This window comes from Ruegeria sp. SAZD011 (genome assembly GCF_059612545.1).
Genome location: NZ_JBXWQU010000022.1, coordinates 54,304 through 277,343, shown reverse-complemented (window position 1 = coordinate 277,343; position 223,040 = coordinate 54,304). Strand labels below are relative to the sequence as shown.

The following is a 223,040-nucleotide window of genomic DNA, read 5'->3' as shown; positions in this document are numbered from 1 at the left end:
AACCGATCAATCACTTCGAACTGGAGGAGAGCGCGACGCGCACATTCCTGATGGGCGGCGGCATCGGCATCACCCCGATGATCGCCTTTGCCCACCGCTTGCACGCGCTGGGGGCCGACTTCGAGCTGCATTATTCCGTCCCCAGCCGCGCCAGCGCAGGATATCTCGAGGATCTTGGCGCTGTGCCCTGGGCCCATCATGTGCAGTTGCATGTCTCGGATGAGGGATCGCGCGCCGATCTGGATACGGTTCTGGCGGGGTATCGGCCCGGCTGGCACGTTTATACCTGCGGTCCCGAGCGTTTCATGGATGGGGTGATGCAGGCCGCCGAACGACAAGGCTTCCCCGACGAGGCGCGGCACCTGGAATACTTCTCGGTTCCCGAACAGCCCGCGTATGAAAACCACCCCTTTACGCTGAAACTTGCCCGGTCAGGGCGCGAGATCACTGTGCCCGCGGATCAGGACGCGGCGCAGGTGTTGAACGAGAGCGGGATCCCTATCGACGTGAAATGTTCGGACGGGATCTGCGGCGTCTGCAAATGCGGGGTGATCGCGGGCGCGGTCGAACATCGCGATTTCGTGCTGTCAAGGAAACAGCGCGAGAGCGCGATCATCCTCTGCCAATCCCGCGCGGCGGAACCGGGCGGGGTGGTCGAGATCGACCTGTGAGCTTGCGGCCTATTCGCGCGGTGGCCCCAGCGAGCCGCGCAGAACGACGCGGGTATCCAGTCGCTGCCCCTGTCCAGGCGTGCCCTCTGACACCATCGAGATCAGGGCACGCGCAGCGCGGGTGCCCATCTGTCGATGCGGAACATGCACGGTGGTCAGGCCCGGGCTGCACACCTTGGCCAGTTCGATATCGTCAAAGCCGGTGATCGAGACATCGCCCGGCACGTCATATCCCATCTCCTTGGCCCGTCCCATGGCGCCGACAGCCAGCACGTCATTGCCGCACATCACAACGGTCGGACGGGGCGTACGCTGCATCAGGGCCTCGAACGCGGCGGCGCCCTCGTCGATGCCATAGGCGGTTTCCACAAGGCTCAGCGCGTCGGGGGCCAGTCCCGCCTCGTCCATGGCCGCGCAGATTGCGGCCACCCGGGCGCGGGCGCGGTCGTTGCCGGCCTGTTCGGCGCTGATCACGCCGATATGGCGATGGCCGTCCGCGATCACCCGTCGGGCAAGGTCCAGCATTGCGGCATGGTTGTCGAACCCGATCGTGGGCACCGGCGCATTCGGGTCGTGGACCCAGGCCACGAGGGTCGGAATCCCGCGCCGGTTGAGAAAGTCGTAGAGCGCCGGATCGCGATGGGCGCCGATCAGGAACAACCCGTCGGCGCCGCGCGCCACCAGGGTGCGAATCTGCTCCTCCTCCAGATCGGCGCGATACGAGGAGGAGGCCACCAGCAACGTGATCCCCTTCAGCCGCAACTCCTCCTGAAAGGCCTGAAGACCTCGGGCAAAGATCGCGTTCTCCATAGTCGGGATCACGGCGCCGATGGTGTTGGTGCGTTTCGCGGCCAGGGCGCGGGCGCCGAAATTGGGTGAATATCCAAGGTCGCGCACCGCCTTCAAAACCCGGTTGCGGGTCTCTTCGATCACGCGGTCTGGCGTATTCAGGCAGCGCGATACCGTTGCCGTGGACACGCCCGCGCGACGGGCCACATCGGCCAGGGTCGGGGTGCGTTCGGTTGGCGGCGCGGTCATGCTGAGCGGTTCCATCGGGTTGAGGGCGGTAGGGTCCGATATCCTACCCGCTGGGAACAGCATAGCGTGTAAGCGCTTGCATCGTCAAATGTAAGCGCTTACATTGCTAGGGCGAATCGTGTTTTTACCCATCCGGAGGACCCGATGCTTTTGATCTCGGCCGCACTCTTTGCCCTGTTTGCCCTGAATGTGGGCCTTGGCTCTGTCGGGGTCGGGCCGATGCTGGGGGATGTTGGTGAAATGCTGGTTCTGTTCGCCGCTGCAATCGCCTTTGTGGTGGCCATTCTGCAACGGGAAGCCGCAGCGAAGAGCAAGACAAACCAGCGGCCCTGATCTGTCCAAATGGGAGGAAATACATGAAAGACGACCGGACCGGACTTGCGTCCGCGACACGCCGCAACTTTCTGAAACTGGCCGGCAGCGGCAGCTTTACCGCCGCTTTGGTGGCCGGCGCGGCGGGGACCCTGTGGTCGACCGAGGCCGCAGCGCAGACCGCCAAGGAAGAGAAGGAACGTGAAGCCGCCGCATCGCATGTGATGACGGTGGCGACGGCCTATGTACTGGGCGCGTCGCGCAGCTATCCGATCATGCAGCTGGACCTCAAGGAGAACATCCAGAACGCCACCAACGGCAAGGTCTATGTGAAACTGGCGCCGGGCGGCCAACTGGGTGCCGGTGGCGCGCTGGTGCAAAAGGTGCAGGGCGGCACCATCCAGGCTGCGCAGCACTCGCTGTCGAATTTCGCCCCCTTCGCCAGCGCCGTCGACCTGATCAACATGCCGTATTTCTGCGGTTCGAACCAGCGGTTCACCAACCTCGTGTCGTCGGATGCCTGGAAGTCCGAGGTGCATCCCAAGGTCGAGGCCGCAGGCTTCAAGGCGCTGTTCTATATCGTGATCGACCCGCGCGTCGTTGCCGTGCGCAAGGGTGGCAACGCGGTGATCACGCCGGGCGATCTGGCAGGGGTCAAGTTCCGCGTGCCGGGCTCGAAGATGCTGCAACAGTATTACCGCATGGTCGGCGCCAACCCGACGCCGGTGGCCTGGGGCGAGACGCCCTCGGCGATCAAGCAGGGCGTGGCCGATGCGCTCGACCCGTCGGTCGGCGCGCTTTATGTCTTTGGCTTCAAGGACATCCTCAGCCATGTGACCTTTACCCAGGCGGTGCCCGACAGCCAGGTGTTCTCGATGAACCTGGAATGGTTCAACGGGCTTCCGGCAGACGTGCAGGAAGGCATCATGTTCGCGGGCGAGGTCACCTCGCAGCAGAACCTGGCCAAGGTGCCCGCCGCGCGTGCCTATGCGATGTCGGAACTGACCAAATCCGGGGTCGAGTTCCATTCGCTGTCCGCCGATCAACTGGCCGAATGGCAGGCGACCGGCGGCTATCAGCGCTCGGAATGGGACAGCTTCAAGACCGAACTGGCCGGGTCGATGGATGCCTTTGCCCGCCTCGAAGAGGCCGCCGGCACCATGGGCCGCTACTACGTGCACGACGCCTGATCGGCACCGGCCGGCGCCCGGGATGGCGCCGGCCCTTTCCTTACCCGTATGACGCCATCAACCGGGCCTCCGGCAACGGATGCCCCTCGCCCGGAGGGAGGGACGCGTGAGCCTTATCCTGAATGCCCTGAACCGGAATGCCGAGCGCTGGGCGCTCCTGGTGTTCTACGTGATGCTTGTCGTCACCATGGCCATCGAGGTGCTGCGGCGCGAGATCTTCGCCTATTCCTCGATCTGGGGAGAGGAGATCGTGCGCTATTCCTTCATCTACCTCGCCTGGATCGGCGCCGCCTCGGCGGTGAAGGAACGGGGCCATATCCGCATCGACGTGCTCATGCATTACCTGGGCCGCCGGGCCAAGGCGCTGCTCTATATCTTTGGCGATCTGGTGATGTTCGTGGTGGCGGTCATCGCGCTTTACTGGTCGTTCGAGACGGTGCTGGTCTCGGCCAAGTTCGGTTCGGTCAGTCACGGCCTGCGCATCTCGATGGTGTGGTTCCTGATGGCGGTGCCGGTCGGGTTTTCGCTGATGATCCTGCGACTGGTGCAATCCTTCCTGCGCGATTTGCGCAGCCTTCGTGACGGCACGCCCGTCTACGAGGGCGACAAACTGTTCGATTGAGGGGACGGTCATGCTTTGGAACACCCTCAATCAGACGGTCGAACTGGGCTGGGATTTCTACCTGCCTGTAATCATGTTCGTGGGTCTCATCGCGTTGGCGGTGCCGGTCTGGGCCGCCATCGGGGCGGCGGCGATCACCATGCTGATCATGTCGGGGGACATGCCGCTGAGCGCGGTGGGCGAGAGCCTGTTCACCGGCATCGACGCCTTTGCGCTGACGGCGGTGCCGCTGTTCATCCTGACCGGTGACGTGCTGGTGCGCACGGGGCTTTCGCGCAAGTTCCTGGACGTGGCCGAGGCGCTCACGCAATTCGCCAAGGGCGGGTTCGGCTCGGCCACGGTGCTGGTCTGCGGCATGTTCGCGGCCATCTCCGGCTCGGACGCGGCGGGGGCCGCCGCCGTGGGCCGGATGACCATCGACCGGCTGGTCGAGTCGGGCTATCCCCGACCCTATGCCTGTGCGCTGGTGGCGGCGGGGGCCTGTACCGGCATCCTGATCCCGCCTTCGATCGCCTATATCATCATCGGTCTGGTGCTGGGTATCTCGGCCTCGACCCTGTTTCTGGCCGCGCTCATTCCGGGCCTGTGCATCCTGATCTCGATCCTGGTCACCAATGTGGTGATGAACCGTATCAACGGCTGGGAGGGCGGCGGCAATATCTCGGCCGCCGAATACCTGGGCAATCTGGGCCGGGCGCTGAAATCGGGCTGGTATGCCTTCATCGTGCCGGGGATCATCTTTTACGGCATCTTCTCGGGCCGGCTGACGCCGACCGAGGCGGGCGCCACCGCTGTTGTCGTCACCATCCTGATGGGCTTCATCCTGCGCACCCTGTCGCTGTCCGACTTCCCGGCGATGCTGGTCAGCTCGGCCAAGGTGAACGGCGTGATCCTGCCGATCATCGCCTTTTCCGCCCCCCTGGCCGAGGCGCTGGCGATCATGGGCGTGCCGCAGGGATTTGTCGCCGCCGTCACCGGCATGACCGACGAACCCTGGCTGTTGATCCTGCTGATGATCGGCATCCTGATCGCGGCGGGCTGCGTCATGGAGACGACGCCCAATATCGTGATCCTTGCCCCGATCCTGAAGCCGCTGGCCGACAATATCGGCATGAACGAGATCCAGTTCTGCATCATGATGATCACCGCGCTGGGTGTGGGCTTCATCACGCCGCCGCTGGGGCTGAACCTGTTCGTGGTCTCCGGCATCACCGGCGAGTCGATCCTCAAGATCGCCGCCCGCGCCGTTCCCTTCGTCTTGTTCATGCTGCTGGTGGTGCTGCTCATCGCCTATCTGCCCGCCATTTCCACCACCCTCTTGCCCGATATCTACAAATAGGACGCCCCCGGTATGACCATCGAATACCTCAAGAAAGCTTCGCTTACCTCGAAATCCGATGCCTCGGATGTGCAAGAGACGGTGCGCGCGATCCTCGCCGATATCGAGGCGGGCGGGGATCAGGTCGCGCTGGACTATGCCGCCAAGTTCGACCGCTACGAGGGCAGCATCATCCTGTCGCCCGAAGAGATCGAGGCCGCCTGCGCGCGGGTGCCGGAAAAGCTCAAGGCCGATATCCGCTTTGCCCATGACAATGTGCGCCGCTTTGCCGAGACGCAGAAGGCGACATTGACCGATGTCGAGCTTGAGGTGGTGCCGGGCGTGATCACCGGGCAAAAGGCGATCCCGGTGGATGCGGCGGGCTGCTATGTGCCGGGCGGGCGCTATAGCCATATCGCCAGCGCCATCATGACCGTGACCACGGCCAAGGTGGCGGGGTGCAAACATATCATGGCCTGCTCGCCGCCGCGTCCCGGTGTCGGCGTGGCGCCTGCCATCGTCTATGCCGCCCATATCTGTGGCGCCGACACGATCATGGCAATCGGCGGTGTGCAGGGGGTGGCGGCCATGGCCTTTGGCCTGTTCGGTCTGCCCAAGGCGAAAATCCTGGTCGGTCCCGGCAACCAGTTCGTGGCCGAGGCCAAGCGCATGCTGTTCGGGCGTGTCGGCATCGACATGATCGCGGGCCCCACCGACAGCCTGATCCTGGCCGACAAGGCCGCCGATCCGCATATCGTGACCACCGATCTGGTGAGCCAGGCCGAGCATGGCTATAACTCGCCCGTCTGGCTGGTGACCGATGATCGCGCGCTGGCGGAAAAGGTGATCGAGATGATCCCGGCCTATATCGCCGACCTGCCCGAGGTGAACCGCGACAATGCCGCCGCCGCGTGGCGCGATTATGCCGAGGTGATCCTGTGCGCCGACCGCGAGGAGATGGCTGCCACCTCGGACCGTTACGCGCCCGAGCACCTGACGGTGATGGCCGACGACCTGGATTGGTGGCTCGACCGGCTCAGCTGTTATGGGTCGCTGTTCCTGGGCGAAGAAAGCACCGTCAGCTATGGCGACAAGGCGGCGGGCACCAACCACGTGCTGCCGACAAGCGGCGCCGCCAGCTATACCGGGGGCCTCAGCGTGCACAAATACATGAAGATCGTGACCTGGCAGCGTGGCACCCGCGAGGGCTACAAGCCCGTGGCCGAGGCCACCGCCCGCATCGCCCGGCTTGAGGGGATGGAGGGCCATGCCCGCGCCGCCGATGTGCGGCTGGCCAAGTATTTCCCCGACGAGACCTTTGACCTGACCGCCAATGGCTGACTCTGGCTATCTCTTCTCGGTGCGGGGCCGGGTGGCCTGTGTCACCGGCGCCAGTTCCGGCCTTGGCCGGCGCGCGGCGACGGTGCTGGCGCAGGCTGGCGCACGGGTGGTGGGCGTGGCCCGGCGCGCCGAAGCGCTGGCCGAATGGCAGGCCGAGGCGGGGGGCGAAACCCATGCCATTCCCTATGACCTGTCGGACCGCGACGGGTTGGAGGGGCTGGCGCGGCAGGTCGCAGCGCCCTTTGGCCCGCCCGACATTCTGATTCACGCCGCCGGCATCAACACCCGCCAGCCCGCCGATGAGGTCACGCCCGAAGGCTGGGACATCACCCTGACCCTGAACCTGTCGGTGCCGTTCTTCCTCAGCCAGTATCTGGTCCCGGGGATGAAGGCGCGCGGCTGGGGTCGCATCGTCAATTTCGCCTCGCTCCAGACAACCCGCGCCTTTCCCGGCGGCATCGCCTATGGCGCGTCCAAGGGCGGTGTGGCCCAGATGACCCGCGCGATGGCCGAGGCCTGGTCTCCGCACGGAATTACCGCCAACGCGCTGGGGCCGGGTTTTTTCCGGACCGAGCTGACGGCGCCAGTCTTTGCCGATCCTGCGCGCGCGGCGCGCAACGCGGAGCAGACCTGTCTCGGCCGCAATGGTGAGCCCGAGGATCTGGACGGGCCGTTGTTGTTCCTTTGCTCCGAGGCGTCGGCCTATGTCACCGGTCAGGTGCTGATGGTGGATGGAGGATATACCGCGAAATGAAGGCGCTGGTTTACACGGGCCCCGAAACGCTCGCGCTGCGCGAGATGCCCGACCCGGTCGCGGGGCCGGGCGAACAGCTGATCCGCATCGCGCAGGTGGGTATCTGCGGCTCGGACATGCATGCCTATCTGGGCCACGATGCGCGCCGCCCGGCGCCGCTGATCCTGGGTCACGAGGTGGCCGGTGTGATCGTGGGTGGGCCGCGCGACGGCGAGCGGGTCACCGTGAACCCTCTGGTCACTTGCGGCGACTGCCCGGCCTGCCGCACGGGACGCGACAACCTGTGCCCGACGCGCCAGATCATCTCGATGCCCCCGCGCGAGGGCGGCTTTGCCGAATATGTGGCGATGCCCGAGGGCAACCTGGTCACCGTCCCTGACCCCGTCCCGCTGGCCAAGGCGGCACTGGCCGAGCCCATCGCCTGCGGCTGGCACACGGTGCGCCTGTCCCTGGCCGCGCTATCCGGTGCCCGCGACACGGCGCTGGTACTGGGTGGCGGGGCGATCGGGCTAGGCGCTGCACTGTGTCTGGCGGCGCAGGGCGTGCCGCAAGTCACCATGGTCGAGCCGAACCCCGCCCGCCGCGCCTATCTGAGCGACCGCTGCGGCCAGCATGCGGTCGACGCTGCGCCAGAGGGGTCGCAATTCGATCTGGTGATCGACGGGGTGGGTTATGCCGCCACCCGTGCCGCTGCCTCGGCTCATGTGCGCCCCGGCGGTGTGATCGGCCATATCGGCCTGGGCGAGGATACCGGTGGCCTCGATATCCGGCGGATGACCCTGCAAGAGATCACCTTTATCGGGACCTATACCTATACCGCCGAGGATTTCCGCCAGACCGCGCAGGCAATCTTTGACGGCCGCCTCGGCCCGCTTGACTGGACCGAGGCGCGCCCGCTCGAACAGGGTGCCGAGGCCTTTGCCGATATCCGCGCGGGCCGGGTGGCGGCACCCAAGGTCCTGTTGGTTCCCGAAACCGCCCCGGAAAGGAGTTAGGCCATGTATCACCGCATCCTTGTTGCCCTGTCGCTGGAACACGGGATCAGCGAGCGGGCGCTCGAAACCGCCCGCGCCCTGGCCGCCGAGGACGCCACCATCCGCGCCGTCCACGTGATCGAGCCGCCCAACCCGGCGGTCCGCGCCTATCTGGACGCCGATCTGGTGGCCAAGGCCCGCGCCGATGCCGAGGCGCGGTTACGCGCCCGCGTGGCCGATGCGCCGGGGGTCGAACCGGTGTTGCTGAGCGGTCATTCCAGCCGCGCGCTGACCGAATATGCCACCGATATGGGCATCGACCTGATCATCGTCGGCTCGCACCGGCCCGGCCTCAGCGACTATTTCCTGGGTACCACCGCCGCCCGTGTTGTCCGCCACGCACCTTGCACGGTGATGGTGCTGCGCTAGGTTACGGCCCCCTCCGACGCCCATAGAGTGAACCCAGATCATGCTGCGCCAGACCGGCATTCATTCCAGCGAGGACGCCCGCAGGCTGGCGCGCAGGCGCCTGCCCTGGATGGTGTTCGACTATATCGACGGCTCGGCCGGCGAAGAGCATGGCGCGATGCTGGCGCGCCGGGCCATTCAGGATATTCGCCTGACGCCCCGGGTGCTGCGCAATGTCAGCCGGCGAGAGCTGCGGGTGCAGCTCTTCGACAAGCTGGCGGTGCGCCCCTTTGGCATCAGCCCGATGGGCATGTGCAACCTGTCCACCCCCGGCGCCGATCTGATGCTGGCGCGGCTGGCCGCAAGGGACCGGGTGCCGCATGGCGTCTCGACCGTGGCCTCGACCGACATGGAAACCCTGCTCAAGGTCTCGGGCGGCATGGCCTGGTTCCAGCTTTATTTCAGCGGCGATGGCAGCGGCACGATGAAACTGGTCGAGCGCGCCCGCGCGGCCGGGTACGGCACGCTGGTGCTCACCGTCGATGTGCCCGAGGTGGGCCGCCGCCCGCGCGAATTACGGCACGGGTTCAAGATGCCGTTCCGCATCGGCCCCCGGCAATTCGTCGATTTCGCGCTGCATCCGCGCTGGTCCCTGTCCACGCTGATCCGGGGGCGGCCGCAGATGGCCAATTTCGACGGGCGGGATTATGTTTTCGACCGTACCGAGAGCCGTGCCGCTGCCGATTGGACGACATTCGAGCGCCTGCGCGCCGCCTGGCCCGGAAAGCTGGTGGTCAAAGGCGTGCTGCACCCCGATGATGCGCTGCGCCTCAAGGCGCTGGGCGCCGATGCGATCCAGGTCTCCAGCCACGGTTGCAGGCAGCTTGACGCCGCACCCCCCGCGATCGAGGCGCTGGCCGTGATCCGACAAGCGGTCGGCCCCACCTATCCGCTGTTCTATGACAGTGGCATCCGCAGCGGCGAGGATGTGGTCAAGGCCTACGCGATGGGGGCCGATTTCGTGTTCCTCGGCCGCCCGCTTCTGTATGCCATGGCGGCGGGGGGCGAGGCGGGACTGCACCAGCTGTGGGACGTGCTGGCGCAGGAGGTCAGCCTGACACTGGCGCAGCTGGGCCTGACCGACATGGCCGCGCTGCGCGAACGTGCCCTACCAGATAACGGGGATCAGGCTGTGCAGGCCGCCATCAGCCGATAGACGATCTGCGCTGCGGTGAAATCCCAGGCAGCATTGCCGTCGGGCGCCAGTTCCACCACGTCAAGGCCGACGCACTTGCGGCCCTTGAGCGCGTGTTCGACCAGGTGCAGCGCCTGGTAGTAGCCGAGGCCGCCGGGCACCGGCGTGCCGGTCGCGGGCATCTGGCTTGGGTCCAGCCCGTCGACATCAAAGCTGACATAGACCAGCTCGGGGAAATCTTCGGGCAGGTCGACGGCGTGGATATTGGTGGTGACCAGCTCCTCGGCATCCTTGTAGAACACGCCGTGTTTGGCGCGCTCGTCCATTTCCTGCTGGCAGAGGGCGCGGACGCCGAATTGCGCCAGCCGAATACCCTCCTCGGCGAGCAGGTGCATGACCGAGGCATGGCTGTGTTTCTCGCCCTGATAGGCGATGCGCAGGTCGGCATGGGCGTCGATCTGTACCAGTCCCAGCGGTTGCCCCAGGGCGCGCGCCACGCCCATCACCGCGCCGAAGCTGAGCGAATGTTCACCTCCCAGCGTCACCGGCACCCGGCCTGCGCGGATGGCGGCTTCGGTCCGTTGGGCGAGGCGTTCCATCACCTCGGGCAGCGGGCCGTCGCAGTCGAGCGGCGGTTCGGTGAAGATGCCCTGCGCACAGGGCTCGGCGCCGTTGGTGATGCGTTCAAGCTCGTTTGACGCTTCGATGATCGCACCGGGCCCCCCCGCCGTGCCCGCGCCGTAAGAAACGGTGCGTTCCAGCGGAACGGGGATGATCCGGAAACGGGCGTCCTCGGTCCGTTCGGCGGCTGAAAGTTCGCTGTCGAGGAAGATGCTCATGAGAGACGGTCCTTGAAATCGGAATAGTCGAATTGGCGGATTATGCGCAGCGCGTCGGTCTCGCTGTTCCACAGCGCGATCGTGGGCAGGGGCACGCCGTTGAACGTGTTGGTCTTGACCATCGAATAATGCGCCTGGTCGAGAAAGGCGAAGCGCTGGCCGATGGTCAGGGGCCGGTCCCAAGTGTAATCGCCGATCACGTCACCGGCGAGGCAGGAGGGGCCGCCCAGGCGATAGGTATGGCCGCTCTCGGCCTCGTCCATCAGGGCGGGGCGATAGGGCGCCTCGATCACGTCCGGCATATGGCAGGTGGCCGAGATATCGGTGATGGCCAGTGCCATGCCATTGGAGGGCAGGTCAAGGATTTCACCCACGAGGATACCCGCATCCAGCGCCACCGCCTCGCCGGGTTCGAGATAGACGTCGAGGCCGTGTTTCTCGCGGATCCCCTGGATGAAGCGCACCAGCGCGTCGCGGTCGTAATCGGCGCGGGTGATGTGATGGCCGCCGCCGAAATTGAGCCATTTGAGGCCGGGCAGATAGGGGGCGAGTTTTGGCTCCACCGCCGCCCAGGTGCGTGCGAGCGGGTCGAACCCCTGTTCGCAGAGCGTGTGCATGTGCAGCCCGTCGACGCCTGCCAAGGCTTCGGGCGTCAGCAAACTGACCGGGGTGCCGAGCCGCGAACAGGGCGCGCAGGGGTCGTATTTGGCGATCTCGCCCTCGGAATGTTCGGGGTTGATCCTGAGGCCCACCTGAACGCCCGCCGCCTGGGCGCGGGTCAGGAAACGATCCTTTTGCGCCGGGCTGTTGAAGATGATGTGATCGCTGAGCGACAGGATCTCGTCGATATCCTGTTCCTTGTACCCGGCGCAGAAGGTGGCGACCTCGCCGCCATATTCCTCGCGCCCCAGCCGCGCCTCGTAGATACCGCTGGCGCAGGTGCCGCCGAGATACTGGCGCACCATCGGGGCGAGGGCGAACATCGAAAACGCCTTGAGCGCAGAAAGAACATGCGCGCCGGAGCGGTCGGAGATATCCTTGAGGATCGCCAGATTGCGCTCGATGGCGACCTCGTCGACCACGAAACAGGGGGTAGGCACGCGGGAGAGGTCGAAGTGGCGGAAGGCGCCAGCGTCTCCTGCCTGGGTCTGCATCACATCTGCCATTTCCGGCGCCTCCGCTGGAGGAGAGGCCGGGGGGCGCTGCCCCCCGGACCCCCCGAGGTATTTTCAAACAGAAGAAAGGGCGCGGGCGCCCGTTGCCCACAAGGTCAGAAAGAGACCGGACCGTCGAGTTCATGGACCTGCCACGGCAGGCCGTGATTGTTCAACATGTCCATGAAGTCATCGGGGTCGAGCTGTTCCATGTTCCACACGCCCGGTTCCACCCAGTTGCCCTTGAGCACCTGCGCCGCGCCGATCATGGCGGGGACACCGGTGGTGTAGCTGACCGCTTGGCTGCCAACCTCGGCAAAGCATTTCTCGTGGTCGCAGATGTTGTAGATGTAATAGGTCTTCTCGCCCGATCCGTCCTTGGCCAGACCCGTGGCGATATCGCCGATGCAGGCCTTGCCCTTGGTTTCCTCGGCCAGCGTGCCGGGATCGGGCAACAGGGTTTTGAGGAACTGGATCGGGATGATTTCCTTGCCGTCATGCATGACCGGGTCGATGCGGGTCATGCCGACGTTTTCCAGCACCTTGGCGTGCATGATATAGGCATCGCCGAATGTCATCCAGAAGCGGGCGCGCTCGATCTCGGGAAAGTGGGTCGAGAGGCTCTCCAGTTCCTCGTGATACATCAGGTACATGTTCTTGGGCCCGATGCCGGGGAAGTCGAACTCGACCTTGTGGGTCATCGCGGGCGTGACCTGCCAGGCGCCGTTTTCCCAGTGCCGCGCCTCGGCCAGAACCTCGCGCAGGTTGATCTCGGGGTTGAAATTGGTGGCGAATGCCTGCTCGTTCGAGCCGCCATTGGCATCCAGCACGTCGATCTGGCGGATGGTGGCAAGCTTGTGCTTTTTCAGCCAGGTGGCAAAGACCGAGGTCACGCCCGGATCGAAGCCCGAGCCGAGGATGGCTGTCAGGCCAGCGGCCTTGAACTTGTCCTGATAGGCCCATTGCCAGTGATATTCGAACTTGGCCACATCCTCGGGCTCATAGTTGGCGGTGTCCAGGTAGTGGCACCCGGCCTCGAGGCAGGCATCCATCAGCTTGAGGTCCTGATAGGGCAGGGCGAGGTTCACGAGGATCTCGGCGCCTGTCTCCTTGATGAGCGCGACGGTGGCGGCCACGTCCATCGCATTGAGCGCCGCCGTCTTGATCGTCACGCCGGTGCGGTCCTTGACCGAGGCGGCGATGGCGTCGCATTTCGCCTTGGTTCGGCTGGCCAGAGTGATCTCGGTAAAGATGTCGGAATTCATGGCCATCTTGTGAACGGCGGCGTGGCTGACGCCACCTGCGCCGACAACGAGTGTTTTGCCCATGGGAAGGTCTCCTCTGGCTGGTGGGTTATTCGTAATAGGTATAGCCGTTGATGCTGTCGCGGTAGGCGCCGATGATCAGCTTGCGCTCGTTTGCCTTGAGGCAGCCGTTCGAAATGGCGCCGTCGACCAGCTTGCGAAAGGCGGCGACGCAATCGGCCGGGTCGTATTCGACGTAAGAGAGCACCTCGGAGATGGTGTCGCCCTCCTGCTCGTGCAGCAGGTCGAACCCGCCATCGGCGCGCAGGTCGATGGTGACCACGTTGGTGTCGCCAAAGAGGTTGTGCAGATCGCCCAGCGTTTCCTGATAGGCGCCGACGAAGAAAACGCCGAGGTAATAGTCCTGATCCTCGGGTAGGGAGTGCACAGGCAAGGACGGCGACACGCCATCGGCAAGGATGAAGCGGTCGACCTTGCCGTCGCTGTCGCAGGTGATGTCGGACAGGACCGCGCGGCGGTCGGGCGCCTCATTCAGCATCTGCAAGGGCACGATCGGGTGCAGCTGGTCGATGGCCCAGACATCGGGCAGCGACTGGAACAGGGAAAAGTTGCAGTGATAGATATCGGCGATCTTTTCCATCTGGGCGTCCAGATCGGTCTCGGCCTCGACCTCGGCCACCATGGTCTTGATCCGCGCCATCAGCGACAGATAGATCCGTTCGGCCCGGGCCATCTGGCGCAGATCGACATAACCACGGCGAAACAGCGCCCGCAATTCGTTGCGATAAAAGGTGGCGTCGTTCCAGCATTCCTGAAGCCGCGCGGGCGTCAGGTACCCGTTCACCGCCGCCAGGTCGGTGACCAGATGGTGATCGTCGGGCTCGGTGCCCGGCGCGGTGGGCGCGTCGTACAGCGTGCTTTCGAGCACGTTGAACACCAGCAGCGACGAGGTTGCCACCACCGCGCGGCCGCTTTCGGTGACGATGGTGGGATGCGCGATGCCGGCCTCGTCCATCGCATAGGCCACTGTTTCCACCACATTGGCGCAATATTCCTCGACCGTGTAGTTGATCGAGTTCTCGGTGGCGCGCTTCTCGCCGGTGTAATCGACGCCCATGCCGCCGCCCAGATCCAGATGGCTGAGCGGCACGCCCTCGGCGCTGAGTTCGGTGAAATAGCGGCAGGCCTCGCCCACGGCGCGGCGCACGTCGTTGACGTCGGGCACCTGGCTGCCCAGATGCGAGTGTTGCAGTTTCAGGCAATGGATCAGCCCGGCATCGCGCAGCTTGTCGACCACGCGCACCAACTGGTCGGTATTCATGCCGAACGAGGAGCGGTCGCCGGAGCTTTCCTCCCATTTGCCGCTGATCTGGTTGGTGAGCTTCACGCGGACGCCCAGAAGCGGCTCGATCCCCAACTCGTTATAGACCTCGATAACGGTATCGGCCTCTTTCGGGCTTTCCAGCACGATCACGGTGTTGAAGCCCAGTTTGCGGCTGAGGATGGCCAGCCGGATGAACTCGGCATCCTTGACCCCGTTGCAGACGATCAGCGCGTCCGAGGCCAGCTTGTGCGCCAGCGCGATCACCAGTTCGGGTTTCGAACCGGCCTCAAGCCCGTAACTGTAGCGATGGCCAAACTCGACGATACGGTCGATCACCTGCGCCTGCTGATTGACCTTGATCGGGAACACGCCGCGATAGGCGCCCTTGTAGCCCGAGCGCCTGATGGCATCGGCAAAGCTGTCGTTGATATGGGCGATCTCGTTTTCCAGATAGGAACTGATCCGCAGGATCATCGGCGCGCGGATGCCGCGCTGTTCCAGATCGTGCAGGATGCCGGGCAGGCTGACCGCATTGGCCTCGGGGCGGAGCGGGTTTTTCAGCCCGATCTCACCCTCTTCTGTCACCACAATCAGGCCCTTGCCCCATTTGTCCACGCCATAGATGGAATGCGGTGCGTCAAGAGGATGTTTCAATCGGGTCGGCCTTTCCTGCGGCTGGGGCTCCGGTGTCGGTCGCCCTTTAAAGGCGGGGTTCGATTCGTCCAAGGCCAAACTTGCGGTGATCGCCAAGAGGCGTGCGAAATGGACTTCGGGTCGTTCGCGACCTGTTTTCCTGGTGGTTTTCAGGTCAGCATAACCAAGGATCGCAACAACTTGAAACCGTTTGTGGCGATTTGCCGGGAATCGGATGCGGATGGCGCGTGATGTTACCCGTTGCGCTGTTCCATATGCTCGGCCAGCGAGTCGCGGGCGCCATGGATATGCTCGGCCGTCAGGGCGGCGGCGCGTTCGGCCTCTCCCCTGGCGCAGGCGTCGAGAATTGCGAGGTGTTCGCGGCGGGCGCGCTCCATCCCGTCGCTCAGCACCAGTTGCGCGCGCAGATAGCGGTCGATCCGGTCCATCGCGTTTTCGATGACCCCCAGATGATAGGGCAGGGCCGAGGCGCGGTAGAGCGTTTCGTGAAACTCGCGGTTCAGGTCGCCATAGTGCATCGGGTCGCTGGCGGCGGCAAAGCGTTCCAGACAGGCGCGGGCGGTGTCCAGCACCTCGGGCGTCATGTTGGGTACGGCCCGGCGCATCACCTCGGCCTCGACCAGCGCGCGGAAATCGAAGATCTCGGTCGCCTCGGTCATCGACAGACCCGCCACCACGGCGCCCTTGTAGCGTTCGGTTTTCACCAACCCTTGCTGCTCCAGCATGGTCAGCGCCTCGCGCACCGGGATGCGGCTGGTGTTGAAGCTGCGGGCGATCTCGTCTTGGCGTAGCGGTTCACCATCGGCCAGGTCGCCCTCGACAATCGCGCGGCGCAGGGCAGCAAAGATGATACTGGCCGCCGAGGCCGAGCGCCCGATGTCAACGGTTTGAAATTTCGCCATTTTCCACGCTGTCAGCTACCGCTTTTCCCGCAGGCTAACGCAACACGGCGGGGATGTAAAAATTTTATATTGAATATTGGATCCAATATCCGATACCAAGAGAATATCACGACTCAGGGCGGGTCCGGTGATCCGCGACGAAAGGACATTCCATGACCCAGACCGTTTTCTCCGGCACCATGCCGGCGCTGATGACCCCCTGCACCCCCGACCGCCGCCCCGATTTCGACGCGCTGGTGCGCAAGGGGCGCGAGATGATTGCCGCGGGCATGTCGGCGGTGGTCTATTGCGGCTCGATGGGGGACTGGCCGCTGTTGACCGATGCCGAGCGGATGGAGGGCGTCGCGCGCCTGACTGCCGCAGGGGTGCCGGTGATCGTTGGCACCGGCGCGGTCAACACCGCCTCGGCCGTTGCCCATGCCCGCCACGCGGCCGAAGTCGGCGCGCGCGGTCTGATGGTGATCCCGCGCGTGTTGTCGCGCGGCAGTTCGATGGCGGCGCAGCGCGCCCATTTCGCGGCGATCCTGTCGGCGGCGCCCGACTTGCCGGCAGTGATCTACAACAGCCCCTGTTATGGCTTCGCCACCCGCGCCGATCTGTTCTTTGACCTGCGCCGGGCGCACCCAAACCTGATCGGGTTCAAGGAGTTCGGCGGCAAGGTCGACTTGCGCTATGCCGCCGAGGCGATCACCTCGCACGACGATGGCGTGACGCTGATGGTCGGGGTCGACACCGCCGTCTATCATGGCTTCGTCAATTGTGGGGCCGAAGGGGCGATCACCGGCATCGGCAACGCGCTGCCGCGCGAGGTGCTGCATCTGGTGGCGCTCTGCCAGCGGGCGGCGGCGGGCGATCCGGTGGCGCGGCAGCGCGCGCAGGAGCTGGAAGAAGCGCTGGGGGTATTGTCGTCCTTTGACGAGGGGCCGGACCTGGTTCTTTACTACAAGCACCTGATGGTGCTGAACGGTGAGCCGGAATACAGCCTGCATTTCAACGAGTCTGATGCACTGAGCGACAGCCAGCGCGGCTATGTCGAGCGGCAATACGCCCTGTTCCGCGCTTGGTATGCCGACTGGTCGCGGCAGCTGGATCTGGCGGCCTGAGGCGGTGGGGATGGAGTATCGCAATCTCATCGGCGGCGACTGGGTCGCCTGCGGCACAGGCCGCGCCAATGTGAATCCTTCGGATGTGACCGACATCATCGGTCACGCAGCTCAGGCCGGGGAAGGGGAGTTGGACGCTGCCATCGCCGCCGCCCATGCCGCGGCGCCGATCTGGGCCGCATCGACCCCGCAACAGCGGTTCGATGCGCTCGATTTCACTGGCGCCGAGCTGTTGGCGCGCAAGGAGGAACTGGGGCGGCTCTTGTCGCGGGAAGAGGGCAAGACGCTGGCCGAGGGGATCGGCGAGGTGGCGCGGGCCGGGCAGATCTTCAAGTTCTTTGCCGGTGAGGCGCTGCGCCAGACCGGCGACCGGCTGGCCTCGGTCCGGCCCGGTGTCGAGGTCGAGGTCACCCGCGCGCCGGTGGGCGTGGTGGGCCTGATCACCCCCTGGAACTTTCCCATCGCCATCCCGGCCTGGAAAATCGCCCCGGCTCTGGCGCATGGCAATGCGGTGGTGCTGAAACCCGCCGACCTGGTGCCGGGTTGCGCCCATGCGCTGGTCGAGATCCTGTCGCGTTCCGGTCTACCCGCAGGCGTGGTGAACCTTGCAATGGGGCGCGGGTCCGAGTTGGGCCCGCGTCTGGTTTCGGATGCGCGGGTGAACGCGATTTCCTTTACCGGGTCGGTGCCCACCGGGCGTGGTATCGCGGCGGCCTGTGGGGCGGCGATGAAGAAGGTGCAGCTGGAGATGGGCGGCAAGAACCCGATGGTGGTTCTGGACGATGCCGATCTGGACCTGGCGGTGGCGGCCTGTCTCAATGGCGCGTTCTTCTCGACCGGCCAGCGCTGTACCGCCTCGTCCCGGTTGATCGTGACCGAGGGCGTGCATGACCGTTTCGTGGCGGCGCTGGCGGCGGCGATGCGCGGTCTTCGGGTGGGCGATGCGCTGGACCCGGCAACCCAGATGGGGCCGGTGGTGGATGCGCGGCAGCTGGAGCAGAACCTGGGCTATGTCGAGATCGCGCGAAGTGAAGGCGGCATTGTCACCGGCGGCGAGCGGTTGGCGCTGGACAAGGACGGGTTCTACATGGCCCCGGCGCTGGTGACCGAGACCACGCCCGACATGCGCATCAACCGCGAAGAGGTGTTTGGCCCCGTCGCCTCGGTTCTCCGCGTGCGGGATTATGACGAGGCTTTGGCGGTGGCAAATGCCACCGAATTCGGCCTGTCGGCGGGGATCTGCACCACCTCGCTGAAACATGCGAGCCATTTCAAGGCCAATGCGCGCGCGGGCATGGTGATGGTCAACCTGCCCACGGCTGGGGTGGACTATCATGTGCCCTTTGGCGGCACCAAGGGGTCGAGCCACGGGGCGCGCGAACAGGGGAGCTATGCCGCCGAGTTCTACACCACCGTCAAGACCGCCTATACGCTGCCATGACGCGCGGTGCCGAGGTCATCGTCATCGGCGCGGGCGTGGTCGGCATCACCTGCGCGCTGGCCCTGCAAGGGGCCGGCCACTCAGTCACGGTGCTGGACCGCAAGGGGGTGGCAGCCGAGGCATCGGCGGGCAATGCCGGGGCTTTTGCCTTTGCCGATGTGATCCCGCTGGCGACGCCGGGCATCATGCGCAAGGCGCCGAAATGGCTCCTCGATCCTTTGGGGCCGCTGTCGGTGCCGCCCGGTTATGCCGCACGGATCGCGCCCTGGATGCTGCGGTTCTGGCGGGCCAGTTGGCGTGACCGCTACGCCAGTGCGCTGTCGGCGCAGGCGGCGCTGATGCGGCTGAGCGCCGAGGCGCTGGACACGCTGATTGCCGAGACTGGCGCGCGGGCGCTGGTCCGCGACGAGGGGCAGTTGCAGCTCTACGAAGGGCCGCGCGCCTATGAGGCAAGCCTGCCTGGCTGGGAGACTCGCGCCGCCCATGGCGTCGCCTTCCGCCTGCTCGACCGGCCCGAGGCGATTGCCGAGATCCAGCCGGGCCTGTCGCCACGCTTTACCCATGCCGGGTTCACCCCCGGCTGGCGCAATGTGACCGATCCGGCGCTGTGGGTCGCGCATCTGGCGGATGTGTTCCGGGCGCGGGGCGGTCGGATCGAGATCGCCGAGGTCCGCGCGTTGCGCCAAGAGGGCGAGACGGTGGTGCTCGACTGTGCCGATGGTGCCCGCCGGGCGGACCGGGCGGTGATCTGCGCCGGGGCATGGTCGCATCACCTGGCGCGGAGGCTGGGCGACCGTATCCCGCTGGAGACCGAGCGCGGCTATAACACCACCCTGCCTGCGGGGGCTTTCGATCTGCGCACGCATCTGACCTTTCCCGATCACGGTTTTGTCGTCTCACGCATCGGGCAGGGGGTGCGTGTCGGCGGCGCGGTCGAGCTGGGCGGGTTGAAACGCCCACCCAACTGGCGCCGGGCCGGGGTGCTGCTGGACAAGGCGCGCGGGTTCCTGCCCGGTCTGCGGGTGGAGGGCGGGACACAGTGGATGGGGTTCCGCCCGTCGCTGCCCGACAGCCTGCCGGTGATCGGCCCGGCCCCGTGCGCGGATCGCGTCACCTATGCCTTTGGTCACGGCCATCTGGGCCTGACCCAATCGGCGGGCACGGCGGCGCTGGTCGCCGCGCTTGTCACCGGGGCCGTGCCCCGGATCGACCTTTCCCCCTATGCTGCAACCCGTTTCTGAGGCATCATGACCCAGTTCACCTTTTCCTGTATCGACGGCCACACCTGCGGTAACCCGGTGCGCGTGGTCACCGGCGGCGCGCCGCGCCTGGAGGGCGCCACCATGCTGGAGCGTCGGGCGCATTTCCAGGCCGAGTTCGACTGGATCCGCACCGGCCTGATGTTCGAGCCGCGCGGCCACGACCAGATGTCGGGCAGCATCCTCTATCCCCCGACGCGCGAGGATTGCGATGTGGGGGTTCTCTATATCGAGACCTCGGGCTGTTTGCCGATGTGCGGGCATGGCACCATCGGCACGGTGACAACCGCCATCGAACACGGGCTGGTCACGCCCCGTGTGCCAGGCGTGCTGCGGCTCGACACGCCTGCCGGGCTGGTGGTGGCGGAATACCGGCAAGAGGGGCGGTTTGTCGAAGAGGTACGGCTGACCAATGTGCCCGCCTATCTGCATGCCTCGGGTCTGAGCGCCTCTGTCGAGGGGCTGGGCGAGGTCACGGTGGATGTGGCCTATGGCGGCAATTTCTATGCCATTGTCGAGCCGCAAGAGGTGTTCCGCGATATTGCCGATCACCGGGCGCTGGACCTCGTGGGGTGGAGCCCGCGCCTGCGCGCGGCGCTGAACGAGAAGTACACGTTCATCCACCCCGAGAAACCCGAGATCCGGGGGCTGTCGCATATCCTGTGGACCGGGCAACCGACCCAGCCCGGCGCCGATGCGCGCAACGCGGTGTTCTATGGTGACAAGGCGATTGACAGGTCGCCCTGTGGCACCGGAACCTCGGCCCGGATGGCGCAACTGGCGGCGCGGGGTGCCTTGCGTACCGGCGACGATTTCGTGCACGAGTCCATCATCGGCTCGCTGTTTCATGGCCGGGTCGAGGCCGTGGCAGAGGTGGGCGGCAGGCCGGGTATCATCCCCTCGATTGGCGGCTGGGCGCGGGTCACCGGCTTCAACACCATCTTCATTGACGCGCGCGACCCCTATGCCCATGGTTTCGTCGTGGCCTGAACAGGGAGGCGGGATGGCACACTGCATCGTGGCGGCCGAGGCGTCGGGGCCGGTTCTGGTCTTTGACGAGGGGCTGAGTTTCTGGGGCGGGGTCGATCCCGAGACGGGCCGGGTGATCGACGCACATCACCCGCAACACGGCGTCGCATTGGCCGGGGCGGTGGTGATGATGCCGACCAGCCGGGGGTCATGCTCGGGCAGTGGCGTGCTGCTGGCGCTGGCGCTGAACGGCCACGCCCCGGCGGCTCTCGTGTTCCGCGAGGGAGAGGATATCCTGACCCTTGGCGCGCTGGTCGCGGCCTGGATGTACGACCGGCCGGTCGCGGTGCTGCGCCTGTCGGCGGCGGAATACGATGCGCTGGCGAAGGAGCCTTTGGCCGAGGTGACGCCTGACCGGCTGACGGCCGGGGCGCTGACGCTCACGCTGGAACCGCTGTCGGGCGAGGTGCTGGACCTGAGTGCTGCGGACCGCGCCATGCTCTCCGAGGCGGCCGCACCACCGGTGCGGCTGGCGATGCGGATCATCTGCGCCATGGCGGCGGCGCAGGGAGCGGACCGGCTGACCGATGTCAGCCGCGCCCATATCGACGGCTGCATCTATCACAGCGAGGCCAATCTGCGCTTTGCCGAGGATATGGCCGCGATGGGCGGGCGGGTCTGTATTCCCACCACGATGAACGCGATCTCGGTCGATCATGCCAACTGGCGCGCGCAGGGGGTGCTGCCTGCGTTCGGCGGGCCGGCCAGCCGGCTGGCCGATGCCTATCTGCGGATGGGTGCGCGGCCCAGTTTCACCTGTGCGCCCTATCTGCTGGAGGACATACCGCAGGCGGGCGAGGCCATCGCCTGGGCCGAGTCGAACGCGGTTGTCTATGCCAACAGCGTGCTGGCCGCGCGCAGCGTGAAACATCCCGATTACCTCGACCTGTGCATGGCGCTGACCGGGCGCGCGCCGCTGGCCGGTGTCTATCTGGATGCCAATCGCAAGGCGCAGGTGGAAATCCGGGTGGAGCGGCCCGAGGGGGCAGACGATGCGTTCTGGCCGCTCCTGGGCTATCTGACCGGGCGGCTGGCGCCGGACCGTATCCCGCTCTTGACCGGGCTGGAGGACAGCGCGCCGTCCGAGGATGACCTCAAGGCGCTCTGCGCTGCTTTCGGCACCACTTCGGCGGCGGCGATGCTGCATGTGGCGGGGGTGACGCCTGAGGCTGATGGTGCCCTGACCGAAGGCGCGGCGCATATGGCAATCGAACCGGGCGACTTCGCCCGCGCTTGGGCGCAGTTCAACCCCGGGCCGGAACGGGTGGAACTGGTCGCCATCGGCAGCCCGCATGCCTCGGCCAATGAATGCAGGATTCTGGCGGATCTGCTGGACGGGCGCCGGATCGCCGCAGGAACCGCCGCCATTGTCACGATCGGCCGGGGCGAGCGCGACAAGCTGGCGGGCGACGGGGTGCTGGCGCGCCTGCAAGCCTCGGGCGTGCAGGTGATCCCGGACCTCTGCTGGTGTTCGGTGACCGAACCGGTACTGCCACCGGCCACGCGCACCATCATGACCAATTCGGGCAAATACGCCCATTACGGGCCGGGCCTGTCGGGCCGCGCCATGCGGTTCGGCAGCCTTGCACAGTGCGCCGAGGCGGCCGTGAGCGGGCATGCGCCGGGGCGTCCCGGCTGGATTAGCTGAGAAGGCAGAAAAATGCGCAGCAGCAAGACCATCCATGTGATCTCCGCCCATGCCGAGGGCGAGGTGGGCGATGTCATCGTTGGCGGTGTCGCGCCGCCGCCGGGCGAGACCCTGTGGGAGCAGCGCAACTGGATCGCGCGCGACGGGCGGTTGAGGAATTTCATGCTGAACGAGCCGCGTGGTGGCGTGTTCCGGCATGTCAACCTGCTGGTGCCGCCCAAGGACCCGCGTGCCGATGCCGCCTTCATCATCATGGAGCCCGAGGACACGCCGCCGATGTCGGGATCGAATTCGATTTGCGTGTCAACCGTGCTGCTCGACAGCGGCTTGGTGGAAATGGTCGAGCCGGTGACCGAACTGGTGCTCGAAGCGCCGGGCGGGCTGGTGCATGTGCGGGCCGAATGCCGAAACGGCAAGGCCGAGCGCATATTCGTGCGCAACCTGCCCTCCTTTGCGGCGCAGCTCGACGTTGCGCTGGATGTGCCGGGGGTGGGGCGGGTGACGGTCGATACCGCCTTTGGCGGTGACAGTTTCGTTGTGGTGCGACCGCAGGATGTGGGGGTCGAGATCGCCCGAGACCGGGCGCGTGATCTGGCCGAGATGGGGATTGCCATCACCAATGCGGCCAATGCGCAGCTGGGCTTTCACCACCCGGAAAACCCTGAGTGGCGGCATATCTCCTTTTGCCTCTTTGCAGGCGAGATCGAACGGCGGGACGGGGTCTTGCGCGCCGCCTCTGCCGTGGCGATCCAGCCCGGCAAGATCGACCGTTCGCCGACCGGCACCGCCGTGTCGGCGCGTATGGCGATCCTGCATGCGCGGGGCGAGATGGCCGAGGGGGAACAGTTTGTCGCGACCTCGATCATCGGATCCGAATTCTCCGGTCGCATTGCCGGGCTGACAAGCGTCGGCGACCGCCCGGCAATCCTTCCCGAGATTTCGGGGCGGGGCTGGATCACTGGCATTCACCAGCACATGCTGGACCCCGACGACCCATGGCCCGAGGGATACCGCCTGCGCGACACTTGGGGAGTCTGACGCGTGATTTCATTTTGTTTTCGTAAATAAATTATAAAATACAAAGAGATACATGAAACTAAAAATTTAGTTTGACAACTTGCGCGCCCATGTGAAAGCTAAATGACAGTCAGGTGCCGCAGAGCATTTCTGGCATTGCAGACAACAGGGAGGAAAAGATGCGCAGGTATCTTTTGTCCGCAGCCGCGGTATGCGCCGTGGTCGCGGGACAGGCAGCCTATGCCGACGAGGCCGCTGCCAAGAAATGGATTGACGAAGAGTTCCAGCCCTCGGTCCTGTCCAAGGACGAGCAAATGGCCGAGATGCAATGGTTCATCAAGGCGGCCGAACCTTATGCGGGTATGGAAATCAACGTGCTGTCCGAGGGCATTCCCACGCACAGCTACGAATCCGAAGTGCTGACCAAGGCCTTCGAGGAAATCACCGGCATCAAGGTGAATCACCAGATCCTGGGCGAGGGCGAGGTTGTTCAGGCCGTGCAGACCCAGATGCAGACCAAGCGGAACCTGTATGACGCCTATGTCAACGATTCCGACCTGATCGGCACCCATTCGCGCCTGCAACTGGCCTATAACCTGACCGACATGATGGCGGGCGATTTCAAGGACGTGACCAACCCCGGTCTCGACCTGGACGATTTCATGGGGACCCAGTTCACCACCGGTCCCGATGGTGACCTGTACCAGTTGCCCGACCAGCAATTCGCCAACCTCTACTGGTTCCGCAAGGACTGGTTCGACCGTGAGGATCTGAAGGCGGCGTTCAAGGCCAAATACGGCTATGATCTGGGCGTGCCGGTCAACTGGTCGGCCTACGAGGACATTGCCGAGTTCTTCAGCGAGGACGTCAAGGAAATCGACGGCACCGCGATCTATGGCCACATGGATTACGGCAAGCGCGCGCCGGACCTCGGCTGGCGGATGACCGACGCCTGGCTGTCGATGGCCGGTGCCGGGTCCAAGGGCGAACCCAACGGTATCCCGATCGACGAATGGGGCATCCGCATGGAAGCGGGCTCGTGCAACCCGGCGGGCGCCAGCGTGACCCGTGGCGGCGCGGCAAACGGTCCGGCGGCGGTCTATGCGATCCGCAAATGGGACGAATGGCTGCGCAAATACGCGCCTCCGGGTGCGGCGTCTTATGACTTCTACCAGTCGCTGCCGGCGCTGGCCCAAGGCAACGTGGCCCAGCAGATCTTCTGGTACACCGCCTTTACCGCCGACATGGTCAAGCCGCAGTCCGAAGGCAACAACACCGTGGATGGCGACGGCAACCCGCTGTGGCGGATGGCGCCCAGCCCGCACGGCCCCTATTGGGAAGACGGCCAGAAGGTCGGCTATCAGGACGTGGGATCGTGGACCATCCTCAACTCCACCCCGCTGGATCGTGCGCAGGCGGCCTGGCTCTATGCCCAGTTCGTGGTCTCCAAGACCGTCGACGTGAAGAAAAGCCATGTTGGCCTGACCTTCATCCGCGACAGCTCGGTCAATCACGAGAGCTTCTCGGAACGCGCGCCGAAACTGGGTGGTCTGGTGGAATTCTACCGCTCGCCCGACCGGGTGCGCTGGTCGCCCACCGGCATCAACGTCCCGGATTATCCCAAGCTGGCCCAGATCTGGTGGCAGCAGATCGGTGACGTGAACTCGGGTGCCTTTACCCCGCAAGAGGCGATGGACCGTCTGGCGTTCGAAATGGACACCGTGATGGCCCGGATGCAGGCAGCGGACGAGGCGGCGAATGTCTATGGCGGCTGCGGCCCGCGCCTGAACGAAGAGAAGGACGCGGAATGGTGGTTCGCCAATGGTGGCGCCAAGCCCAAGCTGGACAACGAAAAGCCGCAGGGCGAGACCGTCAACTATGACGAGCTGGTCGCGCGCTGGGCCAAGAACTGATCTGGCTTCCTGATGGGCGGGGCGTGTGTGGCCCGCCCACCCTCAGCCCCGGGGAACCTTCCGGTCTCCGGGGCCTCTCTGACCAAAAGAACCGGCCGAAAGCTTTGGGACGATGGCACTCGAACTCAGAAACGTAACCAAGCGCGTCGGCGCCGACCTGCATATCAAGGAGACCTCGCTGGTCCTTGAGACGGGTCACTTCAATGTCCTGCTTGGCGCCACCGGCGCGGGCAAGACCTCGCTGATCAAGATGATGGCCGGGCTCGATCCGGTGGCCAGCGGACAGATCCTGATGGACGGTCAGGACGTGACCGGGCAGAGCACTCAGAAACGCAATATCAGCCTGGTGCACCAATTTTTCATCAACTACCCGCATATGACGGTGTTCGACAACATCGCCTCGCCGCTCAAGGTGGCGGGCCTGGCGAAATCCGAGATTCAGGGCCGGGTGGAACATGCCGCCGATATCCTGAAGCTGCGCCCGATGCTGCACCGGCGCCCGCACGAGTTGTCGGGCGGCCAGCAGCAGCGCACCGCGCTGGCCCGCGCCATTGCCAAGGAAAGCCGCGCGGTGTTCCTGGACGAACCGCTGGCCAATCTCGACTATAAACTGCGCGAGGAGTTGCGTGACCAGTTGCCCGAGCTTTTCGCCGGCCGGGGCGCGGTGGTGGTCTATGCCACATCGGAACCCGAAGAGGCGCTCTTGTTGGGCGGACATACCGCGCTGATGGAGGATGGCCGGGTGACCCAGTTCGGCCGCACCGCCGAGATCTATCGTGATCCGGCCAATGTGCTGGCGGCACGGGTGTTTTCGGACCCGCCGATCAACACGGCCGAGATCGTCAAGCAGGGCGATACCGCCCGCATGGGCACCGATGTCACTTGGACTCTGACCGGCGCTGCTGCCGGTCTGGCGGACGGGCCATACATGATTGCGATCCGGCCCCATCACGTGTCGCCGGTCGCCTCGCCCGAAGCCACCGTCACCCTGTCGGGGCGGGTACAGGTGACCGAGCTGTCCGGCTCGGAAAGCTCGGCGCATTTCGACACGGGCAGCGGCAGCTGGGTGTCGCTGGCACCGGGCGTTCACCCGTACCGGGTGGGCGAAATGCATGATTTCCATATGGATCCATCGGCGGCTTATGTGTTTGCTCCCGATGGCTCCCGCGTGGCGTGAGGCGCAGATGGCGAAAATTACCCTCTCCAAGCTGCGGCACAGCTATTACCCGAACCCGAAATCGCCCGACGATTACGCGTTGAAGGAGATCGACCTCGACTGGACCGATGGCGGCGCCTATGCGTTGCTGGGGCCGTCGGGCTGTGGCAAGTCCACGCTTCTCAACATCATCTCGGGCCTGCTGGTCCCGTCCGAGGGGCGGATCCTGTTCGACGGGAAGGACGTGACCGAATTGCCGCCCGACAAGCGCAACATCGCGCAGGTGTTCCAGTTTCCGGTGATCTACGACACGATGACCGTTTACGACAACCTCGCCTTTCCCCTGCGCAACCGGGGCCGGGACGAGGCCACGGTACGCGAGCGCGTGACCGCGATTGCCGAGATGCTGGAACTGTCCGACCTGCTCGACCGCAAGGCCGCGCATCTGAGCCCGGACAACAAGCAGAAGATCTCGATGGGGCGCGGGCTGGTGCGCCAGGACGTCAACGTGGTGATGTTCGACGAGCCGCTGACCGTGATCGACCCGCATCTGAAGTGGAAGCTACGCTCCAAGCTCAAGGAACTGCACCAGCGGGTGCGGGCCACCATGATCTATGTCACCCATGACCAGACCGAGGCGCTGACATTCGCCGATCAGGTGGTGGTGATGCAAGAGGGCGAGGTGGTGCAGATCGGCACCCCGGTCGAACTGTTCGACCGGCCCGCGCATACGTTCGTGGGCCATTTCATCGGCTCGCCCGGCATGAACATCCTGCCCGCCGACGTGTCGGATGGGGTGGCACGGTTCGCCGGTCAGGCGATCCCGCTCGAAGGGCCGATCACCGCCGCGCCCGGCGCCCGGACCGAGATCGGCATCCGCCCCGAATTTGTCTCGCTGGGACAGTCCGGCCTGCCCGCGACGGTCACCAAGGTTTCGGATGTGGGGCGGCACACCGTGGTCGAATGCGAGGTCGCGGGCAGCCGCGTCAATGCCATCGTCAGTGGACCCGGCCCTGAACGGGGCGCGATGGTGCAACTGGATTTCCGCCGCGACCAGACTCGGCTGTATGCCGATGGCTGGCTGGCGACCGAGGCCGCGGAGGGCGCCGCATGAAGACCGAAAATCAAAAGGCCTGGTTCTTTGTCCTGCCGGTGTTGTTGTTGGTGGCGTTCAACGCGCTGATCCCGATGATGACGGTGGTCAATTATTCGGTGCAAGAGACGTTCGGCGACAACCTGTTCTTCTGGCAGGGGCTGGGTTGGTTCGAGCAGATCCTGCGCTCGGACCGGTTTCACGCGGCGCTGGGGCGGCAGTTCCTGTTCACCTTCCTGATCCTGATCATCGAGGTGCCGCTGGGCATTGCCATTGCGCTGTCGATGCCGCGCAAGGGGTTCTGGGTGCCGGTCTGTCTGGTGCTTATGGCCCTGCCGATGCTGATACCGTGGAACGTGGTAGGGGCGATGTGGAACATCTTTACCCTGCCAGATATCGGCCTGTTGGGCTATTTCCTGAACCATGTCATCGGCATAAACTATGACATGACGCAGGATCCGCTGGCGGCCTGGATTACCATCGTCACCATGGATGTCTGGCACTGGACCTCGCTGGTGGTGCTGCTCAGCTATGCGGGCCTCGTGTCGATCCCTGACGCCTATTATCAGGCGGCCAAGATCGACGGGGCGTCGAACTGGGCGGTGTTCCGGTTCATCCAGCTGCCCAAGATGAAAACGGTTCTGACCATCGCGATCCTTCTCAGGTTCATGGATAGCTTCAACATCTATACCGAGCCTTTCGTGATGACCGGGGGCGGTCCCGGCAACTCGACCACGCTTCTGTCGATCGACCTGGTCAAGATCGCGCTGGGGCAGTTCGACCTGGGTCCGGCGGCCGCGATGAGCCTGATCTATTTCGCCATCACCCTGCTGGTCAGCTGGCTGTTCTATACGCTGATGACCAAGGACGACCTGAACTGAGGACGACAGATATGCAGAAACGAACCCTCGTCCCCATCGTCTATATCCTGTTCCTGATGCTGCCGATCTATTGGCTGGTGGCGATGAGTTTCAAGACGACGAACGAGATCCTGGCCGGGTTCTCGCTGTTCCCGCAAACCTTCACGCTGGAGAATTACCGGGTCATCTTCACCGATCCGACCTGGTATTGGGGCTATATCAACTCGATCGTCTATGTGACGATGAACACGGTGATCTCGGTCGCGGTGTCCCTGCCGGCGGCCTATGCCTTCAGTCGCTACCGGTTCCTGGGCGACAAACAGTTGTTCTTCTGGCTGCTGACCAACCGCATGGCGCCGGCGGCGGTGTTTGCATTGCCCTTCTTCCAGCTCTATTCGGCGGTGGGCCTGTTCGATACCCATCTGGCGGTGGCGCTGGCGCATTGCCTGTTCAACATCCCGCTGGCGGTCTGGATCCTCGAAGGGTTCATGCGTGGTATCCCCAAGGAGCTGGACGAAACCGCTTTTGTCGACGGCTATTCCTTTCCCCGCTTTTTTGCCACCATCTTTGTCCCCTCGATCAAGGCGGGCGTCGGCGTCGCGGCCTTTTTCTGCTTCATGTTCTCGTGGGTCGAGATGCTTTTGGCCAAGACATTGACCGCAGTGGACGCGAAACCCATCGCCGCCACCATGACCAAGACCGCGTCCAGCGCGGGGTATGAACTGGGTCTGCTGGCGGCAGCTGGGACATTGACGATCATTCCGGGCGCGATCGTGATCTGGTTCGTCCGCAACTACATCGCCAAGGGTTTTGCGATGGGGAGGGTGTGATGTTTTCATGGATGGCCTGGACATGGCCCACCGCGCTTTTGTTCATCGGCATCTTCAGCGCCATCGGGGTGCTGGTGGTGCTTGAAATCCGGCATCCGGGCGGCGATGCCCGCAAGGGGGTGCTGGGTCTGACCACGACCCGGGGCGACCGGCTGTTCATCAGCCTGTTGGGCAGCAGCTATATTTTCCTCGCCTGGCTGGGCCTTATGGGCCCGCCGCTCTGGGTGCCGCTCGGGCTGGCACTGGCCTGGGGCACCTTCTGTTTCTGGAAGGTGTGAGGACCCGCCTGCTAAGAAAATAGTTTTCAACCGCCTCTTCAGCCCCTAGCATGGATCGGAACAAGGACGATGCGGAAAACCGAGCCGATGGCGCGCAAACAGGAACGCTCCCTGCTGACCGAGGTCGAACTGGAATTCATGACCGTGGTCTGGGAAATCGGCAGCGGTACCGTGCGTGATATTCTGGCCGAACTGAACAAGGCGCAGACCCGCGCCTATACCTCGGTCGCGACGGTATTGAAGATCATGGAGCAGAAGGGCTTTCTGACTTCCGAGCGGCATGACCGCTCGCTTGTCTACCGCCCGGCCGTTCCCAAGGAAGACTACCAACGAACGACACTCAAGGACCTTTCGAGCAAGCTTTTCGACGGCGCACCGGCGGCATTGGTTGCCCGGCTTGTCGACGACGAAGAGGTGACGGACGACATGCTCGAAAGCATGCGGGCCTTGCTGAACGAAAGGTTGGGGGACAATGGACGGTGAAGTTCTTCTCAATGCCTATCTCGATCTGAATCTTCTGCTGGTCGCGGGTGTCGCGATCTGGTCGCTGCTCCGATGGGCGGTGATGAAAACCCGGCTGGGCACTGCCTATCTGCCGCAATTGCGGCTCCTGAACGGGCTGACCGTTCTGCTGGTGGCCTCGCCGTTGCTGGCGCTGATGATCACAACCTGGATTGTCGCCCATCCCCCCAATATCCCGGATTTGCTTGTACGGCAGTACCTGCACGGCAATGTCGGTCTCAGCGCCAGCCAGTTCGAGGCCCTGCTGGGTCTGCGCGAGGATATGGTTCGTGCGCTGCTGGCACAGCACGAGGTCTGGACACAGGTCGTGGCGATTGCCTTTCTGGCCGGTGCGCTGTTCTGTGCGCTGCATATGGGCCTGTCGGTGCTGCGGCTGACCCACAGCCTGCGCGGCGCCCATCTGTGGAAACGCATCGGACGGGTGGAACTCCTGATCAGCGACACCGCCCGCGTTGCCTATTCGACCCGCGGGGTGCGCAATCGCTATGTGGTGCTGCCCTCGGCGCTGCTCGAGGCGCCTCAGGACCTGCGGATGACCGTCGCACACGAGTTGCAGCATTTCCGCCAGAGTGACATCGAATGCGAGTTCCTGCTTGAACTGCTGCGCCCGCTGCTGTTTTGGAATCCGGCCTTTTTCCTGTGGCGTCGCCAGGTGCGGATGCTGCGGGAATATGCCTGTGACCAGGCGTTGATGGTGCGCCCGCATTTCGACATGCGCGCCTATTGCGAGTGCCTGATCCGGGCCTGCCAGGTGGCCGCGCAGAACCCGGTGCTTTTTGCTCGCACCACCCCCACGGTGGCCCTGGTGGACCGGCGCGAGACGCGCCGTCCCTCGACCCTGCAAAGCCGCATCGTGGCGCTGACCGCCACCCGCCAGGATACCGCCGGGCCTGGGGTCTGGTTGCTCATTTCGGGGCTGCTGATGGCCTCGGTTCTGACGACGATGCTGGTCATGCAGCGCTCGTCGGACTGGAGCCATGACCGCATCATGCTGTCGACCATCGTCAATCTGGAACGCATGGCCCAGCGCAATGCGACCGTCAGCAGCCCGTTCCAGGGTGGTTTCGTGGTGGCGACGGACTGAGGTGGTGGTCCGGCCTTGGGATTTGCGATTCAGCTTGGGCTGAAAACCGTCTAGGCTGTCGCAGATCTGAAACCGGAGACCCGTGATGAAAGCCGTCCTTTACCGCGCCTTTGGCGCCGCGCGCGATGTCCTGCAATTGGAGGAACTTCCCGCGCCCCGGCCCGGTCCGGGCGAGGTGCTGGTCGATGTCGCGTTCTCGGGGGTGAACCCCTCGGATGTCAAGGCGCGCGCGGGTGCGCGCGCTGGCGTCACCGAACTGCCCTATCCGGCCATCGTACCCCACAGTGACGGGTCCGGTGTAATCCGTTCGGTGGGCGACGGGGTCGATGCCGGCCGGGTCGGCGAACGGGTCTGGTTGTGGAACGGGCAATGGGGCCGCGCCATGGGGACCTGTGCCGAACAGATCGCGCTGCCCTCGGAACAGGCGGTGCCGCTGCCGGAGGGGGTAAGCCTTGAAACCGGTGCGGTGCTGGGCATTCCCGGCCTGACGGCGGCGCATGTGGTGTTCTCGGGCGGCCCCGTCAATGGACGGACCGTGCTTGTTCAGGGGGGCGCCGGGACGGTGGGCTATCTTGCCGTGCAACTGGCGAAATGGGGCGGCGCGCGCGTTATTGCCACTGCAAGCACAGGCGCGACCGAGCGCCTGCGGGCGGCGGGCGCGGACGCGGTGCTGGACTATGCCGATCCGGATTTGGCCGCGGCGGTTCTGGCAGCCAATGATGGTGCCCCCGTCGACCGGATCGTCGAGGTGGAATTCGGCGCCAATGCCGAGGTGGACGCCGCCGTTATCGCGCCGAACGGGCGCATCAATGCCTATGGCTCTGCGCGAGTGATGGCTCCGGTCCTTCCTTTCTACCCGCTGATGTTCAAATCGGTGACGCTCGAAACGGCGCTGGTCTACCTGCTGGACGCCACCAACCGCCATGCCGCGATCGATCGTGTCCATGCCGCGCTGACCTCCGGCGCCCTGTCCTGCCCGATCCAGGAAACCTTTGATCTTGATGCGACCGCCGCCGCGCATGAGGCGGTTGAGCGGGGCGCGCGCAACGGCGCCATTCTGGTGCGGACCGGTGGTTGAACCACGTCCACGAGGAGGGATCGAAAAATCGTGAGCGGTGCCGAAATTTTTGCCCCAAACCTCTTGCGCAGCCTTCCGAGGTTGCGTAGATAGCCGCTCACTGTTGGGGTGTAGCCAAGTGGTAAGGCAACGGTTTTTGGTACCGCGTACCGTAGGTTCGAATCCTACCACCCCAGCCACCTTCATATGCATAAACAATATCAATTACTTACTTCGGTTAGCGCGCTGCCCTTGTAGCAGCAATTATAGCGGCGCACTAGCTTCTGGATTTTGTTGCACTAGGTTCTGGACGAAAATTTTCCCGCTCGTCGTTTCCTGACATCTAACCGCTCGCAAAAAAGCCGCCCTCATCGGGGCGGCCTTCTCATTTGGCGGTGCCCTGCAGGGTCAAAGGCCCCGGATTGTCCTGGCGGCGGTCAGGCGGGCCTGTGCCCGGTCCAGCATCTCCTGCGCCTCGAGGAGGATCCCGAAGGCCCTGTTCTGGTTGCCGCCCTCCATGGCCATGGCAGCTTCGGTCAGTCCAGCACCCAGGCCGGTGACGTCGGAGGCTGCCCCGTTCAGCAGGGCTGCGATTGTGGCGGCGGTTTCGTGGTTTTCCATGTCTTGTCTCCTCGCTCCGATGACATCGACATAGGCGATGAATTCTGGATTGGAGCGCCCCCGAGATTGCTCTTTTCGCCCCATTTGAGCAACGGTTCAATCCGGTTTGCATGGTACTGTGAGCTCTTCTATCCGACCGCCCAAAGCGGGCTGATTGATGGTAGGATAGCCCGCTTTTGACCGCCATTGTCCGAAAGCTGCGGGATTTCAGAGACGACGACGGTTCCCGACCTGCGGCGCAAAGCGGACGTCAACCAGCCAAGCGGCGCTCCAGCATAACCCGGGGAACGGCAAGATCATCCGAAATAACCAAGAGTTCGTTCGCCTTTCTCTTCGTTTGAACGGAATAGGTAACATCGAAGGTGTACATGGCTCGCTCTTGGTAAAGACGCCGAATTTCGCCCGTATTGTCATACGTCACGATCCAAGGGCGATCGAGTGACTGGACCGCGGACGAGAGTGCTGCATGGTCCGATGGTTTATAGAAGCTCGTATACAGGCTCGACCCTTTTTTGAAGTAGGGAGGGTCGACACAGAACATGGCCTTAGCGGGCAACTGTTTGTCTATGGTGACGAGAAAGTCTAAAGCGTCCAATTTGGTTAGAAAAATTCGTTCTTTGTACTTCGCTACTCGTTTGATACGACGCTCCAGATCTTTCTTGTTGAAGCGACAGTCAATCTTATAGTTGCCACGCTGTTCCAGCCCGCCGATAACGCCTGCGCCCTTAATGATGCCAGAGCGGTTGGTCCGATTGAGATAGAAGGCGGCAAAACCAAGCCTAAGAGGATCGGATGCGTCCTGGTCTAGGTAGATATCCCGCTGTTGTAGCCATTCTTCGATCGTTAGCTCGGCACGACGAACTGCTTCTATGAGTTCGTCCGTACGATAAAGAACACTGTGCCAGAACGACCAGATGGAAGGATCGACATCGTTTACGTGAACCTCTGATACATTTCCGTTGAACAACAGGGACAACGCCAAACCACAACCCCCAGCGTAGGGTTCTACATATGGTCGTCTCTCCAAGCTGTTTTCGCGCAGAATGGCAGTCATCAGGCCGTACATACTGGATTTTCCACCCGGGTAGCGAAGGGGAGACGCAGTCCTGCCCATTGCTAGGCCATCTTCTTCAGGCAGGCGAGAATGACCGGTTGCAAAGTTTCCATGTCATTTACGATCTGTGCTGAGTCGAAACTGGCGGCTACCGAGTGGTGCTTAGTAACGTTTCCGAAATCAGCAACGCGTCGCAGCGCCTCCACATGAGCGTTTAGCTCTTTTCCTTTTCCAACTCCTAAATCTGTTAGTCTCCCTTTGTTCAAGAAATCTTTGAACGGTATGGTATCTATTCTTCCCATCGAGGCTGTTAGGCTTTCAAAAAAACACCAGATCCCGACCGAGATCAGCGGAGTGTGATGTTCAACTTTGATTTTACAGATCGAGTAGTAAAGTGACCCGAGTTTCTGCGATCCTAGGCCCTCTAAAGCCTCGAGTATCTCGCCATTCTGGACAACATATTCCGGACGCTTCGGACGTGGAGGCGCACCCTTTGTTGACGATCCATCTGAGGTTTCAGATGCTTTGCCATCGCTGTCTGAACTGGTCCCTGAGCCCGAAGCAGGCCATTCGATCGGCTCGGGACGGATTCGAGTCGTTGTCACACCAGGAAGTTGCTGTAGCGAACGGGCAAAACCATCGATTTTTGCTTTGGGCGCCTGAGAGCCTAGCGCCTTGAGTTTTGCCTCTTTGAGAACCTCTTTGAGTACCGTTTCGAACTCTTCGAGCGGCCGTGTTCCCTTCAACTCTTCCGCTCCTTCCGAAAGGTCCAGCCCTAAGGCCTCCGCGACCAACACGTTCCCTACGAGTCGAGCCATGTGAGAGAAGTTGCCCTTGCGGTCCTCTGGAATCATCATTCCTCTGGAAACCGCATAGTCGAAGAGCTTTTGCGCAACGATGTTTCGCCTTGAACCGCTGAATCTGGTCTTCTGTTCCGCAGTCCATTGCCTTCGTCCTATACCCCCTTGAGCCCCGTCGTGGATACGCCGAAGCCAGTGCTTTCTTCGCTCCGGGTTCAAAATGACTACCGCGTCTATTTCGTCGACAGGCAGCCATTTGTCGGCATATTTCTCGATAGCAGAACGAACGCGAGCCGGTGCCCGGTCAGGGTCATGGAGGAGCTTCAAGGCGCATACTCTGCGGTTCCCTTCGGCGACAATAAATGCCGTGTCGCCGTCGATATCGTTGAAACTAAGGCCCTCGTCGACCGGATACACAATCAGGCGTTCAGCTGGGCTAATCCCGTATGCCGCAATATCCCGCGCCAATGCGTCGACGTCTTCACTTTTGCAAAGACGGTCAATAGCTTCCATCTCATCGTCGACTTCATCATGCCGTGGATTGTCGGTAGCGAGGAACAGACGATCCAGCTTTACGGTGATCTTCAATTCGTTCGATTCTTTCACCAGACCCTCCATCGAAAAATTCCCCGAGTTATGTCGTAGATCGATGATGTCGACAAGAGAAACACCCTCGAAAGCCAAGCGTATTCTGAGTCATTACGGTCTACAAAATGTTACTAATCAGAAGCTCGCGCCGCTCCCCACGGGCAGAAGCTTTGCGGGCGACGGTGTAGGAGGCTGACACCTCGGTGATCTGGAAATCGGCGAACAGCTTTCGGATCTGGGGCACGTCATTGATCGACATCAGCACCTTGCCCTCGGCCGCGCCCATGAAATCCGCCAGGTGCTCGAAATCCTCCGGCGCGAACATTGCCTTGCCATAGTCGTTTTCACAGCCCCAATAGGGCGGGTCCATGTAGAAAAGCGCGCCGGGCCGGTCGTAGCGCGCCAGGAACTCGCCATAGGGCAGGCATTCGATCACCACGCCCGAGAGGCGGGCATGCACGTCTTCAAGCATGGGTTCCAGCGTGGTCAGGTTGAAACGCGCCGGCCGGTCGGGCGACACCCCGAAGTTGCGGCCCGAGACCTTGCCGCCAAATGCGGTGCGCTGGAGGTAGAGAAAGCGTGCTGCGCGCTCCAGATCGGTCAGGGTCTCGGGGCGGGTGCCGACGAGGCGCTCGAACTCGACCCGCGTGGTCAGCTGGAACCGCAGCACCTCGAGGAACTGCGGATAGTGGCGCTGCAGGATGCGGAACAGGTTGGCGATGTCGCGGCCATAATCGTTGATCACCTCCGAGCGCGGCCGCATCGAGCGGCGCAGGAAGATGCCGCCCATGCCGACGAAGGGCTCGGCATAGAGGGTGTGCTCCGTGTGGTCGAGTATGGCGCAGACCCGCTTTGCGAGGTTGCGCTTGCCGCCCAGCCAGGGCGCCACCGGATCGGTACGGGGTACGGGGCTCAGGGACATGTCAGCTCCTTTCTGAGTGCGCGGTACGCATGTGCCGCAGCCAGCGGGACCACCCCGTTACCGGCCGCAGCGGATCGGTCCAGTTCACAGGCCAGCCCATCAACAGGTCGGTAAAGGCTGGGTTTAAGGCCAGGCCATCGGTCGAGTGTTTCGCCCCACACCCGAAACTCACCCGGACCCGGTGCGAAGAGGGGAAGGGCGCCGGCGTCCAGCCGCTCGCGATCAGGATGTCCCAGAAAAGGGTCCAGGCGCTGGCCGCGTTCTTGATGCCGATCTGGCTGCCGGCCTGGTTCAGATCGGTCTGGAAGCGCAGCCCCTCCGGGCCCACCTGGAGGCAGGCCCGGTTGCCCGAGCCCTTGTAGGTCGGCGTGGGCCAGGATGAAGAGACGGTCGCGCCGGTGGCTTGCGCCGATTTCAGCCGCCGGTTGGATGCGCGCAGCAACGAGATAGCCCATGCGTTGAAGGTCTCGAACGACGTCTCGGAGACCCAGGGTGAGATGGCCGGGGACGTTCTCGAAGAAACACCATTCGGGCTGCACTTCGCCGATGATCCGGGCGACCTCGGGCCAGAGGTGGCGGGGGTCGTGTTCGCCCTTTCGAAGGCCCGAGAGGGTGAAGGGCTGGCAGGGATAACCGGCAGTGACGATATGAACGCGGCCGCGCCAAGGGTGGCCGTCGAAGGTTCTGAGATCGTCCCAGACAGGAGCCGGAGCCAGGGACGCGTCCGCCATCCGCGCCACGAGAGCGGCCGCGGCGAAACCGTTTCGCTCGACATGGCACACACAGCGATATCCGGGCTCGGCGATATGCAGTCCGAGATCCAGTCCTCCGACACCGGCACAAAGGCTGAGGCCGCGTAATTCGTCATGTCGTTGGGGGGTACGAAGAGCCACACTTGGGGTCCTTTCCGTCGCACTCTTGGCGCTTGGGTTCAGGGCTCTTTGGTGGCCTCAGGGTGTTGTATGTGCCGCAACGCGGGCACTTGATCTGGATCGCGCCGCTCAGGGCGTTCTCCTCCATCTTGAGTAGCAGGCGGGCACATTTGCCGCAACGCTGTTCAGTGTTCATTAACCGGAATCACCCGAGGCTCGCCGCTGGACGCGGCCTTGAGTGGATTGGGGTCGGCGGGGTCAGCTGTGGAAGGATTGGCCCCGTGCCGGGGAGGGCTTGCCCCCCCGGCCGTTCACCGCATCAGACCGTCACGCCCATATTCAGCATGAACCAGCTGGCATGCGCCCTCTCGGCGGCGATCTCGGCCGCACTCAGCACCCGGTTCCACAGCCGGAAGATGCTGATATCGCAGTGGCCGAGATATTGCGCATAGCTCGACCCGATCCGCACGAACCGGTCGGTCGGGAACCGCAGGGCGGTGCTTGCGGAACTGGCGGTCAGGCCCTGGGTATGATCGGTCATGGTGCTGACCGCGGCTTCGGGAACCGTGAAGGTGTAGAGCGCGGGTGCGGCGTGGTTGGCGGTGGTGACCGCCGCGTGGCCGAAGTCGTGATTTTGGACGGATGTGCCCCGGCCCGCACCAAATCTCGTGGCGCCAGCGGTGGTAATACGCGCATAGAGGCCGTAGGTGGCGGCCGCCGTGGCCTCGTCGCGCGGGGTGCCCGTCCAGGTCCCGAAATATCCCGGCTTATGCGCATCGTCCGCAAGCGTGTCGGCGGTCGAGGCCACCATCAGGACCGTGCAGACGCGCGGTTCGATGACCTGGGTCTGGATGAAGTTCGACTGGCTCGTGAACCGCGCGGCGGTGCCGCCCAGGCTGAGCGGGATGGAGCCATAGAGCGCCGCGTCGGGCTGTCCGGGCGCCAGGTTGCGCTCGAAATAGCCCTCGGTCAGGGCGCAGAAGATGTGGCTCGAGGCCAGCCCCTCCTGGACCGGGTTGAGGTGGTGGCCGGGTTTCTTGACGAGGCGGTCGGACCGGATAAGCGAAGCCATCAGATTACTCCTGCTGCTGCGGCGGCGAGATAGGCCGCCGCCATTTTGAATTCGGCGACACGGGTGCCGTCGGTGGCGTGAACGGGATCGGCGATCTGGCGCATGGTCGCGCCGGTATGGGCATCCGCGAGGACAAGCGAGGGGCTGAGATCGTAGCCCGCCCCATGGGCGACGGCCCAGGTCGGGGCCACCCGCACCTTGCCGGTGCCGGCATTGGCGGCGGTGGCGTCGGCGGCGGCCTTGATCAGGCCCTTGATCGCGGGCACGTAATGGCTGGTCCAGATCTGCGAGCGCGCGAATTCCTCGGCGGCGCCGGGCAGGAAGGTGACGATAGGGGCGTCGGGGTACGAGGCGAACCAGCGGTCGAAGAGGTAGCGATACTCGTCCATCAGATGTGCGAGCATCACGCTGTCGCCGCAATCGCGGATGTCATTGGTGCCCAGTGCGGCGGCCAGCACCCCCGGCACGGCCAGACCGAACCGGGTGATGTAATAGCCGGGATCCAGAACCTGCCCGTTGCGCTGCGCAGCGGCGGGCTCGCCCGAAGGGTCACGCAGCCAGCAGTTCTTCAGGCGCTGGTTTGCCTCGCCGTCGGCGAGATAACCCGCCTCGCCACCGGGGGCGAGCGGCGAGACCCGGCTTGTGAACTTGTAGGTGAAATCCGCCAGCGCATGGCCGGGCTTCGCCTCGCCCGCGATGCCGGGCAGGACGGTGACGCCATCCTCGGGATCAATCTCCGCCTCGCCGGTGAGCGTGCCGATCCAGTTGGGGGTGTAGCCCCATTTCTGGAGGAAGTAGTCGAGAAGCGCGCCGGCATAGTGGCTGGTGCTGTCGCCCAGCAGCAGGATGTTCGGGCTGAGTGCTGCGCCGGGGGGATTGGGGGCGATATGCAGGCTCACGGCCTGTTCGCCATAGCGCGCGGCCGGGCGCGGATCGTGCAGGCTCACGGTGGCCCGGTAGCCCAGGCTCGAGAAATCGACGCGGACCCCGGAGCGGCTTTCGAACTGCTCGCCGGTGGCGCCGCTCACCAGCAGGCGGGCATCCATGGCGCGATCCTCGATCAGCCCCTTGACATGCAGGCCGAAGGTGACCCCCGCGACGCCGCAGAGATAGGGGGGCAGCAGTGGTGGCGACAGGGCGGGGGCGGGCGGGGACAGGTCCTCGGTGAAATGATTGGGATCGACGAAGGCCGAGCGTTCGTCCGCGCGTTCGGCGAGAAGGCCCGCGCCGCGGATCACATCGTCGCCCACCGCGAAGGCCTCGAACCCGTCGTCATCCACCACCCCGAAATGCAGATCGGACCCGTCGAGCCGGTCGAGGACGGACAGCTGGGTGTTGAGCGTGTCGATCTGGCCCTGAACGCCCGACGCGTCCTCGACCTGGGTCCAGGTGATCGGGTCGGTGCCGGGGGTCGCGCCCGAGACGGCGGCGATCCAGCCGGTGCCCCCCAGCGTCGCGCCGGCCAGGACCAGGGTGGTGGCCCAGGCGGTCTCCGGGGCCTCGTCCATATCGGCGGCCCGGCTCCAGGCCCCGGCCGCCGACACCCAGATACCGTTCTCGACCGGGTTGGTCTGGGCGCGGACCAGGACCCGCGAGGCGGCGGTGAGCACGCCGTCGATGCTCTGTTCGCCCGCGAGCGCGATATTGGCGGTGGTCGCGCAGGCGACCGGGTCCTTGGGGTTGGGCGATCCGGGGTCGCGGCCTTCAAGCTCCGCGACGCGGGCGAGGAGATCGTCCTGTTTGGTGGCGATGGGACCGGTTGCGGCCAGCTGCGTGGCCAGGTCGGCCACGAGCTGACGGCCGGTGCTGCCATCCTTGTTGACCATCACCTCATCCGCCACCGCGATCGAGGGCAGATTGGTTGTCGAGACGCCTGCGGACATGTTGTACCTCCTGCTCAGAGAATTGTGACGGCGAAGGGGCCGGCCAGCGGTCCCGGCAGCCCTTCGTCGGTTCGGGTTTCGGCGTAATAGGCGTAGCGGCCCTGGCTCACGGCGGCGGCCGAGGCGCGGTAGAGAACGGCGCGGGAGAGGCTGCCGTCGAAGGCGGCGGGCGCATCGAGGGCCAGCCCGGTGGCGCCGGCGGGTGCGACGAACTCCTGATGGGTGAGACCGGGCTCGGCGACCGCATCCCCCAGCAGCGGCGCGGGGGCGATAAGCTTCGGCGTGAGTGCGCCGGCCGCGACGGTGGCCAGATCGAGGCTCAGCCGATAGGTCGCCCCCGCCTCGAGGCTCAGGGCCTGGCTCAGATCACCGGCGCTGCCGGGCGCATGCTGGGCGACACCGCCCGATAGCGACCAGCCCGGCCCCGGCACCCAGCCGGTGCCGTCGAACCCCGAAAGCAGGTTCTGCCGGGTGGCATCGCCATCGACATAGCTCACCGATGACCCGACAGCACCGGTGACCGGCTGCGGCAGGGCATGGGCCACGCGATCCAGGACCGCGCCATAGGGCACCCGGAACAGCTGAACCTCCGATGCGGGCGCGGCGGGCATCGCCAGCGTGATCACCGCGTGGCCCGGCCCGCCGGTTACCATCACCGAGGCGGGATCGAGGGCGGGCGGCAGCTGGTTGGCGCCGCCGCCGACAATCAGAGGCAGGGTCGCGGTGGTGGCGCTTTCGGTGCCATCGACGGCCACGGCAACCGCGCGCAACTCGATTGCGGTCCCGGTGAGATATCCCGCAATGCGTCCGCCGCCTTCGGCCGAGGTGAAGGCGGTCGAGGTCCAGGCGCTCTCCGGCGGGGCGCGGTGCTCGACGCGGTAGCCCTGGAGCGCGATGGGGGATTGTCCCGGTCGCAGCATCACCTCGACGGTGGTCTCGGCCGGTTCGGGCTCCTGGCCCGGTTCCTCGCCGCCGCTATAGACGGCGCGCGAGGTGATCGAGACGATGCGCGGGGCATCGGGTACCAGGGCGCCGGTCACGATCGGCGTGCCGACGCGGCCGATCCAGTCGTCAGGAACCTCGGCGTCGGTCAGCTCATCGATCTCCGGGGCGGCGGCAACCATGTGCAGGATCGAGGCCGTGTTCTGAGCGGCTTCGACCCCCTTGACGCGCAGCGCCAGGCTGACCGAGCTGAGCGGGCCGAGATGCACCAGGTCGCCCGGCCCGGGCACCGGCCCGTCGCCCGGTACCGTCAGGACGCGGGTCTCGGGTTCCTCGATGCGGATCGGCTGGACAATCGAGCTGCCGACCAGGTCCTCCTCGTCTGCAAACAGGCGGAACCGGATGCCATCGGCACCTGCGGGGACCGGTTCGTCAAGCTCGATCATCCGCTCGGTGACCGACAGGACCCGCGCCGCGATCTGGCTGCGATCGAGCACGTCGAAGGAGCCCATCACCTGGTCACCGCGCGTGATCAGCCGGGCGATGCCGCTTTGCGTGGCGGTGAAGCTGTCGGCGCGATAGATCAGCTCGTACATCCGCCGGCGGGCTTCGATCCAGATTTCCCGGGGCGAGGTCTTGCCGGGCAGGCGGATTTCCTCGGTCAGCGTGATCGGCCCGTCATGGCCGGGCCAGGGCACGATGCGTTCGGCCTGTTTGAAATCGTTCGTCTCGTCGAAAAACGTGACCCGGAACCCATGCGGCGGCTCGAAATAGGTGCGCTGCCAGCTGAACTGCGCACTGTTGCGCGGGCTGATATGATCGATCACCGGGGCGCCAGGGCGATCTATGGTCATCGACCAGCGCAGCCCGTCATGGCGCGGCGTCGCCCGGCCGGCGCCGCAAATCTCGCGCAGAAGATCGCCCAGCGACAGGCCCGTCTCCACGACGCGGTCATAGCTGAGCCCCTTCTGTTCGCACCACTGGTACCAGTCGAGCAGCTCCTCCCAGTCGATCTCGGCGTCGGTGGCGGGAAAGGGGTTGGAGGTGCCCTGAAGCTCCGCGACATAGGCGGCGGCGGGATTGCGCGGCAGGCCCTCGGTCCAGGCGGCACCGTCCCAGCGCCGGGCATATCGCTGCGCCATGCAGTTGAGATTGTCGAGCGCGCCGCTCAGCTGATGCGTGGCACGGATGCGCAGGGCGATCAGGGCCAGCGGCTTGTCCATGTTGATCGGGTATTCAGGCCGGATCGACTGGATCGCCGCCAGCTGCACCAGGTCGGATACATTGGCCGAGGAACTGTCATCGGTCATTCGGGTGACCTCGATGTCCCACTTGCCCCGCGTGGGCAGTTGCCATGCGTGTTGCCGGTAGATCGGGTCGCGGCTCGAGGCCATGATGTCGAGGGTGGCGACAACCTGCCAGACGGGATCGCCCGCCAGGCGTTGACGAATGCGGACCGAGACCTGCCGGCTGGCCTGGCGCCCCTTGTCATCGACGGCAAAGAGGCCACGCGGAAACGCCAGGATCAGGTTGACCTGCTGGGTATCGGCGGCCGTCTGGCGCACCACCGGGGTTTCGGTCGCGGGGCCGGGGATGACCTCGCCGGCATCGTCGAGGGGCTGGGGCCGCACCAGCTCGATCCCCTCGGCCTCTTCCAGCACCTGGCGGGGGTAGAGGGTGATCGGATCGTCATCCGGCCGGCCCTCGCGGATTTCCATCTCGACCTCGTCATAGTCGTCGATCGAGGTCTCGCCGAGGCGGATATCGCTGATCTTTATCGGCCCCATGCCGACGCAAAAGAGCGCGTGGACAAACTGCTGGTCGCCGACGATCTCGGTATAGGAGGTGGCGGCAAAGGGCGGCGCGGTCCGGTGACGGCCATGGATGACGGGCACCGGTTCGTCCGGGCGCACCTCGTTGGCCCAGCCGGTGATCCGGTAGCTCTGGCGGTTCTTTTCCGCATCCGCCTCGGGCATCGGCACCAGCGCGTTCACCAGCAGGGCACCGACAACCGTCAAGCCGGCGCCCACCAGGGAGGTACCAAGGCTGCCCGCGATCCCCAATGCCGCGGCCAGAGGGCCGGCCAGCGCCAGGGCGGCGACCTGCACCACTACCATCAGGACCGAGCGCAGCGCGTCCTTGCCGGGCAGCATGCGGATACACGCTGAACTCTCCTGTGTCGCGGGCCACGTCTTCGGCGTCGATGGTGACGCCCAGTTCCTCAAAGTCGGCGATCACCTGGTCATCGGGTTTGACCGGTGTGCGGTCGTCGGAGCGGCCGACCCGCGCTAAGGCCCAGGCGCGGGCCGCCGCCTTCAGTTTCCCGACCGAACCGCTTCCCCGTTGAGGCTTGCGGAATAGGCCTGGTAGACGCCCTTGCGGAACCAGCTGTGTCGCATCGCCTTGCGGAAGTTCGCTTCGTTGTAGGGAACGGGATCACCCGTCATCCCCACTACCTTGCGCCAGCCCCGTACAACGTCGAGCAGGCGGCTTTGTTCCTGTTCGACGATTTCTCGGGCGCTGCGTGCCTTGACGGAGGTCTCGGTGGCTGTAAGCAGCTCGTCCTGGTCTTCGGGTTCAAACTGAATGTCGAACTCGAATTTCAAAAGCGCCCCGGCATTGTCGGGATCCGGGATCTCGACGGTCACCGGCCACCAATAGGTATAGCTGTCTGCAAGCACGAAATGGGTCATGTTACTTCACCGTGATCTTGAGCTCGTCGAGACCGGCGGTCGGACAGAAGACGAGCGGCAGGCTGTAATTGGCGATCCCGTCGGTCTGGCCCTGGGCCGGTTTTCCGATCTCGACGGCAGGGCCGGAGATTTCGACGATGTTGCCGGCCTGCGTGCCGTGAACCAGCGAGAGCGCGCCACGGGTCCGGGCGTGGGCACGGGCGAACCAGTCGATCTCGGCCATGAGCCGGGCCTCGACAACCGCCGTCCCGGTCGATTTGCGCCCGGTAATCTCCATGCTCTCGTCGCCGATCAGGAAACGCGGCGTGACCGTGTTGCCGAGATCGATCGACAGGCTTTCCGCCACGGCCGTCCAGCCGTGCAGCGTCATCACCGTGTTGGCTTTCGACACGACAAGCGGATCGGTCCAGCCCGCCCGGCTGACCGCCGGCAGGGCCGCGTCCGTGATCGTCCCCAACAGCCCCATGTAGGAGAACCTGAATACGGGGATGTTTTTCGGAGTGATCTGGAGGGACACATTCGCCCGCCCGCCGAGCAGGACATGACGGACCCCGCCCATCATGAAGTAGAGCGTGCCGCTTTCGAGCCCTGTTTCAATGATCTCGTATTCGACCTGGACACCGGCGGTGACGGTTTCGGCCAGGCCCGCGATCCGGAGCATGGAGCCGTATTTGGGGACATCGCCCGCCGCACCCGCGCCCGCCATCTCGACCTCGAACTCGAGACGTCCGTATTCTCCGGTCAGAATGATCCCCTGATGCCCGAAATACGGCAGCATCAGGTCGCGCTCGACCTCCTCGGCCTCGAGCGGGGTGTAAGAGACGTTCTTGCCGATCAGCGCGTCGCCCGCGACGGGGGCAGCCGAGACCGCATAGGTCGCTTCGATCTTGTGCAGGATCGCCAGTTTGTTCCAGTACCGCTTCGGCATGGTCATTTCCTCTCAGCGGGTTTCGGTTTCGGCTTTTCAGCCGGTTGGTCCTCGGGTTCGGACCTGGGCTCGGGCGGGGTCGCGCTGAGCTTGCCGGTCTTCGGATCGCGCCAGTGGCGCCCACCGGATGAGGGGCGTTCGGTCATGTCAGGTCTCCTGTCAGAAATCGGGCGGTGGCCCAGGTGGTGACGTAAATGCTGACACCCTTGGTGATCGGGCTGCTTTCGCCGCCGACAAGCTCGCAGGGGTCGGTCGCGCCGGGCGGCGTCCAGCCGGCGAGCAGGGTTTCCAGATCCCCCTTGAGTTCGTCGAAGCGGAGCGCGCGCTCTTGTCCCATCGGCCCGGAATAGTCGCGCAAGACAATGCCCACGGCGAACTGGACCTCGACACGTTGGCGGTGGCCACCGGTCGCCAATTGCTGCGGACCGCCGCGTTCGCGCCAGGGCATCAGGATGGCCGAGCTGCTCTCGACCTGGCCGGCGCGGGAAACCAGCGCGTCGATATCCTCGGCGATCTCCACGCCCGCCCATGTGGGCAGTCCGGTCTTTAGGTGGTTCAGGATCGCGGCCAGCATCACCAACCCCTCAGGCGGGCGGGCGTGAACACCTGGTCGGGATGCTCGGCGAGCACGGTGCCGGAAGACGGTGCCGCCTGTTCCTCGCCTGCCGGGATCGGCAGGACCATCAGGCCGCGCGCCACGTCCTTCAGGGCCGCGATTGCATCCTTGTAATCCTGCTCCACGTGTTCCGGTGCACCGTGGCGGTGCAGGGTGTAGCGGGCGATCGACACGGTCCAGGTCAGGACCAGGTCGGGCACCGATGGCAGGGGCAGGGAATAGCGGGAGCCAACGTAACCGTCGATCGTGCTGGTTGCGTCCGCCAGGGCCGCCGCGATCACATCCGGATCGGCGGTGCCATCGCGGTCGTGGTCGGCGATCTGCAGGATCTCGGTTTCGCCCGAACGTTCGATCAGGTCTGTGAGGGTGGCGTAGCTCATTCTTTCGCGAGCCTCTCGCGCAGAACATACCCCTCAAGCGGCCAAAGCTGACGCAGTGCATCGTCGTAGGCGAACTTTCGGCCCGCTTCCGCGTCGAAGTTCTGAGGGTCAGCCGGAGCTGACTTGCCAACCAGCGACCAGCCATTTCGCAGAAGCAGTACGCAGATCGTCAGGTGCGGCGCGGATCGGGAGCTGATGTACTCCTCCGAGGCCACTTTGGCTTTCAGGTCCGCGAGCGTCACACGGTCGGCAGTCTTCTGAACCGAGGCTGCCAGTTCGTCACCGGTTTGAAGAGAGGATTTCATCACAACGATCCTAACGTCTTGATCGGGTTTGCCCGGGCCGGCACATGGCCGCCCCGGACGGGGAAGAGCTGCTGCCTAGCTCTTCTTGCCGCCGCGCGACCGGCCGGGCTTTGCGGCCTTCTCAGGCGCGGGCGCGGCGGGGGTGTCTCCCGTCTCCTCCGGGTCGGGGGATGGCTCGGAGTGGGTCGGGGGCTTGGCCTCTGCCGGTGTCGTGACCGGCTGCGGCTGCGCGGCCTGGATGGCGGCGAGCTGGTCCTGCAGTTCGCTCACGCGGCCCTGCAGCAGGTCGCGTTGCGCCTCGGCCTCGATGGCACGGGCCAGCGCGGCGTCTCGCTCGGCCTCGACTGAGCCCGTCAGCGTGCCATCAGAGGTGATGAGCTCGACCGGATCGGATGTGGCGATCAAACCCGTGTCCGACAGGAGACCGATGTCCCGCACCTGGGCCAGTTCCGTGTCGTCGAGCGAAACCACATCGCCGGGTTTTTTCCAGACCCCGCCCACCTTGGCCGGTCCCGTCAGTCGCACTTCGGTCTTTTCCATGGTCTTTCCCTTCGGGTTGGTGGTTGCGGGGGCAGGATTTGCACCTGCGACCTCCTGGTTATGAGCCAGGCGAGATACTGCTTCTCCACCCCGCAAAAAGGTGGGCGGCCTTAGGCTGCCGCGCCGCCTGCGTTCTGGAACAGGAACCCGCCCTCGGCGCCGGTCAGGTAGGTCCGGCGCTCGGCCTTGGTCGGATAGACCCAGCTGTCGTTGGACCGTTCGGCATAGGGCACCTCGACCTGCGGATAGCCGTTCAGCTCGTAGGTGTAGCCATAGGCGGGAACCTGGTAGTTGTTCCCGGCCTCGGGCACATAGGCCAGCACCGCGTCATCGCCCCAGACATCGGTGGCAAGCACGGTATCGTCCGCCGTTTCGGGCAGGTAGACGGCCTTGCCGACGATCACCCGTTTGACGTCGAAGAACGCGGCCAGCATCTCGGTGGTGATGCTTTCCTTCGAGGTGTACTTGATGGTCGCTGCGGTGAAGCGGCGAAACACATAGTCCGACCGCGCCTTGCGGCGCAGCTCTTCGTTACTGCGCGGTGCCACTCAGCCCTCCTGCGACAATGAACGCCAGAACGGCAGCGATCAGGCCGCCCCAAAGCAGCCGGTTGATCCAGGTGACACCCGACTTGATGTCATCGAGCTTCTCGGTCGTCAGCTTACGCCATTCCGAATTCGAGGCCTCCGAGAGCTCGAGCTGGTGGAGGCGGTGCGAATGCGCATCCAGGCGCTGGTGCGCCCGGACGATTTCAGCGGCATGGTGGCCTGACATATCGGTCATCACTGTCCTCTAGCCGTTCACATGTCCGACCCTGGAGGCGGAGCAGCCACGAGAGCAAAGCCGTCGCCGGTTGCAATTACGCAGCTCACCAGGTTGGCGTTCGTTACCAGCAAGGTCCAGGTGCCGGTTTCGTCTGACGCGAAAAGCTCGATGATCGCACCGCGCGGATCGAGGCCGAGCATGCGGGGCGTCTCGGAGTAACGCTCCGCCAGGAACGCAACCGCCCGCTCCCTGGGCGCACAGTTCTGCGCGTTTGCCCCGCTCGCGAAAACCAAGATGGCAAACAGGGTGGCGAAAAGACGGACCATCAGCCGATCTTCCGGTCGGCCACTTTGCGGCCGTAGATGGCAACCAGGCCGCCCACCGCGCTCACGATCCCGGTCAGCAGTTGGTGGATCTCCATCACATCGGCGCCGGTCACCACCACGTTGCCGATGGCGACCCCGCCACCGACCACGGCCGCGATACCGCCCCAGACGGTTTTCGACAGAAAAAGGGATTTCGTACCGTTCATGGTTCTCTCCGTTCAGGACTTGGCCTTGAGCCAGGCAGGCACCGAGAAGCCCGGACACCCTTTGGCGGCGTATTGGTTGTGGCCCGAGATGCGTTCGATCGGCGTGCGGCCGGAAATCTCCCCGATCAGGCGGCGCAAGGCCCGGTCCTGCATCGGCGTGAAATGATCGGAAAACCGGTCGTTCGCGCCGGCGCCGTGCCCGCCGATCAGGCAGATATGGATGACGCCCGCATTGTGACCCGCTACACCGGCCCCGATCGCGGTTTCGGCGCGGCCGGGCAGCACCAGGCCAGACCGGCCGATCAGCCAGTGATAGCCAATGTCCCGCCAAGGCGGGTGCCGGTCCTCAACATGCCAGCGGCGGATTTCCTCGCGCTGCGCTGCAAAGCCCGCCTCCTGCATCCAGCTGGGCCGGGTCTCTTCGTGATAGCGTTCGAGTTCGCGGTGGAAATAGGTGTTGGTGAATATCTCCACCTCGGCGCGGCGCACCGTGCGGATTTCGTAAGGCCGGAACAGGTCGTCAGCCTCGTCACGGTCAATCGTAACCGGCTCGAACCCTTCGGCCACATGAGCAGCCCAACACTCGTTCGGCGTCATATGACGTTTCTTGCCGGTTTCAGGGTCAAGGAACTTGGGAAGGCCGCGATGGGGGCGATCATTGTACTCGGCCACCATGGCGTCACACATGCCGACAAAATCCTGCCAGTCAGGCAGCAACCTGGACTGCCCGAACTCCTTCAGGTCGCGGCGGGTAAGCTTGTGGACCTTCTGCCCCGCCTCCATGTCCATGTCGGGGCCGATATAGGTGGGCAGACGCTTGGCCAGCACGTTCCAGACCGTGGCGTTGGGGCGTTCGATCCGGCCTTTGGCCTGTGAGCCATAGGGCGCCGCATGCATCTTGGTGATCCCGAGCCGCCCCATCAGACCGCTGACATCGGCATCCATCGCCTGGTTACGATAGCCAGGGCCACGGTCAACGTAGAAGATCGCGCATATGCCATTGTCCATGCAGGACCGCCGCAGCGCCTCGGCCACCGTGATCTGGTTCTCCGAGCGCGCCAACGATATGCTGACGATCTTGCGGGTCACGACATCGATCACCGTGGTGATCTCGGGCCGGATCGCGCGCCCGGTCACCGGATCCGCGATCTCGGCGTCGAATGTCTTGCCGTCGGCCGAGTAGATCGTGGTGGGCCACATGCCCTCGGTCGTACGCGTCACGTAAGCCATGCGTGAGCGCAGGGTCAGGAGCCCCTCGCGGCCCACATGCTTTTCGATATTGTTGAGCCTGTTGCGCAGGATGTATTGCACCTGGGACAGGGTCAGGCGCTTCTCGTGGGGCGGGTTGGTCTTGAGATACTCCCCCAATGCGTCCGAGGCCGAGGGCTTCGAGCCGATCGCGTAAAATTTCAGGAAATCGGCAAAGCCCGGATGAATGGGCGCCTGCGTTTTGGGCGGCGTCGGGGCGAGCGCGATCACCCCGTCCTCCGAGCGCGTCTTGAACCAGGCGTAAAGCGTGCTGCGCTTGATCGCGACGGCCGTCTTGCGGTCATTGGCCAGTTGAAGCCGGGCGGGGTCCAGCTGGAACCCGGCGGGCGCCGTTAGGACCAGCGGACGGGCAAGGCTTTCAGCCTCCCGATCCGTCAGGAATGCGCCGCCATCGCGCCGCGCTTCGATTTCCTGACGGTCTGCCCATTCCTCTTGGGCGTCCAGAAGCCGCGCGATGCCCCAGGCGCGGGTCTGGTTGTTGGCGATCGCGTAGCCTTCGATCGACGTCAGGATCTCGGCGCGCGCCTCCATCACGGCCCGCGCCCGCGCGGGTAGGGCATGGCTGCGCAGGGCGTCGATCCGGGCCTTGTCCGCCAACGCCTGGGCTGTATGCCGCGAAATCGCCGCTGACCGGACGATCTGGCCGTCCAAGGCATCGCGCAGGCTGCCCGGCAACAGGGTGAAGTGATACTCAAGCCCACCGCCGCGCCCGGGGCGTTTCCGGCAGAGGGTGTCCGGCAGATCGTTCCAGCCTTCCCGGATCGCATAGTCACGAACCCTGCGCTCGGTATGCGGAAAGGTTGAAATGCCGCGCGATTTGGCGAGTTCGGCCAGCTCCCGCGCGCTCAGAAACTCTCGGCCGGAAGCGCCCGTCATTCCAGCCTCCCCTGCCGCTTGAGCGCGGCCATGACCCGCTCTTCGTTCTCGAGGATCAGCCGGTCGAACACCGGGTCGGGCAGCGTGCCCACCTGCTTGCGAAGCTGGGCCAACTGTTTCTCGACCGGGTCGGGCACAACGCCGCCCTCAAGCGCCTGCAAGGCCCCCGCGACATTGGTCACATCCTCCTCGCCCAGGATCAGGTCCAGCACCTGGGCCTGGCGGCGGCTGCTGAGATCGGAGAGCGCTTTCAGCTCGGTCTGTTTGCGCGCCAGCGGGGTGCCGACCAGGCGGTCGCGTGCCATCGGGCAAAGACGCATCCAGATCTGGACCGCAAGCTCGATGCTGCGCTTGGACAGGCCGATTTTTTCGGCATTGGCACGGGCAAATCCGAAGATTTCCTGAGGTTCCAGACCAGAACGCAAAGTTTGCGTTCTGGTTTTCGCCTCTTCGCTCCGCGTGTCGCCCCCGTTTTCTTTTGCAAAGTGGAAAAGGTCTCGGCGATGTTCGGCAGGGACTTCCGGCGGATGTCTGTTAATTGTGATCGCATCCTCCAACCATTCCCCGTCAGCGGTGATACCCTGATTGCTCCGTCCCAATTCCGTCTTTTCCAAGTGGAAAACGGCGGCTTTGAAAGCGCGATTAGAGCGGTCGCTTTCAAACAAGTGACATCGACGTATCTGTCGATCCGCAAAGCGCAACGGGGGCAATCCGGATCGGGAAAGGCTGGGTTCGCGCCTGAATAACCGCAATTATGGATCTCCGAAGTCCTAGTAAGTCGCGCTCCGAACATATAGCGTTCCCGCCGCCCGAAGCCTGAAACCGCACGGAACCTTGGAGGGGCGGCAATAGGCGAGCAGCACTATGGATGTCTGCGCTCTGTCTAGCACGTGCTGACATGTCACATGATGCAAAGGGAGTAGCCACATGTCATTGAGCCCGACAACCAAAATGCTTGCCCGAGCCATTGATAGATCCGATCTCGGACTCACCGAAATTGCGGGTAGATGCGGATTTCGACTGCCTGCCACCCTCCTCGAGATCGCACAAGGCGATATGCAGGTTCCCCTCGATCGAATCCCCGATCTTGCCCGCACACTGCAGATGGATGAACGACAGTTTCTGGTGCTTGCGATCCAGGAATATCATCCCGGTGTCTTCGAGGTCCTGGTAGAGACATTGGGCATTCATATGGAGGATGCGGAGTTTGGCGTGATAGCCATGTTCCGCATCGCCAATATCCGCGGCCAGATCTCGATCGAAGAACCTTTCAGGAAAGCTTTGGAGGGCATGCTTGACCTGTCCAGGCTGGCAAGGAGGTGACGTTTATGTTGGGCCCCCATCACAATCTCTAAGCGGTGTGCTCGCAGTGGGAACCGCCATTTCCAGAAGACTTTCGAAGGCTCTCCCAAAGGGTCCGGTGACTTCAATTTCTCCGCGCAAAGCCGCCCTACGATAGATCCCGAGCATGGCTATTTCCGCATCGGAGAGCGGTAGGCCGAGAACGTCGACAAGGACTTCGTGCACATTCGGGTGATATTCCTTGATTGCTTTAAGCAGAAATTCCTGCTGGTCCAGACCCAGCGCAGCGGATAGGGCGGGAACGCGATCCAACGGAACCCTTGTTTCGCCCGACTTCAACATTGAAATGATGTTCGGGTGATTGAAGCCAACTCGATCGGCGATTTCACGCTGGGTCAGCTCGGAAGCTTCGATAGCTTCGCTCAAGATCCTTGCGACAGGACAACGCCAAACCACAACCCCCAGCGTAGGGTTCTACATATGGCCGTCTCTCCAAGCTGTTTTCGCGCAGAATGGCAGTCATCAGGCCGTACATACTGGATTTTCCACCCGGGTAGCGAACGCGATCCAACGGAACCCTTGTTTCGCCCGACTTCAACATTGAAATGATGTTCGGGTGATTGAAGCCAACTCGATCGGCGATTTCACGCTGGGTCAGCTCGGAAGCTTCGATAGCTTCGCTCAAGATCCTTGCGACAGGACGACACCGTCTGCTTCGCTGAGGTGACTTTCGACGAACGCGCGCAAATGCCTGGCGTAGGCACCGAACCGACGCAGCTGCTTCTCCCCGGCGATCCCGGACCGCCCTTGCGGCTATCGACCCCACTCCCGTCCGGACCGGGGCTAAACCCTGTCGGCCATCTGGCCAGCCTGGCCTTGCAACTGGTCAGGTGGAGGATCTTGCGGCCAGGAGCCCCTCCCGCAGAATATCGAACATTTGATGGATTTCCGCTTCGGAGATGATCAGAGGTGGCGAAAAAACGCACATGTTGACGATGGGGCGCAAGATCAGCCCGCGTTTCTGGCATTCGGCATCGATACTCGCACCAAGCTGGTAATCGCGCTGCAATTCGCCCAGTGCGGCACCGGCCTCGGAGCATTGTACGCAGCCCATCAGCCCCATCCCGCGGGTGTCGGCGACGATGTCGATCTCTGCCAGGTCCTGCAACCGCCCCTGAAAGACAGGTGTCATCCGCCGCACATGATCAAGGATACCTTCGCGTTCGATGATCTCCATACTCTTGAGACCCGCCGCCGCGCTGACCGGGTGACCGGAATAGGTATAGCCGTTGGAAAAGGTCGCCTCCATTCCGGTCACATCGGCGATCAACCGGTCCGATACGATGGCCGCCCCCATTGGCGAGTATCCCGAAGTCAGACCTTTTGCACAGGTGATGATATCCGGTTCGATGTCGAATACATCCTTCGAGGCGAACCAGTGACCCAGCCGTCCGAACGCGGTGACGACTTCGTCCGATATATACAGGACATCGTGGCGGCGGCAGACCTCGAGACAGCGCCTGTGATAGCCTTCGGGCGGGACGATGACACCACCGGAGGCAAGGATCGGTTCGGCGATAAACGCGGCCACCCTGTCGGGACCCAGCGTCTGGATGGCGGTGTCGAGATCGGCGACCTTTTCCTCCAGAAACGCTTCGATCGACTGATCTTCGCGACGATAGAGCGGGTTCACGTTGGGCAGGAAATGGGTCAGGTCGTCCGCCTTGTCCAGCCATAGGCGGTCGCGCTCCTTTCCGCTGACGCTTGCGGCCAGGTAGGTGCTGCCATGATAGGCTTTCTGACGCGAAATGATGATCTTCTTCTCGGGACGCCCCAGCAGATTGTTCCGGAACTGGATGAAGCGGAGCGCGGTATCGACCGCAGTCGAGCCACCGGTGGTGAAAAAGACATGGTTGAGATCACCGGGGGCGCGTCTGGCAATCTCGCGGGCGAACCGGGCCGCAGTCGAATTGGTGTTGCTGAAAGGCGAGAAATAGGCCAGCTGCCGCGCCTGCTCCGCCATCGCCTCGGCCATTTCCGTGCGCCCGTATCCGATCTGTGTGCACCACATGCCACCGGGACCGTCGATCAGCCGGTCGCCCCGGTCGTTGACGACATGAATGCCGCTTGCGCCTTCGACAAGGGTCCGGTCGTTGCGGCCAAGCGTTTCCATCCCTTCCCATGGATGCAGAAAGTGATCGTTGTCCCATTCCCTGGCCTTGGTGTTATCCATGGCGCACCGCCATTTCCGCGCGCGTCATGACAATCGGGAACTCAGCGCGCACCTGGGCGTCGGCTGCCCCGAAATAGTTGGGAAAGTGGCTGTCCAGGATCCGTGTGGCCTTTTCCCGTGCCCGTTCCAGCAAGTCGGTCTTGCCCTCGTTTTCCCACGTGTCGGTGCGTTCACGGTCCATCAGTTGCGGATAGACGAACTCGCTGTTCATATAGGACAGCGTGTGCGGATTGCCCAGGAAATGGCCAGGGTCGATGGCGCATTTGTGGATCACATCCACGGCCATGGTTTCGTCCGAAACCTCTATCCCGCGCAGGGTTCGCAGGATCATGCCGCCGGCCTCGTCGTCGATGACCATGCTTTCGAAACTGCATCCCATCAGGCTGCCGATCATGCCGCCGAACTCGCACAGCCGGTTGGCACCCGCATGGGCGGCAAGCGAAAAGGTCAGCGCCTTTTCCAACCCGTATTGCGCATCGGGCACCTTGGCGTCGGTCATGCCTGCGCCCACGGAAGTGGGCAGGCCATAGAAATTGCCCATCTGTACCGCGGCGGCCCCGATCAGCGCCTGTTCGCCGCTGCCCCCGGTGAACGAGCCGCTGCGCAGATCGGTGATAAAGGGCCAGGCGGCAAAGCAGACCGGGCAGCCGGGGGTGATCAGGTTGACGATTGCCACGCAAGCGAGGGTCTCGGCCACGGTCTGCACCAGCGTCCCGGCCAGCGTGGCGGGGGCGGTGGCCCCGGCCTGCGGCGGCACCGCCAGATCGACGGTCAGGCCCAGTTTGGCGGTGTCGATCAGAAGCTCCATGTTCTCGCGCCCGATCCGCAGGGGCGAAACCATCGGGCAGCCGCCAAAGATCACGCTGGGCTTTTTCATGAAACTGCCTTCGCCGCCCGAGGCCAGGTCGAACATGCGGATCGCGTGCGGGATGTGGCTGCGGTCGCGAAAGGTCAGGCAGGCGGGTTTCTGGCTGCCCGCCAGCATCGCGTAGACGGTGTTCATGTCATGGGCGAAATCGTCCGTCACATCGGTGGCCAGAACCGTATCGCCCAGCATGTGGATGTTTTCCAGTTGATCCACCAGCCGGGTGAAATCGTAGACGTCGCGCAGGGTCGAGGGGCGATAGGACCTCGTTTCGTAGTCGAAGGTGGTGACCGCCGTGCCCGAATTGGCGAAATAGACGCTTTCGGCGCTGCAGTGCATGTCATCCTTGCCCTCACGCTCACCTCGGGCAAAAACATAAAACTCCTTTGCCGCGACAGAGAGCAGGTCCTCCATCAACGCGCGGGGAAAGCACAGGCGGCCATGTTCGTTCAGCACCGCGCCCTTGGGCAGGACAAGATCCAGCAATTCGGGAAAGTGATCGGACACGCCGGTGCGTTCCAGCACGGTCAGCGCGGCAGCGTGAATGTTTTCCATGTCGCGCTGGCTGAGCGGTTTGTACCGTCCGCCCTGCATCCCGCCATGAACCGCCTCGTTACCGGTGGTCGCCTGCTGCACCGCGATCCGCGCGGCACGTCCGCCGCCACCCCGCCGACGGGGTTTTGTGGGTGTCTCAACCATTTGCTGCCTTCCTGAATTCGGGGTCCGGCCCGATCATGCGTAGATAGAAGTTGTAGAAATCGCCCACCCAGCCTTCCATTTCGCTCAACGGGCCGGGCTGGAAATAGGCCGAGTTCACGCCGGCCTGATTGTGCCGGATGATGCGCTCGTCATCCTGAGAAGTGACATGCCAGAGCCAGGTGAGCGCTTCGCGGTCATAGTCGCGCCCTTCTTCAGCGTCGGCATGGACCATCCAGACCACCTCGATGTCGGTCTGCTGCACGTCGCGGGGCAGGAACCGGTAGCCGACCAGGTGATCGGAATAGACCAGGAACCAGTTGAGTGGCCCGATCCCCATGTCGGTGGCACCGCCGTCATACCCTTTGAGGTCACCCAGAAGCGGTGCCAGGGGCGCGCCATCGCGACTGCCGGTATCGTAGCCGGGATAGAGCGGATAGCGGCGCAGATAGGCGCCGGTGAACGGCGTCGGAGCGGCCGCCCCGGTCAGGTCCAGCATCTCGGAGGACAGCCCCGCCGCCGCCGCGCGTGCAGCCAGGGGACCCACGAGCTCGGCCATTTCCTTGGGCGATTTCAGGCTGTGCGAGCGAGAATACTCCTGATGTGCCGGGCCGCAATGATAGCATTCCAGATAGTTCTCGACCGCCAGCTTCCAGTTGGCGGGCACCGGATAGCTGGCCTTGTGCGCCACCTTCAGACGGTCCAGCCCATAGGGCGCGGTCAGCGGGGCCAGTTGCGCCAGCGTCGGCTCCAGTGCCGGTGTGTCCGCGTCGCAGCAGACAAAGATCAGTCCCTGGAACAGCGTCACCCGGACCGGGAACAGCCCCCAGCGCGAGGGGTCGAAATCCGGCCCCATAGCCCGGCCCGCGCGCAACTCGCCTGTCAACTCAAAGGTCCACGCATGATAGGGGCAGGCAAAGACGCGCGCCGTTCCCTCAGCCTCTGTACAGATGCGCGAGCCGCGATGCCGGCAGATATTCAGATGTGCGCGCACCCCGCCGTCGCGGTCGCGCACGATGATGATCGATTCCGACCCGTAATCGAGCAAGACATAATCCCCAGCCTCGGGGATCTGGCTTTCGTGCCCGGCCCAGAGCCAGTTCCGGTTCCAGACCCGCGCGATATCGTGATCATAGATCGCTTGCGAGGTGTAAAACCCGCGCGGCATGGCCAGTCCGGGGTGGTATTCGGCAATCAGCGCGTCGAGTTCGGGGGGGCGTCCGGTCATGTCACGACTCCTCTCGCAGGTCGATGATTTCACGGCGGAACCAATCCTTGTCGGCATCCTGTCTCGGGCGTTCGAAATCACGGGCGGCGCGATGGCCGGAGAACACCGCATCGACGATCAGGCCCGGCTGCGCGGCATCCCCGATCAGCTCGAGCGTGGTCAGGTTCAGCGGCTTCAGGCTGGCGTGCAGGGTGGTCTCGCGGATGCGCTCGGTCACCAGCACCGCAGACTCGCAGACCACCGGTAGCTGTCGCCCGGTAAAGGCGCAGGCCAGGGTGGCATTGCCTGTGCCAAGCGCCGCAAGCGTCTGGTTGCAGCGGATGTCCACGCCCAGGTCGATCAGCCGGGCCTGAATGCGATGCTGTTCCAGAGTGTTCACGGTGAAGCTGGAAACCAGGCTCTCGGGCGTGGCAAAGATCACCTCCAGACCGGCCAAGGCCAGCTTCTCGGCAATCACGCCCGCCAGATAGACATTGTCGTCATCATAGACCAGGACCGGGCCCACAGGGGGCATCTGGCCCGACAGGATGTCGTCGGGTGTCAGGATGGTTGCGCCCGCTGCGATATCTGGCGCGTGGCGTTGGGTGTTGCGGCCGATGCCGTCGCGGCGCCAATGGGCGCCGGTCGCCACAAACACGTTGCCGATGCCCAGTTCGGCGACCTGCGCCGCATCCAGCGCGCTGTTGGTGAACATACGCACATTGGCGCGCCGGTTCAGGTCGTTCAGGCGGTAGTCCATCACCCGGCCCCAGGCCGACAGCCCCGGCAGGCGGCTTTCACGGGCCACGCGCCCGCCGAATTCGGACGATGCCTCGGCCAGTGTCACCTCATAGCCGCGCCGGGCCATCTGCATGGCGCATTCCAGCCCGGCCGGGCCACCGCCGATCACCAGAACCTCGTTCTGCTTGCCCTTCGAGGTGATGACCTCGGGGTGCCAGCCGCGGCGCCATTCCTCGCCCATGGTCGGGTTCTGGGTGCAGCGGATCGGAATGCCCAGATTGTCCGAGGCGACGCAGATATTGCAGCCAATGCATTCGCGGATCTCGTCGATGCGGCCTTCGCGGATCTTGGTCGGCAGGAACGGGTCGGCGATCGAGGGCCGCGCCGCGCCGATCAGGTCCACGATCCCCTTTCTGACCATCGACACCATAAGGTCGGGCGAGGTCAGCCGGCCCACGCCCACGACGGGCTTGCCGGTCACCTGCTTGACAAAGGCAAGGGCGTCGTTCTGGTATCCGTCCTGCGGCTGAAACCGGGTGGTGATGCTGTCATTGTCCCAGCCCGAGACATTGACGTCCCACAGGTCGGGCAGATCGGCCAGCAACTCGACCACGGCGCGGCCCTCTTCGGCGGCCTGCATGCCGTCGGGTCCCTGCATCTCGTCAATGGCGAAACGGAAGGCCACGGCGCAGGTGTCGCCCACCGCCTCGCGCGTGTCCTCCAGCAACTCGCGGGCAAGCCGCACGCGGTTTTCCAGCGACCCGCCATATTCGTCGCTGCGGGTGTTCATATGCGGCAGCATGAAATGCTGGGCGATCGACATGGAATGTCCGGCATAGACATAGATGATGTCGGCACCGGCCTGTTTGGCACGCAAGGCCGCGTCCCGGTGCCAGCGGCGCAGCTCGCGGATATCGGTCTTGTCCATGGCGCGGGCGTGTTTCGGCATCGCCAGATCGGCGCTCATCTCGGAGGGGGCCAGGATCGGCGCGCGGCTCAGGTGGTTGACGGCATGGTTGCCGTTATGCACCAGCTGGATCGCGGCCAGCGCCCCGTGTTCATGCACGGCGTCCGTCATCAGCCGCAAAGCTGGAATGTCACGGTCATCCCAAAGCCGCCCCTCGGGAAAGGGCGAAAGATCCGAGGTGGGATGAATCTCGGTTTCCTGGTTCGAAACCACCGCCCAGCCGCCAGCGGCCTTTATCCCTCGCACACCGGCGTCGGCGCGCGGACGCAGATGACCCAGCCCGGTGCAATGCGGTACCTGAAAGAACCGGTTGCGGGCTGTTACCGGGCCGATCTTAACCGGTTCAAAAAGCAAAGCGTATGGGTTCGCGTCGGACATGTCGCGCGTGTTCCTATCCGTCGGGGCCAGGGGCGCAGAGGCGCCCCCGGCGAAATGAGTGAATTAGAAGCCGGCCTTGATCCGCTCGAACTCGGCCAGCATTTTGGCCTCGAGTTCCGGCGTCACCGCGTCAAAGAACAGGCTGCCTTCGAAGAAGCTTTTAGGATCGGAGAACCCGTAGGCCTCGATGTTGGCCTGATCGGCCATCTCGAACGCCTTGGCGTTGGAATGCGGATACCCCCAGTTGTCGATGATGTACTGACCGCTGACAGGATCGGTGAGCGCGTTGAGCAGGTCATAGACCTGTTCGTCCGGCGTGGTCGAGGATTTCAGATGCACATAGCCACAGACCCAGGTGGCGATACCCTTGTCGACGTCCCGCATCATCGCGGCGGGCACTTCGTTCCAGATCAGGTTCAGCTCGGACTGGTTCCAGGCCCAGCCCATTTCGATCTCGCCGCTGGTCATCGCCTGGTCCAGCTGGCCCGCATCCGACCAGTAGAACCGCATGTTGGGATGAATCGCGCGCAGGAAATCCGACGCTTCCTTGAACTGTTCGTCGCTCAGATTGGTGTAATCGGCGCCGTTGCCGGTGGCCAGCGAGGCCAGCGCATAGGCCGACGAGGCCGCATCGGGAATGGCGATCTTGCCCGCATAGGCGGGATCGGCCAGCAGTTGAAGCGAGACCGCGTCGGCAGCGATCTTGTCGGTGCGATAGATCAGGCCGGTATTGCCCCATTCGAAGGGCAGCATGTAGAGCTTGCCATCCAGAACGATGCCGTCGACCTCCTTGATCTCGGGCAGCATATCGGCCCAGTTGGTCAGCTTGCTTTCATCCAGCGGCTTGATCAGGTCGGCCGCCACCCATTTGCGTACCGCGTCCGAGCAGGGATGGGCGAGATCGGCGGTAAAGCCCGACATCAGCTTGGTAAAGGCCTCTTCCTGACTGCCGAAATAGGAATAGCTGGGCGCTTCGTCCCCGTATTTCGCCATGTAGCTGGCAAAGAAGCCGGGGTCCTCGTATCCCGACCAGTCGAACACGGTCAGATCGGCGCCGCCCGCGCCGGCACTTGCCGTGCTGATCGCCATCGCGCTTGCGAAGGCCGCAATTCCCTGAAGTTTCATGTTATCCTCCCTTTGGCGTTATTCGGTGGCCTTGCCGAGGTCGATCACGCTGGCGGGCAACAGCCCCAGCCAGACCGTGTCGCCGCGACTGAAATCGACCGTGTGGAAATAGTTGGGGACCGAAACCGCGATCGGCGTTTCGAGACCTGCAACCTGAACGTGGTAATGGATGTTTTCGCCGTAAAAGGCGACATTGCTGACCTTGCCCTGCACGGCGGTTGGGTAATCCGAGGGCCTCTCCGCCTTGATCTCGAGCTGTTCGGGACGGATGCCGACGATCATCCGCCTGGCGTGGCTTGGAACGTTCGGATTTCGGTCGATTTGCATCCGGCCAAACGCGGCGGCGTCGATCGAAAGCGTATCGTCGGTCTCGTCAAGCAGGTCGGCGGCGATGATATTCATCTCGCCGATGAAACTGGCGACCTGCCGGTCACAGGGGCGCGCATAGAGCGTGGCCGGCGTGTCGACCTGCTTGAGCCGCCCGTTGAACATGACACCGATCCGGTCGGACATGGTCATCGCCTCGTACTGGTCATGGGTGACCATGACAAAGGTGATGCCCAGCGATTGTTGCAGGTTGCGCATCTCGAACTGCATCTGTTCGCGCAGCTTCTTGTCCAGCGCCGAAAGCGGTTCGTCCAGCAGCAGCACCTTTGGCCGCATGATCAGGGCGCGCGCCAGCGCCACCCGTTGCCGCTGTCCGCCCGACAGCTCGCTGGCGCCGCGGTTCTGAAGGCCGCCAAGCTGGACCATCTCCAGCGCCTCGGTCACGCGCTGGTCGATCTCGGCGCGGGGCACGCGACCGCGCAGCCCATAGGCGACGTTGTTGCCGACATTGAGATGCGGGAAGATCGCGTAGCTTTGAAAGACCATGTTGGTCGGCCGGTTGTTCGCCGGTACCCCCGCCATGTTCTGGCCATCGATCGTCACGCTGCCCGCAGTCGGCTCCTGAAACCCTGCGATCATCCGCAAGACCGTGGTCTTGCCGCATCCCGACGGACCGAGCAGCGAGAAGAATTCGCCCTGCCTGAGGTCCAGATTGATGCTTTCGGCGGCCACGAAGTTGCCATAGCGTTTCTCGACATCCCGGAGCTCTATGATGTTTCTCTGTGTCATCTGACCTCGCGGGCGGAAGAGCGTCGGCGGAAATACTCGGCCAGCACCAGCAGCAGGACCGAGGTGAGCAAGAGGATGGAGCCCAGCGCCAGCACGTTGGGCAGCTTGGCGGGAAAGCGGATCTGGCTCCAGATATAGACCGGCAGAGTGGGTTGGTTGCCGGAGAGAAAGAACGCGAGCACGAATTCATCGAAGCTGACCGTGAAGGTGACCAGCATGCTGGCCACGATGCCCGGGGCGACGACTGGCAATGTCACCCGCCGGAAGGTTTCGAACACGCCGACACCCAGGTCATACGAGGCTTCTTCCAGCGAGGCATCGAAATCGTCAAAGGCGGATTTCAGGATCGAAACCGCAAAGGGCAGCGCCAGGAAGGTATGGCCCAGCGTCACGGTGAACAGCGAGGGTTTGAGGCCGAGAAACAGGAACAGCACCAGCATCGACGAGGCCACGATGATCCCCGGTATGACCAGTGGCAGCATCACCAGCCCCTCGGCAGCGTGTTGCCCCCGGAACCGGTACCGGACAAAGGCCCGCGCCGCGAACAGGCCCATGGCGGTGGACAGGATCGCAACGACGAATCCGACGCCGAGCGAATTCCACAGTGCCTGGATCAGAGTATCCTGTTCGCCCAGTTGCCGGTACCAGTCCAGCGTCCAGCCCTTGATCGGAAAGGCGACGATGGTGCCGCTGTTGAACGAGAACAGGGGCAGGAACAGGACCGGCAGATAGAGAAAGCCCAGATACAAGAAGGCATATGCGGTCAGGGTCGAAGGGCGTCTCATCTGATCCGCCTCCCCAGTGATGTGCCGGCGATGACAAAGACGATGGCGACAAAGCCCACCGACAGCATCGCAATCAGCGACAGCGTCGCACCCAGCGGCCAGTTGTTGGCCGCGCCGAACTGCACCTGAATGAGGTTGGCGATCATCTTGCCATCCGATCCGCCCACCAGCGCCGGGGTGACATAGTCGCCCACGGTCGGGATGAAGATGATCAGGCAGGCGGCAATGATACCCGGCAGGGTCAGGGGCAGTGTCACCCGAAAGAAGCGTTGCGTCGGGCTGTTGCCCAGATCGGTGGCGGCCTCCAGCAGGCTGGGGTCGATCTTTTGCAGGCTGACATAGATCGGCAGGATCGCAAAAGGCGCCCAGGCATGCGCCAGCGTCAGCACCACCGCAAATTCGTTATAGAGCAGAAAGCCCAGCGGTTCGTCGATCAGACCAAGGCCCAGCAGCGCCGAGTTCATCACCCCGTTGAAACCCAGGATCAGCTTCCACGCAAAGACGCGGAGAAGGTAGCTGGACCAGAACGGAATGGTGATGAGTAGAAGCCAGATGGTCTTCTTGCGCGCCTTCATCGCGATGAAATAGGCGATGGGATAGGCCAGTGCCACGGTCACGACCGTGACCGCCCCTGCGATCCAGATCGAACGCAGCATCAGGTGGCGCACCAGCGGATCGGCCAGCGCGTCGCGATAGTTCTGGAGCGTCGGGGTCCGGTCGAGCGTCACATAGGTCTGGGTCCAGAACGAATAGGCGATCAGGATCACCAGCGGCGCGGCCACCAGAAAGCCCACGTAAAGCGTGGCTGGCGCGCTCAGGGCGTATCCGCGGGACGTTTCGCTGCGAAAGATCACCGTGCCTCCCTTGCCGAGTTTTTCTAGCCACAAATGGACGATCGTCCATTAAATGTTGCTCCAGAATGGCCTTTCGTGTCAATATTCCTGTAAGAGGACCCGGAAGTAAGGCCGCAGGTGTATGAATTCATTGGAGAAGGAAGGTGGCGCAGGTGCCAGGAAGCGGGGTGCCAAGCGCGATCCCGAGGCCAACAAGCGGCTTCTGATCGAGGCGACTCTGGACACGATTGCCGATATCGGCATCACCGACACCTCGGTCAGCCGCATCTGTGAACGCTCGGGATTGTCGCGGGGGATGATCCACCTGCATTTCGGTGGCAAGGACAATCTGCTGACGGCGGCGGCCCAGCAATTCAGTGTCGAGTACTATGCCGCGCTGGACCGGATGACCGATCTCGGTCCCGATGCATTGCCCGAAGACCGGGTTATGGCCGTGGTTGCCGCCGACCTGTCCGAGACGCTGCTCAACCCGCGAAGCACCAAGATCTGGCATGCCTTTCGCGGTATTGCCAGCTCTCATCCCGGAATCGCACTCTACAGCAGCACACAGGACAAGAAGCTGGTCGATACGTTGCGAAGGGCCTTTGGCGACCTCTCTATACGTACCGGGCAGGATGCCGCTCTGGCCGATGATGCCACCAGCGGCACACTCGCCCTGCTCGAGGGGATGTGGGTAAACTACCTGACCGACATGCAGGGATTCTCGCGCGAGGGAGCGGCGGCGCTGGTGCGGCGGTTCCTCGCCGGTCTCTATCCGGGATGCTTCGACACGGGCCGGGGGCAAGCGGGCTGACGGCCGCTGATCCCGCGCATGGTCAAAGCTCGCGATGGCGCCTCAATCGCGGATCTCGTCCGGAGCGACGCCCCAGAGACTGGCCTTGGGCGCCCAGCCGCGATATCCGCCGGCAGAGATACGGCACCAGTCGTCCGTACAGGTTCCCAGCCGCGCCACCACGCCCATCTCGAAATGGGCGGCGACCTGCGAGGCAGGATCGGGACGGGCATAGAGCGGCATCATGTCCTTTTCCACCAGCACCGTACGCACGCCGGACAGCAGCGCGTAATGCACCCAGCCACCGGCGCCGTCGCGGTCCTGGACCTTGCGCCAGTGGCCGTGTTCCGCGGTGATCTGCAACGGCATGTCGCGGCGCTTGAAGACCCAGTCGATCCGATGTGTCAGCGACGGGCCCCGCCGTACATTGCCTTCGTTCGCTTTCATCGAGACAAAGCGGGGAATCGGAAGGTTGGTCACCGCGCCGCGCTTGGCCTCTTCGGCCGTTGCGGTGCCCGGAACCAAAGTTGCGAATATCGAAAAGGCCGCCACCGCGAGGGGGCGCATGAAACTGTTGAAACCTGTCACTGTCTGCCTGCCGGATTGTCTGCCTGCTCAATCGGAAAAAGCCTGCGTCATTTGCGCATGGGGTTCTTGTGCCCCGCTCTCTCCTGCGCCACGATGCCATGGCGCGCACCGAATTGCAAAGCCGTGGGAGAGCTCAAGTGCCAAGAGAACGTCTGAGTGTTGTCGTAACGCGACGGTTGCCCGAGGTGGTGGAAACCCGCCTGAGCGAACTGTTCAATGTCCGCCTGCGGGATGACGACACGCCAATGTCGCGGGACGAGCTGGCCGCGGCCCTGCGCGAGGCCGATGTGCTGGTGCCGACGCTGAACGACCGCATCGACGCGGGCCTGCTGGCGCAGGCGGGCGAGCGGTTGCGGCTGATCGCCAATTATGGGGCCGGGGTCGATCACATTGACGTGGCCACGGCACGTCAGCGCGGCATTCTGGTGTCGAACACGCCCGGCGTGCTGACCGACGACACCGCCGACATGACCATGGCGCTGATTCTCGCCGTCACCCGCCGGATCCCCGAAGGGCTGGCTGTCATGCAAAAGAACGAATGGACCGGCTGGGCGCCCACCGCGCTTTTGGGCGGGCGCGTCGGTGGACGTCGGCTTGGCATTCTTGGCATGGGCCGCATCGGTCAGGCGGTGGCCCGTCGCGCCAGTGCCTTTGGCATGCAGATCCACTATCACAACCGCCGCCGGCTGCGGCCCGAGGTCGAGGACGCGCTGGAGGCGACCTGGTGGGACAGCCTTGACCAGATGATCGCCCGGATGGACGTGATCTCGGTCAACTGCCCGTCGACACCTTCGACCTTTCACCTGATGAACGCGCGGCGGCTGAAGCTGATGAAACCCTCGGGTGTCATCGTCAACACCTCGCGTGGTGAGGTGATCGACGAGAACGCGCTGACCCGGATGATTCGCGCGGGCGAGATTGCGGGGGCGGGGCTGGACGTCTACGAACACGGCACCCAGGTGAACCCGCGTCTGCGCGAATTGCCCAATGTCGTGCTGTTGCCGCATATGGGCTCGGCCACGCTGGAGGGGCGGATCGAGATGGGCGAGAAGGTGATCATCAATATCAAGACCTTCGCCGACGGTCACCGTCCACCCGATCAGGTGGTGCCCGCGATGCTCTGAGCCGCCAAGGTGGATAGAGCCGAACAGCCTTAGATTGTATCGTCCCCGCATCGCTGTCAGGATGAACGCGGTAACGCGACAGCAGGGAGAGTGACGATGCGAACGGGTATGATGGCGGGCCTCTGGCTTTCGGCGCTGGCGGCAGGGGCCGCACTGGCGCAGCAAGAGGCCGACACGGTGGCGCCCGAAGGCGCGGCAGCAGGTCAGGTCAGGCCGTTCTCTGCCGTGGTCGAGGCCGCGCAGGCGGCCAAGGAGGCAGGACAGCCGGTCGAGGCGCAGAACTGGATGGTTGCCGCCGCCAACCCGCTAGCGGTCATGGCGGGTGGCAATGTGCTGCGCCATGGCGGCACTGCCGCCGATGCCATGGTGGCCGTGCAGACCGTGCTGGGTCTGGTCGAACCGCAAAGCTCGGGGCTCGGCGGCGGCGCATTCCTAGTCTGGTATGACGGTAACACCGGCCAGATGACCACGCTTGACGCCCGCGAAACTGCCCCGCGCGAAGCGACGCCGACGCTGTTTCAGGATGTCGATGGGCAGCCGCTGAAATTCTTTGACGCGGTGGTTGGTGGCCTCTCTGTCGGTACGCCGGGCACGCCCGCCTTGCTGGAAGAGGCGCACCGCCGCTGGGGGCAGGCCAATTGGGGCTCGCTGTTTGGAGATGCGATCTGGCTGGCCGAAAACGGGTTCACCGTCTCGCCGCGCCTTGCCGGTCTGGTCGAGGGGGACGCCGAAAGGCTGGGCCGTTTCCCCGAAACGGCGGCCTATTTCCTGCCCGGCGGCGAGGCCATCAAGGCCGGTGACACGCTGAAGAACCCGGCCTATGCAGCTACCCTGCGGGCACTGGCCAGCGATGGCGCTTCGGCCTTTTACGGTGGCCCCATCGCCGCCGATATTGTGCGCACCGTGCGCAATGCCGAGGGCAATCCCGGTGTCCTCTCGGGCGCCGATCTGGCGCTTTACCAGGTGATCGAACGTGAACCGGTCTGTGCCAGCTATCGCGCCTACGAGGTTTGCGGCATGGGGCCGCCCTCGTCGGGTGCGCTGACCGTGGGCCAGATCCTGGGTATGCTCGAACCCCACGACCTGGCGGCGCTGGGCGCCGATAACCCCGAAAGCTGGCGGCTCATCGGCGATGCCTCGCGCCTCGCCTTCGCCGACCGGGGCCGCTACATGGCTGACAGCGACTTTGTCCCGATGCCCACCAAGGGGTTGGTCGACCCAGCCTATCTGAAATCGCGCAGCGAGCTGCTCGCCGGCCCCAACGCACTCGAGAGCGCAGACCCCGGCAACCCGGAGTTCGACCATGCCTCGAACTGGGCCGATGACATTTCCATCGAGCTGCCTTCGACCTCGCATATCTCGATCGTGGACCGCTATGGCAACGTCTTGTCGATGACCACCACCATCGAAAACGGCTTCGGCTCGCGGCTGATGACGAACGGGTTCCTGCTCAACAACGAGCTGACCGATTTCTCGTTCAAGACTCATGCCGATGGCGTGCCGATCGCCAACCGGTTGGAGCCGGGCAAGCGCCCGCGTTCCTCGATGGCGCCCACTATCGTCACGCAGGATGGCAAGCCGGTTCTGGCCATCGGCTCGCCCGGCGGTAGCCGCATCATCGGCTATGTCGCCCAGTCGATCATCGCCTGGGCTGATTGGGGCATGAACGTGCAACAGGCGCTGAACGCGCCGCATCTGGTCAACCGCTTCGGCACCTATGATCTGGAAGAAGGCACCGATGCGGCCGCAATGGAAGAGGCGCTGACCGGCCTCGGCTACAAGGTCTCGGTGCGGGCGCTCACTTCGGGCCTGCACGCCATCGAGATCGGTGAAACCCTCAAGGGTGCTGCCGATACCCGCCGCGAAGGCATCGCCATGGGCGAATGAGCCGGTCGGGGTTTGTGGGTATTGACCCGCAAGCCCCCGGCTCTCTACTTAACACATGAACCTTGGCGGGGCTGGCCCGCCGGGGCCAAGGGGGGACAGAAATGGCTCAGATCACCGCATTGCCGCGCAACGAGACCGGCATCGAAACCGTGATCGGTATCCTGAAACAACGGTTCGGTGATCGGGTACAGACCGGCCAGGCGATCCGCGAGCAGCATGGCCACACCACCACCTGGATCGAGAACCAGCCGCCCGATGCGGTGGTCTTTCCCACCTCCACCGCCGAAGTGTCCGAGATCGTCAAGACCTGCGCCGAACACAAGGTGCCGGTCATCCCCTTTGGCACCGGCACTTCGCTCGAGGGGCACGTGAACGCACCCGCCGGCGGCATCTCGGTCGACCTGATGCAGATGAACACTATCCTCGCCGTGCACGCGGGCGATCTCGACTGCGTGGTCCAGCCGGGCGTCACCCGCGAACAGCTCAACACCCACCTGCGCGACCAGGGCCTGTTCTTTCCCATCGACCCCGGCGCGAATGCCTCGCTGGGTGGCATGGCCTCGACCCGCGCCAGCGGCACCAACGCGGTGCGTTATGGCACGATGAAGGACAATGTCCTGGCGCTCGAAGTGGTGATGCCCGATGGTGAGGTGATCCGCACCGCGCAACGGGCCAAGAAGACCTCGGCAGGCTATGATCTGACCCGGCTGATGATCGGCGCCGAGGGCACGCTGGGCATCATCACCGAGATCACTCTGAAACTGCAGGGCATCCCCGAGGCGATCTCGGCCGCCCGCTGCTCCTTCCCGACGGTCGATGCCGCCTGTCAGGCGGTGATGACGACGATCCAGTTTGGCATCCCGGTGGCGCGGATGGAGCTGCTGGACGTGATCGCGGTGCAGGCGGTCAACGCCCATTCCAAGCTTGACCTGCCGGAAACCCCGCTGTTGCTGCTGGAGTTCCACGGCTCCGAGGCGGGCGTCGCCGAACAGGCCGAACTTTTCGGCAGCATCGCCGAAGAGAACGAAGGCAGCGGGTTTGCCTGGACCACCTCGACCGAAGAACGCAACCGGCTGTGGAAGGCGCGGCACGAGTTTTACTGGGCGTCGCTGCAACTGCGCCCGGGCCGCACGGCGTTGGCCACCGATGTGTGCGTTCCGATTTCGCGGCTGGCGGAATGCGTCAACGCCGCCACCGCCAAGGCCGAGGAACTCGGCCTTTTTGCGCCGCTGGTCGGGCATGTGGGCGACGGCAATTTCCACATCTCGCCGCTCATCGACAAGGATGACCCGGACGAGATTGCCAAGACCGAGGCGTTCACCGCCTGGCTGGCCGAACTTGCCATCTCGATGGACGGGACCTGTACGGGCGAACACGGGATCGGTCAGGGCAAGCGCGCCTATCTCGGCCAGGAACTTGGCGCGACCACCCGCTATATGACCGCGATCAAGGCCGCACTGGACCCGTTGAACATCATGAACCCGGGCAAGATTCTCTAACCGGTACGGCGGCGACGCCAGAGATTTTTCGACGAAAAATCTCGCCTCCGGCGGGAGTATTTGTCGCGGAATGAAGCGGTGATGGCCCTTCATTCCGCCCAAAATACTCAATTGCGACCGTGTCTGGACCGGGCGCGCGCGTCGTTGTCAAGGCGGAGGTCGGTTTTGCGCGCTTTTGCGTCGGATGGACTTGGCTTGTGCGAAAGGGCTTCGGCATAAACCATCCCAAAGAGACTCAACCCGGAGAGCGGTCCCATGAAAACCCAAGTCAAAGCACTGGTCGTCGGCGGCGGTGCCGTCGGTACCTCGATCGCCTATCACCTGGCCAAGGCCGGCTGGGACGACGTCATGCTGATCGAGCGTGACGAGTTGACCTCCGGCTCGACCTGGCACGCGGCGGGCCTGTTGCCGCTGTTCAACATGTCCTACGCGACCACCCATATCCACCAATACTCGGTCGATTTCTACAAGACGCTGGAAGAGGAAACCGGGCTGAATGCCGGTTTCGCCGTGGTCGGCAACCTGCGCATGGCGCAGACGCAGGATCGTATGGACGAGTATATGCTCTATGCCTCGACCGCCGAGACCTGTGGCGTGAAATACGAGTGGCTGACCCCCGAGCAGATCAAGGAGCGTTGGCCGCTGATCGAGACCTCGGATCTGAAGGGCGCGATCTATCACACCGAGGACGGCTATATTAACCCCGCCGACGTGACTCAGGCGATGGCCAAGGGCGCGCGTCAGCGTGGCGTGGAGATCGTGCGCAAGATGCAGGCCGATGCCTTCCACTGGACCGGCACCCACTGGGAAGTGACCTGCACCAAGATGGTGGAAAAAGGCGGCAACCTCGTGCCCTCCGACGAACAGGTCGTGATCACCGCCGAGCATGTCGTCACCGCATCGGGCAACCACGCGCAGCGCACCGCCAAGCTGCTGGGCATCAAGATGCCTGCGATCCCGGTTGAGCACACCTTCATCGTCATGGATCAGGACCCCGAACTGGTCAAATGGCGCGAAGCGGGCAACCCCGAGCACCCCGTGGTGCGCGACGCCGACAACGAATCCTATGCCCGCGAGGAGCGCGGTGGCTGGATCCTGGGCATCTACGAACACGGCGCGCCCGCGCGGTTCGAATACGGTGTGCCGGACAGCTTCCGCGCCGATCTGTTCCCGCTCGATCTGGACCGGATCGCCGATCAGTACATGGCGATGGCCGAGCGCGTGCCCTCCTGCGCCGAAAGCGGCCTGAAGGACGATTTCAACGGCCCGATCTGCTACACGCCCGATGGCAACCCGCTGGTCGGCCCCGCACCGGGCCTGCGCAACATGTGGCTGGCCGAGGGCTTCTCCTTTGGCATCACCGCCGCCGGCGGCACCGGCTATTACCTGGCGCAGATGATGGTCGATGGCGAGGCCGAGATCGACATGGCCAGCCTTGATCCCAAGCGCTACAGCTCGAACTGGATGACCACCGAGTTCGCGGCGCGCAAGAACGAGGAATGCTACGAACACGTCTACATCCTGCACCACCCGGACGAAGAGCGCGAGGCCTGCCGCCCGCTGCGCACCGCGCCCGCCTATGATCGGCAAAAGGCGCTGGGCGCGCAGTTCGGGTTCGTCAACGGTTGGGAGCGTCCGAACTATTACGGCCCGCTCGATGCGCCCGAAAATTTCGACCATGACGCGCGCAGCTTCCGCCGTGGCGGCTGGTGGCAATACGCCGTCGACGAGGCCAAGGCGATCCGCAACGGCGTGGGCCTGATCGACGCCACCGCCTTTACCAAGCACGTGGTCAAGGGCCCCGGCGCCACCCAGTTCCTGGACTGGTTCACCTGCAACAAGCTGCCGAAAGTGGGCCGGATCAACCTGACCTATGCGCTGACCAGCGCTGGCACCACCCGCACCGAATACACCATCGTGCGCAATGGCGAGAACAACTACTACATCGTCTCCGCCGGGGCGTGGACGGAGTATGACGCCGACTTCCTGCGCAAGGCGGCCGAGGACAAGATGGAGGAGTTCGGCTATATCGAGATCCAGGATGTCACCACCCAGTGGGGCGTCTTTGCCATCGCCGGGCCCAAATCGCGCGACGTGCTGAAAGAGGTGATCAAGGACGCCGATCCCGAAACCGCCCTCTCGAACAAGCGTTTCCCGTGGCTGTCGGCCCGTCAGATCGAACTGGGCATGTGCCCCGTGAACGCGATCCGTGTGGCCTATACGGGTGAGCTGGGCTGGGAGTTGCATCACCCGATCGAGATGCAGCGCTACCTGTGGGATCTGCTGCTGGCTGCCGGTGAAAAGCACGGGATGAAGCTGGTTGGCGCCCGCGCCCAGAACTGGCTGCGTCAGGAGAAGAGCTATCGCGCGTTTGGCACCGAGCTTGGCCGCGATGCGACCCCGCTGGAGGCCGATCTGCCGCGGTTCGTGGACCTTGGCAAAGACTTCCACGGCAAGGCCGAGATGGAGGCCAAGGGCATCCGCTCGAAATGCTGCACCCTGTTGATCGACGGGCCTGCCGATGCCGATCCCTGGGGCCGCGAGGCGCTTTATACGCCCGAGGGTGAGCGGGTCGGTCGTCTGACCTCGGGCGGCTATTCGGTGGCCTTCGAGAAGTCGATCGGCATGGGCTATGTGAAGCCTGAACTGGCAGTTGAGGGGACCAGGCTGAAGGTCAAGATGCTGGATCAGCTGTGGGACGCAGTCGTGACCTGCGACAGCCCCTATGACCCCAAGAACGAGACCATCCGCAAGGACGGCTGACGCCTCGCCTGAGAATGAGAGACGGCCCCGGACATCCGGGGCCGTTCTTGTTTCAGCCGCCCGGTTTGAAATCGGCGCTGCTGATCACGCCATCGCCATTCTTGTCGAGCATGTCGAAGAAGGCCGCGGACTTTGCGCCGAATTCCTCGACCGAGACCAAACCATCGCCATCGGCATCGTTGAAGGCGCGGTCCATCGCCTGATCGACCAGCGCCATCGGCCCCTTGCGGCCACCGGCATTGGCCTCGATATCGGCACGTCGGGTTTCGTCGAACAGGTCATATTCGGCGGCATCCAGCGCGCCATCCTCGTTCTGGTCGAACATCACGAAAATCTCGCCGCGTTTCTCGGTGATCTCGGCGACGGTGATCAACCCGTCGCCGTCCATGTCCCAGTTTTCGATGAAATGCGCCCCGGGCGTGCCCTGGGCCAGGGCGGCGGTGCCAAGGGCACAGGCCGAAGCGAGAAGGAGAAGGCGCATCAGAGTTACTCCTGTTTGACGGCATTCATGCGTCAAACGGGTGATGCGCCCCGATCCGTCGGGCCATTTCGCCGCAGGGGGGCTCCCGCCCGTCGGAGGCGCATCAAAGATGCACCCCCTCCCGTTGGGCCGGGCGCCGCGCGGGGCGCGGCGTGGGCGCTTAGAGAGGCCCCGCCCCACGCAGGGCCAACTGTTGCAGGATCGAGGCAAGGGCCATCGCGGCCAGCAGAATCGCGGATTTCATCAGCGCGCTCCCTGTCATGTGTTCCGGTATTACCTGAAACGGGTGGGAGGCGGTGTTCCGTCGCTTATCCTTCGGCGGTCTCGTTCAGCTCCATGTGACCGCCGCCGCGGGACAGCACCCGCCGCAGGATCGGTTCGAAGAATTCCAGCGGTTTGGTCGGATAGTCCGGGTCGAACGCGCATTGGTCGTATTCATGGCAGAAATACCGCGCGTCTTCCCAATAGGGGCTGTCGCGATACTTGTCGCGGGCGTTGCGGTCGCCGCCCCAGTAATGGTTGTAATAATAGCCCTGGAACACGCAGTGATGTTGCAGGATCCAGTAACATTTCTCGCTGACATAGGGTTTCATCATCGCCGCGGCCAGTTCGCCATGGTTGTAGGGCGACAGGATATCGCCCACGTCATGCACCAGCGCGGCCACGACAATCTCGTCCTCGGCGCCATCGGCATGGGCGCGGGTCGCGGCCTGAAGCGAGTGCTGATAGCGGTTGATCGGGTAGGGGGTCCAGGCCTCGTCCAGCGAGCGGATCGCGTCCAGTATCCGGTCGGGCAGGGCGGCGTTATAGGCCTCTTCATACTCCATCACCGCGTCCCAATCGGCCTGGGTGGCCTCTTCGAAACTGGTCCAGGTGGGTTTTTGTGACTTGTCCAGCATGGCGCGTTTCCTTCGTGTCTGCCTGGGGCAAAGGTAGCAGAGCGCGACTGAGCAGAAAAACGAATTGATTTGCTCAGTGTGATTTGAAAATCTTCTCAGTTATGCAGATAGTCGCGCTTGAAACCTTTCTCGCCATTGCCGAGGCCGGCAGTTTTCACGCGGCAGCCCGTGGGCTCAACGTCACCCAGACCGCTGTCAGCGCCCGCATCAAGGCGCTTGAAACCGCGCTGGGGGTCGCGCTTTTCGAGCGTGGTCCGGCTGGCACGCGCCTCAGCCTTGCCGGGCAACGGTTCCGCCCACATGCCGAGCAGATGCTGCGGACATGGACCTTCGTCACAGCCGAAATGGCCGCAGGCCCCGGCGCGCGCGGCGCCTTGCGGCTGGGGGCGCAACTGTCGCTCTGGGATGCGCTATTGGTCGACATGGCGGTCTGGCTGGAACAGGAACAGGGCGTTGTCCCCTTCACCCTGAACTATGACCACGCGCTTGATATGGGGGTGGCAGTGGCCGAACGCCTTGTCGACCTGGCTTTGGTACATGACCGCCCGACGCAGCCCGGGATCGAGGTAACTGACCTGCCCGACGAACGGCTGACGCTGGTATCGGACCAGCCCCTGACGCTCGGGCGGGATGAGATGCCGTTGTTCATCAACCTTGAATTCTGCGCTGAATATGACCGGCTCTGGCAACAGGTGATGCCGCCCGGCAGCCGTCAGCATATCGTTCTGGGCAATGCGGCGATGGGGCTGCGCTATCTGATGCGGCGCGGCGGGGTGGGGTACTTCCCCGATACGATGGTCATGGGCTCGCTGCGGCGCGGGCGGCTGCACGCGGTGCGTGGCGCGCCCGAGATGCGGCTTGCCTGCCGCGCTATCCACCTGCGCGACAATCCGGGCCTTGGCCAGATCGAAACCGCAATCACCGGCCTGCGCAAGCTGCGCGGTGGACGCTGACAGCGGTCTTGGCCCGTGGCGATGGCGTGCTAGACTAAACGCGATTTTCAGTTCGCTGTTCAGGAGAGACGCCATGCGCGCCTGTTTCACCTTGTGCCTTCTGCTGGCCGCCCCGGCGTTCGCTCAGGAAGGCCCCTCCTTCGACTGCTCCAAGGCACAGAGCGATGTCGAAACCCTGATCTGTGAGGATGCCGACCTTGCCCGGCTCGACCGGCTGGTCGCGGAACGCTACACTGCGGCGCTTGCGGTGATCGACGGATTGGACACTGGCGCCGAGCGGGCAAAGCAGAGCCTGCGCGCCGAACAGCGCGGCTGGATCAAGGGCCGCGACGAGTGCTGGAAGGCGGGCGATTTGCGTACCTGTATCGCCGATACCTATCTGCGGCGCGAGGGCGAGCTGGTCGCTCGCTGGATGCTGGAGGAGCCGACCGGCATTGCCTTCTGGGCCTGCGGCGGCAATCCGGCGAACGAGGTCGTGACCTATTTCTATGCCACCGAACTGCCCAGCGTCCGGTTCGAACGCGGCGACAGCATCGATACCGGTACCCTGGTGCCGACCGGGTCGGGTGCGAAATACGAGGGCAGCTTTGGCCGTTCGATCTGGACCAAGGGCGACAGTGCCCTGTATCGCGACCCCGACCCGGACGGCAGCGAATGGGACTGTGTGTTGACGTCGAATGGTTAACGGGATGCGTGGTGACGACACATTGACGGCAGTCGGCAACACACCGCTGGTCCGCCTCCGCGCGCTGGAGCCGGAAGGCGGCGCCGAGATCTGGATCAAGCTCGAAGGCGGCAATCCCACCGGGTCCTACAAGGACCGCATGGCCATATCGGTCTTGGGCGGTGCCATGCGGCGGGGCGATCTGCGCCCGGGCGACCGGGTGGTCGAATACACCGGCGGCAGCACCGGCACCGCGCTGGCCTTTGTCTCGGCGGTGCTGGGGCTGCGCTTCACGGCGGTGTTTTCCGATGCCTTCTCGGCCAGCAAGCGGCAGGCGATGGCGGCCTTCGGCGCCGAGGTTCTGGTTGAGGAGAGCCATGGTCAGGGCATCACGCCCGACCTGATCCAGCGGATGAAGGCGCGCGCCTTTGCGTTGGCCGCAGAACCGGGCAGCTATTACGCCGATCAGTTCGGATCGCCCGACGTGCGCGCGGGGTACGAACCGATGGGACGCGAGATCGCCAAAGCCTTGGATGGACAGCTCGATGTTCTGGTGTCGGCCGTCGGCACCGGGGCGGCGCTGATGGGGGCGGCCGATGGCCTGACACAGGCCGGGGTCACGGCGCAGGTGATCGCGCTCGAACCGCTGCAATCACCGTTGCTCACCACCGGCAAGGGCGGCGCGCACCGCGTCGAAGGGGTCGGGGTCGGCTTTGAACCGCCCTTTCTGGACCGTGGGCGGCTGTCTGACATTCGGGCGATTGATCAGGAGCAGGGATTCGAGATGTGCCGACGCCTGGCGCGGGAAACCGGCGTCTTCGGTGGCGGATCGACCGGCCTGAACGTGGTTGCCGCAATCCAGTTGGCGCAAGAAATCGGGCCGGGCAAACGCGTCGTCACCTTTTGTTGCGACAACGGTGGCAAATACCTGGGTGGCCATATCTACGGCTGATCCCGGATGTGGCGGGGCGCGCGCTTCGTCCGCGCCCCGGACTGCTCGTTACCCGACCAGTTCGTCGAAACACTCCAGCGCCTTGGCGGCATACATCATCGACGGCCCACCCCCCATCTGGATCGACATGGCCAGCACATCGGACAGTTCCTCGCGGCTGGCGCCGGCCTTGACCAGCGCCTCGACATGCAGCGAGATGCAGGGCTCGCAACGCGAGGCGATGGAGATGCCGAGCGCCACGAATTCCTTGGTCTTGAAATCCAGCGTGCCGCCTTCCTTGACCGTCTTGCCCAAAGCGCCAAAGGCGCGGGCGGTGTCGGGAATGGCGCCATGCAAATTGCGCAGCCCCGCGCGGGTGGCTGACAGCTTGTCGTTCCAGTTCATTCGAATGTCCTTACACACATATTGACATCAGCATGTGTAAGGGTTGCCGGCGCGGCGGCCTTGATCTGGATCAGACCCGCGGCTTTTCAGCGATCAGGGCCAGATTGTTCGCGGGCATCTCGACCACGTCGGCCATCTCAAGCCCGACGGCCTGCATTCGGTCCATCGTGTCGAAATCGTCCTTGTATCCGATTTCGGGATCATCTGCCGTCAGGGCGGCGTGAAACCGTGCATCGCCCTCGCTGGTCAACTCGCCCGCCCGCATGAACGGGCCATAGATCACCAGCCGCCCGCCGGGCGCCAGCGCGGCGGCGGCCTCGGCGATCAGGGTTGCGACCTCATCCTCGGAAATCAGGTGCAGCAGGTTGATCAGCACCACCAGGTCCTGACCCGCCCAATCCGCGCCCCAGCCGGGGCGCGTCGCGTTCAGCTCCTGCACTGGCGCGACATTGTCCAGGCCCTCGCAATAGGCGTCGATGCTGGCGCGGCGCCGGGCGTCCACTTCGGTCGGTTGCCAGTGAAGCCCCGGCAGCCGCGCGGCAAAGGCGCTGACATGCTGGCCGGTGCCGCTGGCCAGTTCCAGTGCGCGGCCTTGGGTCGGGGCCACCTGCTCCAGCAGGTCGCAGAGCACGCCCACGTTCCGTTCCGCAGCGGGCGCGACCATGCGCGCACCTTCACCAGTCGTGGCGATACTGGCGACCGAGGGCGGCTTGCGGCTCATCTCAGCCGCTCCGGCCGCAACTGCACCACCACCCCGGCTTCGATCTCGGGCGCGGCGCCTGTCACCAGGTCGCATAGCAGTTGCGAGGCCGCGGGCGAGGTCTGGAACCCATAGCCGCCCTGACCGGCGCACCAGATGAAATCGTGTTGATCCGGGTCCGGCCCCAGCACCAGCACCCGGTCGGGGGCAAAGCTGCGCAAGCCCGCCCAGTTGCTGTCCATCCGGGTGACTTCCTCGGTCACCATCTCCTGATAGCGCGCCAACCCCTCGGCCAGAACCATGTCGTCGGCCCAGGCGTCCTGCGGCTCGACCGGGTCGGCCTCGGCAGGCGAGACGATCAGCTTGCCCGCATCGGGCTTGGCATACCAGGTCTCGCCGACGCCCATCAGCATCGGCCAGCAGCTCAGGTCATGACCGCCCGGCGCGGGAATGCGCGCCATCGAGCGGCGATAGGGCTGCAAGCCGATCGGCGCCATCCCGGCCATCACCGCCACCTGGTCGGCCCAGGCGCCTGCGGCGTTGACGATGTTGCGCGCCTCAAACACATCGCCCGCCTCGACCTGCCAGACCGCGCCGCGCGCTATCCGCGTCACCCGCCGCCGGGTCAGCACTGCGCCGCCATTGGCGCGAATGACACGCGCGAAATCCTGCATCAGCCGGTCGGTGTCGATATCCCAGGCCTCGGCATGATGGGCGGTATAGACCACCGTTTCCGGGTTCAGGATCGGCACCATGGCCCGCGCCTCGTCCACCGAAATCGGCGTCATCTCCATGTCGGCGACATCCGTCTGAAACGCATTCGCCTGATCTGCGCCACCCACCAGCATCAGCCCGCGCGGGGTCAGATAGCCGCCATTGGCGGTGTGGTGATAATCGGCGCTGGCCCGGTTCAGTGCCACCACGGCGGGCTTGCCATAAGCCGCCTCGAACAACGCCGCCGAGCGGCCCGAAGCGTGGTACCCCAGCGCGTCCTCGGCCTCCAGCACCGTCACCTTGCCATGCGCCGACAGGCGCGCGCCCGCGCTCAGGCCCGCGATGCCGCCGCCGATCACCAGAAAGTCGATCATGCCTGTTCCTCGATCCTGTCCGTCGCCGGGGGCGGCGCCGGGCTCAGCGCCGTGAGCCGCGCATAAAGCTCTGGCGACATCTGAAATTCCATTGCCGCCAGCGAGGGGCGCAACTGCTCGGCTGAACGGGCCGAGACGATGGGTTGCGCGCCCAGCGGGCTGGCCGCCACCCAGGCCACCGCCAGCGTTGCCGGATCGACGCCCAACTCGGCCCCGATTTCGGCCAGCCCCTCGGCCGCGCGCGGCATCCAGTCCATCCCATAGCGCGCGGCATATCGGTGATCCTCGGTCAGCCGTCCGGCACCGCCTCCCGCATATTTCCCGGTCAACAGGCCACCGCCCAGCGGCGAATAGGCGGCCACATTGATCCCTTGGTCGGCGCACATCGGCAGGATCTCGACCTCGGCCTGGCGCTTGACCAGATTGTACATCGGCTGCATCAGGTCGATGCGCAGGTCGAACAGGCTGGCCACAGCGACTGCCTTCATCACTTGCCAGGCGGCAAAATTCGACAGGCCGACATAGCGGATCTTCCCCTCGTCCCGCAGCCGCGCAAAACACTCCATCGTTTCGTTCAGGTCGGTATCGGGGTCGAACCGATGCAGATAAAGCGCGTCGACCATGTCGAGACCCAGCCGCTGTCGGCAGACATCGAATTGCGCGCGCATGTTGGCCGCGCCCGCGCCTCCGTCATAGCCCACCTTGGTAGCGATCAAGAGCCGTTCGCGCTCGGCCCGGATCATCTCTCCCAGAAGGGACTCGGACTGGCCGCCGGTATACACATAGGCGGTGTCGAAATGGCTGAGGCCCGCCTGGCGGCAGGCGTCGAACATTGCCGCCGATGCTGCCGCGTCTGCGCGGCCGCCAAATTGCATGGTTCCAAAGGCAAAAGCGCTTGCCGGGCTGCCGTCGGGGGTGGTGAGGAGCGATGTCATGCGCGGACAATGGCACGCACCGAAAGGGTCGAAAAGATCAAATCCTATTTGATCGCGACGGCTTGCACCCTGCGGTTCCGGCGGCGCATAGTTGCGCTGACTGATTAAATGTTTTCGGGAGAGCAGTTTGAGCGCGGAGAACATACATCCGATGGCATCCGGACATGTGCCGTCCTATATCGTGGCCGCCGACGGCAGTGATTTCCTGCTGGGTTTCATGGCGGTCTTTACCATAGGCCTGATCCTGCTGATCGGCGTTGGCTATTTCACCCTGCATGCCCTGCCGGAGCGCATGGCCCACAAAAGCAACCATTCCCAGTTCCAGCTGGTGGGGATTCTGGCGCTGCTGGCGCTCTTTACTCATAACAACGTGTTCTGGGTGGCTGCGGTTCTGGTGGCGGGGTTCCAGCTTCCCGATCTGGCCGCACCGCTGCGCGCCATCGCCGATGCGATCCGCGCGCGCGGCGCCGATTCCGAGAGGCAGGACGATGCGTCGCCGGAGACGGTTGCCGAACCGCATTCCCATCCTGCCGCTGCGACAGAGGGGCACTGACCCATGCTCGAAACGATACTCTGCGCGCTTGTCACGCTTTTGCCGGACTATCTGTTCCGCCGCTATGTTCAGGGCAAGCGCATTGGGCATGAACTGACTCTGTTCTCGGTCTGGTATGAATTGCGCTGGGGGCTTACCAGTTGTGCGATGCTGACCCTGACGGTCATCACCACGCTCTTCTACTTTCATCCTGCGACCAACGCGGTAACCTCGTATTTCCGCACGGTGACGATCCTGCCTCAGGTCGGCGGGCGCGTCGAAGAGATCTATGTGACCAACAACCAGGAAATCGAGGCGGGCCATCCGATTCTGCGGCTCGAAGGGCTGTCGCAACAGGCAGCGGTCGAGGCGGCCAAAGCCGGCATTGCCCAGATCGAGGCGGCGCGCAAACTGGCGGTAACCGATCTGGCCATGGCCGATGCGGGCATTGCCCAGGCGCGGGCGGCGCTGACCCAGGCGCAAGAGGATCTGGCCCGCAACCAGAGCCTCAAGGATCAGGGGTCGAGCGCGGTGCGCCTGACCGAGATCGAGCGGCTCGACAATCTGGTCAGCGAGCGCGAGGCGCTGTTGCAGGCGGCCGAGGCCGGCAAGGCGGCAGCGCAGCAGCAGATCGACGTTCTGATCCCGGCACAGATGGCCAGCGCCCAGGCGCAGCTTGAACTGGCCGAGGCAGAACTGGGCAAGACGCTGATCGTGGCGGGGGTCGATGGGCGGATCGAACAGTTCGGGCTTGAGGTCGGCGACTATGTCAGCCCGCTGTTGCGCCCTGCGGGTCTTCTGGTGCCGTCGGATTCGGGCCGGGGCCGGTTCCAGGCCGGGTTCAACCAGATGGCGGCGCAGGTGATTAAACCCGGCATGGTCGGCGAGATCGGTTGCATGACCAAGCCCTTTACCATCGTTCCCATGGTGGTGGTGGCGGTGCAGGACGTGATCCCCTCGGGACAGATCCACCCCAGCGACGTGCTGCGCGACCCGGCCAAGAACCTGACGCCCGGCAGCGTGACCGTCTATTTGGAGCCGCTCTACGAAGGCGGGGCCGATCTGCTGCCACCGGGCAGCGCCTGCCTTGCCAACGTGTACACCAACAACCATGACCGTCTGGAGCATGACCCCGACCTGGGTGGCTTCGAACGCGCCTTTTTGCATGTGGTGGACACAATCGGCGTGGTGCATGCCGCAGGCCTGCGGCTGCGGGTACTGCTGATGCCGATGCAAACCCTGGTTTTCTCGGGGGGCCACTAAAGCATCACGGTGATCAGGCGAAAGGGGCCGTTTCCGGCCCCTTTCCTATTCGGCGGCGATCACGGACTGATCGGTGATCACCATGCTGCACGCGCGACAGGCGGTTTCGCCGGTCTGATCGAACCAGCGGCAACTGGCGCGGATCGGGCAGGGCGGCAGGCTATTGGCCATAGGCACACGGGCCGCTTCCAGATGCTCCAGCACATGATCGATCACCCCGCAGCGGCTGCCGGTCCATTGCGCACAGCCCGAGGTCGCGCAGGGGGAGGAAAAGCGCATGCGCGCCTCGGGCCTGCCATGGGCAGAGGCGGTTTCGACGAAATCGGCGTCGATGGTCATGGAACTGCGCAGATGGCGCACATGCCCGTCCGACCCCTTGATGCCCAAGAGCTGGTTGCCCGGCGCGCAGCGCGCGCTCGGGCAGGTTCTTTCGGGGCTGGACATCGGCCTCACCCCAGGCGGGCGAGCATGTTGCCCATCTGCTTTTCCCGCTCCAGCAACGGGTCGAGTTCGGGGTGCAGGATGATTCCGTACCAGTCGCGAGGGAACTTCGTCACCCAGGGTTTCTCGAACCCGGTGCGGGCGATATGGCCAAGGACCAGCTTCTGGATTTCGCCCTGAAGCTCCATCTCGGTGGTCTTGTCCATTTCCAGATTGCCGGTATCGACAACAAAACGTGCCATGTCAGTCTCCTTTATGAAAATGCCACCCCTGAAAATACGTATGAGGCAGGGACAGGGTACACGCTGAACGGGCTGCACCCTATGCGGGAAAACCGGACCATCATACACGCATCGGCACGTTTTTGCCGATCGGAACCGGGGGGAATGGCCAAGAAAATTCGACGAATTTTCTTGGCCCGGCGGTGCAAGCCGCAAAGAAAAAGGCCCCGCCGGGGCGGGGCCTTTGGTCCGGTCATCAGGCCGGGGATCAGTTCGGGATGTCGCCTTCGATGCCTTCGACGTAGAAGTTCATACCCGCCAGCGTGCCGTCATCTGCGGTTTCGCCTTCGGCCAGCCAGTCCGACCCGTCCTGCTTCTTCAGCGGGCCGGTGAATGCGTGATAAGAGCCGTTGGCAAGCGCGTCCTTCAGCGCCAGCGCCTCGGCCTTCACATCGGCCGGAACCGCGTCCGAGATCTCGCCGATGCCCACCATGCCGGCACCGATGCCGTCCCAGGTGCTTACGCTGGTCCAGGTGCCATCCATCACCGCCTTGGTGCGGGCGATGTAATAGGGCGCCCAGTTGTCGATGATCGAGCTGACGCGCGGCATCGGGGCATATTCGCTCATGTCCGAGGCCTGGCCAAAGGTGATCACGTTGCCTGCGGCCTGCGCGGCGGCCTGCGGCGCGGTGGAATCGGTATGTTGCAGTATCACGTCGGCGCCCTGTTCAATGAGCACCTTGGCGGCGTCGGCCTCTTTCGCCGGATCGAACCAGGTATAGGCCCAGACGATCTTGAACTGCACGTCCGGGTTCACCTTGCGGGCGTGGATGAAGGCCGAGTTGATGCCGCGGATCACTTCGGGGATCGGGTAGGAGCCGATGTAACCCACGATGTTCGACTTGGTCATGCGCCCGGCGATGGTGCCTTGCACGGCGCGGCCTTCATAGAAACGGGCCGAATAGACCGACACGTTCTCGGCCTGCTTGTAGCCGGTGGCATGCTCGAACTTCACCTTCGGGAACTTCTTGGCCACGTTGATCGTGGGGTCCATGTAACCGAACGAGGTGGTAAAGATCAGATCGGCGCCTTCGAGCGCCATCTGGGTCATCACCCGCTCGGCATCGGGGCCTTCGGGCACGCTTTCGACGAACACGGTTTCGACCTTGTCGCCAAATTCCGCCTCGACGGCCTGGCGGCCCTTGTCGTGCTCATAGGTCCAGCCGCCGTCGCCGACCGGGCCGACATAGACAAAACCGACCTTGGTCTTGTCCTCCGCCATGGCGCCGGTCGCCAGACCCAGCACCATTGCGGCACTTGCGAGAAGTGAGGTGAATTTCATGTAGTGACTCCCCTTTATGGTTCGTTTGCAGTTTCGTTGTGGTTGGCCCCTCGTCAATGAGAGGCGTGGAAGCTGCGTCCAAGTGCGGCAGGCGCACCGCTCTTGTCCGCGGAAAGGATCACAAGCACAAGGATCGTGATGAGATAGGGCGACATTGCCAGATACTCGACCGGGATGGCAACGCCCGCCGCCTGAAGGTTCAGCTGAACCACGGTGACGCCGCCAAAAAGATAGGCCCCCAGCAGCGCGCGCCAGGGTTTCCAGCTGGCAAACACCACCAGAGCCAGAGCGATCCAGCCGACACCGGCGGTCATGCCTTCGGTCCACTGGGGCACCCGGATCAGGCTGATATAGGCGCCGCCCAGCCCCGCGCAGGCGCCGCCGAACAGGATCGCCAGAACGCGGATGCGGATCACCTTGTAGCCCAGCGCATGGGCTGCATCGTGGTTTTCTCCCACCGCGCGCAGGATCAGGCCCGCGCGGCTGTATTTCAGAACCCACCAGACCGCGCCGGTCAGCAGGATGCCCAGATAGAGGATCGGGTCATGGCTGAACAGGATCGGCCCCACCACCGGCAGATCGCTGAGCACTGGCAGGTCGAGCCGCCCCATCGCGGGCGGTTTGATGCCGACATAAGACTGGCCCATAAGCGCGCTCAGCCCCAGGCCGAACAGCGTCAGCGCCAGACCGCTGGCGACCTGGTTGGCCAGCGCCACCTGGGTCATCAGCACAAAGAGCAGCGACAGGATGGCCCCCCCGATGGCGGCGGCGATGAAGCCCAGCCAGGGCGAGCCGGTCTCGACCGAGATGGCAAAGCCGCAGATGGCGCCGGTGATCATCATGCCCTCGACACCGAGGTTCAGGACACCGGCCTTTTCCACCACCAGCTCGCCAATGGCGGCCAGCAAGAGAGGGGTTGCCGCGACCATGAGAGAGGCCACCAGCAGGACGGGATTGATTGCAGACAGGTCCATGGTTCACGCCACCTCTTTGCGGGCCGCACGGATGCGGTAGTTGGTCAACAGATCCAGCGCCAGCAGGAAGAACAAGAGCATCCCCTGGAACACCTGGATCGCGGCGGCGGGCAGACCCAGACTGCCCTGTGCGATCTCGCCACCGATATAGGTCAGCGCCATCAACCCTCCGGCCAGCAGGATGCCCACGGGATGCAACCGGCCCAGAAAGGCCACGATGATTGCGGTAAAGCCATAGCCCACGTTGAAATCGATACTGATCTGGCCCGACGGGCCCGAGACCTCGAACAGCCCCGCCAGCCCGGCCAGCGCGCCGGACATGCCCAGGCAGAACAGGATCAGCCGGGCAGGTTTCACGCCCGCGAACCGCGCCGCGCGCGGGGCCTCGCCGGTCAGGCGGATGTGAAAGCCGGTCATGTGCCGGTTCAACAGAACATAGGCAAAGATAACCGCGACAAAGGCGGCCACCACGCCCCAATGCATCCCCGATCCCTCGATCAGTTCGGCGTTATGAGCGCTGGCATAGGATTGCAGGTTGCGCGAGCCGGGAAAGCCGAAGCCTTCGGGGTTCTTCAGAAGGCCCAGCGACATCGAGGCAAGAAATTGCTCGGCCACATAGACCAGCATCAGCGAGACCAGGATCTCGTTGGTGCCGAACCGAACCTTGAGGAAAGCAGGGATCATTGCCCAGACCCAGCCGCCAAAAGCGCCCGCGAGCACCATCAGGGGAAAGATATAGAAGGCCTCCATCGGGTAGAAGGCCAGACCGACACCGGCGCCAACGATGGCGCCCATGATATACTGTCCCTCGGCGCCGATGTTCCAGATGCCCGCACGAAAACCCAACGAGAGGCCGATGGCGATCAGCACCAGAGGGGCACCCTTCACCAGCAGTTGCGGACGGTAATAAAACGCATACTCGCCGAAAAGCGGCTCCCAAAAGATGGTGCCGATCGCTTCGACCGGGTTCTTGCCCAGTACCGCAAACAGCAGCCCGCCGCAGATCATTGTCGCCAGCACCGCCACCAGCGGCGTTGCCATCGACCAAGTGCGCGAAGGCTGCGGACGTTTCTCCAGCACGATCATGCGCGCGTCTCCCTGTTCTTCTTGTTGTCGGGGGAAATGTCAGACATGCGCCACCTCCATCCCGTGGGCACCGCCCATCATCAGGCCGATCTCGTCCACGGTCAGACCGACAGTGGTGCGCGGCGCGCTCAGCCGCCCCTCGTTCAGCGCCGCGAACGTGTCCGAGATCTCCATCAGCTCGTCCAGGTCCTGGCTGATGCAGACCACCGCCGTACCCTTGGCCGCCAGATCCAAGAGCGCCTGCCGGATCGCGGCGGCCGCCGATGCATCCACACCCCATGTGGGCTGGTTCACCACCAGCACGTCAGGGTTCTGCAACACCTCGCGCCCGATGACGAATTTTTGCAGGTTGCCGCCCGACAGCGAGCGCGCCGCGTTTTCCGGCCCCGGCGTGCGCACGTCGAATTCCTTGATGATCCGCTCGGCGAATGCCTGCGTTTCGGCCCATTTCAGGAACCCGTTGCTTTCCAGCCCTTCGCGCACCGATCCGGTGAGCAGCGCGTTTTCCGTCAGGCTCATATTGGGCGCCGCCGCATGGCCCAGCCGCTCCTCGGGTGCCGTCAGAAGACCCAGCCGCCGCCGCGCCACCGGACCCAGCCGGCCCACCGGCTGGCCATCCTTCTTGACCGCGTCCGCCGCCGTCAGGATCTCGCCAGACAACACCGCAAGCAACTCGTCCTGCCCGTTGCCCGCAACCCCGCCGATGCCCAGAACCTCGCCCTTGCGCACCGTCATATGGACGTTCTTCAGCGAGGTCCCGAATTCGCTGGGTGAGGGCACCGACAGGCCCGAGATATCCAGCGCGATCTCGCCGAACTCGCGGCCCGACCGTTCCGGCGTCTTCAGCGCCGTGCCCACCATCATTTCGGCCATGTCGCGGGCCGAGGTCTCGCGCGGGGTGCATTCGCCCACGTTCTTGCCCAGCCGCAGGATGGTCGCGTGGTCGCAAAGCGTGCGGATCTCCTCCAGTTTGTGGCTGATATAGAGGATCGAGGTGCCCTCGGACCGCAGTTTTTGCAGCGTCTGGAACAGGATCTCGACCTCCTGCGGCGTCAGCACGCTGGTCGGCTCGTCCATGATCAGCAGCTTGGGGTCCTGGAGCAGGCAGCGGATGATCTCGACCCGCTGCCGCTCGCCCGCGCTCAGGTCGCCCACCGTGCGGAACGGATCAAGCGGCAGGCCATAGGTCTCGCTCACAGCGCGGATGCGCGCGGCCAGATCGCCCATCGCGGGCGGGTTCTCCATCCCCAGCGCGATGTTCTCGGCCACGTTGAGCGCGTCGAACAGCGAGAAATGCTGGAACACCATGGCAATCCCGTCGGCGCGCGCCGCGCGCGGCTCGGGCGGGGCATAAGGCGCGCCGCGCAGGGTCATGCTGCCGCTATCGGGCTTGACCAGCCCATAGATCATCTTGACCAGCGTGGACTTGCCCGCGCCGTTCTCGCCCAAGAGGGCATGCACCTCGCCTTCGCCAATGTCGAAACTGACATTGTCGTTGGCGACAACGCCGGGATAGGCCTTGGTCAGGCCCGTGATGCTCAGAAGTGGTGTGCTCACGCGCTGAGCTCCTTCCTTGTCGTTTCGCTATGCGCCGGGCTTAGCAGCCGGGCGGCAACGCCAATGGCGATGCTGGCGGGATGTTTGCCCAGGGCGGGGTCGCCGATCGGGCAGGTGATGCGGGCAATCTGCTGCGGCGTGTGGCCAAGCGCGGCCAGCCGCGACCGGAATCGTGCCCATTTGGTAGCCGAGCCGATCAGCCCGGCAAAGGTAAAATCATGTCGCAGCAACCGGTTGCAGAGTTCCAGGTCCAGTTCATGGGAATAGGTCAGGATCAGATGTTCGGCCTCTTTCGGCGCATAGGCAACCAGAGCTGCGGGCCGCGCCGCGGGCAGCGGCGTCACCCCGGCCGGGATGGTTTCGGGAAACCGCTCCTCCCCGGTATCAACCCAGGTGATGGCGATCTCGGGCAGTGGCGACAGCACATCGACAAGCGCCCGACCGACATGGCCCGCGCCCCAGATCCAGAGCTGTCGCGCCGGTTTTAGTATCGGCTCGACCATCCAGTCACCGATCAGCTGCGCCTCCGGCAGTACACCCTGTCCACGCGCCCGCGCCAGCAGGCGCTTGACCGCGAGTGGCGCGCCGGAAACCTGCAAGGTTTCCGGTCCGTTTTCCGTGCCGGAAAACGGCAGCGCGGGCCGCGCGACCACCGTGCCATCGACCGTATCAAGCCGCGCCGCATCCCAGAATTCCGTCAACAGTGTCACCGCCCCGCCACAGCACTGGCCCAGCTCTGGCCCCAGCGCATGACGGCTCAGCCCAAGCCGCCCGGCGCGCGCCGCCTCTGCCGCCTGAAACTCCAAGGCTCCGCCACCGATCGTGCCCGACTGGCCGTCTTGCCAGACCAGCATCGCCGCACCCACCTCGCGCGGGGACGATCCCCTGATCGCCGCGATCACCACTCGGGTCACTCGCCCATGCGCGGCCACCGCTGCGCGCAGCCCCTCCAGATCAAACGCCATCGCTTAGCCTCCGGATGCCTTTCCAGACCTCCTCCGCCGTCGCGGGCGCGTTCAGCGCCGGATAGGCATCGCCACAGGACGCCACCGCATCGGACAAAGCCAGCCAGGCCGAGATGCCCAGCATGAACGGCGGCTCGCCCACCGCCTTCGACCGGTAGATCGTATCCTCGCGGTTCTGCCCGTCCCAAAGCGCCACGTTGAACACCTCGGGCCGGTCCGAACAGGCCGGGATCTTGTAGGTCGAGGGCGCATGCGTCCTGAGCCGCCCGTGATCGTCCCAGACCAGCTCCTCGGTGGTCAGCCAGCCCGCGCCCTGCACATAGCCGCCCTCGACCTGGCCGATATCCAGATCCGGGTTCAGCGAGGCACCGGCATCATGCAGGATGTCCGCGCGCAGGATGCGGTATTCGCCGGTCAGCGTATCCACCGCCACCTCGGTCACCGACGCACCATAGGCAAAGTAGTAGAACGGCCGCCCGCGCCCCTGGATCCGGTCCCATTCGATCTTGGGCGTCTTGTAGAACCCGGTGGCCGACAGGCTGATCCGCCCCTGATAGGCCAGCGCCGCCGCCTCGGAAAAGCTGTAGCGAGCCTCACCCACCTCGACCTGCCCATTCGCGAACCGGACCGAGGCGACCTCCGCCTGATGCCGCTCGGCGAGAAACACCGCCATCCGGTCGCGGATGGTGTCGCAGGCGGCCTTGACCGCCATGCCGTTCAGGTCCGACCCGCTAGAGGCTGCCGTGGCCGAGGTATTGGGCACCTTGGCGGTATCGGTGGCGGTGATCTTCACCATCTCCAGCGGAATGCCGAACCGGCTTGCCGCCACCTGCGCCACCTTCTGGAACAGGCCCTGGCCCATCTCGGTGCCGCCATGGTTCAGATGCACGGAGCCGTCCTGATAGACATGCACCAGCGCACCCGCCTGGTTCAGATGGGTCAGGGTGAACGAAATGCCGAACTTCACCGGTGAAAAGGCAATCCCCCGCTTGACGATCGGGTTGGCCGCGTTCCACGCCGCCACCGCCGCCTTGCGCGCGGCGTAATCCGACGACGCCAGCAGCGCCTCGGTCATCCCGTGCAACTCGAAATCCTCGACCACCTGCCCATAGGGCGTGGTATTCTCCTTCATTCCGCTGGAAGTACTCCGGGGGGAGGCCGCAGGCCGGGGGGCAGCGCCCCCCATCGGTGCCGCATAGTAATTCCGCTGCCTCAACTCGACCGGGTCGATCCCCAGCACATGCGCGGCATGGTCCATCACCCGCTCGATCCCGACCATCCCCTGCGGTCCGCCAAAGCCGCGATAGGCGGTGGCGGATTGGGTATTGGTCTTCAGCCGGTGGCTCTCGATCCGCGCGTTGGGCAGCAGATAGGCATTGTCCGCATGCAGCATCGCCCGGTCCGCCACCGGCAGCGACAGGTCCTGCGCCCAGCCGCAGATCGCGTGATGCAGGAAGGAGACGCCCAGTATCCGCCCCTCCGCGTCGAACCCGGCACGATAGGCGATGCGGAACGCGTGGCGCTTGCCGGTGATCATCATGTCGTCGTCGCGATCATAGCGCATCTTGCAGGCACGACCGGTGGCGCGCGCCGCCACGGCGCAGGCCACTGCCAGCGCGTTGCCCTGGCTCTCCTTGCCGCCAAAGCCGCCGCCCATGCGGCGGGTCTCGACCCGGACGGCGTGCATCGGCACGCCCAATGCCTCGGCCACCTTGTGCTGGATCTCGGTCGGGTGCTGGGTCGAGCTGTGCACCAGCATGTCGCCACCCTCGCCGGGCAGGGCCAGCGCGGCCTGACCTTCGAGATAGAAATGCTCCTGCCCGCCAAGCTCGAACGTGCCCTCGATGACATGGGCCGCCCCGGCAATCGCCGCCTCGGCATCGCCCTTTTCATAGATGCGCGGCCCGTCCTCGAACCGGCTGTCGGCCGCCAGCGCCTGTTCGATGGTCAGGATCGCGGGCTCCTCGGCATAATCGATCCGCGCCCGCCGTACCGCCTTGCGCGCGGCCAGGTGGCTGGTCGCTACCACCACGAAGATCGGCTGACCGACGTAGTGGACGGTGCCGTCCGACAACAGCGGCTCGTCATGGGCCGAGGGCGAGACATCATTGGCAAAGGGAAGATCTTCGGCCACCATTACCCGGATCACGCCGGGGGCGCTCTTCACCTCTTCGAGGTTCATCGCAGTGATCCGCCCCTTGGCAATCGTGCTCAGGCCAAAGGCCAGATGCAGCGTGTCGCGCGGGGTGGGGATATCGTCGACATAGCGGGCGGTGCCGGCCACGTGCAGCGGAGCCGCGTCATGCGGCAGGGGTTTGGCGACGCTCATGCCCGTACCTCCAGCACATTGGCCAAATGGCCCTGATCCTCGGCGAAATAGCGGCTCAGCATCGCTTTGGCGGTCTCCATCCGGTAGCGTGCCGAGGCGCGCATGTCCGACATCGGGGTGAAATCGGCCTCGAACTCTGGCAGGGCCGCGTTAACAACCTCTTGTGTCCAGGGCTGTCCGGTCAGCGCCGCCTCGACCGCGCGGGCGCGTTTCGGGATGCCCGCCATGCCGCCAAAGGCGATGCGTGCGGCGGTGACGGTGCCGTTTTCCACCGTGATGTTGAAACAGCCGCAGACGGCCGAGATATCCTGATCGAAGCGCTTCGACAGCTTGTAGCATTTCAGCCGGTCGGGCTGGCGCGGGAAACTCACCGCCTCGACAAACTCGCCCGGCGCGCGGTCCTGCTTGCCGTAGTCGAGAAAGAACGCCTCGAGCGGCAGGTCGCGGCGGGTATCGCCCTTGCGCAGATGCAGCGTTGCCCCCAGCGCGATCAGCGCGGGCGGGTTGTCACCGATGGGCGAGCCATTGGCGATATTGCCGCCGACTGTGGCGGCGTTGCGCACCTGCACGCTGGCATAGCGGCGGATCATTTCGCCATAGGACGGGTGCAGGGGAGCCACGGCGTCGCGCATTCGGTTCATGTCGACCATGGCACCGAGGCGCACATGGGTGTCAGTTACCTCGATCCCTTTAAGATCGGCGCAGCCGGAAAGGAAAATGACCTTGGGCAGGTCGCGCAGCTGCTTGGTGACCCAGAGGCCCACATCGGTCGCCCCGGCAATCAGGGTCGCGTTGGGGTGGGTTTCGTAAAGGGCCGCGAGTTCATCGGAGGATGTTGGGGAAGAGGGGGGCTCTGCCCCCCGACCTGCGGTCTCCCCCCGGAGTATTTCCGGCGAAATGAAGGCGCGATCGGTGGCGAGCCAGCCGGGTTTCGGCGCGTCCTCGACCGCGCGGGCGGCGCGGATGATCGGGGCATAGCCGGTGCAGCGGCAGAGATTGCCTGCCAACTGGGTGTCGTGATCGGTGGCGCCCTCGGCATGGCCCGCAACCATCGACATCACGAAGCCCGGGGTGCAGAAACCGCACTGACTGCCGTGATGGGTGACCATGGCCTGTTGCACCGGATGGCTGCCGCCCAGCCCTTCGACCGTGCGCACCGCCTTGCCATGCAGTTGCGGCAGGAACAGGATACAGGCGTTCAGGGCGCGGGTGCCATCGGCATCGCTGACAGCCACGGTGCAGGCGCCGCAATCGCCCTCGTTGCAGCCTTCCTTGGTGCCGGTCAATCCGCGTGCCTCGCGCAGCCAATCGAGCAGTGTCGCCGTGGGGTCGACCCCTGCCAGCGTGACTGTCTCTCCATTCAGAAGAAACGAGATGTCCATCCTGTGAAACCGGTCGCGTTACCCTGTTGGCCCATGGCTGCCCACCTTCGATGCGACGTAGAAAGGGGCCGGGCTGTTGTCTGTCAGGAAGGTTAGAAACCGGAACCGTTGTCTGGCAAGAAAAACTCAATCTGCAATGCAGCAATTTTCGACAACTTGTCGCAAGAGGGGGCCTCGGCGCTAAAATTTACTCATTTGAATCATCTATTTGCCAAGGTGGCTGGAAAATGACTTTGAAAGACCTTCAGGTTTTGACGAATAATCATCTCTGGCTGTTTGGGAGATTGACGGTAGTTTCCGACCTTGCCGCCGTGTCAGAGCAACGTGGAGTGTCGATGCAGGCCGATGAAAATGGCCAATATCCCGAGCGCTATCGTCAGGGGATGCCCCGGCGTTTTAACGCGCCCAGGATCGGTGCGCGAACGACCCCGCGGCCCCCTCGCCAGCGCAAGACGGGGGAACACAGCCAGGGCGACAAGGGTGACAAAGACAACCCAGTCATCGAGCCAAGTCATTCGTTTATCCACTGCAATCGGGCTTTTTGCCAGTTGCAGAGCATCCGCCGTGGCGCCCCTGAACCGGATCGCCTATCGTCGCGCCCATGAGCAGTGATCCCCGATTCATCCATCTTCGTCTTCACACCGAATACTCGCTCCTAGAAGGCGCGGTTCGGCTCAAGAAATTGCCTGCGCTCTGCGAGAAAATGGGCATGCCGGCAGTGGCGGTGACCGATACCAACAACCTGTTTGCGGCGCTGGAGTTTTCGGTCGCAGCCAGCGGGGCGGGTATTCAGCCGATCATCGGATGCCAGATGGATCTGGCCTATGTCGAAACGATGCCCGGCGAAAAGCCGAAGCCACCGGCGCCGCTGGTCCTGCTGGCACAGAGCGAGGCCGGGTATGAGAACCTGATGAAGCTGAACAGCTGCCTCTACGTGGACAAGGGCGGGCAACTGCCGCAGGTCACGCTGGAGGAACTGGAGGCGCTGGGCGCCGGGCTCATCTGTCTCAGCGGCGGGCCGGACGGTCCGGTCGGGCGCCTGTTGCAACAGGGCCAGCGCCCGGCGGCCGAGGTGCTGGTGGACCGGCTGGCGGCGATCTTTCCGGACCGGCTTTATATCGAGTTGCAGCGCCATCCGGGCGAGGATGGGGCTCCGCAAGCCGAACGGTTGACGGAACGCGGCCATGTGGAAATGGCCTATGCCAAGGGCCTGCCGCTGGTAGCTACCAATGACGTCTACTTCCCCGAGGCCGGTATGTACGAGGCGCATGATGCGCTGATCTGCATCGCCGACGGCGCCTATGTGGACCAGGCCGAGGGCCGCCGCCGCCTGACCGCGCAGCATTATCTGAAATCGCCGCAAGAGATGGCGACGCTTTTTGCCGACCTGCCCGAGGCGATCGAGAACACCGTCGAGATCGCGCGGCGCTGCGCCTTCATGGCCTATCGGCGCGACCCGATCCTGCCAAAATTCGCCGATGACGAGGTTGTGGAACTGCGGCGCCAGGCCAATGAGGGCCTGCAGGCGCGACTGGCCGTGATCCCGCATGCGGTCAGCCCCGAGGAATATCAGAAACGGCTTGATTTCGAGTTGGATATCATCGAGGGGATGGGGTTCCCCGGTTACTTCCTGATCGTTGCCGACTTCATCAAATGGGCCAAGGATCATGACATTCCGGTGGGGCCGGGACGGGGCTCGGGCGCGGGCTCGCTGGTCGCCTATGCGCTGACCATCACCGACCTTGATCCGCTGCGCTATTCGCTGCTGTTTGAACGCTTTCTCAACCCTGAACGGGTGTCGATGCCCGACTTCGATATCGACTTCTGCATGGACCGGCGCGAAGAGGTGATCCGCTACGTGCAGGAGAAATACGGCCGCGACAAGGTGGGGCAGATCATCACCTTTGGTGCGCTGCTGTCCAAGGCTGCGGTGCGCGACATCGGGCGGGTGTTGCAGATGCCTTATGGCCAGGTGGACCGCCTGTCCAAGATGATCCCGGTCGAAGGTGTGAAACCCGTCAGTATCGAAAAGGCGCTGAAAGACGAGCCGCGCTTGCGTGAAGAGGCCCGCAACGAAGAGGTCGTCGACCGGCTGCTGACCTATGGCCAGCAGGTCGAGGGGCTGCTCAGAAACGCCTCGACCCATGCCGCCGGTGTGGTGATCGGCGACCGGCCGCTGGACGCGCTGGTGCCGCTCTATCAGGATCCGCGTTCCGACATGCCGGCGACCCAGTTCAACATGAAATGGGTGGAACAGGCGGGGCTGGTCAAGTTCGACTTTCTCGGCCTGAAAACCCTGACCGTGATCCAGAATGCGATGGATCTGATCTTCAAGTCGGGGCGCCCGCTGCATGTGGCCGCCGACGGGCGGCAGCTTTACGAGCCCGCCGAGGGGGCCGAAAACCAGATCAACGCCATCCCGCTGGAGGATGAACCGACATACAAGCTCTATTCCGCGGCCAAGACGGTGGCGGTGTTCCAGGTGGAAAGCTCGGGCATGATGGATGCGCTCAAGCGCATGAAGCCCACCTGTATCGAGGATATCGTGGCCCTCGTGGCGCTTTATCGTCCGGGTCCGATGGAGAATATCCCGGTCTATTGCGAGGTGAAGAACGGGCTGCGCGAGATCACTTCGGTGCATCCGCTGATCGATCACATCCTTGAGGAAACGCAGGGTATCATCGTCTATCAGGAACAGGTGATGCAGATCGCGCAGGTCATGGCGGGCTACAGCCTGGGCGGCGCCGACCTGCTGCGCCGCGCCATGGGCAAGAAGATCAAGGAGGCGATGGACGCCGAGCGGCCCAAGTTCGAAAAGGGCGCGGCAGAGAACGGCGTCGATGCCAAGAAGGCCTCCGAGGTGTTCGACCTCCTGGAGAAATTCGCCAACTACGGTTTCAACAAGTCGCACGCGGCGGCCTATGCGGTGGTCAGCTATCAGACAGCCTGGCTCAAGGCCAACCACCCGGTGGAGTTCATGGCGGGTGTCATGAACTGCGATATCCACCTGACCGACAAGCTGGCGGTCTATTTCGAAGAGGTCCGCAAGGGGCTGGGCCTGCCCTATGTGCCGCCCTGCGTGAACCGGTCTCAGGCCACGTTCGACGTGGTGAACGGAGAGTTGGTCTATGCGCTGGGCGCGCTCAAGAACGTGGGCGTCGAGGCGATGCGCCTGGTGGTCGAGGGGCGCGGCAGCAAACCCTTCGTCAATCTCTTCGACGTGGCCCGTCGGGTCGACCTGAAGAAGGTCGGCAAGCGCCCGCTCGAGATGATGGCGCGCGCTGGGGCCTTTGACCAGCTCGACCCCAACCGCCGCCGCGTCTTTGACAGTATCGAGTCGCTGATGGCCTATTCCGGCGCGATCTTCGAACAGAAAAGCTCCAACCAGGTCTCGCTCTTTGGTGAGGCAGGTGACGACCTGCCCGAACCGCGTCTGGCGCAGGCCCCCGACTGGCTGCCCGCCGAGCGCCTTTCCGAAGAGTTCAAGGCCATCGGCTTCTACCTCTCGGGCCACCCGCTCGACGACTACATGCTCTCGCTGAAACGCAAGGGCGTGCTGACGCTGGACGAGGTCACCGAACAGGCGCGCTCGGGCCCGGTGCTGGCCAAGATGGCCGGCGTCGTCGCCGGGCGGCAGGAACGCAAATCCGCCCGTGGCAACCGCTTTGCCTTTGCCCAGATGTCCGACCCGACCGGCGCCTTCGAGGTGACGCTGTTCTCGGACGTGCTGGAGAAAAGCCGCGAGTTTCTCGAAACCGGGTCCCATGTGGTGCTGACCGCCGAGGCGACGATGGAGGCCGATCAGCTCAAGCTGTTGGCGCGCTCGGTCGGCCCCGCCGATGCGGTGGTGGCCGAGGCCGGGGCCACCGGCCTGCGGGTGTTCATGGACAGCGCCGGCGCGGTCGAGACGGTGGCCCATATCCTGGCCGAGGCGGCGCAGGCCGCCCGCAATGCGGCGCGCGGACCGGTCCAGCTCTGCCTGATGGATCCGGGTCTGCCGGGAGAGGTCGAGATGGATCTGGGACAGGAGTTTCCCTTGAATCCACAGATCAAGGGCGCACTCAAATCGCTCGACGGGGTGGTGGACGTCGAAGAGATGTGAGCCGTCTCAGGCGGTGACCCCGGCCAGTTCGGCCAGGCCGTCACGGTCCAGCCGATCGCGAAAACCGATGCAGACAAGGCCCGCTTCATGCGGGCCTTGTGCTGCGGTGACCTCCCACCGGCGGCCCACGGTCTGGATCAGCCACAACGCCCCGTCGACATCGCGCAGATAACCCTTGGCGCGGATCACCCCATGGGGTCCGGTGGCCAGGTCGCGGGCCAGCTCCTCGACTGGCTGGCCACTTTCCGGGGTCAATACCACACTGTCGAACAGCCGGTCGGAATGGTCGGCGGGCTGGCCCGCGCCAGGGGCGGGCAGCACGCCCAGCAGCGCGCCGGGGGCCACCCGGCCGCGTTCGGCCGGGATGGCAATCGCGCCCGGGGCGGCCTCGGCCAGCCAGGCCATCAACTCGGTCTGAGCCGCAGGCGCCAGCAGGTCTGTCTTGTTCACCACCACGATCTCGGCATCCGAAAGCTGCCGGGTGATGGTGTCGCCGACATAATCGTCCTGTGCGCGCTGGCGCACGGTCTCGCCGTCCACCACCACCACGATCCCGTCGGATCGGATACCTTCGGCCAGCAGCATGGTCGACACGATGGCGCCGGGGATCGCAACGCCCGAGCTCTCTACCAGGATATGGTCGGGACGCGGTTCCATCGCGGCCAGATCGCCAAGTGCACCGATCAGGTCACTGCCGAAGGAACAGCAGATGCAGCCCCCCGCGATCGAGATCATGCCGTCCTCTTCGGCCTCGATCAGGTCGGCGTCGATGGGCAGGTCGCCGAATTCGTTGACCAGCACCGCCAGTCGCCGCCCGGCCGCATGGCGCAACAGGTGATTGACCAGCGTCGTCTTGCCCGCGCCCAGATAGCCGCCGATGACGGTGACCGGAAGCGGCGCCATCAGAGCGCCGCGGCTGGAAAGACGCGCCCGCCCTGCACCGTGCCCCAGACCCCGATATCCTTGAGCGCCATCGGGTCGGTCTGGGTCGGGTCGCTGTCGAGCACCGCGAAATCGGCCCGCTTGCCCACCTCGATCGAGCCGACCTCGCCATCCATATGCAGGGTATAGGCCGCGCCCAGGGTGATCGCATAAAGCGCCTCGGAAACGCTGATCCGCTCCTCTTCGCCCTGCACCCGGCCCGAGGCGGTGATCCGGTTGACTGCCGCCCAGGCGGTAAAGAGCGGCCCCAGCGGGGTGACCGGCGCGTCCGAGTGGATGGCCATGGGCACGCCGGTATCCAGCGCGGTGCGGCAGGCATTCATCCGGCAGGCGCGTTCCGGTCCCACCGTCAGCCGGTAATGCTCGTCCCCCCAATAGAAATGGTGGTTGGCGAACAGGTTCACATTCATGCCCAGGCTGCGCATCTTGCGGAACTGCGCCGCGTCGGCCATCTGGCAATGTTGCAGGGTAAAGCGGTGGTCGGGGCTGGGATGCGCCTTGAGCGCGGGTTCCAGCATGTCCAGCGCCATCTGGGTGGCCTGATCGCCATTGGTATGGGTATGCACCTGCACCCCGGCGGCCAGCGCCCTGTGATAAAGCTCGGACATCTGCTCGGGCGCGGTGTACCACAGCCCGTTGGGCGCGCCGTTGTAATAGCCGGGCCAGCGCAGCCGGGCGGAAAACCCCTGGATCGAGCCATCGGCCACGGCCTTGATCCGCCCCAGCCGCAACCGCTCGGTCGAGCGCGGCTTGAGCGAAACGCAATAGTCCACGATTTCCTCGGCGCTCATCCCAAAGAACACGCGCAGCGGCACGATACAGGCGGGATAGTCGTCCTCGGCGGTGACCCTGAGCATCATGTCGACGCTGTCATCGGTCAGGCGGGCGGCCAGGTCGGTGCAGGTGGTCACCCCCGCCCGCACGCAGAGCTTGCCATAGTCGCGCAGGCCCCGTTCGTCACAATCGGTAAGCGCCCGGTCGAACCCCACATGAGGCCCCACCGGTGTCATCGCGTCGGGGCCGTAGAGCGGGCCAAGGGGCACCCCGTCCTCGCCTAGCGGGATGCCGGGATGGTTCACGCCGGGTTTCATCAGCCCTGCCAGTTCCAGCGCGCGGGTGTTGACGTTCATGATATGGCCCGAGGCGTGCAGTATGCCGATGGGCCGGGTGGTCGAAACCTGGTCGAGCTCTTGCCGGGTGACCCGGCGGTTCTCCATATAGATCGGGTCCAGCGCCCAGGCCGCCAGAGGCGCTTCGGGGTCGGTCATCTGGGCCTCTGCCTCGCGCAGCCGGTCCACCACCGCGTCGATGGATTTCAATCCGGACCAGACCCGGCCATCAGGGTCCATGCGGTCGAACCAGCCGACATAGACATTGCGCCAGAGTGTGCCCTCCATCGTGTGGGCATGCCCCTCGACAAAGCCGGGCATCAGCACCTTGCCGGCAAAGCGGTCGTCCAGACGATAGTCGCCCCAACTGGCCAGCTCCTCGAGCGTGCCGATGCCCAGGATACGTCCGTCGCGCACTGCCACATGGCTCACCTCGGGGCGAGAGGGGGCCATGGTGATGATTTTGCGGGCGGCATAGATGATCGTCTCGGCCATGGGGCCCTCCCTGTCTGACGCTCTGAGCTTAGGGTGCTTTCTTTCGTTGAAAAAATGGAATTAACTGGGAGCTAAGATCGGATTTTTAGGGGAAGCCCATGTTGAACTTTACCCTGAAACAGTTGCGCTATGTCGAGGCGGCGGACCGGTCCGGCTCTATCGCCAAGGCCGCCGACGAGCTGAACATCTCGCAAAGTTCGATCACCGCGGCCATCGACGCGCTGGAAAGTGGGCTGGGCTTCGACCTGTTCGTGCGCACCCCGGCGCGCGGCATCCGCGCCACCGCCTCGGGGCGCGACGCGCTGGGCCTGATCCGCCGGTTCATCCACCAGTCGCACCAGTTCGAAGAGGAACTGAGCTCGCTGGGCGGGCTCACGCGCGGCACGGTCCGCATCGCCTGTTATGCCACCGCCGCGCCCTCGTTCCTGCCGCCGGTCCTGCGCGCCATCACCGAGGGGTTTCCCGATCTCTCGATCCAGCTGCTCGAAGGGAACATGGCCCGGATCATGGAATTCCTTGATGAGGGCGAGGCCGATGTCGCCTTTACCTATTCCCAGGTACTGAGCGACCGCTGCCGTTTCGAGCCGCTGTTCGAGGCGCCGCCCTACGCGATGGTCTCGGTCGATGATCCGCTGGCGGGCCAGTCCAGCACGACCTTTGCCGAACTAGCGACCCGGCCGATGGTGATGCTAGACCTGCCGCATACGCGCGATTATTTCGTCGGCATGTTCGAGGCGCTGGGCCTGTCGCCCAACATCGCCCATTCCACCCGTTCGTCCGAGATTGTGCGCGCGCTGGTGGCGGGAGGCTTCGGGTTCTCGCTGCTCAACATCCGGCCGGTCGACTATCGCGAAAGCGAGTCGCGCTATCGCATCGTGCCGATCAGCGATGCACCGCTCAGTCCGATTTTTGGCATCGCGACCATGGACGGCGCACAACAAACCCGGATGGTACGCGCCTTCGTGCAAAGCTGTACCGAGTTGAGGGATCGCGGAGTGTTCGAGGATCTCGTGGTGCGCTGCCCAGGCCAGCCAACCCCGCCATTCCCCAGAAAAATGTGAGAATGAGGCATAATTAATCCTGTTTTTTGGTCCGAATGGGTCGGCTACGGTCGATTCCATAACAAAAGACCCAACCAGGAGGACTACCCCGTGAAGCATCTGTTCAAGGGCCTGATTGCCGCGACTGCCGTCGCGTCTGTTCTGGTCGGAACCACCGCATCCGCCGAGGAGCCACGTCAGGGCGGCACGCTCAAGACCCAGCTTGGCAGCAACCTGCGCACCCTCAATTCGGCGGTGCAATCGGGGATCGTCACCGGTTTCCCCGGCGCGCAGCTCTTTGCCTCGCCGCTGCGCTATGACGACAGCTGGACGCCGCAGCCCTATCTGGCCGAAAGCTGGGAGGTTTCGGCCGACGGTCTCAAGGTCACGCTCAATCTGGTCAAGAACGCGGTGTTTCACGACGGCCATCCGATCACCTCGTCCGATATCGCCTTTTCGGTCAAGGTGATCCAGGAGGCGCATCCGTTCAAATCCATGTTCGCACCGGTCACCTCGGTCGACACGCCGGACGACCATACGGCGGTGCTGAACCTGTCCCATCCGCATCCGGGCCTGATGCTGGCCATGTCGGGCCAGCTGATGTCGATCATCCCCGAGCACATCTATGGCGACGGGCAGGACTTCAAGACCCATCCCCGCAATATCGAGGACGTGGTGGGATCGGGCCCCTTCAAGTTGGCCGAATACAAGAACGGCGAACATGTCATCCTTGAGCGGTTCGACGACTTCTTCATCGAGGGGCGCCCGTATCTGGACAAGATCGTGATGCGGATCATCACCGACAGTTCCGCCCGCGCCATCGCCTATGAGAATGGCGAACTGGATTTCGGTGCCTTTGAAAGCGAGCCGCTGATCATCAACCGGCTGAAGAAGGTCGATCACCTGACCGTCACGCCCACCGGCTATGGTGCCATCGGCGCGCTGGACTGGCTGGCGATCAACACCACCAAGGGTCCGCTGGCCGACAAGCGGGTGCGCCAGGCCATCGCCTATGCGATCGACAAGAACTTCATCCAGAACGCGCTGATGCAGGGAACGGTGCAGGATTCCAATACCGGTATCCACCCCGACAGCCCGTTCTACAACGCCGACGTCAACACCTATGCGCTGGATCTGGACAAGGCCAACGCCCTGCTGGACGAGGCGGGCTTCCCGATGAAGGGGGACGAGCGGTTCGCGGTCACCATCGACTATGGCTGGCCCTCGGCCAAGCCGCACGTGGAATATGTGCGCGCCGCATTGAAAAAGGTGGGCATCAATGTCGAGGTCCGCGCCAGCGCCGATTTCCCGACCTGGGCCAAGCGCATGGGCACGATGGATTTCGATCTCAGCTGGGACGCCGTGTTCAACTGGGGTGACCCGTCGATCGGGGTGCACCGCACCTATCTCAGCTCGAACATCGCCAAGGGCGTCTGGTCCAACACCCAAGGCTATTCCAACGCCCGTGTGGACGAGCTGCTGGACATGGCCGGCAAGGAGAACGACCCCGAGAAGCGCAAGGCGCTTTATGCCGAGTTCCAGAGCATCGTGAATGACGAGGTGCCGATCTACTTCATCCAGACGCTGCCTTATCACACGGTCTATTCCAACAAGGTGATGAACGCGCCGGTGAACGGCATCTGGTCCACCTCGTCGCCGCTCGATCAGGTCTGGCTGAAAGAGTAACGCGACCGCGACACCGACCCCGGCGGCACTGGTCCGCCGGGGCAATTCCGAACGGCGGGGTCCTCTGGTGAACTTTCTGCGCGTCACCCTGATACGTATCCTTTACGCGGCGATCCTGCTGATCGCGGTTCTGGTGCTGAACTTTTCGCTGATGCACGCGGCGCCGGGGGATGTGGCCGATACCATCGCCCAGGCGGCAGGCGGCATCGACGCCGAGGCGCTGGAGCAGATCCGGCGCGAATACGGGCTGGATCAACCGTTCCTGGTGCAGCTTGGCCGCTATATCGGCAATGTGCTGCAATTCGATCTGGGCTATTCCTATTTCTACAGCGACAAGGTCACCAACCTGATCCTCAGCCGCCTGCCGGCGACGCTGCTTCTGGTGATTTCGGCGCAGCTGCTGGCGCTGGTGGTGGGGGTGGTGCTGGGCGTGTTCTCGGCCCGCAAACCCAATGGCATCCTCAGCCATTTCGTGACCTTCCTGGCGCTGTTCGGCTATTCGGCACCGGTGTTCTGGACCGGGTTGCTGATGCTGGTGATGTTCTCGCTGATGCTGCCGATGTTCCCGGTGGCCGGCATGCGCGATGTCACCATCGAAGGCGGCTTTTTCGTACAGGCGCTGGACATTGCCCATCACCTGGTCTTGCCGATGCTGACCTTGGCCTCGATCTTTCTGGCGCTCTATTCGCGCCTGTCGCGTGCCGCGATGATGGAGGTGCTGGGCTCGGACTATGTGCGCACCGCCAAGGCCAAGGGGCTGAGCCCGCGGCAGGTGGTCTATAAACACGCGCTGAAAAACGCGCTGTCGCCGGTGATCACGCTGGCGGGGCTGCAACTTTCGGCCGTCGTGTCGGGTGCCGTTCTGGTGGAAACCGTGTTTTCCTGGCCGGGGTTGGGCACGCTGGCCTTTCAGTCGATCCTGGCTCGCGACACGCCGCTGATCCTGGGCATCCTGTTCTTTTCGGCGCTGGTGGTGATCGTGGGCAACCTGCTGACCGATCTGGCCCTGCGCCTGGTCGATCCGCGCGTGGGGGGCAAGAGATGAGCGAACCCGTGACCCTGCCCGAAGAGGCCCCGGAACAGGCCCGCCATCCCTTTACCGAGGCCTGGGAGATGTTCCGCCGCAACCACGCCGCGCTTGTGGCGCTGGTGCTGCTGGTGCTGATCTGCGTGCTGGCCCTGATCGGTCCGGCGCTGTATGGCCGCGATCCCTATGACATGGTCTGGGCCCCCTTCACCCGGCCCGGCGAGAACTGGGATTTCATCCTGGGCACCGATTACCTGGGCCGGGACCTGCTGGCGATGATCATCAGCGGCGCGCGGGTGTCGATCATCATTGGCCTGTCCGCCGCCTTTGTCTCGATCTTCATCGGCGTCACGGTGGGGGCGCTGGCCGGGTTCTATCGCGGCTGGGTCGAAGAGGCGCTGATGCGCTTTACCGAGTTCTTTCAGGTGCTGCCGACGCTGCTGTTCTCGATGGTGATCGTGGCGCTGTTCGGGGCCTCGCTGCCGATGATCACCTTTGCCATCGGCGTGGTCAGCTGGACCGCCGTGGCGCGCATCACCCGGGCCGAGTTCCTGCGCATCCGCGAGCTGGAATATGTCACCGCCAGCCGCGCCTCGGGCGCGAAGAACGCCAAGCTGATGTTCCGGGTGATCCTGCCCAACGCGCTGCCGCCGATCATCGTGCAATCGGCGCTGATGGTGGGGTCCGCCATCCTGTTCGAGGCGGGGCTGTCCTTCCTTGGCCTGACCGATCCTAACGTGGTCAGCTGGGGCCAGATCATCGGTTCGAACCGGACCTATTTCCTGGATGCCAGCTTTACCGTGACCATTCCGGGCGTGGCGATCTTTGTCACCGTTCTGTGCATCTCGCTGGTGGGCGACGGGCTCAACGATGCGCTCAACCCGAAATTGAGGGCGCGCTGATGACCGAAGCACTGCTCAAGGTCGAAAACCTGCGGATCGAGCTGACCACCCGCGCGGGCGTGGCGCCGGTGATCGACAACCTGTCCTTTGAGTTGGGGCATGGCGAGAATATCAGCTTTGTCGGCGAAAGCGGCTGCGGCAAGTCGATGACAGCGCTGGCGATCATGGGGCTCTTGCCCGAGGGGGTGGGCCGCGTCGCCTCGGGCCGCATCCTGTTCGAGGGCGAGGACCTGACCGCGGCCAGTGACAGCCGGTTGCGTGACATTCGCGGCAACGAGATCTCGATGATCTTTCAGGAGCCGATGACCTCACTCAACCCGGTCTATACGGTGGGCGAGCAGATCGCCGAGGTGCTGCGCGCCCATCAGGGCCTGTCGGCCCGCGCCGCCCGTGACATGGCAGCCGACCTGCTGGACGCCGTGCGCATCCCCAACGCGCGGGCGCGGGCAGGCGATTACCCGTTCCAGATGTCGGGCGGACAGCGCCAGCGGGTGATGATCGCCATGGCGCTGGCCTGCCGTCCCAAGATCCTGATCGCGGATGAGCCGACCACCGCGCTGGATGTGACCGTGCAGGCGCAGATCTTCGACCTGCTGCGCGATCTGCGGCGCGATACCGGCACTTCGATCATCCTGATCACTCATGACATGGGGGCAGTGGCGGAAATGGCCGAACGGATGATCGTCATGTATGCCGGGCGCAATGCCGAGATCGGGCCGGTGGATCAGATTATCGAGCATCCGCGCCACCCCTATACCAAGGGGCTGATTTCCTGTGTGCCCCATATCATGGCGACCCTGACCGAGGACCGTCCCGACCTGACCGAGGTGCCCGGCATCGTGCCCGGCCTGCGTGAATTCGGGCAGGATCGCTGCCTCTTTGCCTCGCGCTGCGCCTATCGGACCGAGCAATGCCTGCGCCAGCGCCCCCCGGCAATGGCGTTTGACAACGGACAGCTGGCCGATTGCTGGCATGCGGAGACGCTGTAGATGACCGACCGGCCCCTTCTTGACGCCGAAAACCTGACCGTTCGTTTTGCGGTGCGCCGTGGCGGCACCTTTGGCCGCAAACAGTTCCTGGACGCGGTCGACGGCGTCAGCTTTGCACTGGCGCGGGGCGAGACGCTGGCCATCGTCGGCGAAAGCGGCTCGGGCAAGACCACCACCGCGCTGGCGGTGGCGCGGCTGGTGGCGGCGCATTCGGGCCGTGTCGAGCTGGACGGGGCCGATATCCTGGGGCTTGAGGGCGAGGCCCTGCGCAAGGTCCGCCGAAAGGTGCAGTTCATCTTTCAGGACCCTTACTCCAGCCTCAACCCGCGCCAGCGGGCCGAGGATGTGGTGCGCGAACCACTGCTAAGCCTCACCGACATGCCGCGCGATGAACAGCAAAAGGTGATAGACGAACTGTTCGTTCAGGTCGGTTTGCGGCCCGAGCAGAAACGGCTGTTCCCGCATCAGTTTTCGGGTGGACAGCGGCAACGCATCGGCATCGCCCGGGCGCTGGCGACCCGGCCCGAGCTGATCATCTGCGACGAGCCGGTTTCGGCGCTGGACGTGGCGGTTCAGGCGCAGATTCTCAATCTGCTCCGGCGGTTGCAAAAGGAATTCGGGCTGACCTATCTCTTCATCAGCCACGATCTGGGCGTGGTCCAGCACATGTGCGATTCCATCGCAGTGATGTATATGGGCCGGATCGTCGAACATGGTCCCCGGCTGAGCCTGTTCAACAACCCGCTGCATCCCTATACGGCGGCGCTGCTCTCTGCGGTGCCCTCAGTCGACAAGGCGCGGCGGGCGGCGACGCGGCGCATCCTGATCCCGGGCGACCCGCCCGACCCTGTGAACCTGCCGCCCGGGTGCCGGTTCGCCAATCGCTGCCCGGTGGCGCAACCGCAATGTCGCGAGGCCGAGCCAGCGTTGCGCACGGTCGCGGGCGGTCAGCGCGTCGCCTGCCATCTTGTGGGTGACGACGGGACCGCGCCGCTCTGAAACGCACCTTCATTCCGCCGAAAATACTCCGGGGGAGGTGACAAAATTCTACGAATTTTGCACCGGGGGCAGCGCCCCCTTTCCCTATCCCGCCAACCGGTCCAGCAGCTGTTCCAGAACCTGCTTGTCTCCGCTTTCGACCGGCGCGGTGCGGCTGCGCCAGAGCGTCGCCTGGCTGCGCAGGATCAGCCCGTCGCTGAGGATCTTCAGGTGGTTTGCCCGCAGGGTCTCGCCGGTCGAGGTGATGTCGGCGATCGCTTCGGCGGTCTCGTTCTTGACCGTACCTTCGGTCGCGCCCTGGCTGTCGACCAGAGTGTAATCGGCCACGCCCGCAGCGGTCAGAAACTCGCGCACCAGCCGGTGATACTTGGTGGCGATGCGCAGCCGATGCCCATGCCGTGCACGGAACCCCGCCGCCGCCGCGTCGAGATCATCCAGCGTATCCACATCCGCCCAGCAGGCGGGTACCGCGATGATCAGGTCGGCCTGGCCAAAGCCAAGCTGGGCCACCTCTTCCAATTGCTGATCCCAGAGCGGCAGTTTCTCATGCACCAGATCGGTGCCGGTAACACCCAGATGAATACGTCCCGCTGCCAGCTCGCGCGGGATTTCTCCGGCTGAAAGCAGCACCAGCGACACGCCCTCGATCCCATCGACGCGGCCCGCATATTCGCGGTCCGACCCGGTGCGGCTGAGCGTGATGCCGCGCTTGTCGAACCAGGCAAAGGTCTTTTCCATCAGCCGCCCCTTGGACGGCACCCCAAGCTTCAGGCTCATGTCCGGGCCTCCGTCAGCAAGAGCATCAGGCCGGGGCGCAGCACGCCCCCCACTGCCGGAATTTCGGCCCCGTTACCCAGCCGCCGGGTCAGCGCGTCATAGCGCCCGCCGGTGGCGATAGGCGGCAGGTCGGGTCGCCGCTCGGCATAGAAACCAAAGACGAAACCGTCATAGTATTCCATCGAGGTGCGCCCATAGGAGGCTTCGAAATCGAGCCGGTCCACATCGACCCCGCGCGCCCGCAGCGCGGCGATGCGCGCCTCCAGCCGGTCGAGCGCGGGGGTGATCTGCGGCAGGTCCACCGCGATATCGCGCAGGTGTTCCAGCGCAAAGGGCATGGTCTCGCGCACCGACAACAGCGCATCCAGCCCGGCCATTTCATTGTCCGAAATGGGTGCGGCGGCGGCATCTGCGCGCAGGACCGCGATCCGCGCCTCGACATCGGCGCGGTCACGCTTGCCGATCTCTGGCGCGCCCCCGGCCAGCGGGTCAGCGGCGGCCAGCAGTGCCGCGCGCGCGGCCGGCACCGGTGTCCGGCCTGCATAGCGGTCGAGCAGCGCCCGAAACCGGCGCGGGCGCCAGATATGACGCATCAGCGCCGCCTTGCGCGGCTCTGTCGTTTTCAGCCCGGCCACGGCGGCCATCAGGATACCGATATCGCCGGTGGCCGCGCGCAATGCCAGACCGTCGAGCGCCTGGGCGATCAGGGCAAAGACCTCGGCATCGGCGGCGGCGGGGTTGGTGCGGTCGAACACCTCGTACCCCACCTGGATGTATTCATTGGCGCGGTCCGGGTCGTGTTCCTGCCGCCGGAACACCTCGCCCGCATAGGTATAGCGGGCGGGTTCGGCGCCGTGCTCCATGTGTTTCTGCACCACCGGCACGGTGAAGTCGGGGCGCAGCATCTGCTCGCCCCGCAGCGCATCCGAGGTGATATAGGCGCGGGCACGGATATCCTCGCCATAAAGGTCAAGCAGGGTTTCGGCCGGTTGCAGGATCGGCGTTTCCACCGCCTGCGCGCCTGCCGCCTCGAACCGCGCGCGCAGCTGCGCGGCCTGCTCCAGAATACGGGCGCGGGTGATCATCCCGCCTGCTCCGCCAGAATCTCGCGCACCTTGGCCACCAGATCGGAGCGGGCGACCTCGTATTGGCTGGGGCGCTCCTTCCATTCTTCCAGCGTGGCATTGGCCGCGATCTGCGCGCCCAGGATCAGGTCCTTGATCTGCACCACGCCATTGGCCTTTTCATCGCCGCCTTCGATCACCGCAACCGGCGAGTTGCGCTTGTCGGCATATTTGAGCTGGTTGCCGAAATTCTTGGGGTTGCCGAGGTAAACCTCGGCCCGGATACCGGCGTTTCGCAGCTCGGCCACCATCGCCTGGTAATCCGCCATGCGGTCGCGATCCATCACCGTCACCACGACGGGGCCATGCTCCACGGCCTGAATGCGGCCCTTCTCACGCAAGGCCGCCAGCAGGCGGTCAACGCCGATGGAAACACCCGTTGCCGGGACTTCCTGACCGGTGAACCGCTTGACCAGATCGTCATAGCGACCACCGCCCGACACCGAGCCGAATTGCCGCTTGCGGCCTTTTTCGTCAAAGATTTCAAAGGTCAGCTCGGCCTCGTAAACCGGCCCGGTGTAATAGCCGAGGCCGCGCACGACCGAAGGGTCGATGACGATACGGTCAGAGCCGTAGCCACCTGCGGCCAGCAATTCGCCGATCTGTTCCAGTTCGTTTAGACCGCTTTGTCCCACAGAGGACTGGCCAATCAACTGGGAAAGCAGGCCGAAAGTCTGGGTCGCGTCATCGCCTCGAGATTGAAGAAACTGACCGATTATCTGAGCCTGCTCCATACTCAATCCAACACCATCAATGTAGGCGCCAGAGGCATCGAGTTTTCCTGCGGTCAACAGTTGCCAAACCCCGTCAATGCCAACCTTGTCGAATTTGTCGACAGTTCGCAAAACCGCCTGCTTAGTAGATTCATCGTCTTCTGTGAGGCCTATGGTCTCCAACACACCATCGAGAACCTTGCGGTTGTTCACCCGCACCACATAGTCGCCGCGCGGGATGCCGACCGTCTCCAGCGTATCGCTCAGCATGGCGCAGATTTCCGCATCGGCGGCCATGGAGGCGCTGCCCACCGTATCCGCATCGCATTGATAGAACTGGCGATATCGGCCCGGGCCGGGTTTCTCGTTGCGCCAGACCGGCCCCATCGCATAGCGGCGATAGGGCGTCGGCAGGTCGTTGCGGTGCTGGGCATAGACGCGCGCCAGCGGTGCGGTCAGGTCATAGCGCAGCGCCATCCAGTCGCCCGCGCCGTCATCCTCGGATTCCTGCCAGGCAAAGACGCCCTCGTTGGGGCGATCGACATCGGGCAGGAACTTGCCCAGCGCCTCGACCGTCTCGACCGCGCTCGATTCCAGCGCCTCGAAGCCGTAGCGATGATAGACCCCCGCGATGGTGCGCAGCATTTCGGTGCGCTGGGTCACCTCGGCGCCGAAATAGTCGCGAAAGCCCTTGGGCGTCTCGGCCTTGGGGCGGGGCGTTTTCTTGGGCTTGGCCATGACGGGCGTCCTCGGGCGGTCGTTGTTCCGCGCGCGGTCTAGCCCATGGCCCGCCCCGGGGCAAGGCGCAGCACCGCCGCAGAGCGGGTTCAGATATCGGCGAAATCACCACCGCGCCCCTTGCCCGCGGCAAAGCGGGCGGCCCCGGCGCGGCCTTCGGCGGCAAAGGTGGCGGTCGAGCGCCATTCGCGGCGCAGCGCGGCGGCCAGGTCCGCGGGTTCCATCCGCGCGGACAGGTGATCGGCCAGCATGCAGGCCTGCGGAAACCGGGTCAGGTCACGCGCCAGTTCCTGCGCCATGGCCAGCGCCTCCCCCTCGGGGCAGGTGCGGTTGGCAAAGCCCAGGGCCAGCGCCTCGTCGGCCTCGACCGCGCGCCCGGTCAGGATCAGGTCGCTGGCCCGCCCCTGACCCAGCAGGCGCGGCAGGCGGACGGTGCCGCCGTCGATCAGCGGCACGCCCCAGCGGCGGCAGAACACGCCCGTCACCGCGCCCTGGGCCATGACCCGCAGATCGCACCAGGCGGCCAGTTCCATGCCACCCGCCACCGCCGGTCCCTCGATCGCGGCAATCACCGGTTTCGACAGCATCAGGCGTGAGGGGCCCATCGGGCCGGGGCGCGGGTCGCCCACGGGGTCGTTCCAATCCGGGGGCAGGTCGAGCGCGCCGATCCAGGCATCCGCCGCGCCGGAACCGGCCGATTTCAGGTCGAAGCCTGCGCAAAAGGCACCGCCCGCCCCGGTCAGGATGGCGACGCGCTGGTCGGGATCGGCCTCGAAATCCAGAAACGCCTGATACAGCGCGCGCGCCGTGTCGGGGTCGACTGCGTTGCGCGCCTCTGGCCGGTTGATGGTGATGGTGGTGACGCCCAGGGCGCTGTCGATGATCACGCTCATGTCTGTTCTCCCTGCCACAACTGTCGGACCGCGGCGGCGGGGCTGGCAAGCGTGACGTTGCGCCTGTATGGGAGGGGGCACACCACCGTGAAAGGACCGTGACATGACGCATCTCGAAGAACGGATCGCGCATCTGACCCGCACCGTGGATGAATTGAGCGACGTGGTCGCGCGCCAGCAGGACGAGATCGACCGGCTGACCCGGCGGGTCGCGATGCTGTGGCAGCGCGAGGCCGACCGCGCGCAAGAGGGCAGCGGCGGCGTGATCCTGGGCGACGAGCGCCCGCCGCATTACTGAGCCCGGAAACCTGCCCTAGTGAAAGTCCCGGCTGGGGAACAGGCGCTTGGCCTGCTCCCTGGGATGCATGGCGCGGGGTTGCGGGCGCGGGCGGGGGGCGCTGTCGGTCTGCGGCGTGGTCTGGCCGACCGCGTTGTCCAGCGGGTGGCCCAGATCGGCAAGACGGGGAGAGAGATCCTCGATCCGCTGGGCGATCAGATGCACCACGATCCCCTCGCGTTGCAGGGTGCCGGTCACCCGCAACAGCCGCCCCCCCATCACGATGCGGCGGAACTGTTCATAGATCTTGGGCCAGACCACCACATTGCTGACCCCGGTTTCATCCTCGAGCGTCAGAAAGATCACCCCCGAGGCGGTGCCTGGCCGCTGGCGGGTGATGACAAGGCCGCAGACGCTGACCCGGTGGGCGGTCACGGTGGCCAGCTTGTCATGCGGGGTCAGGCCGGGGATCGCGGGGCGCAGCAGTTCCATCGGGTGGGCGCGCAGGGTCAGGCGCATCGACACGTAATCCTCGACCACCTCCTCGCCCAGATGCATGGCGGGCAGGGCCACCTGCGGCTCGTGGATGATCTCGCCGTCGAGCGGATCGTTGAACAGGGGCAGCGGCGCCTGCCCCCGGATCGCCCGCACCTGCCAGAGCGCGTCGCGCCGGCCAAGGCCCATATCGGCAAAGGCATCCGCCTCGGCCAGCCGTTCCAGCACCGCCGGTGTCACACCGGCGCGCAGCCACAGCGCCTGGGGATCGGGATAGCCATTGCCACGGGCCGCCACGATCCAGCCGGCATCCTCTTCGCGGAACCCCTTGATCTGGCGAAAGCCCAGCCGCAGGGCCAGCGCCCCGTCGGCGCGGCGTTCCAGCCGGTTGTCCCAGTCGCTGGCATTGACGCAGATCGGGCGCACTTCGACCTGATGGTCGCGGGCATCGCGCACGATCTGGGCCGGGGCATAAAACCCCATCGGCTGCGCATTCAGCAGCGCGCAGGCAAAGACCGCCGGGTGGTGGCATTTCAGCCAGGCCGAGACATAGGCCAGCATGGCAAAGGCCGCCGCGTGGCTTTCGGGAAAGCCGTAATCGGCAAATCCCTCGATCTGGCCGAAACAGCGTTCGGCTACCTCCTGACTATAACCCTTGCGCCGCATACCGGCGATGAACTTGTCCCGATGCGCGCCGATCGTGCCCATGCGGCGGAACGAGGCAAGCGAGCGGCGCAGATGGTCGGCCTCTTCCGCCGTATAGCCCGCGCCCACCACGGCGATTTGCAGCGCCTGTTCCTGAAACAGCGGCACGCCAAGGGTGCGCGCGGTCACCGCCGCGAGTTCCGGGCCAAAGGGGTCGGCCTTTTCCAGCCTCTGGCGGCGCCGGATATAGGGTTGCACCATGCCCCCCTGGATCGGGCCGGGGCGGACGATGGCGACCTCGATCACCAGGTCGTAAAAGGTGCGCGGCCGCATCCGGGGCAGGAAATTCATCTGCGCCCGGCTTTCCACCTGAAACACGCCCACCGCATCGGCGGCACAGAGCATGTCATAGGTGGCCGCGTCCTCTTGCGGCACGGTGTCGATGGTCAGGTGCCGCTGCTCGTGCTGGCGCATCAGGTCAAAGGCCTTGCGGATACAGGTCAGCATGCCCAGGCCCAGCACATCGACCTTGAGGATGCCCAGCGTGTCGATATCGTCCTTGTCCCATTCGATGAGGGTGCGGTCCTCCATCGCGGCATTCTCGATGGGGGCGAGTTCGTCCAGCCGCCCGCGGGTGATGACAAAGCCGCCCACATGCTGTGACAGATGGCGGGGAAAGCCGATGATCTCGCCGATCAGGCGGATGGTCAGCGCCAGCCGCCGGTCCTCGGGGTCAAGGCCCAGCTCGCGTATCCGCGCAGGATCGGCGCCGCCGTTGGACTGGCCCCAGATCTGGCCCGAGAGGCTGGCGGTCACGTCCTGGCTGAGGCCCATGACCTTGCCCACCTCGCGAATGGCCGCGCGCGAGCGGAAATGGATCACCGTGGCGCACAGGCCGGCGCGGTGGCGGCCGTATCTCTGGTAAATCCACTGGATCACCTCTTCGCGCCGTTCATGTTCGAAATCGACGTCGATATCCGGCGGCTCGCCCCGGTATTTCGAAATGAAGCGCTCGAACACCATGGCGATCTGGTCGGGCGAGACATCGGTGATGCCCAGCAAATAGCACAGGATCGAGTTGGCCGCCGAGCCGCGCCCCTGGCACAGGATTCCCTGCGAGCGGGCGAATTGCACAATGTCGTGCACCGTCAGGAAATAGGCGGGAAAGCCCAGTTCGGCGACCAGCTTGAGCTCCTTGGCCACCAGTTCATGCACGCGCTGCGGCGCGCCGCCGGGATAGCGGCGCACGATCCCCTCGGCGGTCAGCCGCTCCAGCCGGGCCTGCGGGGTTTCGCCCTCGGCGACCTCGTCGGGATATTCATAACTCAGCTCGCTCAGGCAGAAACTGCACCTGGCGGCGATGTCCAGCGTGCGGCGCAGGGCGGCGGGGTGGTCGCGGAACAGCCGGGCCATGTCGGCATAGCCCTTGAGGCGGCGTTCGGCATTGGGCAGGGCGCGGGTGCCGATCCGGTCGATGGTGATATGCTCGCGCATGCAGGTCAGCACATCGGCCAGCTGGCGGCGACTGGCGCGATGCATCAGCACATCGCCCACCGCCACCATCGGGGCCGAGCTGCGCAGGGCCAGTCGGGCGCAGGCGGCCAGCCAGGCCTGATCGGACCCGTCATAGCGCGGTGCCGCGCCCAGAAACACATGGCCGGGAAAGCGGCGCTGTACCTGCTGAAGATGGGGCAGAGCGCCGTCGAGCCGCCTCTGCGGCAGTGCGATCAGGATCATGCCGGTGCAGCCCGCCAGCAGGTCGGCCAGATCGAGATGGCAATCGCCCTTTTCCGCCCGTCGCTTGCCCAGGGTCAGCAGCCGGGTCAGCCGCTGATAGGCGGCGCGGTCGCGGGGCAGGGCGATCCAGTGCAGCGGGCTGTCGCGCAGCACCAGGCGGCAGCCGGTGATCAGCCGGGGCAGGTGCGGCGCCTCGGGCCGGGCGATCGGCTGCGGATGCCCGACCTCCTGGCGCGAGCAGGAATCGGTTCGATGCTGCGAGCGGATGCGGATGGCCTCGTCCGCCTCGCGCCGCAACTCCTTTAGCGCGGCATAGGCCCGCACCACCCCGGCCAGAGAGTTGCGGTCGGTGATGGCGATGGCATGCAGGCCCAGCTCGGCGGCGCGGGTGACCATTTCCTCGGGATGCGAGGCGCCGGTGAGGAAGGTGAAATTGGTGGTGACGCAAAGCTCGGCATAGGTCATGCGAATTCCCCCTGTACGAACCAGCCCGGGTTCTGCGGTGTATGGAACAGCCACAGCCGCCGCCCCTGCCGGGTCTCGACATGCCAGTAATCGCGGACCCCGCTGCGCCAGTTCTCGTCGGGCAGCCACCATTCGGGGGCGATCCGTTCCGGTCCGGTGACGCGCGCCGTGCTCAGCGACATGCGCCGCCAGCGGAACCGCTCGGGCGGGCGCGGGCCGGTGGCGGCGAGGGGTTCGGGCGGGAACAGCAGGATCGGGCGCGGGCGGGGCGATGCCCAGCTCCCCTCTGGTTCCGACCAGGCCGCGGCGGCGATGGTAAAGCCGCGTTCGGGGATATGGCTGTCGACGGGCAGAAACCGCTGGATGTTCTCCAGCCCGATCCGGGTGCCGATCCGGCTGATCAGGTCATCCAGCCGGTCGGCCCGGCCCGAGGAGACATGGCTGAGCTGGCGCACCGGCAGCGGCTCGACCCGGGTTGCCTCCAGCCGCATCTGGTCGATGCCATAGCCCGCGTCGACCTCGCGCACGCCGCGTTCGAACAGCGGCAGGATACGGGCGGCATCGCGCAGCGGGCGGGCCAGGCGCAGTTCGACCGTCTGCGCCTCCTGATCGACCCGGCGCAGGGTCAGGCACAGGCTGCGCGCGCCCGCCTCTTGCGTCTTGAGCCGGGCGCAGAGCTGGTCCAGCAGGCGCCCGGTGCCCGCCATCACGTCATCGAACAGGCCGATCGGGTCGGGCAGGGTCAGGCGAACCCCGTAATGGGGCGGCTCGGCCAGGGGCGAGATCTGTTCGGGTTGGCGCCCCATCGCCTGATCCAGCCGCAGCAGCGGTTCGGGGCCGAACCGGCGGGTCAGCGGCGCGCGGGCGGTGCGCTCGAGCTCGCCGATCCTGCGCAGGCCCAGGCGGGTCAGGCCGGTGACGGTGTCCTCGCCCAGGCGCAGGGCGGCGACGGGCAGATGGTCCAGCGCCGCCAGCGGTTGGCCGGGTTCGGCGCAGCCCTCGCCGTGATGGGCCAGCGCCCAGGCCGCGCCACGCGTGTCGGCCAGCCCGATTCGGGCGGCCAGCCCCGCGCGCGCAAGGCGCTGGCGCATGTCGGAGAGCAGCATCGCCTCGCCCCCGAACAGATGCGCCGCCCCGGTGATGTCCAGCACCAGCCCGTCGCGCCCCTCAAGCCCGACCCAGGGGCAATAGCGCGTGGCCCAGCGGCGCAGCATCCGCAGGAAGCGCGCATCGCCCGCCGGATCCGCGGGCCGGGTTTGCAGATCGGGGCAAAAGGCGCGGGCATCCGCATAGGCCATGCCGCGATGCAGCCCGGCCCGCTCCGCCCCGGTATCGAGGCAATAGAGCCGGTCCGCATTGGCCTGTTTCAATGTCAGGGCAAAGGGGCCGTCAACCGGGCGCGCCCGCAGGGCCCGGTCGCTGGCCAACCGGGGAAACCAGATCGAGACGACGCGACGCCCTATTCCATCGAACATGCCAGGCCCCCAATGTTCCTGATTTGTTCTTAATAATTTCCCACCGCATCAGAGTCGAGTCCGATGGGTCGAAAACCGGGGCGCAATGCCAGCGGGTTTCGGCCGCGTTGCTGCCCATGCCCTCGGGGATCAGGCACAATCCGGTCGTCTTGCCATCCTTGGCCGCCAGTTGCAGGCGCCGCCCGGCGGTCAGGCTCAGCGGCGCCGTCAGCTCGATCACCACAAGGGGCAGGGCGCCGTCGCGCAGGCTTTCCTCGGCCACGGCCAGGGTGTCGGTCTGGTCCCTGGTCTGGGCCAGCAGCAGCCGTGCGGGATCGAAATAATCGGCCAGTCCCAGGGGGTTGATCAGTTCGGGCCGCCAGCTCTCGCGCAGCCACAGAAGGCCGCTCACCTGGGCGGCGGTGACGGCGGCCATGGCCACGGCCAGGGGGCCGCAGGCTTCGTGCACCCGACCGGGGCGCAGGGGAAAGGAGGCGTTCAGGGACGGCATGGATCAAAAATAACCACAGGCGGTGCCGGGTTCAAATAGTCTCGGTCCGGCGCCGGGGCCGAAAATGGCAAAACCGGCGCGCGGAACGCACCGGTTTCACGGGCAGACGACCCAACGGGAGAGGTGCCGGTCGCGGCCCCCGGTCCTAGCCGAAGACGCGGGTCAGCGCCTGATCGACCGCATCGGTGATGGCGTCGATATCCTCGGCGGTGGCGATCAGCGCCGGCGAGAAGCACAGCGTGTTGTTGCGACCCGGGATCGAGCGATTGGTCACCCCGATGATCACGCCCTGCGCCATGCAGTCGGCAACCACGGCCTGTGCCTGTTTCTCGGTCACCGGTTCCTTGGTCTCGCGATTGGCCACCAGCTCGGCGCCCAGGAACAGGCCCTTGCCGCGCACATCGCCGATCACGGCGTGCTTTTCCATCAGCGCGTGCAGGTTGCCCAGCATCCGCTCGCCCATGGCGGTGCAATTGCCCAGCAGGTCCTCATCCTCGATGATGCGCATGTTTTCCAGCGCCGCGGCGGGGCCGGCGGTGCAGCCGCCAAAGGTCGAGATATCGCGGAAATAGTTCAGCGGATCGTCGCTGTTATCCTTGAACATCTCGAACACTTCTTCGGTGGTCACCATGCAGGCGATGGCCGCGTAGCCCGAGGCGACGCCCTTGGCCATGGTCACGAAGTCGGGCTTGATGCCGTATTGCTGATAGCCGAACCAGGTGCCGGTGCGGCCGATGCCACAGACGACCTCGTCGATATGCAAGAGCACGTCGTATTGCTTGCAGATCTCCTGCACCCGCTCCCAATAGCCCTCGGGCGGGGTGATAACGCCGCCACCGGCGGTCACCGGCTCAAGGCACAGCGCGCCGACGGTCTCGGGGCCCTCGCGCAGGATCACCTCTTCGATCAGGTCGGCAGCGGCGCGACCGAACTCGGCGCCCGACAGATGACCCAGCCCCAGCTCTTCCTTGCGATATTCCATGCAATGGGGAACCTTGACGAAATCCGGTGCGAAGGGACCGTATTGCGCGTTGCGCTCGTCCTGGCCACCCGCCGACATCGCCGCCAGCGTCGAGCCGTGATAGTCGCGGTCGCGATAGAGGATCTTGGTCTTCTTGCCGCCGTATTTCTTGTGCGCGATCTGGCGCACCATCTTGAACGCCTTCTCGTTCGCCTCGGAGCCCGAGTTGGTGTAATAGACCCGGCTCATCCCCGGCATCTTGGAAATCAGCTTCTCGGCATACAGCGCACCGGGAATCGAGCCCGCCGAGTTCGCAAAGTAGCAAAGTTTCATCAACTGGTCATAAACCGCCTTGCAGATGGACTCACGTCCATAGCCCACGTTGACGGTCCAGACGCCGCCCGAGACGGCGTCGAGATGCTCTTTGCCCTTCTGATCCCAGACCCGCATGCCCTTGCCTTCGACGATGATGCGGGGGTCGTTGGTCTCAAAGGGTTTGTGCTGGATCAGATGGTGCCAGATATGGGCGCGGTCGGCTTCGACCACCCGACTCAGATCGTTTTCGTTGAACGTGCCGTCCATGAGGGGCCCTCTCCTGATGACTGTTTGATCGACTCCGATGTCCCAGAAAAACCGAGACGCGTGATAGAGTCCAGAGACGTCAAATCCTGGGCATCCGATAGGGCCAGAAATATACCTCACATATATCCAATATGGCTGCCCTTACGGCAGCTTGCCGCGCTGCTTCCCCGGATAGCGGGCTGAAAAATATAGGTATTTCCAGATTTGAGGTTTTGAAATCCGCACGTTGGTCTGTCCAAGACTTGGCCCAATGGCAGAAAAATTCGTTGATCGAAAGGGGGATTTCCTTTCGGAGTAGGGAGGGGCGCTCGGACGAGGGCCCGCGAAACAGCAGAAACGGCTGAACCGTTCGCGAAATTCCTCCGCCATTCCGGCGGAACACAGGGAGAATTAGATGATGACTGCAAAAACGAAGCTTTTGGGTGCTGTGGCCGGTCTGGCGCTGGCGGTTGGCGCCATGCCTGCGGCGGTGGCTGCCGAGGGCGAGATCACCGTGGCCTACTTCCTCGAATGGCCGATGCCGTTCGAATACGCCAAGCAGAAGGGAACCTATGACGAGGCGCTGGGCGTCAAGGTCAACTGGGTCAGCTTCGAGAGCGGCGTGAAGATGTCGGCGGCGATGGCGTCGGGCGATGTGCACCTGTCGGTCAGCCAGGGTGTTCCGCCCTTCGTGGTTGCCACCTCGGCCGGGCAGGACCTGCAAATCCTCGATGTGGCTGTGTCCTATGCCGACAACGACAACTGCGTCGTGCGCTCGGAGCTGGAGATCGACAAGGACAATGCCGGTGAACTGGCGGGCAAGAAGGTTGCCGTGCCGCTGGGCACCGCCGCGCACTATGGTTTCCTCAAGCAGATGAACCATTTCGGCGTAGATGTCGCCAGCATGGATGTCGTCGACATGGATCCGCCCGATGGCGCCGCGGCGATTGCCCAGGGCGCGGTTGACATGTTCTGCGGCTGGGGCGGCTCGCTGCGCCGTGCGCTTGAGCATGGCAATGTGCTGCTGACCGGTGACGAAAAGACCGAACTGGGTATCCTGGTGTTCGACGTGACATCGGGCCCGGCGGGCTGGGTCGCTGAAAACAGCGAGCTGGTTGCAAAGTTCCTCAAGGTGACGGCGGATGCAAACGCCATGTGGGCGGACGAGGCCAACCATGCCGAGATGCTGCCGCTGATCGCCAAGGATGCCGGCATGGATGAAGAGGCGACCGCCGCGACCATCGCCACCTTCAAGTTCCCGACCATCGAGGAGCAGATGAGCGGTGCCTGGCTGGGTGGCAATGCGCAGACGTTCATGAAGGGTGTGGCGGATGTGTTCGTCGAGGCGGGCAGCATCGACAGCGCGCTGGACACCTACGAGAACGCCGTGAACACCGGGCCGCTGGCCGCGGCAGGCGGCATGTAAGCCGACCGGACGACGGGCGGCGGGCTGTCCCGCCGCCTGCATTTTGCATGTTGCCCGGAACCGGCGACACCATACCCCTGCAAATATCTCCAACAGGAAAGGCGGGCCATGTCGGGACTGTCTATCGAAAACATATCCATGCGCTTTGACCTGCCGAACGGCAGCTCGGTGCAGGCGCTGAAAAACGTCTCGTTGCATCTCAAGGAAGGCGAGTTGATGAGTGTGCTCGGCCCTTCGGGCTGCGGCAAGACAACATTGTTGAATATCGTCGCCGGGTTTCTGGCGCCGACCGAGGGCCACATCGCCATGAACGGGCACAAGGTCCACGGACCTGACGCGGAACGCGGCATGGTGTTCCAGCAGGGCGCCTTGTTCGAATGGATGAACGTGCGCGACAATGTCAGCTTTGGCCCGCGCATGAAGGGGCAGCGCGAGGCGGAGTATGGCAGCCATGTCGACCATCTGCTCGACGTGACCGGCCTTGGCGATTTCAAGGACAAGGCGATTTATGAGCTGAGCGGCGGCATGCAGCAGCGCGTCGCGCTGGCCCGTTGTCTGGCCAACGATCCCGACGTGATCCTGATGGACGAGCCGCTGGGCGCGCTGGACGCGCTGACCCGCGAAAAGATGCAGGGCCTGGTTCTGAAGCTCTGGAAAGAGACTGGCAAGACCATCATCCTGATCACCCACTCGGTCGAAGAGGCCCTTTTGCTGGGTGAACGGCTGCTGGTCATGGCGCCGCGCCCTGGACGCATCCACAAGGAATACCGCCTGCCCTATGCCGATATGGGGGTGAATGCGGATCTGCGCGAGGTCAAGAAATCCGAAGGCTATTCCCAGACGCGCGAGGAAATCCTCTCGATGATCTGGGACATGGAGGAAGAAATCATGGGACGCACGGAGGCAGCACAATGATCGGCCTGATTATCCTTGCGGTCTATGTGGCGATCTTTGTCGGGTCGTTCCTGGCCGTGCGCTTTTTCGTGCGCAAGACCACCAATGACTTTACCTCGCTCAAGACCGTGACTTTCGGTGACGAGAGCGCGGTCACCTCGAACCGGATCGCCTCGGTGGTGTCGGTTCTCACCATCTTTCTGATCTGGGGGTCGTTCACCGGGTCGAAATACGTGCCCTCGTTCCTGCACGCGCCGGCGCCTTTTGTCGGCGAAACCTCGTTTGTCTACACGCTCGAGGATGCCAATGGCGCCCGCGACGACGCCACAGTCCATGTCAAGGTCTACCCCTTTGGTGAAAAGACCGAGAATTTCGACGTGGATCCGGGGCCCGGCTTTGCCAAGGACGACGCGGTGTCGATGACCGCATCGCGCTCGACCACCATCATCTTTGACAAGAATGACGAGGCCAAGCGCAAGGAAGGCTCCAGGATCGTGGCCATCGACGGCACCGCCATATCCGAAGGTCAGTCGATCAAGACCGGGTCAGGGCAGTTTTCGCTGACCGACAAGGGGGCGATCAGTTTCCGGCCGCCCTCGGGCTTGCAGATGGAACCGATCTGGCTGCCGCCGCCCGAAGCCGTGGTCAGCCGTCTGGGCGAGATTGCCAAGTCCGGCTATCGCGACAGCACCTTGTGGGAGCATCTGGGCTTCTCGCTGTTCCGTGTGATCGCCGGTTTCTTCTTTGGCGCGCTGGTGGGCATTCCGCTGGGCTATGCCATGGGGTTGAGCGACTGGTTCCGCGGCTGGTTCGACCCGATCGTCGAATTCATGCGCCCGGTGCCGCCACTGGCCCTGATCCCGCTGGTCATCATCTGGGCGGGGATCGGCGAGACGGGCAAGATCATCCTGCTGTTCCTCGCGGCCTTGTGGATCATGGCCATCGCCGCCCGCTCGGGTGTCTCGGGGGTCAGGATCTCGAAGGTGCACGCCGCCTATTCGCTGGGCGCCAGCAAGGCGCAGATCATGCGCCATGTCATCGTTCCAAACTCGCTGCCCGAGATCTTTACCGGCGCGCGGGTGGCGATGGGGGTCTGCTGGGGCACCGTGGTTGCCGCCGAACTGGTGGCGGCGGAAAAGGGCGCCGGTATGATGATCATGGTCGCGTCCAAGTTCCAGCTGACCGATATCGTGATCATGGGGATCATCCTGATCGGCGTGATCGGCTTTGGCATCGACATCCTGATGCGCTGGGCCGAACGGGTGCTGGTACCCTGGAAGAGCAAGGGCTGATCCACCTTCGGCAAGAAAAAATCGGGGCCCTGCGGGGCCCCGGTTCTATTGTTGCGGCAGGCACGTGTTATTACGATCTTTCCTTGCCGGGCGTGTTTGTGCCACATCTGCGCGCAAGGCATCACTCAGGGAGGACAGGACATGACCGGCAGCAGCATCTATGACCAGCATCTGGACCGGACACGCGCCAATTTCACCCCGCTGTCACCGCTGAGCATGATCGAGCGTACGGCGGCGATCTATCCGGATTACCCCTCGGTGGTGTATGGCACCCGCCGCTACACCTGGGCGGAAACCTATGCGCGTTGCCGGCGTCTGGCCGGGGCGCTGGCCGCGCGCGGGATCGGCAAGGGCGACACCGTTTCGATCATCGCGGCCAATATCCCCGAGATGTACGAGGCGCATTTCGGCGTGCCCATGGTGGGCGCGGTGCTGAATGCGATCAACACTCGGCTGGACGCCCCGATCATCGCCTTCGTCCTGACCCATGCCGAGGCAAGGGTGCTGATCGTCGATCCCGAATTCTCGGCCGTTGTGCGCGATGCCTTGGCACAGATCGACCGCCCTGACCTGCTGGTCATCGACATCGAAGATGCCAGTTTCGCAGGCGGGGAGCGGCTCAGCGCACTTACCTATGAGGAACTGCTGGCCGAGGGTGACCCCGAATTCACCTGGTCGCTGCCGGATGACGAATGGGACGCGATCGCGCTGAACTACACCTCGGGCACCACCGGCAACCCCAAGGGGGTCGTCTATCATCACCGCGGCGCGGCGCTGAACGCGAACACCAACATCCTCGACTGGGGGATGACGAAACACTCGGTCTACCTTTGGACCTTGCCGATGTTCCATTGCAATGGCTGGTGTTTTCCCTGGACCATGGCGGCCAATGCCGGGGTGTCCGTCTGCCTGCGCGCGGTACGGGACGAGCCGATCTATCGCGCTTTCCGTGAGGAAAAGGTGACCCATTTCTGCGGCGCGCCCATCGTGCTCAACATGCTTGCCAATGCGCCCGCGCATCTCAGGGATTTCGACCACCAGATCAAGGTGATGACCGCAGGCGCGCCGCCGCCCGCCGCCGTGATCGAAAAGATGGAGGCGATGGGCGTCGAGGTGACCCATGTCTATGGCCTGACCGAAACCTATGGTCCGTCGGTGGTGTGTGCCTGGAAAGAGGAATGGGATGCGCGGCCGGCCAGTGAACGGGCGGCGCTGAAGGTGCGCCAGGGGGTCAAGAACGCGGCCCTGTCCGGCCTGATGGTTGCCGATCCCGACACGCTGGAACCGGTGCCCGCCGATGGCGAGACCATGGGTGAGATCTTCATGCAGGGCAACGTGGTGATGAAAGGGTATCTCAAGAACCCCGATGCCACGGACAAGTCGTTTCGCGGTGGCTGGTTCGCCTCGGGCGATCTGGGGGTGATGCATCCCGATGGCTATATCGCGCTCAAGGACCGGTCCAAGGACATCATCATCTCGGGCGGCGAGAACATCTCGTCGGTCGAGGTCGAGGACGTGCTCTACAAGCACCCTGCGGTGATGGAGGCCGCCGTGGTCGCCAGGCCGGACGAGAAATGGGGCGAGACGCCTTGCGCCTTTGTCGAACTGAAACCGGGGCATGCGGTCGAGGCCGCTGATCTGATCGCGCATTGCAGGGCGAACATGGCACATTTCAAAGCGCCCAAGACGGTGGTGTTCGGTGAATTGCCCAAGACTTCGACCGGGAAGATACAGAAATTCCTGCTGCGCGATCGGGCGCGTACGATCTGATCTGGGCGGGCACCGGAAAATTGCAAATTTTCCGGCCCGTTTTCCGTGCCGGAAAACGGAGGCGCGTCCGGTGCCGAGGTGTCCCTTCTAGCGTTTGCGGTGATGCAACACCCGGCCTAATGTGTTCATCAGCAACTGAGCCGCCAGGATCGAGGTGCTGCCACTCTGATCGTAATCCGGTGCCACCTCGACCAGGTCGATCCCGGCGATCTCGCCGCGCTGTGCCAGCCCGTCGATCAGTTCCAGCACCTCATAATAGAGAAACCCGCCATGGCTGGGCGTTCCGGTGCCAGGCGCAATCGACGGGTCGAAGGCGTCGATGTCGATGGTCAGGTAATAGCGGGCGCCTTCGGGAATACGGTCGAGCATTGCCGCCGTTCCCATCCGCCGCACATGTCGCACCGACTGGATATCCGATCCCATGGCGCGGGCGGCGTCATAGCCGTCCTTGGCGGTGGAAGAGACATTGCGGATACCGATCTGGGTCAGCCCGGTGACATGCGCCTTCTCCGCCGCGCGCCGCATCGGGTTGCCGTGGCCATAGCGCACGCCATGCCGTTCGTCGACAAAATCCAGATGCGCGTCGATCTGCACCACATGGATCGGGTCTTGATCGTCAAAGGCATTGATGCAGGGAATGTTGATCGAATGGTCACCGCCCAGCACCACCGGCAACGCCCCGGCCTGCAGGATCTTGCGCACGCCGAACTCGATATTCGCGTGGCTCTTCATCGTGTCTGTATGCACGATATCGGCATCGCCGATATCAACGATCCGCACCTTGGCGGGATCGAGATAGGTGATGTCATCCTCGAAATCATAGGCGCCCGCATGGCCGAAGGAAAACAGGGTCGAGGCCTCGCGGATGGCGCGCGGTCCCATACGTGCCCCGGATCGCCACTGTGCGCCAAAATCGAATGGAGCGCCGAGGACCGCCGCATCGGCGTCGATACTGTCCCAATCCTCGACATAGGGGTATTTGCCAAAGGTGCAGATCCCCACAAACGGCAGGTTCAGCCGTCCGCTGTCATATCCGTGTGATGCCATGCCTGCCTCCCGCTCATCCTTGCCACATTAACGGCGCCCGGAGCGGGGCTGTCCAGTGGCTTTCGGGCGGGGGGCGTTTTCCGACACGGAAAACGGGCCGGAAAACATGTGTTTTCCGGCGGCGCCAAGATCACGCGGGGGCGTGACGATCTGGATGTGCGGCGGCAAAGGCCGGGTGTTTTGCACAGGCCGCCTCGACCGACAAGAGGCGTGGCAGGTCGCTGATATCCACTTCCCAGCGGTGCGCATTGTAGATTTGGGGCATCAGGCAGATATCGGCCAGCCCGGGCGCATCGCCGCAGCAATAGGGCGATTGTTCGAACCCGGCCAGCATCGTCTCGAAGGCTTGCAGCCCGGGGCGGATGAAATGGCGCATCCAGGCGCCCGGCATGTCCTCGGCGCCGCCACTGAGGTCGGTGGCGTGACGCGCGACCTTCAGGTTGCAGACCGGGTGGATATCGACAGCGATTGCCTGCGCCAGCGCCTGTACCTGCGCCCGGCCCGCCGGATCGGCGGGCACCAGGCCCAGCCCGCGGGTCTGGTCGAGATAGTCGAGCATCGCCAGCGACTGCGTCAGCCGCAGCCCGTCGATCTCGAGAACCGGCACCAGCCCCTGCGGATTTCGGGCTAGGTGTTCTTCGGAGCGGTGTTCCCCCTTGACCAGATCGACCGGCACCGCCGTATAGGAAATGCCCGCAAGGTTGAGCGCGATGCGCAGCCGGTAGCTGGCCGACGAGCGCCAGTAGTCATAAAGGATCGTTTCGGTCATTCCGGCGTCTCTCCTGTCAGGGGCAGGCGGATGTTAGGCTGTTGCCCGCGCGGTGTTAACAGCTTTCGCTCCATGGCGGTTCTCAATCCTTTGCGGGCTTTCCTCGCGAAAGGGGCCCGGTGACCTGCACCTGACCCCATCCTGTTGTTGCTCGGTTCTCAGACGGTCTTGTTCAGCTCCTTGGCGTGCAGCCACGCGGCGTGCTGCGGCGCCTTCTTGGTGCGCGACCACTCTTCGAGCATGTCCCACTTGACCTCGTCCATCCGCTTCAGAAGCGCCTCTTCCTCCGGGTCCGGGCAAGCCAGTTCGACACGGTGGCCGTTGGGATCGAAGAAATAGATCGAATGGAAGATCGAGTGATCGGTGACGCCCAGAACCTCGACACCATTGGCCTCCAGATGTTCCTTGAACTCGATCAATGTCGCGCGGTCCTTGACCTTGAACGCGATATGCTGGACCCAGATCGGCGTGTTCGGGTCGCGGCCCATCTCGGGCTTGGTCGGCAGTTCGAAGAAGGCCAGCACGTTGCCGTCGCCTGCATCCAGGAACAGATGCATATACGGGTCCGGTTCATGGGTCGAAGGGACATGATCCTCGGCAATCGCCAGGATGAAGTCCATGTTCAGCATCTTGCCATACCACTCGACGGTTTCCTTGGCGTCCTTGCAGCGATAGGCGACGTGGTGGATTTTCTCGATCTTCATGGGGTTACTCCTTGAATGCGGCGGCTTTCAGCGCCTTGGACAGGACGGCGCGGTCGCCGATATGGTTGGCCAGAACCAGCACGAGGCGCGCGTTGAGCGCGTCGCTTTCCGCCTTGTCGAGGCCCTCATGGGCGGCCAGCAGTTCGGCATAGAAATCGTCTGCGCCAGCGATGTTCGGGGTCAGTGTCAGATCGGACATGAGGCTCACTCCTTGCCGGTGGCCCGGCGGATCGCGTGCCGGAACTGGGTTTCGTCGAATGTCGCGCGGCGGGCGGCGACATGCTGGTCGGGGCGGATCAGGTAGACGGCGCTGTCATTGTCGCCCAGATAGCGGCGCTTCAGCTCCATCGTCGGGTCGTCCTTGACCGACAGCGCCAGGCGCGTGACCTCGATCCCCTCTTCCTCGATCAGGTCGGGGGCATCGGCGTCGATGGTCAGCAGGATGAACCTGTCGCCCAATTTTGGCAGCAGGAACCCGTCGCCCAGCGGCGCGTCGGGGCATGGGCTGCCGGGACGGGTGCGTGCCGGGCCGTCCAGCAGCGCATCGGCCGAGTTGAGCGGCGAGCCGTCATAGGTGCAAGGCACCGACAAGCGGCCCGAATTCACCAGCGGGCGGGCGAATTCATACTGCTCGCTCAGGTCCAGCACCGCGTCGCGCAGGACGCGCGACATCTCGGATTTGGGCGTGATGAAATCGGTCGAGCGCGACGAATTGAGGATATTCTCATCCGCGCCGTGGATCCGCTCCATATCATAGCTGTCCAGCAGGCTTTCGGGTGCCTTGCCCTCCATCACCAGTTTCAGCTTCCAGATCAGGTTGTCGGTATCCTGCAGGCCGGAATTCGCCCCGCGTGCGCCGAACGGCGAAACCTGATGTGCCGCGTCGCCCGCAAACAGCACCCGGCCATGGCGGAACTTCTCCATCCGGCGGCACTGGAACGTGTAGATCGAGACCCATTCCAGCTCGAACTGCACATCCTCGCCCAGCATCGCCTTGAGGCGCGGGATCACGTTCTCGGGGCGCTTTTCACGCTCCTTGTCGATATCCCAGCCCAGTTGCAGGTCGATGCGCCAGACATTGTCAGGCTGCTTGTGCAGCAGGGCGGATTGACCCCGGTTGAAGGGCGGATCGAACCAGAACCAGCGCTCGGTCGGGAAACCGGCATCCATGATCACGTCGGCGATCAGGAAGTTGTCCTCGAACACGCGGCCCACGAAATCGAGTCCCAGCATCGACCGCACCGGAGAGCCGGCGCCGTCGCAGGCGATCAGCCAGTCGGCCTCGACGGTGTACGAGCCTTCGGGTGTCTCGACCTCCAGCTTGACATGGTCGGGATGGGTGCCGATCGCCTCGACCTTGTTGCGGCCGCGGATTTCGATCGGTGCACCGGCCTCCTGCAATTCGCGGACCCGGTTCACCAGGTATTCCTCAAAATAGTATTGCTGGAGGTTGATGAAGGCGGGGCGCTGGTGGCCACCCTCGGGCAGCAGGTTGAAGTCATAGACCTGCCGATCGTCAAAGAACACCTTGCCCAGGTTCCACTCGACCCCCTTGTCGACCATCGGCTGACCACAGCCGAGCCGGTCGAGGATCTCCAGCGGGCGCTTGGCATAACAGACCGCGCGGCTGCCAAAGCTGACCTTGTCATTGTCGTCCAGCACCACGACCTCGATCCCCTGTTGGGCAAGGTCGATGGCGGCGGCCAGCCCGATGGGGCCTGCGCCGATCACGATCACCTTGTGGCGTGCCGGGCTGGAGGCGTCCTGATCGGGACTGCGCTCATAGGCATAGAGTGGGACTTCGAAGATTTTGTTCATGGGTCTCTCCTCCCAGGTCTGGGCGCACCCGGCGGGCCGAGGGCGCAAGTCTCCCATCCTCTGCCGGGCACCCGCCAGAGGTCTTGTCACATCGTCTCATCAGTTCACCCGGCGTGACACGATCTGGATCAATGTCGTTCGGGCCGGGGGCTCATCCGCACGGGCGGGTCCCCCTTTGGGGTCAGCCTTGCAGGGCCTCCCACATTTCCAGATCACGCTGCGCGGTCCAGATGCGCGGCGTGTCGATGCCGCGCGCCTCGTCATAGGCGCGCGCCACGTTGAACGGCAGGCAATGCTCGTAGATCGCGTATTCGGCGAATTTGGGATCGCATTCGGCGCGCACCGCGTCCCAGGCCTCTTTCAGCGAGCCGCCGCGCGCGGCCACGCGCGCTGCCGGGCGATAGGTGCTTTGTACGAAATCGCGGGTATTCTCGATGGCGGCATTCACCATCTCCTTGCCCACCAGCGCATCGCCGCGCCCCGGCGCAATCGCGTCCACGTCGAACCAGGCGATGTTGTCCAGCGTGTTGCCCCAGTCGTTGAAATGCCCGTCGCCGCAATAGCAGGCCGAGTGGTATTCGACGATATCGCCGGTGAACATCACGTTCTGATCCGGCACATGGATCACCGCGTCACCCGCCGTATGGGCGCGACCCAGATGCATGATATCGACCCGGCGGTTGCCCAGATACACGGTCATGCTGTCCGAGAATGTGGTGGTGGGCCAGGTCAGGCCCGGAATGCTCTCATGCCCCTCGAACAGGCGTGGAAAGCGCTGGAACTCGCTGTCCCAATCCTCTTGCCCGCGTTCAACCACCATCGAACGGGCGGTGTCGGACATGATCACCTGACCGGCACCAAATGCGCTGGCGCCCAGTACACGCACGGCGTGGTAATGGGTCAGCACCACATGGGAAATCGGCTTGTCGGTGACCTCGCGGATACAGTCGATTACCTTTTGCGCCAGGCGCGGAGTGGCCTGCGCCTCGACCACCATGACGCTGTCATCGCCGATGATGACGCCGGAATTGGGGTCGCCCTCGGCGGTAAAGGCATAAAGCCCCTCGCCCACCTCGGTAAAGCTGATCTTCTTCTCGCTCATGTCGCCTTGCGACGCGAATGCCTTGGCCATGTGTCAGTCCCTTTCCAGGAATTCCAGCCGGTTGCCAAAGGGGTCTTCGGCAAAGAACCGGCGGCGGTTCTCGATTGTGTCGTCCCAGCGCGGGCTCTGGCCCAGGGCCTCGATTCGCGCGGCGACGGTGTCTATGTCAATGACGGCAAAGCCCGGATGGGCCTTGCGCGCGGGGGTGAAATCCTGCTCCACCCCCAGATGCAGTTCGGCGCCATTCAGCGCCAGCCACAGCCCGCCGCGCGCTTTCAGCGCATCGGGCTTGGCGATCTCGACCAGACCCAGACCCGCGCACCAGAAGGCGCGCGCCGCGTCCTCGCCCCCGGCGGGGATCGCGATCTGGATATGGTCGAGGGCCAGGGTCATGGGCGGCTCAGCCCCAGGCCTTGGCGGGCAGGATCTGGCCCACGCAATCGCCAAAGCCGACGGTATAGCCATCGCCGCGCGCATTGCCGCGCAGGGTCAGCGTGTCGCCATCCTCGATAAAGCCGCGGGTCTCGCCGGTCTCCAGCGTGAAGGGCTCGCGCCCGGCCCAGCTGAGTTCCATCAGCGAGCCGAATTCGCTGCGCTCCGGCCCCGAGATGGTGCCAGAGCCCAACAGATCGCCCGCATTCATCGCGCAGCCACCAATGGCGTGATGGCACAGCTGCTCGGCCGCCGAATAATACATGCGGCTGTAGTTGGTCTTGGCAATGACCGAAGCGTGATCGGCGCCTTCGGGTTGCATCAGAACCTCTAGCTCGATGTCATAAAGCCCGTCCTTGCTGCCTTTGAGATAGGGCAACAGCTCTTTCTCACGCGGGGGTGTGGGGGCGCGGAACGGCTCCAGCGCGGCGGCGGTCACGATCCATGGGCTGATCGAGGTGCCGAATGCCTTACCCTGGAACGGCCCCAGCGGCTGATATTCCCAGCCCTGGATATCGCGCGCCGACCAGTCGTTCAGCAGCACATAGCCAAAGATCATCGCATCGGCCTCGTCCACCGTGATCGGCTGGCCGAACTCGGACCCGGTGCCGACGATGGCGCCCATCTCCAGCTCGATATCGAGCCGTTTCGAGGGGCCAAAGGACGGCATTTCCGCATCGGGGGCCTTGGTCTGGCCATTGGGGCGGTGGATCGGCGTCCCCGACACCACGACCGAGGAGGCGCGGCCGTTGTAGCCGATCGGGATATGCAGCCAGTTTGCCGGCAGATCGGGCGAGCCGCGCAGGATGGCGCCCATGTTCTGGGCGTGCTGCTTGCCGGCATAGAAATCGGTGTACTCGCTGACCACCAGCGGCATGTGCAGCGTGGCCTCGGCCATCGGCACCAGCAGCGGTTCGACAGCCTCCTGCTCTTTTGACCCTTTGACCAAAAGCGCAGTCAGCCGCTCGCGCAGCGCGGCCCAGACGGCGGGGCCTTCCTCCATCAGATCGTTCCAATAGGGCACGTCGAACAGCGGATAGTCGGTCAGCGCGATCAGGCCCTCGGCCTCGGCGGCGGCGATGTCGAGGATCATGTCGCCGATGGCGACGCCACAGCGGGGATCGTCCTCGCCGGTCGAGAAGACGCCATAGGGCAGGTTGTTCAGCGGAAACGGGTGATTGGCATCGTTGGCCGAAGCCACCCAGGATTTCAGAAGGGGCATGTTGTCTCCAAACGCTTGTCACGGGCGGGGCCGGGATTTTTCGTCGAAAAATCCGGGCCCCCTCAGCCGCAGCCTATTTCTTGCCGGGGGTGCCGTCGAATTTCTTCTCCAGCGAGGTCCAGCAGTCGATGTAATCGTCCTGCAATGGCGCTTCCTTGGCGGCGAATTCGGTCAGGTGCTGCGGGAAACGGGTCTCGAACATGAACGACATGGTATGGTCCAGCTTGTCGGGGCCGAGATTGGCGTTCGACGCTTTCTCGAACGCTTCCTTGTCCGGTCCATGCGGCAGCATCATGTTGTGCAGGCTCATCCCGCCGGGGACAAAGCCCTGCGGCTTGGCGTCGTACTGACCATAGATGTTGCCCATCAGCTCGGACATGATGTTCTTGTGATACCAAGGCGGGCGGAAGGTATCTTCCATCACCATCCAGCGCTCGCGGAACAGCACAAAGTCGATATTGGCGGTGCCCGGCACGCCCGACGGCGCGGTCAGCACGGTGAAGATCGACGGATCGGGATGGTCGAACAGGATCGCGCCCACCGGGCAATAATTGCGCAGGTCGTATTTGACCGGGGCGTAATTGCCGTGCCAGGCCACCACGTCCAGCGGGCTGTGACCGATCCGGGTGGTGTGGAACTGGCCGCACCATTTCACGGTCACGGTCGAGGGCGCCTCGCGATCCTCGAACGCCGCCACCGGCGATTTGAAATCGCGCGGATTGGCCATGCAGTTGGCGCCGATCGGGCCACGGCCCGGCAGCTCGAACTTCTGGCCATAGTTTTCGCAGACAAAACCACGGCAGGGGCCTTCCAGCACCTCGACCCGGTAGACCAGGCCGCGCGGCAGGATAGCGATTTCCTTGGGTTCGACGTCGATGATGCCCAACTCGGTGGCAAAGCGCAGCCGGCCCTCTTGCGGCACCACCAGCAGCTCGCTGTCGGCGGAGAAGAAATAGTCATCCACCATCGACTCGGTGACCAGATAGATATGGCTGGCCATGCCGACCTGGGTATTCACGTCCCCGGCGGTGGTCATGGTGCGCATGCCGGTGAGCCAGGTCAGCCCCGCGCCCGAATGTGCCACCGGGTCCCAACGGTACTGGCCCAGGCTGATCACATCAGGGTCGATACAGGGGGCCGATTTCCAATAGGGCAGGTCGATCTTTTCATAGCGGTGCGAATGCTTGACCGAGGGCCGGATGCGATAGCACCAGGTGCGCTCGGGGCGGGTCGCGGTAAAGGCGGTGCCACTCAGCTGTTCGCCATAAAGGCCATAGTTGCATTTCTGCGGGCTGTTCATGCCCTGGGGCAGGGCGCCGGGCAGTGCCTCGGTCTCGAAATCGTTGCCCCAGCCCGGCATGTAACCTTCGGTCGTGCCGGCGGGCGTCGCGGCCTGCGTCAGCAGATGGGGGTCTGTCGGTCGGTTCATGTCGCGTGTCTCCGGTAATCTGCTTGCGGATTAATAGTTGATTTTGTAACTAACAAGCATGACAGAGACCAATTTACCCGAAAATGATGACTTTGAGTTGCGAAGTTTCCTGCCATTCCTGCTGAATCAGGCGGCCGAGCAGAGTTCGCTGGAGTTTCAGCAGGTCTACAAGAATCGCTATGGCATGCTGCGGACAGAGTGGCGGGTACTGTTTCACCTGGGAAATTCCGGCGAGATGACGGCCAAGCAGATTGGCGATCTGGCGCTGATCCACAAGACAAAGGTCAGCCGCGCGGTCGCCAAGCTGGGGCAACGGCGTTATCTTACACGCACTCGTGATGAACGCGACCGCCGGTCCGAGCGTTTGGCATTGACCCCGGCTGGCGAGGCGGTCTACCGCGAGTTGCGCGGCATTGCCGAGCAGTATGACGCACGGATGGCGGCCAAGTTCACCAAGGGCGAGGTGGCGCTGTTGCGGGTCATGCTGCGGCGTTTGGCGGCGATGGAGTGATCCTCGCAACCGGCGGCGCGACTGCTTAGATAGGCCCCAAGATCGGCGCGGGCGCCGTGGGACTGGAGATGCGCATGGATGCGGCAGGACAATTTCACGCCGAGGCGGATGCCTCATCGGCACAGCTGATCTCGTGGCTGCTGCAACGCGGTCTCGAAGGCGCGCGGCAGGACGAATTGTTGCATGGCTATTGCGAGCGGCTGGTGGAACTTGGCGTGCCGCTCTATCGCCTGCATGTGGCGCAGAGCGCGTTTCACCCGAAATATGGCGGGCTCGGATTCAACTGGTTCCGCGATCAGGGGGTATCCAGCGAGGAATACGGCTATACCGAGACCCCGAACGCGGCCTGGGTGCGCAGCCCGCTCTATCACCTGCTCGACAGCGGCGAGCAGGAGTATCGGGAACGTCTGCTGGACAGCAATGGCGACAGCCGCTTTCCGCTGCTCAACGAGTTGCGCGAGCGTGGGGCGACCGATTATTTCGCCGCTGGCGTGATCCTGGAAAAACGCGCGCATTTCGAGCGTATCGACCCGGCGAACACGCCCGAAGGGGTGCTGATCTCGTGGACGAGCAACGGGCCGGACGGGTTCTCGGACACCGATCTGCGGCTGGTGCGCGAGTCGCTGCCGCAGCTGGCGCTGGCGCTGAAATCGGCGGCCAACCGGCAGATGGCGGGTGACCTGCTTCAGGTCTATCTGGGGCGCGATGCGGGGCGGCGGGTGCTGTCGGGAGAGATCCAGCGCGGATCGCTCCAGCAGATCGACGCTGTGCTGTGTTACTTTGACCTCAAGGACTTCACCGCACTGACCGAACGCACACCGGGGCCCGAGCTGATCGCGATGCTGAACGACTATTTCGGCATGGCGGTGGCGATCATCCAGGGCCATGGCGGCAATATCCTGAAGTTTCTGGGCGACGGCATCCTTGCCATGTTCAATCTGGACACGCCCGAACAATCGGCGGCGGCCGGGCTGGACGCAGTGGTGCAGATGCGCCGTTGCATGGAGCAGAAGAATGCCGACCGCCAGGCTCAGGGCGAGACCACCACCGGGGTCACGCTGGCCCTGCATGCGGGCGAGATCCTGTATGGTAATATCGGTGCCGAGAACCGGCTGGATTTCACCGTGATCGGCCCGGCGGTCAACCTGACAGTGCGCCTGTCCGGCCTGCACCGGTCGGTGGGGCGCAACATCATCCTGTCCGAACCGGTGGCCGAGATCGCGGGCCATACGGCGCATGATCTGGTCAGCCTGGGCAGGTACATGCTGCGCGGCGTGTCCGAACCGCAGGAACTCTATACCATCTACGAAGCGCCCGCCTGATCAGAAATCGATCTCGACGCCGGGCAGTTGCAGCGCTTTCATCATGTCGCGCAGCTCTTGCCGGGCGGCGATGTTCGAGATGTTGAGCTGCTTGACCCCAACGTCCTTGAGGTCAAGGAGAGTCAGCCCGCGCGGAAACAGTTCACGAAAGATCACGCGCTCCGAGAAACCGGGTGCGATGCGGAACCCGATGCGGCTGGCCAGCATCTCGATGGCGCGTTCCATCTTTTCCTTGTTGACCATGCGCTGGGTGCCGACGCGGTTGCGCACCACGACCCAGTCGATCGGTTTCAGCCCGGCCTGCGCCCGCAGTTGCCGCGCGTTCCAGACCATTTCGGAATAGACCGAGGGGCCAAGGATCTTTTCGCCGCTGGAATCGATCCGCGCCAGCAGGTCGAAATCGACGAAACTGTCGTTCAGCGGGGTGACCAGCGTGTCGGCCAGCGAATGCGCCACCTGGCTCAGCCTTGTATGTGAGCCGGGGCAGTCGATCAGGATGAAATCGCTGTCTGCCTCGAGCCGTGCCACCGCAGCGGACAGGCGATGGTCGAACACGTTCTCGCCCGGCTTCAGCGAGGCCGGGTCGATCTCGGGCAGGTCGTGGTTGCGGGGCGAGGGCAGGTCCAGCCCTGATGCCTTGTTAAAGGCCGCGCGGTTTTCGAAATAGCGGCCCAGGCTGCGCTGGCGCAGATCCAGGTCCAGCGTGTTGACCTTGTAGCCCAGCCGCGCCAGCGCGCTGGCCACATGCATGGATACGGTGGATTTGCCCGCGCCGCCCTTTTCGTTGCCGACGACGATGATATGCGCCATTGCCTGCGTCCCCTGATCTCCGAACCTTTGCTGGCCCGGTATTGGGGCACACTATATGTTGTGTGCCGGGCGAAGGGAAGCGCAGACAGGGCTCTGTGCCTCGCCTCCGGTTGGTTTCTGTGTCCCGAGCCGGTTGCGGCAAAGAAAAAGGGCCGCCCGCATGGGCGACCCTTGAAGACGAACAAAGTCAGTGGGTTCAGAAACCCAGGCCTTCGTATTTCTTCTTGAACTTCGACACGCGACCGCCGGTGTCCATCAGGCGGGACGAGCCACCGGTCCAGGCCGGGTGCGACGAGGGGTCGATTTCCAGCGACAGGGTGTCGCCTTCCTTGCCCCAGGTGGATTTCATCTGGATGACGGTGCCGTCGGTCAGCTTGACGTCGATCAGGTGGTAATCGGGATGGATGTCGTTTTTCATCTTTCCGCTCCTTACGCTTCGGCGTCAGCCTTGGGTTTGTAGTTGGTGACTTCGGCGATACGGGCCGATTTGCCACGGCGCGAACGCAGATAGTAGAGTTTCGCACGACGCACACGGCCACGGCGGACAACGGTGATGCTGTCGATGTTGGTCGAATAGAGCGGGAACACACGTTCCACGCCTTCGCCGAACGAAATCTTGCGAACGGTGAACGAACCGGCGATGCCGCTGCCGTTCTTGCGGCTGATGCAGACGCCTTCATAGTTCTGCACACGCGAACGGGTGCCTTCGGTCACCTTGTACCCGACGCGAATGGTGTCGCCGGGTTTGAAATCGGGGATATCTTTCCCCAGGGCGGCAATCTGTTCCGCCTCGAGCTGTGCGATAAGATCCATCGCTTTTCTCCTGGTTTGCCCGTGGTTCTACCCACGAAGATATGTGCGTCCCGAGAGCTCGTGGTCTTCGATCGGGTCCGCCGCAGCGCCCGCCCGAGATCGGATCGTCCGTTTCTTTTGTTCGGTCTGCCGCCCCGGTGGACCGGTCGAAGAAACCGGATGGGGCGCGGAAACAGGCCAAACGCCCGGAGCCGCCAGAGGCGATTCCAGACCGGCCTCGTTTAGGCGCAACTGGGGCCGGGATCAAGAGTGTTGCGAGTCCTGGAGCGACTTTTTAAGGCAGGTCGGCAAAGGTTCCGCCGATTTTCGCTTATCCCCGGGCGGGTGGTTGCTTTTGGCCGGCGCCGCGCCAATCTCTGAGGCAGTACCGATTTCAAATCACGGTTTCACAGAGAGTCATTATGCGATCCCTGCTCCTTCTCTCCGTCTTTCTTACCCTGATGGCCGCCTGTGGCCGCCGCGCGCCCGAGCCCGAGCCGGTCGCAGCCCCCGACCCGATGCGGGCCGAACTGGCGCAACTGGTCACATATCCGAAATTCGGTGATGCCGATCCACATCCCTGGGACGGGCGCGCGCCGCACAGCTATCCGATCCACGGGATCGACGTATCGCGTTGGCAGGGCAATATCGACTGGCCGACCGCCCGTGCGGCAGGTGTGAACTTTGCCTATATCAAGGCGACCGAGGGCGGCGATGTCGCCGATCCCAAATTCGCCGAACACCGTCGCGGCGCGCAGGCGGCAGGGGTGCCCTGGGGTGCCTATCACTATTACTACTTCTGTCGCCCGGCCGAGGAACAGGCGCGCTGGTTCATCCGGCATGTTCCGCGTGGCGCCGATCTGCCGCATGTGCTCGACATGGAGTGGACCCACCGCTCGCGCACCTGCCCACTGCGTCCCGAAGGCGCCAAGGTGCGGGCCGAGGCACGCAGGTTCCTCGACATACTTGAGGCGCATTACGGGCGCCGTCCCATCATCTATACGACGGTCGACTTCTATCGCGACACCGGTATCGGACAGTTGCGCGATGCCGAGTTCTGGCTGCGCTCGGTCGCGGGCCATCCGCGCCAGGTCTATCCCGGCGCCTACTGGACCTTCTGGCAGTATACCGGCACCGGGCTGATACCGGGGATCGAGGGCAAGGTGGATATCAACGTGTTCCGCAGCGCCCCCGATATCTGGCTGCGCTGGAAGGCCGGGTTGATCGGCTAGGTGCGCCACCGCTTCCCTCGGCTCGCACCTTGCCCTATGACAGCGGCCATGAGCAACGCACCCACCCGTTCCCATGGCCGCAAGGCCATCCGCCCGACGCTGCAACCCCGCGAGCTGATCACCGACACGCCCGATCTGCATGGCGTGTGGAAGGCACGGGTGATCACCCTGTTTCCGCAGGCCTTTCCCGGTGTTCTGGGCGAAAGCCTGACGGGCCGCGCCCTGAAAGAGGGGCTTTGGCAACTGGAGACCATCGAACTGCGCCAGTTCGGCATCGGTAAGCATCGCAATGTCGATGACACCCCGGCAGGCGGCGGCGCTGGCATGGTGTTGCGCGCCGATGTGCTGGCCCCCGCGATCGAAAGGGCGATGCAAGGCGCCAGCGGCAACTGGCCGCTGATCTACCTGTCGCCGCGCGGCCGCCCGATGGATCAGGCGCTTATGCAGTCGCTGGCGCGTTGTGACGGGGTCACGCTGATCTGTGGCCGCTTCGAGGGCGTCGACGAGCGGGTGCTGGAGCATTACGGCATTCAGGAGGTTTCGCTGGGCGACTTCGTGATGACCGGTGGCGAGATTGCGGCGCAAGCCCTGATCGACGCCACCGTGCGGTTGCTGCCGGGCGTGCTGGGCAACCAGGCCTCGACCGAGGAGGAGAGCTTTTCCTCGGGCCTTCTGGAACATCCGCAATACACACGCCCGGCTGAATGGATGGGCCGCCCCATCCCCGAGGTGCTGATGTCGGGTCATCACGGCAAGGTCGCGGAATGGCGCCGCGAAAAGAGCGAAGAGATCACCCGCGCCCGGCGTCCCGACTTGTGGCGGCAGCATCAGGCGGCCAAGGATGATTGACAGGCCCGCAGGTCAGCTGTGCTAATGGCTTTGCGGCCAGCAGGGAGGACGACGGGTCTTGTTCTATGGAAAGCTTCAGGGTGAAAACGCGAACCGCTTCCGCGAGGCGCTCAAGACGTTGCAGGAACTGTTCGGCGCGGTCTATGCCTCGGACAACCTGATCGGGCTGCAACGGGCAGGCGGGTTCCGCGAGGACAAGAAATTCGTCGAGACCCTGCGCCGTAACGCTCAGACCCAGCAGGAACTTTCCATCGCCTGGCGGCTGCATACGCTGCTCTGGGTGGCGCAGAACGTGATGCACCTGCCCGGCGATTTTGTCGAATGCGGGGTGTGGAAAGGGTTCTGTTTCGCCTTCCTGACCGACTACCTTGATTTCGCCAGATCGGACAAGACGCTCTATCTCTATGATACCTTTCAGGGCATCCCCGAGGCGATGAACTCTGAAAACCGCTCGAACCAGGTCTATGAAAAGGACACAGCCAACGACCCGGATGCGATCCTGAAGGTTGTGCAGCAGCGCTTTGCCAAGGTTCCGAACACGCGGATCGTACAGGGCATGGTGCCCGACAGTTTCGCGCAGGCCTGTCCCGAGCGGATTGCGCTGTTGCATATCGACATGAATTCGGCGGCCTCGGAAATTGCTGCGCTGGAGGCGCTGTTCGACAAGGTGGTGCCGGGCGGGATGATCGTGTTCGACGATTACGGCTGGACCGGCTACGCCGCGCAACGCCACGCCGAAAACGCCTTCATGGCGGCGCGGGGGCACACGGTGCTGGAGATCCCCACCGGGCAGGGGTTGGTTATCAAGCACTGAGGGCGCGCGCGGGGGACGCTTGTTTGCGCCTCGGGGCCGGGGTGTTTACTTTGCGGGACAAAGCGGACCCATGTATTCTGGCGACGAATGGCGGCTTTGGACATGTCGATGGCACGGCAAATCGGGCAGGTGACGCGCATCACCTGCCCAATTGTGAGGTTGGCTTAGGTCGCATGCGCCCAAGCACCGGCGGACATCGCGGTTTTTGCGAATTCTGCGAAGTCCCGCGCCCTACGGCCCAAGGCCTGCTCGACCCCGTCAGCCGTATGGGCGTTGCGCCCGTCCAGGGTTTCCCGAGCGATCGCGGTGAAAACGTCTGCCACGAATGTATCTCCAGAGGCAGCGACGTTGGCGTGGAAGTCCTCAAAGCTGATGGGGATGTGCTGAACCGGGCGGCCCAGCGTGGTGGACAGGACCTGTGCCATCTCGGCAAAGGTCATCAGCCGCGGGCCGGTGACTTCATAGCGTTCACCGATATGTCCCTCTTCGGTCAATGCCGCAACGACCACATCTGCGATATCGTCAATGTCGATGATCGGCTCTGCAATGTCTCCGCCGGGCATCGGCAACACGCCCCCAAGGATCGGGTTGCGCAGATATCCTTCGGAGAAGTTTTGTGCGAACCACGCAGACCGTACGATGGTAAACTCAAGGCCAGAGTTGCGGATCACCTCTTCGCCCATGCTGGCGAAATGCTCACCCCGGCCCGAGAGCAGAACGATGTGCTGCAAGCCGGTATCCAAGGCCACCTTGGTAAAGGCGTCCAGCTTCTCGATGGCGCCGGGAAAGGCCAAATCCGGAAAATAGGTCACGTAGGCTTTGGATACACCGACCAGGACCGGGGCCCAGGTGGCGGGGTCCTCCCAGTCGAACGGTGTATCGGAGTGGCGGGCGCCACGCCGGACGGTCATGCCTTTCGCTTCCAGTTTCGTGGTGACGCGTGACCCGGTTTTCCCGGTGGCGCCGATGACAAGGATGGGTTGGTTGGTCATGTTGATCTCCCATGTTGAATTCCAGGCGTGTTCATTGCGCCGGTTGGAGGGCGATGCCGGGAAACCCGATGTCAATGGAACAATGCCGCAGCCCAACCTGACGCCATCAGGCAGAACAGCGAGAAGGTGTAGATCAGGTAGAACTGGACCTGCGACCCCGGGTGTGGACGCCTCTTGAGCGCCGGCCTCGGATGGCTCGACTTTTGGGCGACATGCGGCATGGTTACACGCTCTCGCGGACCTGGCCGACGAGGATCGACCAATCCATGCCCAAGGCACTGTAGACATCACCGGCCTGATCGCTTGCGTTGTCGGCGAGGATTTCGATCATCAGGCTGGCACCATCCGCGACAACCACACCGGCTTGGGTCAGGCGGACAAGTGCGGTTTCGCGTTTGGTCATGTTGAAGGTCCCGCTGGCATCAACGGCAACGTATGCCTCGAACCCTTCGCGCACGGCCCGCATTGCCGGGAAGGCGGCGCAGACCTCGAGGGAAAGGCCAGCAAAGATCAGCTTGCTCCGTCCCGTTGCACGAATGGCTTCTTCCACCCGGGGGTCATCCCATGCATTGACCGTTGTCCGGTCGATAAAGGTCTGATCGGGCAATGCCGCCCGCAGCTCGGGAATGGCGGGCCCCCAGAGTGTCTGCGCCGAGGTGGTGGTTGTGACAATCGGCAGGCCGAGCGCCTTTGCGGCCTTGGCCAGCCCGACGATGTTGTGTTTCAAATCGGCGATCGAATAGTCACGGATACCAGTCATCAGGCCGACCTGATTGTCGACAAACACGACAGCAGCATTGTCACGGGTCAGCGGTTCGGGGTTGTACAACTGGGTCATAGTCTTCTCCCTTCTGTTTGGGTCTTCGGTGGCGTTGATTTCAGTCAATGGATCCGAGGAGACCGGAGCGATAAGCCTCCTCCACCGCGTCAAGCTCGTCCGCGTTTCCCATGGCGTACGGGCCTCTTTGGACAAAGGCTTGACGAAGGGGCTGGCCCCGGAACAGGACGACGTGAGCGCCGTCTTCCGAAGTGAATGAGATGTTCGTGGCATCGGCGAACGCGATGGCCTTGCCGGGTTGCAGATCGGCAGATCCTGTGGTCCACGTTGCGCGGGAACTGCCCTTGATGGCGAGGATCCAGGCGTGGTGGTCTTTGCTGCCCGCATGCTTGAACTGGCCACCCGCCTCCAGGTGGATATCAAGCAAGGTCAGCGGGTTGTCTGGCGCAATCACTCCCTGAATGCCGCCGCCTTCACCAAGGACAAGTCGTGCAGTGGCCTTGTCGCCCGAAAGCCTCGGAATGTCTGCGGCGGCCACGTGAAAGGCGGCAGGCGCATCATGCCGATGCGCTGCGGAGAGGTTGACAAAGACCTGCAGCGCATGGGTCTTGGCACCCGGACGGGGCGCCTCGTCGTGAAGTGCCCCGCGCGCCGCCTTGAACCAATAAAGATCACCGGGCGCCAGATCGAGGTCATTGCCAAGGGAGTCGCGGTTGTGAAACGCGCCTTCGCTATCCTCGAACATGATGGTTACGGCGGACAGCCCGGCATGGGCATGTGTCCCGAAGGTGGGCTGCGTCATGGTGAAGTGATCCACCATGATCAGCGGGTCCATCAGCCCTCGGAATTCCCCGTGTTGATAGCTCTGGGCCTGAAAGCCGTCACCAATCGCGAGCAGGCGACCGCCGCTTTGGGCATGGGTTTCACAGGGGATACCTGCAAGCTTGTCGATTTGCCGTGTGTTCATGTCAGTCTCTCGCTTTTGTTGAATTGATAATATGGGCGAGACAATCGAACGAAAATCGGCCAATATCAGAACCTATCGTTCTATTTGTGGGACAATGAGAGGGGTCAGAGTGGATCTCAACGACGCATTCTATTTTGTTCAGGTTGTTGAAAAGGGGGGCTTTTCGGCGGCCTCGCGGTCGTTGGACATCCCGAAATCGCGCCTCAGCCGCCGTGTGCGGCAGCTTGAGGATGACCTCGGGGCGCGCTTGTTGCAGCGCACATCGCGCATCGTCTCAACGACGGAGGTTGGCGCGGAATACTATCGCCATGCAAAGGACGCCTTGGCCCGGTTCGAGATCGCCGAAACCGCGGTCCGGCGGAAGACCAACGCCATCGAAGGAACCGTCACCGTATCCTGTTCGGTGGGCATGGCGCAATTCGGCCTCGATCGGGTCTTGCCACGTTTCTTGCAGGACAATCCCGGCGTGACAGTGGTTCAGCGGGTGTCAAATCAGATGGAGGATTTGATCAAGGGCGGGATCGACGTGTCCGTAAGGGGGCATATGGAAACGCTGCCGGATTCGAGCCTGGTCCAGACGCGGTTGGCACGAGTGGAATGGCACCTGTTCTGTTCGCCAGAACTCCATGACAGTTTGGATCGAACGGACGACCCCGTCGCACTGACTGATCACCCGGCATTGGTTCTGGGCAGGCCAGGCGCAACGCACCAATGGGTGCTGAGAGGCGGCGAGGGACAAACCGCATCGGTCCCCTGCAGGGTGCGATTTGCGAGTGATGATATGTCTACGCTCAAAAACGCCGCAGCTTTGTCGTTGGGGCTTGTCGCCCTGCCAGCCTATGTCTGTCGATCAGAGGTCGCAGCCGGATCGCTTGTGCGCGTCTTGCCGGGTTGGACAGCAGGCCGTCCGCAGATTAGCCTGTTAATGCCATCGCGACGGGGCGTGTTACCGGCGTGCAAAGCGTTCCTTGATCACTTAAAGAAGGAAATGCCAGCCGTTTTGGCTGGCGGTGCAGGCCAGCCCAATGTCAAATCGCAGAAATAGGCTGTTTGCATGATGGAGAGTGCCGGCACTGCACCCAGATCTGGCATTCGTGCTCAACGCAGCATTCTATACCATGGGTGCGAAGCCGGCAGCCGCTGCTACGCATAACGACTCAGGGTGTAGATATCGCCGATCAGGTGCAACCCCAACCGCGGTCAGAACAGCCCTTCGGGAGGGTCGGCGACGATGCGGCGCTGGTCGAGGTCCACGGTGGGCACGGCAGCCTGGGTGAAGGGCAACAGGACAGGCGATTTCAACGTGGCGCCGCCAATCTCCAGCAGGTCCGAGGCGCCGTGGTTCTGGACCGAGATCACCTTGCCCAGAAGGGTGCCGCCGGTGTCGAAGACCTCCAGCCCGATCAGGTCGGTGTGATAGAACTCGTCATCGGGCAGCGAGGGCAGCCGGTTGCGTTGCGTATAAAGGCGCAGACCCTTGAGCGCGTCGGCCTCCTCCTTGGTCTCGACGCCACCCAGATGCGCGGCAAAGCCGTTCTTGATCGCACGGGTCAGCACGATGGGAAAGCGCCGGGTGCCGGTCTCGTCGGTCAGCGGCGAATAAAGCTCGATATCCTCGGGCACCGCGCAGAAGCTTTTCAACCTTACCTCGCCGCGCACCCCGAAAGAGCCCGCCACCGAACCCACGCAAATCAGATCGCTCATTTTTGCCATCCCTCGCATAAATCCGCCTCGACCCGCCCGCCGGCATCCAAGCAGCGGTCCCGGTGGGCATTGCGTTCGTATACCACTCCGACGACAAAGGCGACCGTGACAAAGAAAAACAGCCGGACGGGGCGGAGCATGGAGCTATCGTGTCTCGACCGTCAGGTGGCGGTCGCGCGCTTCCCAGCCTGCGGTTTCCAGCTCGGGCATGTCAGAGACCTCTTGCGGCCAACCGATGCAGAAGTACCCGATCAGCCGCCAATCCTCGGGCGTGCGCAGATCGCGGCAAAGGCGGTCGGGGTCGAGGATCGACACCCAGCCCAGCCCCAGCCCCTCGGCCCTGAGTGCCAACCAGAACAGGGTCACCGCAGAGACCACCGAGTAACGCCGCATTTCCGGCATCGTGCCGGCCCCCAGACCGTGCCCCTTGACCGTGGCGTCATCGCAGAACACCGCCAGTTGCACCGGCGCCTCCTGCATGCCCGACAATTTGAGCTGGCTGTATTGCCGCGCCCGGTCGCCGGAATAGCCTGTCAGCGCTTCGGCGTTCGCGGTTTGGTAATTCTCTAGCGCCGCCGCGCGGGCGGCCTTGCTTTCGACGCGGATCACGCGCCAGGGTTCGCTCAGGCCAACGGAGGGCGCCAGGCGAAAGGTGTCGAGGCAGCGCGTCAGCACTGCCTCGTCCACCGGATCGGTGCGGAACCGGCGTACATCGCGCCGGAGCCGCATCAGCAGGTCGAACTGCGTGCGGAAATCGTCGGAAAAGCTCTGATCCCGCACGCGCGACCCGCTTATTCTTCGGCTGCCGCTTCGGCTGCTGCAGCGGCCTTCGCGGCCTTCTCTTCGGCGCGTTCCTTGGCTTTCTTGCCCGGCACGGCCTTGTTGGGGTTCGAGCGCTCGGTCTTGCCGACGACACCGGCGGCTTCGAGCATGCGCGCGACGCGGTCGGTGGTCTGGGCGCCCTGGCTCAGCCAGTACTGCACGCGCTCGACATCCATTTTCACGCGCTCTTCGCTGTCTTTCGGCAGCAGCGGGTTATAGGTGCCCAGCTTCTCGATGAAGCGGCCGTCGCGCGGCATGCGGCTGTCTGCGGCCACGATGCGGTAGAAGGGACGCTTTTTCGAGCCGCCACGGGCCAGACGGATTTTCATTGCCATTGTGTTTCTCCTTTGATGGCGTCACGCCGGGGGGGCGTGTTTCGTGTTGACCGGGTATTGCCCGGTTATTCCTGGTGTTTCCTGTGGTGTCGGATGACTTCCTGAATGATGAAATTCAGGAAAGCCTTGGCGAAATCAGGGTCCAGATCGGCCTCTTTCGCCAGGTCTTCGAGCCGCTCGATCTGTTGTGCCTCGCGCACCGGATCGGACGGGGGAAGGTCGTGCTCGGCCTTGAGCTTGCCCACGGCCTGGGTGTGTTTGAACCGCTCGCCCAGCGTGTAGACAAGGATCGCGTCCAGCCGGTCGATGCTGGCGCGGTGGCCTTTCAGCAGTTCGGCGGCGCGCGCCACGGGATCAGGCATGGTGTCAGTCAATGGCCCATCCTTTCGGTTTGAACAGCGGGTCGGCGTAATGCGCGATTTCCATGTCGATCCCATGTGCCAGCTGGGTGCCCTCCAGCTTGGCGGGCGAGGGGTGGCGATAGACTGCGTCGTTGCCGTCGATGGTCGGTGCCTCGGGGTCCTTCTTGGCCCCCAGCCGCTCGGCCAGGCGGATCGAGTCGAGGTTCTTGGGGTCGATATAGCTGACGGCGGTTTCCCAGCCGAGATGGCGGTAGAAGTGTTTGCGGGCGGCATGGGTCGCCTCGAGCGCATAGCCCTTGCCGGCGGCATCGGGCCAGATCACCCAGGCGATCTCGGCCTCAGGCCATTGCGCCGGTTTCCAGCCACCCGCCATGCCATAGGTCTCGTCGGTCACCTTGTCGTGGATCATCCACATGCCATAGCCGCGGATCTGCCAATGGCCGATCTCGGCGGCGTAGAGCATCCACGCCTCATAGGGGTTCAGCGGCCCGCCCATGAAGCGGGCGCGATAGCTGGTGAAGGTCGATTTGAAATCCGGGTAATCCTCGGGCTCGGGGCCGCGCAGGATCAGGCGCCGGGTTTCGATGACGGGGATGGTATGGGTCATGCGAACGCCCCCTGGTGCGGGTGGCGCCAGACCTGGCAGGGGTGGCCTGCGACCTCTCCGTCACGCTCATATCGCGCGCCCAGCCGCTCGGCCAGCCGCAGCGAACGGGTGTTGGCCGGGTCGATATAGGAGATCACCCCGTCCAGGCCGAAGTGCTGCGCCCCATACGCCCGGGCCGCGCTGGAGGCTTCGAATGCGTATCCCTTGCCTTCGAACCCGTCGAAGATGTGCCAGCCCAGTTCCGGCTCGTCCCAGCCGTCGTTGAAGATGAAGCCGATGCGCCCGGCGGTGGCGCCGGTGGCGCGCTCTTCGACCATCCACATGCCATAGCCGCGCAATGCCCAATGGCCATAGGTGGCCAGGAACCCGCCCCAGCTGCGGAAGCGCGGGAAGGGGCCGCCGACAAAGCGCGACCGGTCCGAGGCGCCAAAGGCGGCGAATGCCTCGAAATCGCATTCGCGCGGGCCGCGCAGGATCAGGTTTTCGGTTTCAATCACGGGAATCGAGAGGGTCATGCCAACCCCCGCAGGTCGTGCGCGATCACCACATCGCCCGGGTCTTCGCCGATGCCGTCGGGGTCGATCACCCCGCCCAGCCGCAGGCCCAGCGCGATGGAGCGCGCATTGTCCGGGTCGATGATATTGGTCAGGTGGTCCCAGCCGAAATTGCGCCGCGCCCAGATCATCACCGCACGTGCCGCCTCGGCGGCGTATCCCTTGCCCTCGGCCTCGGGGATCACGAACCAGCCCAGTTCCGGACCCGGATAGCCGTCGGGTTCGTAGATGCCCACCTCGCCCACATAGGCGCCGGTGTCGCGCCGCTCGACGCCAAAGGGGCCATAGCCGCGCAGGGTCCAGATGCCGACATCCGAGGCCCAGACGCGCCAGGCGGCGGCGCGCTCCATCATGCCGCGTTCATGCACCGCGCGGGGCGAGGCAAAGAAGGCGGCCCAATGCTCGAAATCCTCAAGCTTTGGTGCGCGCAGGGTCAGGCGGTCGGTGTGCAGGGTGGGGATGCTCATGCCGCCCCCGCTGCCAGATCGTCGGGGCCGGGATGGCGATAGACATGTTCGGTGCCATGAGTGACGTTGTCATAGCTGCGCTCGAAACGCGCGCCCATGCGCTCGGCCAATGCGACCGAGCGGGCATTGCCCGGAAAGATGTTCGAGCTGAGCGTTTCAAAGCCCAGCACCGCATAGGCGTAACGGCGGATTTCCTCGGCGGCCTCGCGGGCATATCCCTTGCCCTCGGCGCCTTGGTAGACGACCCAGCCCAGCTCCGGTTCCGGCCAGCCCTCGGGCGACCAGATGCCGACAAAGCCGACCGGCTCTCCCTCGCGGGTATCGGCCATCCAGAAGCCATAGCCATGCAGCACCCAATGGCCGATCATCGAGGCGAACCAGCGCCAGGCCTCGTTGCGGCTGAGCGGGCCGCCAAAGCCCCAGCTGCGATCACCATCGGCAAAGAAGGTGGCCACGCCGTCGAAATCGCGCGCCTCGGGCGCGCGCAGGATCAGGCGCTGGGTGGTCAGGGTCGGGATCTGTAGGTCGATCATGCATAGGCCTCCATGCCGCCATCCGACAGTTCGGACGGGGCCGGGTGGCGCCAGATCTCCAGTGCGCCGAACCGTTCATGGGTGAACAATCCGTCCTGTGCCGCGCCCAGACGCTGGGCGACGCGGCGCGAGCCGTCATTGCCGGGCGCCACCAGGCTGATCGCGGTCTGCCAGCCCAACACATCATAAGCATAGTCGCGGGCGGCGCGGGCGGCTTCGGTCGCGTATCCCTTGCCCTCGAACCCGTCCATCAGGTCCCAGCCGATTTCCGGCTCGGGCCAGCCCTCGGGGCACCACAACCCGATGATGCCTGCAAAGTGGCCAGTTTCCGTCTCTTCGACCGCCCAGCGTCCATAGCCGCGCAGCTGCCAATGACCCAGCTCGACCGCCAGCATGCGCCAGCTTTGTTCCGCCGGGACCGGCCCGCCCACGAATTTCGACCGGTCCGACGCAAAGAAGGCCGCAAAGCCCGGGAAATCCCGTTGCTCCGGCGCGCGCAGCGTCAGCCGTTCGGTCGATATGGTGGGGATCGGAGTCATGTTACTTCTTCTTCCCCAGTCCGCTCAGACCCGGCGGCAGGCCCATGCCGCCACCCAGACCGGGCAGACCGCCGCCAAGACCCTTGCCGCCGCCCATCGCCTTGGCCGCTGCCTCCAGCGCCTTGGGGTCCATGCCCTTGGCCATCTCGGCCATGTCGGCGGGCGTGCCGCCCTTGCCGAACATGCCCTTCATGGCCTGTTTCAGCATGCCGCCCTTACCCATCTTGCCCATCTTCTTCATCATGTCCGCCATCTGGCGGTGCATCTTCAGAAGCTTGTTGAGATCGCTGACCTCCATCCCGGCACCGGCGGCGATCCGCTTCTTGCGGCTGGCCTGGAGCAGGGCGGGATTGGCGCGCTCGCGCTTGGTCATCGACTGGATCAGCGCGATCTGCTGTTTCAGGACACGGTCGTCGAGACCGGCGGCATCCATCTGCTTGGCCATCTTGCCCATGCCCGGCAGCATGCCCATCATGCCCTGCATGCCACCCATCTGGATCATCTGTTCCAGCTGCATCCTGAGGTCGTTCATGTTGAACTGACCCTTGGCCATGCGCTTCATCATGCGCTCGGCCTGTTCCATCTCGATGGTGTCCTGGGCCTTTTCGACCAGGGCGACGATATCGCCCATGCCCAGAATGCGGCCGGCGATACGCTCGGGCTCGAAGGTTTCGAGCGCGTCCATCTTCTCGCCCAGACCGACGAAGCGGATCGGCTTGCCGGTCACCGCACGCATGGACAGAGCGGCACCGCCGCGCCCGTCGCCGTCCATCCGGGTCAGCACCACGCCCGAGATGCCGATCTTGGCGTCAAACTCCTCGGCCACCTCGACGGCGACCTGGCCGGTCAGGCCATCGACCACCAGCAGGGTTTCGCGCGGGGTGACGACGTTGCGGACATCCTCGACCTCCTGCATCAGCACCTGGTCGATATGCAGGCGACCGGCGGTGTCGAGCATATAGACGTCATAGCCGCCCATCATCGCCTGCTGCTTGGCGCGCTTGGCGATATCCACGGGCTTCTGGCCCGGCACGATCGGCAGGGTATCGACCCCGATCTGCGCGCCCAGCACCGCCAGCTGATCCATCGCCGCCGGGCGATAGACGTCGAGCGAGGCCATCAGCACCTTCTTGCCCTCGCGCTCTTTCAGGCGCTTGGCCAGCTTGGCCGTGGTTGTGGTCTTGCCGCCGCCCTGAAGGCCGACCATCAGGATCGGCGCGGGCGGGTTGTCGATCTTCAGCTTGCCGGGGTCTTCTTCGCCGCGCAGCACGTCGACCAGCGCGTCATGCACGATCTTGACCACCTGCTGGCCCGGCGTGACCGACTTGGTCACCGCCTGACCGGTCGCCTTGTCCTGCACCGCCTTGACGAAGTCACGTGCCACCGGCAGCGAGACGTCGGCCTCGAGCAGTGCGACGCGCACCTCGCGCAGGGCGGTCTTGACGTCTTCCTCGCTCAGCGCGCCCTGCTTGGTCAGGCGGTCGAAGACGCCAGAGAGGCGTTCGGACAGATTTTCAAACATGGCTCTCCGGCTCCTTTTGCCTGTTGCGGTCGCGCCCCCAAGGTAGGAAGCGGTGGATCAATACACTATCGCCTCCACGGGCGTAACACGCTGGTGGAGGGCGATCCCCGGTCAAGACCAGGGACCGGAAGGTTTGACGCTTCCGGACAGTTGCGGCGGGATTACGCGGATCGGGCCGGGGAGTCAAGCCGCGCGGGCGAAAGGGGGCTCTGCCCCCGGCACCTATGGTGCCTCCCCCGGGATATTTTCAGCAAGAGGAAAGAGACGGGCCTGTCTCTTCATTTCGCCACAAATACTCCGGAGCGCGAGGCAGCGCCTCGCAAAGGATCAGAAATCAAGCCCCAGATCGACGGTGCGATAGGAATGGGTCAGCGCGCCTGACGAGATGTAATCCACCCCGGTGGCCGCGATGGCGGCGACCGTGTCGAGGGTGACATTGCCGCTGGCCTCGGTGATCAGGCGACCACGTGCCATGTGGACCGCGCGGGTCAGCGTTTCCGTGTTCATGTTGTCGAGCAGCACCGCATCCGCGCCACCCACTGTCAGCACCTCTTCCAGCTGGTCTAGGCGGTCGACCTCGATCTCGACCTTGACCATGTGCGAGGCGCGGGTGTGGGTCGCCTCGAGTGCGGGGCGGATACCGCCGGCGGCGGCGATGTGGTTGTCCTTGATCAGGATCGCATCGGACAGCGAATAGCGGTGGTTGAAGCCGCCCCCGTGCAGCACCGCCTGTTTCTCGACCAGCCTGAGACCCGGTGTGGTCTTGCGGGTGCAGGTGATGCGCGCGTCGGTGCCGCGCGTCTCGGCCACCAGCGCGGCGGTCAGCGTGGCGACGCCGCAGAGCCGCCCGGCAAAGTTCAGCGCCACCCGCTCGGCCGACAGGATGGCGGCGGCCTCGCCCTCGATCACCATCAGCGTGTCACCGGTGGCGCAGGTCTGGCCATCGGCAACAAGCGTCTTGACCCGCAGCGCCGGGTCGACCAGCCGAAAGGCCAGTGCGGCGACCTGCATGCCCGAGACGGTGGCGGCGGCGCGGGCGTTCAGCTGCGCGCGGTAACGGGTGCCCGGCGCGATCACGGTGCGGGTGGTGATGTCGCCATAGGCGCCCAGATCCTCCATCAGCGCGGCACGCACCAGCGGTTCCAGGATCAGGTCGGGCAGGGGGGCATGGGTCATGGAGGGTCCTTGGGTCAAAGCATGTTGCGCAGCGCCAGCGCCTGCTCCAGCGTCAGGTCCGAGCGTTTGCCGGGGCCGGGCGCGGCCTGCGGGAAATCGGTGCGATAGTGCGCGCCGCGGCTTTCCTGCCGCATCAGCGCGGCGGCGGCAATCATCGTGGCGGCGGCCGTCATGTTGGCAAAGGCGTCGCAGGGGGGATGCGCGGCCTCGATCTGCGCGATGCCGCGCAGGGCGCGGCGCAACCCGTCACCATCACGCAACACGCCCACATGATCGGTCATGATCTGGCGCAGTTCGGCAACCGCCCGCGCATCGGGCGCATCGCCGCCGGGGGCAAAGGGGATGTCCACCCGTGCCGCCACCGTCTGGCGCACCTGCCGGGCGATGTCGCGGGCGCAGGCGCGGGCAAAGACCAGCGCCTCCAGAAGCCCGTTCGAGGCCAGCCGGTTGGCGCCGTGCAACCCGGTCGAGGCCGCCTCGCCACAGACCCAGAGGCCCGGCAGGCTGCTTTTTCCATCCAGATCGGCGGCCACGCCCCCCATATGGTAATGCGCTGCCGCCGCTACCGGTATCGGGGTAGAGAGCGGGTCTATACCCGCCTTGGCACAGGCCTGGGCGACGGCGGGAAACAGGGTGGGCAGATGCGCGCCGATGGCCGCGCGGGTATCCAGCGCGGGGGCATTGCCCGCTTGTGTTTGCAGATAGACGGCGCGGGCGACCACGTCGCGCGGCGCCAGTTCGCCGTCGGGATGCCGCGCGGACATGAAGCGCTGGCCTTGCCGGTCGATCAGCGTTGCGCCTTCGCCGCGCAGCGCCTCGGTCGCCAAGGGTGCGGGATCGGCGCCGGTGGCGATGGCGGTGGGGTGGAACTGTACAAATTCGGCATCGGCGATCCGCGCGCCCGCGCGGGCGGCCATGCCCAGCGCCTGACCCCGGATGCGGGCGGGATTGGTGGTCTGGGCATATAGCCCCGCCGCCCCGCCCGCCGCCAGCAGCACGGCGGGCGCGCGCAGGGTGACGGGGGCGGAGCCTTCGGGTGCGGCCGATGTGAGGCAGGCGCCGGTGACCCGCCCGGCCTCGACCAGCAGACGCGCGACCTGCACGCCTTCGAGCACCTGAACCGACCGGGTTTGCCGCAAGGCCGCGATCAGGGCGCGCATGATCTCGGCCCCGGCCTGATCGCCCTTGACCCGCACCACGCGGGCCGCTGAATGCGCCGCCTCGCGCGACATCACATAGCCGCCGTCGCGGGTGCGGTCGAAAGTGGTGCCCAGATCGGTGAGGTCGAGGATATGCGCGCGCGCCGCCCGGGTGACGTGATCGGCCACCTCTTGCAGCACCGTGCCCGCACCCGCGCGCAGCGTGTCGCGCGCATGCGCCTCGGGCGTGTCGGCGGGGGCCATCGCGGCGGCCACGCCACCTTGCGCCCAGGCCGAGCTGGCGCCATGGCCCAATGGGTCGGGCGAGATCATCAGCACCGGGTGGGGCGCCAGTTTCAGCGCCGCATAGATCGCGGCCAACCCGGCGCCGATGATGACCACGCGATCGGTGCGCAGGTCCTGCATCGGGGCCTCAGACCCCCAGTTGTCGGCTGAGATCGATCATCCGCTGCACCGCCAGCCGCGCCTGCCGGGCGATCGCGGCCTCGACCTCGACCTGACCGGTCATGGTGTCGAGCGCATAGAGCACCTTTTCCAGCGTGATCTTCTTCATATAGGGGCACATGTTGCAGGGACCGACGAAGTCGACCTCGGGCAGGGCATCGGCGATGTTCGAGGCCATCGAGCATTCGGTGATCAGCAGCGCCTTTTCCGGCTTCTCCCGCGTGACATAGTCGATGATGCCGCTGGTCGAGCCCGAGAAATCGGCCTCGGCCACCACATCGGGGGGGCATTCGGGATGGGCGATCAGCCGGGTGCCCGGGTTCCATTCGCGGAAGTCGCGCAGGTCGCGGGCACTGTACTGCTCGTGCACGATGCACGACCCCTCCCACCAGACCACGTTCTTTTGCGGCACCTGGGCGGCCACGTTCTGGGCCAGATACTGGTCGGGGGTCATGAGGATCGTGTGCTCGGGCAGGGCGGCGACGATCCGGGCGGCGTTGGAGGAGGTGCAGCAGATGTCCGAGGCGGCCTTTACCTCGGCTGTGGTGTTCACATAGGACACAACCGGCGCGCCGGGATATTTCGCCCGCATCTGGGCGATGCCCTCGGCGGTGATGCTTTCGGCCAGCGAACAGCCCGCCCCCATATCGGGCATCAGCACGGTCTTGTCGGGGCTGAGGATCTTTGAGGTCTCGGCCATGAAATGCACGCCGCATTGCACGATCACATCGGCATCGGTGCGGGTGGCCTCGATCGCCAGTTGCAGGCTGTCGCCGACGAAATCGGAAATGCCGTGATAAATCTCGGGCGTCATGTAGTTGTGGCCCAGGATCACCGCGCCGCGTTCGGCCTTGAGCTGGTTGATGGCGCGGACATAGGGCGCGTGGATGGCCCAGTCGGCGGGGCTAACCACCCGCGCCATGCGGGCGTATTCAGCGCTCATCTCGGCGGCGAGTGTGGGCGAAGGGGCAAGGTCATACTTGTCGGCGAGGCCGGCACGCATTGCGGGAAGGTCGAACACGGGGCGATAGGTCCTGCCAGTTGCGAGGGGGTGGCGTTGAAATAGGGGTATTTGACGCCGCTGGCCATAGGTGGTGATGGGACAATTTCCCGAAAGAACGCCTTGTTTTGGAACTTTATGACTTTATCTTCAGGGTTGTTTGTTTGCAAACAAACAATGTTTATTACACTTCTATCTTGATTGTGGAATTCTTTCCTCATTGAGGTCATTGGTGGGCGAACGACGCAACGCGCGGTGAACTGGTCGCGCCATGGGTTGCGATGGGGCGATGATCGCGGCAAGAGGGGCGGAATGACTTGACAGGGAACCCGACCATGGACGCCTCTTCGGCCTATCAGGACACATTGCCCGTTTCCTCGGACGCGCTGCTTGGCCAGCTTGACGACTGGGGGCTGGCCTATCGACTGTTTACCCATGTGCTGCTCAGAACGGTCGAAGACGCCAAGGCGGTCGAGGGAGAGCTGACCCGGCCCGGGGAACGGGCGTTCCGGATCAAGAATCTATACCTGCGCGACAAGAAGAAGCGCAACTATCTGGTGACGCTGGAGCAGGATCGTGAGATCGACCTGAAGGCGCTGGGCGCGGTTCTGGGCGCGGGCAACCTGTCCTTTGGCTCGGCGGACCGGCTGTTGCAGAATCTGGGTATCCTGCCGGGTGCGGTCAGCCCGCTGGCGATGATCAACGGGGTTGGGCAGGGGGTCAGGCTGATCATGGATGCGGCGGTGCGCGAGGCCGAGGTGGTCTATATGCATCCGCTGGTCAATGATCGCACAGTCGCGATGGCGCGCGCGGACCTGATGGCGTTTCTCGACCGCATCGGGTGCGAGGTGACCTGGCTGGACGGGGCCGAACGCGCCTGACGGCGCGTGCCTGCGGCGCGAGTATTTTCAACCAGAAAGAAGCAGGGGGTCAGACCTCGTCCGCCAGCGCCATGTCGAGGGCGGCGGCGACATGGGCCGCCGAGGGGTTGACGAAGAGATGCCCGCCGGCGCGAAAGGTGATGTCGTCCACATGGTCGGGAAAGGCCAGTGGTAGTTCGGTACAGGCCAGCAGGATCGCGGTGCCCGGTTCGGCGTGGCGGTCGCAAAAGGCCAGCAGGCGCGGGCGGGCGTTTTCCGAGACGCCCGCGTAAAGGTCTTCGTCGATCAGCGCCTGCATTTCGGCGATGTCCTCAAAGGGCAGGGGAGGATTCGCCATGACCCCGACGGGGGCCAGTGCGTTGGCGTAGTCGCGGGCCTGCATGGTGACGGCAGTGCCCAGAACCAGGGCCCGGGCGCAGCCGGTTTCGGCTGTGGCCCGCGCGGTGGCGTCAAAGATCGACAGGATAGGCATGTCGACCCCCCGGCGGATCGCATGCAGCCGCGCATGCGGCGTGTTCGAGGCGATCACCGCGAAATCGCAGCCCGCCCCCTGAAGGGTCAGCAGGGCGTTGCGAAACACCGCGTCGAAGCCGGACCAACTGGCTTCGTCCCCGGGGCGGCCGCGCAGGGCGCGGGTCTGGGCTTGGGTCACGGACTCGATGGTCATCGGGGGGATCGGCAGCGGCGTGTCATGGCCGCGCGCGGCAAAGAAACGACCGGCCCCCTGCGCGATGGCGCGATAATAGTCGATGGTCGAGGGCCAGCCGACGCCGCCCAGGATGCCGATCTTTTTCATGGAGCCTCCGAAATGTCTGGTTCTGCGCAGAGGGTCGCGCGGATAGCCTGAATTTGCCAGTGTTCGCTCGGCAAGGGAAGATTTGTGTTGCAGAGGCGAACGTAGCGCAGGAAAACTGTCGGTAATTGTTGAAATCTGCACAGTTTGAGGCCCTAAGCCGCATGGAGAATTGGGATGAGGTGCGGACCGCCTATCAGGTGGCACGCATGGGAACCGTCAGTGGCGCCGCCGAGGTGCTGGGTGTGCATCATGCCACCGTGATCCGCCATATCGACGCGATCGAGGCGCGGCTGGGCGTCAAGCTGTTCCAGCGCCACGCGCGCGGCTATACCCCGACCGAGGCGGGTCTGGACCTGCTCAGAGTGGCGCAGGCGACCGATGACCAGTTCAGCCAGCTGGTCGGGCGGCTCAAGGGCGTGGGCGACGATGTCTCGGGCGAGCTGGTGGTAACCTCATTGGAATCGCTGGCGCCGCTGGTGGTACCGGTGCTGGGAGCGTTCCAGCGCAAGCATTCGGGTCTGATCGTGCGATATCTGACGGGCGCGCGCCTGTTCCGGCTGGAATATGGCGAGGCGCATGTGGCGATCCGGGCCGGGCGGGTGCCCGACCAGCCCGACAACGTGGTGCAGCCCTTCATCGATCAGGAGGTGGGGCTTTATGCCAGCCGGGGTTATGTGGCGCGGCGGGGGATGCTCAAGGGGCCCGAGGACCTGAAAAACCACGAGTTTGTCGGCAGCGATGACGAGAACAGCCGGGCACCGTTCTATATCTGGCTGCGCCAGAACGTGCCACCCGAGGCGATCTCGTTTCGTTGTTCCGATACCTATTCCGCCGGGCACGCGGTGCGGGCGGGGGCGGGGATCGGCTTTGTCTCGCGCTGGGCCGCCGCGCGCGACCCGGATCTGATCGAGATGCTCCCGGCAGAAGAAGAATGGGCGGGCAAGCTGTGGCTGGTGACCCATGTCGACCTACACCGCACGCCCAAGGTGCAGAGCTTTCTGAAGTTCCTCAAGCAGGCTGCGCGCGAATGGGAGGTCTGAGTCCCGAGGGGCGGGGTCATCTGGCGATGCTCTGCTTTTCGGCGCTGGTGGCGGGCAGCTTCTCGCTTGGTTCGATGGTGGCCAACGAGATCGCTCCGGCCGCGCTGAACGCGGTGCGGTTCGGGATTGCCGCGGTGGTGATTGGCATCGCGGCGGCGGCTACGACCGGCATTCCGCGCACGGCGCTGCGGGCGCCGTGGCGCTATGCGCTGCTGGGCGGGCTGTTCGCCGCCTATTTCGTTCTGATGTTCGAGGGGCTGAAGACGGCACCGCCGGTCAGCGCGGCGGCGGTGTTCACCCTGACCCCGGTTCTGTCGGCGGTTGCGGGCTGGCTGCTGCTGCGGCAGGTGACCACGTCGCGCATGGCACTGGCGCTGGCGATCGGGGCAGGGGGCGCGCTGTGGGTGATCTTTCGCGCCGACTGGGCCGCTCTCCGGGCGTTTCAGATCGGACAGGGAGAGATCGTCTATTTCTGGGGCTGCGTGGCGCATGCGATCTATACGCCGATGGTGCGGCGGCTGAACCGGGGCGAGCCCGCGGTGGTGTTCACGCTGGGAATGCTGGTGGCGGGCTGTCTGCTGCTGACCCTTTATGGCTGGGAAGACCTGCGGGCGACGGATTGGGCTGCGCTGCCACCCATCGTCTGGATCGGGCTCTTGTATGTGTCGATCTGTGCCAGCGCGATGACATTTGTGCTGCTGCAATTCGCCACCCTGCGGCTGCCTTCGGCCAAGGTGATGGCCTATACCTATCTGACGCCAACCTGGGTGATCTGCTGGGAGATCGCGCTGGGCAATGGTGCGCCGGGCGGGCTGGTGCTGGTGGGGATCGCCATGACGGTGGTGGCGCTGGTCATGCTGTTGGAAACACCGGCGCGGCGGGGATAGCCGGGCGGCTCATCCGCCCGGTTGGGCGTCTTCGCCCAGTTCCGTCGCAAGAAAGCGCTCGAACGCATCCAGATTGACCGGCTCGAACTGACCGAACCCCTGCATCCAGACCGAGGCCTGCCGCAGAGCGTCGGGTTCCAGCTTGCACCATTTCACCCGGCCGCGTTTCTCTTGCGTGATCAGCCCGGCACGGGTGAGGATCGCCAGATGTTTCGAGATGGCCGCAAGCGACATCTCGAACGGTTCGGCCACATCGGTCACGGCCATGTCATCCTCGAGCAGCATCGCGAGGATCGCGCGCCTTGTAGGGTCGGCAAGCGCCGAAAAGACATCGTCGAGCGGGTCTGACATGAACTGGCAGAACCATATGCCGGCTGGATCGTCAACCGTTTGGTTGAATATGCATTTCTGGCGGTTTTGACCCCGGACCTGCCTGCGGCGCATTTGCACTCCGTTTTGGAGGGCAATAAATACCTTTTTATTTCAATGGGATGGGTGCAGATTTGCTGGGGTGACAGAGGCGTTGACTCTGTGCCCCGGTCGCCTTAGCACATGCCCAAGATTGCGTAGGGGTGCCACCCGTGACCGAAGACGACCAAAAGCAGCGGCTGACGCAGCTTGAGGCGCGGATCGAAGCGGCCAAGAAGGCCCGCGAAACCGGCACCAAACGCGCGGATGCAAGCCATGCCCAGGGCGAATTGGCCTGGCGGATGGTGATCGAGATGGTTTCCGGTCTGGGGATCGGATTTGGCATCGGGTACGGGCTGGACAGCCTGTTCGGGACAATCCCGATCTTCCTGGTGCTGTTCACATTGCTGGGTCTTGCCGCCGGGGTGAATGTCATGCTCCGCAGCGCGCGCGAAATCCAGGCGAAGACAGAGGCCGAAGCCGCAAAGGCAACGGCCGAGAGAGACGAGAGGGACTAGACGTGGCAAGCGAAGCACACGCCGCAGACAAGGCAGCAGAACACGCGGCAGAGGGTGGTAGCCTGGTCTTCCACCCGATGGATCAGTTCATCGTCAAGCCGCTGTTCGGCGACGGCGCGGTGGGCATGTTCACCATCACCAACTCGACCCTGTGGATGGGTCTGGCGGTGCTGGCGATCATCGGCCTGCTGGTGCTGAGCACCTCGAAACGCGCCATCGTGCCGGGCCGCATGCAGTCGATTGCGGAACTCGCCTATGGCTTCATCTACAAGATGGTCGAGGACATCTGCGGCAAGGACGGGGTGAAATACTTCCCCTATGTCATGACCCTGTTCATGTTCATCGTGACGGCCAACTTCCTGGGCCTGCTGCCCAAGTCGTTCACCACCACCTCGCATTTCGCGGTGACCATGGTGCTGGCGCTGGCGGTATTCCTGACCGTGACTATCCTGGGCTTCGTCAAGAACGGCGCCGGGTTCCTGAGCCTGTTCTGGGTGTCGAGCGCGCCGCTGGCGCTGCGTCCCATTCTGGCGATCATCGAACTGATTTCCTACTTCGTGCGTCCGGTCAGCCACTCCATCCGTCTTGCCGGTAACGTCATGGCAGGCCACGCGGTGATCAAGGTGTTCGCAGGCTTTGCCGCCATCGCCGCGATCAGCCCGGTTTCGGTTCTGGCGATCACCGCGATGTATGGTCTCGAGGTGCTGGTGGCCTTTATCCAGGCCTATGTGTTCACCATCCTGACCTGCGTCTACCTCAAGGACGCGCTGCACCCGCATCACTAATCTCAGCGGCGGGCCCGTGCCCGCCCTGTGTATCCAACACCCTGACATTCAACTTCCAATCGTAAGGAGACACATCATGGAAGGCGATCTCGCACATATCGGCGCAGGCCTGGCAGCAATCGGTTCCGGCGCAGCCGCAATCGGTGTGGGCAACGTGGCCGGCAACTTCCTGGCCGGCGCCCTGCGCAACCCCTCGGCCGCCGCGTCGCAAACCGCGACCCTGTTCATCGGCATCGCATTCGCAGAAGCCCTGGGGATCTTCGCGTTCCTCGTCGCTCTGCTGCTGATGTTCGCCGTCTAATTCGCGGAACCTGATCCTTACGCGCAGGTGGGCCCAGGCCATAGCGGCCCACCTGTTGTAAAGACAACGTTCCGACGGAGGACAACATGGCGACTGAAACAACCGGAGCTGTCAGCACCTGCGTCGATTCCCATGGCTCTGCCATCGGCATGCCGCAGCTGTGTTTCGACTGGTTCCCGAACCAGATCTTCTGGCTTGTCATCACGCTGGTCGTCGTCTTTCTGGTCCTGTCGCGCGTGGCCCTGCCGCGTATCGCGGCAATCCTGGCCGAGCGTCAGGGGACCATCACAAACGACCTCGCCGCTGCCGAAGACCTGAAAGCCAAGGCCGCCGCAGCGGAAGAAGCCTATACCAAGGCGCTTGCCGATGCCCGCGCCGAGGCACAGCGTATCGCCGCCGAGGCCCGTGCCGAGATTCAGGCTGGCCTGAACGACGCCATCGCCAAGGCCGATGCCGAGATTGCCGCCAAGGCCGCTGAATCGGAGAAGGTGATTGCCGGTATCCGTGCCGGTGCGCTGGAAAGCATCGAAGCGGTTGCCAAGGACACCGCCGAAGCGCTGGTCGACGCGCTGGGTGGTAAGGCCGACGCTGCCGCTGTTTCCGGTGCCGTCGAGCAGCGGATGAAAGGATAAGAGACATGCGTAACATTCTCGCCCCTGTCCTGAGCCTTGTCCTGATCGCTGGCGTGGCCAGCCCGGCGCTTGCCGCGAGCGGCCCGTTCTTCTCGCTGAAGAACACCGATTTCGTGGTGACCATCGCGTTCCTCGTCTTCATCGCGGTCCTGTTCTACTTCAAGGTGCCGTCGATGATCGGCGGGGCGCTGGACAAGCGTGCCGAAGGCATCCAGTCGGACCTGGACGAAGCCCGCAAGCTGCGTGAAGAAGCGCAAAGCCTCCTGGCCTCCTTCGAGCGCAAGCAGAAGGAAATGCAGGGTCAGGCCGATGCCATCGTGGCCGCGGCCAAGGACGAGGCACAGCGTGCTGCGGAGCAGGCCAAGCTGGATCTGCAGGCGTCGATCGCCCGCCGTCTGGCCGCTGCCCAGGACCAGATCGCCTCGGCCGAGGCGGCAGCGGTCAAGGACGTACGCGACCGTGCCATCGCAATCGCGGTTGCCGCCGCCGGCGACGTGATCGCCAGCAGCATGACCGCGACCGAGGCCAACAAGCTGATCGATGCCGGCATTGCCGACGCGGGTGCCAAGCTGCACTGACGTCAACAGCATGTACCGATCTGGAAAACCCGGCCGATGGTCGGGTTTTTCGATTCCAAAGATGTCGTCAGGGTAGTTGCCCGGGCGCAGTTCAGCTACGCCCGGCCTCATGCTCCAACCGCTGCCGGGCGATGGCCTCGTTGCGTTCGGCCTTTTCCTGATCGGCCAGACATTGCTCGACATAGCTCAGATGGTCGGACACGGCAGCGCGGGCGCCGGCCGGGTCACGTTCCTGAAGCGCGGCGTTGATGGCGCGATGCTGGTCCAGGATCGCCTCGCGTGTGGTGCGCTGGTGGAACATGATCTTGCGGTTATAGAACACGCCCTGCCGCAGCAGGTCGAACATCGAGCGCAGCATATGCAGCATCACCACGTTGTGGCTGGCTTCGATGATCGCCATGTGAAACTCGGCATCCAGTCGGGCCTCGTCCTCGCTCTTGCCGCGTTTATGAGCCTCGACCATCTTGTCAAAGATTGCCTGAATCACCTTGAGGTCGCTTTCCGAGCCCAGCCGCGCCGCGCGTTCGGCCGCCAGCCCCTCGATATCGCGGCGGAACGAGAGATAATCGAACATCGCCTCTTCATGCGAGGCGAACAGGCGGGTCAGCGCGGGCGAGAAGGCATTGCCCAGAACCTCGGCCACGAAGATGCCCGAACCCGCCCGCGACACCAGCAGACCCTGTTCCTGCAATTCGGCCACCGCGTCGCGCAGCGATGGGCGCGACACGCCCAGCCGCTCGGCCAGGTCACGTTCGGCGGGCAGCCGTTCGCCGGGTCGCAGGATGCCTTGCAGGATCAGCATCTCGATCTGGCGCACGACCGAGGTCGACAGTTTTTCGGGTTGGACTTTCTGGAATGGCATATGCGGGCGGGGCCTCTGAATGTGGTCAAAACATATGACCGGGCGCGGCGGGACGCAACAGGGTGCGTTCACGTCCTCTGTAACATTGGTCAGGGTTATTGACTTAAATTCCCCGCTTCCTAGTCTCGCCCCGATCTAGAGGGAGGACCGGAGCATGAGTCTGGAAGAGATCTTTGCCACGCGGGCGGGGCGGCTGAAGGCCTCGGAAATCCGCGAGCTGCTGAAACTGCTCGACCAGCCCGATATCCTGTCCTTTGCCGGAGGCATTCCCGACCCGGCGCTGTTCCCGGCCGAGGCCTTTGCGACCGCCTTTGCCGAGGCGCTGACGCCTGCGCACCAGGCGCAGGCACTGCAATATTCGGTAAGCGAAGGCTACTTGCCGCTGCGCCGCTGGCTGGCCGATCACATGGGCACGCTGGGCGTGCCCTGCGGCGCCGACAACATCCTGATCACCTCGGGTTCGCAACAGGCGCTCGATTACCTGGGCAAGCTGTTCCTGTCGCCGGGCGATACCGCGCTGGTGGGCTGGCCCACCTATCTGGGCGCGCTGGCGGCATTCAACGCCTATGAACCGGCCTATGACCGGCTGCACATCAACACCAACCGCGCGCCCGAAGATTACCGCACCGCGGCCGAGGCCGCCGGCGGACAGGTCAAGATGGCCTATCTCTCGGCCGATTTCGCCAACCCGACAGGTGAGACGGTGGATGAGGCCGGACGCGCGCGCCTGCTGGACCTGGCCGAGACGCTGGACTGTGCGGTGATCGAGGACGCGGCCTATCAGGCGCTGCGCTATGACGGTGCGCCAGTGCCGCCGATCCTGGCGCTTGAGATTGCGCGCAAGGGTTCGATCGAAGCCTGCCGGACGCTCTATTGCGGGTCGTTTTCCAAGACCCTTTCGCCTGGCCTTCGGGTCGGGTGGGTGGTGGCGCCGCAGGCGGTGATCCGACAGTTGGTGCTGATGAAACAGGCCGCCGACCTGCATTCCTCGACCATCAACCAGATCGCCATTCATCGGGTGGCCGAGACCCTGTTCGACAGCCATGTCGCCAGCCTGCGCGCCACCTATCGCCGCCGCCGCGACGCCATGCTGGCGGCGCTGGCCCGGCACATGCCCGAGGGCGTCGACTGGACCCGCCCCGAGGGCGGCATGTTCGTCTGGCTCACCCTGCCGCAGGGCATGGATGGCGCCGCGCTGCTGGCGCGGTCGCTGGACACGGTGCGGGTGGCCTTTGTGCCCGGGCGCGCGTTCTTTGCCGATGGCTCGGGCGCTAACACGCTGCGCCTCAGCTTCTCCTGCGCCTCGGAGGAGATGATCGAAGAGGGGATGGCCCGGTTGGGGCAGTTGCTGCGCGCCGGGTGAAACCCTCTGTTAATCGGACATGATGCAAAGTGCAGCCATGCTCCGCCTGCTCTCTCTCATCGTGTTGCTGGCCGGTTGCGGCGGCCCCGGGCGCGAGTTCCGGGGCCTGCCTGCGACCCGTGTCGATGTGGGCGGCAGCGTGTTCGACGTGCGGGTGCGCGGCAATCTGGCCGAGGCGATCCGGGTCAATCCGCAATACGCCCCCCGCTTTGGCCCGATCCGCGAGCGGGCGGGGTTTGCCATGGCGCAGGTCTCGGGCTGCCGGGTGGTTGGCGTACTGGGCGATCAGGCGGTGGCGACCGGTGTGCTCAGCTGCGACGGGCGCCCGGCCAATTGGGCACTGCCCGCGGCGATGTTGCGGTTCGACTGTTTCGAGGTGGACAGCTGGACCAGTGGCGGTACCGAGTATACCGATTTCGAATGTACCCCTTATTAGGGGTAAACGGGCCGGAAATCGCCATATATTGGGGATAACTCCGCTTGATCCTCCAGATGATGGGGCGGGGGCGTTGACAGGCGGCAAGTGGCACGGGCAGGCTGATTGAGCACTGGAATCACCGAAAGCCGCCCGCACTTGCGTTTCAACAGGCTCAAACTGACCGGCTTCAAAAGCTTTGTTGACCCGACCGATCTGATCATCGCGGACGGGCTGACCGGTATTGTGGGCCCCAATGGCTGCGGCAAGTCCAACCTGCTTGAGGCGCTGCGCTGGGTGATGGGCGAAAACCGTCCCAAGGCGATGCGCGGCGGCGGCATGGAGGACGTGATCTTTGCCGGTGCCTCCTCGCGCCCGGCGCGCAACTTTGCCGAGGTCACGCTGCTCATGGACAATTCCGAGCGGCTGGCGCCCTCGGGGTTCAACGATGCCGACCAGTTGGAAATCGTACGCCGGATCACCCGCGACGTGGGCAGCGCCTACAAGGCCAATGGCAAGGATGTGCGCGCCCGTGACATCCAGATCCTTTTTGCCGATGCCTCGACCGGAGCGCATTCCCCGGCGCTGGTGCGGCAGGGCCAGATCGCCGAGCTGATCAACGCCAAACCCACCTCGCGCCGCCGTATCCTGGAAGAGGCGGCGGGGATTTCGGGCCTTTACCAGCGGCGGCACGAGGCCGAGTTGAAGCTGAAAGGTACCGAGACCAACCTGACCCGCGTCGATGATGTGCTGGAACAGCTGGGCACCCAGCTGGCGCAACTGGCGCGTCAGGCCCGGCAGGCGGCGCGCTATCGCGAGATCGGCGAACAGCTGCGCCTGGCCGAGGGTCAGCTGCTCTATCGCCGCTGGCGCGATGCCGACGATGCGCGCGCCAAGGCCGAAGAGGTGCTGCGCCACCGTACCCTCGATGCCTCGCGGGCCGAGGCGGCCGCGCGTCAGGCCGAGGCGCTGCGCGCCGAGACCGAGGCGGCGCTGCCTGCGCTGCGCGAGGAAGAGGCGATAGCCGGTGCCGTGCTTCAGCGCATGCATGTGCAGCGCGACACGCTCAATGATCGCGAACAGCGCGCCCGTCAGCAGATCGAGGTTCTGACAGCGCGCATTGCGCAATTGGGCCGCGACATCGAGCGCGAGACCGGGCTGAACCGCGACGCGGGCGACACCATCGAACGGCTGGAATGGGAGGCGCGCGAACTGTCCAAGGCCGGCGCCGGCCATGCCGACCGGCTGGCCGAGGCGGCGGAACTGGCCCGCGAGGCGGCCGCCGTCCTGCAAGAGCGCGAGGATCATCTGAGCCAGGTGACCGAGGATGTGGCGCGGCTGGCCGCCCGCCACCAGTCGGCGCAGCGCCTGGTCGAAGACAGCCGCAAGACGCTCGCCCGCTCCGAGGCCGAGGAGACCCGCGCCCGGGGCGCGGTCGAAGAGGCCCACGCGGCGCTGGACCGCGCTGGCGAGGCCTATGCGGGCGCCGAGAGTGCTGCCGAAGAGGCTGCCGAGGCTGCCGAGGCCGCCGAAGAGGCGTTGGCCGCCGCCGACGAGCTGCGCGGCGAGACTCAGGCGCGCGAGGCCGAGGCCCGCGCGCAGCTCTCCGAGGCCGAGGGCGAGCTGGGCGCCATCCGCGCCGAGACCGGCGCGCTGGCCAAACTGGTTGAACGCGACACAGCCGAGGGCGGTCAGGTGCTCGACCTGATGCGGGTGGAGCCGGGCTATGAAAAGGCGCTGGGCGCGGCGCTTGCCGATGACCTGCGCGCGCCGCTGGTCGAGGGCAAGGGGCCGTCGGGTTGGCTCGATCTGCCCGATTACGCGCAGGGCCAGCCGCTGCCCGAGGGCGCCGACCCGCTGGCGCGGCATGTGTCCGGCCCCGACCGGCTGAGCCGCCGTATCGCACAGATCGGTCTGGTCGATGCCGCCACCGGCGCCCGCCTGCAAGCGGCGCTGAAGCCCGGTCAGCGTCTGGTCAGTCTGGATGGAGATCTGTGGCGCTGGGACGGCTTCCGCGCCTGGGCCGAAGACGCGCCCAGCGCGGCGGCGATGCGGCTGGAACAGCTCAACCGGCTGGAGGCGCTGAAGCAGGAACTGGCGCAGGTCAGCGCCCGTGCCGAAGGCGCGCGCGCGGCCCATGAGCGCCTGTCGCAACGCCTGCGCGAGGTGACCGAGGCCGACCGCCAGGCCCGCGAGGCCCGCCGTGCCGCAGATCAGCGCATGGCAGACGCCGCCCGCGCCCAAAGCCGCGCCGAGGCCGAACGCAACCTGGCCCAGGGGCGTCTGGAAACGCTTGGTCTGGCCGTCACCCGCCACAAGGAAGACGCGATGGCCGCCCGCGCCCAGCTGCGCGAGGCCGAGGCGGGGTTGGCGGATCTGGGCGATCTCGACACCGCGCGCGCTTCGGTAGAGGATATCCGCCACACGGTCGAGGCGGCGCGGATCACCATGCTGACGCACCGTTCCAGCCATGACGAGGTGCGCCGCGAGGGCGAGGCCCGCACCAAGCGCGCCCAAGAAGTCACCAAGGATCTGAGCGGCTGGCGCCACCGGCTGGAAACCGCGGGCAAGCGCATCGCCGAGTTGGAAGAACGCAAGGCCGCCTCGGAGGAAGAGCTGACCGAAGCGATGCAGGTGCCCGGCGAGATTGCCGAAGCGCGTGAGGAACTGGCGGAACAGACCGAAATCGCCGAGGCCCGCAGGGCCGAGGCCGCGGATCGGCTTGCCGCGGGCGAGTCGAAACACCGCGAGGCGGCATTGGCCGAGCGCGAGGCGGCCCGTCTGGCGTCCGAGGCGCGCGAGGGACGTGCGGCTGCCGAGGCCCGGGCCGAGGCCGCCCGAGAGACCATGCAGGCCGCCGCCGAACGCATCGCCGAAGAACAGCAACTGACCCCGAACCAGCTTTTGGCGAAGCTGGCGCTAGAGCCGGACGCCATGCCCGACAGCGACACGCTCGAAGCCGAGGTCAACCGCCACAAGCGCCAACGCGACGCCATGGGCGCGGTCAACCTGCGTGCCGAAGAGGACGCGCGCGAGGTGCAGGAAGAGTTCGACTCGCTGTCCAAGGAAAAGGGCGATCTGGAAGAGGCGGTAAAGACCCTGCGCAGCGGTATCGCCAGCCTCAACCGTGAGGGGCGCGAGCGGCTGCTTACCGCCTTTGAGCAGGTCAATTCGAATTTTGCCATGCTGTTCCGCCACCTGTTTGGCGGCGGCGAGGCCAATCTGGTCATGGTCGAAAGCGACGATCCGCTGGATGCGGGTCTCGAAATCATGTGCCAGCCGCCGGGCAAGAAACTGTCGACCCTGTCTCTCTTGTCGGGGGGTGAGCAGACGCTGACCGCGATGGCGCTGATCTTCGCGGTCTTCCTGGCCAACCCGGCGCCGATTTGCGTGCTCGACGAGGTCGACGCGCCGCTTGACGATGCCAACGTGACCCGGTTCTGCGATCTTCTGGACGAGATGTGCCGCCAGACCGACACAAGGTTCCTGATCATCACCCACCACGCGGTGACCATGGCGCGGATGGACCGGTTGTTCGGCGTGACCATGCAGGAAAAGGGCGTCAGCCAGCTGGTCTCGGTCGACCTGAAAAAGGCCGAGGCGCTGGTCGCCTGATCCGCCTCACCGCAACGTGACTGGGGGCGGGTAAGCAGCCGGGTTAGGTTTGACCCATGATCCTGCGCCTTGCCCTTGCCTGCACCCTTGTCGCAACACCCCTGATGGCCACCGAATGGCGCCTGAAAGAGGGCGACCGTCCCCTGAACGCAGTCGAGTTGGAGGCATTGGCCGGGCGCACGCTGACCTTCTACGACGATGGCCGCTCGACCTATTCGGCGGGGGGCTCGTTTTCCTATACCTATTCCCCGGCCAATGGCGGCGGCACCGCGTTCGGCACCTATCACATCGCCGAGGATGGCAGCATCTGCACCCGCTTCCGCAACGGTCTGGGTCGCTGCGACCTCTATGTCCTGAACGGTACCCGGCTGTTGCTAATCACGGAAACGGGCGAGCGGTATCCGGTCCGGCCAGAGTGAGATCGGGCGAAATGCTCCCCTGATTGAACGGGTTCGCCAAAGGTTCATGTCTTGCACGGCGCCCCGCCGCCGCTGGATATGCACGATGGTTCGGGCTAGCATCCGTCCATGCACAGATTTCGCAATGCCCGCCCCGCCGATGCCGATCGCTGCTTCGAGATCGAAACGTCCGCCTACGAAGGGGACGAAGCGGCAACGCTTGAGAAGATCTCGAAACGGATCGCGCTTTATCCCGAAGGCTTTCTCATTCTTGAAAAAGAGGGCGAGGTGGCGGGATTCATTAACAGCGGTTGCGCGTACCAGGTCGAGATGTCGGACGAGGCGTTCAAGGAGCTTGTCGGGCATGACCCCGAGGCCCCGAATGTCGTGATCATGTCCGTTGTCGTCGACCCTTCGCAACAGGGTACAGGTCTGGCGCGGGCTCTGATGGAGGAATTCGTCGCGCGGATGAGGGCGATGGGCAAGAGCGCGATATATCTCATCTGCAAGAAGCATCACGTGCCGCTCTACGAGAGATTTGGATACGGCTACATACGGCCGTCCGCCTCTGAACACGGAGGTATGGCATGGCATGAGATGTCCATGGAATTGTGAGTTCCAGCGCGGGCAAGCCGCTGAAACTCATGCATTTTCAGTACCCCCAGCGCCTGTTCCCTGATTGCCCGTGGCGGTCACGCCTTGGTGGCGAGCAACCCGCACAGCTGGGTCGATACAGCCTAGGAATGCTTGCGGTTAGACAGGTTTACGCTGTCTTGACCCAGGGCGATGTCTCACAACCTTGCCAGCAACTCTGCGGTGGGCCAGGCATCGGCGGGCAGACCCAGACGCGCCTGTTCGGCCTGTACGGCGGCCCGCGTGCCCGCGCCCAGGATTCCGTCGATCTTACCCACGTCATGGCCGCGCGCCTGCAACTTCTGCTGCAGCGCCTTCATTTCGGCACCGTCCAGCCCGGGCGCGGGGCTGCCGGCGTCATAGACCTGACCGCCCTCCAGCCTGGTGCCGAAATAGGCCGCCGTCAGCACATAGACAAAGCTCTGGTTCCATTCGAAATAGACGTCGAAATTAGGATAGGCGAGGAAGGCCGGCCCCTTGTGCCCCTGTGGCAGGATCAGTGAGGCGGGCAGATCGGTGAGGGTTCCGGCGCGCGGGCGCACGCCCATCGCCTGCCAGTCCGCCGTGCTACGCGGCTTGCCAGGGCCGCTCAGCGACCAGTCCATCCGGGTGGGCACATTTACTTCTTGCAGCCAGGGCTCGTTCGGACGCCAGCCCAGATGAGACAGCATCCGCGCGCCCGACAACAGCGCATCGGGGGCCGAGGTCTTGAGGGTCACATGCCCGTCGCCATCTCCGTCGACGCCGTTTTCCAGAATGTCGCGCGGTAGCATCTGTACCATGCCGATCTCGCCCGCCCAGGCGCCGGTGGTGCGGGCGGGGTCGAAATCGCCATGCGCGAAAAGTTCGATCGCGGCAAAGATCTGCGGCCGGAACAGCTCGGGCCGACGGCAGTCATGCGCCAGCGTGACCAGCGCGTTGCGGGTGTTGAAATCGCCCTGATAGCCGCCGAAATCGGTCTCGAACGCCCAGAAGGCCAAAAGCACGCCGCGCGACACGCCGTATTCCGCCTCGATCCGGTCGAACACCGCATCGTATTTGCGCCCCATCGCCTTGCCGGTATCAAGCCGGTTTTGCGAGATCAGACGGCGCGAGAACTCGACAAAGGGTTTCTGGAACACGCCCTGTGCGCGGTCGGCCCTGAGCACCTTGGCGTCCTGCGCCGCCCCCTGAAAGAAGCGGTCGACCAGCGCCGGGTCATGGCCCATCGAAACCGCTTCGGCCTTGAGACCATCGACAAAGCTCGAAAAACTGCCGCCACATTGTGACAGCGCCGGAGAGGCCAGCACAATAGCGGCCATGATCTGGGGAAGAATGCGCATGATGTCCTGTCGGTTTGGTTCTGTAATACGATCAGAAGATCGCCGCCAGCGCCACCAGCGTCAAGGTCAGACCCAGGGCCAGCGCCCAGACCTGCCACAGCAGGGTCACCGCGCGTTCGATCTCGCGCGGGCCGATTTCCTTGCGGCCCTCTTCGTTTACCCAGGCCAGATGCCGGATTTCGCCGTGATAGCTGCGCGGCCCGGCCAGCGCGATGTTGAGCGCGCGGGCCATGGCGGCCTCGGGCCAGCCGGCATTGGGCGAGATATGGCGCTGGGCGTCCTCGACGATGCCGCGCCAGTGGCGCCAGCCATTGGACAAGAGCACGATCATGCCGCAGGTCAGCCGGGCCGGGATCAGGTTGAGCAGATCATCCAGCCGTGCAGCGGCCCAGCCGAACTGCGCATAGCGCTCGTTCAGATAGCCCACCATGCTGTCGGCGGTGTTGATCGTCTTGTAGAGCAGCAGGCCCGGCAGGCCACCGACCAGAAACCAGAAGGCGGGCGCAATCACCCCGTCGCTGAGGTTCTCCGCGGCGCTTTCGATGGCGGCGCGCGCCACCTGCGGTTCGGACATGGTGGCCGTATCGCGCGAGACGATGCGGGCTACGCTGCGCCGCGCCTCGGGCAGCGACAGGCGCAGGGCGTCAGCCACATCCGCCACATGTCCGGCGAGCGATTTCTGTGCCAGCAGGATGGCGCAGATCAGCACCTCGGCCACCGGTCCCAGCAGGGACAGCAGCGCACCCACCGACAAGGCACCCACCGCCAGGATCGCGGTCACCGCCACCCCTTTGAGCCGGCGATGTCCGCCCTCGTTCAACTCTTCGTCCAAAACCGAGATGATGTCGCCGATCAGAACCGCCGGATGGCGCAGGCGCGACCACAGCCATTCGGGCTCTCCCAGCGCGGCATCCAGCAGCATGGCAAAGCCGAGCAGCAGGGCGGTGCTCATAACGCGCTCTCCAGCCGGTCCCAGCCCTCGGCCGGGGGCAGGCCCAATCGCAGGAAATGGTTGGAATAGGGAAAGATGCGGCTCCAGATCCGGGCCTGGGCCAGGCGGTCCTGCCGGGCGGCGGCATCATCGACGTGGTAAAGGCGGAACAGGTCGGTGCCGCCTAGACGTTCGGCGCCGCGCGCGGTCATCAGCGTGTCGAGCCGGGCGGCCTCCTGCGCCAGTCTGATCCGGGTCTCTTCGGCCCATGCGGCGTCGTTCAGTGCCCTTGTCCCGATGCGCAACGCTGGCCCCGACACCGCCCAGGGGCCGGTCAGGTCGTTGAGGCGCGCGATGGTGTCGGGCAGGGCGATGGCAAAGCCCAGCCGCAGCCCGGCGAGCCCCCAGAACTTGCCAAAGCTTTTCAGCACAACCGTTCCGGGGCGCGTGGCCAGATGCGCCAGCGAGGTCTCGGGTGCCACGTCGCCAAAGCTCTCGTCGATGACGCAAAGCGCGCCTTCGGCCTCGGCCTCGGTCCAGATGCGGCCGTCGGGGTTGTTGGGATGCACGATCACCCGTGCCTCGGCCGGGCCATCATCGACCACCTGCCAGCCATGGGCGGCAAAGGCGGCGGCATGTTCGTTATAGGTGGGCCGGGTGATCCGTACCCGCGCGGGATCTGCCAGCGCCGGAATGCGCGCGATCAGGGCCGAGGCGCCGGGCGCGGGCAGGATCGCCGCCGCGTCGGGCAGATGCCAGAACGCGCGCGCGGCGCGCGTCAGTTCACCAAAGGCGCCGTGATCGGGCAGCGCGGTCCAGTCCTCGGGCAGCAGCGTGCCGACCGGATAGGGCAGGGGGTTGATGCCGGTCGACAGGTCGATCCAGTCGGCGCGCGCGCCGCCATACTGGCGCATCGCCCCGTCCAGCCCGCCGCCATGGTCTCGGCGCGCGCGCGGATCGGTCGGATCGTCCGGCTTGGCGGACGGATTGGCAAATCCCGTGTTCATGTTCTTGTCTTCCCCGACATCGCGACTTGCATCAAGCGGATTTCCGCCCGAAGCTCAAGGGAGGAACGCGGCTTCCGGTGCGCGGGAACCGATGTTAACAATTTGTAAAGAATTTGATCAGATTACGGAGCCAAGGGAGACTGGCGCCGCAAACCAACTCAAACAGAAGTGCCGGGTTTACTGTTATGCATGTGTTGATCGTCGAAAGTAACCCAGAGCTTGGCACGCTCTGGCAGCGTCACCTGCAACGTCAGGGTCTGGAGGTCACGTTAGTGACTTCGCAAGAGGATGCGATCCTGGCGCTTTATCGGGCAGAGTTCGAAATCATCGTTCTGGATCTGGTGCTTGAGCAGGGCAGCGCCCTGGCGGTTGCGGATTTCGCCAGCTACCGCCGCCCGGATGCGCGGGTGATTTTCGTAACCAACACGACCTTCTTTTCAGACGGTTCGATCTTTGCCCACAGTCCCAACGCCTGCGCCTATGTGCATGGCGACACGCCGCCCGAGGATCTGGCCGCGATGGTGGAACACTACGCCACAGCGCGCTGATCGCGACCATGCGGCGCGAGATAGTCGAGCTCGGGTCCGATCGGAACGATTCGGTGCGGATTGATGCTGTCATGGCTGTAATGGTAGTGCCGGATGATGTGATCCATATGCACGGTGCCAGCCACACCGGGCCATTGATACAGTTCCCGCGTATAGGCCCAGAGGTTTGGATAATCGATCAGCCGCCGCCGGTTGCATTTGAAATGCAGATGATAGACCGGATCAAAGCGGATGAGCGTGGTGAACAGGCGCCAATCGGCCTCGGTCAGCCGGTCGCCCATCAGGTAACGGTTGTGGGCCAGATGTAAGTCGAGCCAGTCGAGCGTATCGAACAGCGGCTGAATGGCGGCGTCATAAGCCTCTTGCGTGGTGGCAAATCCGCATTTGTAGACGCCATTGTTGAGCGTTTCGTAGATACGCGCGTTGACCGGTTCCATCGCCTCGCGCAGCGGCACTGGCCAATAGTCATCGCGATTGCCGGTCAGGTCATCGAAGGCAGAGTTGAACATGCGGATGATCTCTGCGCTTTCGTTGGACACGATGGTCTGGCGCTCGGTATCCCACAGGATCGGCAAGGTGACGCGTCCGGAATAGGCTGGGTCGGCACGGGTATAGATCTGATGGGCATAGTTCAGCCCATACAGGCGGTCACCGGTGCGGCCCTCTGCCTCGGGTGCAAAGGTCCAGCCCTGGTCCAGCATGTCGGGATGCACGACCGAAACCGGGATATGTGTGGACAAACCCTTGATTTCGCGAAAGATCAGGGTCCTGTGCGCCCAGGGACAGGCATAGCTGACATAAAGGTGGTAGCGCCCCGAGGCGGCGGCAAAGCCGCCTTTGCCGGATGGTCCGGGGGCGCCATCGGGGGTGACCCAGTTGCGGAACTGCGCCGCCGAGCGCTGGAAGGCGCCGCCGCTGGATTTGGTATCGTACCAGGTGTCATGCCAGATGCCGTCGATCAGCAGGCCCATCGGAGTCTCCTTCTGCTTTGATCAGCATCTAGGATCTGCGGTGCGGGATACCACGCCGTTGCCGCGCACCTGACCTGCGCAGGTGCACATCCGGCGCGGCCCCGCGGAAACCACGCGGGTGCCATGCACCGAACATGAAAATCTTTGCTTGATTTTAAGAGAGGTTGCGGCAGGCTGATGAGGTTGGCACGGAGACGCGATTATGAGCACATATATTTCAAAGGAAGTCAGCGACGATCTGGCCCGCGCCCGGATCGCCGGATTGAAGAAGATGAGCCGCCTGCGGGTAGAACATGGCGGCATGTTTTACACCGTCCTGCGGCTGTGGCGCGACGGGTTTGCCGTCGAAGCCGTAAGCACGCCGCCACTGCGCGGGCTGGTCGATATCTACGAGGGGCCGAACCTGCTCTATCAATGCCTGATCGTGGCCTCGGGCGGCGAGGGCGGCGAGATGGTCTATGAGTTCAAGCGGCACACGCTGGCGCAGGACCGCGCGCCGCTCGATTTCGAACGCGCGGTGGATGCGCCTGTCGGGTTGCTGGGCGAGGGATAGCCCCCTGCGGGCGTTCTCGCTGAGCCCGCTCCCGCACTACACCTATTGCAGATCGCCAAAAGCCTTGTTCAGCCGGTCGATCGCGTCCTCGATCCGCGCCCTCTGGGTGCCAAGGTTGAAGCGCAGAAAATTCTCGCCACCGGTACCAAAGCTGGTGCCGTGATGTACCGCGATCCTGGCCTGCTGTTCGACCCGCTCGGTGAATTCGGCCCGGTCCATGCCAGTGCCTGAGAAATCCACCCAGGCGAGATAGGTCGCCTCTAGCGGCATCGCGCGCAAACCGGGAATGGCCGAGATGGCGCTTTCGAAGAGGCGCCGGTTCTCGTCCAGATAGGCCAGCAGCCCATCAACCCATTCCGCCCCTTCGGGAGAATATGCGGTCAGCGTCGCCATCTGCCCGGTCGAGTTCGGTGCCAGCGAGAGCGCGGCCATCCGCTTGGAGAAACGTCCACGCAGTTCGGGGTCGGGGATGATCACCTGCCCGGTATGAAGGCCCGCGATGTTGAACGTCTTGGACGGCGCGGTGAGCATCAACAGCCGGTCGACGATATCGGGCGCCGCGTTGGGCATCGGGATATGGGTATGGCCGGGATAGACCAGGTCATGATGGATCTCGTCGGACAACAGCAAAAGGTCATGCCGCTTGGCGAAATCGGCCACCGCGCGCAGTTCCTCTTGCGTCCAGACCCGGCCGCCGGGATTGTGCGGCGAGCAGAGGATCACCATGCGCTCGTTGCCGCTCATCTGCGTGTCATAGGCGGCGAAATCCATCTCGTACCGGCCGTCATTGTTGACCATCTGGCATTCCACCACTTGCCGGCCCGCATTGCGGATCACCTTGGCAAAGGCGTGATAGACCGGGGTGAACAGCACGATCCCGTCTCCCGGCTGGGTATAGGTGTCGAGGCACATGCCCACACCGTTCACCAGCCCGGTGGTGGTAAAGATCGCCTCGGGCGCCACATCCCAGTCGTGGCGGCTGCGCATCCACCAGCGGATCGCGTCGGTATAGGGCTTGTCATAGTTCACATAGCCCAGCACGCCATGGTCGGTCATCTCGCGCAGCTTGGCCAGCACGTGTTCGGGCGCGCGGAAATCCATGTCGGCGACCCACATGGCCAGACCGTCCTGTGCGGGCACGCCATAGATGGGTTCCATCATGTCCCATTTCGAGCAAAAGGTTCCGTGGCGGTCGATCAGGTCGTCAAAGCTCATCTGGGTCTCCGAGGGTCAATTGTCGGCCAGAGGCTAGCCAGTTTGCCGCCATGCGCAAGGGGCGTTGCAGCAGGGCGGTCAATCGCCTAAATCGGGACCATGAAACGTGCTATTCTCATTCATCCCGATCCGCGCCTGAAAAAGGTCTGCGCGCCCGTGGCCGATATCTCGGACGAATTGCGGGCGCTGGCCGACGACATGCTGGAGACCATGTACGACGCGCCGGGCATCGGCCTGGCCGCGCCGCAGATCGGTGTGCTCGACCGCTTGATCGTGCTGGATTGCGTCAAGGAAGAGGGCGCTGCCGCGCGCCCGCTGGTGATGTTCAACCCGCGCGTGGTGGCCGCCTCGGACGAGACCAATGTTTACGAGGAAGGCTGCCTGTCGATCCCCGAGCAATATGCCGAGGTGACCCGCCCCAAGGTGGTGGATGTCGAATGGATCGACCGCGACGGCAAATTGCAAAGCGAGACCTTTGACGGGCTCTGGGCCACTTGCGTGCAGCATGAGATCGACCATCTGGATGGCAAGCTGTTCATCGACTACCTCAAGCCGCTGAAACGCCAGATGATCACCCGCAAGATGCAGAAGCTGAAGCGCGAGCGGGCGCGGGCGTGAGCGTCCTGCCGATCCTGACCTGGCCCGATGCACGCCTGTCGCAGCGCTGTGACCCCGTCGAGGGGATCGTGCCCGACGATCTGATCCGCGACATGTTCGACACCATGTATGCCGCCAAGGGGCGTGGGCTGGCCGCGCCGCAGGTGGGCGTGATGCAGCGGTTCTTTGTCATGGATGTCGGCTGGAAAGAAGGCACGCCCAGCCCGATGGCGATGATCAACCCGGTGATCATGGCCGCCGAGCGGGTGCCGGTCGAGATGGAGGAAGCCTGCCTCTCGATCCCCGGCCTCTCGGTGCCCGTCACCCGGCCCAAGGCGGTAACAGTGCAATGGACCGCGCCCGAGGGCGACATTCACATGGCCGATTTCGATGGGTTCGAGGCGCGCTGCATCCAGCACGAATTCGACCATCTGAACGGGGTCGTCACGCTGGATCATCTGGACCCGCAGGCCCGCGCCGCCATGCTGTCCGCTTATGAGGAAAACCACCCATGACCGTCCGCCGCTGTCTGCCCTGGCCCGACAAGCATCTGCGCAACCGCGCCGCCGAGGTGAGCGAGATCACCGACGAGATCCGCGCCATCTGGGACGACATGATCGACACGATGGAGGCGATGCCGGGCGTGGGCCTGGCCGCGCCGGAGATCGGGGTGATGCTGCGACTGGCGGTGGTCGATGGTTCGTCCGAGCGGGGCCGCGCGGTTCGCATGGCGAACCCTGAGATCCTGCATGCCTCGGTCGAGCTGCGCGAACATGACGAGGCCAGCCCCAACCTGCCCGGCGTCTCGGCCAAGCTGAAACGCCCGCGCGCGGTGACGGTGCGGTTCCTGAACGAACAGGGTCAGGTCGACCGGCGCGATTTTGTCGGCATCGAGGCGACCAGCGTGCAGCATCAGATCGACCACCTGAACGGGCGGATGTATTTCGACAATCTCAGCAAGGTCAAACGCGACATGCTGCTGCGCAAGGCGCGCAAGCTGGGGGGGGCTGAGGTCATGCGCGTCGTGTTCATGGGAACCCCCGATTTCTCGGTTCCGGTGCTGGAGGCGCTGGTAGGTGCGGGGCATGAGATCGCCGCAGTCTATTGCCAGCCACCCCGCCCGGCGGGGCGCGGCAAAAAGGACCGCCCGACCCCGGTCCATGCCCGCGCGTTGGAACTGGGGCTGGAGGTGCGACACCCGGTCTCGCTGAAAGGGGCCGAGGCGCAGGCGGATTTCGCGGCGCTGGGCGCCGATATGGCGGTGGTGGTGGCCTATGGGCTGATCCTGCCGCAAGCGGTGCTGGACGCGCCACGCCACGGATGCCTCAATATCCACGCAAGCCTGTTGCCGCGCTGGCGCGGCGCGGCGCCCATTCACCGGGCGATCATGGCGGGAGATGCTGAAACGGGCATCTGCATCATGCAGATGGAGGCGGGGCTGGATACCGGGCCGGTGCTGTTGCGCGCCACGACACCCATCGGGGCAGAGGAGACCACCGGCGCGTTGCATGACCGCTTGTCGGCCATGGGGGCCGACCTGATCGTCGAGGCGCTGGCACGTCTGCCCGAGTTGACTGCGGAGCCGCAGCCCGAGGATGGCGTCACCTATGCCGCCAAGATCGACAAGGCAGAGGCGCGGGTCGACTGGACCCGCCCGGCGGTCGAGATCGACCGGCAGATCCGGGGCCTCTCGCCCTTTCCCGGCGCCTGGACCGAGATCGCGGGTGAACGGGTGAAACTGCTCGCCTCGCGCCTGGCCGAGGGGCAGGGCGCCCCCGGCGCAGTGCTGGACGATGTCCTGACCGTGGCTTGCGGCACGGGCGCCATCTCACTCACCCGCTTGCAACGGGCGGGCAAAGGGGCGCAGGATGCCGACATCTTCCTGCGGGGCTGGCCCGTGCCAAAGGGAACCCGCCTGTAGAAGGGGATCGCGTATGTTCATGGTTCTGATGGGAACGGTCGTGATTGCCGGGATCGTCGGTTACATCTCGGAAAAATCGGGGTTCACCCATAACGGCTATCTGCAATCCATCATCATCTGCGTCGGTGGGGCGTTCCTGTTCTATTTCGTGCGGATCATGTTCGGGATCGGCTTCGGGTCTCCGGGGATGAATGCCATTCTCTCTTCGATTGGCGCGCTGATCATCGTGCCCTTCCATTGGAGGAAATGAGATGCATGTCGTTGTCCTCATCATTATCGGCGCCGCTGCCGGGTTTCTCGCCACCCGGTTGATGCGGGTAGAGGCGGATATTCCCACCACCATGCTGATCGGCATCGTGGGCGCGCTGATCGGCGGGCTGATCCTGCGGGCGCTGTTGACGATGATGGGCTGGTTGTCGGGCTTTGTCGGCGCGGTGCTGGGGGCGCTGCTGGTTGTCTGGCTCTGGCAGGCCTATCTGCGGCGGCGCTGAGACGCGCCGGGGGGATGCGAGGCTCTGCCTCGCGCTCCGGAGTATTTTGGGCGAAATGAAGGGGTGTCAGCCGCGCGTGCGAGGCGGGCGGCTCTTGTAGACCGGCAGGCGCCAGCCAAAGATCAGCGAGCCGGCGCGCAGCCCCCAACAGACAAGCGCGCAGAGGCCCAGCGCGGGCAGGGTGGCGAGCCCCAGCCCGGTGGCGATCACTGCCGCCACCGCCCCCGCCAGCGCGCAGGAGACATAGAGTTCGCCCTGTTTCAGGACCAGCGGCACCTCGTTGCAGACCACATCGCGCATCAGCCCGCCCAGACAGCCGGTCATCATGCCCATCAGCACCACGATCACCGGCGGTTGACCTTGCGCCAGCGCCACCCCGGTGCCGGCAGCCACCGCGATGGATAGCGCGAAACTGTCGAGCCAGATCAACAGGCGATAGCGGCTTTCGACCAGATGCGCGGTGAAAAAGACCAGCGCGGCAGCGCCCGAGGCGATCAGGATATAGGCGGGTTGCCCAACCCAGAACACCGGGTCGCGGCCCAAAAGCAGGTCGCGCATGGTGCCGCCGCCCACCGCCGTCAGGCAGGCGACAAAGGCAAACCCAACCAGGTCGAGCTGCGCCCGGCTGGCCACCAGCGCGCCGGTCAGCGCAAAGACCAGGACCGAGGCGTAATCGAGCAAGGCAAGCAGGCTCACGCGCGGGCCTTCTTCGGCTTGAAGGGTTTCATGCCTGCGCGCGCCAACTCGTCGGCGCGTTCGTTTTCCGGGTGGCCCGCATGGCCCTTGACCCATTCCCAGGTCACGTCATGGCGCGCCTGCGCCGCATCCAGCCGCTGCCACAGCTCGACATTCTTGACCGGCTTCTTGCCGGCGGTCTTCCAGCCGTTGCGCTTCCAGCCGAAGATCCAGCCGGTCACGCCGTTCTTTACATAGGCGCTGTCGGTGACCACGGTGATTTTCGAGGGCCGTTCCAGCGTTTCCAGCGCGTTGATCGCGGCCAGCAGCTCCATCCGGTTGTTGGTGGTCTCACCCTCGCCGCCGGAAAGCTCACGTTCCTTCAGCACGGTCTCGCCCTCGATGGCGCGCAACAGCACGCCCCAGCCGCCGGGGCCGGGATTGCCGGAACAGGCGCCGTCGGTATAGGCAAAGAGCTCAGGCATGGGCGCGCATCGCGATCCAGTCCTCGACCTTGCCGCTGAGGCCCGGCCCGGCGCCGAAGGCGCGATCGATAACGGTAAAACCGGCCTGCTGCAACAGATGCGCCAACGCGTCCTCCTGATGGTAGCTATAGAACCGGCCGAGGCTGTCACGCCCTTCGCCGGTTCCGAGTTTGAGGGCGATATGGAAAATTCCGACGGGTTTCAAGGCCCGATGGAGCCGGGCGAGATGGCCGGGAAACTCGGCATGGGGGGCATGCAGCAGGCTGAAATTGGCCCAGATGCCGTCATAGGCGGCGGTCTCCTCGATCTCGTCGAACCGGGCCTGACGGGCGGTGACGCCCGGATGTTGCGCCGCCAGCGCCACCATCTCGGCCGAGGCATCAACCGCCACGACCGCAAGTCCTGCCCGTGCCATTTGGGCCGCAGAGGTGCCGGGGCCGCACCCGAGATCGAGCACCCGACCGCCGCTTGGCAGCATGGCCATAAAGGCCTCCAGCATGGGGTCGGCGGCGTTGTGATCCTCGGTCAGCGCGGCATAATCGCTGGCGCGGTCGTCATAGATGCGGATTGTTTCCGGGTCGCTCATAGAAAGGCCCCCACCGCCAGACACAGGGTGACAACCGCTGTCAGCAAGAGGCGCAGCCGCATCCACCAGACCGGCGCCAGGCCCCAGCTGGCAAAGGCCGCATCCAGCATCAACAGGCCCAGAAAGCCGAAGATCAGGTTGATCGCCGCTCCGGTTGGGCCGCCCCCGGTCATGAAGAACGCCCAGAGCGCGGGCAGCACCGCAAGCGCATAGCCGGTCGCGGCGCGGCGGTCATCGGCCTTGGTGGCAAAGCCCCAAAGGACGCCGGACATGAAGGCAAGGATGATCTGGCCATAGGCGATCTGCACATAAGGTCCCACAAAACGCGGGCCGAGCGCAGCGGCGCCCCAGGCTTGCAGGGCGGGGCTCAGGTAGGTGAGCGCGCCCCAGAGGAACGGGATCAGCCCGGCAAGGCCCAGGATCAGCGGTGCGCGGGGGATGGTGGTCATGTGCGCTCCTTCAAAGGTGAGCCGATGAGGCAAACAACGGCAATGCCGAGATTGAAAAAGGGGGCTCAACAACCGACCGAGTTTGTCGACCGCGCCTGTTGAGTATTCGCGGCCAGACTAGCCACGATTGCCGTTGGGTGAAAGCGCGGTTTCAGTGACGCTTTGCCAGCAGGTTGCAAATGCTGGCTGTCGCGTTTGCAACAGAACCGTCTACCGTGCCGAAATTCGGGTGGGGATCATTTGCGCAGGCTCAAGCCGGCTGCCGCAATACTCGCGGAACCTTGAACTCGACATGTTCGACCGCGGTTTCGACCACCTCGACCGTCACGTCGAACCGTGTGCGAAAGGCGTCGATCACTTCATTCACCAGCAATTCGGGGGCCGAGGCCCCAGCAGAGACGGCGACGGTTGCGATGCCGTCCAGCGCGCGCCAGTCGATGTCCTCGGCGCGCTGCACCAACTGCGCATAAGAGCAGCCCGCCTTGGCCGCGACCTCGACCAGGCGGCGCGAATTCGACGAGTTCGGCGCCCCAACGACCAAGAGCGCGTCCGATTTCGGCGCCACCGCCTTGACCGCCTCTTGCCGGTTGGTGGTGGCGTAGCAGATGTCTTCCTTGTGCGGGCCGACGATCTGCGGGAACCGGGCCTGAAGTGCTGCCACGATGTCGCGGGTATCGTCCACCGACAGGGTTGTCTGGGTGACAAAGGCGAGGCGTTCTGGGTCGCGCACCGCGATGCGGGCGACATCCTCGACCGTTTCGACCAGCAGCACCTCGCCCTCGGGCAATTGCCCCATGGTGCCGATGGTTTCAGGGTGGCCGCGATGGCCGATCATGATGATCTGAAGGCCGCGTTCCGCGTGCCGTTCGGCCTCGATATGGACCTTGGACACCAGCGGGCAGGTGGCATCGACATAGACCATCCGCCGCCGCTCGGCCTCGGCCGGAATCGACTTTGGCACGCCGTGGGCGGAAAAGATCACCGGGCGATCATCGGGACATTCATCCAGTTCCTCGACGAATACCGCCCCCTTGGCACGCAACCCGTCGACCACGAACTTGTTGTGCACGATCTCGTGCCGGACATAGACGGGGGCGCCCCATTTCTCGATTGCCATCTCGACGATCTTGATGGCGCGGTCGACACCGGCGCAAAACCCGCGCGGCGCGGCAAGATAAAGGGTGAGGGGCGATTTGGTCATGGGCGGGTCTCCTTGCCTGAGCACAGGTAAGGTTTTGTGCGGTTCAGATCCAGCCCGGTTCTGGGTGTCACGAATCCGTCACCGGAGCCGGCTAGAAGGCGGGTATTGAAGCAGGCAGTGATACTTAATGATATACGGCCAGATGATCGCTCATCTGGCCGTATTTTCTTGATGGGGTGTGCTGGCTCGGATCAGTTGCCGTTGGCCGCAAACGAGCGCGGCTCTGCCGGCACTTCGCGCGGGGGACGGCCGATCACATCACGCAACTCTTCAAGCTCGATGAAATTGTCGGCCTGGCGGCGCAACTCGTCCGAGATCATCGGCGGCTGGCTGCGGATGGTCGAAACGACCGAGACACGCACGCCCTGACGTTGCAGGCTGGCCACCAACGGGCGGAAATCCCCATCGCCCGAGAAGAGCACGATATGATCGACGCGCGGGGCCAGTTCCATGGCATCGACGGTCAGTTCGATATCCATGTTCCCCTTGACCTTCCGGCGCCCCATGCTGTCGGTATATTCCTTGGCCGGTTTGGTCACCATGGTGAAACCGTTGTAGTGCAGCCAATCGACAAGCGGACGGATCGGAGAGTATTCGTCGTTTTCCAACAGCGCGGTGTAGTAGAAGGCTCTCAGCATTTTGCCGCGACGCATGAACTCCTGCCTGAGGAGTTTGTAGTCGATGTCAAAGCCCAGAGCCTTGGCCGCCGCATAAAGATTAGAACCGTCGATGAACAGCGCTAGCCGTTCGTCCTTATAAAACATAATTGTTCCTTCCGGTATGCACCGAAGCCGCCATGTATCCGTGAGTGAGTGCTTAAAATCGGCGGATCAGTAGTGCTAATGTAGGAGAATGGGCTTGTATAGCAAGTGCACTCTTGACGCGAACGGAAACCGACAGTGATGAATTCAGAGCAAATTGCCGTTATCGCCTTGGGTGGAAATCTGTCTTTTGATCAAAACCCTCCGGAAGTGACGTTGCGGAATGCTGTGCGTGAGCTTTCTGACAGGGGTTTGGTGATTCGCGGCGAGAGCCGTTTTTTCACGACACCCTGTTTCCCGGCAGGCGCAGGACCTGACTACATCAATGCAGCGATTTCCATCAACACAAAACTATCTCCGGTTGCTCTGTTGGCGCTGTTGCACGAGGTCGAAGCGAAATTCGGGCGCGCGCGGGCGCAGCGTTGGGGCATGCGAACGCTGGATCTGGATCTGGTTTGCTATGGAGGCGAGGTCCTGCCCGACCGCGCCGGCTATCAGGCCTGGTTGCAACTGGAACCAGCCCGTCAGGCCGAGCTGGCGCCTGACCGGCTGATTCTGCCGCATCCTCGCTTGCAGGAACGGGGGTTTGTTCTGGTGCCGATGGCGGACGTCGCGCCGGATTGGCGCCACCCGGTGTCGGGCCTGACCGTGCGCGAGATGCTGGCGGCTCTGCCGCCCGAAGACCTTGCGGAAATCCGGCCGGTCTGACCGGAAAGCCGGGCATTTCCTGCTTGTCAAGCCGGGGAAACGCGCCTAGAACCGTGCTTTCTGGACAAAGCTGCACTTTGGAGAGTCGCTGATGGCCCGCGTGACGGTAGAAGATTGCGTAGACAAGGTTCCGAACCGGTTCGAGCTGGTATTGCTTGCCGCTCATCGGGCGCGTGAGATCTCTGCCGGCGCCTCGATCACCGTGGACCGCGACAATGACAAGAACCCGGTCGTGTCGCTGCGCGAGATCGCCGACGAGACCCAGAGCGCCGACGAACTGCGTGAACGCCTGATCGAGGCGAACCAGACCCAGATCGAGGTGGACGAGCCCGAAGACGACCAGATGGCCCTGCTGATGGGTGCCGAGAGCGACCGCCCGGCCGAGGACGATATGTCCGAAGAACGCCTGCTGCGCGCCCTCATGGAGGCCCAGGGGCAGGGCTGAGAACGCCGCGTGAGAGGATGCGGACCGGATGATTTCTGCTGACGACCTGATTGCCCTGGTCCGCAACTACAATCCCAAGACCAATGCCGAGCGTCTGACCCGGGCCTATGAGTTCGGGCATCAGATGCATGATGGCCAGTTCCGCCATTCTGGCGAACCCTATTTCACCCATCCTGTTGCCGTCGCCGCCATTCTGACCGAACAGCGGCTGGATGATGCCACCATCATCACCGCGCTGCTGCACGACACGATCGAGGATACCAAGGCCAGCTATGGCCAGGTGTCCGAGCTGTTCGGCGAAGAGGTGGCGATGCTGGTCGATGGGGTGACCAAGTTGACCAACCTGCAACTGTCGTCGCGCGAGACCAAGCAGGCCGAGAACTTCCGCAAGCTGTTCATGGCCATGTCCAAGGACCTGCGGGTGATCCTGGTCAAGCTGGCCGACCGTCTGCACAACATGCGCACCATCAAGGCGATGCGCCCCGAAAAGCAGGCCGTCAAGGCGCGCGAGACCATGGATATCTATGCGCCGCTTGCCGGGCGCATGGGCATGCAGTGGATGCGCGAAGAGTTGGAGGACCTGGCCTTTCGCGTGCTCAACCCCGAGGGGCGGCAGTCGATCATCCGGCGTTTCATCACGCTGCAACGCGAGACCGGCGATGTAATCCACAGGATTACCGGCGACATGAGGCATGAACTGGACAAGGCGGGCATCGAGGCCGAGGTGTTCGGTCGCGCCAAGAAACCCTATTCGATCTGGCGCAAGATGCAGGAAAAGGACCAGGGCTTCTCGCGCTTGTCCGACATCTACGGGTTCCGCATCATCACCCAGTCCGAAGAGGATTGTTACCGCACGCTGGGCGCTATCCACCAGCGCTGGCGCGCGGTGCCGGGTCGGTTCAAGGACTATATCAGCCAGCCGAAATCGAACGGCTATCGCTCGATCCACACCACGGTGTCGGGGCGCGACGGCAAGCGGGTCGAGGTCCAGATTCGGACCCGCCAGATGCATGACGTGGCCGAAACCGGGGTGGCGGCGCATTGGTCCTATCGCGACGGGGTGCGCACGCAGAACCCCTTTGCCGTCGATCCGGCGAAATGGATCGCGGGCCTGACCGAGCAGTTCGACAGCGAAGAGGATCACGAAGACTTCCTCGAAGCGGTCAAGCTCGAGATGTATTCCGACCAGGTGTTCTGCTTCACCCCCAAGGGCGATGTGGTCAAGCTGCCGCGCGGCGCCACCCCGATCGACTATGCCTATGCCATCCATACCCGGATCGGGCATGCCTGCGTCGGGGCCAAGGTGGACGGGATCCGGGTGCCGTTGTGGACCCGCCTCAAGAACGGCCAGTCGGTCGAGGTCATCACCGCCGAGGGACAGACCCCGCAGGTAAGCTGGCTTGAGATTGCGGTGACCGGCAAGGCCAAGACCGCGATCCGCCGCGCGTTGCGCGAGGTGGACCGCGAACGGTTCATCAAGCTTGGGCATGAACTCGCGCGCTCGGCCTTTGACCATGTCGGGCGCAAGGCCACCGACAAGGCGCTTGATACCGCCGCCAAGCACTTGCGACTGAAGGATCGCGACGAGTTGCTGGCGCGGCTGGGTTCGGCAGAGTTGACCGCGCATGACGTGGTGCAGGCGGTTTATCCCGAGTTGGCCCCAGACGAGGGCGACGCCATTCCGCCGCGCCGCGCCGTGATCGGTCTGGAACCGGGGCAGAGCTTTGATCGCGCGCCCTGCTGCCAGCCGCTGCCGGGCGAGCGCATCGTCGGCATCACCTATCGCGGCAAGGGTGTGGTGGTTCATACCATCGACTGCGACCGGTTGAGCGAGTTCGAGACCCAACCCGAACGCTGGGTCGATCTGCACTGGCATTCCGGCACCCACCCCGCCGCCTATGGTGCTACGCTGGACCTGACCATCGGCAATGATGCCGGGGTGCTGGGACGGATTTGCACATTGATCGGTGAGAAGAAGGCCAATATTTCCAACTTGGAATTCATAGACCGCAAACCGGATTTCTATCGCCTCATGATCAGCGTCGAATTGCGGGATGTGGAACAGTTGCATTCGTTGATGCTGGCGCTCGAGGCCGAGGGTGACGTGGCCTCGGTCGAGCGCTACAGGGAAAAGGCCAAGGCGGGCGCCGCGGCCGGGTAAAGGCCGACAGGCAGGGAAAGGACATCCAAGCGTGGTTTTCAAGCGCCGAGATCGACGCTCTCCGCTGCAGGTGCTGTGGGAACTGATCTGGCCGCGTGGCGGTTGGACCCGCGCCTTTCACTATGTCAAACACCGGGTCCGCCGTCTGCCGGACCGGCCCGAGCGCATCGCGCGCGGCATCGGGGCTGGGGTATTTGCCTCGTTCACGCCGTTCTATGGCATCCATTTCGTGATCGCGGCGATCCTGGCGCGGCTGATCAACGGCAATATCCTGGCCGGGCTCAGCGGCACGTTCTTTGGCAATCCGCTGACCTATGTACCGATCGGGGTGATCTCTTTGCAGACCGGTCATTTCCTTTTGGGGACCGAGTTTCACGAGGGGGCCAAACAGGGTCTGATGCGCAAGTTTGCCCGTGCCGCGGGCGACCTTAAGGATAATTTCCTGGCGCTTTTCACTGATCGTGACGCCGACTGGCAGGCACTCGACCTGTTCTATGACGAGGTGTTCTTTCCTTATCTGGTTGGTGGTATCGCTCCGGGTATCGTTGCGGGTGTGGTCTGTTACTACCTCAGCCTGCCGGTGATCAGCACCTATCAGAAACGCCGCCGCTCCAAGATCAAGGCCAAGTTCGAGGCGATCAAGAAAAAGGCGCAGGCCGATCTGCCAAACCCGGAAAATCCCGGCTAGGGTCGGGCGCGAGCGAGTCGGAAAGGAAATCCCGTCATGTCTGTTCCCCACCTGCGTCTTGGCGTGAATATCGACCATGTGGCGACCGTGCGCAACGCGCGCGGCGGTGCCAGCCCCGACCCGATCCGTGCCGCGATCCTGGCCGAACAGGCCGGTGCCGACGGCATCACCGCGCATCTGCGCGAGGATCGCCGCCATATCACCGATGCTGATATCGACGGGCTGATGTCGGCGCTCAGCGTGCCGCTCAACTTCGAGATGGCCGCAACCGACGAGATGCAGAAGATCGCGCTGCGCCACAAGCCGCACGCGGTCTGCATCGTGCCCGAAAAGCGCGAGGAGCGCACCACCGAAGGCGGACTTGAGGTCGCGCGCGAGGAAAACCGGCTGGCCCATTTCATCGCGCCGCTGCGCGAAGCGGGTTGCCGGGTGTCGATCTTCATCGCCGCCGACAAACGCCAGATCGAGGCCGCGCACCGGATCGGCGCGCAGGTGATCGAACTGCATACCGGGGCCTATTGCGATGCCCATGCCGAGGGCGATTTCGCCAAGCGCGACCGCGAGTTGGAGGCGATGCGCGAAATGTCCGCCTTTGCCCATTCGCTGGGGCTCGAGGTGCACGCCGGCCACGGCCTGACCTATGACACGGTGCAGCCGGTCGCGGCCTTTCCCGAGGTGATGGAACTGAATATCGGCCATTTCCTGATCGGCGAGGCGATCTTTCGCGGGCTCACACCCGCCATCGCCGAAATGCGCCGCCTGATGGACGAGGCGCGGGCATGACACCGGGGCTTGGCCTTGTCGTCCTGGGCTGGCTAGTGGCGGGCGGCAGTCCCGGGCCTGCCACCCTGACGATTGCCGGTACCGGCATGGCCGAAGGGCGCGGGGCCGCACTGGCCGTGGCGCTGGGCATCGTGGCCGGTTCGGCCAGTTGGGGATTGGCCGCTGCGCTGGGCATGAGCGCGCTTATGCTGACCCAAGTCTGGATCGTCGAGACGGTCCGTTATGCCGGGGCGCTTTACCTGCTTTGGCTGGCGGTGAAATCCCTGCGCGCGGGTCTGGCCCCGGAAGGCGTCAAACCCTTCAGAACCGCCACGGGCACGGCCCGGCGGCTGTTCCTGCGCGGTTATCTGATCCACCTGACAAACCCCAAGGCGATCCTGAGCTGGGGTGCGGTCTTTGCCATCGCGCTGCCGCCTACGGCATCTCTGGCAAGCGTATTTGCGCTGTTCGCTGTGCTCATCACCGCCTCGACTTGCCTGTTTCTGGGCTATGCGCTGCTGTTTTCGACCCGCGCCATCGGCGAGGGATACCGCCGCCTGCGCCGCTGGTTCGAGTTGAGCTTTGCGCTGCTCTTTGGCGGCGCGGCGCTGAAACTGCTGACGGCCCGGTTGCAATGATCCTGGGTATCGGCACCGATCTGGCCAATATCGAGCGGATCGAGCGCACGCTCGACCGCTTTGGCGACCGCTTCCGCAACCGCGTGTTTACCGAGATCGAGCAGCGCAAGGCCGAGCGTCGCGCCGACACCGCCGGCACCTATGCCAAGCGCTGGGCCGCGAAAGAGGCCTGTTCCAAGGCGCTGGGCACCGGCCTGCGCATGGGCATCGCCTGGAAGGACATGGCGGTCAGCAACCTGCGCAGTGGTCAGCCCGTCATGCAAGTCACCGGCTGGGCCGCCGAACGCCTGCGCGAGATGACGCCCGAAGGTTACGAGGCGATCATCCATGTCACCCTGACCGATGATCACCCCTGGGCGCAGGCCTTTGTCGTGATCGAGGCGCGTCCGCTCGCCGAGGCGGGGGAGGTGAACTTGACTTACCCCGCCCCGCCCCGCATGTAGCCCCGAAACGCCCGCAGCAACTGGAGAGCCTGATGGCCAGCAAAGCCGCCAAGACCGGAAATGCCTTTGTCGAGACGATCAAGACCATCGTCTATGCGCTGCTGATCGCGGGCGTGTTCCGGACGCTGTTCTTTCAGCCGTTCTGGATCCCCTCGGGCTCGATGAAGGAAACGCTGCTGATCGGCGATTTCCTCTTCGTCAACAAGATGGCCTATGGCTATTCCTATGCTTCGTGCCCCAGCCTGATGTTGCCGCAATTCGGCATCGACATCGACGCCGAGGATGTTTGCGGCTGGGCCAAGGGCGATAATGACCGCCTGTTCGGCGGCACGCCCGAGCGTGGCGACGTGGTGGTGTTCCGCCACCCGGTTTCGGGGCGCGATTTCATCAAGCGTCTGATCGGCTTGCCGGGCGATCGCATCCAGATGAAGGACGGCGTCCTTTACATCAACGATCAGGCGGTAAAGCTGGAAGATGACGGCGTGTTCGAGGAACTGGCCGAGGCACAAGGCCCCCAGCGCCTGCGCCCGCGCTGCGAGAACGGTCCGGTGGGCGAGGGCGGCATCTGCCAGAAGTCGCGCCAGATCGAGACGCTGCCCAACGGGGTCAGCCACAAGATCGTCAATATCGGCAATCAGGCCTCGGACCATACCGGCGTCTATTCGGTGCCCGAGGGACATTACTTCTTCATGGGCGACAACCGCGACAATTCCAGCGACAGCCGCCTGCCGCAATCGGCCGGTGGGGTCGGCTATGTGCCTTATGAGAACCTGATCGGTCGGGCCGACCGCATCATGTTCTCGTCGGCGGGCCGGTCGATGCTGTTCTTCTGGACCTGGCGCAGCGATCGTTTCTTCAAGGGGATCGAGTGAAGCTTTCGGCAGAGATGAAGGCCTTTGAGGCGCGGCTGGGCCACTCTTTCGAGCGGCCCGAACTGCTGGTGCGCGCGCTGACCCATGGTTCGATCTCCTCGGCCACCCGGCAGGACAATCAGCGGCTGGAGTTTCTGGGCGACCGGGTGCTGGGGCTGGTGATGGCGACGGCATTGCTGGAGGCGGACAAGGACGCGACCGAGGGTCAGCTGGCGCCCCGCTTCAACGCGCTGGTGCGCAAGGAGACCTGCGCCGAGGTTGCCCGCGAGGTCGATCTGGGCGCTGTGTTGAAACTGGGCCGCTCCGAAATGATGTCAGGCGGGCGACGCAAGCTGGCGCTCTTGGGCGACGCGATGGAGGCGGTGATCGCCGCCGTTTATCGCGATGGCGGTTTTGCCGCTGCCGAGGCGGTGATCCTGCGGCTTTGGGGCGCGCGTATCCATCAGGTCGAGGCCGACGCGCGCGACGCCAAGACCGCGCTTCAGGAATGGGCGCAGGCGCGTGGCCAGACTCCGCCGCGTTATACTCTGGTAAAACGTTCTGGCCCCGATCATGCGCCGGTCTTTACCATTCTGGCAGAGCTTGCCGATGGCCGCCGGGCCGAGGCCACCGCCGGGGCCAAGCGGCAGGCCGAACAAACCGCCGCGCGCAAGCTGCTCGACAGTCTGGACTAGGCCCGCGATGCTGGCCCGCCTCGCCCTCCTGCTGCCCGCCTTGGCGCTGGGATATTGCGGGCAGGACGAGACCGCCACCGCCTATGGTGCCGCCGGGCAGGTCTGGCAGACCCAGAGCATCGACGGCGCCGCCTTTGCCGCCGGGGCAGAGCTGCGCTTTCCCGAACCGGGCCAAATTGCGGGGCATGGGCCGTGCAACAGCTTTACCGCCCGGCTGGACGCGCCCTATCCTTGGTTCGAAATCGCCGATCTGGTCGCCACCCGCGCCGCCTGTCCAGAGCTTGAGGCCGAGGGGGTCTTTTTCGCCGCATTGCTGGCGATGGAACAGATCGAGGTCTCGGGCGCGGTGCTGATCCTGCGCAACGAGGCCGGGCACGAGATGCTGTTCAGGGCAGCCGACTGATCAGGTCGATCAGCCGCCCGCGCGCCTGCGGCAGCGGCGCATGGCCCAGGGCGGGCGCGACGCGGTGTTCCAGGAAATAGCCGGTGGTGCGCAGGGCCAGTGCGATCTCTGGATCCGATGCCGGGCCTTCGCCGCGCAGGCAGGGGGGCAGCGGCAACAGCCGGTCGGCCCATTCGCCCGCGGCCCCCGCGCTGACCGCGCGCCCGCTGCGCGGCGAGACATAGACCAGATCGTCGCTGGCGCCGGTCACCGCGCAGGCGCTCAGGTCAAGGCCAAAGCCCAGCGCGTCAAGCAGCGCCAGCTCCCAGCGCAGATAGGCCAGCGGCCAGATCTCGTCCTGCCCCAGCAGGTCCAGCAGCTGTTCGGACTGCTTGTATAGTCGGGGATGCGGCTCGCGCTCGGGCAGGCAAAAGGACAAGAGCGAGACAACCGCGTTCAGCCCGGCCAGCGCCAGCCGCCCCGACATCGCCGCCGCCGCGCGTGAACGCAGCGGTTCCACCGTGAAACTGCCCAGATGCTCCTCCAGCCGGGCGCGCCAGCTGAGGTCGAGCTGCGCCCCCGGTTGCAGGATCGGCGCGATGCGGCGGCTGGTACCACCCCGCACCACGCCCGCATGGCGGCCATGGCTGGCGGTAAAGGTGTCGATGATGGCCGACGTCTCACCGTGGCGACGCACGGAAAGCAGGATACCCTGATCACGCCAATCCATGTCGCCCCTCACGCTCGTTCGGGGCCAGAATGGCCGCATCCGGGGGCAGACCGCAAGGCCCGCCCGCGCGGTTCAGGCCCGTCTGGGCCTCAACCGCATTTGGAATGGCCGCAGCTGCGGCAGGTCATGCAGCCCTCGACCATCTGCATGTCGAACAGGCCGCAGCTGGGGCAGGCCTTGCCGCGCGGCGCGTCGCCATTCACCACCTGCGCCTGCGGGTCCGATTTCAGGCCCATGCCCTCGCCTTCGAGAAAGCCGATGGCGATCAGGTGCTGTTCGATCACCCCGCCGATGGCCGCCAGGATCGAGGGGATGTACTTGCCCTTGACCCAGGCACCGCCGCGCGGGTCGAACACGGCCTTTAGCTCCTCGACCACAAAGGACACATCGCCGCCGCGCCGGAACACCGCCGAGATCATCCGGGTCAGTGCCACGGTCCAGGCGAAATGCTCCATGTTCTTGGAGTTGATGAAGACTTCGAAGGGGCGGCGGTGGCCGTTGATGATGATGTCGTTGATGGTGATGTAGAGCGCATGCTCGCTGTCGGGCCACTTGATCTTGTAGGTGTTGCCTTCGAGATGCTCGGGCCGGTCCAGCGGTTCGGACATATAGATGACGTCGCCATGGGGTGTCATCGGTTCGGAATCGGATTTGGCGACAACGGTGGGGGCCTCTCCATCACCGAATAGTAGCCAACCGGCCGAAACACCAAACACTTTTGACGCAGCCTCAGCTCCTTCTTTGGAAAGTACTTGCGAGCCATTGGGGGCTACCCAATTGGAATATCGGCTGCGGCTAACTTTAATAGCGTCTGAGGCTTCTTGTTGAGTAGTGTATCCTGCCCTTTCCTGCGCCCATTTTAGACGTTCGGCAGATGTCTTAAGATTTGGAAGGTCGTCCTTTTTCTCCTCAGCCACACTCAGCACACTCCCGGTCACATCATTGGGCCGATAGGTGGTGCAGCCCTTGCAGCCCAGATCCCAGGCCTGCATGTAGACGTCCTTGAACTCGTCGAACGAGATGTCCTCGGGGCAGTTGATGGTCTTGGAAATCGAGCTGTCGATCCATTTCTGCGCCGCCGCCTGCATCCGCACGTGATCGGCAGGCGCGAGCGTCTGGGCGTTGACGAAATAGTCGGGCAGGGGCGTGTCGCCGAACTTGTCGCGCCACATCTGCACCGCGTAATCGACCACCTCTTCCTCGGTCCGGCTGCCGTCCTTTTGCAGCACCTTCCGGGTATAGGCATAGGCAAAGACCGGCTCGATCCCCGACGACACGTTGCCGGCATAAAGCGAGATGGTCCCGGTGGGCGCGATCGAGGTCAACAGCGCGTTGCGGATGCCGTGGGCGCGGATCGCCTCGCGCACGTCCTCGTCCATCGCCCGCATGGTGCCCGAGGCCAGGTATTTCTCGGCGTCAAACAGGGGAAAGGCGCCCTTTTCCTTGGCCAGCTCGACCGAGGCGAGATAGGCCGCGCGGGCGATGGCGTGCAGCCAGTCCTCGGTCTGCTTGGCGGCCTCGTCGCTGCCATAGCGCAGGCCCAGCATCAAGAGCGCATCGGCCAGCCCGGTCACACCCAGCCCGATCCGGCGCTTGTTCTGTGCCTCGGCGGCCTGTTCGGGCAGCGGGAATTTCGAGGCATCGACAACGTTGTCCATCATCCGCACGGCGGTGGCGACCAGCTTCTGCAGCGCCTCGGGGTCAAGCTCTGCTGCGTCTTCGAACGGGTTCGTCACCAGCCGTGCCAGGTTGATCGAGCCCAACAGGCAGGCGCCATAGGGCGGCAGGGGCTGTTCGCCACAGGGGTTGGTGGCGGCGATGGTTTCGACATAGTTCAGGTTGTTGGCCGCGTTGATCCGGTCGATGAAGATCACGCCCGGTTCGGCATAATCATAGGTGGCCTGCATGATCTTGTTCCACAGGTCGCGCGCCGCGACCGTGTGATAGATCTTGCCGTCGAATTGCAGCTCCCACGAGCCATCGGCCTTGACCGCCTCCATGAAGGCATCGGTGACCAGCACCGACATGTTGAACATGCGCAGGCGGGCGGGGTCGGACTTGGCGGCGATGAACTGTTCGATATCGGGATGGTCGCAGCGCATGGTCGCCATCATCGCGCCCCGGCGGGAACCGGCGGACATGATGGTGCGGCACATGGCGTCCCACACATCCATGAAGCTGAGCGGCCCCGAGGCGTCGGCGGCCACGCCCTTCACATCGGCGCCGCGCGGACGGATCGTCGAGAAATCATAGCCGATGCCGCCGCCCTGCTGCATGGTCAGCGCCGCCTCTTTCAGCATCTCGAAGATGCCGCCCATGCTGTCGGGGATGGTGCCCATGACAAAGCAGTTGAACAGCGTCACCTGCCGCGCGGTGCCCGCACCGGCGGTGATGCGCCCCGCGGGCAGATATTTGAAATCCTCCAGCGCGGTGTAGAATTCCCGCTCCCAGCGGTCGGGATCCTGTTCGACGCGGGCCAGATCGCGGGCGATGCGGCGCCAGCTATCCTCGACCGTCTGGTCGATCGGGGTGCCGTCCGCCTGTTTGAAACGGTATTTCATGTCCCAAATCTGCTCGGCGATGGGGGCGGCGAAACGGCTCATCGGATGATTCCCTCGTGCTGGAAGAGACATCCAGACTAAACCAAATGTGAGGTAGGCCACAACTGCTTGATGCCGGGGTGGGGTGAGCTACAATATCAAGGTGGCCTTGGGGCGACTCTGTGGGAAAGCTGTGGATAACTACCTCAATCTGATCAAGCTCAGCGTCGGGACGGAAAGCGTCGACAACCTTGCCGAATGGCAGGCGATGCGGCGGACGCAGACGCCGGACGGGTTGCCGCGTCATGTCACCCGCATGTGGCCCAAGCGCGAGTCCGAGATCCTGGCGGGCGGCTCGATCTATTGGGTGATCAAGGGGTTGATCCAGTGCCGCCAGCGGGTGCTGCGGATGGACGAGGTGACCGGCCAGGACGGTACCCGGCATTGCGCGCTGGTGCTCGACCCCGAATTGCACCGCACCCACAGCACCCAGAAACGCCCGTTTCAGGGCTGGCGCTATCTGAACCCCGCCGACACGCCGCCCGACCTGCCCAAGGGACGCGCGCAGGACGATGCGTTGCCCGAGGACCTGAACCGGGCCTTGGCCGAGATCGGGGTGATCTGAACCTCAGCCGGTCCAGGGGCTGTGACGCAGGATATCGGCGAATTCCGCGACCAGCTGCGGGAACTGGGTCCGGGTGTGGATCAAGAGAGACACGCTGCGCTGTTCCTCCAGCCCGGCGATGGGGCGGAATGTCAGCTCTGTCGGCTGTACCTGTGCCACCGAGCGCGGCAGGATCGTCACCCATTTGCCCGTCCGCACCATCGCCAGCAGCGAATGGGTGTTGTGCACGGTGATCCGGGCGCGGGGCAGGGCGGCGCGTATTTCGGGCGCCTCGATCAGCCCGCACAGGCTGTTGCGGATAAAGCCCGAGGCAAAAACCGCGTCGATATCGGGCGCTTGTGATTGCTGCGCCAGCGGATGGCCGGTGGCGCAAAGCAGGCCATAGGCGTCCTCGAACAGGGTTTCGCGTTCCACCCCGTTCAGAACCGGCTGGCCCGAGACGATACCCAGATCGGCCTGCCCTTGCAGGATCGCATCCACCACCCTGCCGCTATCCATGTCACGCAGTTCCAGATCCAGCGAGGGATGGCGCTGCATCATCGTCTCGATCGCGCCCGGCAGCGCCAGACCAGAGGCCGAGGGGATCGACGCCACCCTGAGCAGCCCCTGCGGCGCCCGCGCCGCCGCCTCGATCGCCTGTATGGTATCGTCGAACTGGCGCAACTGCTGCTGGGCAAAGCGGAACACCTCTTGCCCCAGCGGGGTCAGCCGGTTCTTGCGCTCGTTCTCGAACAGGCGCTGGCCCAGATGTTCCTCCAACTGTTTCAGGGTCATCGACAGCGCAGACTGGGTCCGCCCCATCCGCATTGCGGCATCGGCCAGGTTTCCTGTTTGTGCAACAGTGCTGAAACAGCGCAGCATCTCGATCTTGATCATGAGTTCAGAAAACCTGAAATTTCATTAAGAAGTTTAAGTTTGACCGATATGGTGCGCGGAGTCCACCATGACCCAATTCATTCGAGGAACTGGGCCAGAGGCATGTCGGACACAAAACTCAATCTCATCGCGGGCGAATGGCTGGCGGGCGAAGCTGAAATCGAAAACCGCAACCCGTCAGACCTGAGCGATCTGGTTGGTATGTTTGCCCAGGCCAGCGCCGATCAGCTCGATGCGACGCTGCTTCAGGCCCGGCGCGCACAGGCGGAATGGGCGGCTTACGGGATGGAGCGTAAGCAGGCGGTGCTGATGGCCATCGGCACCGAGCTGATGGCCCGGGCCGAGGAGTTGGGCACGCTGCTCAGCCGCGAAGAGGGCAAACCGCTGGCCGAGGGCAAGGGCGAGGTCTATCGCGCAGGCCAGTTCTTTACCTATTACGCCGCCGAATGCCTGCGCCAGTTGGGCGAGAATGCCGACAGCGTGCGCCCGGGCGTCGAGATCGACGTGCGCCGCGAGGCGGTGGGCGTGGTCGCGGTGATCAGCCCGTGGAACTTTCCCACCGCCACTGCCTCGTGGAAGATCGCGCCGGCGCTCTGCTATGGCAATGCGGTGGTGTGGAAACCGGCCAATATCACCCCGGCCAGCGCCGTGGCGCTGACCGAGATCATCGCGCGTCAGGACATCCCCAAGGGCCTTTTCAGCCTGGTCATGGGCTCGGGTCGCAGCATTGGTCAACGACTGGTGGAAAGCCCGCTGGTCAACGCGATTTCCTTCACCGGCTCGGTGCCGGTGGGCAAGGGTATCGCGTCCGCCGCCATCCAGAACCTGACCAAGGTGCAGATGGAGATGGGGTCCAAGAACGCGCTGGCGGTGATGGATGATGCCGATCTGGATCTGGCGGTGACACTGGCGCTGGGCGGTGCCTTTGGCGGCACCGGGCAGAAATGCACCGCAAGCTCGCGGCTGGTGGTGCATGCCGCAATCCACGATGCCTTTGTCGAGAAGCTGGTGGCGGGCGCACAGGCGATGAAGGTGGGACATGCGCTGGCAGAGGGCACCCAGATGGGGCCGGTGGTGAGCCAGCAACAACTGGCCGAGAACCTCGCCTATGTCGATCTGGGCAAGTCCGAGGGCGCCGAACTGGCCTGCGGCGGCCAGCGGCTGGAGATGCCGCAGGACGGCTATTACATGTCGCCCGGCGTGTTCCTGAACACCACCAACACCATGCGCATCAACCGCGAAGAGATGTTCGCGCCGCTGACCAGCGTGATCAAGGTCGGCAGCTATGACGAGGCGCTGAGCGTGGTGAACGATACCAATTTCGGCCTGACCTCGGGCATCGTTACCCAGTCGCTGGCACGCGCCACCCATTTCCGCCGCAACGCGCGCACCGGGGTGGTGACGGTGAACCTGCCGACCGCGGGTACCGATTACCACGTGCCGTTTGGTGGCCGCGGCGACAGCTCTTACGGGCCGCGCGAACAAGGCAAGGCTGCGGCCGAGTTCTATACCACGGTCAAGACCGCTTACATCAGCGCGGGGGCACCACAATGAGCTATCGCATCGACGGCCTGCAATATGCCAACTGGTCGGAAAAGATCTTTCGCCAGCTGCGCGCGGGCCATGTCGATGCGGTGCATGTCACCATCGCCTATCACGAAAGCTTTCGCGAGACGGTCCTGAATTTCGAGAAATGGAACCGCTGGTTCGAGCAATTCCCCGACCTGATCATGAAGGGGCAATGGGCCGGCGATATCGACATCGCGCGCGAGACCGGGCGCACCGCGATCTTTTTCGGGTTCCAGAACCCCAGCCCGATCGAGGACGATATCGGGCTGGTCGAGATCTTGCACACGCTGGGCGCGCGCTTCATGCAGTTGACCTATAACAACCAGTCGCTGCTGGCGACCGGTTGCTACGAGGCCGAGGATGCGGGCATCACCCGCATGGGCCGTCAGGTCATCAAGGAGATGAACCGGGTGGGGTTGGTGGTGGACATGAGCCATTCCGCCGACCGCTCGACCATCGAGGCCGCCGAGATCTCGGAACGCCCCATCGCCATCACTCATGCCAACCCGCATGACTGGGCCCCGGCCCTGCGGAACAAGCGTGATGACGTGATCCGGGCGGTGACCGAAAACGGTGGCATGCTGGGGTTCTCGGTCTATCCGCATCACCTGAAAGACAAGTCCGACTGCACGCTGGACAGCTTCTGCGAGATGATCGCGCGCACTGCCGAGCGGTACGGCGTCGACCATCTGGGGATCGGCACCGACCTCTGTCAGGACCAGCCCGACAGCGTTGTGGAATGGATGCGCACCGGGCGCTGGTCCAAGGAGATCGACTTTGGCGAGGGTTCCGCCAGCGCGCCGGGCTTTCCCCCGATGCCGCACTGGTTCCAGGACAATCGCGATTTTGGAAATATCGAGAACGGGTTACGCGCGACCGGCCTGAACAAGGACGAAGTGGCCGGGATCATGGGCGGGAACTGGTACAGGTTCTTTGCCCAGAACTTCGTCCCGCAAGGATGAGAGAGATGGACACCGCCCCGAACAGGCACATCCAACGCAGGGATCCGGCAACAGTCATGCGGCTGTCGCGGCTGGGGTCGCTGCATCAATGCCGCCTCAGCTTCATGCGCATCCTGACCCGGCGCATGGCGCGCGAGAACTGGATTTTTTCGCGCCCCATGTTCCGCATCGACGCGGCGGGTGTGGGGCATGCGGTCTATACCGCGCAGGGACCCGACCGCGCCTATTCGCTGGTGGCCTTTGCCCATGACCTGCCGCCCGAGATGCGTTCGGACCGGGTGATCGCCACCGCCTGGGACGCCACATTCACCCTGTTCGACGGCATCCCGACCGAGGACGATATCGCGCGCCTGTCGCAGAACGTGCCGCTGCAAGAGGCGGGCCGGGTCAGCGAGTGCGAGATCTCGGTCAGCCGGGCCAACCGGTCTGTGCGGCTCTGGGCGCATGTGGTCGACGCGCTGGCGAGCGGGCAACAGCCCGACCGCGCCGAGATCGACAAGGTGGGCTATCTGATGCGCACCACCGCTGTCTATGGCTCGGGCAAGCTGGGCGCGGCGGATCGCGAGCAGATCGCCGACCGCCCCGAGATGCAGGCGCCGTTTCAGGCCGAGATGCTGTCGGTCTATCTGACCCGTGTCTTCGTGCGCGATCTGGTGCAGCACGTGGCACGGGCCAAGGGCGGCGAAGGCGCGGTCGATCTGGACCCGGCGCTGGCCCGGCGCATGGGGATCGGCAATTCCACGGGCCTGGGCATGGCGCCCTATATCGTCAATCACCCGATCCTGTTCAACAACTGGGTCATGGCCCGCGAAGAGGCGATTGCCCGCGTGCGCAGTGTCGCCACCGCCGACCCCGACGCGGCTGCGCAGTTTCGCCGGATGCTGAGGCGCAGCGAGGTGTCGCTGGGCCAGTGGCGCTCGGAACACCCGATCCAACTGGCGAAACTGGCCGATCTGCGCCGCGACATGGAGGCGCTCTCGCGCCATGTGGCAGGGGACGACCTGTTGAACGATCATCCCTGGGACCGGCTGATGCGCTGGGCCGAGGGCGCGCTCAGCGAGGAGGGGCAGGAACTGGTCGCCTCGCTGATCCTGGAACCCTATCCCGATCTGGTCGACGGTCTGGACAGCTGCATGGCCGATGGCAATCCGGGCGCATTTCGCATCGACGGGGCCATGCCGATCTCGGAACTGCGCGGCCTGATCGCCGCCAGCTACGCCTGGGCCTTCGATCTGGACTGGTCGGCGCCCGAAAACTGCGCCCGCGCCTGGTATGTCTCCGAGGAGAAGCTGGAACCGCGTCTGGGCGAGCGGTTCGACGAGCCGATCGCCGAGTACGAACAGCCGCTGGCCCCGGCCCGCGATGCGGCGGCGGCCCATGCGGCGCTGGCCGATTGGGACGGTGCCCGTCCGGTGGCGGAATTCCTGCTCGCCCATCCCGAACACCGCCACACCGTGCGCCGCGCCCAGATGAGCCGCGTGGCCCCCTATGGCGAGATCCACGACAACACGATCAGCGCCTCGGTGCTGCCCATCGACATGCTGCGGGCAAAGTTGGCCTTCTTTGGCGCTATCCATTTCGACCCCCGTTCGGATCGCTGGGTGCGGATTTGCATGTATGCGGGCGCGCCTTACCCCGAGGAGCTTTCGCCCGAGACGGCGGATGACTGGGTCTATCCAGAGGTGTCGGCATGAGCTTTTCCCTCAACGAGATCGAGGCCACCACCAAGCGTGCCACGCGTGGCGCGGGCTATCCCTGGGGCCTTGCCGAAGAGGCGGCCAAGGCGACCCGCTGGCTGGCCGCCCATGACATTGACGCCTGCGCGGAACTGGCCGCGCTGCTGACCCGGATCGACGGGGTGCCGCTTGCCGATCTTTCTCCCGACACCGGCGGCGCGAACTGGGCGGCTCCGGGCGGAACGCTCTGCCCGCTGGCGGCGGGGGCGGCGCTTTCGGATCGCGCGGCAGAGCTGTCCGATGCAGGGTTTCGGCTGGAACAGGTGGCCCGGCCCGCACTGCTGGTGCCCTTCGCCGCGCTGATCGCGCAGCAGATCGGTCGCCCGGTCACCCTGCACTGGGAGGGGGGACGTGCCGTCACCGATGGTAAGGTGCTCGACCTTTCCGGCGTGACACCGGACCTCGCGCCTCTGGTCGAGGTGACATTGGGCGGCCAGATCGACGCCGCGACGCCCATGCGCAGCCGCGCCCAACCCGCGCCCGAGGCCTGGGCCACCCTGAACCGTTTCGCCCATCGCACCTATGCCCCCGCAACCGAGGAATCCCGGTTGAAGGGCGCAGGTGCCGGGCTTTCCGACAATGACTGAACCGAGGACCCCATGACCGAAACCCGCACCCTGAGTCTGGACGAGATCGAAGATCTGAGCTTTCGCGCATTGGTGGCCGCTGGCACCTCCGAGGCCAATGCCCGGCCATTGGCCGTGGCCACCGCCGCGACCGAGGCCGACGGTATCGCCAGCCACGGGTTGCTCTATATCCCGATCTATTGCGAGCATGTGCAATGCGGCAAGGTCGACGGGCGGGCCGAACCCCGGCTCGACCGTCCCGCGCCCTCGGTGTTGACCGCGGATGCGGCGACCGGGTTTGCCCATGCGGCGATCGATCTCGGCTTTGACCAGCTGATGCCGCTGGCGCGCAGCCAGGGCGTTGCCGTTCTGGCGATCCGCAACAGCTATAACTGCGGCGTGCTGGGCTATCACACCGCCCGTCTGGCCCGCGCCGGGCTGGTGGGGCTGGGCTTTACCAATGCGCCCGCTTCGATCGCGCCCTCGGGTGGCTCGAAACCGGTGGTCGGCACCAACCCGTTCTCGCTTGCCGTGCCGGGTGAGGATGGTGAACCGGCGATCCTGATCGACCAGAGCGCCAGCACCATCGCCAAGAGCGAAGTGATGAAACACGCCCGCGAGGGCAAGCCGATCCCGGTCGGCTGGGCACTGGACGCCGACGGCAACCCCACCACCGACCCCGAGGTCGGGTTGAAAGGCTCGATGGCGCCATCGGGGGGCTACAAGGGAGTCGGGGTTGCCCTGCTGGTCGAGACCATGGCCGCCGCGCTGACGGGCGCGACGCTGGGCATCGACGCTTCGCCCTTTTCCGGCACGGCGGGAGGGCCGCCGCGCACCGGACAGTTCTTTATCGCGATTGACCCGGGCGCGACTTCGGGTGACCGGTTTGCCCCATTGGTTGCGCGTCTGGCGGGGGCGGTTCATGACCAGGACAACGCCCATTTGCCCGGCGACGGGCGTCGCGCCCGCCGAATCCGCTCGCGCGAAGAGGGAGTCGCGGTCAACGTCGCGACCCTCGAACGGATCGAAAAGATCATCGCGGCATAAGCGCCATTTCAGACGTCGCTTATGCGCTACAAACCATCGGTCCTGCGTCACTCTGACCGGCGCGGGATCGCTAGAGTAAGCAAATTGTTGCGTCAGGGAGGGATCGCATGTCAGTAAAACCACCATTCACCGAGATCGAGGTCAAAAGGGCCGCGTCCGGTTTCTATCAGGGACATAGCGTCGAAATCGCTCTGTTCTCCAAGGCGATCATGGTCGGCCTGGTCCTTTGGGCCCTGGTCTGGCCCGCGAATGCCAATGGCGTTCTGGGCAGCCTGAACTGGCGTCTGCTGGAGGACTTCAACGTCTTCTACATCGTCATCGTCGGCTTCTTTGCCGTGTTCCTGTTCGTGCTGGCGGCGCTGCCGCAGACCGGCAAGCGGATCATGGGCCGGCCCGGCGAGGGCACCGAGTTCTCCAACTTCTCCTGGTTCTCGATGATGTTCGGTGCCGGTCTGGGCGTCGGCCTGATGGTGTTCGCCACCGCCGAACCGCTGGGCCTGTGGGGCTCGAACCCTGTCGTGGTTTCGGGCGCTGTTGCCGGCAACTCCGAGGAGGCGCTGCAATCGGCCTATCGCTACACCTTTGCCCATTACGGCTTTCACGCCTGGGCGATCTATGTGGTGACCGGCCTGGCGCTGGCCTATTACGCCTATACCCGTGACATGCCGCTGACCATCCGTTCGGCGCTGACGCCGCTGTTCGGCCCGCTGATGAACGGGTTCCTGGGCCATGTGGTCGACATTCTGGGCGTGGTGGCAACCATCCTTGGCGTGTCGGTGACCATCGGCTTTGGCGTGTCGCAGTTCATCGATGGCATGTATGCCATCACCGGCATGGAATGGATGATGGACATGACCGGCGACGCACCTGCTCCGGGTACCGTCGGCCTGATCTCGGGTCTCTTCGTGATCATGGGTCTGTCGGTCATTTCGGCGGTATCGGGCGTGGGCCGCGGCGTGAAGTATCTTTCGAACCTCAACCTGGTGATGTCGCTGATCCTGCTGTTCACCTTTGTGGTGTTTGGTTCGTTCCTGTTCGCCATGACGACCTATGCCTCGGCGCTGGTCGACTATATCCTCCACTTCCTCTCGATCAGCTTTGGCGCCTATGGCCCGCAGGATCCGGCTGCTTTTGCCGCCGCTCTGCCGACCGAGGCCGCCCCCTATGCCGACGCGCTGCGCGGTGGGGCGACCAATGCCTGGGGCTCGTTTGACGGGTTCAAATCCGGCCTCGAAGGCGAAGCCGCCGCACTGTCCGACGAGGTTCTGGCCGCGGCCTATGCCGCGGGTGAGCCGGGCCGTCAATTCGGCTGGCAGGCAGGCTGGACCACCTTCTACTGGGCCTGGTGGATCGCGTTCTCGCCCTTTGTGGGCCTGTTCCTGGCGCGCATCTCGCGCGGTCGCACGGTGCGTGAGTTCATCGTCGGCTGCCTGTTCGCCCCGGCGCTGGTCTGCTTTGCATGGATGACCATCCTGGGGGGCACCGCCATCGACCTGGAACTGACTGGCAATGCCAATGGCGCCATCATCGGCGCGTCGAACACCGCCAAGCTGTTCGTGACCCTGGGCCAGATGCTGTCGGGTGGGTTCTTGTCGGCGATCACGGTGATGTGCGTTGTGCTGATCATGACCTTCCTCGTCACCTCGGCGGACTCGGGCATCCTGGTGATGAACACCATCATGTCGGGCGGCGATCAGGAAGTCGGCAACAAGCATAAGATCGTCTGGGGCGTGATCCTGACCGCGGTGATCGGTACGCTGCTGATCGCGGGCAAGACCAATGGCGGCGCCGACCCGATGGAGGCGCTGAAGAGCGCGATGATCATCGGTGCTCTGCCCTTTACCGTGGTGATGGGGCTGATGTGCGTGTCGCTGGTCAAGGCGCTTTATCGCGATGGAAAACGTGAAAAGCTGGGCCTGACCGTGGGCAAGCCGGCCGAATAAAGCCAATGTGCCGGGCGGTTTGCCGCCCGGCCCCGACCCTTGCAGACGGGCCTGTGCCGGATTGGCGCGGGCCCGTTTCGCTTATATGTGTCATGCCGTCTCCAGCAGGGCGCGCAGCGTGTCCAGGGTCGGGTCCATCTCTGCCTCGGAAAAGGCGCAGAACCCCAGGATCAGCCCGTTGCCGCGCCCCGGCACCGCGCAATAGCGCGAGAGGGCGGATACGGTCAGCCCCGCCGCACGGGCGCGCTCGGCCAGCGCCGTGTCATCAAGGCCGGGGTGCAGGTGCAGCACCGTCTGCATTCCGGCCTGATGGTCGGCGGCGGTTCCATATTCGGCAAACTCCCGCGCCAGCCGGTCCAGCAGATAGCGCCGGCGCTCGCCATAGACCCGGCGCACCCGGCGCAGATGCCGGTAGAACTCGCCGCTCGACATGAACTCGGCCAATGCCTGCTGCGGCATCGAACTGGCCCGGACCCCGAACCGGCGCACAGTCTGGCGGAACGGCTCCAGCAGTGGCTCGGGCGCGATCAGGTAACCCAGTCGAAGCGCATTCGAGAAGATCTTGGAAAACGAGCCCACATAGATGGTACGGCTTCGCGGATCAAAGCCCGCCATGGCGGGGATCGGGCGCCCGGCATACCGGAACTCGCTGTCGTAGTCGTCCTCGATGATCCAGGCATCGCCGGACCGCGCCCATTGTGTCCAGGCACTGCGACGGCTGGGCGACATGGCACCGCCCAGCGGATAGTGATGCGAGGGGGTCAGCACCGCCAGTCGCGGCGCTGTGTCGGCTGGCGGCAGCGTCGCCCCCTGTTCGTCGAGCGGCAGAAAGACCGGCTGCAAGCCCTGTGCCGTGGCAAAGCTGCGCAATGGCCCATAGCCCGGATCCTCGAGCGCGATGGCCTCGCCGGGCCGCGACAGGCTGCGCATGCACAGTTCCAGCGCATCGGTGGCCCCGGCGGTGATGATGATCTGTTCGGGCGCAGCCTCGACCCCGCGCCAGTCGCGCAGATGTGCAGCTATGGCGCCGCGCAGCGCCGGATTGCCGAAAGTGTCGCCGGTCGTGAACATCGCCTGCGGGTTCGACCGGCAGAGCCGTGCCACCGTGCGCGCCCATTGCCGGTAGGGAAACAGCCGCATGTCCGGCGTGCCCGCCACGAAAGGACGCGCTTTGGCGGGGGCGGTTTCGACCTGCGTCGGTCGGGTACGTGCGGCCGGAGGGGCGGTCTCGACTTCCCCCATGGCACAGACAACATGGCCCGAGCCCTGGCGCGCGCGCAGATACCCTTCGGCCACCAACTGCTCATAGGCGGTTACCACCGTCGAGCGGGACACGCCAAGCTCGACCGCCAGTATCCGTGTGGGCGGCACCGCTGTGCCCTCGGGCAGGGCGCCGGTACTGGCACGCGCGCGGATGGCGGTACAGATCTGTTCAAAGACCGGCACCGGGCTGTTGCGCTCAATCGAGATGGCGGGCCAAGAGGTCTGGCTCATGAAATTGGTTTGCCTGTTTATTCTGACTTTGGAGGTTAACGGCTGACCGCCTTGTGGGCAAACAGAGAGTAGTGCAGGAGGGGCGGAGATGACGGAACGCAGAAACGAACTGGGTCAGCCGATCGGGGCGGCACTGCCGGCGTGGCGGGGATGCCCAAGACCCCAGCGGCAGCAGATGGAGGGCAGCTTTGCCCGGCTGGAGCCGTTGCAGGCGGCCCGTCATGGCGCCGATCTCTGGCACGCCTTCGCCGCCGATACCGAGGGGCATGGATGGACCTATCTGCCCTTTGGTCCATTTGACGCCGAGGCCGACATGACGGCGTTTCTGGAGGCGATGAGCAAGACCGGGGACCCGCTCTATTTCGCCATTTGCGACAGGGTCAGCGGGCAGGCGCAGGGCATTGCCAGCTATATGCGCATCCAGCCCGAGCATGGGGTGATCGAGGTTGGCGGCATCACCTTTGCGCCGGTTCTGCAACACAGCCGGGTGGCGACCGAGGCGATGTTCCTGATGATGGCGCATGCCTTCGACACGCTGGGCTATCGCCGTTACGAGTGGAAATGCGACGCGCTGAACGCGCCGTCGCGCCGGGCAGCGGAACGGTTGGGGTTTCGCTATGACGGTTTGTTCGAACAGGCCATCGTCTACAAGGGTCGCAATCGCGATACGGCCTGGTTCTCGGTCCTGGATCGCGACTGGCCCGAACTGCGGCAGCGCTTTGTCGATTGGCTGGCGCCCGAGAATTTCACGCCCGATGGCCAGCAACGCCGCAGTTTGGGCGACGACCGGGCCTAGGCCCGGATTACCTCCACAAAGGTCTCGTTGTAACACGCGCCCCTCTCGATATCTGTTCGGATATCCGAGGGGATCAGCGCGTTCACCGTCTGCCCGGTGGAGGAGCTTTCACGCCAGGTGCCCTTGGGGCTGTAGAGGACACCGGGCCGGGTGGCATCGGTGATCTTCAGCCGCAACGCCACCGCGCCACGCCCATTGCGCAGAACCACGGGGTCGCCATCGCTGAGATCCAGCCGCGTCGCGTCCACGGGGTGCATCTCGACCGTCTCGGGGTCAAGGCTGTCCGCGTGCCCGCCAAAGGTGGCATTGGTCCGTTTCGACGAACTGGGTGTGATCAGGGTAAAGGGCAGGTCGGGCGCAACCGGATCATGGCGCGGCAGGCCGCAGCCGAACCGATCCTCCAGATCCTGACTGTAAAGCTCGATCCGCCCCGAGGGCGTGGCGGGCATCACGGTGTCGCACATCACCAGCGGTGCATCGGAAGGCCTTGCCATATCCAACGCGCGATCGGTCGGCATTTGACTGGGCGCCTGGCCCCCCAAACGCGGATCGGTGCCGTCTATTGCCTGGTCCATCAGCACCGCGTCGCTGTCACGGAACTCGGGCTCGTCATAGCCGAACCGGGCGGCCAGCCTGCGGAAGATCTCGGTATTCGGCAGGCTCTCACCCACTGGGGCAATCACCGGTTCGGCCCGTTGCAGCCAGGTCTGCCCATAGGCGCCATAGATATCGTCGAACTCGAAATGACTGGCGGCGGGCAGGATCACGTCGCAATAGGCCATGCTGTCGGTCATGGTCACATCGGCGCCGACGATGAACAGATCCGGCCGGCTGAGCGCGCGGATCATGTTGGACTGGTCCGGATGTGTCGCCACCGGGTTGTGATTGTAGATCATCAGCGCATGGACCGGCGGGTCGAGCCTGTCGTCCAGCAGATGTGCCGCCACATCGACGATGTTGAACACCCGCGTTCCAGGCTGCTTCAGATGATCGCCCTGAAGTCGTGCCGTGGTGCGCGGAAAGGCGAGGCCGGGCTTGGCGATCACGCCTGCGCCGGGGCGGCCATGCTGGCCGGTCAGCGCGTTCAGGGCCATTGCCGCGCGCAGGCCTGCCCCGCCCGAGCGGCCGCGCTCGATCCCGTTGCCCAGAGAGGTTGCCATGGTGCGCGCTCCCGCGATCCAGTCGGCCAGCATGTGGAACTCGACCGGGGTCAACCCGCAATGGCGCACCACCGCGTCCACGTCATGGGTGCGCGCGGCCTCCAGATACCGGTCGGCGCCCAGCACCCATTTGCCGATGAACCCATGGTCCAGCGCGCCGCGTCGTTCCAGTTCAGCCGCCAGCGCCAGTGCCAGCACCACGTCCGAACCGGGGTGGAGTTGCAGGTGCAGATCGCATTGTTCGGCCAGCTTGATCCGGCGCGGGTCGATCACCACAACCCGCCCGCCCGCCGCGCGGACCCGTTTCAGAACCCGCATCAGATGCAGGTTCGAGACGGTGACATTGTTGCCCCAGACCAACACCAGGTCGGCCAGTTCGGCCTGTTCCGGTGGCATACCGGGAGCAGAGCCGAACAGACTTGTATACGCGGTGCCGCGCACGCCGCCGCAGAGCGATCCGCGATCCAGCATCGTTGCTCCCATCCGGTAAAAGAACCGCCGGTCCATCGAGCCGCCTGCCAGCTCTCCATGCGGGCCGGCATAGTTCAGCGGCAGCACCGACTGCGGCCCATCTGTGGCGATTGCGCGAGAGAACCCCTCGTGGATCAGGTCGAGCGCAACCTCCCAGCTGATCGGTTCATAGGCTCCGGAACCGCGCGGCCCGGTGCGGCGCAGGGGGCGGGTCAGCCGACGGGGACCATGCACGAAATCAGGGTAATAGCGCGCGACCTTGTTACAGATCACCCCGGCGGTAAAGGGATTGGCCGCAGATCCACGCACCTGCGCAACCCGGCCGTCCTCGACAGTGACGCTCAAACTGCACGTATCCGGGCAATCCAGCGGGCAGACAGAGGGCAGGGTAAGGGTCATCTTGGTCTCCGATCAGAAGGTGAGAGGACAAGATAGCCAAACAGGACTGGTGGAAAACGGCCAAAACAAGACAAAACAAGCAGACCAATCATCGGCAGCTACCCGCCATTCAGCCTTGGGCCGCATCACTGCGGCCTTAAGAACACGTTTTAAGGGACTGGAAACAAAGTTCTTCCCCTATCAGCAATAATTTGCTACCGAAAACTTAATAAAAAAACTGAGGCAGGCAGACGGTTAATGAAAACGGGCTTTCGTGGCACGTTCGTCATTTCCTGGTCGCAAACGGATTTGGATGGTCTTGAGGGGGCTCCCCTCGACGCGCTGACCGCGGGGGCGGTCTGGTCATGGCGTGGCGAGACCGTGCAGGTGGATGGGCCCACGGGCGTGTTGCGGCTGGACCGGGCGGACGGAGAAGAGGCGCTGCGCAAACGCGCGGCCCGCAAGGTGAGGCGTCTGGTCGGGGCGGCGGTACAGCATCGTACCGATGTCGAGGCGATCGAGGTCGAGGACCCCTTGATGGATCAGGCCTTTGTGGTCACCAACGGGGCGCAGAGCTATACCATCACCGTGATCGAAACAGGCAATGGCACGCCGCCGCTGCTGATGTTCATCGACGAATTGCCACCGCGCGATACCGATCTGTGGGTGGTGCATCACAACCTGAACAGCGCCGATCCGCTGCCGGGCGCGCGCGAACGCGGCGGGGTGATCTGTTTCACCCCCGGAACCCGCATCGCCACGCCGACCGGCCCGCGCCTGATCGAGGAGCTGCGCGAAGGTGACAAGGTTCAGACCCGAGACAGCGGCCCGCAGGAGATCCATTGGATCGGTCAGCGCCGGATGACCGGCGCGCGCCTGTTCGTGATGCCGCACCTGCGCCCGATCCGCATGCGGGTGGGGGCGCTGGGCATCGACCGGCCCGATGCCGAATTGCTGGTCTCGCCCGAACACCGGATGCTGCTGCGCGGTCCGACCGCGCAGGCGCTGTTCAACACCGACGAGGTGCTGGTACCGGCGCGCGACCTGGTCAATGACAGTACGATCATGGTCGACCTGACCCTGCGCGAGGTGACCTATGTCCACCTCATGCTGCCCAGCCACCAGATCCTCTGGGCCAATGGCATCGAAACCGAAAGCTTTCATCCCGCCCACGCGGCGCTTTCGGCGCTGGCCGAGACCGACCGGCGCCGGCTGTTGCAGCGCATGCCCGAGATCGAGATCGACCCCTACCTCTATGGCGGCTTTGCCCGGCGCAGCCTGACCCCGACCGAGGCGGCGTTGATGTTGCACGAGGCCGCTTGAGGCCGATCCCGGATGCGCGGGCGGTTCATTCCGCGCATCCCCTGCAAAACCCCTGTTGACTCCCCCTGCTGCGCGGCTATAAGCGCGGCTTCATTGGTGTTGGTGGCTCCCGCAAGGGATCGCCTGTCATGCCGCAAGGCAAGAGGACAACGCCCTTCATAGTGGCCCTTTGGGCCTCGACCATAACGAAGGAGATCAGCCGTGACCAAACGCACGTCTGCCAAGTACAAAATCGACCGCCGGATGGGCGAAAACATCTGGGGTCGTCCGAAATCCCCGGTCAACCGCCGCGAATACGGCCCCGGCCAGCACGGCCAGCGCCGCAAGGGCAAGATGTCCGACTTCGGCCTCCAGCTGCGCGCCAAGCAGAAGCTGAAAGGCTATTACGGCGACCTGACCGAAAAGCAGTTCCGCCGCATCTACGGCGAAGCCGAGCGTGTGAAAGGCGACACCGGTGAAAACCTGATCGGCCTGCTGGAACGCCGCCTGGACGCCGTCGTCTACCGGGCCAAGTTCGTGCCGACCGTCTTTGCCGCCCGTCAGTTCGTGAACCACGGTCACGTTCTGGTCAACGGCAAGCGCGTCAACATCCCGTCCTACCGCGTGAAAGAGGGTGACGTGGTCGAGGTGCGTGACCGCTCCAAGCAGCTGGCCTCGGTTCTCGAAGCCGTGTCGCTGGCCGAGCGCGACGTTCCGGATTACCTGGAAGTCGACCACTCGAAGATGACTGCAACTTTCGTCCGTACCCCCAGCCTGGGCGATGTGCCCTACGCAGTGGTGATGGAACCGAACCTGGTCGTCGAATACTACGCCAAGAACTGATCCGTTCAGTTCCCGAGATTTCCGAAAGCCGCGCATATTCTGCGCGGCTTTCTTTTGTCCGGGTTGACCCTGTCGGTCGCTGTGGGTATCGCGCGGCCAAAGCCCTTTTTGCGCAAACCGGAGCCCGCCGCCATGACCGCCAGCAAACGTATCGTCCTGTCCAGCGACCACGCTGCCATCGAACTGCGTCGCGCGGTTGCCGCGCATATCTCGGCCCAGGGCTGGGAGGTGGTCGATATCGGCCCGCAAACCACCGAAAGCACCCATTACCCCAAACATGGCCGCGCCGCGGCAGAGCGGGTCGCCTCGGGCGATTGCAGCCTGGGCATCGTACTGTGTGGCACCGGTCAGGGCATCATGATGGCCGCCAACAAGGTCGCGGGCATCCGTTGCGGTGTCTGCTCCGATACGTTCTCGGCCCGGATGATCCGCATGCATAATGACGCCAACATGCTTTCGATCGGCGCGCGCGTGGTGGGCGAGGGGCTGGCGCTGGATATCGTCGATGCGTTTCTGTCGGCGGAATTCGAGGGCGGCCGCCATGCAATGCGCGTGGACATGATCGAAACGCCCGAGGGCTAAAGCGGCAGCGGCCGTCCCTCGGCAATCGCCTCCATCGCGAAATAGCTGGTGACGCTGTCCAGTTCGACCTTCTCGATCAGCCGCTGATAAACCTTGTCATAGCTGGCCATGTCGCGCGTAACCACCTTGAGTTGATAGTCGTAGTCGCCCCCGATGCGGTGGAAATCCACCACTTCGGGGATGGTCAGCACATGTGTGCGGAACTTTTGCAGCCACTCCGCCGAATGGTGGCGCGTGCGCAGCATGACAAAGACCACCAGATCGAGCCCGAGTTTCTCGCGCGCGACGCGGGCGGTGGAGCCTTTGAGCACGCCCTCATCCGTCAGCGCCTTCAACCGCCGCCAGCAGGCATTCTGCGACAGCCCGACCCGGTCGGCCAGGTCCCGCTGGCTGAGCGAGGCATCGCGTTGCAGCTCTTTCAACAGTCTTGTGTCAATATGATCTATCTTTTTCATTTCGTCTATCAAATGACACGAAAATTCAGAAAATCAACTAAAGATAGGTGAAAAATTCTCTGGTTTGTTAGGTCAATCTTCCCTCATCAGCAGGAGGCCGCAGACATGACCCTTTCCCAGTTTCGCCAAGTGATCGAAGGTGATGCCCGTGCCGGACGCCTGGCCGACGGGCTGATCGGAGAAGGGGTGATGATCCCCGGCCTCAACGGGGACGTGCCGCTGGTCTATGCCGATTACGTCGCCTCGGGCCGGGCGCTGCGGCAGGTAGAGCGGTATGTGACCGAACATGTCCTGCCGTTCTATGCCAACAGCCATACCGAGGCGTCCTTTTGCGGATCGTACATGACTCGTCTGCGCAGGGAGGCGCGGGACGAGATCGGCCGGTGTGTCGGCGCCACGGAAGACGACGCGGTGATCTTTGCCGGGTCGGGCGCCACTGCCGGATTGAACCGGCTGGTCAGCCTGTTTGGGATTGGGGAGGCTGACCGGCCGGTTGTCTTTATCGGACCCTATGAACATCACTCCAATATCCTGCCCTGGCGCGAAAGCGGCGCCAAGGTGGTCGAGATCCCCGAGGCACCCGAGGGCGGGCCGGACCTGGCCCGTCTGGACGCGGCGCTGCGCGCCCATGCGGGCAGCGACCTGATGATCGGCGCCTTTTCGGCGGCCTCGAACGTGACCGGCATCATCACCGACACCGTGCCGGTGACCCGGTTGCTCAAGGCGCATGGGGCGCTGTCGGTCTGGGATTATGCGGGCGGTGGGCCCTATCTGCCCATCGACATGGGCGAGGGCGTGCTGCGCAAGGATGCCATCGTGGTCTCACCGCACAAGTTTCCCGGCGGCCCCGGTGCCTCGGGCGTTCTGGTGGTCAATCGCGGCGCGGTGCGGCGCGATGTGCCGACCTGGCCTGGTGGCGGCACGGTCCGCTTTGTCTCGCCCTGGGGACATGATTACAGCCCCGACCTGGCCGCGCGCGAAGAGGCGGGCACGCCCAACGTGATCGGCGATATCCGCGCCGCGCTGGCCTTTATCGTCAAGGACGCGGTGGGCGCGGACGAGATCGCCCGGCGCGAGGCGCTTTATAACACCATGGCGCTGGAGGGATGGGCCGACAATCCGCACCTGATGCTGCTGGGCACCGACAAGGGTCACCGGCTGCCCTTCTTCTCGTTCCAGGTGCGCGACGACGCTGGCCGTCCGGTGCATCAGCAGTTGTTCACCCGGATGCTGAGCGATGTTCATGGCATCCAGGCGCGTGGCGGCTGTGCCTGTGCCGGTCCTTACGGCCACCGGCTGCTGGGGATCGACCGGGCCACCTCCGAGGCGCTGCATGCCGATCTGGCCGCCGGGCGCGAGATGCACAAGCCCGGCTGGGTGCGGCTCAACTTCTCTTACCTGATGGAAGAGGCGACCGTGCGCTTCATCATCGGCGCGGTGAATGACCTGTCACGGCGAACCGGAGACTATGTGCCGCTCTATCAGGGGGATCCTGCCACCGCGCGCTTCAAGGCCGCATGAGGGAATTGCGTCTTTTCTCAGCCGAATGAGACCGGTAAGAGGGGCTAATCTTCAGGAGCGCCCCGCATGAACCAGTTCACCCCGCAGCCCGGCATCATGGACATCGCCCTCTACCAAGGCGGCAAGGCCCATGTGGACGGTGTGGCCAATGTGATCAAGCTCAGCTCGAACGAGAACCCGCTGGGCCCCAGCCCGGCGGCGGTCGAGGCGATCCGGGCCACCGCGGCGCAGGCGCACCGCTATCCCAGCACCGACCATGCCGAACTGCGCGCCGCCATCGGCGCGGTGCACGGGCTGGACCCCGACCGCATCATCTGCGGTGTCGGCAGCGACGAGGTGCTGCAATTCGTGGCCCAGGCCTATACCGGTCCGGGGGACGAAGTGATCTATACCGAGCACGGGTTCTCGATGTATCCGATCCTGGCGCGGATGGCGGGGGCGACCCCGGTTCAGGTGCCCGAGCGTCAGCGCGTTGTCGATGTCGATGCGATCCTGGCGACCGTCAACGACCGCACGCGGCTGGTGTTCCTGGCCAATCCGGCCAACCCCACCGGCACCATGATTTCCGAGGCCGAGGTGACACGGCTCGCCGACGGTCTGCCCGGCCAGGTGTTGCTGGTTCTCGACGGGGCCTATGCCGAATTTGTCGAGGGGTTCGATGGTGGCGCCGGGCTGGTCAGCGCCCGCGACAACGTCATCATGACCCGCACGTTTTCCAAGATTTACGGGCTGGGCGGGCTGCGCATCGGCTGGGGTTATGCGCCGCGCGACATCATCGACGTGCTGAACCGCATCCGTCAGCCCTTCAACCTGTCGACCATGCAGCTGGCCGCGGCCGAGGCGGCGGTGCGCGATCAGGATTGGGTCGCCCATTGCCGGGAGCAGAACACCATCTGGCGGGGCTGGCTGGCCGCGCGGCTGGCCGAGCTTGGCGTGCCTTCGGACGTGTCCTGCGCCAATTTCATCCTGGCCCGTTTCTCCGATCAGGGTGAGGCCGAGGCCTGCGACCTGTTCCTGCAATCGCGCGGCCTGATCGTGCGCCGGGTGGCGGGGTATAACCTGCCGCAGGCGCTCAGGATCACGGTGGGCGATGAGGCCGGCTGCCGTGCCGTCGTCGATGCCGTGCGCGCCTTCAAGGAGGGTCGCGCATGAACCCGGTCTATGACCGCGTCGCCCTGATCGGTCTGGGCCTCATCGCCTCGTCGATGTTCTGGGCAATCAAGCGCGCCGGGCTGGCGGGCGAGGTGACGGGCTATGCCCGCTCTGAGGCGACCCGCGACACCGCGCGCCGGATCGGCCTGTGCGATCGGGTCTGCGACAGCGCCGCCGAAGCGGCCGAGGGGGCCGATCTGGTGGTGCTTTGCGTGCCGGTGGGCGCGATGGGGCAGGTGGCGGCGAAAATCGGTCCGGTGCTGAAACCGGGCGCCACGGTGTCCGATGTCGGCTCGGTCAAGCGCGCCGTGATCGACGCGGTGGGGCCGCATATTCCCGAAGAGGTGCATTTCATCCCGGCTCACCCGCTGGCCGGGACCGAGCATTCGGGGCCGCAATCGGGCTTTGCCGAGCTCTACGACAACCGCTGGTGCCTGCTGGTGCCGACCGAGGGCAGCGACCCGCAGGCGGTGGCCCGGCTGCGCGCGCTGTGGGAGGGCATGGGCGCCAATGTCGAAGAGATGGAGGCCGATCATCACGATCTGGTGCTGGCCGTGACCAGCCATGTGCCCCATGCCATTGCCTATACGATGGTGGGGGTGGCCGACCATCTGCGGCGGGTGACTGAAAGCGAGGTCATCAAGTATTCGGCGGCGGGGTTTCGCGACTTTACCCGCATCGCCGCATCGGACCCGACCATGTGGCGCGACGTGTTCCTGAACAATCGCGAGGCGACGCTGGATATCCTGGGCCGCTTCACCGAGGAACTGTTCATGCTGCAACGCGCCATCCGCATGGGCGACGAGACCTATCTGTTCGACTATTTCACCCGCACCCGCGCAATCCGCCGCGGTATCATCGAGGCGGGGCAGGACACCGACGCCCCCGATTTCGGACGCGTCAAGGGCAAGCCCACATGACCGGGCGCGGGCATATCCTCGCGGCTCTGGCTCTGACGTTCTGGGCGCTGCCGCTGGCGGCCAATGCGCCGGACCGCTCGTTGCGGCCGGTGCCCCGCGCGGTTGCTGCCGATCCGGTGGTTCAGGCCGCCATCGCTGTTGCGACAGAGGAGGCCGCCGCCTCGGTTGCGGTGACCCGGATGCGCCCGAACCTGCGCCCGCCCTCGGAGCAGGAAATACTGGCCGCCGCCACACCACCCCGCCCAGACGCGCCCGGCCTCGACCTGTCGCCGCGGCCCGAGCTGCGCCCGAAAGAGGTGGAAGAGCGAGCGCTGTTCGGCCGCAAGAAGCGGATGAAGGGCGCGGTCTGCGGAAACCCGGATATTCAGGGCAGTGCGGCAGGCCGGGTTCCGGGCAAGATCAAGGGTTGCGGCATCAAGGACGCGGTGCGTGTCACCTCGGTTTCGGGTGTACGGCTCAGCACCCCTGCGGTGATGGAATGCGGCACCGCCGAGGCGCTGAATCACTGGGTTGCGCGCAGCGTCAAACCAACCTTTCGCCGTCGCGGCCCGGTGGTCGAGCTTCAGGTCGCGGCGCATTACGCCTGCCGCACTCGCAACAACCAGCGTGGCGCCAAGATCTCGGAGCATGGCAGGGGCCGCGCGATCGACATCTCGGCCTTTGTGATGAATGACGGCGAGCGGATCACCGTTCTCGAAGGCTGGAAACGCGGCGCCACGCGCAAGATGCTGCGGCAGGTTTGGAAAGAGGCCTGCGGCCCGTTCGGCACCGTGCTGGGGCCAGAGGCGGACCGCTATCACAAGGACCATCTGCATCTGGACACCGCCCGCCACCGGGGCGGCCCCTATTGCCGCTGACGCCTTTGTCTCCTACCGCAAGATGATGCGCGGCGCCGGACCCAGCGGGATCGGCCCCAGCGTCACAAAGCCACGGCGAAAGCCCAGTTCCACATCCAGCGCGTCCGGGTTGCCGCCCAGCCCCGCCAGCATGGTCAGCACCCGGCTCAGCGGCTCGGCGGCCTGCTGGGGCAGGGCGCCTGCCTGCTGCGCCATCGCCACCATCTCGCGCCAGTTCTCGGCCTTCAGCGCCACCGATCCGGTGGGAATGCCGTATTCGTCGACGCTGACCTTGCCGGCGGCGAACAGGCGCAATTCACCCCAGGCGGCCTCGGCCAGAGAAAGGTCGATCTCGACCGGTTGCGGGCGGCGCTCTTCCAGCGCGGCGCGGTCCCATGGGCGGTCGAAGGTCACCGCCATCGAGATCTCGGCCCGTTCGAAACTGCGCGGCAGCCCCTCGGCCCCGCCCATGGCGCGGCGCAGGTCGCGACCCGGTGCCAGATCGCTGAGTTCGGCGTGCAGCACATAGGCCTCGGGTTGATCCTGTTGCGTCATCGACAGGGTCAGTGCGTCGGCATCGGCCAGAACCTCGCCATCGCGGGTGACCGACCATTCACCCGCGCTCAACCCCATCGTGCGCAGCTCCAGCGCCACACCCGGCGCCAGGTCCAGATCGGCGCGCATCGCGTCCGCCTCAATCACCAGGGTCCGGTCGAAGTAAGACAGGCGTTGCGGCGTGTCGGGGAACAGCAGGCTTTGCCGTCCGGGCCAGATCGCCGGGCTTTGCAGCGCCAGCCAGTCGGCCCGCCAGGCGGTGCCGGTGTCCGGGTCGGCCAGTGCCGGAGCCTCGATTTCGATGCGATGACGCAACGGATAGCCCGACAGTCCGGTCTCGGCATATTCGGCCTGCCAGCCGCGCGTGGCCTGCGTTTCGAACCAGCTCACGACCGAGCCGCGCAGGCCGAACCCCGCAACCGCCCAATAGCCCGACCAGATCACCGCCGCCAGCAGCGCCACCCGCACCAGGTTCAACATCGCCTGCCCCTTTTGTCTCTGCTCGTTTTCCTGTTTATAGGCCGAAACGGGCAAGGACCAGCGCGATGACGATGTGGGTATTCGGATACGGATCTTTGATGTGGAACCCGGGTTTTCCGGTGGCGCGGCGCGAATTGGCGACGCTGAACGGCTGGTCGCGCTCTTTCTGCATGAGTTCGATCCACCATCGCGGTACCGAGGAAAAACCGGGGCTGGTGCTGGCGCTTGACGCCGTGCACGACGCACAGTGCCGGGGCATCGCCTTTGCGGTCGAGCCGGGGCACGAGGCACGCACTCTGGACGAGTTGCGCGAACGCGAACTGATCTCCTCGGCCTATCTTGAGCGTGAGCTGGACGTGGCGCTGGATATCGGCGGCCTGGTGCGCGCGGTGACCTATGTCATCGACCCCGACCATGAACAGTATTGCGGCGGCATGCCGCTGGAACGGCAGGCCCAGATCATCGCCACCGCGATCGGCGGGCGCGGCCCCAATACCGAGTATCTCTACAACACCGCGGCCCATCTGGCGGAAATCGGGCTCAACGATCCCGATCTCGACTGGCTTTCCGCCCGCGTGCGCGAGATTACCGCATAAACCCTTGGCGTTGCGCCTCTCTTTTCGGTAGGTTCGGGCCAGAGCAGTCAAGGGTTCAGGAACGCCGCGAATGGCCCAGCCAGACCGAGAAGCGAGGCCGCAGTTCTCGCACCCGACACGCCAGATCCTGATGATGCTGGTCGTCATCGGCCTGTCGGGTTTTGGCGTCTTTGTCGCCATGCCGCGCGTTTTGCCGGTGTTTCAGGCCAACCCCTATCTGAACGGGTTCATCCTGCTGGTCTTCCTGATCGGTGTGCTGGCCTGTTTCTGGCAGGTGGTGCAGCTGATCGGGTCGGTCCGCTGGATCGAGGAGTTCGCCGCCGGGCATGAGCGCGAGGATACCAGACCGCCCTCGATGCTGGCGCCGCTGGCCTCGCTGTTGCGCTCGCGCGTGGCGCGGATGCAGATCTCGTCCAGCTCCACCCGCTCGATCCTCGACTCGGTGGCCGAACGGATCGAGGAAGAACGCGAGATAACCCGCTATATCACCAACGTACTGATATACTTGGGGCTTCTGGGCACGTTCTTTGGCCTTGCAACCACGATCCCGGCGGTGGTGGACACCATCCGCAGCCTCAACCCGCAAGAGGGCGAAGAGGGGTTGGCCGTCTTCAACCGGCTGATGACCGGGCTTGAGGCACAGCTGGGCGGCATGGGCACCGCCTTTGGTTCATCGCTGTTGGGTCTGGCCGGGTCGCTGATCGTCGGATTGCTGGAGCTGTTCACCGGCCACGGCCAGAACCGGTTCTACCGCGAACTCGAGGAATGGCTGTCGACCATCACCCGGGTCGGGTTTTCCTCGGGCGAAGAGGGGCACTCGGAAAGTGGGGCCATCGCCGGGGTTCTCGATGCGATGGTCGAGCAGATGGACGCACTGCATGCGATGTTCGCCACCTCGGAAGAGGGCAGGGCCGAGGTCAATGGCAAGCTGGGAGCGCTGGTCGACACAATTGCCGAGATGAACCAGCGCCAGGCCGAGACCGAGGATGTGACTGCCGCGCTCGACCGGGTGGCGGCGGGGCAGGAGGCGCTGCTCGACTTCCTGCGCGAACAGGGCGCCCATGACGGGCTTGACGCCGAAAGCCGGATGCGGTTGCGCTCGATCGACGTGCAGATGCTGCGCATTCTCGAGGAGATTTCCGCCGGTCGGCAGGAAAGCATGGCCGAGCTGCGCAAGGATATCGAGCTGTTGGCCAAGGCGCTGTCGGTTCCGCGGCGTCCGCTGCGCGGCGTCACCCGCGACGAGGGGTGATCCATGGCCCTGTCACGCCGCACCGGACACAGGTTTCAGGGGTCGGTCTGGCCGGGGTTCGTGGATGCGATGACCGGCCTTCTGATGGTGCTGACCTTTGTGCTCACCATCTTCATGGTGGTGCAGTTCGTACTGCGCGAGACCATTTCCGGGCAAGAGGACGAGCTGGACGCGTTGGCGGGCGAGGTTGGGCGGCTGGCGCAGGCGTTGGGGCTAGAGGAACGCGCCAACAGTCAGTTGCAGGCGCGGTTGGGCGCGCTCAACGCCACGCTCAACGATACCCAGGACGATCTGAGCCAGGCTCAGGTGCTGATTGCCTCGCTGACGGTCGAACGTGACCGCAGCCGCGCCGCGCTGGACGAGGCCGCGACCCGGATTACCGCCTTCGAGGCGCAGGTCGCCGCGCTGTTGGCCGATCGCGACCGGGCGCTGGGCGATGTGGCGGCGCTTGAGGCCGAGCGGGGCCGGCTTCTTACCGAACAGGAGGCGTTGAACCTGGCACTGGCGCAGGCTCGCGACGAGATCGACGACCGGGCCGAGGCGGCAAGGCTGGCCGCCGCCCGGCGCGAGGCGCTGGAGGCGATGATTGCCGATCTGCGCCGCTCGGGCGAAGAGAACGCCGCGCAGATCAGCTCGCTGGAACAGCAGTTGAGCGAGGAAGAGGCTGCCCGCCTGGCCGAGGCCGCCGCCGCTCAGGCCCTGCGCGAGAAGCTGGAGAACGCGGATGCTGAATTGACCGCGATGACTCTGGCATTGGAGGCGCAGCGCCGCGAGGCCGAGGATACGCTGACCTTGCTGGCGGCGGCGGACGCCGCGCGCGAACAGCTGGACGCGAAACTGGCCGAGGCGCTGTCCCGGATCGAGGCGGCCCGCGCCCAGGCACGCGAACGCGACGAACTGGCCGAGCGTCTGACCCGGGTGCTGGGCCAGATGGAGGTGGCCCGGTCCGAGGATGCCGCGCGGGTCAGCGCGCTTGAGGCCGAACTGGACCGGATCCGCGCCGAAGGCAGCGAGACCCGTGCTGCTCTGGCCGAAGCGCGCGCCCATGCGGAAGAAACACAAAGCGCGCTTGAAGCGGCGCTGGCCCAGCAGCGCGCGGCCACCGTGGCGACCCGTTCGCAATATCAGGACGAGCTTGACCGGCTGCAATCCGAACATGCCGCCGCGCGTGCGGCGCTTGAGGCGGAACTGGCCAAGGCCCGCGCCGAGGCCGACACCACTCGCACCGATCTGGAGGCACGCCTGGCGCGCGGCGAGGCCGAGGCAGCCAGCATCCGGGCGGGACTGGAAGCGGAACTGGCACAGGCGCGCGCCGATCTGACCGCCGCGCGCGCCGCCGCTGATTCCACCGCCGAAGATCGCGCCTCGGTCGAGGCGCGGCTGCTGATGGCCCTGGAATCGCTCGAGCGTGCGCAGGCCGCCGCTTCGGATAACGAGGTGTTGCAGCGGCGTCTGCTGGCGGCGCTCGACGCGCAGACCGAGGCGGAAAGCAGTGCCGCCCGCCAGCGCAGCCTGGCCGAGGAGCGTGCAGCGTTGCTGGCGCAGGCGCGGGCCGCTCTGAGCGAGGAACAGGCGGTGTCGACCGAGGCGCAGCGCCAGACCGCGCTGTTGAACCAGCAGGTCGCAGCCTTGCGCAACCAGCTGGGCAGCCTTCAGGCGTTGCTGGACGATTACAAGGCCCGCAACGCCTCTGCCGAAGTGCAGTTGCAAAGCCTGGGCCAGGACCTGAACGCTGCGCTGGCCCGTGCCGCCTCGGAGGAGCGCAAGCGCCGCCTGCTGGAAGAGGCCGAGCGCAAGCGGTTGGAGGAAGAGGCCCGTGTGCTGGCCGAGCAGGCCAAGGATCTGGAGCGCTATCGCTCGGAATTCTTCGGGCGGCTGCGCGACGTGCTGGGCAATCAGGAAGGCGTGCGGATCGAGGGCGACCGCTTCGTGTTCTCCTCCGAGGTGCTGTTCGATCCGGGCAGCGCCGATCTGTCGCCCGAGGGTCAGTTCGAGATCGCCAAGGTGGCGCGGATCCTGCGCGCGATTGCCGCCGATATCCCGCCCGAAATCAATTGGGTGATCCGGGTCGATGGACATACCGACAACGTGCCGCTGCTGGGCACCGGCAAATATGCCGATAACTGGGAGCTGAGCCAGGGCAGGGCGCTGTCGGTGGTGCGCTACATGGTCGACGCGCTCGGACTGCCGCCCGACCGGCTCTCGGCCAATGGGTTCGGCGAATACCAGCCCGTCAATCCGGCGGATACCGCCGAGGCGCGGGCGCAGAACCGGCGGATCGAATTGAAGCTGACCGAGAAATAGCGGCTAGTTCACCGTTACCGTTGCATCTATCCGGTCAACCTCGACCCCACCGCGTAACAGTATCGCCGCGCCCTGATAGGTGCCACCGGGCCAGGACGCGCCCTTGAGCCGTCGGCCCGCCGCGCGAAAGAATTGGGCCTGGGCACGGTCCAGTGCCGAATCCTGCTGAATCAGCTGCCCCTGCGGACCCTCGATGATCAGCCGAACGATATCGCCGGCCTGCCCGCCAAAGGCCAGGACGAAGAACACCAGCGCGCCCGCGTCCGCGGGCAGACCGGGGCGGGTCGCGGTCCCGTCCTTGACCTGGTCATAGTCGGGAACCGCGTCGGTAAAGCCCGCGTCGAGCAGCCCGCTGGCCACGTAGGCGGGCGTTTCTCGCCAGAGGCTGCCCGTGGATGCGCCGCATTGCGTCACGTCGCCGGTGTGGAACGGGTCGACCACCGCGCCATTCCGCCGAACCGACAGATGCACATGCGGAAACTGGGCCTTGCCGCTGATCCCGACCTGACCCAGAACCGTGCCGCTGTCCACCCGGTCGCCCTTGCGGACCCTGACCGAGCCATTCTTGAGATGGCAATACTGAGTTTCCCAGCCGTCTTCGTGCCGCAGCACAACCCCATTGCCGCATTCGCGGCCCTTGACCGCCGCGGCATTGTCAGGGCCATAGACGCGGTCCTCGACCCCGTCGCGCAGCCCGGTGACGATGCCGGGAGCAGAGGCCAGCACGTCGACGCCGGCCCGCATCCGGGCCATGGTGGCCAGCGCGAAATCGGTGCCCTTGTGCCCATCATAGCTGAGTCCGCCGCAGGTGAAGTCGCGCGCACCCGAGCCGGGATCGCGGTCGACATATTGCTGGATGTGGCAGGTCTCGCCCAGAGTACAGGCTATTGGCAGGTCCAGAACGGGATCGCTCGCCGCGGGCAAGGCGGCGAGCGAAAACAGGAGCGTCAGCCCCAGGCGCATCAATCGGCGGTCAGCAGCGGTGGCTTGTCGCCGGAAATTCGCGGCCGGTCGGGCCCGTCGATCTGCAGCACCAGTTCGCCGCCCTTGACGCTGACCCGGACGACACCGCCCTTGGCCAGCTTGCCGAACAGCAGCTCCTCGGCCAGCGGTTTCTTGATGTGCTCCTGGATCACGCGGCCCAGCGGGCGGGCGCCCATCTTGTCGTCATAGCCCTTGTCGGCCAGCCACTCGGCGGCTTGCGGAGTCAGTTCGATATGCACATGGCGGTCCATCAACTGGGCCTCCAGTTGCAGCACGAATTTCTCGACCACTTGCAGGATGACCTCCTTGGGCAGCGGCGCGAACGAGATCACCGCGTCCAGACGGTTGCGGAACTCGGGCGTGAAGGTGCGCTCGATGGCGGCGGTATCCTCGCCCTCGCGCCGGTCGCGGCCAAAACCGATGGCCGATTTCGCCTGTTCCGAAGCCCCTGCGTTCGAGGTCATGATCAGCACCACGTTGCGGAAGTTCACCGTGCGCCCGTTATGGTCGGTCAGCTGGCCGTGATCCATCACCTGCAACAGGATGTTGTAGACATCCGGATGCGCCTTTTCGATTTCGTCCAGCAGCAGCACGCAATGGGGATGTTGGTCGACGCCGTCGGTCAGAAGCCCGCCCTGATCAAAGCCGACATAGCCCGGCGGTGCGCCGATCAGGCGCGAGACGGCGTGTTTCTCCATGTATTCCGACATGTCGAAGCGCAGCAGTTCCACGCCCAGCGTCTCGGCCAACTGCTTGGCCACCTCGGTCTTGCCGACACCGGTGGGACCGGCGAACAGGTAGTTGCCGATGGGTTTTTCCGGCTCGCGCAGGCCCGCGCGGGCAAGCTTGATGGCGCTCGACAGTGCTTCGATCGCCTTGTCCTGGCCGAACACCACCCGTTTCAGGCTGGCTTCGAGATCTTTCAGAACCTCGGCATCGTCCTTGGTGACGTTCTTGGGTGGTATGCGGGCGATCTTGGCTACCACGGCCTCGATCTCCTTGACGCCGATCGTCTTGCGCCGCTTGCTTTCGGCGACCAGATGCTGCGCCGCGCCGGCCTCGTCGATCACGTCGATCGCCTTGTCGGGCAGCTTGCGGTCGTTGATGTAGCGCGCGCTGAGCTCCACCGCAGACTTGATCGCGTCGGCGGTATAGCGGACCTCGTGATGCTCCTCGAAATAGGGTTTCAGCCCTTTCAGGATCTTGACGCTGTCCTCGACCGTGGGTTCGTTCACGTCGATCTTCTGGAACCGGCGGCTGAGCGCGCGGTCCTTCTCGAAATGCTGGCGGAACTCCTTGTAGGTGGTCGAGCCCATGGTGCGCAGCTTGCCGCCCTGCAACGCGGGTTTCAGCAGGTTCGAGGCATCCATCGCCCCGCCCGAGGTGGCCCCGGCACCGATCACGGTATGAATTTCGTCGATGAACAGCACCGCGTCGGGGTGATCCTCAAGTTCGGTCACCACCGCCTTGAGCCGTTCTTCGAAATCGCCGCGATAACGGGTGCCTGCCAGCAATGCGCCCATGTCGAGCGAATAGATCGTGGTCTTTGACAGCACCTCGGGGATTTCCCCGGCGACAATCTTGCGCGCAAGGCCCTCGGCGATGGCGGTCTTGCCCACGCCCGGATCGCCCACCAGAAGCGGGTTGTTCTTGCGGCGGCGGCACAGGACCTGGATGCAGCGCTCGACCTCGTGGTCACGGCCGATCAGCGGGTCGATATCCCCGGCGCGGGATTTGGCGTTCAGGTTCACGCAATATTTGGACAGCGCGCTTTCCTTCTGCTCGCCCTCACCCGTGGGCGCGCTCGATGTCTCTTCCTCGCCATGTTCGGCGCCGGTCACCGGGCGGTTCTCGCCATAGGCGGGATCCTTGGCGACGCCATGGGCAATGAAATTGACCGCGTCATAACGGGTCATGTCCTGTTCCTGAAGGAAATAGGCGGCGTTGGATTCGCGTTCGGCAAAGATCGCGACCAGCACATTGGCGCCAGTCACCTCGGTCCGGCCCGAGCTTTGCACATGGATCGCGGCGCGCTGGATCACGCGCTGGAACGCGGCGGTCGGGACCGCCTCGGACCCGTCGATATCGGTGACGAGGTTCGACAGATCCTCGTCGATGAACTCCACCAGAGTATCGCGCAGTTCCTTCAGATCGACGCTGCACGCCTGCATCACCCGCACCGCGTCGGGTTCGTCCAGCAGCGCCAGCAGCAGATGCTCCAGCGTGGCGAATTCGTGGCGCCGTTCGTTAGCAGCCGCCAGGGCGGCGTGAATGGCCTGCTCAAGTGTGCTCGAGAATGAAGGCACAGGCGTGCTCCTCTGTCTTGGGTCGGGAGGGGGCCGAGTAGCGGTCGGACCCCACATCCAACCATGTGCTCATAGTATTAGAGTTTGGTTGATGTGTGCGGCTCTTCAAGGGTTTTCTTGCCTTTGCCGCTCACATTTCTGGTGACAGGTGGCTCGAATGTTGCATTTGCGGCATCAGAACCGGTCCTTGCGGGCGCGGATTTCTGCAAAGACACGGGCAGGGTCGGCGCCCTGCATGCCCAGATGGCTCTGGATACCGGGATCGGCTGCGCGCAGGAACGGGTTGGTGGCCTTTTCCAGCGACAGCAGGCTGGGAACGGTTGGACGCCCCTCGGCCCTCGCATGATCTATCTCGTCGGCGCGGGTTTTCAAGGCCGCATTGCCCGGATCGACGGTCAGCGCGAAACGGGCGTTCGACTGGGTGTATTCATGACCGCTGCACACCAGGGTGTCGTCGGGCAGGGCGGCCAGTTTCGACAGGCTGGCCCACATCTGGTCCGGCGTGCCCTCGAACAGGCGCCCGCATCCCAGCGCCATCAGACTGTCGGCGGTAAAGACTGCCTTGGCTGCGGGCAGGTGGAACGCGATATGCCCGACGGTATGGCCCGAGACGTCGATGACTTCGACCGTTGCGCCAGCGAACTCGAACCGGTCGCCCTCGGACACGGCCAGGTCCAGCGGAGGCAGGCGATGGGCATCGGCCTCCGCACCGATCACCGTGGCACCACCGGTGCTGAGCAATGCTTCCAGCCCGTCGACATGGTCCCAATGGTGATGAGTCAGCCAGATCTGATCCAGCGACCAGCCGCGCCTGTCCAGTTCGGCCCGGATGGGCGCTGCTTCGGGCGCGTCGACCAGCGCGGTCTTGCCGCTATCGCTGTCATGTACGAGGAAGGCGTAATTGTCGCTGAGGCATGGGACCGTAATGATTTCAAGGGGCATGGTCTTTTGGCCTTTCGTTGCTAGACTGCCCCAGCCAAACAGATCGGGCGAGCGGCTGCAATGCATCTGGACGTGCAGGACTTGAGGAATTTCTACTACCGCAGCACGTTGGGGCGCGCGGCGCAGGCGGCGATCCGTGGCCGACTGCTGGAGATCTGGCCCGAGGCCAAGGGCCAGACGGTTGCCGGCTTTGGTTTTGCGGTGCCGCTGCTCAGGCCTTATCTGACCCAGGCGCGGCGGGTGATCGGCCTGATGCCCGGCCCGCAAGGGGTTATGCACTGGCCCGCCGGCATGCCCAATGTCTCGGTCCTGTGCGAAGAGACGCAGTGGCCGATCGAGACCGGCCATGTGGACCGGCTGGTTGTGATGCACGGGCTGGAAACCACTGAACACCCGACCCAGGTGCTGGATGAATGCTGGCGGGTGCTGGGGCCGGGGGGCAAGGCGATATTCGTGGTGCCCAACCGGGCCGGGCTGTGGTCACGCTCGGACAAGACGCCGTTCGGCTTTGGCCGCCCCTATACGCTGGGCCAGCTGGAAACCCAGCTGCGTAAGCACCAGTTCCTGCCCGAGTTCCATTGCTCGGCCCTGTATCAGCCGCCCTCGTTCAAACGCTTCTGGCTGAAATCGGGTGCCCTGATCGAGCGGACGGGCACCCGGCTGCCCACCATCATGGCGGGGGGCGTGTTCATGGTCGAGGTCAGCAAGCAGACCAATCCGCAAAAGGGCAACATGATCCGCGCCAAGACCCCCGGCCGCATCCGGGTGCTGGAAGGGCTGTCCAATCCGATGCCCGAACCGGCCAGCCCGTAGCGTCAAAATCAGTAGCGGATCAAGATTTGACGTTCGATTGCCAGGTTGCTGGTCACGGTCGGCGGCTCTCTGACCCAATCCCATTCCCTGAACTCGCCGCCTTCACCTTCATGCGTAAAGTCGATTTCCCCGCGTTGCCCCAGGTGGAAATCGGCAATCGGCACCATCCCCAACGCATCCCAATCGTGATAGTAGCTGCTTTCCAGCTCTTCCAGAGAATACTCAACCCCGGCCGGGATATAGACCAAGGTCAGTTCGTGCTCTTCTTCGAAGGAGCAGCACGCATCGCGAGGATAGGACTCGATAGTTGAATAGACCGGCAACAAGGTCCCACCTTCCCCCTCGGGAAACTGCACGTCCAGCACGTCGTTTTTGTCCATGGAAAAACTGCCCCGGACAGAGCCGTCTTCAAAGAGCTCCTCGCTGGCACCGGGGGTGTAGATCAGGCGGACGGTATCCGCTTCCTCGGCGTCAGCATCGGCACCATCGATGGTGCCGATGTTTTGGCCAAGCCCGGTGACAACGGTGTCCGCTCCTCCGCTTCCCATCCGAATAGAAAATTCACTGGTTGTGTCCGGGTCGATATAGACCGTCTCGTCAGCTTCGCTGCCTGCGTAAATCCTTGCGCCATCAACCTCGTCCAGCGTCTCGACGTCAATCTGCTCTGGCTCTTGATTTCCGGTGACAACAGTCAAACCGTCGTCCTGGATCAGGGAGGGGGGGCCGTCTTCTTCCCCGACCGGGGCGTCGTCGTCGCCTTCTTCCCCAACCGGGAGGGGGGGGGCCATCCTCCTCGACCGGGAGGGGCGCGTCGTCTTCAACGATCTCTGCATCGCTATCGTCATCGCTGCCGATCGCTGTTGCAATAGCGGCGATGCCCAGGGCCGCAAATAAAATTGTTCCAAGCATTGGCGTTCATCGGTTGAGTAACAAAAAATAACAAACGGCAAGATTGCAAAAAAATTCAATGCTGTCCATATCGTGTAACAGGTGCAGGAGTACCGCTGCGCGCATCTCACCAGCGCAGGGCAGGCAGCAGGGCAGGGAGCCGGCCCATTTCGAATCCCGAAGTCTGCGCAACTGGGGTCGCTTTGCAGCGTTGATCGCGGCAACAGCGGCCAGAAGGGCGTGTTATCATCATGGCGGCGGAGGGTCGTTTGAACCCCGTTCCGCGTCACAGGAATCGCGAAAAGCTGCAATCGGGTAACATTTTTCAAGCACTTAAGAGGGTCCAAAGGGTCGCAGTTCAGGTAACGCATTGAAAACACATGATTTGGGTGCGAGACCGTTATCGCTATACTATATTGCGACACTGGGACTGCTCTGCTACATCCCCCCTGATTTTGATGACCTGCCGCCAGGGCGGGGTATCTTCACGCCCCCGGGGTCGCGCGCCACGCGCGTTCGGGGCCAAAATATCGGAAGGGTGGACGTGTCCGAACCAGCTTCGATTTCCGCAGGCATTGCTCAGCGCTATGCCACCGCGATTTTTGCGATCGCGCAAGACAACAATGACCTCAAGGGTCTGGAAACCGGCATCAACGATCTGACCGCCGCCCTGGGTGACAGCGCTGACCTGCGCAGCCTGATCGCCTCGCCGCTGGTCTCGCGCGCCGATCAGGAGGCCGCGATCACCGCGGTTGCCAAAAAGATGAAACTGAATCCGGTTCTGGCCAACGCGCTGGGCCTGATGGCGCAGAAACGGCGTCTGTTCGTGCTGCCGCAACTGCTGAACGCGCTGCGCGACGCGCTGGCAGAGGCGCGCGGCGAAGTCACGGCAGAGGTCGCATCGGCCAAGGCACTGACCAAGACCCAGATCGAAAAGCTGACCAAGACGCTGAGCGAAAAGGTCGGCAAGTCGGTCACCATCAATGCGACCGTGGATGAAAGCCTCATCGGCGGTCTTGTCGTCAAAGTTGGCTCGAAGATGATCGACAGCTCGATCCGCTCCAAGCTCAACTCCCTCCAGAATGCAATGAAAGAGGTCGGATAAATGGGTATCCAAGCTGCAGAGATTTCTGCAATCCTGAAGGACCAGATCAAGAATTTTGGTCAGGAAGCAGAAGTGGCCGAAATCGGTCGCGTGCTGAGCGTCGGCGACGGTATCGCCCGCGTTTACGGCCTCGACAATGTTCAGGCCGGTGAAATGGTCGAATTCCCGGGCGGCATCATGGGCATGGCGCTGAACCTGGAAAGCGACAACGTCGGCGTCGTGATCTTCGGTTCCGACCGGGACATCAAGGAAGGCGACACCGTCAAGCGCACCAACTCCATCGTGGACGTGCCGCAGGGTGACGAACTGCTGGGCCGTGTTGTCGACGGTCTGGGCAACCCGATCGACGGCAAGGGCCCGATCAATGCCAAGCAGCGCGGCGTTGCAGACGTCAAGGCGCCCGGCATCATCCCGCGTAAATCGGTGCACGAGCCGATGGCGACCGGCCTCAAGGCCGTCGACTCGATGATCCCGATTGGTCGCGGCCAGCGCGAGCTGATCATCGGCGACCGTCAGACCGGCAAGACCGCGATCGCGCTCGACACCATCCTGAACCAGAAATCCTATAACGATGCCGCTGGCGACGACGAGAGCAAGAAGCTTTACTGCGTCTACGTGGCCGTTGGCCAGAAGCGCTCGACCGTGGCCCAGCTGGTCAAGAAGCTGGAAGAAAACGGTGCGATGGAATACTCCATCGTCGTCGCCGCCACCGCATCCGACCCCGCGCCGATGCAGTTCCTGGCCCCCTATGCCGCAACCGCGATGGCCGAGTATTTCCGCGACAATGGCCGTCACGCGCTGATCATCTATGATGACCTGTCCAAACAGGCCGTGGCCTATCGCCAGATGTCGCTGCTGCTGCGCCGTCCGCCGGGACGTGAAGCCTATCCGGGCGACGTTTTCTACCTGCACTCGCGGCTGCTGGAGCGTTCGGCAAAGCTGAACGAGGACTTCGGCGCCGGTTCGCTGACCGCTCTGCCCGTCATCGAAACCCAGGGCGGCGACGTGTCGGCCTTTATCCCGACCAACGTGATCTCGATCACCGACGGCCAGATTTTCCTGGAAACCGAACTGTTCTACCAGGGCATCCGCCCCGCCGTGAACACCGGTCTGTCGGTCTCGCGTGTGGGCTCCTCGGCCCAGACCAACGCGATGAAGACCGTTGCAGGCCCGGTGAAACTGTCGCTGGCCCAGTATCGCGAAATGGCGGCCTTTGCCCAGTTCGGTTCCGACCTCGACGCCGCAACCCAGCAGCTGCTGAACCGTGGCGCGCGTCTGACCGAGCTGATGAAACAGCCGCAGTATTCGCCGCTGACCAACGCGGAAATCGTCTGCGTCATCTTTGCTGGCACCAAAGGCTATCTCGACAAGATTGCCCTCAAGGATGTCGGCCGGTGGGAAGCGGGCCTGATCGCGCATATGCGCGGCAAGCGGGCCGATGTTCTTGATTGGATCACCAAGGAAGATCCCAAGATCAAGGGCGACGCCGAGGACAAACTCAAGGCAGCGATCGACGAATACGCCGCCACGTTCGCATAAGGAGAGAGTTGGGACATGCCTTCTCTCAAGGACCTTAAAAACAGGATCGAGTCGGTCAAATCGACCCGCAAGATCACCAAAGCCATGCAAATGGTCGCGGCGGCAAAGCTCCGCCGCGCCCAGGAATCCGCTGAAGCGGCCCGCCCGTATGCCGAACGGTTCAATGCCGTGATGGCGGGGCTGGCGGCCTCGGTCGGCGGCAGTGACAGTGCGCCGCTGCTGCTCCGTGGTACGGGCAGCGATCAGGTGCATCTGCTGGTCGTCATGACGGCCGAACGCGGTCTGTGCGGCGGGTTCAACTCGAACATCGCCAAACTGGCCCGCACCCGCGCAAACGAGCTGTTGGCCAAGGGCAAGACGGTCAAGATCCTGACCG

At 64.4% G+C, this 223,040-nt stretch carries 223 protein-coding genes, 2 tRNA genes and 1 pseudogene (2 of these 226 only partly in view); 109 read left to right on the top strand and 117 right to left on the bottom strand.

Annotation, left to right across the window (positions count from 1 at the left end):
- Positions 1–671: the 3' end of a reductive dehalogenase gene (locus AC2FLM_RS10040; RefSeq protein WP_496857634.1), read on the top strand. Its footprint begins 2,548 nt before the window's first position; the window shows 671 of its 3,219 coding nt (coding positions 2,549–3,219); its start codon lies off the left edge, out of view; it ends in the stop codon at positions 669–671.
- 9 nt (positions 672–680) lie between these two features.
- Here the strand turns inward: AC2FLM_RS10040 and AC2FLM_RS10035 are convergent, their stop codons facing one another.
- Positions 681–1,709 (bottom strand): LacI family DNA-binding transcriptional regulator, encoded by a 1,029-nt coding sequence (locus AC2FLM_RS10035; RefSeq protein ID WP_496857632.1) that lies wholly within the window; start codon positions 1,707–1,709, stop codon positions 681–683.
- A gap of 144 nt (positions 1,710–1,853) precedes the next feature.
- On the opposite strand from AC2FLM_RS10035, the gene AC2FLM_RS10030 reads away from it, so the two are divergent.
- The 9 genes from AC2FLM_RS10030 to AC2FLM_RS09990 all read left to right on the top strand — a co-directional run bounded on the left by AC2FLM_RS10030 (position 1,854) and on the right by AC2FLM_RS09990 (position 9,844).
- On the top strand, positions 1,854–2,042 hold the full coding sequence (locus tag AC2FLM_RS10030) for a hypothetical protein (protein WP_234137429.1): 189 nt from the start codon (positions 1,854–1,856) through the stop codon (positions 2,040–2,042).
- 23 nt (positions 2,043–2,065) lie between these two features.
- Positions 2,066–3,211: a TRAP transporter substrate-binding protein gene (locus AC2FLM_RS10025; protein ID WP_496857630.1), complete on the top strand. Its 1,146-nt coding sequence runs from the start codon at positions 2,066–2,068 to the stop codon at positions 3,209–3,211.
- Positions 3,212–3,290: 79 nt separating this feature from the next.
- On the top strand, positions 3,291–3,833 hold the full coding sequence (locus tag AC2FLM_RS10020; protein WP_234137431.1) for a TRAP transporter small permease: 543 nt from the start codon (positions 3,291–3,293) through the stop codon (positions 3,831–3,833).
- A gap of 10 nt (positions 3,834–3,843) precedes the next feature.
- Positions 3,844–5,172 (top strand): TRAP transporter large permease, encoded by a 1,329-nt coding sequence (locus AC2FLM_RS10015; RefSeq protein ID WP_234221659.1) that lies wholly within the window; start codon positions 3,844–3,846, stop codon positions 5,170–5,172.
- A 12-nt stretch (positions 5,173–5,184) separates the two neighbouring features.
- The gene (hisD, locus tag AC2FLM_RS10010; RefSeq protein WP_496857627.1) at positions 5,185–6,492 is read left to right on the top strand and encodes a histidinol dehydrogenase; all 1,308 of its coding nucleotides are present in this window, start codon (positions 5,185–5,187) and stop codon (positions 6,490–6,492) included.
- Complete coding sequence (locus AC2FLM_RS10005) at positions 6,485–7,246, top strand: SDR family NAD(P)-dependent oxidoreductase (RefSeq protein ID WP_496857625.1); 762 nt, start codon at positions 6,485–6,487, stop codon at positions 7,244–7,246. The genes hisD and AC2FLM_RS10005 overlap by 8 nt, the downstream gene beginning before the upstream one ends.
- Positions 7,243–8,241, top strand: a complete 999-nt coding sequence (locus AC2FLM_RS10000; RefSeq protein ID WP_496857623.1) for a zinc-dependent alcohol dehydrogenase — start codon at positions 7,243–7,245, stop codon at positions 8,239–8,241. The genes AC2FLM_RS10005 and AC2FLM_RS10000 overlap by 4 nt, the downstream gene beginning before the upstream one ends.
- A gap of 3 nt (positions 8,242–8,244) precedes the next feature.
- Entirely contained in the window at positions 8,245–8,649 is a 405-nt protein-coding gene (locus AC2FLM_RS09995; protein ID WP_234142826.1) for a universal stress protein, read from the top strand.
- Between the two features lie 40 nt (positions 8,650–8,689).
- Positions 8,690–9,844, top strand: a complete 1,155-nt coding sequence (locus tag AC2FLM_RS09990; protein ID WP_496857620.1) for an alpha-hydroxy acid oxidase — start codon at positions 8,690–8,692, stop codon at positions 9,842–9,844.
- Here the strand turns inward: AC2FLM_RS09990 and speB (AC2FLM_RS09985) are convergent.
- From speB (AC2FLM_RS09985) to AC2FLM_RS09965, 5 genes are all read right to left on the bottom strand, one after another.
- Positions 9,814–10,662 (bottom strand): agmatinase, encoded by an 849-nt coding sequence (gene speB, locus AC2FLM_RS09985; protein WP_496857618.1) that lies wholly within the window; start codon positions 10,660–10,662, stop codon positions 9,814–9,816. The genes AC2FLM_RS09990 and speB (AC2FLM_RS09985) overlap by 31 nt on opposite strands.
- Positions 10,659–11,828, bottom strand: coding sequence for a carboxynorspermidine decarboxylase (gene nspC / locus AC2FLM_RS09980; RefSeq protein WP_496857616.1), 1,170 nt, complete (start codon positions 11,826–11,828; stop codon positions 10,659–10,661). The genes speB (AC2FLM_RS09985) and nspC overlap by 4 nt, the downstream gene beginning before the upstream one ends.
- Before the next feature lie 104 nt (positions 11,829–11,932).
- Positions 11,933–13,144, bottom strand: coding sequence for a saccharopine dehydrogenase family protein (locus tag AC2FLM_RS09975; protein ID WP_496857614.1), 1,212 nt, complete (start codon positions 13,142–13,144; stop codon positions 11,933–11,935).
- A 25-nt stretch (positions 13,145–13,169) separates the two neighbouring features.
- Entirely contained in the window at positions 13,170–15,059 is a 1,890-nt protein-coding gene (speA, locus tag AC2FLM_RS09970) for a biosynthetic arginine decarboxylase (RefSeq protein ID WP_234176477.1), read from the bottom strand.
- 233 nt (positions 15,060–15,292) lie between these two features.
- Positions 15,293–15,961 carry a GntR family transcriptional regulator gene (locus AC2FLM_RS09965; protein ID WP_496857612.1) on the bottom strand — a complete coding sequence of 223 codons (669 nt, stop codon included), beginning with the start codon at positions 15,959–15,961 and terminating at the stop codon, positions 15,293–15,295.
- A gap of 152 nt (positions 15,962–16,113) precedes the next feature.
- Here AC2FLM_RS09965 and AC2FLM_RS09960 point away from each other — a divergent pair, with 152 nt between their 5' ends.
- From AC2FLM_RS09960 to AC2FLM_RS09885, 16 genes are all read left to right on the top strand, one after another.
- Positions 16,114–17,064, top strand: a complete 951-nt coding sequence (locus tag AC2FLM_RS09960) for a dihydrodipicolinate synthase family protein (protein ID WP_496857610.1) — start codon at positions 16,114–16,116, stop codon at positions 17,062–17,064.
- Positions 17,065–17,074: 10 nt separating this feature from the next.
- The gene (locus AC2FLM_RS09955; RefSeq protein WP_496857608.1) at positions 17,075–18,505 is read left to right on the top strand and encodes an aldehyde dehydrogenase family protein; all 1,431 of its coding nucleotides are present in this window, start codon (positions 17,075–17,077) and stop codon (positions 18,503–18,505) included.
- Positions 18,502–19,746 (top strand): NAD(P)/FAD-dependent oxidoreductase, encoded by a 1,245-nt coding sequence (locus tag AC2FLM_RS09950; RefSeq protein ID WP_496857606.1) that lies wholly within the window; start codon positions 18,502–18,504, stop codon positions 19,744–19,746. Before AC2FLM_RS09955 ends, AC2FLM_RS09950 begins: the two co-directional genes overlap by 4 nt.
- 6 nt (positions 19,747–19,752) lie before the next feature.
- The gene (locus AC2FLM_RS09945; RefSeq protein ID WP_496857604.1) at positions 19,753–20,754 is read left to right on the top strand and encodes a 4-hydroxyproline epimerase; all 1,002 of its coding nucleotides are present in this window, start codon (positions 19,753–19,755) and stop codon (positions 20,752–20,754) included.
- 13 nt (positions 20,755–20,767) lie between these two features.
- Complete coding sequence (gene lhpI / locus AC2FLM_RS09940; RefSeq protein ID WP_496857602.1) at positions 20,768–22,441, top strand: cis-3-hydroxy-L-proline dehydratase; 1,674 nt, start codon at positions 20,768–20,770, stop codon at positions 22,439–22,441.
- Positions 22,442–22,453: 12 nt separating this feature from the next.
- Entirely contained in the window at positions 22,454–23,479 is a 1,026-nt protein-coding gene (locus AC2FLM_RS09935; RefSeq protein WP_234137449.1) for a trans-3-hydroxy-L-proline dehydratase, read from the top strand.
- 158 nt (positions 23,480–23,637) lie between these two features.
- Positions 23,638–25,371: an ABC transporter substrate-binding protein gene (locus tag AC2FLM_RS09930; RefSeq protein WP_496857599.1), complete on the top strand. Its 1,734-nt coding sequence runs from the start codon at positions 23,638–23,640 to the stop codon at positions 25,369–25,371.
- A 112-nt stretch (positions 25,372–25,483) separates the two neighbouring features.
- Positions 25,484–26,548: an ABC transporter ATP-binding protein gene (locus tag AC2FLM_RS09925; protein WP_234137451.1), complete on the top strand. Its 1,065-nt coding sequence runs from the start codon at positions 25,484–25,486 to the stop codon at positions 26,546–26,548.
- Between the two features lie 7 nt (positions 26,549–26,555).
- The gene (locus AC2FLM_RS09920) at positions 26,556–27,641 is read left to right on the top strand and encodes an ABC transporter ATP-binding protein (RefSeq protein ID WP_234142840.1); all 1,086 of its coding nucleotides are present in this window, start codon (positions 26,556–26,558) and stop codon (positions 27,639–27,641) included.
- The gene (locus AC2FLM_RS09915; protein WP_234137453.1) at positions 27,638–28,501 is read left to right on the top strand and encodes a carbohydrate ABC transporter permease; all 864 of its coding nucleotides are present in this window, start codon (positions 27,638–27,640) and stop codon (positions 28,499–28,501) included. Before AC2FLM_RS09920 ends, AC2FLM_RS09915 begins: the two co-directional genes overlap by 4 nt.
- An 11-nt stretch (positions 28,502–28,512) precedes the next feature.
- The gene (locus tag AC2FLM_RS09910; RefSeq protein ID WP_496857596.1) at positions 28,513–29,310 is read left to right on the top strand and encodes a carbohydrate ABC transporter permease; all 798 of its coding nucleotides are present in this window, start codon (positions 28,513–28,515) and stop codon (positions 29,308–29,310) included.
- Positions 29,310–29,588 (top strand): DUF2160 domain-containing protein, encoded by a 279-nt coding sequence (locus AC2FLM_RS09905; RefSeq protein WP_234142841.1) that lies wholly within the window; start codon positions 29,310–29,312, stop codon positions 29,586–29,588. Before AC2FLM_RS09910 ends, AC2FLM_RS09905 begins: the two co-directional genes overlap by 1 nt.
- A gap of 87 nt (positions 29,589–29,675) precedes the next feature.
- Positions 29,676–30,071, top strand: coding sequence for a BlaI/MecI/CopY family transcriptional regulator (locus AC2FLM_RS09900; RefSeq protein WP_234143020.1), 396 nt, complete (start codon positions 29,676–29,678; stop codon positions 30,069–30,071).
- The gene (locus tag AC2FLM_RS09895) at positions 30,061–31,194 is read left to right on the top strand and encodes a M56 family metallopeptidase (RefSeq protein ID WP_496857594.1); all 1,134 of its coding nucleotides are present in this window, start codon (positions 30,061–30,063) and stop codon (positions 31,192–31,194) included. The genes AC2FLM_RS09900 and AC2FLM_RS09895 overlap by 11 nt, the downstream gene beginning before the upstream one ends.
- A gap of 85 nt (positions 31,195–31,279) precedes the next feature.
- Positions 31,280–32,272, top strand: a complete 993-nt coding sequence (locus AC2FLM_RS09890; protein WP_496857592.1) for an NADPH:quinone reductase — start codon at positions 31,280–31,282, stop codon at positions 32,270–32,272.
- 104 nt (positions 32,273–32,376) lie between these two features.
- Positions 32,377–32,451: transfer RNA gene (locus AC2FLM_RS09885), tRNA-Gln, on the top strand.
- Between the two features lie 208 nt (positions 32,452–32,659).
- Here the strand turns inward: AC2FLM_RS09885 and AC2FLM_RS09880 are convergent.
- From AC2FLM_RS09880 to AC2FLM_RS09770, 23 genes are all read right to left on the bottom strand, one after another.
- Entirely contained in the window at positions 32,660–32,872 is a 213-nt protein-coding gene (locus AC2FLM_RS09880) for a hypothetical protein (protein ID WP_496857590.1), read from the bottom strand.
- Positions 32,873–33,122: 250 nt separating this feature from the next.
- Positions 33,123–33,986: a DNA adenine methylase gene (locus AC2FLM_RS09875; RefSeq protein ID WP_496857588.1), complete on the bottom strand. Its 864-nt coding sequence runs from the start codon at positions 33,984–33,986 to the stop codon at positions 33,123–33,125.
- A gap of 2 nt (positions 33,987–33,988) precedes the next feature.
- On the bottom strand, positions 33,989–35,332 hold the full coding sequence (locus tag AC2FLM_RS09870; protein WP_496857586.1) for a hypothetical protein: 1,344 nt from the start codon (positions 35,330–35,332) through the stop codon (positions 33,989–33,991).
- A gap of 100 nt (positions 35,333–35,432) precedes the next feature.
- Positions 35,433–36,236 carry a DNA adenine methylase gene (locus tag AC2FLM_RS09865; RefSeq protein WP_496857584.1) on the bottom strand — a complete coding sequence of 268 codons (804 nt, stop codon included), beginning with the start codon at positions 36,234–36,236 and terminating at the stop codon, positions 35,433–35,435.
- Positions 36,227–37,129: a DNA cytosine methyltransferase gene (locus tag AC2FLM_RS09860; RefSeq protein WP_496857582.1), complete on the bottom strand. Its 903-nt coding sequence runs from the start codon at positions 37,127–37,129 to the stop codon at positions 36,227–36,229. The genes AC2FLM_RS09865 and AC2FLM_RS09860 overlap by 10 nt, the downstream gene beginning before the upstream one ends.
- The gene (locus AC2FLM_RS09855; protein ID WP_496857580.1) at positions 37,101–37,304 is read right to left on the bottom strand and encodes a Com family DNA-binding transcriptional regulator; all 204 of its coding nucleotides are present in this window, start codon (positions 37,302–37,304) and stop codon (positions 37,101–37,103) included. The genes AC2FLM_RS09860 and AC2FLM_RS09855 overlap by 29 nt, the downstream gene beginning before the upstream one ends.
- Positions 37,305–37,427: 123 nt before the next feature.
- A complete protein-coding gene (locus tag AC2FLM_RS09850; protein WP_496857578.1) occupies positions 37,428–38,180 on the bottom strand; it encodes a hypothetical protein in 753 nt (250 codons plus the stop codon).
- Positions 38,180–40,063, bottom strand: coding sequence for a hypothetical protein (locus tag AC2FLM_RS09845; protein WP_496857576.1), 1,884 nt, complete (start codon positions 40,061–40,063; stop codon positions 38,180–38,182). The genes AC2FLM_RS09850 and AC2FLM_RS09845 overlap by 1 nt, the downstream gene beginning before the upstream one ends.
- Positions 40,064–40,077: 14 nt before the next feature.
- Complete coding sequence (gpJ, locus tag AC2FLM_RS09840) at positions 40,078–43,158, bottom strand: TipJ family phage tail tip protein (RefSeq protein WP_496857574.1); 3,081 nt, start codon at positions 43,156–43,158, stop codon at positions 40,078–40,080.
- Positions 43,159–43,320: 162 nt separating this feature from the next.
- Positions 43,321–43,698 carry a hypothetical protein gene (locus AC2FLM_RS09835; RefSeq protein ID WP_496857572.1) on the bottom strand — a complete coding sequence of 126 codons (378 nt, stop codon included), beginning with the start codon at positions 43,696–43,698 and terminating at the stop codon, positions 43,321–43,323.
- A gap of 1 nt (position 43,699) precedes the next feature.
- Positions 43,700–44,626: a phage tail tube protein gene (locus tag AC2FLM_RS09830; RefSeq protein ID WP_496857570.1), complete on the bottom strand. Its 927-nt coding sequence runs from the start codon at positions 44,624–44,626 to the stop codon at positions 43,700–43,702.
- 2 nt (positions 44,627–44,628) lie between these two features.
- A complete protein-coding gene (locus tag AC2FLM_RS09825) occupies positions 44,629–44,772 on the bottom strand; it encodes a hypothetical protein (protein ID WP_496857568.1) in 144 nt (47 codons plus the stop codon).
- On the bottom strand, positions 44,769–45,200 hold the full coding sequence (locus AC2FLM_RS09820; protein ID WP_496857566.1) for a phage tail terminator protein: 432 nt from the start codon (positions 45,198–45,200) through the stop codon (positions 44,769–44,771). Before AC2FLM_RS09820 ends, AC2FLM_RS09825 begins: the two co-directional genes overlap by 4 nt.
- On the bottom strand, positions 45,200–45,622 hold the full coding sequence (locus AC2FLM_RS09815) for a gp436 family protein (protein WP_496857564.1): 423 nt from the start codon (positions 45,620–45,622) through the stop codon (positions 45,200–45,202). The genes AC2FLM_RS09820 and AC2FLM_RS09815 overlap by 1 nt, the downstream gene beginning before the upstream one ends.
- Positions 45,619–45,927, bottom strand: a complete 309-nt coding sequence (locus AC2FLM_RS09810; protein ID WP_496857562.1) for a Gp49 family protein — start codon at positions 45,925–45,927, stop codon at positions 45,619–45,621. The genes AC2FLM_RS09815 and AC2FLM_RS09810 overlap by 4 nt, the downstream gene beginning before the upstream one ends.
- 75 nt (positions 45,928–46,002) lie before the next feature.
- A complete protein-coding gene (locus tag AC2FLM_RS09805; protein ID WP_496857560.1) occupies positions 46,003–46,467 on the bottom strand; it encodes a hypothetical protein in 465 nt (154 codons plus the stop codon).
- 20 nt (positions 46,468–46,487) lie between these two features.
- Positions 46,488–46,562, bottom strand: a tRNA-Met gene (locus AC2FLM_RS09800).
- Between the two features lie 15 nt (positions 46,563–46,577).
- On the bottom strand, positions 46,578–47,015 hold the full coding sequence (locus AC2FLM_RS09795) for a hypothetical protein (RefSeq protein ID WP_496857558.1): 438 nt from the start codon (positions 47,013–47,015) through the stop codon (positions 46,578–46,580).
- Positions 46,999–47,250, bottom strand: a complete 252-nt coding sequence (locus AC2FLM_RS09790; protein WP_496857556.1) for a hemolysin XhlA family protein — start codon at positions 47,248–47,250, stop codon at positions 46,999–47,001. Before AC2FLM_RS09790 ends, AC2FLM_RS09795 begins: the two co-directional genes overlap by 17 nt.
- 17 nt (positions 47,251–47,267) lie before the next feature.
- Positions 47,268–47,558, bottom strand: a complete 291-nt coding sequence (locus tag AC2FLM_RS09785) for a hypothetical protein (RefSeq protein ID WP_496857554.1) — start codon at positions 47,556–47,558, stop codon at positions 47,268–47,270.
- Complete coding sequence (locus AC2FLM_RS09780) at positions 47,558–47,764, bottom strand: hypothetical protein (protein WP_496857552.1); 207 nt, start codon at positions 47,762–47,764, stop codon at positions 47,558–47,560. The genes AC2FLM_RS09785 and AC2FLM_RS09780 overlap by 1 nt, the downstream gene beginning before the upstream one ends.
- A 12-nt stretch (positions 47,765–47,776) precedes the next feature.
- On the bottom strand, positions 47,777–49,909 hold the full coding sequence (locus AC2FLM_RS09775) for an N-acetylmuramoyl-L-alanine amidase (protein ID WP_496857550.1): 2,133 nt from the start codon (positions 49,907–49,909) through the stop codon (positions 47,777–47,779).
- Positions 49,906–50,334 carry a hypothetical protein gene (locus AC2FLM_RS09770; protein WP_496857548.1) on the bottom strand — a complete coding sequence of 143 codons (429 nt, stop codon included), beginning with the start codon at positions 50,332–50,334 and terminating at the stop codon, positions 49,906–49,908. Before AC2FLM_RS09770 ends, AC2FLM_RS09775 begins: the two co-directional genes overlap by 4 nt.
- A gap of 502 nt (positions 50,335–50,836) precedes the next feature.
- Between AC2FLM_RS09770 and AC2FLM_RS09765 the strand changes: the two genes are divergently transcribed.
- Positions 50,837–51,232, top strand: coding sequence for a hypothetical protein (locus AC2FLM_RS09765; RefSeq protein ID WP_496857546.1), 396 nt, complete (start codon positions 50,837–50,839; stop codon positions 51,230–51,232).
- Between the two features lie 3 nt (positions 51,233–51,235).
- On the opposite strand, the gene AC2FLM_RS09760 is transcribed toward AC2FLM_RS09765, so the two are convergent.
- From AC2FLM_RS09760 to AC2FLM_RS09720, 9 genes are all read right to left on the bottom strand, one after another.
- Positions 51,236–51,637 (bottom strand): helix-turn-helix domain-containing protein, encoded by a 402-nt coding sequence (locus AC2FLM_RS09760; protein ID WP_496857544.1) that lies wholly within the window; start codon positions 51,635–51,637, stop codon positions 51,236–51,238.
- A gap of 460 nt (positions 51,638–52,097) precedes the next feature.
- Positions 52,098–53,444 carry an aminotransferase gene (locus AC2FLM_RS09755; protein WP_496857542.1) on the bottom strand — a complete coding sequence of 449 codons (1,347 nt, stop codon included), beginning with the start codon at positions 53,442–53,444 and terminating at the stop codon, positions 52,098–52,100.
- Positions 53,437–55,008: a trimethylamine methyltransferase family protein gene (locus tag AC2FLM_RS09750; protein ID WP_496857540.1), complete on the bottom strand. Its 1,572-nt coding sequence runs from the start codon at positions 55,006–55,008 to the stop codon at positions 53,437–53,439. The genes AC2FLM_RS09755 and AC2FLM_RS09750 overlap by 8 nt, the downstream gene beginning before the upstream one ends.
- Positions 55,001–56,233 carry an aromatic ring-hydroxylating dioxygenase subunit alpha gene (locus AC2FLM_RS09745; protein ID WP_234139030.1) on the bottom strand — a complete coding sequence of 411 codons (1,233 nt, stop codon included), beginning with the start codon at positions 56,231–56,233 and terminating at the stop codon, positions 55,001–55,003. Before AC2FLM_RS09745 ends, AC2FLM_RS09750 begins: the two co-directional genes overlap by 8 nt.
- A gap of 1 nt (position 56,234) precedes the next feature.
- Entirely contained in the window at positions 56,235–58,298 is a 2,064-nt protein-coding gene (locus AC2FLM_RS09740) for an FAD-dependent oxidoreductase (protein ID WP_496857537.1), read from the bottom strand.
- Positions 58,299–58,361: 63 nt separating this feature from the next.
- The gene (locus AC2FLM_RS09735; RefSeq protein WP_496857535.1) at positions 58,362–59,423 is read right to left on the bottom strand and encodes an ABC transporter substrate-binding protein; all 1,062 of its coding nucleotides are present in this window, start codon (positions 59,421–59,423) and stop codon (positions 58,362–58,364) included.
- An 18-nt stretch (positions 59,424–59,441) separates the two neighbouring features.
- Positions 59,442–60,539, bottom strand: a complete 1,098-nt coding sequence (locus AC2FLM_RS09730; protein WP_496857533.1) for an ABC transporter ATP-binding protein — start codon at positions 60,537–60,539, stop codon at positions 59,442–59,444.
- Complete coding sequence (locus AC2FLM_RS09725) at positions 60,536–61,324, bottom strand: ABC transporter permease (RefSeq protein WP_234142861.1); 789 nt, start codon at positions 61,322–61,324, stop codon at positions 60,536–60,538. Before AC2FLM_RS09725 ends, AC2FLM_RS09730 begins: the two co-directional genes overlap by 4 nt.
- A complete protein-coding gene (locus AC2FLM_RS09720; RefSeq protein ID WP_496858056.1) occupies positions 61,321–62,175 on the bottom strand; it encodes an ABC transporter permease in 855 nt (284 codons plus the stop codon). Before AC2FLM_RS09720 ends, AC2FLM_RS09725 begins: the two co-directional genes overlap by 4 nt.
- Positions 62,176–62,299: 124 nt before the next feature.
- On the opposite strand from AC2FLM_RS09720, the gene AC2FLM_RS09715 reads away from it, so the two are divergent.
- A complete protein-coding gene (locus AC2FLM_RS09715; protein ID WP_234184342.1) occupies positions 62,300–62,971 on the top strand; it encodes a TetR family transcriptional regulator C-terminal domain-containing protein in 672 nt (223 codons plus the stop codon).
- A 42-nt stretch (positions 62,972–63,013) separates the two neighbouring features.
- Here the strand turns inward: AC2FLM_RS09715 and AC2FLM_RS09710 are convergent, their stop codons facing one another.
- Positions 63,014–63,517, bottom strand: coding sequence for an SH3 domain-containing protein (locus AC2FLM_RS09710; RefSeq protein WP_496858054.1), 504 nt, complete (start codon positions 63,515–63,517; stop codon positions 63,014–63,016).
- Between the two features lie 158 nt (positions 63,518–63,675).
- On the opposite strand from AC2FLM_RS09710, the gene AC2FLM_RS09705 reads away from it, so the two are divergent.
- From AC2FLM_RS09705 to AC2FLM_RS09690, 4 genes are all read left to right on the top strand, one after another.
- A complete protein-coding gene (locus tag AC2FLM_RS09705; protein WP_234137479.1) occupies positions 63,676–64,662 on the top strand; it encodes a 2-hydroxyacid dehydrogenase in 987 nt (328 codons plus the stop codon).
- A gap of 96 nt (positions 64,663–64,758) precedes the next feature.
- Positions 64,759–66,549, top strand: a complete 1,791-nt coding sequence (ggt, locus tag AC2FLM_RS09700) for a gamma-glutamyltransferase (protein WP_496857530.1) — start codon at positions 64,759–64,761, stop codon at positions 66,547–66,549.
- A gap of 101 nt (positions 66,550–66,650) precedes the next feature.
- Positions 66,651–68,048, top strand: a complete 1,398-nt coding sequence (locus AC2FLM_RS09695; RefSeq protein WP_496801772.1) for an FAD-binding oxidoreductase — start codon at positions 66,651–66,653, stop codon at positions 68,046–68,048.
- A 255-nt stretch (positions 68,049–68,303) separates the two neighbouring features.
- On the top strand, positions 68,304–70,811 hold the full coding sequence (locus tag AC2FLM_RS09690) for a GcvT family protein (protein WP_496857528.1): 2,508 nt from the start codon (positions 68,304–68,306) through the stop codon (positions 70,809–70,811).
- Positions 70,812–70,863: 52 nt separating this feature from the next.
- Here AC2FLM_RS09690 and AC2FLM_RS09685 read toward each other — a convergent pair whose 3' ends face one another.
- Together AC2FLM_RS09685 and AC2FLM_RS09680 are read right to left on the bottom strand one after the other, a co-directional pair.
- Complete coding sequence (locus AC2FLM_RS09685; RefSeq protein ID WP_496857526.1) at positions 70,864–71,292, bottom strand: EF-hand domain-containing protein; 429 nt, start codon at positions 71,290–71,292, stop codon at positions 70,864–70,866.
- Positions 71,293–71,600: 308 nt separating this feature from the next.
- A complete protein-coding gene (locus AC2FLM_RS09680) occupies positions 71,601–72,191 on the bottom strand; it encodes an HD domain-containing protein (RefSeq protein ID WP_234137484.1) in 591 nt (196 codons plus the stop codon).
- A 101-nt stretch (positions 72,192–72,292) separates the two neighbouring features.
- On the opposite strand from AC2FLM_RS09680, the gene AC2FLM_RS09675 reads away from it, so the two are divergent.
- The 3 genes from AC2FLM_RS09675 to AC2FLM_RS09665 all read left to right on the top strand — a co-directional run bounded on the left by AC2FLM_RS09675 (position 72,293) and on the right by AC2FLM_RS09665 (position 74,760).
- Complete coding sequence (locus tag AC2FLM_RS09675; protein ID WP_496857524.1) at positions 72,293–73,144, top strand: LysR family transcriptional regulator; 852 nt, start codon at positions 72,293–72,295, stop codon at positions 73,142–73,144.
- 73 nt (positions 73,145–73,217) lie between these two features.
- On the top strand, positions 73,218–73,829 hold the full coding sequence (locus tag AC2FLM_RS09670; RefSeq protein WP_496857522.1) for an MliC family protein: 612 nt from the start codon (positions 73,218–73,220) through the stop codon (positions 73,827–73,829).
- A 4-nt stretch (positions 73,830–73,833) separates the two neighbouring features.
- Complete coding sequence (locus tag AC2FLM_RS09665; RefSeq protein WP_496857520.1) at positions 73,834–74,760, top strand: PLP-dependent cysteine synthase family protein; 927 nt, start codon at positions 73,834–73,836, stop codon at positions 74,758–74,760.
- 48 nt (positions 74,761–74,808) lie between these two features.
- Here AC2FLM_RS09665 and AC2FLM_RS09660 read toward each other — a convergent pair whose 3' ends face one another.
- From AC2FLM_RS09660 to AC2FLM_RS09645, 4 genes are all read right to left on the bottom strand, one after another.
- On the bottom strand, positions 74,809–75,144 hold the full coding sequence (locus AC2FLM_RS09660) for a carboxymuconolactone decarboxylase family protein (protein ID WP_234137488.1): 336 nt from the start codon (positions 75,142–75,144) through the stop codon (positions 74,809–74,811).
- A 70-nt stretch (positions 75,145–75,214) separates the two neighbouring features.
- The gene (locus AC2FLM_RS09655; RefSeq protein ID WP_496857518.1) at positions 75,215–75,865 is read right to left on the bottom strand and encodes a DUF938 domain-containing protein; all 651 of its coding nucleotides are present in this window, start codon (positions 75,863–75,865) and stop codon (positions 75,215–75,217) included.
- Positions 75,862–76,932, bottom strand: a complete 1,071-nt coding sequence (locus AC2FLM_RS09650) for an NAD(P)/FAD-dependent oxidoreductase (protein WP_496857516.1) — start codon at positions 76,930–76,932, stop codon at positions 75,862–75,864. The genes AC2FLM_RS09655 and AC2FLM_RS09650 overlap by 4 nt, the downstream gene beginning before the upstream one ends.
- The gene (locus AC2FLM_RS09645) at positions 76,929–77,867 is read right to left on the bottom strand and encodes an aldo/keto reductase (protein ID WP_496857514.1); all 939 of its coding nucleotides are present in this window, start codon (positions 77,865–77,867) and stop codon (positions 76,929–76,931) included. Before AC2FLM_RS09645 ends, AC2FLM_RS09650 begins: the two co-directional genes overlap by 4 nt.
- A gap of 151 nt (positions 77,868–78,018) precedes the next feature.
- Here AC2FLM_RS09645 and AC2FLM_RS09640 point away from each other — a divergent pair, with 151 nt between their 5' ends.
- Together AC2FLM_RS09640 and AC2FLM_RS09635 are read left to right on the top strand one after the other, a co-directional pair.
- A complete protein-coding gene (locus AC2FLM_RS09640) occupies positions 78,019–78,420 on the top strand; it encodes a hypothetical protein (RefSeq protein ID WP_234220675.1) in 402 nt (133 codons plus the stop codon).
- Positions 78,421–78,423: 3 nt separating this feature from the next.
- Complete coding sequence (locus tag AC2FLM_RS09635; protein ID WP_496857511.1) at positions 78,424–79,662, top strand: HlyD family secretion protein; 1,239 nt, start codon at positions 78,424–78,426, stop codon at positions 79,660–79,662.
- 45 nt (positions 79,663–79,707) lie between these two features.
- Here AC2FLM_RS09635 and AC2FLM_RS09630 read toward each other — a convergent pair whose 3' ends face one another.
- The 9 genes from AC2FLM_RS09630 to xdhA form a co-directional block, all read right to left on the bottom strand.
- A complete protein-coding gene (locus tag AC2FLM_RS09630; RefSeq protein ID WP_496857509.1) occupies positions 79,708–80,106 on the bottom strand; it encodes a hypothetical protein in 399 nt (132 codons plus the stop codon).
- Positions 80,107–80,111: 5 nt separating this feature from the next.
- Positions 80,112–80,345, bottom strand: coding sequence for a hypothetical protein (locus AC2FLM_RS09625; protein WP_234137495.1), 234 nt, complete (start codon positions 80,343–80,345; stop codon positions 80,112–80,114).
- A gap of 247 nt (positions 80,346–80,592) precedes the next feature.
- Positions 80,593–81,666: a BMP family ABC transporter substrate-binding protein gene (locus AC2FLM_RS09620; RefSeq protein WP_234142876.1), complete on the bottom strand. Its 1,074-nt coding sequence runs from the start codon at positions 81,664–81,666 to the stop codon at positions 80,593–80,595.
- A gap of 53 nt (positions 81,667–81,719) precedes the next feature.
- Positions 81,720–82,640 (bottom strand): ABC transporter permease, encoded by a 921-nt coding sequence (locus tag AC2FLM_RS09615; RefSeq protein ID WP_234137497.1) that lies wholly within the window; start codon positions 82,638–82,640, stop codon positions 81,720–81,722.
- Between the two features lie 3 nt (positions 82,641–82,643).
- The gene (locus AC2FLM_RS09610) at positions 82,644–83,726 is read right to left on the bottom strand and encodes an ABC transporter permease (protein ID WP_234137498.1); all 1,083 of its coding nucleotides are present in this window, start codon (positions 83,724–83,726) and stop codon (positions 82,644–82,646) included.
- Positions 83,727–83,765: 39 nt separating this feature from the next.
- Positions 83,766–85,283: an ABC transporter ATP-binding protein gene (locus tag AC2FLM_RS09605; RefSeq protein ID WP_496857506.1), complete on the bottom strand. Its 1,518-nt coding sequence runs from the start codon at positions 85,281–85,283 to the stop codon at positions 83,766–83,768.
- Positions 85,280–86,248, bottom strand: coding sequence for a xanthine dehydrogenase accessory protein XdhC (xdhC, locus tag AC2FLM_RS09600; RefSeq protein ID WP_496857504.1), 969 nt, complete (start codon positions 86,246–86,248; stop codon positions 85,280–85,282). Before xdhC ends, AC2FLM_RS09605 begins: the two co-directional genes overlap by 4 nt.
- Positions 86,238–88,577, bottom strand: coding sequence for a xanthine dehydrogenase molybdopterin binding subunit (xdhB, locus tag AC2FLM_RS09595; protein ID WP_496857502.1), 2,340 nt, complete (start codon positions 88,575–88,577; stop codon positions 86,238–86,240). Before xdhB ends, xdhC begins: the two co-directional genes overlap by 11 nt.
- The gene (xdhA, locus tag AC2FLM_RS09590) at positions 88,574–89,959 is read right to left on the bottom strand and encodes a xanthine dehydrogenase small subunit (protein ID WP_496857500.1); all 1,386 of its coding nucleotides are present in this window, start codon (positions 89,957–89,959) and stop codon (positions 88,574–88,576) included. The genes xdhB and xdhA overlap by 4 nt, the downstream gene beginning before the upstream one ends.
- A 227-nt stretch (positions 89,960–90,186) precedes the next feature.
- Between xdhA and AC2FLM_RS09585 the strand changes: the two genes are divergently transcribed.
- Positions 90,187–90,564 (top strand): hypothetical protein, encoded by a 378-nt coding sequence (locus AC2FLM_RS09585; RefSeq protein ID WP_496857498.1) that lies wholly within the window; start codon positions 90,187–90,189, stop codon positions 90,562–90,564.
- Positions 90,561–94,061 carry a DNA polymerase III subunit alpha gene (gene dnaE / locus AC2FLM_RS09580; RefSeq protein ID WP_496857496.1) on the top strand — a complete coding sequence of 1,167 codons (3,501 nt, stop codon included), beginning with the start codon at positions 90,561–90,563 and terminating at the stop codon, positions 94,059–94,061. Before AC2FLM_RS09585 ends, dnaE begins: the two co-directional genes overlap by 4 nt.
- Before the next feature lie 6 nt (positions 94,062–94,067).
- On the opposite strand, the gene AC2FLM_RS09575 is transcribed toward dnaE, so the two are convergent.
- Both AC2FLM_RS09575 and AC2FLM_RS09570 read right to left on the bottom strand, forming a co-directional pair.
- A complete protein-coding gene (locus tag AC2FLM_RS09575; RefSeq protein ID WP_496857494.1) occupies positions 94,068–94,964 on the bottom strand; it encodes a CobW family GTP-binding protein in 897 nt (298 codons plus the stop codon).
- Positions 94,964–96,607: an amidohydrolase gene (locus AC2FLM_RS09570; RefSeq protein ID WP_496857492.1), complete on the bottom strand. Its 1,644-nt coding sequence runs from the start codon at positions 96,605–96,607 to the stop codon at positions 94,964–94,966. The genes AC2FLM_RS09575 and AC2FLM_RS09570 overlap by 1 nt, the downstream gene beginning before the upstream one ends.
- A gap of 98 nt (positions 96,608–96,705) precedes the next feature.
- On the opposite strand from AC2FLM_RS09570, the gene AC2FLM_RS09565 reads away from it, so the two are divergent.
- From AC2FLM_RS09565 to AC2FLM_RS09540, 6 genes are all read left to right on the top strand, one after another.
- Positions 96,706–97,668 (top strand): LysR family transcriptional regulator, encoded by a 963-nt coding sequence (locus tag AC2FLM_RS09565; protein WP_496857490.1) that lies wholly within the window; start codon positions 96,706–96,708, stop codon positions 97,666–97,668.
- A 90-nt stretch (positions 97,669–97,758) separates the two neighbouring features.
- Positions 97,759–99,333: an ABC transporter substrate-binding protein gene (locus AC2FLM_RS09560; protein WP_234142887.1), complete on the top strand. Its 1,575-nt coding sequence runs from the start codon at positions 97,759–97,761 to the stop codon at positions 99,331–99,333.
- Between the two features lie 67 nt (positions 99,334–99,400).
- Positions 99,401–100,378: an ABC transporter permease gene (locus AC2FLM_RS09555; protein WP_496857487.1), complete on the top strand. Its 978-nt coding sequence runs from the start codon at positions 99,401–99,403 to the stop codon at positions 100,376–100,378.
- Positions 100,375–101,262: an ABC transporter permease gene (locus tag AC2FLM_RS09550; protein WP_234171711.1), complete on the top strand. Its 888-nt coding sequence runs from the start codon at positions 100,375–100,377 to the stop codon at positions 101,260–101,262. Before AC2FLM_RS09555 ends, AC2FLM_RS09550 begins: the two co-directional genes overlap by 4 nt.
- Positions 101,262–102,251, top strand: a complete 990-nt coding sequence (locus AC2FLM_RS09545; protein WP_234137511.1) for an ABC transporter ATP-binding protein — start codon at positions 101,262–101,264, stop codon at positions 102,249–102,251. Before AC2FLM_RS09550 ends, AC2FLM_RS09545 begins: the two co-directional genes overlap by 1 nt.
- The gene (locus AC2FLM_RS09540) at positions 102,252–103,250 is read left to right on the top strand and encodes an ABC transporter ATP-binding protein (RefSeq protein WP_496857484.1); all 999 of its coding nucleotides are present in this window, start codon (positions 102,252–102,254) and stop codon (positions 103,248–103,250) included.
- An 84-nt stretch (positions 103,251–103,334) separates the two neighbouring features.
- Here the strand turns inward: AC2FLM_RS09540 and hisG are convergent, their stop codons facing one another.
- The 4 genes from hisG to AC2FLM_RS09520 form a co-directional block, all read right to left on the bottom strand.
- Entirely contained in the window at positions 103,335–104,027 is a 693-nt protein-coding gene (gene hisG, locus AC2FLM_RS09535) for an ATP phosphoribosyltransferase (protein WP_234142891.1), read from the bottom strand.
- The gene (locus AC2FLM_RS09530; protein WP_496857482.1) at positions 104,024–105,112 is read right to left on the bottom strand and encodes an ATP phosphoribosyltransferase regulatory subunit; all 1,089 of its coding nucleotides are present in this window, start codon (positions 105,110–105,112) and stop codon (positions 104,024–104,026) included. The genes hisG and AC2FLM_RS09530 overlap by 4 nt, the downstream gene beginning before the upstream one ends.
- Entirely contained in the window at positions 105,109–106,602 is a 1,494-nt protein-coding gene (hisS, locus tag AC2FLM_RS09525) for a histidine--tRNA ligase (protein WP_496857480.1), read from the bottom strand. Before hisS ends, AC2FLM_RS09530 begins: the two co-directional genes overlap by 4 nt.
- A gap of 89 nt (positions 106,603–106,691) precedes the next feature.
- Positions 106,692–107,495, bottom strand: coding sequence for a crotonase/enoyl-CoA hydratase family protein (locus tag AC2FLM_RS09520; RefSeq protein WP_496857478.1), 804 nt, complete (start codon positions 107,493–107,495; stop codon positions 106,692–106,694).
- A 103-nt stretch (positions 107,496–107,598) separates the two neighbouring features.
- Between AC2FLM_RS09520 and AC2FLM_RS09515 the strand changes: the two genes are divergently transcribed.
- The gene (locus AC2FLM_RS09515) at positions 107,599–107,793 is read left to right on the top strand and encodes a SlyX family protein (RefSeq protein WP_234137513.1); all 195 of its coding nucleotides are present in this window, start codon (positions 107,599–107,601) and stop codon (positions 107,791–107,793) included.
- Positions 107,794–107,808: 15 nt separating this feature from the next.
- Here the strand turns inward: AC2FLM_RS09515 and AC2FLM_RS09510 are convergent, their stop codons facing one another.
- The 4 genes from AC2FLM_RS09510 to AC2FLM_RS09495 form a co-directional block, all read right to left on the bottom strand.
- Positions 107,809–111,114 (bottom strand): error-prone DNA polymerase, encoded by a 3,306-nt coding sequence (locus AC2FLM_RS09510; RefSeq protein WP_496857476.1) that lies wholly within the window; start codon positions 111,112–111,114, stop codon positions 107,809–107,811.
- Positions 111,111–112,589 carry a Y-family DNA polymerase gene (locus tag AC2FLM_RS09505; protein WP_496857474.1) on the bottom strand — a complete coding sequence of 493 codons (1,479 nt, stop codon included), beginning with the start codon at positions 112,587–112,589 and terminating at the stop codon, positions 111,111–111,113. Before AC2FLM_RS09505 ends, AC2FLM_RS09510 begins: the two co-directional genes overlap by 4 nt.
- On the bottom strand, positions 112,504–113,079 hold the full coding sequence (locus AC2FLM_RS09500) for a hypothetical protein (RefSeq protein WP_234165787.1): 576 nt from the start codon (positions 113,077–113,079) through the stop codon (positions 112,504–112,506). Before AC2FLM_RS09500 ends, AC2FLM_RS09505 begins: the two co-directional genes overlap by 86 nt.
- A 145-nt stretch (positions 113,080–113,224) precedes the next feature.
- Complete coding sequence (locus AC2FLM_RS09495) at positions 113,225–114,622, bottom strand: aminotransferase family protein (RefSeq protein WP_234137521.1); 1,398 nt, start codon at positions 114,620–114,622, stop codon at positions 113,225–113,227.
- A gap of 397 nt (positions 114,623–115,019) precedes the next feature.
- On the opposite strand from AC2FLM_RS09495, the gene AC2FLM_RS09490 reads away from it, so the two are divergent.
- From AC2FLM_RS09490 to AC2FLM_RS09475, 4 genes are all read left to right on the top strand, one after another.
- A complete protein-coding gene (locus AC2FLM_RS09490; RefSeq protein ID WP_234143021.1) occupies positions 115,020–116,027 on the top strand; it encodes a taurine ABC transporter substrate-binding protein in 1,008 nt (335 codons plus the stop codon).
- Between the two features lie 108 nt (positions 116,028–116,135).
- Positions 116,136–116,942: an ABC transporter ATP-binding protein gene (locus AC2FLM_RS09485; RefSeq protein WP_234137523.1), complete on the top strand. Its 807-nt coding sequence runs from the start codon at positions 116,136–116,138 to the stop codon at positions 116,940–116,942.
- A 5-nt stretch (positions 116,943–116,947) separates the two neighbouring features.
- Positions 116,948–118,213 carry an ABC transporter permease gene (locus AC2FLM_RS09480; protein ID WP_496858051.1) on the top strand — a complete coding sequence of 422 codons (1,266 nt, stop codon included), beginning with the start codon at positions 116,948–116,950 and terminating at the stop codon, positions 118,211–118,213.
- 141 nt (positions 118,214–118,354) lie between these two features.
- Entirely contained in the window at positions 118,355–119,983 is a 1,629-nt protein-coding gene (locus AC2FLM_RS09475) for an acyl-CoA synthetase (RefSeq protein ID WP_496857472.1), read from the top strand.
- 87 nt (positions 119,984–120,070) lie between these two features.
- Here the strand turns inward: AC2FLM_RS09475 and speB (AC2FLM_RS09470) are convergent, their stop codons facing one another.
- From speB (AC2FLM_RS09470) to hmgA, 9 genes are all read right to left on the bottom strand, one after another.
- Positions 120,071–121,030 (bottom strand): agmatinase, encoded by a 960-nt coding sequence (gene speB, locus AC2FLM_RS09470; RefSeq protein WP_234220653.1) that lies wholly within the window; start codon positions 121,028–121,030, stop codon positions 120,071–120,073.
- A 130-nt stretch (positions 121,031–121,160) separates the two neighbouring features.
- Positions 121,161–121,799, bottom strand: a complete 639-nt coding sequence (gene maiA / locus AC2FLM_RS09465) for a maleylacetoacetate isomerase (protein WP_496857469.1) — start codon at positions 121,797–121,799, stop codon at positions 121,161–121,163.
- Between the two features lie 158 nt (positions 121,800–121,957).
- Positions 121,958–122,503 (bottom strand): VOC family protein, encoded by a 546-nt coding sequence (locus tag AC2FLM_RS09460; protein ID WP_234137529.1) that lies wholly within the window; start codon positions 122,501–122,503, stop codon positions 121,958–121,960.
- A 4-nt stretch (positions 122,504–122,507) separates the two neighbouring features.
- A complete protein-coding gene (locus AC2FLM_RS09455; protein ID WP_234137530.1) occupies positions 122,508–122,702 on the bottom strand; it encodes a DUF2783 domain-containing protein in 195 nt (64 codons plus the stop codon).
- Positions 122,703–122,707: 5 nt separating this feature from the next.
- Entirely contained in the window at positions 122,708–124,321 is a 1,614-nt protein-coding gene (locus tag AC2FLM_RS09450) for an FAD-dependent oxidoreductase (protein ID WP_496857467.1), read from the bottom strand.
- 181 nt (positions 124,322–124,502) lie between these two features.
- The gene (locus tag AC2FLM_RS09445; protein ID WP_496857465.1) at positions 124,503–125,453 is read right to left on the bottom strand and encodes an MBL fold metallo-hydrolase; all 951 of its coding nucleotides are present in this window, start codon (positions 125,451–125,453) and stop codon (positions 124,503–124,505) included.
- Between the two features lie 3 nt (positions 125,454–125,456).
- Positions 125,457–125,816 carry a VOC family protein gene (locus tag AC2FLM_RS09440; RefSeq protein WP_496857463.1) on the bottom strand — a complete coding sequence of 120 codons (360 nt, stop codon included), beginning with the start codon at positions 125,814–125,816 and terminating at the stop codon, positions 125,457–125,459.
- A gap of 7 nt (positions 125,817–125,823) precedes the next feature.
- Positions 125,824–127,077, bottom strand: coding sequence for a fumarylacetoacetase (gene fahA, locus AC2FLM_RS09435; protein ID WP_496857461.1), 1,254 nt, complete (start codon positions 127,075–127,077; stop codon positions 125,824–125,826).
- A 73-nt stretch (positions 127,078–127,150) separates the two neighbouring features.
- Positions 127,151–128,506 carry a homogentisate 1,2-dioxygenase gene (gene hmgA, locus AC2FLM_RS09430; RefSeq protein WP_234137535.1) on the bottom strand — a complete coding sequence of 452 codons (1,356 nt, stop codon included), beginning with the start codon at positions 128,504–128,506 and terminating at the stop codon, positions 127,151–127,153.
- A 58-nt stretch (positions 128,507–128,564) separates the two neighbouring features.
- On the opposite strand from hmgA, the gene AC2FLM_RS09425 reads away from it, so the two are divergent.
- Complete coding sequence (locus AC2FLM_RS09425; RefSeq protein WP_234220647.1) at positions 128,565–129,017, top strand: MarR family winged helix-turn-helix transcriptional regulator; 453 nt, start codon at positions 128,565–128,567, stop codon at positions 129,015–129,017.
- A 74-nt stretch (positions 129,018–129,091) separates the two neighbouring features.
- Positions 129,092–130,339 carry an adenylate/guanylate cyclase domain-containing protein gene (locus tag AC2FLM_RS09420; RefSeq protein ID WP_496857459.1) on the top strand — a complete coding sequence of 416 codons (1,248 nt, stop codon included), beginning with the start codon at positions 129,092–129,094 and terminating at the stop codon, positions 130,337–130,339.
- Here AC2FLM_RS09420 and AC2FLM_RS09415 read toward each other — a convergent pair whose 3' ends face one another.
- The 3 genes from AC2FLM_RS09415 to rplS form a co-directional block, all read right to left on the bottom strand.
- Positions 130,340–131,149 (bottom strand): division plane positioning ATPase MipZ, encoded by an 810-nt coding sequence (locus AC2FLM_RS09415; protein ID WP_234137538.1) that lies wholly within the window; start codon positions 131,147–131,149, stop codon positions 130,340–130,342. It lies immediately after the preceding gene.
- A gap of 196 nt (positions 131,150–131,345) precedes the next feature.
- Positions 131,346–131,567, bottom strand: coding sequence for a 50S ribosomal protein L31 (rpmE, locus tag AC2FLM_RS09410; protein WP_234139893.1), 222 nt, complete (start codon positions 131,565–131,567; stop codon positions 131,346–131,348).
- A gap of 11 nt (positions 131,568–131,578) precedes the next feature.
- On the bottom strand, positions 131,579–131,962 hold the full coding sequence (gene rplS, locus AC2FLM_RS09405; protein WP_234139892.1) for a 50S ribosomal protein L19: 384 nt from the start codon (positions 131,960–131,962) through the stop codon (positions 131,579–131,581).
- A 401-nt stretch (positions 131,963–132,363) separates the two neighbouring features.
- Between rplS and AC2FLM_RS09400 the strand changes: the two genes are divergently transcribed.
- Genes AC2FLM_RS09400 through AC2FLM_RS09390 form a run of 3 tightly spaced genes read left to right on the top strand, consistent with a single transcriptional unit; the run spans position 132,364 to position 134,836 of the window.
- The gene (locus AC2FLM_RS09400; RefSeq protein ID WP_496857457.1) at positions 132,364–133,173 is read left to right on the top strand and encodes a glycoside hydrolase family 25 protein; all 810 of its coding nucleotides are present in this window, start codon (positions 132,364–132,366) and stop codon (positions 133,171–133,173) included.
- A 48-nt stretch (positions 133,174–133,221) separates the two neighbouring features.
- The gene (gene trmD, locus AC2FLM_RS09395) at positions 133,222–134,022 is read left to right on the top strand and encodes a tRNA (guanosine(37)-N1)-methyltransferase TrmD (RefSeq protein WP_496857455.1); all 801 of its coding nucleotides are present in this window, start codon (positions 133,222–133,224) and stop codon (positions 134,020–134,022) included.
- A 58-nt stretch (positions 134,023–134,080) separates the two neighbouring features.
- Positions 134,081–134,836: a TylF/MycF/NovP-related O-methyltransferase gene (locus AC2FLM_RS09390; protein ID WP_496857453.1), complete on the top strand. Its 756-nt coding sequence runs from the start codon at positions 134,081–134,083 to the stop codon at positions 134,834–134,836.
- Positions 134,837–135,000: 164 nt separating this feature from the next.
- On the opposite strand, the gene AC2FLM_RS09385 is transcribed toward AC2FLM_RS09390, so the two are convergent.
- The 3 genes from AC2FLM_RS09385 to AC2FLM_RS09375 form a co-directional block, all read right to left on the bottom strand.
- Positions 135,001–135,828 carry a Rossmann-fold NAD(P)-binding domain-containing protein gene (locus AC2FLM_RS09385; protein ID WP_496857451.1) on the bottom strand — a complete coding sequence of 276 codons (828 nt, stop codon included), beginning with the start codon at positions 135,826–135,828 and terminating at the stop codon, positions 135,001–135,003.
- Positions 135,829–136,051: 223 nt separating this feature from the next.
- Positions 136,052–136,666, bottom strand: coding sequence for an isochorismatase family protein (locus AC2FLM_RS09380; protein ID WP_496857449.1), 615 nt, complete (start codon positions 136,664–136,666; stop codon positions 136,052–136,054).
- Positions 136,667–136,706: 40 nt separating this feature from the next.
- The gene (locus tag AC2FLM_RS09375; RefSeq protein WP_496857447.1) at positions 136,707–137,573 is read right to left on the bottom strand and encodes a pirin family protein; all 867 of its coding nucleotides are present in this window, start codon (positions 137,571–137,573) and stop codon (positions 136,707–136,709) included.
- A gap of 109 nt (positions 137,574–137,682) precedes the next feature.
- Here AC2FLM_RS09375 and AC2FLM_RS09370 point away from each other — a divergent pair, with 109 nt between their 5' ends.
- Positions 137,683–138,618 (top strand): LysR substrate-binding domain-containing protein, encoded by a 936-nt coding sequence (locus AC2FLM_RS09370; RefSeq protein WP_496857445.1) that lies wholly within the window; start codon positions 137,683–137,685, stop codon positions 138,616–138,618.
- A gap of 155 nt (positions 138,619–138,773) precedes the next feature.
- On the opposite strand, the gene rimM is transcribed toward AC2FLM_RS09370, so the two are convergent.
- The 13 genes from rimM to nadA all read right to left on the bottom strand — a co-directional run bounded on the left by rimM (position 138,774) and on the right by nadA (position 148,819).
- Positions 138,774–139,277, bottom strand: a complete 504-nt coding sequence (gene rimM, locus AC2FLM_RS09365) for a ribosome maturation factor RimM (RefSeq protein ID WP_234220639.1) — start codon at positions 139,275–139,277, stop codon at positions 138,774–138,776.
- A 144-nt stretch (positions 139,278–139,421) separates the two neighbouring features.
- Positions 139,422–140,057, bottom strand: a complete 636-nt coding sequence (bluB, locus tag AC2FLM_RS09360; protein ID WP_496857443.1) for a 5,6-dimethylbenzimidazole synthase — start codon at positions 140,055–140,057, stop codon at positions 139,422–139,424.
- Positions 140,058–140,068: 11 nt separating this feature from the next.
- Positions 140,069–140,434, bottom strand: coding sequence for a 30S ribosomal protein S16 (rpsP, locus tag AC2FLM_RS09355; protein ID WP_234139885.1), 366 nt, complete (start codon positions 140,432–140,434; stop codon positions 140,069–140,071).
- Positions 140,435–140,499: 65 nt separating this feature from the next.
- Positions 140,500–140,796, bottom strand: coding sequence for a chorismate mutase (locus AC2FLM_RS09350; RefSeq protein WP_011048942.1), 297 nt, complete (start codon positions 140,794–140,796; stop codon positions 140,500–140,502).
- A 4-nt stretch (positions 140,797–140,800) separates the two neighbouring features.
- Positions 140,801–141,403, bottom strand: a complete 603-nt coding sequence (locus tag AC2FLM_RS09345) for a GNAT family N-acetyltransferase (RefSeq protein ID WP_234220637.1) — start codon at positions 141,401–141,403, stop codon at positions 140,801–140,803.
- Positions 141,400–141,918 carry a GNAT family N-acetyltransferase gene (locus tag AC2FLM_RS09340; protein WP_496857440.1) on the bottom strand — a complete coding sequence of 173 codons (519 nt, stop codon included), beginning with the start codon at positions 141,916–141,918 and terminating at the stop codon, positions 141,400–141,402. The genes AC2FLM_RS09345 and AC2FLM_RS09340 overlap by 4 nt, the downstream gene beginning before the upstream one ends.
- Positions 141,915–142,424 (bottom strand): GNAT family N-acetyltransferase, encoded by a 510-nt coding sequence (locus AC2FLM_RS09335; protein ID WP_496857438.1) that lies wholly within the window; start codon positions 142,422–142,424, stop codon positions 141,915–141,917. The genes AC2FLM_RS09340 and AC2FLM_RS09335 overlap by 4 nt, the downstream gene beginning before the upstream one ends.
- On the bottom strand, positions 142,421–142,957 hold the full coding sequence (locus tag AC2FLM_RS09330) for a GNAT family N-acetyltransferase (RefSeq protein ID WP_496857436.1): 537 nt from the start codon (positions 142,955–142,957) through the stop codon (positions 142,421–142,423). The genes AC2FLM_RS09335 and AC2FLM_RS09330 overlap by 4 nt, the downstream gene beginning before the upstream one ends.
- Entirely contained in the window at positions 142,954–143,496 is a 543-nt protein-coding gene (locus tag AC2FLM_RS09325) for a GNAT family N-acetyltransferase (RefSeq protein ID WP_496857435.1), read from the bottom strand. Before AC2FLM_RS09325 ends, AC2FLM_RS09330 begins: the two co-directional genes overlap by 4 nt.
- Before the next feature lies 1 nt (position 143,497).
- Complete coding sequence (gene ffh / locus AC2FLM_RS09320) at positions 143,498–145,018, bottom strand: signal recognition particle protein (protein WP_234165807.1); 1,521 nt, start codon at positions 145,016–145,018, stop codon at positions 143,498–143,500.
- A 327-nt stretch (positions 145,019–145,345) separates the two neighbouring features.
- Positions 145,346–146,194 (bottom strand): carboxylating nicotinate-nucleotide diphosphorylase, encoded by an 849-nt coding sequence (gene nadC, locus AC2FLM_RS09315; RefSeq protein ID WP_496857433.1) that lies wholly within the window; start codon positions 146,192–146,194, stop codon positions 145,346–145,348.
- Positions 146,195–146,208: 14 nt separating this feature from the next.
- Positions 146,209–147,759, bottom strand: a complete 1,551-nt coding sequence (locus AC2FLM_RS09310; RefSeq protein ID WP_496857431.1) for an L-aspartate oxidase — start codon at positions 147,757–147,759, stop codon at positions 146,209–146,211.
- A gap of 7 nt (positions 147,760–147,766) precedes the next feature.
- Positions 147,767–148,819 carry a quinolinate synthase NadA gene (gene nadA, locus AC2FLM_RS09305; RefSeq protein WP_496857429.1) on the bottom strand — a complete coding sequence of 351 codons (1,053 nt, stop codon included), beginning with the start codon at positions 148,817–148,819 and terminating at the stop codon, positions 147,767–147,769.
- Positions 148,820–149,133: 314 nt separating this feature from the next.
- On the opposite strand from nadA, the gene AC2FLM_RS09300 reads away from it, so the two are divergent.
- A complete protein-coding gene (locus tag AC2FLM_RS09300; protein WP_496857427.1) occupies positions 149,134–149,679 on the top strand; it encodes a prolyl-tRNA synthetase associated domain-containing protein in 546 nt (181 codons plus the stop codon).
- Positions 149,680–149,728: 49 nt separating this feature from the next.
- On the opposite strand, the gene AC2FLM_RS09295 is transcribed toward AC2FLM_RS09300, so the two are convergent.
- A complete protein-coding gene (locus tag AC2FLM_RS09295; RefSeq protein ID WP_496857426.1) occupies positions 149,729–150,475 on the bottom strand; it encodes an aspartate/glutamate racemase family protein in 747 nt (248 codons plus the stop codon).
- A gap of 161 nt (positions 150,476–150,636) precedes the next feature.
- Here AC2FLM_RS09295 and AC2FLM_RS09290 point away from each other — a divergent pair, with 161 nt between their 5' ends.
- Positions 150,637–151,515 (top strand): LysR family transcriptional regulator, encoded by an 879-nt coding sequence (locus AC2FLM_RS09290; RefSeq protein ID WP_496857424.1) that lies wholly within the window; start codon positions 150,637–150,639, stop codon positions 151,513–151,515.
- Positions 151,503–152,402, top strand: coding sequence for a DMT family transporter (locus tag AC2FLM_RS09285; protein ID WP_234176570.1), 900 nt, complete (start codon positions 151,503–151,505; stop codon positions 152,400–152,402). The genes AC2FLM_RS09290 and AC2FLM_RS09285 overlap by 13 nt, the downstream gene beginning before the upstream one ends.
- A 9-nt stretch (positions 152,403–152,411) precedes the next feature.
- Here the strand turns inward: AC2FLM_RS09285 and AC2FLM_RS09280 are convergent, their stop codons facing one another.
- Entirely contained in the window at positions 152,412–152,753 is a 342-nt protein-coding gene (locus AC2FLM_RS09280) for an ArsR/SmtB family transcription factor (RefSeq protein ID WP_496857422.1), read from the bottom strand.
- Between the two features lie 230 nt (positions 152,754–152,983).
- Between AC2FLM_RS09280 and AC2FLM_RS09275 the strand changes: the two genes are divergently transcribed.
- The 5 genes from AC2FLM_RS09275 (at position 152,984) to AC2FLM_RS09255 (ending at position 155,624) form a co-directional block, all read left to right on the top strand.
- Positions 152,984–153,328 (top strand): AtpZ/AtpI family protein, encoded by a 345-nt coding sequence (locus tag AC2FLM_RS09275; protein WP_234139871.1) that lies wholly within the window; start codon positions 152,984–152,986, stop codon positions 153,326–153,328.
- A gap of 77 nt (positions 153,329–153,405) precedes the next feature.
- Entirely contained in the window at positions 153,406–154,113 is a 708-nt protein-coding gene (locus AC2FLM_RS09270; protein WP_235776025.1) for a F0F1 ATP synthase subunit A, read from the top strand.
- Positions 154,114–154,189: 76 nt separating this feature from the next.
- Positions 154,190–154,414, top strand: a complete 225-nt coding sequence (locus AC2FLM_RS09265) for a F0F1 ATP synthase subunit C (protein ID WP_011048925.1) — start codon at positions 154,190–154,192, stop codon at positions 154,412–154,414.
- An 86-nt stretch (positions 154,415–154,500) separates the two neighbouring features.
- Positions 154,501–155,046 carry a F0F1 ATP synthase subunit B' gene (locus AC2FLM_RS09260; protein WP_234139869.1) on the top strand — a complete coding sequence of 182 codons (546 nt, stop codon included), beginning with the start codon at positions 154,501–154,503 and terminating at the stop codon, positions 155,044–155,046.
- Between the two features lie 5 nt (positions 155,047–155,051).
- The gene (locus tag AC2FLM_RS09255; RefSeq protein WP_496857418.1) at positions 155,052–155,624 is read left to right on the top strand and encodes a F0F1 ATP synthase subunit B; all 573 of its coding nucleotides are present in this window, start codon (positions 155,052–155,054) and stop codon (positions 155,622–155,624) included.
- A 91-nt stretch (positions 155,625–155,715) separates the two neighbouring features.
- Here the strand turns inward: AC2FLM_RS09255 and AC2FLM_RS09250 are convergent, their stop codons facing one another.
- Entirely contained in the window at positions 155,716–156,486 is a 771-nt protein-coding gene (locus AC2FLM_RS09250) for a FadR/GntR family transcriptional regulator (protein WP_234139867.1), read from the bottom strand.
- 154 nt (positions 156,487–156,640) lie between these two features.
- Between AC2FLM_RS09250 and AC2FLM_RS09245 the strand changes: the two genes are divergently transcribed.
- The 5 genes from AC2FLM_RS09245 to AC2FLM_RS09225 all read left to right on the top strand — a co-directional run bounded on the left by AC2FLM_RS09245 (position 156,641) and on the right by AC2FLM_RS09225 (position 162,892).
- Positions 156,641–157,849, top strand: a complete 1,209-nt coding sequence (locus tag AC2FLM_RS09245) for an aminotransferase-like domain-containing protein (protein ID WP_496857416.1) — start codon at positions 156,641–156,643, stop codon at positions 157,847–157,849.
- Between the two features lie 37 nt (positions 157,850–157,886).
- Entirely contained in the window at positions 157,887–158,285 is a 399-nt protein-coding gene (locus AC2FLM_RS09240; protein WP_496857414.1) for a hypothetical protein, read from the top strand.
- Positions 158,286–158,423: 138 nt separating this feature from the next.
- Complete coding sequence (locus AC2FLM_RS09235) at positions 158,424–161,879, top strand: chromosome segregation SMC family protein (protein WP_496858049.1); 3,456 nt, start codon at positions 158,424–158,426, stop codon at positions 161,877–161,879.
- 56 nt (positions 161,880–161,935) lie between these two features.
- On the top strand, positions 161,936–162,298 hold the full coding sequence (locus tag AC2FLM_RS09230; protein ID WP_496857412.1) for a hypothetical protein: 363 nt from the start codon (positions 161,936–161,938) through the stop codon (positions 162,296–162,298).
- A gap of 108 nt (positions 162,299–162,406) precedes the next feature.
- A complete protein-coding gene (locus AC2FLM_RS09225; RefSeq protein WP_496857410.1) occupies positions 162,407–162,892 on the top strand; it encodes a GNAT family N-acetyltransferase in 486 nt (161 codons plus the stop codon).
- 176 nt (positions 162,893–163,068) lie between these two features.
- On the opposite strand, the gene AC2FLM_RS09220 is transcribed toward AC2FLM_RS09225, so the two are convergent.
- The 3 genes from AC2FLM_RS09220 to cobD are packed head-to-tail and all read right to left on the bottom strand — an operon-like array spanning position 163,069 to position 166,170.
- A complete protein-coding gene (locus AC2FLM_RS09220) occupies positions 163,069–164,232 on the bottom strand; it encodes a lytic murein transglycosylase (RefSeq protein ID WP_496857408.1) in 1,164 nt (387 codons plus the stop codon).
- A gap of 31 nt (positions 164,233–164,263) precedes the next feature.
- Positions 164,264–165,184: an adenosylcobinamide-phosphate synthase CbiB gene (gene cbiB, locus AC2FLM_RS09215; RefSeq protein WP_234184301.1), complete on the bottom strand. Its 921-nt coding sequence runs from the start codon at positions 165,182–165,184 to the stop codon at positions 164,264–164,266.
- Entirely contained in the window at positions 165,181–166,170 is a 990-nt protein-coding gene (gene cobD / locus AC2FLM_RS09210; RefSeq protein WP_496857405.1) for a threonine-phosphate decarboxylase CobD, read from the bottom strand. Before cobD ends, cbiB begins: the two co-directional genes overlap by 4 nt.
- Before the next feature lie 185 nt (positions 166,171–166,355).
- On the opposite strand from cobD, the gene AC2FLM_RS09205 reads away from it, so the two are divergent.
- Entirely contained in the window at positions 166,356–166,718 is a 363-nt protein-coding gene (locus tag AC2FLM_RS09205) for a response regulator transcription factor (protein WP_234139859.1), read from the top strand.
- Here the strand turns inward: AC2FLM_RS09205 and AC2FLM_RS09200 are convergent.
- Entirely contained in the window at positions 166,700–167,689 is a 990-nt protein-coding gene (locus AC2FLM_RS09200) for a glutathione S-transferase family protein (protein WP_496857403.1), read from the bottom strand. The two genes, AC2FLM_RS09205 and AC2FLM_RS09200, sit on opposite strands and share 19 nt — an antisense overlap.
- A 202-nt stretch (positions 167,690–167,891) precedes the next feature.
- On the opposite strand from AC2FLM_RS09200, the gene AC2FLM_RS09195 reads away from it, so the two are divergent.
- Positions 167,892–168,242 carry a hypothetical protein gene (locus tag AC2FLM_RS09195; protein WP_234220621.1) on the top strand — a complete coding sequence of 117 codons (351 nt, stop codon included), beginning with the start codon at positions 167,892–167,894 and terminating at the stop codon, positions 168,240–168,242.
- A gap of 42 nt (positions 168,243–168,284) precedes the next feature.
- Here the strand turns inward: AC2FLM_RS09195 and AC2FLM_RS09190 are convergent, their stop codons facing one another.
- Positions 168,285–169,457: a MalY/PatB family protein gene (locus AC2FLM_RS09190; RefSeq protein ID WP_496857401.1), complete on the bottom strand. Its 1,173-nt coding sequence runs from the start codon at positions 169,455–169,457 to the stop codon at positions 168,285–168,287.
- Between the two features lie 99 nt (positions 169,458–169,556).
- Here AC2FLM_RS09190 and def (AC2FLM_RS09185) point away from each other — a divergent pair, with 99 nt between their 5' ends.
- From def (AC2FLM_RS09185) to AC2FLM_RS09160, 6 genes and pseudogenes are all read left to right on the top strand, one after another.
- Positions 169,557–170,075, top strand: coding sequence for a peptide deformylase (gene def, locus AC2FLM_RS09185; protein ID WP_234139855.1), 519 nt, complete (start codon positions 169,557–169,559; stop codon positions 170,073–170,075).
- Positions 170,072–170,569 (top strand): peptide deformylase, encoded by a 498-nt coding sequence (gene def, locus AC2FLM_RS09180; RefSeq protein WP_234172041.1) that lies wholly within the window; start codon positions 170,072–170,074, stop codon positions 170,567–170,569. Before def (AC2FLM_RS09185) ends, def (AC2FLM_RS09180) begins: the two co-directional genes overlap by 4 nt.
- Positions 170,566–171,027 (top strand): annotated as a pseudogene (gene def, locus AC2FLM_RS09175) (peptide deformylase); the annotation flags it as partial. The gene def (AC2FLM_RS09180) and the pseudogene def (AC2FLM_RS09175), both read left to right, overlap by 4 nt.
- 42 nt (positions 171,028–171,069) lie before the next feature.
- Positions 171,070–171,975 carry a methionyl-tRNA formyltransferase gene (gene fmt, locus AC2FLM_RS09170; RefSeq protein WP_496858047.1) on the top strand — a complete coding sequence of 302 codons (906 nt, stop codon included), beginning with the start codon at positions 171,070–171,072 and terminating at the stop codon, positions 171,973–171,975.
- 13 nt (positions 171,976–171,988) lie between these two features.
- Complete coding sequence (locus AC2FLM_RS09165; protein ID WP_234220616.1) at positions 171,989–172,225, top strand: hypothetical protein; 237 nt, start codon at positions 171,989–171,991, stop codon at positions 172,223–172,225.
- A gap of 1 nt (position 172,226) precedes the next feature.
- Complete coding sequence (locus tag AC2FLM_RS09160) at positions 172,227–172,466, top strand: GlsB/YeaQ/YmgE family stress response membrane protein (RefSeq protein WP_496857398.1); 240 nt, start codon at positions 172,227–172,229, stop codon at positions 172,464–172,466.
- 66 nt (positions 172,467–172,532) lie between these two features.
- Here the strand turns inward: AC2FLM_RS09160 and AC2FLM_RS09155 are convergent, their stop codons facing one another.
- From AC2FLM_RS09155 to AC2FLM_RS09130, 6 genes are all read right to left on the bottom strand, one after another.
- Complete coding sequence (locus AC2FLM_RS09155) at positions 172,533–173,162, bottom strand: trimeric intracellular cation channel family protein (protein WP_234220614.1); 630 nt, start codon at positions 173,160–173,162, stop codon at positions 172,533–172,535.
- On the bottom strand, positions 173,159–173,626 hold the full coding sequence (gene rnhA, locus AC2FLM_RS09150) for a ribonuclease HI (protein WP_234216945.1): 468 nt from the start codon (positions 173,624–173,626) through the stop codon (positions 173,159–173,161). The genes AC2FLM_RS09155 and rnhA overlap by 4 nt, the downstream gene beginning before the upstream one ends.
- Positions 173,619–174,212 (bottom strand): class I SAM-dependent DNA methyltransferase, encoded by a 594-nt coding sequence (locus AC2FLM_RS09145; RefSeq protein ID WP_496857396.1) that lies wholly within the window; start codon positions 174,210–174,212, stop codon positions 173,619–173,621. Before AC2FLM_RS09145 ends, rnhA begins: the two co-directional genes overlap by 8 nt.
- Positions 174,209–174,661, bottom strand: coding sequence for a DUF3429 domain-containing protein (locus AC2FLM_RS09140; RefSeq protein WP_234165829.1), 453 nt, complete (start codon positions 174,659–174,661; stop codon positions 174,209–174,211). The genes AC2FLM_RS09145 and AC2FLM_RS09140 overlap by 4 nt, the downstream gene beginning before the upstream one ends.
- 250 nt (positions 174,662–174,911) lie before the next feature.
- The gene (gene ispH / locus AC2FLM_RS09135) at positions 174,912–175,862 is read right to left on the bottom strand and encodes a 4-hydroxy-3-methylbut-2-enyl diphosphate reductase (protein WP_496857394.1); all 951 of its coding nucleotides are present in this window, start codon (positions 175,860–175,862) and stop codon (positions 174,912–174,914) included.
- Positions 175,863–176,053: 191 nt separating this feature from the next.
- Positions 176,054–176,626 carry a LabA-like NYN domain-containing protein gene (locus AC2FLM_RS09130; RefSeq protein WP_234172050.1) on the bottom strand — a complete coding sequence of 191 codons (573 nt, stop codon included), beginning with the start codon at positions 176,624–176,626 and terminating at the stop codon, positions 176,054–176,056.
- Positions 176,627–176,764: 138 nt separating this feature from the next.
- On the opposite strand from AC2FLM_RS09130, the gene folK reads away from it, so the two are divergent.
- The 10 genes from folK (at position 176,765) to AC2FLM_RS09080 (ending at position 184,417) form a co-directional block, all read left to right on the top strand.
- Positions 176,765–177,331, top strand: coding sequence for a 2-amino-4-hydroxy-6-hydroxymethyldihydropteridine diphosphokinase (folK, locus tag AC2FLM_RS09125; RefSeq protein ID WP_496858045.1), 567 nt, complete (start codon positions 176,765–176,767; stop codon positions 177,329–177,331).
- A gap of 91 nt (positions 177,332–177,422) precedes the next feature.
- Positions 177,423–177,776, top strand: coding sequence for a DNA-directed RNA polymerase subunit omega (gene rpoZ / locus AC2FLM_RS09120; RefSeq protein WP_234139842.1), 354 nt, complete (start codon positions 177,423–177,425; stop codon positions 177,774–177,776).
- Positions 177,777–177,804: 28 nt separating this feature from the next.
- Positions 177,805–179,937 carry a RelA/SpoT family protein gene (locus AC2FLM_RS09115; RefSeq protein WP_234142934.1) on the top strand — a complete coding sequence of 711 codons (2,133 nt, stop codon included), beginning with the start codon at positions 177,805–177,807 and terminating at the stop codon, positions 179,935–179,937.
- Positions 179,938–179,968: 31 nt separating this feature from the next.
- Positions 179,969–180,625: a DUF2062 domain-containing protein gene (locus AC2FLM_RS09110; RefSeq protein ID WP_234184296.1), complete on the top strand. Its 657-nt coding sequence runs from the start codon at positions 179,969–179,971 to the stop codon at positions 180,623–180,625.
- 36 nt (positions 180,626–180,661) lie between these two features.
- Positions 180,662–181,408, top strand: a complete 747-nt coding sequence (locus tag AC2FLM_RS09105) for a pyridoxine 5'-phosphate synthase (protein ID WP_496857390.1) — start codon at positions 180,662–180,664, stop codon at positions 181,406–181,408.
- Positions 181,405–182,025 (top strand): LysE family translocator, encoded by a 621-nt coding sequence (locus tag AC2FLM_RS09100; protein ID WP_496857388.1) that lies wholly within the window; start codon positions 181,405–181,407, stop codon positions 182,023–182,025. Before AC2FLM_RS09105 ends, AC2FLM_RS09100 begins: the two co-directional genes overlap by 4 nt.
- Positions 182,022–182,468 carry a holo-ACP synthase gene (gene acpS, locus AC2FLM_RS09095; protein WP_234139837.1) on the top strand — a complete coding sequence of 149 codons (447 nt, stop codon included), beginning with the start codon at positions 182,022–182,024 and terminating at the stop codon, positions 182,466–182,468. The genes AC2FLM_RS09100 and acpS overlap by 4 nt, the downstream gene beginning before the upstream one ends.
- Positions 182,469–182,500: 32 nt before the next feature.
- Positions 182,501–183,340, top strand: coding sequence for a signal peptidase I (gene lepB / locus AC2FLM_RS09090; protein ID WP_496857386.1), 840 nt, complete (start codon positions 182,501–182,503; stop codon positions 183,338–183,340).
- Positions 183,337–184,014 (top strand): ribonuclease III, encoded by a 678-nt coding sequence (rnc, locus tag AC2FLM_RS09085; protein ID WP_496857384.1) that lies wholly within the window; start codon positions 183,337–183,339, stop codon positions 184,012–184,014. Before lepB ends, rnc begins: the two co-directional genes overlap by 4 nt.
- A gap of 7 nt (positions 184,015–184,021) precedes the next feature.
- Positions 184,022–184,417, top strand: coding sequence for an META domain-containing protein (locus AC2FLM_RS09080; RefSeq protein ID WP_496857382.1), 396 nt, complete (start codon positions 184,022–184,024; stop codon positions 184,415–184,417).
- Here AC2FLM_RS09080 and recO read toward each other — a convergent pair.
- Positions 184,401–185,126, bottom strand: a complete 726-nt coding sequence (gene recO / locus AC2FLM_RS09075) for a DNA repair protein RecO (protein WP_496857380.1) — start codon at positions 185,124–185,126, stop codon at positions 184,401–184,403. The two genes, AC2FLM_RS09080 and recO, sit on opposite strands and share 17 nt — an antisense overlap.
- 89 nt (positions 185,127–185,215) lie before the next feature.
- The gene (locus AC2FLM_RS09070) at positions 185,216–187,729 is read right to left on the bottom strand and encodes an adenosylcobalamin-dependent ribonucleoside-diphosphate reductase (protein WP_496857378.1); all 2,514 of its coding nucleotides are present in this window, start codon (positions 187,727–187,729) and stop codon (positions 185,216–185,218) included.
- Between the two features lie 130 nt (positions 187,730–187,859).
- Here AC2FLM_RS09070 and AC2FLM_RS09065 point away from each other — a divergent pair, with 130 nt between their 5' ends.
- Positions 187,860–188,291, top strand: a complete 432-nt coding sequence (locus AC2FLM_RS09065) for a DUF1489 family protein (RefSeq protein WP_496857376.1) — start codon at positions 187,860–187,862, stop codon at positions 188,289–188,291.
- A 3-nt stretch (positions 188,292–188,294) separates the two neighbouring features.
- On the opposite strand, the gene AC2FLM_RS09060 is transcribed toward AC2FLM_RS09065, so the two are convergent.
- Positions 188,295–189,167: a LysR family transcriptional regulator gene (locus AC2FLM_RS09060; protein ID WP_234220603.1), complete on the bottom strand. Its 873-nt coding sequence runs from the start codon at positions 189,165–189,167 to the stop codon at positions 188,295–188,297.
- Positions 189,168–189,269: 102 nt separating this feature from the next.
- Here AC2FLM_RS09060 and AC2FLM_RS09055 point away from each other — a divergent pair, with 102 nt between their 5' ends.
- From AC2FLM_RS09055 to AC2FLM_RS09030, 6 genes are all read left to right on the top strand, one after another.
- Entirely contained in the window at positions 189,270–190,721 is a 1,452-nt protein-coding gene (locus tag AC2FLM_RS09055; protein WP_496857373.1) for an aldehyde dehydrogenase family protein, read from the top strand.
- Positions 190,718–191,698, top strand: coding sequence for a membrane dipeptidase (locus AC2FLM_RS09050; RefSeq protein WP_234139828.1), 981 nt, complete (start codon positions 190,718–190,720; stop codon positions 191,696–191,698). The genes AC2FLM_RS09055 and AC2FLM_RS09050 overlap by 4 nt, the downstream gene beginning before the upstream one ends.
- 5 nt (positions 191,699–191,703) lie before the next feature.
- The gene (locus tag AC2FLM_RS09045) at positions 191,704–193,392 is read left to right on the top strand and encodes a hypothetical protein (protein WP_496857371.1); all 1,689 of its coding nucleotides are present in this window, start codon (positions 191,704–191,706) and stop codon (positions 193,390–193,392) included.
- Positions 193,389–194,021, top strand: a complete 633-nt coding sequence (locus AC2FLM_RS09040) for a DUF3726 domain-containing protein (protein ID WP_496857369.1) — start codon at positions 193,389–193,391, stop codon at positions 194,019–194,021. The genes AC2FLM_RS09045 and AC2FLM_RS09040 overlap by 4 nt, the downstream gene beginning before the upstream one ends.
- A gap of 12 nt (positions 194,022–194,033) precedes the next feature.
- Positions 194,034–195,047: an Ldh family oxidoreductase gene (locus AC2FLM_RS09035; protein ID WP_234139825.1), complete on the top strand. Its 1,014-nt coding sequence runs from the start codon at positions 194,034–194,036 to the stop codon at positions 195,045–195,047.
- 107 nt (positions 195,048–195,154) lie between these two features.
- A complete protein-coding gene (locus tag AC2FLM_RS09030; RefSeq protein ID WP_496857367.1) occupies positions 195,155–196,990 on the top strand; it encodes a BCCT family transporter in 1,836 nt (611 codons plus the stop codon).
- Positions 196,991–197,080: 90 nt separating this feature from the next.
- Here AC2FLM_RS09030 and pdxR read toward each other — a convergent pair whose 3' ends face one another.
- Entirely contained in the window at positions 197,081–198,484 is a 1,404-nt protein-coding gene (gene pdxR / locus AC2FLM_RS09025; RefSeq protein WP_496857365.1) for a MocR-like pyridoxine biosynthesis transcription factor PdxR, read from the bottom strand.
- Positions 198,485–198,572: 88 nt separating this feature from the next.
- On the opposite strand from pdxR, the gene AC2FLM_RS09020 reads away from it, so the two are divergent.
- A complete protein-coding gene (locus AC2FLM_RS09020) occupies positions 198,573–199,280 on the top strand; it encodes a GNAT family N-acetyltransferase (RefSeq protein ID WP_496857363.1) in 708 nt (235 codons plus the stop codon).
- Here the strand turns inward: AC2FLM_RS09020 and AC2FLM_RS09015 are convergent.
- Positions 199,277–201,310: a molybdopterin-dependent oxidoreductase gene (locus tag AC2FLM_RS09015; protein WP_496857361.1), complete on the bottom strand. Its 2,034-nt coding sequence runs from the start codon at positions 201,308–201,310 to the stop codon at positions 199,277–199,279. The two genes, AC2FLM_RS09020 and AC2FLM_RS09015, sit on opposite strands and share 4 nt — an antisense overlap.
- 237 nt (positions 201,311–201,547) lie before the next feature.
- On the opposite strand from AC2FLM_RS09015, the gene AC2FLM_RS09010 reads away from it, so the two are divergent.
- From AC2FLM_RS09010 to rpiB, 3 genes are all read left to right on the top strand, one after another.
- A complete protein-coding gene (locus AC2FLM_RS09010; protein WP_496857359.1) occupies positions 201,548–202,612 on the top strand; it encodes a Hint domain-containing protein in 1,065 nt (354 codons plus the stop codon).
- A 201-nt stretch (positions 202,613–202,813) separates the two neighbouring features.
- Entirely contained in the window at positions 202,814–203,434 is a 621-nt protein-coding gene (gene rpsD, locus AC2FLM_RS09005) for a 30S ribosomal protein S4 (protein WP_234220593.1), read from the top strand.
- Positions 203,435–203,566: 132 nt separating this feature from the next.
- Positions 203,567–204,016 (top strand): ribose 5-phosphate isomerase B, encoded by a 450-nt coding sequence (gene rpiB / locus AC2FLM_RS09000; RefSeq protein WP_496857357.1) that lies wholly within the window; start codon positions 203,567–203,569, stop codon positions 204,014–204,016.
- On the opposite strand, the gene AC2FLM_RS08995 is transcribed toward rpiB, so the two are convergent.
- A complete protein-coding gene (locus tag AC2FLM_RS08995; protein WP_234139818.1) occupies positions 204,013–204,471 on the bottom strand; it encodes an Lrp/AsnC family transcriptional regulator in 459 nt (152 codons plus the stop codon). The two genes, rpiB and AC2FLM_RS08995, sit on opposite strands and share 4 nt — an antisense overlap.
- Before the next feature lie 105 nt (positions 204,472–204,576).
- Between AC2FLM_RS08995 and AC2FLM_RS08990 the strand changes: the two genes are divergently transcribed.
- The 4 genes from AC2FLM_RS08990 to AC2FLM_RS08975 all read left to right on the top strand — a co-directional run bounded on the left by AC2FLM_RS08990 (position 204,577) and on the right by AC2FLM_RS08975 (position 208,921).
- Positions 204,577–205,992 carry an aminotransferase class V-fold PLP-dependent enzyme gene (locus AC2FLM_RS08990; protein ID WP_496857355.1) on the top strand — a complete coding sequence of 472 codons (1,416 nt, stop codon included), beginning with the start codon at positions 204,577–204,579 and terminating at the stop codon, positions 205,990–205,992.
- A 66-nt stretch (positions 205,993–206,058) separates the two neighbouring features.
- Positions 206,059–207,144, top strand: coding sequence for a histidinol-phosphate transaminase (hisC, locus tag AC2FLM_RS08985; RefSeq protein ID WP_496857353.1), 1,086 nt, complete (start codon positions 206,059–206,061; stop codon positions 207,142–207,144).
- Complete coding sequence (locus AC2FLM_RS08980; RefSeq protein WP_496857351.1) at positions 207,141–208,064, top strand: prephenate/arogenate dehydrogenase family protein; 924 nt, start codon at positions 207,141–207,143, stop codon at positions 208,062–208,064. Before hisC ends, AC2FLM_RS08980 begins: the two co-directional genes overlap by 4 nt.
- On the top strand, positions 208,061–208,921 hold the full coding sequence (locus AC2FLM_RS08975) for an extensin-like domain-containing protein (RefSeq protein ID WP_496857349.1): 861 nt from the start codon (positions 208,061–208,063) through the stop codon (positions 208,919–208,921). The genes AC2FLM_RS08980 and AC2FLM_RS08975 overlap by 4 nt, the downstream gene beginning before the upstream one ends.
- A 12-nt stretch (positions 208,922–208,933) precedes the next feature.
- Here the strand turns inward: AC2FLM_RS08975 and AC2FLM_RS08970 are convergent, their stop codons facing one another.
- Positions 208,934–209,935, bottom strand: coding sequence for a DUF2125 domain-containing protein (locus AC2FLM_RS08970; protein ID WP_234220587.1), 1,002 nt, complete (start codon positions 209,933–209,935; stop codon positions 208,934–208,936).
- Between the two features lie 65 nt (positions 209,936–210,000).
- Between AC2FLM_RS08970 and AC2FLM_RS08965 the strand changes: the two genes are divergently transcribed.
- The 3 genes from AC2FLM_RS08965 to AC2FLM_RS08955 all read left to right on the top strand — a co-directional run bounded on the left by AC2FLM_RS08965 (position 210,001) and on the right by AC2FLM_RS08955 (position 214,087).
- Positions 210,001–210,531: a gamma-glutamylcyclotransferase gene (locus tag AC2FLM_RS08965; RefSeq protein WP_234172086.1), complete on the top strand. Its 531-nt coding sequence runs from the start codon at positions 210,001–210,003 to the stop codon at positions 210,529–210,531.
- 70 nt (positions 210,532–210,601) lie between these two features.
- Positions 210,602–211,783 (top strand): biopolymer transporter ExbB, encoded by a 1,182-nt coding sequence (locus AC2FLM_RS08960; RefSeq protein WP_496857346.1) that lies wholly within the window; start codon positions 210,602–210,604, stop codon positions 211,781–211,783.
- A 3-nt stretch (positions 211,784–211,786) separates the two neighbouring features.
- Positions 211,787–214,087 (top strand): peptidoglycan -binding protein, encoded by a 2,301-nt coding sequence (locus tag AC2FLM_RS08955; RefSeq protein ID WP_496857344.1) that lies wholly within the window; start codon positions 211,787–211,789, stop codon positions 214,085–214,087.
- 3 nt (positions 214,088–214,090) lie between these two features.
- Here AC2FLM_RS08955 and AC2FLM_RS08950 read toward each other — a convergent pair whose 3' ends face one another.
- The 3 genes from AC2FLM_RS08950 to gloB all read right to left on the bottom strand — a co-directional run bounded on the left by AC2FLM_RS08950 (position 214,091) and on the right by gloB (position 218,319).
- Positions 214,091–215,050 (bottom strand): M23 family metallopeptidase, encoded by a 960-nt coding sequence (locus AC2FLM_RS08950; protein WP_496857342.1) that lies wholly within the window; start codon positions 215,048–215,050, stop codon positions 214,091–214,093.
- Complete coding sequence (gene clpA / locus AC2FLM_RS08945) at positions 215,050–217,377, bottom strand: ATP-dependent Clp protease ATP-binding subunit ClpA (protein ID WP_496857340.1); 2,328 nt, start codon at positions 217,375–217,377, stop codon at positions 215,050–215,052. Before clpA ends, AC2FLM_RS08950 begins: the two co-directional genes overlap by 1 nt.
- A gap of 174 nt (positions 217,378–217,551) precedes the next feature.
- Complete coding sequence (gene gloB / locus AC2FLM_RS08940) at positions 217,552–218,319, bottom strand: hydroxyacylglutathione hydrolase (protein WP_496857338.1); 768 nt, start codon at positions 218,317–218,319, stop codon at positions 217,552–217,554.
- A 60-nt stretch (positions 218,320–218,379) separates the two neighbouring features.
- Between gloB and AC2FLM_RS08935 the strand changes: the two genes are divergently transcribed.
- A complete protein-coding gene (locus tag AC2FLM_RS08935) occupies positions 218,380–219,132 on the top strand; it encodes a class I SAM-dependent methyltransferase (RefSeq protein WP_234172092.1) in 753 nt (250 codons plus the stop codon).
- Positions 219,133–219,140: 8 nt separating this feature from the next.
- Here the strand turns inward: AC2FLM_RS08935 and AC2FLM_RS08930 are convergent, their stop codons facing one another.
- On the bottom strand, positions 219,141–219,920 hold the full coding sequence (locus tag AC2FLM_RS08930) for a hypothetical protein (RefSeq protein ID WP_496857336.1): 780 nt from the start codon (positions 219,918–219,920) through the stop codon (positions 219,141–219,143).
- Between the two features lie 644 nt (positions 219,921–220,564).
- On the opposite strand from AC2FLM_RS08930, the gene AC2FLM_RS08925 reads away from it, so the two are divergent.
- The 3 genes in view from AC2FLM_RS08925 to AC2FLM_RS08915 are tightly spaced (at most 15 nt apart) and all read left to right on the top strand, a layout consistent with a single transcriptional unit that may run on beyond the window.
- A complete protein-coding gene (locus AC2FLM_RS08925; RefSeq protein WP_496857334.1) occupies positions 220,565–221,125 on the top strand; it encodes a F0F1 ATP synthase subunit delta in 561 nt (186 codons plus the stop codon).
- The gene (gene atpA, locus AC2FLM_RS08920) at positions 221,126–222,664 is read left to right on the top strand and encodes a F0F1 ATP synthase subunit alpha (RefSeq protein WP_496857332.1); all 1,539 of its coding nucleotides are present in this window, start codon (positions 221,126–221,128) and stop codon (positions 222,662–222,664) included. It begins immediately after the preceding gene.
- Positions 222,665–222,679: 15 nt separating this feature from the next.
- Positions 222,680–223,040: the 5' end (the start) of a F0F1 ATP synthase subunit gamma gene (locus tag AC2FLM_RS08915; protein WP_496857330.1), read on the top strand. It continues 515 nt past the right edge of the window; the window shows 361 of its 876 coding nt (coding positions 1–361); the start codon lies at positions 222,680–222,682; its stop codon lies beyond the right edge, outside the window.

Coding starts and splice junctions, on each gene's coding strand:
- AC2FLM_RS10030 (WP_234137429.1), top strand. CDS start 1,854: ATGCTTTTGATCTCGGCCGCACTCTTTGCCCTGTTTGCCCTGAATGTG.
- AC2FLM_RS09920 (WP_234142840.1), top strand. CDS start 26,556: ATGGCGAAAATTACCCTCTCCAAGCTGCGGCACAGCTATTACCCGAAC.
- AC2FLM_RS09630 (WP_496857509.1), bottom strand. CDS start 80,106: ATGTCCAGCCCCGAAAGAACCTGCCCGAGCGCGCGCTGCGCGCCGGGC.
- rnhA (WP_234216945.1), bottom strand. CDS start 173,626: ATGCCTGAGCTCTTTGCCTATACCGACGGCGCCTGTTCCGGCAATCCC.
- AC2FLM_RS09955 (WP_496857608.1), top strand. CDS start 17,075: ATGGAGTATCGCAATCTCATCGGCGGCGACTGGGTCGCCTGCGGCACA.
- AC2FLM_RS10015 (WP_234221659.1), top strand. CDS start 3,844: ATGCTTTGGAACACCCTCAATCAGACGGTCGAACTGGGCTGGGATTTC.
- AC2FLM_RS09585 (WP_496857498.1), top strand. CDS start 90,187: ATGACTTTGAAAGACCTTCAGGTTTTGACGAATAATCATCTCTGGCTG.
- AC2FLM_RS09460 (WP_234137529.1), bottom strand. CDS start 122,503: ATGAAGATCGAGAAAATCCACCACGTCGCCTATCGCTGCAAGGACGCC.
- AC2FLM_RS09055 (WP_496857373.1), top strand. CDS start 189,270: ATGTCGGACACAAAACTCAATCTCATCGCGGGCGAATGGCTGGCGGGC.
- cobD (WP_496857405.1), bottom strand. CDS start 166,170: ATGAACACGGGATTTGCCAATCCGTCCGCCAAGCCGGACGATCCGACC.
- AC2FLM_RS09750 (WP_496857540.1), bottom strand. CDS start 55,008: ATGGTTGAGACACCCACAAAACCCCGTCGGCGGGGTGGCGGCGGACGT.
- AC2FLM_RS09485 (WP_234137523.1), top strand. CDS start 116,136: ATGTCGGGACTGTCTATCGAAAACATATCCATGCGCTTTGACCTGCCG.
- AC2FLM_RS09550 (WP_234171711.1), top strand. CDS start 100,375: ATGAGCGAACCCGTGACCCTGCCCGAAGAGGCCCCGGAACAGGCCCGC.
- AC2FLM_RS09725 (WP_234142861.1), bottom strand. CDS start 61,324: ATGAGACGCCCTTCGACCCTGACCGCATATGCCTTCTTGTATCTGGGC.
- hisC (WP_496857353.1), top strand. CDS start 206,059: ATGAACCAGTTCACCCCGCAGCCCGGCATCATGGACATCGCCCTCTAC.
- AC2FLM_RS09625 (WP_234137495.1), bottom strand. CDS start 80,345: ATGGCACGTTTTGTTGTCGATACCGGCAATCTGGAAATGGACAAGACC.
- trmD (WP_496857455.1), top strand. CDS start 133,222: ATGAGCAACGCACCCACCCGTTCCCATGGCCGCAAGGCCATCCGCCCG.
- AC2FLM_RS10035 (WP_496857632.1), bottom strand. CDS start 1,709: ATGACCGCGCCGCCAACCGAACGCACCCCGACCCTGGCCGATGTGGCC.
- AC2FLM_RS08965 (WP_234172086.1), top strand. CDS start 210,001: ATGACGATGTGGGTATTCGGATACGGATCTTTGATGTGGAACCCGGGT.
- AC2FLM_RS09255 (WP_496857418.1), top strand. CDS start 155,052: ATGCGTAACATTCTCGCCCCTGTCCTGAGCCTTGTCCTGATCGCTGGC.
- AC2FLM_RS09945 (WP_496857604.1), top strand. CDS start 19,753: ATGACCCAGTTCACCTTTTCCTGTATCGACGGCCACACCTGCGGTAAC.
- AC2FLM_RS09240 (WP_496857414.1), top strand. CDS start 157,887: ATGCTCCGCCTGCTCTCTCTCATCGTGTTGCTGGCCGGTTGCGGCGGC.
- AC2FLM_RS08955 (WP_496857344.1), top strand. CDS start 211,787: ATGGCCCTGTCACGCCGCACCGGACACAGGTTTCAGGGGTCGGTCTGG.
- AC2FLM_RS09300 (WP_496857427.1), top strand. CDS start 149,134: ATGGACGCCTCTTCGGCCTATCAGGACACATTGCCCGTTTCCTCGGAC.
- AC2FLM_RS09200 (WP_496857403.1), bottom strand. CDS start 167,689: ATGGGCCTGCTGATCGACGGCATCTGGCATGACACCTGGTACGATACC.
- AC2FLM_RS09505 (WP_496857474.1), bottom strand. CDS start 112,589: ATGTTCGATGGAATAGGGCGTCGCGTCGTCTCGATCTGGTTTCCCCGG.
- AC2FLM_RS09515 (WP_234137513.1), top strand. CDS start 107,599: ATGACGCATCTCGAAGAACGGATCGCGCATCTGACCCGCACCGTGGAT.
- AC2FLM_RS09325 (WP_496857435.1), bottom strand. CDS start 143,496: ATGACTCCGATCCCCACCATATCGACCGAACGGCTGACGCTGCGCGCG.
- AC2FLM_RS09620 (WP_234142876.1), bottom strand. CDS start 81,666: ATGAAATTCACCTCACTTCTCGCAAGTGCCGCAATGGTGCTGGGTCTG.
- xdhB (WP_496857502.1), bottom strand. CDS start 88,577: ATGAGCGTCGCCAAACCCCTGCCGCATGACGCGGCTCCGCTGCACGTG.
- AC2FLM_RS09745 (WP_234139030.1), bottom strand. CDS start 56,233: ATGACCGGACGCCCCCCCGAACTCGACGCGCTGATTGCCGAATACCAC.
- AC2FLM_RS08970 (WP_234220587.1), bottom strand. CDS start 209,935: ATGTTGAACCTGGTGCGGGTGGCGCTGCTGGCGGCGGTGATCTGGTCG.
- AC2FLM_RS09330 (WP_496857436.1), bottom strand. CDS start 142,957: ATGATCGACCTACAGATCCCGACCCTGACCACCCAGCGCCTGATCCTG.
- AC2FLM_RS09030 (WP_496857367.1), top strand. CDS start 195,155: ATGTCAGTAAAACCACCATTCACCGAGATCGAGGTCAAAAGGGCCGCG.
- AC2FLM_RS09665 (WP_496857520.1), top strand. CDS start 73,834: ATGCGTGGTGACGACACATTGACGGCAGTCGGCAACACACCGCTGGTC.
- rpsP (WP_234139885.1), bottom strand. CDS start 140,434: ATGGCAATGAAAATCCGTCTGGCCCGTGGCGGCTCGAAAAAGCGTCCC.
- AC2FLM_RS09195 (WP_234220621.1), top strand. CDS start 167,892: ATGAGCACATATATTTCAAAGGAAGTCAGCGACGATCTGGCCCGCGCC.
- AC2FLM_RS09265 (WP_011048925.1), top strand. CDS start 154,190: ATGGAAGGCGATCTCGCACATATCGGCGCAGGCCTGGCAGCAATCGGT.
- hisS (WP_496857480.1), bottom strand. CDS start 106,602: ATGGCCAAGCCCAAGAAAACGCCCCGCCCCAAGGCCGAGACGCCCAAG.
- AC2FLM_RS09375 (WP_496857447.1), bottom strand. CDS start 137,573: ATGAACACACGGCAAATCGACAAGCTTGCAGGTATCCCCTGTGAAACC.
- AC2FLM_RS09220 (WP_496857408.1), bottom strand. CDS start 164,232: ATGCGCATTCTTCCCCAGATCATGGCCGCTATTGTGCTGGCCTCTCCG.
- AC2FLM_RS09825 (WP_496857568.1), bottom strand. CDS start 44,772: ATGACCGAACGCCCCTCATCCGGTGGGCGCCACTGGCGCGATCCGAAG.
- rpiB (WP_496857357.1), top strand. CDS start 203,567: ATGACCGCCAGCAAACGTATCGTCCTGTCCAGCGACCACGCTGCCATC.
- AC2FLM_RS09715 (WP_234184342.1), top strand. CDS start 62,300: ATGAATTCATTGGAGAAGGAAGGTGGCGCAGGTGCCAGGAAGCGGGGT.
- speB (WP_234220653.1), bottom strand. CDS start 121,030: ATGGCATCACACGGATATGACAGCGGACGGCTGAACCTGCCGTTTGTG.
- AC2FLM_RS09990 (WP_496857620.1), top strand. CDS start 8,690: ATGCTGCGCCAGACCGGCATTCATTCCAGCGAGGACGCCCGCAGGCTG.
- AC2FLM_RS09340 (WP_496857440.1), bottom strand. CDS start 141,918: ATGACCCTCTCGATTCCCGTGATTGAAACCGAAAACCTGATCCTGCGC.
- AC2FLM_RS09165 (WP_234220616.1), top strand. CDS start 171,989: ATGTTCATGGTTCTGATGGGAACGGTCGTGATTGCCGGGATCGTCGGT.
- AC2FLM_RS09245 (WP_496857416.1), top strand. CDS start 156,641: ATGAGTCTGGAAGAGATCTTTGCCACGCGGGCGGGGCGGCTGAAGGCC.
- AC2FLM_RS09100 (WP_496857388.1), top strand. CDS start 181,405: ATGACACCGGGGCTTGGCCTTGTCGTCCTGGGCTGGCTAGTGGCGGGC.
- def (WP_234139855.1), top strand. CDS start 169,557: ATGAAACGTGCTATTCTCATTCATCCCGATCCGCGCCTGAAAAAGGTC.
- AC2FLM_RS08935 (WP_234172092.1), top strand. CDS start 218,380: ATGCATCTGGACGTGCAGGACTTGAGGAATTTCTACTACCGCAGCACG.
- AC2FLM_RS09845 (WP_496857576.1), bottom strand. CDS start 40,063: ATGTCCGCAGGCGTCTCGACAACCAATCTGCCCTCGATCGCGGTGGCG.
- AC2FLM_RS09660 (WP_234137488.1), bottom strand. CDS start 75,144: ATGAACTGGAACGACAAGCTGTCAGCCACCCGCGCGGGGCTGCGCAAT.
- AC2FLM_RS09495 (WP_234137521.1), bottom strand. CDS start 114,622: ATGGACGGCACGTTCAACGAAAACGATCTGAGTCGGGTGGTCGAAGCC.
- hisD (WP_496857627.1), top strand. CDS start 5,185: ATGACCATCGAATACCTCAAGAAAGCTTCGCTTACCTCGAAATCCGAT.
- AC2FLM_RS09695 (WP_496801772.1), top strand. CDS start 66,651: ATGGCTCAGATCACCGCATTGCCGCGCAACGAGACCGGCATCGAAACC.
- AC2FLM_RS09610 (WP_234137498.1), bottom strand. CDS start 83,726: ATGATCGTGCTGGAGAAACGTCCGCAGCCTTCGCGCACTTGGTCGATG.
- AC2FLM_RS09280 (WP_496857422.1), bottom strand. CDS start 152,753: ATGTCAGACCCGCTCGACGATGTCTTTTCGGCGCTTGCCGACCCTACA.
- AC2FLM_RS09655 (WP_496857518.1), bottom strand. CDS start 75,865: ATGAGCCGCAAGCCGCCCTCGGTCGCCAGTATCGCCACGACTGGTGAA.
- AC2FLM_RS09965 (WP_496857612.1), bottom strand. CDS start 15,961: ATGGCGAAATTTCAAACCGTTGACATCGGGCGCTCGGCCTCGGCGGCC.
- AC2FLM_RS09130 (WP_234172050.1), bottom strand. CDS start 176,626: ATGTTTTATAAGGACGAACGGCTAGCGCTGTTCATCGACGGTTCTAAT.
- AC2FLM_RS09540 (WP_496857484.1), top strand. CDS start 102,252: ATGACCGACCGGCCCCTTCTTGACGCCGAAAACCTGACCGTTCGTTTT.
- AC2FLM_RS09020 (WP_496857363.1), top strand. CDS start 198,573: ATGACGGAACGCAGAAACGAACTGGGTCAGCCGATCGGGGCGGCACTG.
- AC2FLM_RS09380 (WP_496857449.1), bottom strand. CDS start 136,666: ATGACCCAGTTGTACAACCCCGAACCGCTGACCCGTGACAATGCTGCT.
- AC2FLM_RS09790 (WP_496857556.1), bottom strand. CDS start 47,250: ATGACCGATATGTCAGGCCACCATGCCGCTGAAATCGTCCGGGCGCAC.
- AC2FLM_RS09915 (WP_234137453.1), top strand. CDS start 27,638: ATGAAGACCGAAAATCAAAAGGCCTGGTTCTTTGTCCTGCCGGTGTTG.
- pdxR (WP_496857365.1), bottom strand. CDS start 198,484: ATGAGCCAGACCTCTTGGCCCGCCATCTCGATTGAGCGCAACAGCCCG.
- AC2FLM_RS09960 (WP_496857610.1), top strand. CDS start 16,114: ATGACCCAGACCGTTTTCTCCGGCACCATGCCGGCGCTGATGACCCCC.
- AC2FLM_RS09895 (WP_496857594.1), top strand. CDS start 30,061: ATGGACGGTGAAGTTCTTCTCAATGCCTATCTCGATCTGAATCTTCTG.
- AC2FLM_RS09740 (WP_496857537.1), bottom strand. CDS start 58,298: ATGTCCGACGCGAACCCATACGCTTTGCTTTTTGAACCGGTTAAGATC.
- gpJ (WP_496857574.1), bottom strand. CDS start 43,158: ATGCTGCCCGGCAAGGACGCGCTGCGCTCGGTCCTGATGGTAGTGGTG.
- xdhA (WP_496857500.1), bottom strand. CDS start 89,959: ATGGACATCTCGTTTCTTCTGAATGGAGAGACAGTCACGCTGGCAGGG.
- AC2FLM_RS08950 (WP_496857342.1), bottom strand. CDS start 215,050: ATGCGCCTGGGGCTGACGCTCCTGTTTTCGCTCGCCGCCTTGCCCGCG.
- AC2FLM_RS08975 (WP_496857349.1), top strand. CDS start 208,061: ATGACCGGGCGCGGGCATATCCTCGCGGCTCTGGCTCTGACGTTCTGG.
- AC2FLM_RS09815 (WP_496857564.1), bottom strand. CDS start 45,622: ATGAGCTACGCCACCCTCACAGACCTGATCGAACGTTCGGGCGAAACC.
- AC2FLM_RS09935 (WP_234137449.1), top strand. CDS start 22,454: ATGCGCAGCAGCAAGACCATCCATGTGATCTCCGCCCATGCCGAGGGC.
- xdhC (WP_496857504.1), bottom strand. CDS start 86,248: ATGGCGTTTGATCTGGAGGGGCTGCGCGCAGCGGTGGCCGCGCATGGG.
- AC2FLM_RS09225 (WP_496857410.1), top strand. CDS start 162,407: ATGCACAGATTTCGCAATGCCCGCCCCGCCGATGCCGATCGCTGCTTC.
- AC2FLM_RS09755 (WP_496857542.1), bottom strand. CDS start 53,444: ATGGATAACACCAAGGCCAGGGAATGGGACAACGATCACTTTCTGCAT.
- lepB (WP_496857386.1), top strand. CDS start 182,501: ATGGCCAGCAAAGCCGCCAAGACCGGAAATGCCTTTGTCGAGACGATC.
- cbiB (WP_234184301.1), bottom strand. CDS start 165,184: ATGAGCACCGCCCTGCTGCTCGGCTTTGCCATGCTGCTGGATGCCGCG.
- AC2FLM_RS09475 (WP_496857472.1), top strand. CDS start 118,355: ATGACCGGCAGCAGCATCTATGACCAGCATCTGGACCGGACACGCGCC.
- AC2FLM_RS09645 (WP_496857514.1), bottom strand. CDS start 77,867: ATGACATCGCTCCTCACCACCCCCGACGGCAGCCCGGCAAGCGCTTTT.
- fmt (WP_496858047.1), top strand. CDS start 171,070: ATGCGCGTCGTGTTCATGGGAACCCCCGATTTCTCGGTTCCGGTGCTG.
- AC2FLM_RS09350 (WP_011048942.1), bottom strand. CDS start 140,796: ATGCCTGATCCCGTGGCGCGCGCCGCCGAACTGCTGAAAGGCCACCGC.
- nadC (WP_496857433.1), bottom strand. CDS start 146,194: ATGACCCATGCCCCCCTGCCCGACCTGATCCTGGAACCGCTGGTGCGT.
- AC2FLM_RS09310 (WP_496857431.1), bottom strand. CDS start 147,759: ATGCAGGACCTGCGCACCGATCGCGTGGTCATCATCGGCGCCGGGTTG.
- AC2FLM_RS09010 (WP_496857359.1), top strand. CDS start 201,548: ATGAAAACGGGCTTTCGTGGCACGTTCGTCATTTCCTGGTCGCAAACG.
- AC2FLM_RS10000 (WP_496857623.1), top strand. CDS start 7,243: ATGAAGGCGCTGGTTTACACGGGCCCCGAAACGCTCGCGCTGCGCGAG.
- AC2FLM_RS09160 (WP_496857398.1), top strand. CDS start 172,227: ATGCATGTCGTTGTCCTCATCATTATCGGCGCCGCTGCCGGGTTTCTC.
- AC2FLM_RS09290 (WP_496857424.1), top strand. CDS start 150,637: ATGGAGAATTGGGATGAGGTGCGGACCGCCTATCAGGTGGCACGCATG.
- AC2FLM_RS09045 (WP_496857371.1), top strand. CDS start 191,704: ATGGACACCGCCCCGAACAGGCACATCCAACGCAGGGATCCGGCAACA.
- AC2FLM_RS09035 (WP_234139825.1), top strand. CDS start 194,034: ATGACCGAAACCCGCACCCTGAGTCTGGACGAGATCGAAGATCTGAGC.
- AC2FLM_RS09205 (WP_234139859.1), top strand. CDS start 166,356: ATGCATGTGTTGATCGTCGAAAGTAACCCAGAGCTTGGCACGCTCTGG.
- AC2FLM_RS09875 (WP_496857588.1), bottom strand. CDS start 33,986: ATGGGCAGGACTGCGTCTCCCCTTCGCTACCCGGGTGGAAAATCCAGT.
- AC2FLM_RS09490 (WP_234143021.1), top strand. CDS start 115,020: ATGACTGCAAAAACGAAGCTTTTGGGTGCTGTGGCCGGTCTGGCGCTG.
- AC2FLM_RS10005 (WP_496857625.1), top strand. CDS start 6,485: ATGGCTGACTCTGGCTATCTCTTCTCGGTGCGGGGCCGGGTGGCCTGT.
- AC2FLM_RS09570 (WP_496857492.1), bottom strand. CDS start 96,607: ATGGCCGAGACGATCATCTATGCCGCCCGCAAAATCATCACCATGGCC.
- AC2FLM_RS09810 (WP_496857562.1), bottom strand. CDS start 45,927: ATGAAATCCTCTCTTCAAACCGGTGACGAACTGGCAGCCTCGGTTCAG.
- AC2FLM_RS09735 (WP_496857535.1), bottom strand. CDS start 59,423: ATGAAACTTCAGGGAATTGCGGCCTTCGCAAGCGCGATGGCGATCAGC.
- nspC (WP_496857616.1), bottom strand. CDS start 11,828: ATGGCAGATGTGATGCAGACCCAGGCAGGAGACGCTGGCGCCTTCCGC.
- AC2FLM_RS09140 (WP_234165829.1), bottom strand. CDS start 174,661: ATGACCACCATCCCCCGCGCACCGCTGATCCTGGGCCTTGCCGGGCTG.
- AC2FLM_RS09345 (WP_234220637.1), bottom strand. CDS start 141,403: ATGACCCATACCATCCCCGTCATCGAAACCCGGCGCCTGATCCTGCGC.
- recO (WP_496857380.1), bottom strand. CDS start 185,126: ATGGATTGGCGTGATCAGGGTATCCTGCTTTCCGTGCGTCGCCACGGT.
- AC2FLM_RS09670 (WP_496857522.1), top strand. CDS start 73,218: ATGCGCGCCTGTTTCACCTTGTGCCTTCTGCTGGCCGCCCCGGCGTTC.
- rplS (WP_234139892.1), bottom strand. CDS start 131,962: ATGGATCTTATCGCACAGCTCGAGGCGGAACAGATTGCCGCCCTGGGG.
- AC2FLM_RS09270 (WP_235776025.1), top strand. CDS start 153,406: ATGGATCAGTTCATCGTCAAGCCGCTGTTCGGCGACGGCGCGGTGGGC.
- AC2FLM_RS09385 (WP_496857451.1), bottom strand. CDS start 135,828: ATGACCAACCAACCCATCCTTGTCATCGGCGCCACCGGGAAAACCGGG.
- dnaE (WP_496857496.1), top strand. CDS start 90,561: ATGAGCAGTGATCCCCGATTCATCCATCTTCGTCTTCACACCGAATAC.
- AC2FLM_RS09415 (WP_234137538.1), bottom strand. CDS start 131,149: ATGGCGCATATCATCGTCGTCGGCAACGAAAAGGGCGGCGCGGGCAAA.
- ggt (WP_496857530.1), top strand. CDS start 64,759: ATGCGAACGGGTATGATGGCGGGCCTCTGGCTTTCGGCGCTGGCGGCA.
- AC2FLM_RS08960 (WP_496857346.1), top strand. CDS start 210,602: ATGGCCCAGCCAGACCGAGAAGCGAGGCCGCAGTTCTCGCACCCGACA.
- AC2FLM_RS09260 (WP_234139869.1), top strand. CDS start 154,501: ATGGCGACTGAAACAACCGGAGCTGTCAGCACCTGCGTCGATTCCCAT.
- AC2FLM_RS09285 (WP_234176570.1), top strand. CDS start 151,503: ATGGGAGGTCTGAGTCCCGAGGGGCGGGGTCATCTGGCGATGCTCTGC.
- gloB (WP_496857338.1), bottom strand. CDS start 218,319: ATGCCCCTTGAAATCATTACGGTCCCATGCCTCAGCGACAATTACGCC.
- AC2FLM_RS09925 (WP_234137451.1), top strand. CDS start 25,484: ATGGCACTCGAACTCAGAAACGTAACCAAGCGCGTCGGCGCCGACCTG.
- AC2FLM_RS09050 (WP_234139828.1), top strand. CDS start 190,718: ATGAGCTATCGCATCGACGGCCTGCAATATGCCAACTGGTCGGAAAAG.
- AC2FLM_RS09710 (WP_496858054.1), bottom strand. CDS start 63,517: ATGCGCCCCCTCGCGGTGGCGGCCTTTTCGATATTCGCAACTTTGGTT.
- ispH (WP_496857394.1), bottom strand. CDS start 175,862: ATGACCAAATCGCCCCTCACCCTTTATCTTGCCGCGCCGCGCGGGTTT.
- AC2FLM_RS09780 (WP_496857552.1), bottom strand. CDS start 47,764: ATGAACGGTACGAAATCCCTTTTTCTGTCGAAAACCGTCTGGGGCGGT.
- rimM (WP_234220639.1), bottom strand. CDS start 139,277: ATGAGCGATCTGATTTGCGTGGGTTCGGTGGCGGGCTCTTTCGGGGTG.
- AC2FLM_RS09335 (WP_496857438.1), bottom strand. CDS start 142,424: ATGAGCATCCCCACCCTGCACACCGACCGCCTGACCCTGCGCGCACCA.
- acpS (WP_234139837.1), top strand. CDS start 182,022: ATGATCCTGGGTATCGGCACCGATCTGGCCAATATCGAGCGGATCGAG.
- fahA (WP_496857461.1), bottom strand. CDS start 127,077: ATGCCCCTTCTGAAATCCTGGGTGGCTTCGGCCAACGATGCCAATCAC.
- AC2FLM_RS09775 (WP_496857550.1), bottom strand. CDS start 49,909: ATGACGGGCGCTTCCGGCCGAGAGTTTCTGAGCGCGCGGGAGCTGGCC.
- AC2FLM_RS09530 (WP_496857482.1), bottom strand. CDS start 105,112: ATGATCACCCGCGCCCGTATTCTGGAGCAGGCCGCGCAGCTGCGCGCG.
- AC2FLM_RS09835 (WP_496857572.1), bottom strand. CDS start 43,698: ATGACCCATTTCGTGCTTGCAGACAGCTATACCTATTGGTGGCCGGTG.
- AC2FLM_RS09425 (WP_234220647.1), top strand. CDS start 128,565: ATGACAGAGACCAATTTACCCGAAAATGATGACTTTGAGTTGCGAAGT.
- AC2FLM_RS09785 (WP_496857554.1), bottom strand. CDS start 47,558: ATGGTCCGTCTTTTCGCCACCCTGTTTGCCATCTTGGTTTTCGCGAGC.
- AC2FLM_RS09445 (WP_496857465.1), bottom strand. CDS start 125,453: ATGGCCAAGGCATTCGCGTCGCAAGGCGACATGAGCGAGAAGAAGATC.
- AC2FLM_RS09640 (WP_234220675.1), top strand. CDS start 78,019: ATGGCATCCGGACATGTGCCGTCCTATATCGTGGCCGCCGACGGCAGT.
- AC2FLM_RS09295 (WP_496857426.1), bottom strand. CDS start 150,475: ATGAAAAAGATCGGCATCCTGGGCGGCGTCGGCTGGCCCTCGACCATC.
- AC2FLM_RS09080 (WP_496857382.1), top strand. CDS start 184,022: ATGCTGGCCCGCCTCGCCCTCCTGCTGCCCGCCTTGGCGCTGGGATAT.
- AC2FLM_RS08980 (WP_496857351.1), top strand. CDS start 207,141: ATGAACCCGGTCTATGACCGCGTCGCCCTGATCGGTCTGGGCCTCATC.
- AC2FLM_RS09910 (WP_496857596.1), top strand. CDS start 28,513: ATGCAGAAACGAACCCTCGTCCCCATCGTCTATATCCTGTTCCTGATG.
- AC2FLM_RS09615 (WP_234137497.1), bottom strand. CDS start 82,640: ATGGACCTGTCTGCAATCAATCCCGTCCTGCTGGTGGCCTCTCTCATG.
- AC2FLM_RS09855 (WP_496857580.1), bottom strand. CDS start 37,304: ATGAACACTGAACAGCGTTGCGGCAAATGTGCCCGCCTGCTACTCAAG.
- AC2FLM_RS09070 (WP_496857378.1), bottom strand. CDS start 187,729: ATGAGCCGTTTCGCCGCCCCCATCGCCGAGCAGATTTGGGACATGAAA.
- AC2FLM_RS09105 (WP_496857390.1), top strand. CDS start 180,662: ATGTCTGTTCCCCACCTGCGTCTTGGCGTGAATATCGACCATGTGGCG.
- AC2FLM_RS09060 (WP_234220603.1), bottom strand. CDS start 189,167: ATGATCAAGATCGAGATGCTGCGCTGTTTCAGCACTGTTGCACAAACA.
- AC2FLM_RS09950 (WP_496857606.1), top strand. CDS start 18,502: ATGACGCGCGGTGCCGAGGTCATCGTCATCGGCGCGGGCGTGGTCGGC.
- AC2FLM_RS08995 (WP_234139818.1), bottom strand. CDS start 204,471: ATGAAAAAGATAGATCATATTGACACAAGACTGTTGAAAGAGCTGCAA.
- AC2FLM_RS09865 (WP_496857584.1), bottom strand. CDS start 36,236: ATGTCCCTGAGCCCCGTACCCCGTACCGATCCGGTGGCGCCCTGGCTG.
- AC2FLM_RS09545 (WP_234137511.1), top strand. CDS start 101,262: ATGACCGAAGCACTGCTCAAGGTCGAAAACCTGCGGATCGAGCTGACC.
- AC2FLM_RS09400 (WP_496857457.1), top strand. CDS start 132,364: ATGCGATCCCTGCTCCTTCTCTCCGTCTTTCTTACCCTGATGGCCGCC.
- maiA (WP_496857469.1), bottom strand. CDS start 121,799: ATGACCGAAACGATCCTTTATGACTACTGGCGCTCGTCGGCCAGCTAC.
- AC2FLM_RS08930 (WP_496857336.1), bottom strand. CDS start 219,920: ATGGCCCCCCCCCTCCCGGTTGGGGAAGAAGGCGACGACGACGCCCCG.
- AC2FLM_RS09830 (WP_496857570.1), bottom strand. CDS start 44,626: ATGCCGAAGCGGTACTGGAACAAACTGGCGATCCTGCACAAGATCGAA.
- AC2FLM_RS09930 (WP_496857599.1), top strand. CDS start 23,638: ATGCGCAGGTATCTTTTGTCCGCAGCCGCGGTATGCGCCGTGGTCGCG.
- rpoZ (WP_234139842.1), top strand. CDS start 177,423: ATGGCCCGCGTGACGGTAGAAGATTGCGTAGACAAGGTTCCGAACCGG.
- AC2FLM_RS09575 (WP_496857494.1), bottom strand. CDS start 94,964: ATGGCGCCGCTTCCGGTCACCGTCATCGGCGGCTATCTGGGCGCGGGC.
- AC2FLM_RS09145 (WP_496857396.1), bottom strand. CDS start 174,212: ATGAGCGACCCGGAAACAATCCGCATCTATGACGACCGCGCCAGCGAT.
- AC2FLM_RS09765 (WP_496857546.1), top strand. CDS start 50,837: ATGTCATTGAGCCCGACAACCAAAATGCTTGCCCGAGCCATTGATAGA.
- AC2FLM_RS09520 (WP_496857478.1), bottom strand. CDS start 107,495: ATGAGCGTGATCATCGACAGCGCCCTGGGCGTCACCACCATCACCATC.
- AC2FLM_RS09565 (WP_496857490.1), top strand. CDS start 96,706: ATGTTGAACTTTACCCTGAAACAGTTGCGCTATGTCGAGGCGGCGGAC.
- atpA (WP_496857332.1), top strand. CDS start 221,126: ATGGGTATCCAAGCTGCAGAGATTTCTGCAATCCTGAAGGACCAGATC.
- hmgA (WP_234137535.1), bottom strand. CDS start 128,506: ATGAACCGACCGACAGACCCCCATCTGCTGACGCAGGCCGCGACGCCC.
- AC2FLM_RS09510 (WP_496857476.1), bottom strand. CDS start 111,114: ATGACCTATGCCGAGCTTTGCGTCACCACCAATTTCACCTTCCTCACC.
- AC2FLM_RS08990 (WP_496857355.1), top strand. CDS start 204,577: ATGACCCTTTCCCAGTTTCGCCAAGTGATCGAAGGTGATGCCCGTGCC.
- AC2FLM_RS09995 (WP_234142826.1), top strand. CDS start 8,245: ATGTATCACCGCATCCTTGTTGCCCTGTCGCTGGAACACGGGATCAGC.
- AC2FLM_RS09450 (WP_496857467.1), bottom strand. CDS start 124,321: ATGAACAAAATCTTCGAAGTCCCACTCTATGCCTATGAGCGCAGTCCC.
- AC2FLM_RS09880 (WP_496857590.1), bottom strand. CDS start 32,872: ATGGAAAACCACGAAACCGCCGCCACAATCGCAGCCCTGCTGAACGGG.
- AC2FLM_RS10020 (WP_234137431.1), top strand. CDS start 3,291: ATGCCCCTCGCCCGGAGGGAGGGACGCGTGAGCCTTATCCTGAATGCC.
- AC2FLM_RS09975 (WP_496857614.1), bottom strand. CDS start 13,144: ATGGGCAAAACACTCGTTGTCGGCGCAGGTGGCGTCAGCCACGCCGCC.
- AC2FLM_RS09040 (WP_496857369.1), top strand. CDS start 193,389: ATGAGCTTTTCCCTCAACGAGATCGAGGCCACCACCAAGCGTGCCACG.
- AC2FLM_RS09690 (WP_496857528.1), top strand. CDS start 68,304: ATGAAAACCCAAGTCAAAGCACTGGTCGTCGGCGGCGGTGCCGTCGGT.
- AC2FLM_RS09650 (WP_496857516.1), bottom strand. CDS start 76,932: ATGATCGACTTTCTGGTGATCGGCGGCGGCATCGCGGGCCTGAGCGCG.
- ffh (WP_234165807.1), bottom strand. CDS start 145,018: ATGTTTGAAAATCTGTCCGAACGCCTCTCTGGCGTCTTCGACCGCCTG.
- rpmE (WP_234139893.1), bottom strand. CDS start 131,567: ATGAAAAACGACATCCATCCCGATTACCACCTGATCGACGTCAAGCTG.
- AC2FLM_RS09230 (WP_496857412.1), top strand. CDS start 161,936: ATGATCCTGCGCCTTGCCCTTGCCTGCACCCTTGTCGCAACACCCCTG.
- AC2FLM_RS09730 (WP_496857533.1), bottom strand. CDS start 60,539: ATGACACAGAGAAACATCATAGAGCTCCGGGATGTCGAGAAACGCTAT.
- AC2FLM_RS09015 (WP_496857361.1), bottom strand. CDS start 201,310: ATGACCCTTACCCTGCCCTCTGTCTGCCCGCTGGATTGCCCGGATACG.
- AC2FLM_RS09890 (WP_496857592.1), top strand. CDS start 31,280: ATGAAAGCCGTCCTTTACCGCGCCTTTGGCGCCGCGCGCGATGTCCTG.
- AC2FLM_RS09675 (WP_496857524.1), top strand. CDS start 72,293: ATGCAGATAGTCGCGCTTGAAACCTTTCTCGCCATTGCCGAGGCCGGC.
- AC2FLM_RS09900 (WP_234143020.1), top strand. CDS start 29,676: ATGGCGCGCAAACAGGAACGCTCCCTGCTGACCGAGGTCGAACTGGAA.
- folK (WP_496858045.1), top strand. CDS start 176,765: ATGAATTCAGAGCAAATTGCCGTTATCGCCTTGGGTGGAAATCTGTCT.
- AC2FLM_RS09680 (WP_234137484.1), bottom strand. CDS start 72,191: ATGCTGGACAAGTCACAAAAACCCACCTGGACCAGTTTCGAAGAGGCC.
- AC2FLM_RS09420 (WP_496857459.1), top strand. CDS start 129,092: ATGGATGCGGCAGGACAATTTCACGCCGAGGCGGATGCCTCATCGGCA.
- AC2FLM_RS09635 (WP_496857511.1), top strand. CDS start 78,424: ATGCTCGAAACGATACTCTGCGCGCTTGTCACGCTTTTGCCGGACTAT.
- AC2FLM_RS09905 (WP_234142841.1), top strand. CDS start 29,310: ATGTTTTCATGGATGGCCTGGACATGGCCCACCGCGCTTTTGTTCATC.
- hisG (WP_234142891.1), bottom strand. CDS start 104,027: ATGAGCCTGAAGCTTGGGGTGCCGTCCAAGGGGCGGCTGATGGAAAAG.
- AC2FLM_RS09190 (WP_496857401.1), bottom strand. CDS start 169,457: ATGAGCTTTGACGACCTGATCGACCGCCACGGAACCTTTTGCTCGAAA.
- AC2FLM_RS09850 (WP_496857578.1), bottom strand. CDS start 38,180: ATGGCTTCGCTTATCCGGTCCGACCGCCTCGTCAAGAAACCCGGCCAC.
- AC2FLM_RS09500 (WP_234165787.1), bottom strand. CDS start 113,079: ATGCCGTCCCTGAACGCCTCCTTTCCCCTGCGCCCCGGTCGGGTGCAC.
- AC2FLM_RS10025 (WP_496857630.1), top strand. CDS start 2,066: ATGAAAGACGACCGGACCGGACTTGCGTCCGCGACACGCCGCAACTTT.
- speB (WP_496857618.1), bottom strand. CDS start 10,662: ATGAGCATCTTCCTCGACAGCGAACTTTCAGCCGCCGAACGGACCGAG.
- AC2FLM_RS09115 (WP_234142934.1), top strand. CDS start 177,805: ATGATTTCTGCTGACGACCTGATTGCCCTGGTCCGCAACTACAATCCC.
- AC2FLM_RS09685 (WP_496857526.1), bottom strand. CDS start 71,292: ATGCGCCTTCTCCTTCTCGCTTCGGCCTGTGCCCTTGGCACCGCCGCC.
- AC2FLM_RS09805 (WP_496857560.1), bottom strand. CDS start 46,467: ATGGAAAAGACCGAAGTGCGACTGACGGGACCGGCCAAGGTGGGCGGG.
- AC2FLM_RS09820 (WP_496857566.1), bottom strand. CDS start 45,200: ATGCTGGCCGCGATCCTGAACCACCTAAAGACCGGACTGCCCACATGG.
- AC2FLM_RS09250 (WP_234139867.1), bottom strand. CDS start 156,486: ATGCCATTCCAGAAAGTCCAACCCGAAAAACTGTCGACCTCGGTCGTG.
- AC2FLM_RS09440 (WP_496857463.1), bottom strand. CDS start 125,816: ATGACCCTGGCCCTCGACCATATCCAGATCGCGATCCCCGCCGGGGGC.
- lhpI (WP_496857602.1), top strand. CDS start 20,768: ATGGCACACTGCATCGTGGCGGCCGAGGCGTCGGGGCCGGTTCTGGTC.
- AC2FLM_RS09455 (WP_234137530.1), bottom strand. CDS start 122,702: ATGTCCGATCTGACACTGACCCCGAACATCGCTGGCGCAGACGATTTC.